254 protein-coding genes, 14 pseudogenes, 1 riboswitch and 1 other annotated feature (2 of these 270 only partly in view) are annotated in these 230,686 nt (G+C 35.8%); of the genes and pseudogenes, 186 read left to right on the forward strand and 82 right to left on the reverse strand.

Going from position 1 to position 230,686, the window contains the following annotated elements; genetic code table 11:
• From AB9L17_RS10455 to AB9L17_RS10485, 7 genes and pseudogenes are all read left to right on the forward strand, one after another.
• Nucleotides 1-556: the 3' end of a YndJ family protein gene (locus AB9L17_RS10455; protein ID WP_375200561.1), read on the forward strand. Its footprint begins 998 nt before the window's first position; the window shows 556 of its 1,554 coding nt (coding positions 999-1,554); its start codon lies off the left edge, out of view; it ends in the stop codon at nt 554-556.
• A gap of 1,040 nt (nt 557-1,596) precedes the next feature.
• Nucleotides 1,597-1,755 (forward strand): annotated as a pseudogene (locus AB9L17_RS10460) (HAMP domain-containing protein); the annotation flags it as partial.
• Between the two features lie 75 nt (nt 1,756-1,830).
• On the forward strand, nt 1,831-2,700 hold the full coding sequence (locus tag AB9L17_RS10465) for a methyl-accepting chemotaxis protein (protein ID WP_375200780.1): 870 nt from the start codon (nt 1,831-1,833) through the stop codon (nt 2,698-2,700).
• A 591-nt stretch (nt 2,701-3,291) separates the two neighbouring features.
• On the forward strand, nt 3,292-3,483 hold the full coding sequence (locus AB9L17_RS10470; protein ID WP_068985513.1) for a hypothetical protein: 192 nt from the start codon (nt 3,292-3,294) through the stop codon (nt 3,481-3,483).
• A 233-nt stretch (nt 3,484-3,716) separates the two neighbouring features.
• Nucleotides 3,717-4,226, forward strand: coding sequence for an RNA polymerase sigma factor (locus AB9L17_RS10475; protein ID WP_375200562.1), 510 nt, complete (start codon nt 3,717-3,719; stop codon nt 4,224-4,226).
• Nucleotides 4,210-5,202, forward strand: coding sequence for an anti sigma factor C-terminal domain-containing protein (locus AB9L17_RS10480; protein ID WP_375200563.1), 993 nt, complete (start codon nt 4,210-4,212; stop codon nt 5,200-5,202). Before AB9L17_RS10475 ends, AB9L17_RS10480 begins: the two co-directional genes overlap by 17 nt.
• Before the next feature lie 156 nt (nt 5,203-5,358).
• Nucleotides 5,359-5,529, forward strand: a complete 171-nt coding sequence (locus AB9L17_RS10485; protein ID WP_175401773.1) for a hypothetical protein — start codon at nt 5,359-5,361, stop codon at nt 5,527-5,529.
• A gap of 77 nt (nt 5,530-5,606) precedes the next feature.
• Here AB9L17_RS10485 and aac(6') read toward each other — a convergent pair whose 3' ends face one another.
• On the reverse strand, nt 5,607-6,041 hold the full coding sequence (gene aac(6'), locus AB9L17_RS10490; RefSeq protein ID WP_375200564.1) for an aminoglycoside 6'-N-acetyltransferase: 435 nt from the start codon (nt 6,039-6,041) through the stop codon (nt 5,607-5,609).
• 284 nt (nt 6,042-6,325) lie between these two features.
• Here aac(6') and AB9L17_RS10495 point away from each other — a divergent pair, with 284 nt between their 5' ends.
• From AB9L17_RS10495 to AB9L17_RS10515, 5 genes are all read left to right on the forward strand, one after another.
• Nucleotides 6,326-6,922 carry a class I SAM-dependent methyltransferase gene (locus AB9L17_RS10495; protein ID WP_375200565.1) on the forward strand — a complete coding sequence of 199 codons (597 nt, stop codon included), beginning with the start codon at nt 6,326-6,328 and terminating at the stop codon, nt 6,920-6,922.
• 24 nt (nt 6,923-6,946) lie between these two features.
• Complete coding sequence (locus AB9L17_RS10500) at nt 6,947-7,522, forward strand: DNA-3-methyladenine glycosylase I (protein WP_068985508.1); 576 nt, start codon at nt 6,947-6,949, stop codon at nt 7,520-7,522.
• Nucleotides 7,512-8,195, forward strand: coding sequence for a DUF1963 domain-containing protein (locus AB9L17_RS10505; RefSeq protein WP_375200566.1), 684 nt, complete (start codon nt 7,512-7,514; stop codon nt 8,193-8,195). The genes AB9L17_RS10500 and AB9L17_RS10505 overlap by 11 nt, the downstream gene beginning before the upstream one ends.
• 277 nt (nt 8,196-8,472) lie before the next feature.
• Nucleotides 8,473-8,673, forward strand: coding sequence for a hypothetical protein (locus AB9L17_RS10510; protein ID WP_068985506.1), 201 nt, complete (start codon nt 8,473-8,475; stop codon nt 8,671-8,673).
• A 237-nt stretch (nt 8,674-8,910) separates the two neighbouring features.
• Complete coding sequence (locus tag AB9L17_RS10515) at nt 8,911-9,213, forward strand: hypothetical protein (protein ID WP_375200567.1); 303 nt, start codon at nt 8,911-8,913, stop codon at nt 9,211-9,213.
• 129 nt (nt 9,214-9,342) lie between these two features.
• Here AB9L17_RS10515 and AB9L17_RS10520 read toward each other — a convergent pair whose 3' ends face one another.
• Nucleotides 9,343-9,810, reverse strand: coding sequence for a hypothetical protein (locus AB9L17_RS10520; protein WP_083227062.1), 468 nt, complete (start codon nt 9,808-9,810; stop codon nt 9,343-9,345).
• 351 nt (nt 9,811-10,161) lie between these two features.
• On the opposite strand from AB9L17_RS10520, the gene AB9L17_RS10525 reads away from it, so the two are divergent.
• Both AB9L17_RS10525 and AB9L17_RS10530 read left to right on the forward strand, forming a co-directional pair.
• Nucleotides 10,162-10,551, forward strand: a complete 390-nt coding sequence (locus AB9L17_RS10525; protein ID WP_068985504.1) for a hypothetical protein — start codon at nt 10,162-10,164, stop codon at nt 10,549-10,551.
• Between the two features lie 91 nt (nt 10,552-10,642).
• Nucleotides 10,643-11,263, forward strand: a complete 621-nt coding sequence (locus AB9L17_RS10530) for an NAD(P)-dependent oxidoreductase (protein ID WP_375200781.1) — start codon at nt 10,643-10,645, stop codon at nt 11,261-11,263.
• 563 nt (nt 11,264-11,826) lie between these two features.
• On the opposite strand, the gene AB9L17_RS10535 is transcribed toward AB9L17_RS10530, so the two are convergent.
• Entirely contained in the window at nt 11,827-12,540 is a 714-nt protein-coding gene (locus AB9L17_RS10535; protein ID WP_375200568.1) for a hypothetical protein, read from the reverse strand.
• Nucleotides 12,541-12,753: 213 nt separating this feature from the next.
• Nucleotides 12,754-12,975, reverse strand: a complete 222-nt coding sequence (locus tag AB9L17_RS10540; RefSeq protein WP_068985502.1) for a hypothetical protein — start codon at nt 12,973-12,975, stop codon at nt 12,754-12,756.
• A gap of 311 nt (nt 12,976-13,286) precedes the next feature.
• Here AB9L17_RS10540 and AB9L17_RS10545 point away from each other — a divergent pair, with 311 nt between their 5' ends.
• From AB9L17_RS10545 to AB9L17_RS10600, 12 genes are all read left to right on the forward strand, one after another.
• Nucleotides 13,287-13,862 (forward strand): phosphoglycerate mutase family protein, encoded by a 576-nt coding sequence (locus tag AB9L17_RS10545; protein WP_375200569.1) that lies wholly within the window; start codon nt 13,287-13,289, stop codon nt 13,860-13,862.
• Between the two features lie 661 nt (nt 13,863-14,523).
• The gene (locus AB9L17_RS10550; protein WP_375200570.1) at nt 14,524-14,967 is read left to right on the forward strand and encodes a MarR family winged helix-turn-helix transcriptional regulator; all 444 of its coding nucleotides are present in this window, start codon (nt 14,524-14,526) and stop codon (nt 14,965-14,967) included.
• Nucleotides 14,968-15,037: 70 nt separating this feature from the next.
• Nucleotides 15,038-16,801 carry an ABC transporter ATP-binding protein gene (locus AB9L17_RS10555; protein ID WP_375200571.1) on the forward strand — a complete coding sequence of 588 codons (1,764 nt, stop codon included), beginning with the start codon at nt 15,038-15,040 and terminating at the stop codon, nt 16,799-16,801.
• A complete protein-coding gene (locus AB9L17_RS10560; RefSeq protein WP_375200572.1) occupies nt 16,794-18,620 on the forward strand; it encodes an ABC transporter ATP-binding protein in 1,827 nt (608 codons plus the stop codon). The genes AB9L17_RS10555 and AB9L17_RS10560 overlap by 8 nt, the downstream gene beginning before the upstream one ends.
• 432 nt (nt 18,621-19,052) lie before the next feature.
• Nucleotides 19,053-21,236 (forward strand): helix-turn-helix domain-containing protein, encoded by a 2,184-nt coding sequence (locus AB9L17_RS10565; RefSeq protein ID WP_375200573.1) that lies wholly within the window; start codon nt 19,053-19,055, stop codon nt 21,234-21,236.
• 605 nt (nt 21,237-21,841) lie between these two features.
• The gene (locus AB9L17_RS10570) at nt 21,842-22,252 is read left to right on the forward strand and encodes an acyl-CoA thioesterase (protein ID WP_068985497.1); all 411 of its coding nucleotides are present in this window, start codon (nt 21,842-21,844) and stop codon (nt 22,250-22,252) included.
• Nucleotides 22,253-22,502: 250 nt separating this feature from the next.
• Nucleotides 22,503-23,627 carry an IS4 family transposase gene (locus AB9L17_RS10575; RefSeq protein WP_375199823.1) on the forward strand — a complete coding sequence of 375 codons (1,125 nt, stop codon included), beginning with the start codon at nt 22,503-22,505 and terminating at the stop codon, nt 23,625-23,627.
• Nucleotides 23,628-23,951: 324 nt separating this feature from the next.
• A complete protein-coding gene (locus AB9L17_RS10580; protein ID WP_068985496.1) occupies nt 23,952-24,824 on the forward strand; it encodes a branched-chain amino acid ABC transporter permease in 873 nt (290 codons plus the stop codon).
• A 16-nt stretch (nt 24,825-24,840) separates the two neighbouring features.
• A complete protein-coding gene (locus tag AB9L17_RS10585; protein ID WP_223555240.1) occupies nt 24,841-25,881 on the forward strand; it encodes a branched-chain amino acid ABC transporter permease in 1,041 nt (346 codons plus the stop codon).
• Between the two features lie 2 nt (nt 25,882-25,883).
• Complete coding sequence (locus AB9L17_RS10590; protein WP_223555241.1) at nt 25,884-26,651, forward strand: ABC transporter ATP-binding protein; 768 nt, start codon at nt 25,884-25,886, stop codon at nt 26,649-26,651.
• Nucleotides 26,651-27,373: an ABC transporter ATP-binding protein gene (locus AB9L17_RS10595; RefSeq protein ID WP_068985494.1), complete on the forward strand. Its 723-nt coding sequence runs from the start codon at nt 26,651-26,653 to the stop codon at nt 27,371-27,373. The genes AB9L17_RS10590 and AB9L17_RS10595 overlap by 1 nt, the downstream gene beginning before the upstream one ends.
• A 47-nt stretch (nt 27,374-27,420) precedes the next feature.
• The gene (locus tag AB9L17_RS10600; RefSeq protein ID WP_068985493.1) at nt 27,421-28,587 is read left to right on the forward strand and encodes an ABC transporter substrate-binding protein; all 1,167 of its coding nucleotides are present in this window, start codon (nt 27,421-27,423) and stop codon (nt 28,585-28,587) included.
• 119 nt (nt 28,588-28,706) lie between these two features.
• On the opposite strand, the gene AB9L17_RS10605 is transcribed toward AB9L17_RS10600, so the two are convergent.
• Complete coding sequence (locus AB9L17_RS10605) at nt 28,707-29,165, reverse strand: hypothetical protein (RefSeq protein ID WP_375200574.1); 459 nt, start codon at nt 29,163-29,165, stop codon at nt 28,707-28,709.
• A gap of 135 nt (nt 29,166-29,300) precedes the next feature.
• Between AB9L17_RS10605 and AB9L17_RS10610 the strand changes: the two genes are divergently transcribed.
• From AB9L17_RS10610 to AB9L17_RS10655, 10 genes are all read left to right on the forward strand, one after another.
• Nucleotides 29,301-30,530: an FAD-dependent oxidoreductase gene (locus tag AB9L17_RS10610; RefSeq protein ID WP_375200575.1), complete on the forward strand. Its 1,230-nt coding sequence runs from the start codon at nt 29,301-29,303 to the stop codon at nt 30,528-30,530.
• Between the two features lie 39 nt (nt 30,531-30,569).
• The gene (locus AB9L17_RS10615; protein WP_068985490.1) at nt 30,570-31,118 is read left to right on the forward strand and encodes a hypothetical protein; all 549 of its coding nucleotides are present in this window, start codon (nt 30,570-30,572) and stop codon (nt 31,116-31,118) included.
• Nucleotides 31,119-31,556: 438 nt separating this feature from the next.
• Nucleotides 31,557-32,435, forward strand: a complete 879-nt coding sequence (locus AB9L17_RS10620) for a 3-hydroxyacyl-CoA dehydrogenase family protein (RefSeq protein ID WP_068985489.1) — start codon at nt 31,557-31,559, stop codon at nt 32,433-32,435.
• On the forward strand, nt 32,432-33,211 hold the full coding sequence (locus tag AB9L17_RS10625) for an enoyl-CoA hydratase/isomerase family protein (protein ID WP_068985488.1): 780 nt from the start codon (nt 32,432-32,434) through the stop codon (nt 33,209-33,211). Before AB9L17_RS10620 ends, AB9L17_RS10625 begins: the two co-directional genes overlap by 4 nt.
• Nucleotides 33,212-33,330: 119 nt before the next feature.
• A complete protein-coding gene (locus tag AB9L17_RS10630) occupies nt 33,331-35,034 on the forward strand; it encodes an acyl-CoA dehydrogenase family protein (RefSeq protein ID WP_375200576.1) in 1,704 nt (567 codons plus the stop codon).
• A 501-nt stretch (nt 35,035-35,535) separates the two neighbouring features.
• Nucleotides 35,536-36,711 carry an acetyl-CoA C-acetyltransferase gene (locus tag AB9L17_RS10635; RefSeq protein ID WP_375200577.1) on the forward strand — a complete coding sequence of 392 codons (1,176 nt, stop codon included), beginning with the start codon at nt 35,536-35,538 and terminating at the stop codon, nt 36,709-36,711.
• A 97-nt stretch (nt 36,712-36,808) separates the two neighbouring features.
• Nucleotides 36,809-38,359 (forward strand): class I adenylate-forming enzyme family protein, encoded by a 1,551-nt coding sequence (locus AB9L17_RS10640; RefSeq protein WP_375200578.1) that lies wholly within the window; start codon nt 36,809-36,811, stop codon nt 38,357-38,359.
• 149 nt (nt 38,360-38,508) lie between these two features.
• The gene (locus AB9L17_RS10645) at nt 38,509-39,456 is read left to right on the forward strand and encodes a fumarylacetoacetate hydrolase family protein (RefSeq protein ID WP_375200579.1); all 948 of its coding nucleotides are present in this window, start codon (nt 38,509-38,511) and stop codon (nt 39,454-39,456) included.
• Between the two features lies 1 nt (nt 39,457).
• Nucleotides 39,458-39,949: a DinB family protein gene (locus tag AB9L17_RS10650; protein WP_375200580.1), complete on the forward strand. Its 492-nt coding sequence runs from the start codon at nt 39,458-39,460 to the stop codon at nt 39,947-39,949.
• Nucleotides 39,950-39,980: 31 nt separating this feature from the next.
• Nucleotides 39,981-41,105, forward strand: coding sequence for a cupin domain-containing protein (locus AB9L17_RS10655; RefSeq protein WP_375200581.1), 1,125 nt, complete (start codon nt 39,981-39,983; stop codon nt 41,103-41,105).
• A gap of 797 nt (nt 41,106-41,902) precedes the next feature.
• Here the strand turns inward: AB9L17_RS10655 and AB9L17_RS10660 are convergent.
• From AB9L17_RS10660 to AB9L17_RS10670, 3 genes are all read right to left on the reverse strand, one after another.
• Nucleotides 41,903-42,211 carry a hypothetical protein gene (locus tag AB9L17_RS10660; protein WP_375200582.1) on the reverse strand — a complete coding sequence of 103 codons (309 nt, stop codon included), beginning with the start codon at nt 42,209-42,211 and terminating at the stop codon, nt 41,903-41,905.
• A 159-nt stretch (nt 42,212-42,370) separates the two neighbouring features.
• Nucleotides 42,371-42,751 carry a DUF7668 domain-containing protein gene (locus AB9L17_RS10665; protein ID WP_375200583.1) on the reverse strand — a complete coding sequence of 127 codons (381 nt, stop codon included), beginning with the start codon at nt 42,749-42,751 and terminating at the stop codon, nt 42,371-42,373.
• A 678-nt stretch (nt 42,752-43,429) separates the two neighbouring features.
• Nucleotides 43,430-43,624: a hypothetical protein gene (locus tag AB9L17_RS10670; RefSeq protein WP_223555314.1), complete on the reverse strand. Its 195-nt coding sequence runs from the start codon at nt 43,622-43,624 to the stop codon at nt 43,430-43,432.
• A 424-nt stretch (nt 43,625-44,048) separates the two neighbouring features.
• On the opposite strand from AB9L17_RS10670, the gene AB9L17_RS10675 reads away from it, so the two are divergent.
• Nucleotides 44,049-44,219 carry a hypothetical protein gene (locus tag AB9L17_RS10675; protein ID WP_175401771.1) on the forward strand — a complete coding sequence of 57 codons (171 nt, stop codon included), beginning with the start codon at nt 44,049-44,051 and terminating at the stop codon, nt 44,217-44,219.
• Nucleotides 44,220-44,355: 136 nt separating this feature from the next.
• Nucleotides 44,356-44,592, forward strand: coding sequence for a DUF3977 family protein (locus tag AB9L17_RS10680; protein WP_068985480.1), 237 nt, complete (start codon nt 44,356-44,358; stop codon nt 44,590-44,592).
• A 58-nt stretch (nt 44,593-44,650) separates the two neighbouring features.
• On the opposite strand, the pseudogene AB9L17_RS10685 reads toward AB9L17_RS10680, so the two are convergent.
• Nucleotides 44,651-44,872, reverse strand: a pseudogene (locus AB9L17_RS10685) (integrase); the annotation flags it as partial.
• Between the two features lie 236 nt (nt 44,873-45,108).
• Here AB9L17_RS10685 and AB9L17_RS10690 point away from each other — a divergent pair.
• Nucleotides 45,109-45,624, forward strand: a complete 516-nt coding sequence (locus AB9L17_RS10690) for a hypothetical protein (protein ID WP_068985567.1) — start codon at nt 45,109-45,111, stop codon at nt 45,622-45,624.
• Nucleotides 45,625-46,232: 608 nt separating this feature from the next.
• Complete coding sequence (locus AB9L17_RS10695) at nt 46,233-47,735, forward strand: N-acetylmuramoyl-L-alanine amidase (RefSeq protein ID WP_375200584.1); 1,503 nt, start codon at nt 46,233-46,235, stop codon at nt 47,733-47,735.
• A 59-nt stretch (nt 47,736-47,794) separates the two neighbouring features.
• On the opposite strand, the pseudogene AB9L17_RS10700 reads toward AB9L17_RS10695, so the two are convergent.
• Both AB9L17_RS10700 and AB9L17_RS10705 read right to left on the reverse strand, forming a co-directional pair.
• A pseudogene (locus AB9L17_RS10700) lies at nt 47,795-48,119 on the reverse strand (IS3 family transposase); the annotation flags it as partial.
• Between the two features lie 5 nt (nt 48,120-48,124).
• Nucleotides 48,125-48,258, reverse strand: a pseudogene (locus tag AB9L17_RS10705) (IS3 family transposase); the annotation flags it as partial.
• Between the two features lie 258 nt (nt 48,259-48,516).
• Between AB9L17_RS10705 and AB9L17_RS10710 the strand changes: the two are divergent.
• From AB9L17_RS10710 to AB9L17_RS10755, 10 genes and pseudogenes are all read left to right on the forward strand, one after another.
• Nucleotides 48,517-48,888, forward strand: a complete 372-nt coding sequence (locus tag AB9L17_RS10710) for a VOC family protein (RefSeq protein WP_223555275.1) — start codon at nt 48,517-48,519, stop codon at nt 48,886-48,888.
• A 298-nt stretch (nt 48,889-49,186) separates the two neighbouring features.
• Nucleotides 49,187-49,402 (forward strand) — a binding site (T-box leader).
• Between the two features lie 122 nt (nt 49,403-49,524).
• Nucleotides 49,525-50,805: a serine--tRNA ligase gene (serS, locus tag AB9L17_RS10715; RefSeq protein WP_223555276.1), complete on the forward strand. Its 1,281-nt coding sequence runs from the start codon at nt 49,525-49,527 to the stop codon at nt 50,803-50,805.
• Between the two features lie 520 nt (nt 50,806-51,325).
• Nucleotides 51,326-51,895, forward strand: a complete 570-nt coding sequence (locus tag AB9L17_RS10720) for a group-specific protein (protein WP_068985475.1) — start codon at nt 51,326-51,328, stop codon at nt 51,893-51,895.
• A 130-nt stretch (nt 51,896-52,025) separates the two neighbouring features.
• A complete protein-coding gene (locus AB9L17_RS10725; protein WP_068985474.1) occupies nt 52,026-52,382 on the forward strand; it encodes a hypothetical protein in 357 nt (118 codons plus the stop codon).
• 96 nt (nt 52,383-52,478) lie between these two features.
• Nucleotides 52,479-52,943: a DUF3291 domain-containing protein gene (locus tag AB9L17_RS10730; protein ID WP_068985473.1), complete on the forward strand. Its 465-nt coding sequence runs from the start codon at nt 52,479-52,481 to the stop codon at nt 52,941-52,943.
• A gap of 530 nt (nt 52,944-53,473) precedes the next feature.
• Nucleotides 53,474-54,214 (forward strand): YwqG family protein, encoded by a 741-nt coding sequence (locus AB9L17_RS10735; RefSeq protein ID WP_375200585.1) that lies wholly within the window; start codon nt 53,474-53,476, stop codon nt 54,212-54,214.
• A 309-nt stretch (nt 54,215-54,523) separates the two neighbouring features.
• Nucleotides 54,524-54,661: a hypothetical protein gene (locus AB9L17_RS10740; protein WP_175401770.1), complete on the forward strand. Its 138-nt coding sequence runs from the start codon at nt 54,524-54,526 to the stop codon at nt 54,659-54,661.
• A 77-nt stretch (nt 54,662-54,738) separates the two neighbouring features.
• Nucleotides 54,739-55,083 carry a hypothetical protein gene (locus AB9L17_RS10745; RefSeq protein ID WP_375200586.1) on the forward strand — a complete coding sequence of 115 codons (345 nt, stop codon included), beginning with the start codon at nt 54,739-54,741 and terminating at the stop codon, nt 55,081-55,083.
• 589 nt (nt 55,084-55,672) lie between these two features.
• On the forward strand, nt 55,673-56,410 hold the full coding sequence (locus AB9L17_RS10750) for a polysaccharide deacetylase family protein (protein WP_068985470.1): 738 nt from the start codon (nt 55,673-55,675) through the stop codon (nt 56,408-56,410).
• 134 nt (nt 56,411-56,544) lie between these two features.
• A pseudogene (locus tag AB9L17_RS10755) lies at nt 56,545-57,244 on the forward strand (Type 1 glutamine amidotransferase-like domain-containing protein).
• A 284-nt stretch (nt 57,245-57,528) separates the two neighbouring features.
• On the opposite strand, the gene AB9L17_RS10760 reads toward AB9L17_RS10755, so the two are convergent.
• Genes AB9L17_RS10760 through AB9L17_RS10775 form a run of 4 tightly spaced genes read right to left on the reverse strand, consistent with a single transcriptional unit; the run spans nt 57,529 to nt 60,699 of the window.
• Nucleotides 57,529-58,326, reverse strand: a complete 798-nt coding sequence (locus tag AB9L17_RS10760) for an ABC transporter ATP-binding protein (RefSeq protein WP_068985468.1) — start codon at nt 58,324-58,326, stop codon at nt 57,529-57,531.
• 14 nt (nt 58,327-58,340) lie between these two features.
• Entirely contained in the window at nt 58,341-59,396 is a 1,056-nt protein-coding gene (locus AB9L17_RS10765) for a FecCD family ABC transporter permease (protein WP_068985467.1), read from the reverse strand.
• The gene (locus AB9L17_RS10770) at nt 59,396-60,397 is read right to left on the reverse strand and encodes a FecCD family ABC transporter permease (protein ID WP_068985466.1); all 1,002 of its coding nucleotides are present in this window, start codon (nt 60,395-60,397) and stop codon (nt 59,396-59,398) included. The genes AB9L17_RS10765 and AB9L17_RS10770 overlap by 1 nt, the downstream gene beginning before the upstream one ends.
• Nucleotides 60,398-60,450: 53 nt before the next feature.
• Complete coding sequence (locus AB9L17_RS10775) at nt 60,451-60,699, reverse strand: hypothetical protein (RefSeq protein WP_375200587.1); 249 nt, start codon at nt 60,697-60,699, stop codon at nt 60,451-60,453.
• Between the two features lie 395 nt (nt 60,700-61,094).
• Here AB9L17_RS10775 and AB9L17_RS10780 point away from each other — a divergent pair.
• A pseudogene (locus AB9L17_RS10780) lies at nt 61,095-62,023 on the forward strand (ABC transporter substrate-binding protein).
• 400 nt (nt 62,024-62,423) lie between these two features.
• Nucleotides 62,424-62,723, forward strand: coding sequence for a DUF5316 domain-containing protein (locus AB9L17_RS10785; protein WP_223555284.1), 300 nt, complete (start codon nt 62,424-62,426; stop codon nt 62,721-62,723).
• A 261-nt stretch (nt 62,724-62,984) separates the two neighbouring features.
• On the opposite strand, the gene AB9L17_RS10790 is transcribed toward AB9L17_RS10785, so the two are convergent.
• The gene (locus tag AB9L17_RS10790; RefSeq protein WP_068985462.1) at nt 62,985-63,119 is read right to left on the reverse strand and encodes a YjcZ family sporulation protein; all 135 of its coding nucleotides are present in this window, start codon (nt 63,117-63,119) and stop codon (nt 62,985-62,987) included.
• A 415-nt stretch (nt 63,120-63,534) separates the two neighbouring features.
• Here AB9L17_RS10790 and AB9L17_RS10795 point away from each other — a divergent pair, with 415 nt between their 5' ends.
• Nucleotides 63,535-63,819 (forward strand): hypothetical protein, encoded by a 285-nt coding sequence (locus AB9L17_RS10795; RefSeq protein WP_068985461.1) that lies wholly within the window; start codon nt 63,535-63,537, stop codon nt 63,817-63,819.
• A gap of 416 nt (nt 63,820-64,235) precedes the next feature.
• Here the strand turns inward: AB9L17_RS10795 and AB9L17_RS10800 are convergent, their stop codons facing one another.
• Both AB9L17_RS10800 and AB9L17_RS10805 read right to left on the reverse strand, forming a co-directional pair.
• Complete coding sequence (locus tag AB9L17_RS10800) at nt 64,236-64,691, reverse strand: NUDIX hydrolase (protein ID WP_068985460.1); 456 nt, start codon at nt 64,689-64,691, stop codon at nt 64,236-64,238.
• Nucleotides 64,692-64,867: 176 nt separating this feature from the next.
• Nucleotides 64,868-65,065, reverse strand: a complete 198-nt coding sequence (locus AB9L17_RS10805; RefSeq protein WP_375200588.1) for a hypothetical protein — start codon at nt 65,063-65,065, stop codon at nt 64,868-64,870.
• Nucleotides 65,066-66,856: 1,791 nt separating this feature from the next.
• Here AB9L17_RS10805 and AB9L17_RS10810 point away from each other — a divergent pair.
• Nucleotides 66,857-68,890, forward strand: coding sequence for a YfaP family protein (locus AB9L17_RS10810; protein ID WP_375200589.1), 2,034 nt, complete (start codon nt 66,857-66,859; stop codon nt 68,888-68,890).
• A gap of 98 nt (nt 68,891-68,988) precedes the next feature.
• On the opposite strand, the gene AB9L17_RS10815 is transcribed toward AB9L17_RS10810, so the two are convergent.
• A complete protein-coding gene (locus tag AB9L17_RS10815) occupies nt 68,989-69,165 on the reverse strand; it encodes a hypothetical protein (RefSeq protein WP_175401769.1) in 177 nt (58 codons plus the stop codon).
• A gap of 50 nt (nt 69,166-69,215) precedes the next feature.
• Nucleotides 69,216-69,725, reverse strand: coding sequence for an NUDIX hydrolase (locus AB9L17_RS10820; protein ID WP_375200590.1), 510 nt, complete (start codon nt 69,723-69,725; stop codon nt 69,216-69,218).
• 413 nt (nt 69,726-70,138) lie between these two features.
• Here AB9L17_RS10820 and AB9L17_RS10825 point away from each other — a divergent pair, with 413 nt between their 5' ends.
• Both AB9L17_RS10825 and AB9L17_RS10830 read left to right on the forward strand, forming a co-directional pair.
• The gene (locus tag AB9L17_RS10825; protein WP_375200591.1) at nt 70,139-71,014 is read left to right on the forward strand and encodes a helix-turn-helix domain-containing protein; all 876 of its coding nucleotides are present in this window, start codon (nt 70,139-70,141) and stop codon (nt 71,012-71,014) included.
• A gap of 197 nt (nt 71,015-71,211) precedes the next feature.
• Nucleotides 71,212-71,520: a hypothetical protein gene (locus AB9L17_RS10830; protein ID WP_068985455.1), complete on the forward strand. Its 309-nt coding sequence runs from the start codon at nt 71,212-71,214 to the stop codon at nt 71,518-71,520.
• 84 nt (nt 71,521-71,604) lie between these two features.
• Here the strand turns inward: AB9L17_RS10830 and AB9L17_RS10835 are convergent, their stop codons facing one another.
• Nucleotides 71,605-72,522 (reverse strand): LysR family transcriptional regulator, encoded by a 918-nt coding sequence (locus tag AB9L17_RS10835; protein ID WP_223555291.1) that lies wholly within the window; start codon nt 72,520-72,522, stop codon nt 71,605-71,607.
• Between the two features lie 597 nt (nt 72,523-73,119).
• Between AB9L17_RS10835 and AB9L17_RS10840 the strand changes: the two genes are divergently transcribed.
• The 5 genes from AB9L17_RS10840 (at nt 73,120) to AB9L17_RS10860 (ending at nt 77,902) form a co-directional block, all read left to right on the forward strand.
• On the forward strand, nt 73,120-74,328 hold the full coding sequence (locus AB9L17_RS10840; RefSeq protein WP_223555293.1) for an ABC transporter substrate-binding protein: 1,209 nt from the start codon (nt 73,120-73,122) through the stop codon (nt 74,326-74,328).
• A gap of 97 nt (nt 74,329-74,425) precedes the next feature.
• Entirely contained in the window at nt 74,426-75,307 is an 882-nt protein-coding gene (locus AB9L17_RS10845) for a branched-chain amino acid ABC transporter permease (protein ID WP_068985452.1), read from the forward strand.
• Nucleotides 75,308-75,320: 13 nt separating this feature from the next.
• The gene (locus tag AB9L17_RS10850; RefSeq protein ID WP_068985451.1) at nt 75,321-76,373 is read left to right on the forward strand and encodes a branched-chain amino acid ABC transporter permease; all 1,053 of its coding nucleotides are present in this window, start codon (nt 75,321-75,323) and stop codon (nt 76,371-76,373) included.
• A complete protein-coding gene (locus AB9L17_RS10855; protein ID WP_223555297.1) occupies nt 76,366-77,163 on the forward strand; it encodes an ABC transporter ATP-binding protein in 798 nt (265 codons plus the stop codon). The genes AB9L17_RS10850 and AB9L17_RS10855 overlap by 8 nt, the downstream gene beginning before the upstream one ends.
• The gene (locus AB9L17_RS10860; RefSeq protein WP_223555299.1) at nt 77,156-77,902 is read left to right on the forward strand and encodes an ABC transporter ATP-binding protein; all 747 of its coding nucleotides are present in this window, start codon (nt 77,156-77,158) and stop codon (nt 77,900-77,902) included. Before AB9L17_RS10855 ends, AB9L17_RS10860 begins: the two co-directional genes overlap by 8 nt.
• A gap of 124 nt (nt 77,903-78,026) precedes the next feature.
• Here AB9L17_RS10860 and AB9L17_RS10865 read toward each other — a convergent pair whose 3' ends face one another.
• Nucleotides 78,027-78,461 carry a PaaI family thioesterase gene (locus AB9L17_RS10865; protein ID WP_375200592.1) on the reverse strand — a complete coding sequence of 145 codons (435 nt, stop codon included), beginning with the start codon at nt 78,459-78,461 and terminating at the stop codon, nt 78,027-78,029.
• 456 nt (nt 78,462-78,917) lie between these two features.
• Here AB9L17_RS10865 and AB9L17_RS10870 point away from each other — a divergent pair, with 456 nt between their 5' ends.
• The 17 genes from AB9L17_RS10870 to AB9L17_RS10950 all read left to right on the forward strand — a co-directional run bounded on the left by AB9L17_RS10870 (nt 78,918) and on the right by AB9L17_RS10950 (nt 92,766).
• Complete coding sequence (locus tag AB9L17_RS10870; RefSeq protein ID WP_375200593.1) at nt 78,918-80,249, forward strand: phenylacetate--CoA ligase family protein; 1,332 nt, start codon at nt 78,918-78,920, stop codon at nt 80,247-80,249.
• Nucleotides 80,246-81,262: an NAD(P)/FAD-dependent oxidoreductase gene (locus AB9L17_RS10875; protein ID WP_068985446.1), complete on the forward strand. Its 1,017-nt coding sequence runs from the start codon at nt 80,246-80,248 to the stop codon at nt 81,260-81,262. Before AB9L17_RS10870 ends, AB9L17_RS10875 begins: the two co-directional genes overlap by 4 nt.
• Nucleotides 81,263-81,290: 28 nt before the next feature.
• Entirely contained in the window at nt 81,291-81,530 is a 240-nt protein-coding gene (locus AB9L17_RS10880) for a ferredoxin (protein WP_068985445.1), read from the forward strand.
• 71 nt (nt 81,531-81,601) lie between these two features.
• On the forward strand, nt 81,602-82,555 hold the full coding sequence (gene paaA, locus AB9L17_RS10885) for a 1,2-phenylacetyl-CoA epoxidase subunit PaaA (protein WP_223555303.1): 954 nt from the start codon (nt 81,602-81,604) through the stop codon (nt 82,553-82,555).
• Nucleotides 82,556-82,578: 23 nt separating this feature from the next.
• A complete protein-coding gene (gene paaB / locus AB9L17_RS10890; RefSeq protein ID WP_068985443.1) occupies nt 82,579-82,932 on the forward strand; it encodes a 1,2-phenylacetyl-CoA epoxidase subunit PaaB in 354 nt (117 codons plus the stop codon).
• Entirely contained in the window at nt 82,925-83,725 is an 801-nt protein-coding gene (paaC, locus tag AB9L17_RS10895; RefSeq protein WP_375200594.1) for a 1,2-phenylacetyl-CoA epoxidase subunit PaaC, read from the forward strand. Before paaB ends, paaC begins: the two co-directional genes overlap by 8 nt.
• Nucleotides 83,726-83,736: 11 nt before the next feature.
• The gene (paaD, locus tag AB9L17_RS10900; RefSeq protein WP_068985441.1) at nt 83,737-84,234 is read left to right on the forward strand and encodes a 1,2-phenylacetyl-CoA epoxidase subunit PaaD; all 498 of its coding nucleotides are present in this window, start codon (nt 83,737-83,739) and stop codon (nt 84,232-84,234) included.
• A 20-nt stretch (nt 84,235-84,254) separates the two neighbouring features.
• On the forward strand, nt 84,255-84,557 hold the full coding sequence (locus AB9L17_RS10905; RefSeq protein ID WP_068985440.1) for an EthD family reductase: 303 nt from the start codon (nt 84,255-84,257) through the stop codon (nt 84,555-84,557).
• On the forward strand, nt 84,557-85,333 hold the full coding sequence (locus tag AB9L17_RS10910; protein WP_068985439.1) for an enoyl-CoA hydratase/isomerase family protein: 777 nt from the start codon (nt 84,557-84,559) through the stop codon (nt 85,331-85,333). Before AB9L17_RS10905 ends, AB9L17_RS10910 begins: the two co-directional genes overlap by 1 nt.
• Nucleotides 85,334-85,335: 2 nt before the next feature.
• Nucleotides 85,336-86,109, forward strand: a complete 774-nt coding sequence (locus AB9L17_RS10915) for an enoyl-CoA hydratase/isomerase family protein (RefSeq protein WP_223555306.1) — start codon at nt 85,336-85,338, stop codon at nt 86,107-86,109.
• A 17-nt stretch (nt 86,110-86,126) separates the two neighbouring features.
• On the forward strand, nt 86,127-87,635 hold the full coding sequence (locus AB9L17_RS10920) for an aldehyde dehydrogenase family protein (protein WP_375200595.1): 1,509 nt from the start codon (nt 86,127-86,129) through the stop codon (nt 87,633-87,635).
• A 73-nt stretch (nt 87,636-87,708) separates the two neighbouring features.
• Complete coding sequence (locus AB9L17_RS10925) at nt 87,709-88,578, forward strand: 3-hydroxyacyl-CoA dehydrogenase (protein ID WP_223555309.1); 870 nt, start codon at nt 87,709-87,711, stop codon at nt 88,576-88,578.
• Entirely contained in the window at nt 88,575-89,777 is a 1,203-nt protein-coding gene (locus AB9L17_RS10930; protein WP_223555311.1) for an acetyl-CoA C-acyltransferase, read from the forward strand. The genes AB9L17_RS10925 and AB9L17_RS10930 overlap by 4 nt, the downstream gene beginning before the upstream one ends.
• 27 nt (nt 89,778-89,804) lie before the next feature.
• Nucleotides 89,805-90,491 (forward strand): hypothetical protein, encoded by a 687-nt coding sequence (locus tag AB9L17_RS10935; protein WP_375200596.1) that lies wholly within the window; start codon nt 89,805-89,807, stop codon nt 90,489-90,491.
• Nucleotides 90,492-90,726: 235 nt separating this feature from the next.
• A complete protein-coding gene (locus AB9L17_RS10940; RefSeq protein ID WP_223556784.1) occupies nt 90,727-91,503 on the forward strand; it encodes an enoyl-CoA hydratase-related protein in 777 nt (258 codons plus the stop codon).
• 21 nt (nt 91,504-91,524) lie between these two features.
• The gene (gene paaX / locus AB9L17_RS10945) at nt 91,525-92,349 is read left to right on the forward strand and encodes a phenylacetic acid degradation operon negative regulatory protein PaaX (RefSeq protein WP_068985433.1); all 825 of its coding nucleotides are present in this window, start codon (nt 91,525-91,527) and stop codon (nt 92,347-92,349) included.
• Nucleotides 92,350-92,478: 129 nt separating this feature from the next.
• On the forward strand, nt 92,479-92,766 hold the full coding sequence (locus tag AB9L17_RS10950; RefSeq protein WP_375200597.1) for a hypothetical protein: 288 nt from the start codon (nt 92,479-92,481) through the stop codon (nt 92,764-92,766).
• Nucleotides 92,767-92,805: 39 nt separating this feature from the next.
• On the opposite strand, the gene AB9L17_RS10955 is transcribed toward AB9L17_RS10950, so the two are convergent.
• Both AB9L17_RS10955 and AB9L17_RS10960 read right to left on the reverse strand, forming a co-directional pair.
• The gene (locus AB9L17_RS10955; RefSeq protein WP_375200598.1) at nt 92,806-93,210 is read right to left on the reverse strand and encodes a PaaI family thioesterase; all 405 of its coding nucleotides are present in this window, start codon (nt 93,208-93,210) and stop codon (nt 92,806-92,808) included.
• On the reverse strand, nt 93,207-94,184 hold the full coding sequence (locus AB9L17_RS10960) for an NAD(P)H-dependent flavin oxidoreductase (protein ID WP_223556778.1): 978 nt from the start codon (nt 94,182-94,184) through the stop codon (nt 93,207-93,209). The genes AB9L17_RS10955 and AB9L17_RS10960 overlap by 4 nt, the downstream gene beginning before the upstream one ends.
• A 74-nt stretch (nt 94,185-94,258) precedes the next feature.
• Between AB9L17_RS10960 and AB9L17_RS10965 the strand changes: the two genes are divergently transcribed.
• The 4 genes from AB9L17_RS10965 to AB9L17_RS10980 all read left to right on the forward strand — a co-directional run bounded on the left by AB9L17_RS10965 (nt 94,259) and on the right by AB9L17_RS10980 (nt 97,515).
• Nucleotides 94,259-94,774: a gamma carbonic anhydrase family protein gene (locus AB9L17_RS10965; RefSeq protein ID WP_375200599.1), complete on the forward strand. Its 516-nt coding sequence runs from the start codon at nt 94,259-94,261 to the stop codon at nt 94,772-94,774.
• Nucleotides 94,775-95,158: 384 nt separating this feature from the next.
• A complete protein-coding gene (locus tag AB9L17_RS10970) occupies nt 95,159-95,578 on the forward strand; it encodes a hypothetical protein (protein WP_068985429.1) in 420 nt (139 codons plus the stop codon).
• Between the two features lie 253 nt (nt 95,579-95,831).
• Nucleotides 95,832-96,836, forward strand: coding sequence for a DnaD domain protein (locus tag AB9L17_RS10975; protein ID WP_375200600.1), 1,005 nt, complete (start codon nt 95,832-95,834; stop codon nt 96,834-96,836).
• 118 nt (nt 96,837-96,954) lie between these two features.
• Complete coding sequence (locus tag AB9L17_RS10980) at nt 96,955-97,515, forward strand: GNAT family N-acetyltransferase (RefSeq protein WP_375200601.1); 561 nt, start codon at nt 96,955-96,957, stop codon at nt 97,513-97,515.
• 271 nt (nt 97,516-97,786) lie between these two features.
• On the opposite strand, the gene AB9L17_RS10985 is transcribed toward AB9L17_RS10980, so the two are convergent.
• Entirely contained in the window at nt 97,787-98,500 is a 714-nt protein-coding gene (locus tag AB9L17_RS10985; protein ID WP_375200602.1) for an aminoglycoside phosphotransferase family protein, read from the reverse strand.
• Between the two features lie 757 nt (nt 98,501-99,257).
• On the opposite strand from AB9L17_RS10985, the gene AB9L17_RS10990 reads away from it, so the two are divergent.
• The 15 genes and pseudogenes from AB9L17_RS10990 to AB9L17_RS11060 all read left to right on the forward strand — a co-directional run bounded on the left by AB9L17_RS10990 (nt 99,258) and on the right by AB9L17_RS11060 (nt 111,076).
• Nucleotides 99,258-100,262, forward strand: a complete 1,005-nt coding sequence (locus AB9L17_RS10990; protein ID WP_375200603.1) for a phosphotransferase enzyme family protein — start codon at nt 99,258-99,260, stop codon at nt 100,260-100,262.
• 303 nt (nt 100,263-100,565) lie between these two features.
• Nucleotides 100,566-100,739: a hypothetical protein gene (locus AB9L17_RS10995; RefSeq protein WP_175401766.1), complete on the forward strand. Its 174-nt coding sequence runs from the start codon at nt 100,566-100,568 to the stop codon at nt 100,737-100,739.
• Between the two features lie 250 nt (nt 100,740-100,989).
• Nucleotides 100,990-101,352: a hypothetical protein gene (locus tag AB9L17_RS11000; RefSeq protein WP_068985422.1), complete on the forward strand. Its 363-nt coding sequence runs from the start codon at nt 100,990-100,992 to the stop codon at nt 101,350-101,352.
• A 133-nt stretch (nt 101,353-101,485) separates the two neighbouring features.
• Nucleotides 101,486-102,007 carry a hypothetical protein gene (locus AB9L17_RS11005; RefSeq protein WP_375200782.1) on the forward strand — a complete coding sequence of 174 codons (522 nt, stop codon included), beginning with the start codon at nt 101,486-101,488 and terminating at the stop codon, nt 102,005-102,007.
• 188 nt (nt 102,008-102,195) lie between these two features.
• Nucleotides 102,196-102,691, forward strand: a pseudogene (locus AB9L17_RS11010) (CcdC family protein).
• Between the two features lie 304 nt (nt 102,692-102,995).
• Nucleotides 102,996-103,466, forward strand: coding sequence for a peptide-methionine (S)-S-oxide reductase (locus AB9L17_RS11015; protein ID WP_375200604.1), 471 nt, complete (start codon nt 102,996-102,998; stop codon nt 103,464-103,466).
• A gap of 472 nt (nt 103,467-103,938) precedes the next feature.
• Nucleotides 103,939-104,481 carry a hypothetical protein gene (locus tag AB9L17_RS11020; protein WP_375200605.1) on the forward strand — a complete coding sequence of 181 codons (543 nt, stop codon included), beginning with the start codon at nt 103,939-103,941 and terminating at the stop codon, nt 104,479-104,481.
• Nucleotides 104,475-106,124 (forward strand): S-layer homology domain-containing protein, encoded by a 1,650-nt coding sequence (locus AB9L17_RS11025; RefSeq protein WP_375200606.1) that lies wholly within the window; start codon nt 104,475-104,477, stop codon nt 106,122-106,124. The genes AB9L17_RS11020 and AB9L17_RS11025 overlap by 7 nt, the downstream gene beginning before the upstream one ends.
• 234 nt (nt 106,125-106,358) lie before the next feature.
• On the forward strand, nt 106,359-106,544 hold the full coding sequence (locus tag AB9L17_RS11030; RefSeq protein WP_375200607.1) for an MGMT family protein: 186 nt from the start codon (nt 106,359-106,361) through the stop codon (nt 106,542-106,544).
• A gap of 246 nt (nt 106,545-106,790) precedes the next feature.
• Nucleotides 106,791-107,831 (forward strand): phosphotransferase, encoded by a 1,041-nt coding sequence (locus tag AB9L17_RS11035; protein WP_375200608.1) that lies wholly within the window; start codon nt 106,791-106,793, stop codon nt 107,829-107,831.
• Nucleotides 107,832-108,005: 174 nt separating this feature from the next.
• Complete coding sequence (locus AB9L17_RS11040) at nt 108,006-108,458, forward strand: NUDIX hydrolase (protein ID WP_375200609.1); 453 nt, start codon at nt 108,006-108,008, stop codon at nt 108,456-108,458.
• A gap of 345 nt (nt 108,459-108,803) precedes the next feature.
• The gene (locus AB9L17_RS11045; protein WP_375200610.1) at nt 108,804-109,007 is read left to right on the forward strand and encodes a hypothetical protein; all 204 of its coding nucleotides are present in this window, start codon (nt 108,804-108,806) and stop codon (nt 109,005-109,007) included.
• 58 nt (nt 109,008-109,065) lie between these two features.
• Entirely contained in the window at nt 109,066-109,509 is a 444-nt protein-coding gene (locus tag AB9L17_RS11050) for a GNAT family N-acetyltransferase (RefSeq protein ID WP_068986696.1), read from the forward strand.
• 16 nt (nt 109,510-109,525) lie between these two features.
• Nucleotides 109,526-110,104 carry a GNAT family N-acetyltransferase gene (locus AB9L17_RS11055; protein WP_068986697.1) on the forward strand — a complete coding sequence of 193 codons (579 nt, stop codon included), beginning with the start codon at nt 109,526-109,528 and terminating at the stop codon, nt 110,102-110,104.
• A gap of 219 nt (nt 110,105-110,323) precedes the next feature.
• Nucleotides 110,324-111,076, forward strand: a complete 753-nt coding sequence (locus tag AB9L17_RS11060) for an alpha/beta fold hydrolase (protein ID WP_375200611.1) — start codon at nt 110,324-110,326, stop codon at nt 111,074-111,076.
• 607 nt (nt 111,077-111,683) lie between these two features.
• Here AB9L17_RS11060 and AB9L17_RS11065 read toward each other — a convergent pair.
• The 3 genes from AB9L17_RS11065 to AB9L17_RS11075 all read right to left on the reverse strand — a co-directional run bounded on the left by AB9L17_RS11065 (nt 111,684) and on the right by AB9L17_RS11075 (nt 112,870).
• Nucleotides 111,684-112,415 carry a DUF4261 domain-containing protein gene (locus AB9L17_RS11065; RefSeq protein WP_375200612.1) on the reverse strand — a complete coding sequence of 244 codons (732 nt, stop codon included), beginning with the start codon at nt 112,413-112,415 and terminating at the stop codon, nt 111,684-111,686.
• Nucleotides 112,361-112,588, reverse strand: a complete 228-nt coding sequence (locus AB9L17_RS11070; RefSeq protein WP_317853409.1) for a hypothetical protein — start codon at nt 112,586-112,588, stop codon at nt 112,361-112,363. Before AB9L17_RS11070 ends, AB9L17_RS11065 begins: the two co-directional genes overlap by 55 nt.
• A gap of 111 nt (nt 112,589-112,699) precedes the next feature.
• Nucleotides 112,700-112,870, reverse strand: a complete 171-nt coding sequence (locus AB9L17_RS11075; RefSeq protein WP_223556751.1) for a hypothetical protein — start codon at nt 112,868-112,870, stop codon at nt 112,700-112,702.
• 336 nt (nt 112,871-113,206) lie between these two features.
• Here AB9L17_RS11075 and AB9L17_RS11080 point away from each other — a divergent pair, with 336 nt between their 5' ends.
• The 3 genes and pseudogenes from AB9L17_RS11080 to AB9L17_RS11090 all read left to right on the forward strand — a co-directional run.
• Nucleotides 113,207-113,734 carry an AAA family ATPase gene (locus AB9L17_RS11080; protein WP_068986699.1) on the forward strand — a complete coding sequence of 176 codons (528 nt, stop codon included), beginning with the start codon at nt 113,207-113,209 and terminating at the stop codon, nt 113,732-113,734.
• A 115-nt stretch (nt 113,735-113,849) separates the two neighbouring features.
• Nucleotides 113,850-114,566, forward strand: coding sequence for an MBL fold metallo-hydrolase (locus AB9L17_RS11085; protein ID WP_375200613.1), 717 nt, complete (start codon nt 113,850-113,852; stop codon nt 114,564-114,566).
• 273 nt (nt 114,567-114,839) lie between these two features.
• Nucleotides 114,840-114,902 (forward strand): annotated as a pseudogene (locus AB9L17_RS11090) (hypothetical protein); the annotation flags it as partial.
• A gap of 49 nt (nt 114,903-114,951) precedes the next feature.
• On the opposite strand, the gene AB9L17_RS11095 reads toward AB9L17_RS11090, so the two are convergent.
• On the reverse strand, nt 114,952-115,083 hold the full coding sequence (locus tag AB9L17_RS11095; RefSeq protein WP_375200836.1) for a hypothetical protein: 132 nt from the start codon (nt 115,081-115,083) through the stop codon (nt 114,952-114,954).
• Between the two features lie 85 nt (nt 115,084-115,168).
• Between AB9L17_RS11095 and AB9L17_RS11100 the strand changes: the two are divergent.
• Nucleotides 115,169-115,303 (forward strand): annotated as a pseudogene (locus AB9L17_RS11100) (YfzA family protein); the annotation flags it as partial.
• Nucleotides 115,304-115,394: 91 nt separating this feature from the next.
• Here AB9L17_RS11100 and AB9L17_RS11105 read toward each other — a convergent pair.
• The 3 genes from AB9L17_RS11105 to AB9L17_RS11115 form a co-directional block, all read right to left on the reverse strand.
• Complete coding sequence (locus tag AB9L17_RS11105; RefSeq protein WP_068986702.1) at nt 115,395-116,552, reverse strand: Ger(x)C family spore germination protein; 1,158 nt, start codon at nt 116,550-116,552, stop codon at nt 115,395-115,397.
• Between the two features lie 311 nt (nt 116,553-116,863).
• On the reverse strand, nt 116,864-117,268 hold the full coding sequence (locus tag AB9L17_RS11110) for a VOC family protein (protein ID WP_375200614.1): 405 nt from the start codon (nt 117,266-117,268) through the stop codon (nt 116,864-116,866).
• Between the two features lie 111 nt (nt 117,269-117,379).
• A complete protein-coding gene (locus tag AB9L17_RS11115; protein WP_223556740.1) occupies nt 117,380-118,585 on the reverse strand; it encodes a serine hydrolase domain-containing protein in 1,206 nt (401 codons plus the stop codon).
• Between the two features lie 121 nt (nt 118,586-118,706).
• Here AB9L17_RS11115 and AB9L17_RS11120 point away from each other — a divergent pair, with 121 nt between their 5' ends.
• The 4 genes from AB9L17_RS11120 to AB9L17_RS11135 all read left to right on the forward strand — a co-directional run bounded on the left by AB9L17_RS11120 (nt 118,707) and on the right by AB9L17_RS11135 (nt 121,085).
• Nucleotides 118,707-119,300 (forward strand): TetR/AcrR family transcriptional regulator, encoded by a 594-nt coding sequence (locus tag AB9L17_RS11120; protein WP_068986704.1) that lies wholly within the window; start codon nt 118,707-118,709, stop codon nt 119,298-119,300.
• 337 nt (nt 119,301-119,637) lie between these two features.
• Complete coding sequence (locus AB9L17_RS11125; RefSeq protein WP_223556789.1) at nt 119,638-119,820, forward strand: hypothetical protein; 183 nt, start codon at nt 119,638-119,640, stop codon at nt 119,818-119,820.
• A 171-nt stretch (nt 119,821-119,991) separates the two neighbouring features.
• On the forward strand, nt 119,992-120,528 hold the full coding sequence (locus AB9L17_RS11130; protein ID WP_223556738.1) for a uridine kinase: 537 nt from the start codon (nt 119,992-119,994) through the stop codon (nt 120,526-120,528).
• A 119-nt stretch (nt 120,529-120,647) separates the two neighbouring features.
• Complete coding sequence (locus AB9L17_RS11135; protein ID WP_223556736.1) at nt 120,648-121,085, forward strand: hypothetical protein; 438 nt, start codon at nt 120,648-120,650, stop codon at nt 121,083-121,085.
• Nucleotides 121,086-121,450: 365 nt separating this feature from the next.
• Here the strand turns inward: AB9L17_RS11135 and AB9L17_RS11140 are convergent, their stop codons facing one another.
• Nucleotides 121,451-121,789 carry a hypothetical protein gene (locus tag AB9L17_RS11140; RefSeq protein ID WP_068986707.1) on the reverse strand — a complete coding sequence of 113 codons (339 nt, stop codon included), beginning with the start codon at nt 121,787-121,789 and terminating at the stop codon, nt 121,451-121,453.
• A 139-nt stretch (nt 121,790-121,928) separates the two neighbouring features.
• On the opposite strand from AB9L17_RS11140, the gene AB9L17_RS11145 reads away from it, so the two are divergent.
• Nucleotides 121,929-122,216, forward strand: coding sequence for a hypothetical protein (locus AB9L17_RS11145; RefSeq protein WP_375200615.1), 288 nt, complete (start codon nt 121,929-121,931; stop codon nt 122,214-122,216).
• Nucleotides 122,217-122,311: 95 nt separating this feature from the next.
• On the opposite strand, the gene AB9L17_RS11150 is transcribed toward AB9L17_RS11145, so the two are convergent.
• The gene (locus AB9L17_RS11150) at nt 122,312-123,529 is read right to left on the reverse strand and encodes a helix-turn-helix domain-containing protein (RefSeq protein ID WP_375200616.1); all 1,218 of its coding nucleotides are present in this window, start codon (nt 123,527-123,529) and stop codon (nt 122,312-122,314) included.
• A gap of 180 nt (nt 123,530-123,709) precedes the next feature.
• On the opposite strand from AB9L17_RS11150, the gene AB9L17_RS11155 reads away from it, so the two are divergent.
• From AB9L17_RS11155 to AB9L17_RS11165, 3 genes are all read left to right on the forward strand, one after another.
• Nucleotides 123,710-124,492 carry an alpha/beta fold hydrolase gene (locus AB9L17_RS11155; protein ID WP_375200783.1) on the forward strand — a complete coding sequence of 261 codons (783 nt, stop codon included), beginning with the start codon at nt 123,710-123,712 and terminating at the stop codon, nt 124,490-124,492.
• A 103-nt stretch (nt 124,493-124,595) separates the two neighbouring features.
• Nucleotides 124,596-125,147 carry a peptidase MA family metallohydrolase gene (locus AB9L17_RS11160; RefSeq protein ID WP_375200617.1) on the forward strand — a complete coding sequence of 184 codons (552 nt, stop codon included), beginning with the start codon at nt 124,596-124,598 and terminating at the stop codon, nt 125,145-125,147.
• Nucleotides 125,148-125,378: 231 nt separating this feature from the next.
• The gene (locus tag AB9L17_RS11165; RefSeq protein WP_068986710.1) at nt 125,379-125,876 is read left to right on the forward strand and encodes a GNAT family N-acetyltransferase; all 498 of its coding nucleotides are present in this window, start codon (nt 125,379-125,381) and stop codon (nt 125,874-125,876) included.
• 46 nt (nt 125,877-125,922) lie between these two features.
• Here the strand turns inward: AB9L17_RS11165 and AB9L17_RS11170 are convergent, their stop codons facing one another.
• The 5 genes from AB9L17_RS11170 to AB9L17_RS11190 form a co-directional block, all read right to left on the reverse strand.
• The gene (locus tag AB9L17_RS11170; protein WP_068986711.1) at nt 125,923-126,207 is read right to left on the reverse strand and encodes a hypothetical protein; all 285 of its coding nucleotides are present in this window, start codon (nt 126,205-126,207) and stop codon (nt 125,923-125,925) included.
• A 217-nt stretch (nt 126,208-126,424) separates the two neighbouring features.
• Nucleotides 126,425-126,850, reverse strand: a complete 426-nt coding sequence (locus tag AB9L17_RS11175) for a hypothetical protein (RefSeq protein WP_375200618.1) — start codon at nt 126,848-126,850, stop codon at nt 126,425-126,427.
• Between the two features lie 14 nt (nt 126,851-126,864).
• Entirely contained in the window at nt 126,865-127,170 is a 306-nt protein-coding gene (locus AB9L17_RS11180) for a PadR family transcriptional regulator (protein ID WP_068986713.1), read from the reverse strand.
• 757 nt (nt 127,171-127,927) lie between these two features.
• Nucleotides 127,928-128,317, reverse strand: a complete 390-nt coding sequence (locus AB9L17_RS11185) for a spore coat protein (RefSeq protein WP_068986714.1) — start codon at nt 128,315-128,317, stop codon at nt 127,928-127,930.
• 506 nt (nt 128,318-128,823) lie between these two features.
• A complete protein-coding gene (locus AB9L17_RS11190) occupies nt 128,824-129,441 on the reverse strand; it encodes a hypothetical protein (RefSeq protein ID WP_375200619.1) in 618 nt (205 codons plus the stop codon).
• A 443-nt stretch (nt 129,442-129,884) separates the two neighbouring features.
• Between AB9L17_RS11190 and AB9L17_RS11195 the strand changes: the two genes are divergently transcribed.
• Nucleotides 129,885-130,022 (forward strand): hypothetical protein, encoded by a 138-nt coding sequence (locus AB9L17_RS11195; protein ID WP_375200620.1) that lies wholly within the window; start codon nt 129,885-129,887, stop codon nt 130,020-130,022.
• A 773-nt stretch (nt 130,023-130,795) separates the two neighbouring features.
• On the opposite strand, the gene AB9L17_RS11200 is transcribed toward AB9L17_RS11195, so the two are convergent.
• The gene (locus AB9L17_RS11200; protein WP_317853414.1) at nt 130,796-130,999 is read right to left on the reverse strand and encodes a translation initiation factor 2; all 204 of its coding nucleotides are present in this window, start codon (nt 130,997-130,999) and stop codon (nt 130,796-130,798) included.
• Nucleotides 131,000-131,401: 402 nt separating this feature from the next.
• Here AB9L17_RS11200 and AB9L17_RS11205 point away from each other — a divergent pair, with 402 nt between their 5' ends.
• The 4 genes from AB9L17_RS11205 (at nt 131,402) to AB9L17_RS11220 (ending at nt 135,131) form a co-directional block, all read left to right on the forward strand.
• The gene (locus AB9L17_RS11205; RefSeq protein WP_375200621.1) at nt 131,402-131,728 is read left to right on the forward strand and encodes a metalloregulator ArsR/SmtB family transcription factor; all 327 of its coding nucleotides are present in this window, start codon (nt 131,402-131,404) and stop codon (nt 131,726-131,728) included.
• Entirely contained in the window at nt 131,715-132,413 is a 699-nt protein-coding gene (locus AB9L17_RS11210) for an SRPBCC domain-containing protein (RefSeq protein ID WP_375200622.1), read from the forward strand. The genes AB9L17_RS11205 and AB9L17_RS11210 overlap by 14 nt, the downstream gene beginning before the upstream one ends.
• Before the next feature lie 890 nt (nt 132,414-133,303).
• Nucleotides 133,304-134,605, forward strand: coding sequence for an MFS transporter (locus AB9L17_RS11215; protein ID WP_068986719.1), 1,302 nt, complete (start codon nt 133,304-133,306; stop codon nt 134,603-134,605).
• 262 nt (nt 134,606-134,867) lie between these two features.
• Nucleotides 134,868-135,131 (forward strand): lysozyme, encoded by a 264-nt coding sequence (locus AB9L17_RS11220; protein ID WP_375200784.1) that lies wholly within the window; start codon nt 134,868-134,870, stop codon nt 135,129-135,131.
• Nucleotides 135,132-135,247: 116 nt separating this feature from the next.
• Here the strand turns inward: AB9L17_RS11220 and AB9L17_RS11225 are convergent, their stop codons facing one another.
• Entirely contained in the window at nt 135,248-135,595 is a 348-nt protein-coding gene (locus AB9L17_RS11225) for a hypothetical protein (protein WP_375200623.1), read from the reverse strand.
• A 124-nt stretch (nt 135,596-135,719) separates the two neighbouring features.
• Between AB9L17_RS11225 and AB9L17_RS11230 the strand changes: the two genes are divergently transcribed.
• A complete protein-coding gene (locus AB9L17_RS11230; RefSeq protein WP_375200624.1) occupies nt 135,720-135,863 on the forward strand; it encodes a hypothetical protein in 144 nt (47 codons plus the stop codon).
• Between the two features lie 222 nt (nt 135,864-136,085).
• Here AB9L17_RS11230 and AB9L17_RS11235 read toward each other — a convergent pair whose 3' ends face one another.
• On the reverse strand, nt 136,086-137,096 hold the full coding sequence (locus AB9L17_RS11235) for a hypothetical protein (RefSeq protein ID WP_375200625.1): 1,011 nt from the start codon (nt 137,094-137,096) through the stop codon (nt 136,086-136,088).
• A 543-nt stretch (nt 137,097-137,639) separates the two neighbouring features.
• Here AB9L17_RS11235 and AB9L17_RS11240 point away from each other — a divergent pair.
• A complete protein-coding gene (locus tag AB9L17_RS11240) occupies nt 137,640-138,662 on the forward strand; it encodes a phosphoribosyltransferase-like protein (protein WP_375200626.1) in 1,023 nt (340 codons plus the stop codon).
• A gap of 52 nt (nt 138,663-138,714) precedes the next feature.
• On the forward strand, nt 138,715-139,317 hold the full coding sequence (locus tag AB9L17_RS11245; protein WP_375200785.1) for an NADAR family protein: 603 nt from the start codon (nt 138,715-138,717) through the stop codon (nt 139,315-139,317).
• Between the two features lie 54 nt (nt 139,318-139,371).
• Here AB9L17_RS11245 and AB9L17_RS11250 read toward each other — a convergent pair whose 3' ends face one another.
• Complete coding sequence (locus AB9L17_RS11250) at nt 139,372-140,526, reverse strand: tyrosine-type recombinase/integrase (RefSeq protein ID WP_375200627.1); 1,155 nt, start codon at nt 140,524-140,526, stop codon at nt 139,372-139,374.
• A gap of 478 nt (nt 140,527-141,004) precedes the next feature.
• Between AB9L17_RS11250 and AB9L17_RS11255 the strand changes: the two genes are divergently transcribed.
• The 10 genes from AB9L17_RS11255 (at nt 141,005) to AB9L17_RS11300 (ending at nt 147,906) form a co-directional block, all read left to right on the forward strand.
• The gene (locus tag AB9L17_RS11255; protein ID WP_375200628.1) at nt 141,005-141,799 is read left to right on the forward strand and encodes a hypothetical protein; all 795 of its coding nucleotides are present in this window, start codon (nt 141,005-141,007) and stop codon (nt 141,797-141,799) included.
• Nucleotides 141,800-141,826: 27 nt separating this feature from the next.
• Nucleotides 141,827-143,014 (forward strand): helix-turn-helix domain-containing protein, encoded by a 1,188-nt coding sequence (locus AB9L17_RS11260; protein WP_375200629.1) that lies wholly within the window; start codon nt 141,827-141,829, stop codon nt 143,012-143,014.
• A 353-nt stretch (nt 143,015-143,367) separates the two neighbouring features.
• Complete coding sequence (locus AB9L17_RS11265; RefSeq protein WP_375200630.1) at nt 143,368-143,868, forward strand: hypothetical protein; 501 nt, start codon at nt 143,368-143,370, stop codon at nt 143,866-143,868.
• A 56-nt stretch (nt 143,869-143,924) separates the two neighbouring features.
• A complete protein-coding gene (locus AB9L17_RS11270) occupies nt 143,925-144,521 on the forward strand; it encodes a hypothetical protein (RefSeq protein WP_375200631.1) in 597 nt (198 codons plus the stop codon).
• A 51-nt stretch (nt 144,522-144,572) separates the two neighbouring features.
• A complete protein-coding gene (locus tag AB9L17_RS11275; RefSeq protein ID WP_375200786.1) occupies nt 144,573-144,695 on the forward strand; it encodes an XtrA/YqaO family protein in 123 nt (40 codons plus the stop codon).
• Nucleotides 144,696-144,721: 26 nt separating this feature from the next.
• Nucleotides 144,722-145,525, forward strand: a complete 804-nt coding sequence (locus AB9L17_RS11280) for a DUF5677 domain-containing protein (RefSeq protein WP_375200787.1) — start codon at nt 144,722-144,724, stop codon at nt 145,523-145,525.
• A 126-nt stretch (nt 145,526-145,651) separates the two neighbouring features.
• Complete coding sequence (locus AB9L17_RS11285) at nt 145,652-146,197, forward strand: site-specific integrase (protein ID WP_375200632.1); 546 nt, start codon at nt 145,652-145,654, stop codon at nt 146,195-146,197.
• A 144-nt stretch (nt 146,198-146,341) separates the two neighbouring features.
• Entirely contained in the window at nt 146,342-146,479 is a 138-nt protein-coding gene (locus AB9L17_RS11290) for a hypothetical protein (protein ID WP_375200633.1), read from the forward strand.
• A 219-nt stretch (nt 146,480-146,698) separates the two neighbouring features.
• Entirely contained in the window at nt 146,699-147,130 is a 432-nt protein-coding gene (locus tag AB9L17_RS11295; protein ID WP_375200788.1) for a BrxA/BrxB family bacilliredoxin, read from the forward strand.
• The gene (locus AB9L17_RS11300) at nt 147,118-147,906 is read left to right on the forward strand and encodes a class I SAM-dependent methyltransferase (RefSeq protein WP_375200634.1); all 789 of its coding nucleotides are present in this window, start codon (nt 147,118-147,120) and stop codon (nt 147,904-147,906) included. The genes AB9L17_RS11295 and AB9L17_RS11300 overlap by 13 nt, the downstream gene beginning before the upstream one ends.
• Nucleotides 147,907-147,966: 60 nt before the next feature.
• Here AB9L17_RS11300 and AB9L17_RS11305 read toward each other — a convergent pair whose 3' ends face one another.
• Nucleotides 147,967-148,131 carry a hypothetical protein gene (locus tag AB9L17_RS11305; protein WP_375200635.1) on the reverse strand — a complete coding sequence of 55 codons (165 nt, stop codon included), beginning with the start codon at nt 148,129-148,131 and terminating at the stop codon, nt 147,967-147,969.
• A gap of 245 nt (nt 148,132-148,376) precedes the next feature.
• Between AB9L17_RS11305 and AB9L17_RS11310 the strand changes: the two genes are divergently transcribed.
• The 6 genes from AB9L17_RS11310 to AB9L17_RS11335 all read left to right on the forward strand — a co-directional run bounded on the left by AB9L17_RS11310 (nt 148,377) and on the right by AB9L17_RS11335 (nt 153,231).
• On the forward strand, nt 148,377-148,880 hold the full coding sequence (locus AB9L17_RS11310; RefSeq protein WP_375200636.1) for an immunity 22 family protein: 504 nt from the start codon (nt 148,377-148,379) through the stop codon (nt 148,878-148,880).
• A gap of 2 nt (nt 148,881-148,882) precedes the next feature.
• On the forward strand, nt 148,883-149,800 hold the full coding sequence (locus AB9L17_RS11315) for an ATP-grasp domain-containing protein (RefSeq protein ID WP_375200637.1): 918 nt from the start codon (nt 148,883-148,885) through the stop codon (nt 149,798-149,800).
• Nucleotides 149,784-150,296 (forward strand): hypothetical protein, encoded by a 513-nt coding sequence (locus tag AB9L17_RS11320; protein WP_375200638.1) that lies wholly within the window; start codon nt 149,784-149,786, stop codon nt 150,294-150,296. The genes AB9L17_RS11315 and AB9L17_RS11320 overlap by 17 nt, the downstream gene beginning before the upstream one ends.
• A gap of 964 nt (nt 150,297-151,260) precedes the next feature.
• Nucleotides 151,261-151,551, forward strand: coding sequence for a DUF1177 family protein (locus AB9L17_RS11325; protein ID WP_375200639.1), 291 nt, complete (start codon nt 151,261-151,263; stop codon nt 151,549-151,551).
• Nucleotides 151,544-152,203, forward strand: a complete 660-nt coding sequence (locus AB9L17_RS11330; protein WP_068986730.1) for an AroM family protein — start codon at nt 151,544-151,546, stop codon at nt 152,201-152,203. Before AB9L17_RS11325 ends, AB9L17_RS11330 begins: the two co-directional genes overlap by 8 nt.
• Before the next feature lie 185 nt (nt 152,204-152,388).
• Entirely contained in the window at nt 152,389-153,231 is an 843-nt protein-coding gene (locus AB9L17_RS11335) for a nucleotidyl transferase AbiEii/AbiGii toxin family protein (RefSeq protein WP_375200640.1), read from the forward strand.
• A 191-nt stretch (nt 153,232-153,422) separates the two neighbouring features.
• Here the strand turns inward: AB9L17_RS11335 and AB9L17_RS11340 are convergent, their stop codons facing one another.
• Both AB9L17_RS11340 and AB9L17_RS11345 read right to left on the reverse strand, forming a co-directional pair.
• The gene (locus AB9L17_RS11340; RefSeq protein WP_375200641.1) at nt 153,423-154,049 is read right to left on the reverse strand and encodes a nitroreductase family protein; all 627 of its coding nucleotides are present in this window, start codon (nt 154,047-154,049) and stop codon (nt 153,423-153,425) included.
• A 28-nt stretch (nt 154,050-154,077) separates the two neighbouring features.
• Entirely contained in the window at nt 154,078-154,482 is a 405-nt protein-coding gene (locus AB9L17_RS11345) for an Ohr family peroxiredoxin (RefSeq protein ID WP_375200642.1), read from the reverse strand.
• Between the two features lie 151 nt (nt 154,483-154,633).
• Here AB9L17_RS11345 and AB9L17_RS11350 point away from each other — a divergent pair, with 151 nt between their 5' ends.
• Nucleotides 154,634-155,065: a MarR family winged helix-turn-helix transcriptional regulator gene (locus AB9L17_RS11350; protein WP_375200643.1), complete on the forward strand. Its 432-nt coding sequence runs from the start codon at nt 154,634-154,636 to the stop codon at nt 155,063-155,065.
• Between the two features lie 342 nt (nt 155,066-155,407).
• On the opposite strand, the gene AB9L17_RS11355 is transcribed toward AB9L17_RS11350, so the two are convergent.
• The 3 genes from AB9L17_RS11355 to AB9L17_RS11365 all read right to left on the reverse strand — a co-directional run bounded on the left by AB9L17_RS11355 (nt 155,408) and on the right by AB9L17_RS11365 (nt 156,976).
• Nucleotides 155,408-155,713 (reverse strand): hypothetical protein, encoded by a 306-nt coding sequence (locus AB9L17_RS11355; RefSeq protein ID WP_375200644.1) that lies wholly within the window; start codon nt 155,711-155,713, stop codon nt 155,408-155,410.
• 207 nt (nt 155,714-155,920) lie between these two features.
• The gene (locus AB9L17_RS11360; RefSeq protein WP_375200645.1) at nt 155,921-156,454 is read right to left on the reverse strand and encodes a DUF2599 domain-containing protein; all 534 of its coding nucleotides are present in this window, start codon (nt 156,452-156,454) and stop codon (nt 155,921-155,923) included.
• A gap of 171 nt (nt 156,455-156,625) precedes the next feature.
• Complete coding sequence (locus tag AB9L17_RS11365) at nt 156,626-156,976, reverse strand: hypothetical protein (protein ID WP_375200646.1); 351 nt, start codon at nt 156,974-156,976, stop codon at nt 156,626-156,628.
• Between the two features lie 739 nt (nt 156,977-157,715).
• Between AB9L17_RS11365 and AB9L17_RS11370 the strand changes: the two genes are divergently transcribed.
• A complete protein-coding gene (locus AB9L17_RS11370; RefSeq protein WP_375200647.1) occupies nt 157,716-158,324 on the forward strand; it encodes a YpjP family protein in 609 nt (202 codons plus the stop codon).
• Nucleotides 158,325-158,796: 472 nt separating this feature from the next.
• On the opposite strand, the gene AB9L17_RS11375 is transcribed toward AB9L17_RS11370, so the two are convergent.
• Both AB9L17_RS11375 and AB9L17_RS11380 read right to left on the reverse strand, forming a co-directional pair.
• A complete protein-coding gene (locus AB9L17_RS11375) occupies nt 158,797-159,126 on the reverse strand; it encodes a hypothetical protein (RefSeq protein ID WP_375200648.1) in 330 nt (109 codons plus the stop codon).
• A 159-nt stretch (nt 159,127-159,285) separates the two neighbouring features.
• Nucleotides 159,286-159,570: a hypothetical protein gene (locus tag AB9L17_RS11380; RefSeq protein ID WP_375200649.1), complete on the reverse strand. Its 285-nt coding sequence runs from the start codon at nt 159,568-159,570 to the stop codon at nt 159,286-159,288.
• Between the two features lie 278 nt (nt 159,571-159,848).
• Between AB9L17_RS11380 and AB9L17_RS11385 the strand changes: the two genes are divergently transcribed.
• Together AB9L17_RS11385 and AB9L17_RS11390 are read left to right on the forward strand one after the other, a co-directional pair.
• On the forward strand, nt 159,849-160,394 hold the full coding sequence (locus AB9L17_RS11385) for a GNAT family N-acetyltransferase (protein WP_223554294.1): 546 nt from the start codon (nt 159,849-159,851) through the stop codon (nt 160,392-160,394).
• A gap of 491 nt (nt 160,395-160,885) precedes the next feature.
• Nucleotides 160,886-162,196 (forward strand): oligosaccharide repeat unit polymerase, encoded by a 1,311-nt coding sequence (locus AB9L17_RS11390; protein WP_375200650.1) that lies wholly within the window; start codon nt 160,886-160,888, stop codon nt 162,194-162,196.
• Between the two features lie 67 nt (nt 162,197-162,263).
• Here AB9L17_RS11390 and AB9L17_RS11395 read toward each other — a convergent pair whose 3' ends face one another.
• Nucleotides 162,264-162,914: a FusB/FusC family EF-G-binding protein gene (locus tag AB9L17_RS11395; protein WP_068984102.1), complete on the reverse strand. Its 651-nt coding sequence runs from the start codon at nt 162,912-162,914 to the stop codon at nt 162,264-162,266.
• A 392-nt stretch (nt 162,915-163,306) separates the two neighbouring features.
• Between AB9L17_RS11395 and AB9L17_RS11400 the strand changes: the two genes are divergently transcribed.
• Both AB9L17_RS11400 and AB9L17_RS11405 read left to right on the forward strand, forming a co-directional pair.
• On the forward strand, nt 163,307-163,951 hold the full coding sequence (locus AB9L17_RS11400; protein WP_068984103.1) for a class I SAM-dependent methyltransferase: 645 nt from the start codon (nt 163,307-163,309) through the stop codon (nt 163,949-163,951).
• Nucleotides 163,952-164,923 (forward strand): HD domain-containing protein, encoded by a 972-nt coding sequence (locus AB9L17_RS11405; protein ID WP_375200651.1) that lies wholly within the window; start codon nt 163,952-163,954, stop codon nt 164,921-164,923. It abuts the gene before it with no gap.
• Between the two features lie 113 nt (nt 164,924-165,036).
• Here AB9L17_RS11405 and AB9L17_RS11410 read toward each other — a convergent pair whose 3' ends face one another.
• The gene (locus AB9L17_RS11410; protein ID WP_068984104.1) at nt 165,037-165,372 is read right to left on the reverse strand and encodes a DUF3147 family protein; all 336 of its coding nucleotides are present in this window, start codon (nt 165,370-165,372) and stop codon (nt 165,037-165,039) included.
• A 252-nt stretch (nt 165,373-165,624) separates the two neighbouring features.
• Between AB9L17_RS11410 and AB9L17_RS11415 the strand changes: the two genes are divergently transcribed.
• From AB9L17_RS11415 to thrS, 10 genes and pseudogenes are all read left to right on the forward strand, one after another.
• Entirely contained in the window at nt 165,625-166,023 is a 399-nt protein-coding gene (locus tag AB9L17_RS11415) for a MarR family winged helix-turn-helix transcriptional regulator (RefSeq protein ID WP_068984105.1), read from the forward strand.
• Complete coding sequence (locus AB9L17_RS11420; protein WP_068984106.1) at nt 166,023-166,370, forward strand: DUF3147 family protein; 348 nt, start codon at nt 166,023-166,025, stop codon at nt 166,368-166,370. The genes AB9L17_RS11415 and AB9L17_RS11420 overlap by 1 nt, the downstream gene beginning before the upstream one ends.
• Nucleotides 166,371-166,385: 15 nt before the next feature.
• The gene (locus AB9L17_RS11425; RefSeq protein ID WP_223554303.1) at nt 166,386-166,871 is read left to right on the forward strand and encodes a GNAT family N-acetyltransferase; all 486 of its coding nucleotides are present in this window, start codon (nt 166,386-166,388) and stop codon (nt 166,869-166,871) included.
• Nucleotides 166,872-167,023: 152 nt separating this feature from the next.
• Complete coding sequence (locus tag AB9L17_RS11430) at nt 167,024-167,488, forward strand: hypothetical protein (protein ID WP_375200652.1); 465 nt, start codon at nt 167,024-167,026, stop codon at nt 167,486-167,488.
• 164 nt (nt 167,489-167,652) lie between these two features.
• On the forward strand, nt 167,653-168,273 hold the full coding sequence (locus tag AB9L17_RS11435) for a hypothetical protein (protein ID WP_068984109.1): 621 nt from the start codon (nt 167,653-167,655) through the stop codon (nt 168,271-168,273).
• 63 nt (nt 168,274-168,336) lie between these two features.
• A pseudogene (locus AB9L17_RS11440) lies at nt 168,337-168,447 on the forward strand (lipid II flippase family protein); the annotation flags it as partial.
• Between the two features lie 133 nt (nt 168,448-168,580).
• Nucleotides 168,581-169,258, forward strand: a pseudogene (locus tag AB9L17_RS11445) (lipid II flippase Amj family protein); the annotation flags it as partial.
• Between the two features lie 10 nt (nt 169,259-169,268).
• Nucleotides 169,269-169,880 (forward strand): hypothetical protein, encoded by a 612-nt coding sequence (locus tag AB9L17_RS11450; protein WP_375200653.1) that lies wholly within the window; start codon nt 169,269-169,271, stop codon nt 169,878-169,880.
• An 82-nt stretch (nt 169,881-169,962) separates the two neighbouring features.
• A complete protein-coding gene (locus AB9L17_RS11455) occupies nt 169,963-170,334 on the forward strand; it encodes a hypothetical protein (protein ID WP_375200654.1) in 372 nt (123 codons plus the stop codon).
• 884 nt (nt 170,335-171,218) lie between these two features.
• Nucleotides 171,219-173,147, forward strand: coding sequence for a threonine--tRNA ligase (thrS, locus tag AB9L17_RS11460; RefSeq protein WP_375200655.1), 1,929 nt, complete (start codon nt 171,219-171,221; stop codon nt 173,145-173,147).
• 845 nt (nt 173,148-173,992) lie between these two features.
• Here the strand turns inward: thrS and AB9L17_RS11465 are convergent.
• Nucleotides 173,993-174,121, reverse strand: coding sequence for an aspartyl-phosphate phosphatase Spo0E family protein (locus AB9L17_RS11465; RefSeq protein ID WP_068984465.1), 129 nt, complete (start codon nt 174,119-174,121; stop codon nt 173,993-173,995).
• Nucleotides 174,122-174,665: 544 nt separating this feature from the next.
• On the opposite strand from AB9L17_RS11465, the gene AB9L17_RS11470 reads away from it, so the two are divergent.
• A complete protein-coding gene (locus tag AB9L17_RS11470) occupies nt 174,666-175,220 on the forward strand; it encodes a histidine phosphatase family protein (RefSeq protein WP_375200656.1) in 555 nt (184 codons plus the stop codon).
• Between the two features lie 10 nt (nt 175,221-175,230).
• Entirely contained in the window at nt 175,231-175,488 is a 258-nt protein-coding gene (locus tag AB9L17_RS11475) for a hypothetical protein (protein WP_375200657.1), read from the forward strand.
• Nucleotides 175,489-175,637: 149 nt separating this feature from the next.
• Here the strand turns inward: AB9L17_RS11475 and AB9L17_RS11480 are convergent, their stop codons facing one another.
• Together AB9L17_RS11480 and AB9L17_RS11485 are read right to left on the reverse strand one after the other, a co-directional pair.
• Entirely contained in the window at nt 175,638-176,186 is a 549-nt protein-coding gene (locus AB9L17_RS11480; RefSeq protein ID WP_068984114.1) for a GNAT family N-acetyltransferase, read from the reverse strand.
• A 172-nt stretch (nt 176,187-176,358) separates the two neighbouring features.
• Nucleotides 176,359-176,949 (reverse strand): hypothetical protein, encoded by a 591-nt coding sequence (locus AB9L17_RS11485; protein ID WP_375200658.1) that lies wholly within the window; start codon nt 176,947-176,949, stop codon nt 176,359-176,361.
• Nucleotides 176,950-177,169: 220 nt separating this feature from the next.
• Here AB9L17_RS11485 and AB9L17_RS11490 point away from each other — a divergent pair, with 220 nt between their 5' ends.
• The 3 genes and pseudogenes from AB9L17_RS11490 to AB9L17_RS11500 all read left to right on the forward strand — a co-directional run.
• The gene (locus AB9L17_RS11490) at nt 177,170-177,763 is read left to right on the forward strand and encodes an SMI1/KNR4 family protein (RefSeq protein WP_068984116.1); all 594 of its coding nucleotides are present in this window, start codon (nt 177,170-177,172) and stop codon (nt 177,761-177,763) included.
• Nucleotides 177,763-178,257, forward strand: a pseudogene (locus tag AB9L17_RS11495) (GNAT family N-acetyltransferase); the annotation flags it as partial. The gene AB9L17_RS11490 and the pseudogene AB9L17_RS11495, both read left to right, overlap by 1 nt.
• A 63-nt stretch (nt 178,258-178,320) precedes the next feature.
• Nucleotides 178,321-178,668, forward strand: a pseudogene (locus AB9L17_RS11500) (GNAT family N-acetyltransferase); the annotation flags it as partial.
• A gap of 43 nt (nt 178,669-178,711) precedes the next feature.
• On the opposite strand, the gene AB9L17_RS11505 reads toward AB9L17_RS11500, so the two are convergent.
• Nucleotides 178,712-179,449: a class I SAM-dependent methyltransferase gene (locus AB9L17_RS11505; RefSeq protein ID WP_068984117.1), complete on the reverse strand. Its 738-nt coding sequence runs from the start codon at nt 179,447-179,449 to the stop codon at nt 178,712-178,714.
• Between the two features lie 450 nt (nt 179,450-179,899).
• Here AB9L17_RS11505 and AB9L17_RS11510 point away from each other — a divergent pair, with 450 nt between their 5' ends.
• Complete coding sequence (locus tag AB9L17_RS11510) at nt 179,900-180,601, forward strand: CPBP family intramembrane glutamic endopeptidase (protein WP_375200659.1); 702 nt, start codon at nt 179,900-179,902, stop codon at nt 180,599-180,601.
• Between the two features lie 92 nt (nt 180,602-180,693).
• Nucleotides 180,694-181,863 (forward strand): c-type cytochrome biogenesis protein CcsB, encoded by a 1,170-nt coding sequence (gene ccsB / locus AB9L17_RS11515; protein WP_068984119.1) that lies wholly within the window; start codon nt 180,694-180,696, stop codon nt 181,861-181,863.
• Between the two features lie 90 nt (nt 181,864-181,953).
• Here ccsB and AB9L17_RS11520 read toward each other — a convergent pair whose 3' ends face one another.
• From AB9L17_RS11520 to AB9L17_RS11530, 3 genes are all read right to left on the reverse strand, one after another.
• Nucleotides 181,954-182,154 (reverse strand): cold-shock protein, encoded by a 201-nt coding sequence (locus tag AB9L17_RS11520; RefSeq protein ID WP_053592785.1) that lies wholly within the window; start codon nt 182,152-182,154, stop codon nt 181,954-181,956.
• Between the two features lie 217 nt (nt 182,155-182,371).
• The gene (locus tag AB9L17_RS11525; protein WP_375200660.1) at nt 182,372-182,998 is read right to left on the reverse strand and encodes a response regulator; all 627 of its coding nucleotides are present in this window, start codon (nt 182,996-182,998) and stop codon (nt 182,372-182,374) included.
• Nucleotides 182,991-185,201 carry an ATP-binding protein gene (locus AB9L17_RS11530; protein WP_375200661.1) on the reverse strand — a complete coding sequence of 737 codons (2,211 nt, stop codon included), beginning with the start codon at nt 185,199-185,201 and terminating at the stop codon, nt 182,991-182,993. The genes AB9L17_RS11525 and AB9L17_RS11530 overlap by 8 nt, the downstream gene beginning before the upstream one ends.
• Before the next feature lie 185 nt (nt 185,202-185,386).
• On the opposite strand from AB9L17_RS11530, the gene AB9L17_RS11535 reads away from it, so the two are divergent.
• Together AB9L17_RS11535 and AB9L17_RS11540 are read left to right on the forward strand one after the other, a co-directional pair.
• Nucleotides 185,387-186,307 (forward strand): hypothetical protein, encoded by a 921-nt coding sequence (locus AB9L17_RS11535; RefSeq protein WP_375200662.1) that lies wholly within the window; start codon nt 185,387-185,389, stop codon nt 186,305-186,307.
• Between the two features lie 91 nt (nt 186,308-186,398).
• The gene (locus AB9L17_RS11540) at nt 186,399-187,376 is read left to right on the forward strand and encodes a thymidylate synthase (RefSeq protein WP_375200663.1); all 978 of its coding nucleotides are present in this window, start codon (nt 186,399-186,401) and stop codon (nt 187,374-187,376) included.
• Here AB9L17_RS11540 and AB9L17_RS11545 read toward each other — a convergent pair.
• Both AB9L17_RS11545 and AB9L17_RS11550 read right to left on the reverse strand, forming a co-directional pair.
• Nucleotides 187,334-188,044, reverse strand: a complete 711-nt coding sequence (locus tag AB9L17_RS11545; RefSeq protein ID WP_375200664.1) for a hypothetical protein — start codon at nt 188,042-188,044, stop codon at nt 187,334-187,336. The genes AB9L17_RS11540 and AB9L17_RS11545 overlap by 43 nt on opposite strands.
• A 409-nt stretch (nt 188,045-188,453) precedes the next feature.
• Nucleotides 188,454-188,642 carry a hypothetical protein gene (locus AB9L17_RS11550; RefSeq protein ID WP_375200665.1) on the reverse strand — a complete coding sequence of 63 codons (189 nt, stop codon included), beginning with the start codon at nt 188,640-188,642 and terminating at the stop codon, nt 188,454-188,456.
• Here AB9L17_RS11550 and AB9L17_RS11555 point away from each other — a divergent pair.
• The 6 genes from AB9L17_RS11555 to aspA all read left to right on the forward strand — a co-directional run bounded on the left by AB9L17_RS11555 (nt 188,636) and on the right by aspA (nt 192,551).
• On the forward strand, nt 188,636-188,956 hold the full coding sequence (locus tag AB9L17_RS11555) for a hypothetical protein (protein ID WP_223554320.1): 321 nt from the start codon (nt 188,636-188,638) through the stop codon (nt 188,954-188,956). The genes AB9L17_RS11550 and AB9L17_RS11555 overlap by 7 nt on opposite strands.
• A gap of 42 nt (nt 188,957-188,998) precedes the next feature.
• On the forward strand, nt 188,999-189,208 hold the full coding sequence (locus AB9L17_RS11560) for a thymidylate synthase (RefSeq protein WP_223554321.1): 210 nt from the start codon (nt 188,999-189,001) through the stop codon (nt 189,206-189,208).
• A gap of 112 nt (nt 189,209-189,320) precedes the next feature.
• On the forward strand, nt 189,321-189,731 hold the full coding sequence (locus AB9L17_RS11565; RefSeq protein ID WP_068984125.1) for an Rrf2 family transcriptional regulator: 411 nt from the start codon (nt 189,321-189,323) through the stop codon (nt 189,729-189,731).
• 71 nt (nt 189,732-189,802) lie between these two features.
• Nucleotides 189,803-190,432, forward strand: a complete 630-nt coding sequence (locus tag AB9L17_RS11570) for an NAD(P)-dependent oxidoreductase (protein WP_375200666.1) — start codon at nt 189,803-189,805, stop codon at nt 190,430-190,432.
• A 217-nt stretch (nt 190,433-190,649) separates the two neighbouring features.
• Nucleotides 190,650-190,955 (forward strand): hypothetical protein, encoded by a 306-nt coding sequence (locus AB9L17_RS11575; protein WP_375200667.1) that lies wholly within the window; start codon nt 190,650-190,652, stop codon nt 190,953-190,955.
• A gap of 177 nt (nt 190,956-191,132) precedes the next feature.
• The gene (aspA, locus tag AB9L17_RS11580; RefSeq protein WP_068984128.1) at nt 191,133-192,551 is read left to right on the forward strand and encodes an aspartate ammonia-lyase; all 1,419 of its coding nucleotides are present in this window, start codon (nt 191,133-191,135) and stop codon (nt 192,549-192,551) included.
• Nucleotides 192,552-192,794: 243 nt separating this feature from the next.
• Here the strand turns inward: aspA and AB9L17_RS11585 are convergent, their stop codons facing one another.
• On the reverse strand, nt 192,795-193,226 hold the full coding sequence (locus AB9L17_RS11585) for a DUF4181 domain-containing protein (protein ID WP_175401716.1): 432 nt from the start codon (nt 193,224-193,226) through the stop codon (nt 192,795-192,797).
• 299 nt (nt 193,227-193,525) lie between these two features.
• Here AB9L17_RS11585 and AB9L17_RS11590 point away from each other — a divergent pair, with 299 nt between their 5' ends.
• A complete protein-coding gene (locus tag AB9L17_RS11590; protein WP_375200668.1) occupies nt 193,526-194,992 on the forward strand; it encodes an amidase family protein in 1,467 nt (488 codons plus the stop codon).
• Nucleotides 194,993-195,280: 288 nt separating this feature from the next.
• On the opposite strand, the gene AB9L17_RS11595 is transcribed toward AB9L17_RS11590, so the two are convergent.
• From AB9L17_RS11595 to AB9L17_RS11625, 7 genes are all read right to left on the reverse strand, one after another.
• Entirely contained in the window at nt 195,281-195,730 is a 450-nt protein-coding gene (locus tag AB9L17_RS11595) for a hypothetical protein (RefSeq protein ID WP_068984131.1), read from the reverse strand.
• Nucleotides 195,731-196,257: 527 nt separating this feature from the next.
• On the reverse strand, nt 196,258-196,707 hold the full coding sequence (locus tag AB9L17_RS11600) for an NUDIX hydrolase (RefSeq protein WP_068984132.1): 450 nt from the start codon (nt 196,705-196,707) through the stop codon (nt 196,258-196,260).
• Nucleotides 196,708-197,129: 422 nt separating this feature from the next.
• Nucleotides 197,130-197,276: a hypothetical protein gene (locus tag AB9L17_RS11605; RefSeq protein WP_175401717.1), complete on the reverse strand. Its 147-nt coding sequence runs from the start codon at nt 197,274-197,276 to the stop codon at nt 197,130-197,132.
• A gap of 27 nt (nt 197,277-197,303) precedes the next feature.
• Complete coding sequence (locus AB9L17_RS11610) at nt 197,304-197,819, reverse strand: VanZ family protein (RefSeq protein ID WP_375200669.1); 516 nt, start codon at nt 197,817-197,819, stop codon at nt 197,304-197,306.
• A 252-nt stretch (nt 197,820-198,071) separates the two neighbouring features.
• On the reverse strand, nt 198,072-198,458 hold the full coding sequence (locus tag AB9L17_RS11615; RefSeq protein WP_375200670.1) for a DUF5071 domain-containing protein: 387 nt from the start codon (nt 198,456-198,458) through the stop codon (nt 198,072-198,074).
• Nucleotides 198,459-198,811: 353 nt separating this feature from the next.
• Nucleotides 198,812-200,752, reverse strand: a complete 1,941-nt coding sequence (locus AB9L17_RS11620) for a GTP-binding protein (RefSeq protein ID WP_375200671.1) — start codon at nt 200,750-200,752, stop codon at nt 198,812-198,814.
• Nucleotides 200,753-201,075: 323 nt separating this feature from the next.
• A riboswitch (cobalamin riboswitch) is annotated at nt 201,076-201,260 on the forward strand.
• A 213-nt stretch (nt 201,261-201,473) separates the two neighbouring features.
• Nucleotides 201,474-201,617, reverse strand: coding sequence for a hypothetical protein (locus AB9L17_RS11625; protein WP_375200672.1), 144 nt, complete (start codon nt 201,615-201,617; stop codon nt 201,474-201,476).
• A gap of 127 nt (nt 201,618-201,744) precedes the next feature.
• Here AB9L17_RS11625 and AB9L17_RS11630 point away from each other — a divergent pair, with 127 nt between their 5' ends.
• The 3 genes from AB9L17_RS11630 (at nt 201,745) to AB9L17_RS11640 (ending at nt 205,825) form a co-directional block, all read left to right on the forward strand.
• Complete coding sequence (locus tag AB9L17_RS11630; RefSeq protein WP_375200673.1) at nt 201,745-202,740, forward strand: ABC transporter substrate-binding protein; 996 nt, start codon at nt 201,745-201,747, stop codon at nt 202,738-202,740.
• 54 nt (nt 202,741-202,794) lie between these two features.
• A complete protein-coding gene (locus tag AB9L17_RS11635; protein WP_375200674.1) occupies nt 202,795-203,454 on the forward strand; it encodes a precorrin-3B methylase in 660 nt (219 codons plus the stop codon).
• Between the two features lie 382 nt (nt 203,455-203,836).
• Nucleotides 203,837-205,825: a S9 family peptidase gene (locus tag AB9L17_RS11640; RefSeq protein ID WP_375200675.1), complete on the forward strand. Its 1,989-nt coding sequence runs from the start codon at nt 203,837-203,839 to the stop codon at nt 205,823-205,825.
• A gap of 137 nt (nt 205,826-205,962) precedes the next feature.
• On the opposite strand, the gene AB9L17_RS11645 is transcribed toward AB9L17_RS11640, so the two are convergent.
• The 3 genes from AB9L17_RS11645 to AB9L17_RS11655 all read right to left on the reverse strand — a co-directional run bounded on the left by AB9L17_RS11645 (nt 205,963) and on the right by AB9L17_RS11655 (nt 208,975).
• Nucleotides 205,963-206,505, reverse strand: a complete 543-nt coding sequence (locus tag AB9L17_RS11645) for a GNAT family N-acetyltransferase (RefSeq protein WP_375200676.1) — start codon at nt 206,503-206,505, stop codon at nt 205,963-205,965.
• Between the two features lie 293 nt (nt 206,506-206,798).
• Nucleotides 206,799-207,995, reverse strand: coding sequence for a class I SAM-dependent rRNA methyltransferase (locus tag AB9L17_RS11650; protein WP_375200677.1), 1,197 nt, complete (start codon nt 207,993-207,995; stop codon nt 206,799-206,801).
• 62 nt (nt 207,996-208,057) lie between these two features.
• Nucleotides 208,058-208,975, reverse strand: a complete 918-nt coding sequence (locus AB9L17_RS11655; protein WP_375200678.1) for an alpha/beta hydrolase — start codon at nt 208,973-208,975, stop codon at nt 208,058-208,060.
• 175 nt (nt 208,976-209,150) lie between these two features.
• Between AB9L17_RS11655 and AB9L17_RS11660 the strand changes: the two genes are divergently transcribed.
• A complete protein-coding gene (locus AB9L17_RS11660) occupies nt 209,151-209,630 on the forward strand; it encodes a dihydrofolate reductase (RefSeq protein ID WP_068984142.1) in 480 nt (159 codons plus the stop codon).
• 170 nt (nt 209,631-209,800) lie between these two features.
• On the opposite strand, the gene AB9L17_RS11665 is transcribed toward AB9L17_RS11660, so the two are convergent.
• Entirely contained in the window at nt 209,801-210,010 is a 210-nt protein-coding gene (locus AB9L17_RS11665) for a hypothetical protein (protein WP_375200679.1), read from the reverse strand.
• 16 nt (nt 210,011-210,026) lie between these two features.
• Between AB9L17_RS11665 and AB9L17_RS11670 the strand changes: the two are divergent.
• Nucleotides 210,027-210,442 (forward strand): annotated as a pseudogene (locus AB9L17_RS11670) (HIT family protein); the annotation flags it as partial.
• A gap of 107 nt (nt 210,443-210,549) precedes the next feature.
• Here the strand turns inward: AB9L17_RS11670 and trhA are convergent.
• Nucleotides 210,550-211,185, reverse strand: coding sequence for a PAQR family membrane homeostasis protein TrhA (trhA, locus tag AB9L17_RS11675; protein WP_068984143.1), 636 nt, complete (start codon nt 211,183-211,185; stop codon nt 210,550-210,552).
• A gap of 271 nt (nt 211,186-211,456) precedes the next feature.
• Between trhA and AB9L17_RS11680 the strand changes: the two genes are divergently transcribed.
• From AB9L17_RS11680 to msrB, 5 genes are all read left to right on the forward strand, one after another.
• Nucleotides 211,457-212,299, forward strand: coding sequence for a DegV family protein (locus AB9L17_RS11680; RefSeq protein ID WP_068984144.1), 843 nt, complete (start codon nt 211,457-211,459; stop codon nt 212,297-212,299).
• 188 nt (nt 212,300-212,487) lie between these two features.
• Nucleotides 212,488-213,420 carry a GDSL-type esterase/lipase family protein gene (locus AB9L17_RS11685; protein ID WP_223554349.1) on the forward strand — a complete coding sequence of 311 codons (933 nt, stop codon included), beginning with the start codon at nt 212,488-212,490 and terminating at the stop codon, nt 213,418-213,420.
• A 4-nt stretch (nt 213,421-213,424) separates the two neighbouring features.
• Nucleotides 213,425-214,006: a YpmS family protein gene (locus AB9L17_RS11690; protein ID WP_068984145.1), complete on the forward strand. Its 582-nt coding sequence runs from the start codon at nt 213,425-213,427 to the stop codon at nt 214,004-214,006.
• Nucleotides 214,007-214,018: 12 nt separating this feature from the next.
• Nucleotides 214,019-214,552, forward strand: a complete 534-nt coding sequence (gene msrA / locus AB9L17_RS11695; RefSeq protein ID WP_068984146.1) for a peptide-methionine (S)-S-oxide reductase MsrA — start codon at nt 214,019-214,021, stop codon at nt 214,550-214,552.
• Complete coding sequence (gene msrB / locus AB9L17_RS11700; RefSeq protein WP_068984147.1) at nt 214,545-214,973, forward strand: peptide-methionine (R)-S-oxide reductase MsrB; 429 nt, start codon at nt 214,545-214,547, stop codon at nt 214,971-214,973. The genes msrA and msrB overlap by 8 nt, the downstream gene beginning before the upstream one ends.
• 120 nt (nt 214,974-215,093) lie before the next feature.
• Here msrB and AB9L17_RS11705 read toward each other — a convergent pair whose 3' ends face one another.
• Nucleotides 215,094-215,345 (reverse strand): hypothetical protein, encoded by a 252-nt coding sequence (locus AB9L17_RS11705; RefSeq protein WP_375200680.1) that lies wholly within the window; start codon nt 215,343-215,345, stop codon nt 215,094-215,096.
• A gap of 118 nt (nt 215,346-215,463) precedes the next feature.
• Complete coding sequence (locus AB9L17_RS11710; protein WP_375200681.1) at nt 215,464-216,207, reverse strand: formylglycine-generating enzyme family protein; 744 nt, start codon at nt 216,205-216,207, stop codon at nt 215,464-215,466.
• A 399-nt stretch (nt 216,208-216,606) separates the two neighbouring features.
• Between AB9L17_RS11710 and AB9L17_RS11715 the strand changes: the two genes are divergently transcribed.
• On the forward strand, nt 216,607-216,825 hold the full coding sequence (locus tag AB9L17_RS11715; protein WP_068984150.1) for a YozE family protein: 219 nt from the start codon (nt 216,607-216,609) through the stop codon (nt 216,823-216,825).
• Nucleotides 216,826-216,939: 114 nt separating this feature from the next.
• Entirely contained in the window at nt 216,940-217,647 is a 708-nt protein-coding gene (deoD, locus tag AB9L17_RS11720) for a purine-nucleoside phosphorylase (RefSeq protein ID WP_375200682.1), read from the forward strand.
• 117 nt (nt 217,648-217,764) lie between these two features.
• Here deoD and AB9L17_RS11725 read toward each other — a convergent pair whose 3' ends face one another.
• Entirely contained in the window at nt 217,765-218,379 is a 615-nt protein-coding gene (locus tag AB9L17_RS11725) for a site-specific integrase (RefSeq protein ID WP_375200683.1), read from the reverse strand.
• On the reverse strand, nt 218,380-218,931 hold the full coding sequence (locus tag AB9L17_RS11730) for a hypothetical protein (protein ID WP_375200684.1): 552 nt from the start codon (nt 218,929-218,931) through the stop codon (nt 218,380-218,382).
• A 466-nt stretch (nt 218,932-219,397) separates the two neighbouring features.
• Here AB9L17_RS11730 and AB9L17_RS11735 point away from each other — a divergent pair, with 466 nt between their 5' ends.
• The 5 genes from AB9L17_RS11735 (at nt 219,398) to AB9L17_RS11755 (ending at nt 223,693) form a co-directional block, all read left to right on the forward strand.
• Nucleotides 219,398-219,724, forward strand: coding sequence for a hypothetical protein (locus tag AB9L17_RS11735; protein WP_375200685.1), 327 nt, complete (start codon nt 219,398-219,400; stop codon nt 219,722-219,724).
• An 84-nt stretch (nt 219,725-219,808) separates the two neighbouring features.
• Nucleotides 219,809-220,141, forward strand: coding sequence for a hypothetical protein (locus AB9L17_RS11740; RefSeq protein WP_375200686.1), 333 nt, complete (start codon nt 219,809-219,811; stop codon nt 220,139-220,141).
• Between the two features lie 95 nt (nt 220,142-220,236).
• Nucleotides 220,237-221,295 carry a hypothetical protein gene (locus AB9L17_RS11745; RefSeq protein ID WP_375200687.1) on the forward strand — a complete coding sequence of 353 codons (1,059 nt, stop codon included), beginning with the start codon at nt 220,237-220,239 and terminating at the stop codon, nt 221,293-221,295.
• A 75-nt stretch (nt 221,296-221,370) separates the two neighbouring features.
• Nucleotides 221,371-222,882, forward strand: a complete 1,512-nt coding sequence (locus AB9L17_RS11750) for a DEAD/DEAH box helicase family protein (RefSeq protein ID WP_375200688.1) — start codon at nt 221,371-221,373, stop codon at nt 222,880-222,882.
• 589 nt (nt 222,883-223,471) lie between these two features.
• Nucleotides 223,472-223,693 carry a hypothetical protein gene (locus tag AB9L17_RS11755; protein ID WP_375200789.1) on the forward strand — a complete coding sequence of 74 codons (222 nt, stop codon included), beginning with the start codon at nt 223,472-223,474 and terminating at the stop codon, nt 223,691-223,693.
• 185 nt (nt 223,694-223,878) lie between these two features.
• Here AB9L17_RS11755 and AB9L17_RS11760 read toward each other — a convergent pair whose 3' ends face one another.
• Nucleotides 223,879-224,253, reverse strand: coding sequence for a DUF4181 domain-containing protein (locus AB9L17_RS11760; RefSeq protein ID WP_375200689.1), 375 nt, complete (start codon nt 224,251-224,253; stop codon nt 223,879-223,881).
• Nucleotides 224,254-224,660: 407 nt separating this feature from the next.
• Entirely contained in the window at nt 224,661-225,083 is a 423-nt protein-coding gene (locus AB9L17_RS11765) for an SMI1/KNR4 family protein (RefSeq protein WP_375200690.1), read from the reverse strand.
• A 1,191-nt stretch (nt 225,084-226,274) separates the two neighbouring features.
• Here AB9L17_RS11765 and AB9L17_RS11770 point away from each other — a divergent pair.
• The 4 genes from AB9L17_RS11770 (at nt 226,275) to AB9L17_RS11785 (ending at nt 229,692) form a co-directional block, all read left to right on the forward strand.
• Complete coding sequence (locus AB9L17_RS11770; RefSeq protein ID WP_375200691.1) at nt 226,275-227,243, forward strand: DUF3883 domain-containing protein; 969 nt, start codon at nt 226,275-226,277, stop codon at nt 227,241-227,243.
• 137 nt (nt 227,244-227,380) lie between these two features.
• A complete protein-coding gene (locus AB9L17_RS11775) occupies nt 227,381-227,944 on the forward strand; it encodes a recombinase family protein (RefSeq protein WP_375200692.1) in 564 nt (187 codons plus the stop codon).
• Between the two features lie 137 nt (nt 227,945-228,081).
• On the forward strand, nt 228,082-229,089 hold the full coding sequence (locus AB9L17_RS11780; RefSeq protein ID WP_375200693.1) for a hypothetical protein: 1,008 nt from the start codon (nt 228,082-228,084) through the stop codon (nt 229,087-229,089).
• A 390-nt stretch (nt 229,090-229,479) separates the two neighbouring features.
• Entirely contained in the window at nt 229,480-229,692 is a 213-nt protein-coding gene (locus AB9L17_RS11785; protein WP_375200694.1) for a hypothetical protein, read from the forward strand.
• 593 nt (nt 229,693-230,285) lie between these two features.
• Here the strand turns inward: AB9L17_RS11785 and AB9L17_RS11790 are convergent.
• Nucleotides 230,286-230,686 carry the 3' portion of a DUF2290 domain-containing protein gene (locus tag AB9L17_RS11790; protein ID WP_375200695.1) on the reverse strand. It continues 322 nt past the right edge of the window, so only the last 401 of its 723 coding nucleotides appear in the window; its start codon lies beyond the right edge, outside the window; its stop codon occupies nt 230,286-230,288.

Raw genomic sequence — 230,686 nt, forward strand, 5'->3', positions numbered from 1 at the left:
TTACACGATTCCACATTTTTATGAAGAAACCAATCAGTATCGTTTGCTGGCCTCTGTACAGTGGAAAACTTGGTTTAAACCGTTTGCGTTGATTTATCAAGCTATAAGTCGTGTCATGCAACAGCTGAATTTACCCTTTTCTAGTAAGGAAATCGAGATGACAGGTAGGATTGTTAAAGTGGATGAACTGCAAGATGGGCGACTTGCTCCACGTGCTTGGATTCGTCAAATCGATAAACAAACAATCTTTGTTGCAATCTATTCTAAGCACACGACAGGGCAAACAACCTATATGAATATTGCGCTACCATTGCCTTTTTCAACAATGATCGGGGTGTTATATTTATACGAAGATCATGGAGAGTTACATTTAACGAGTAATCATGCTGGAGATGCGGGCATTTATTTAGCCATCAATCGATTTTTATTCAAACTACCTATACATGAACATTTTACGATTACTGCAAAAGACGAAAAAACACTAACCGCCGTACATAAAATGCGGATTTTTGGTGTACCTTTTTTACAAATTGACTATCGAATTACCCGAAAATAGATAATGTTAAAGGAATCAGTTTGCCTTACTAGAAGGAACATTTGGACGCAATAAAGGTGGATCGATAATCCTCACGTTGTTTATATGCAAGCAGTGATTCAACTCGCGGATGAACAATTTATGATTTTTCATCACAGACTTATGTACTATGTTACGTTTGCGAAGTATGATGAGGAAAGAAGTTTGGGATGGAAGATCGTTTTTCTTTTAGAAGGGAGCAGCTTACTTTTGAGGCTGTTCCTTTTTTAGAACGAAAGTCTTGTTTAAATGTTTTAAGATAGTTCATCTGTTTAGTAAATTTGGTTTTGGAAGATGCTAGAAAATACATAAAAATTAACTACTTATTTCTTTAACTATTGGAAAAATTCATAAATCATCCAAGGCCCGTTTGAGAATGGTAAATTAATATTGATAAGCCAAATAATATGTAAATTGGATTTAGAAATTAAGGAGAATTTGAAATGAATTTTAAGTCAATTAGTAAAAGAATCGTTTTTTCCTTCAGTATTGTAGTAGCGATAGTAGTTTTATACATTGGTTACAATTCTTATGCAGTCATGCAAAGTAACAAAGCAACGGAACAAATTATTGATGAAGAATTGCAATTACTAATTACTGAGTATGAGGAAGCTCAAACGATAGGGCTAAGAATTGCCGCAGCTAGAGGGTACATCCTTTCTGGTGATGAGAAGTACAAGGAGATTTTTGAGAATAACGTAAAGCATGCTGAAGAAAACGAAAAAATACGTTTAGCATTAACAAATTCAGGAGATTTCAACAAATATACTGAAATGGCTAAGGAATGGAGCAGCTATGTTGAAAAAGAGGTATTTGATGTTTATGATCAAGGCCAATTTGAACTAGCGAAGAACAATTTAGCTATTATGAGTGAAGAGGCTACCGAAATACGCGAAGGCTTTGAAGGGTTAGCCGAGGATCGTAAGCATTCGATAAATGCGTTAGGTGCAGATATTATTAAAGCGGGAGAGACTAAGCAGCTTACAGGTATGATCGTAGGTGCTGTGATTGTGATCATTGCAATGATCATCGCATTGTTTAGTGCTCGACTAATTTCAAGACCAATCATCACAGTGACAAAACGTATGCAACAAATTACGGAAGGTGATTTAAGTGAGCCTCCACTTATTGTGAATTCAAAAGATGAGGTAGGGCAACTGACGGAAGCGACTAATACGATGTCGGATATTTTGAATCGTTTATTAAAGCAAATTCAAACAGTATCAACTGACGTAGCCGCACATAGTGAAGAGCTCATGCAATCAGCGACAGAGGTGAAGACTGGTACGGAACAAATTGTTGATACAGTAAATGAAATTGCGAGTGGTACAGAATTGCAGGCAAGTAACGCATCAGATGTAGCCTCAACAATGGCAGAATTCACCCTAAAGATGTCAGATGTCAATAGTAGCAGTAAGGATGTTCATCAGTATTCCCAAAATGTCATGGCTTTAACGAAAGAGGGTCAAGGTTTAATGGACGCCTCTACTGAGCAAATGACATCTATCCATCATATTGTGAAGGATGCTGTTTATAAGGTAGATGAACTAAGTAAACAAACACAGGAAATCTCAAAAATCGTAGCTGTCATACAGGATATTGCTTCGCAAACGAATTTACTGGCGCTCAATGCTGCTATCGAAGCGGCGCGCGCAGGGGAGCATGGTAAAGGTTTTGCGGTGGTTGCAGACGAGGTTCGTAAACTTGCTGAACAAGTAGCTGTCTCAGTGGACGATATTACGGGCATTGTTCAAAGAATTCAACAAGATTCTAACATGGTGACATCTTCACTAGAAACTGGCTTTGGAGAAGTTGAAAAAGGTACAACACAAATCGCCGCAACAAATGAAACATTCAACCAGATTGCAGAGGCTGTTTACTCAATGTCAACGAATATTGACAACATGTCGACGAAGCTAGAAGATGTTGTACAAAATACGATTAATATTCATAAATCAGTGGACGAAATCGCAGCTATATCAGAACAGTCAGCAGCAGGAATTCAAGAAACCTCTGCAACGATTGAACAAGCAGCAAGCTCTATGGATGAAATCAACAATAGTTCTGTAAATCTAGCGGACATGGCAGAAAATTTAAACGAGCTTACTAGAAAGTTTAAATTATAATAATTAAATCTATTAATAGAGCAAAGAAAATTGGTGAAACCAGCAATTGACGAGTAAATCGTGTAATTGCTGGTTTCATTTTGTTTAAAATGCACTTCATCAAGGGCAAGATTTAGGCATCCAACTATTCAATCGCCCAAAATTAACGATGAATGGCTGTGAAGTAAAGCAGCATTTGGATAAAAATTTAGCCATTCATAAAAATGAGATATTGGTGACAGATTCTATCTTTTCTCGAATGAAAACTAGGTTAAATAGTTTCAATTATGTATGATTTCTTCTGCAATTATACGTGTTAATGAAAAAATGTTAAAATTCGACAAAAAAGCTAATATTTTTTATGATAGAATTATAAGAAGACAAGCAACGATATAGTAACTTCAATGAAAATTATTATTAAATAATATTAATGGTTTTTTAGAGAAGTTAAAATATTATTAAAATAAAATTGATTTTGGATTGATTAATTTCCATGATTTATCCTATAATTAGTATAAAATGTTCATGGGATGTAGTAATAGTGCATTGTTTTAGAAGTTAGCGTAATGTTTATGAAATAATAATTTCCGATGAAATTGAGGTGAAAAAAGCATGTTTGGGCTTTCAAAAGAAGAAATTATGTTAATGCTAGAGAAAGTAGATTTAAAAGAGAATCAAAAAAATGCCATAGCGGAGATCCTTCATATGAACAATTTGCGAATTGAGCAACAGCTAGCATTTATTATTCATCTAGTGATCGATGAGCGAGAAAAAAATATTTCACATAATACATATTTAAATTAGAAAATGTCGAAGGAATGAGAAAATTGACTTTGACACATAGAATCCAAAACATTTGGACTTATAAGAAATTTTGTTCCTAATAATTTATTGTTTTTAATTGAAAATCACAAGTGTGTAAAGACAAGCACTTGTGATTTTTTTCTATTTATAGCAATTGGTTGTATACTTTTTGGGAGTTAGAAGGTTATATAGATGAGTTAACTACGAAATGGATATCCAAAAGTTGGTGAAATATGAATAAAGAGTGGGAGCGTCTATTGCTTGCGCATGCAGAAGTCGTTTTCAAATATTTGATAAAAATAGGGGCTACAAAAGAAGATGCAGAGGACGTTATACAAGAAGCCATCATTAAAACAATAGAGTGTTTGTCTTCAATACAACATGATAATTTACGGGCTTGGTTATTCAAGGTCGCCCTTAATCGTTACTATACATTGTATAACAAGCAAAAGCGCACAACATTGATTGGTGACGAAGAAATCGAAAAATTAAAGATAGTATTGGATGATGTGGAACAACATTATTTACAAAAAGAGCAAAATGCAAAAATTAATGAAGCCTTGCTTGGGCTACAGCCGACGTTTCAGCAATTACTTTTACTGAAATACGATATGGAATTTTCTTACAAAAAGATCGCGGCAATTCTAGCTATGAGTGAGTCGCATGTAAAAACCTATTTACAACGAGCGCGTAAAGCATTTAAAAAACAGTGGGAGGCGTTAGAATATGGACAACCTTTTTAATACAGAACAGATGACAAAAACTATGAAAAAAGCACAACGGCGTGCAACATGGAAAACGATCTTTATCACGTTTTGCGTTTTAATTGTGACTTTGTCTGCTGGGAAAATAGCTAATGATGCTATTACTAGATTTTTGCAAAGCCATGCACAGAATTCCTTTTATACTTTACACCAAGTAGGAAGGGCGAATGAGTTTATTGGGACAACGAAGAATTACCCAGGCATTTTAGGTGGTGAAATGCATTATAAAACGTTTAAATTCATTGAAGGTAAAATCGTTCCTACAGGAGATGACACGTATGGCTACGGTTTTTTTCGAGATGAGAAAGTTTATGAAGGTTCTACTTTTCCTCTTCCATTTGGAAAGAGCGGAAGTGAACAAGATGTAGATGTTCAGCATTACAATGAACTTGGACAGCGTGAAATGTTGTTTTTCTATCCATTTATAGATTATCAAAAGATGCGAAATGATTTAGCGTTGTTGCCTGAAATGGATGATCATAAAATAATGGAAGTTGCTTTATCGTTTGATAAAGGTTATTCAATGCAGGAAGCGCTTGCTAAACTGCCGAAAGATGTGACTACTTCTTGGTTATGGGTGAAGGATATTAACGTGACAGATGACCATTATGTTAAGATTGCCAAAAGTGATGGAACAGTTGAGAAAGGGGACTATCTTTTGCGTTCAGAAGAAAATGTATATGGCTTTTCACTTTTTAACGCGAATGGTGAGGTAGCAGAGAACCCGGCCGAGCAATTTGTACGTGCAATAAGTAGTGGCACAAGACAGAAATCAAGATTACAAGATGAGTATAAACGATTGGAAAAAGAAATTGGCGGAGCTGATGGGTTGTCAGTAAATGATCTTGTTATTTATGGGGCTGTCGTCACTGGGGATAAGAAAACACTCACAAGCTTACAGGATCTTGATTTTATTAAAGCATCTTCAATCGGAGTAATAACAGATAAATATTAATAGCGTGTTGATTGGGAAAAATAGGTTTATTATTGAGCGATAAAAGGATTTTTTTGTTGCTATTTTGCTATTATATTCCCATTTTAACAGATTGTAGCGTAGGGCTACTCGACTCCCGCGGGAAAGCGAGACAGACGAGACCCTGAGGCCAACACGATGTTGGTCACGAAGGCATTGTCACAGGACGTGACGAACTTAGCCTTCGTTCCTTTAGCGGAGGAAGCGGCTCGACGCTCGCCCGCAGGAAGCCTTGCTCTGCGCGAAAGCGAAGCGTCAGCGACAAAGCGAGTAGCCCGTAGCGGAAATCAGAGCCTTCAAATTAATTAGAGTGAACAAATGGTTAATTAACACACCTGAAATATAAATATAAAAATAAGGTCATCCATAGGGGATTGACCTTATTTTTATAATTCCTTTGTAAAGCAAATAATACGATTAGCCTCTGAGAAACCTAGTTTAAGATGGACGGCTAGACTTTCGAGATTTTGTAATTCACAATCACTTGCAAATTCAATACATCCCTTACGTTTAGCCCACTGCTCACAACTCTCGACAAGGAGCTTTGCAAAGCCTTTCTGTCGATTTGGTTCGTTGACAAAGAGTCCTTCTAAATAGCCGACTGGGCTTGAGTCGGTACCTTCCACATAATCTGTTCGGAGTTGACATTGTGCAAAACCGACTGCTTCATCATCCTCATAGGCAAGATAGATCGCAGCGTTTTCTGCGTTAATTAGTTGTGCCATTTCCTCGCTAAATTCTTCTAACGTATGATTTGGCCAAAGTTGTAGTGCTAATAATGCGGCTGTTTGTACATCTTCTATGACAGCTTGTTTAATCATATAAAGTCTCCTTCTTCAATGAAATGGTAAAAATTGAAACTTTTTATTATTCAGAACGTAAAAAGATACAAGGTAAAAAATACAGGGAGGTTAGTACTTCTATTCTCTATATTAAGAATGAATTTGAGCGAAAGCAATTACTTTCGCATTTTTACGAGATTCACTGCTTTAAAAGGTAAAGGTGCTAAATTTGATGAACACCTAACAATACAAGCGACACAAGATATCTTAATTGTTAGTTCACAGCAAATATTTGAAAGGGAAGATGGAAAGGGGAAACCATAATGACAATTTTACAAAAACTGATACAACAAGCTAAAAAACCAAATGGAATTGTAGGGTCATTGATGCTGCGAATTATGAATAAGGCACACAACGGTATGAACACATGGCTAATGCGTCAAGAAGTAATTAAAGATGGCGATCAAGTATTGGATATTGGATGTGGAGGCGGGAATATACTTCGATCATTATCGAAAATGAATCCAAGTGGTACAATTTATGGTATAGATTTTTCTGATCAGGCTGTGCAAGAATCTATAAAAACAAACGAAACAGATGTAGCAAATGGAAAAGTAATCGTGACGCAAGCAAGTGTTTCAAGTATTCCGTACACGGATAAGTTTTTCGATACGATTACAGCCTTCCAAACACATTATTTTTGGCCAGACTTAGCAAATGATGTGAAAGAAGTATTTAGAGTGTTGAAGGACGGGGGTAAATTCATCATTATTTCGAAGCTCTATAAAATTAATTATCATATGAAAGCGTATAAAACAAAACTTGAGATACAGCAATTATTTGAAAGTGTTGGATTTCAAAGCGTTACTATACAGGAAAACACACTAAAAGGCTGGCTTTGTATTACAGGGCTTAAATAATACATAAAAATGGGGGATTTATAAATGAAAAGATGTGAATGGGTCAAGCTAGATGAACCTTTATATGTTGAGTATCATGACAAGGAATGGGGAAAACCCGTCTATGATGATCGGCATTTATTTGAGATGCTCTGTCTAGAAGGGGCTCAAGCTGGACTTAGCTGGTGGACGATCTTACAAAAGAGAGAGGGCTACCGGGCTGCTTTCGACCAATTTGATGTTTCGAAAATTGTTCTCTATACGGAGGACAAGCTACAGGAGCTTAGTCAAGATTCTCGCATCGTGCGTAATAAATTAAAAATTGCCAGTGTTGTGACGAATGCCCAAGCTTTTCTACGAATACAAGAGGAGTATGGTTCGTTCTCTGAATATATTTGGGGCTTTGTGGATCATCAGCCGATCATCAATGAATGGTCGTCAATTGCTGATGTGCCTGTCACGACGGAAATTAGTGAGCGAATGAGCAAGCAATTGAAAAAAGACGGCTTTAAGTTTGTTGGTAGTACTATTTGTTATTCATTTATGCAGGCCATAGGAATGGTTAATGATCATGTCGTTGATTGTATTTGTCGCAGTGAGGGGTTAACTGATGAAAATTGAAGATATCAAGGCACAGTTGGTGAGACAGGCAACGATCTTTGAAACAGGTGGGATTAGACCTACACATGACTTACTAGAAAGTTGGATTGGCTATGTAGGATGGTCATTACGACAGGAACAGTGGCCAGAAGGATTTCAGCCACTTGCTACTTTATTTTTAAAGGAACTGCCATTTGTACCAGCATCACTGCAACATTTTAAACTGCTAACGATATTTATTAAAGAAGAAATATTTGATCACCTTATAGAAGATGATCTTAGCCGTTTTTTTGAAATAAGAGCATATACATCTCTAGAAGGGTTAATCCAGCAAAATTGGAAGCATGAACATATTCGTGCTTTCCCACTTATTCCAAAGCATATTGATAATGATTATCCAGCATGGGATGGGGGAGGGATTCCATCCGATATGGAGGATGAAATTTTGAGTCTAGAGCACGAGGAAAATATTGAATATTTCGATGATATCGTAGAGGAAATATACGCAATTCATAAAATAGGTGGCTACCCAGCTTTTTGTCAAAGTGGTTATGATTTCGGTGAGGAGTTTCCATTTGTATGCCAGATTGCCTCAGACGAAAAGGCATATTTTAATATCGTCGATAATGGAAATTTCTATTTTTTTTATAATCCAGAGCTAAATGAGTGGCGAGTTCATTGTGATTTTTATTAGCAGTAAAATCATTTCTCCTTCACAGCTAGCAGCGTCAATTCAAAGGTCATAAATACGGTATTCTCAACAATAACTTGATAAATAGACATGTAGCGAATCACCAAAAAAGTGACAGCAATAACAGTAGCTAAAAACTCTAATAAGATCTTTCTTTTTTATGCTGTTAAGGCTTGAGGGCACTTTCTACTATGTGTCCTTGATATGATGGAGACTACGGAAGAGTGAAATGAGGGCGCATCTTTTTTATTAATTGATCTCATAAAGAGGAGGAATGAAGATGAGTCGACACATACCAGAAAATAATGGAACAAAGAAGGTGAAAAGAATGGAAAGTAAAACAGTAGTGAAAAACGGTATTGGCTTTGGCTCGGTATTAGCCATTACTATTTCTTGGAGTGTAAATCATTCAATAATATGGGCAATCATTCACGGCTGTTTTAGTTGGTTGTATGTAATCTACTATGCGATAACAAGATAAATTGTGGATTAACGTGTGAAATGCCAAGCAAAGAAGCGGGATAGATGTGGAACCTGACGCTATGCAATTGTTTAGAAAAAATTGCAACCTATACATACAATAGTGAATGTATTTTCGTTCATAACTTATAGGCATTTAGCATAAATAACTAAGTGCTCTTTTTTCGAAGAAAAGCTCCTATTATGAATGGAAGTTCACTTACATCATTGCATGTATCGTAGAAGAAAGGTTGATCGGATGACACATCAAGTGACCGCCACAAGCAATATTGATTTTAATGCTTCAGGCGTTGATGAAATATTACAAAATGTAGCTTTTATATTATCTACTTTCGTAATACCTTGCCCATTATACAGAGATTTTGGTTTCAGACTAGATACTCTTCCACCTTTTCAGCTTGCAAAAAGACGTAATACTGCACGCCTTATTGAAAGCATTCAACGTTTCGAGCCACGAGCTGTAGTAGTAGATGTAGATTACCTTGGAGATATTTTTGTAGGAAAATTAGAACCAGTTGTGAAAGTAATCGTAAATGAATAAACTTACAAAAATTTGCCAGGCTATTTAACGGTTAGCTTGGCAAATTATAAGTAGATTTGTTGTCAAAAAAAAATAGTCATTGCTTTGGCCTTAACGCTTATTGTATTGAACAAGCAATATGCATTTGCGTTAGTATGCTGCAGCTTTTCTGATTGCATCAACTTTTTGGCAATCAATAGTAATAGTAGTGTGACCTTTTCCTAGATCTTCTAGGAAGTATGCACAACAATTTTTTGGATTAAAGGATAAGAAAATTAGACCTAAGAATCTACCACCGCCAGCTAAGAAAATATCTACATGTGTACCTGGATCTAAATGTCTTAAGAAATCACATGCGCAACCTTTACAGTGATGGTGTTCAGACTTTTCTTCATGACAATGACATTTCTCGTGTTTCATTTCATGTTCACGTTCGCATTTGCATTCGCACTTGAATTTTTCATGTTCATGTTCCCACTTGCATTTGTCATGCATACGTTTACAATCGCACTTGCACTCGAGCTTCTCATGTTCTTGCTTCCATTTGTCGTGCCAACTACCACAATGGCATTTCTTATGATCCCAGTTCATGTGTTTTCCATATCTATTATCTTGCATATTTTAGTCTCCTTTTAGATTAGTTTTGTTGTATTGGTAGCGCTAACCTTTACACTTATAATCTATGTTTGAAAAATGTAAGGAGATTGGTAATATGCCCCTGAGTTAGAATAAAAATAATTTTTTTCTAGAAATATGAATAGCTCAATATATATAAATGTTAGAAAAAGATAATTTTTAGAGATGGATAGATAGACTTTCGCCTGAAAAAATGTTTCTGAAGAAATAATGGTCATCAAGAATATACAAGAATAAAAACAACTTGCATGTTGTAACATTGTATAAAATATATAGTAAGGAGCGGAAAAATAAGATTATTTATTTTGAAAAAATATGAAATGGAGAGAATGAATGGGAAAGTTAATAAAAGGTATTTTTATTTTATTTTCCTTGATATTAATGACTGCAGCATTAATAAAATATAATCAACCTTCATTTGAATATACCATGCAAAAAAATCCCGACCTAGTTTACGCTGAAGAAATTGGTGGGAAATTACAACAAACGAAGTTTACGCAAAAAATTATCGTAGCATTACGAGCGGCAGGTTATTCTCCAGATAGTACGATAGGGTATTTAATTGAATCTCCAAACAACCAAGTAGTAACTATAGAATTACATAATTTAGATGAATTTGATAAAAGTACAGAAAGTGAAATTCAATATATCGTCAACACGATAGCGAAAAATAATAATCTTCAGATGTTTATAGTTGATGTCAAACTTATTGATGTACATTAACAAATGGCATTAAAATTAGCGCAGTATCGGTAAAGACATCTAAATGGGTACAGAAAATTGTGTGCTATAATCAAAAAAAGAGGTGATCATGCTGAGGATTTTAGTTTTAGGTGCTACCGGGCGCGTTGGTAGCCACATAGTTTCCCTTGCGTTACGGGATAAACATATCATAACAGCTGTAGTGCGCAACCCAAATAAGGTAAAAGTAGATAATGAAAATTTGCATATTATACAAGGTAATGTGTTGGAAAAACAAGATATAGAAAATGCCATGAAGAATGTAGATGTTGTGATTAGTGCATTAAACACAGATGGTACAAATACATTAACTCAAAGCATGACTCTGATTTTGGACGCAATGAATAAAATGAATGTGAAAAGAATTATAACTGTTGGAACGGCTGGTATTCTACAAAGTCGTATGATGCCAAGTATCCTACGTTACCAATCGAGCGAATCAAAAAGAAAAACAACCTTTGCAGCACAGGAACATCATAATGTCTATGAATTATTGAAGAAATCTGACACGGATTGGACAATCGTCTGTCCTACATACTTACCTGATGGTGAATATACCGGTACCTATCGTATCGAACGAAGCTTATTACCTAAAGGTGGGGTAGAAATATCGGTAGCGGATACAGCAGAATTTACCTATCAACAAATTCAGTGCAAGGAATATTTGAAATCGCGTGTTGGGATTGCGTACTGAACAAGCTGAGCTAAATCCCCTGTAAACGTGAAAAAATAATGGAGGCTACTTTGTAATGTACTTTTTAAGTTAACTATAATTATTATGGTTATAGGAGGCATTATCTTGAAAAAAGAAATAAAAAAAGACCTGATAAAAGTGATATCTGTGTTTGCTATAGGTATTATTTTAATTTATTTGGTTCCTTGTCTCTTAAATTATTTTTAATAGTATTTCTGACCCTTAAAAAGTAAGAATAAAACAAGAAGCCTTTTAATTCGAAGGCTTCTTGTTTTTATCAAAATACATGATTCAATTTACACAATTAATGAATTAAGCGGTTATTTTTCATAAAGTGACCTATATTAACCCCACCTAATTCAAAAACTCCTCCACTACAAGCTGCACAAATTGGTACTTTACCAGTTCCACAAGTTCCGATGCAAGTGGCTGCTAAATTCTTGCCAAAACAACTAAAAAAAATTAAAGACCACATTCAAGCAATAGAAGGTGAGCTGTTTTGTAAGACTAGATTTAATGAATAAAACTAATACGTAGCCAATTGCCTTAGAAATAGAGTTAGATTATTCATTTTTCATCTGCATTTCTATTAATCGTTGATAAATAATATCTTGATAGTTTATGTTTCGCCATAATGTAATAACATCCAATTCTGCTTGCTCTTGAAGGCAGCTTTGTATTAACTCATATGCGATAAAATAAGCTAATCGGTTAAAGCCAAATCGTTTACCGCCATTAATAGAGAACCATTCCAGGAACAGAGCTCTTGCATCGAGCAAAGTTAAATCGTTTAAAAACGCTTCGATAATTCTTTGTTTATTATTTGTAGCAAATGATAACCACTCTAAATCATCTTGAAACGCAAAATACTCATCTTTCCTTGCATTTACCACCTTTATAGAAAAATACGTTGCAATACCTTCCTGTAAAAGCCAAGTGAATGGGCTCTCCCAGTCTATTTTAGCCCAATCAATACCTCTTTTTTCGGATAATAAATGGTGTAAAAAATGCCCAAACTCATGAGCGATAATAATTTTTAAATGGCGGTTTTGAGGGGAAAGTTTCTCTAAACAAAATGCGATTTCTGGAATAATTTGTCGGTGTGTAAAAGCATTACTTCCATATAAACCTACAATCAGGTGTACATCCTTTGTAAATGTGATATTGTACATCCGTTCATAGTTACTAACAATTTCACGAATAAGCTTAGGCATTTTATCTTTTATTTCCATTAATGCTGGCATCTTTTCTTGATGTTTTGGGATAGCAGTTTTCATTTTTTCATCTACATTTTGACAATGATACCGAAAGTATTCTTCAAAATGGCTCGCATGTTATTCATAATATCCCTTTAAATAATCAATGGTAGGCAAATAGTTTTCGGTAAAATCTGTTACTGTATCATGAATTAACATGTTCGTCTCCCTTCAAGTAAAGCAACCTTCAGATCATGTCTTAACATACTTTTTTGCTTAATACTCTTTTGTAGCCTAAAAGTATAAATAATTGAGTATCCATCCGGCGATCCCACCTATGATTCCTACAATAATTAAGATAAGCCCATGTTTTTCGGCATGATAATCACTTTTTAAAACGATACCCATGCAAACGGCAATGATACCACAAAACAATTGAAAAAAGACAAATGCAAACAAAGCATTAATCCAACCAATTGTTATTAGTAAGGACTTGCAGTTTTTTACATCTTCCATGAAGATTCCTCTTTTCACAATCATTTGGCTTTATATATACCATTTTATTGGAAATGACTCTTTAAGTACATGATATTCTTTGGATATTGTCAGTAACATAAAAAAGACATTTCCATTTAAAAAATCTAGGGTAGCAGGAGAGAAGGCTAAATTAGCTTTGCTTAGTCTAGTGTAGATTTTAAACAAAGTTGCGACGTTTTAAAAAAGGTCGCCATGCATTTGCTCAAGATAATATAGCTGAGGTTTTTTATTCCATTAATGTACGTAGGTTATTTGAAGAAAGATATTCAAATATGAGGAGTGGTGATTAGATGGATCTAGTATTTATTCGTCACGGTCAAGGTGAACATACATTAGATATGCCAAAAAGCTTACAGATTAAAGACCCATCATTAACACCTAAAGGGGAGAAGCAAGCAAAACTGTTAAGAAATCAATTCCCTTTAACTAATGATGATATTATAATCATAAGTCCTACTAGAAGAACTCTGCGAACAGCATTTATTTGGAGTGAAAATATAGATTGTCGTAAGATTGTAAGTCCTTTCGTTTCACCACGGCTGTTTCCTTTATTACATGATAAAAGCACATTGCCTTGTGATCAAATACTTGATTTAGAAATAATCCAAAAAGATTTTCCAACTTTCGAAATTGATATTAATGTCCCCCTAGATTTATGGTCAGATGGAATAAATGTTATGCCTGAAAATAAATTCATAAAAATTGCAGAAGAATTTATTATTAATTGCAAGCTGTTACAAAAAGAAAAGATATATATTGTTTCCCACGATGGTACCATGACTTCGTATCGTCAATTAATTTCAGGTCATAATTTATCCAGAAAAGATTTCCCATCAGAAACAGGATGGTTTCAAATTACTTGTTAAATTGACGGGGTGCCTTAAGGCTCATCTCATTGATCAAACTTTTTTATAATAATCTCATACGTAGCTAGAAGCTTAACTCCATTTATTGCTTTCATTTCATCTTCAGCTATTCTATCAATAGTACGGATAAAACTAGTCTGATTTCTATTCTTCTGCGGGTGTCGGTTCGTCATACCATTGTCCATTGGCGCTTCCTAGCATCATAATCCCCCAACGAAGACTCATAACTCCCTAAAGAATTGATACTAGGACACAACCTGCCAACTGCTATAAGACTTATATTTGTTTCTAGTATTTTCGGTAATCCGTTATAACTATAGCGGGGGTCTGGCGCGCGAATAATTCTATGCCAAGCTGTCCTTTATTCACGTACTCAGGCTTAGACTAACACTATGTACTTTATTATTTTGACATTTATAAGCATACTTTATTTCAAAGCAAAACCACTTATTTTTATAACCAGTAAGTGGTTTGGTTTTATTGTTGCATTTTTTGCAAACAATATGGCAAAATTAATACGTCTGTAAGTGACCTATTTTCACCTAAGGACATAAACATCTTTACGAAATATTTGTTATGTCTTGAGTTAAATACGCCATTTGTGGAGGATGCTATTTTTAAATACTATTGTTTAGACGTTAACATTTTGGAGGTAGAAAAATTGAGTAAAAGGAGATCGGTTGGATTAGAGTTGCGTACATTGTCTCTTTTAATGAGAAGACAATTGGATCAAACCACATGTACTACATTACCTGAAAAAGATAACCTTACTGCCATGCACGGTTGGACAATTAGTTATCTTTACAAAAACCAAGATAAAGATGTGTTTCAAAAGGATTTTGAAAGAGCATTTTCTATTCGTAAATCAACAGCGTCTAGAGTACTAAAATCCATGGAAAGTAATGGTTTGATTACAAGGCAATCAGTTCCTTACGATACAAGACTAAAAAAAATTGTCTTAACAGAAGAAGCGCTGAGAATACATGACGGCATCGAAACTCGTAGAGCAATACTTGAACGAAGATTACTAACAGGTATCCCTGAAGAGAAACTTGAAGTTTTTTTTGAAGTGATGGATGCTATGAAAGAGAATATTGAATCTTGAAGAAGATGCTATTTTGATGTTTTTATTACTATATAGTTAGCACGCTAACTAAATAAGGAGGACTGCAAACATGTTGAAAATATTTAAATACTTAAAACCAAAAGAATGGACGTTAATCGTTGCCAGCATTGTGTTCATTGTAGGGCAAGTTTGGCTAGATTTGAAGTTGCCGGATTATATGTCTAAAATTACGACACTTGTCCAAACAGAGGGCAGTAAAACGAGCGAGATATGGTCAGCTGGAGGGAAGATGCTTTTATGTGCCCTTGGCAGTATGATATTGGCTGTCATTGTTGGTTATTTTGCGGCAAAGGTAGCAACGTCTCTTTCAAAGGAATTGCGAAAAGGAGTATTTGACAAAACTTTATCTTTCTCTATGGAGGAGATTAATGGTTTTTCAATCGCAAGTCTTATTACTCGTTCTACAAATGATATTACGCAAATACAGCAAACCGTTGCAATGGGTCTTCAAGTTATGATCAAGGCTCCTATCCTTGCAACGTGGGCTATTTTGAAGATTATGGGGAAAAGTTGGGAGTGGTCAGCGGCAACAGGAGTAGCTGTCATTGTTTTACTTATTTTGATAGGTAACCTAATCATCTTTGTGCTACCGAAATTTAAAGTCGTTCAAAAACTGACAGATAATCTTAACCGAGTAACAAGAGAAGGTTTAACTGGTATTCGTGTTGTTCATGCTTATAACGCACAAGGGTATCAGGAAGAAAAATTTGAACAAGTAAATAAAAACTTAACAGATACAAACCTTTTTGTGAACCGCCTTATGGCCCTTATGCAGCCGGGGATGGGTCTGATTATGTCAGGTTTAACTCTTGCAATCTATTGGATTGGAGCGCATGTAATTAATAATGCAGCGGGTATGGACAGAATCGGTAAGTTTAGTGATATGGTCGTATTTTCATCTTATGCAATGCAGGTAGTTATGGCATTTATGCTATTATCAATGACATTCATTTTGCTACCGAGAGCAGCAGTATCTGCAGCACGTATTAATGAAGTACTAAATACACCTCAGACAATTATTGATGGAGTCATAAAATCGTCGCCTAAAGGAATCGAAGGTGAAATCGAACTACGTAATGTTAGTTTTAAATATCCTGATGCAGAAGACTATGTTTTAAAGGATATTAGTTTTACAGCACATAAAGGCGAAACTGTTGCTTTTATCGGTTCTACGGGTAGTGGTAAGAGTACGTTAATTAATTTAATCCCAAGATTTTACGATGCTACGGAGGGAGAGGTATTAGTCGACGGTATTAATGTAAAAGAATATGCACAAGAATCTCTTTATAATAAGCTGGGCTACGTTTCTCAAAAAGCTGTATTATTTTCAGGTACGGTAAAATCTAATGTTGCCTACGGTGAAAACGGCCAGATCCCTTCAACAGATGAAGGAATCAAAAAAGCAGTGGAAATTGCCCAAGGTAAGGAATTTGTGGAGACAATGGAAGGCGAATATGAAGCGGCGATCGCCCAAGGTGGTACAAATCTTTCGGGAGGACAGAAACAGCGTATTTCGATTGCAAGGGCAGTTAATAGAAATCCTGAAATCTTTATTTTTGATGATTCGTTCTCTGCCTTAGATTATAAAACGGACCGTCAACTTCGTTCTACATTGAAAAAAGAGACAAAAGGTGCAACCTCTTTAATAGTGGCACAGCGAATTGGAACAATTAAAGATGCTGATAAAATTATTGTTCTTGATGAAGGTAAAATTGTTGGTATGGGAAAACATAGTGAATTATTGAAAACTTGTAACACTTATCAGGAAATTGCTTATTCGCAGCTATCGAAGGAGGAGTTGGAAAATGACTAATACACAAAATAAGCCTCGAAAAGGTCCAGGTGGTCCAGGTCATATGATGGCTCCTGGAGAAAAGCCAAAGAATTTTAAAAAGCCTTGGGGGAAGTTGATTGCCTATTGTAAACCTTATTTGCCAGCGATTATCTTTGCACTTGTATTAGCAGTTGTAGGAACAATTTTTACGATTATTGGACCCAATAAACTTAGTGAGATCACCGATTTGATAATGGAAGGCATGGCTGGTGAGATTGATATTACGGCTATCGGAAAAATTGGTCTGTTCCTTGCTATTTTGTATGGGTTGAGTTTTATCTTCAATTATATTCAAGCGTTTATTATGGCTACGATTACGCAGAGAGTTTCCAAAAGATTACGGACAGATATCTCGAACAAAATCGATAGATTACCGTTGAAATACTTTGATTCTACAACCAACGGCGATGTGTTAAGCCGTGTCACGAATGATGTGGATATGATTGGACAGTCTCTAAACCAAAGTATCGGTTCGTTAGTATCAGCGGCAGTAATGTTCTTTGGATCTTTGATAATGATGTTCTATATTAATGTTACGATGGCTCTTTCTGCCATTGCTGCAACTTTCATTGGATTTGTATTCATGACCTTTATTATATCCAAATCTCGCAAGTACTTCGTTCGTCAGCAGCAAGACCTTGGTAGAATAAATGGCCATATTGAAGAAATCTATTCAGGGCATAGTGTTATGAAAGTTTATAACGGTGAAAAAGTAGCCAAGCAAGAATTTAATGAAATCAATGAAAGTCTATTTAATAGCGCTTGGCGAGCACAGTTTATGTCGGGCATGATGATGCCTCTTATGATTTTTATTGGAAATTTAGGTTATGTTGTTGTTTGTGTAGTAGGTGCCGCACTAACAGTGAAAGGTTCTATTACATTTGGTGTTATTGTTTCATTTATGGTTTATATCCGCTTATTTACGCAGCCGTTGTCTCAGTTAGCACAGGCAGCAACAAGCTTGCAGTCAACAGCCGCAGCGAGCGAACGTGTATTTGAGTTCTTACAAGAAGAGGAGCTTAAAGATGAAAGTGATAAGAAAGCCATTTTAGATGCTAAAGATGTTAAAGGTAATGTGAAATTTGAAAACGTGAAGTTCGGATATACAAAAGAAAAACTTATTATTAAAGATTTCTCTGCACAGATAAAAGCTGGTCAAAAGGTGGCAATTGTTGGGCCTACTGGAGCTGGGAAAACAACGCTTGTTAATCTTCTCATGCGTTTCTATGAAGTAGATAGTGGAGAAATCTTGATTGAGGACGTACCGACTAAGTCGATTACTCGTAAAAATGTACACGATTTATTTTGCATGGTGCTGCAAGATACTTGGCTATTCGAAGGTACCATTAAGGAAAATATCATTTATAACAAAGATCATGTAACCGACGAAGAAGTAGTTGCAGCTTGTAAGGCGGTAGGTTTGCACCACTTTATTAGAACGTTGCCGAAAAGTTATGATACAGTATTAAACGATAATACAAGTTTATCTGTCGGACAGAAACAGCTTATTACCATTGCAAGAGCTATGGTTAAAAAAGCACCGTTGCTTATTTTAGATGAGGCTACTAGTTCCGTTGATACGCGTACAGAAGCACTTATTCAAAAAGCAATGGATAAATTGATGGTGGGCCGAACATCATTTGTCATTGCGCATAGACTTTCAACAATTAAAAACGCCGATTTAATTTTAGTTATGAAAGACGGAGACATTATTGAAAGCGGTAATCATGAAGAGCTGATTGCAGAAAAAGGATTCTATGCGGATCTATATAATAGTCAGTTTGAAGATGCTTCTTAAAATCAAGGCCCATATACTCGCTTCCAGTTACTAGGGAGAGAGTAGTTTTGTAAAAAAGATTGATCGTTAATAATAGAGATTTATAAAAAGTACCTCGTTTTCCTATGAACTGCACCCCCATTATTAGACACACCATCTAACAATTGGAGTTGCAGTTTTTTTGTCTAAATTTACTGCAGAAGAAAAACGACAAGCTGTTCAACGCTATTTGAACGGTAATGAAAAACGTATGTTAAAACGCTGACGATGACAGCTAACGGCTCTTAGTTAATAGTCAAAGTTTCCGAACGAACGTTCTTTTTTGTTGCAATGGTCTATTTTTCTAGTATAACCCATTCAACTAGAAGCGGCGTATCAAAAAAGGTAGTACCACTTCTCATGTCGAATAGTTAATTACAAATATGCTTTTAGACATGAAGGGGGAACTTATACATGGGGGCGAATAAAGAAAAGATTATAAATAGACTTGAACATCATTTGCGAATGACATCGAGGCAATTGATTAAAATGGGGACGGAAGAAGAAGCGATTCATTATTTAATAGAGTCATTTAAATCAGAGCTATATTGTGATTTTGTTGGTGTGATTTTGGCGGATGTTGATGAATTCGTACCGAAAGCATGGGGTGGAAATGCGAATGAGTTTAGTCATGTTTTTCCTATGGAAATAGAAAAATGCTCACCGCTAATACTTGAGCAAAGTTTACATAGTAAAGAAACGAACAAACAGGAAGACTGTCTATTAATGGCTAAGTTAAAAGAAACGGGTGTAAAAACATGGTTTACAGTGCCTCTTACAGATGATGTACATCGATTTGGATATTGTATTATCGGATTTTTTACCTATGTACCTTTGCTTGAAATGGATAAAATATTTGATGAGTTCGGTAAAGATGTTGCGATTGCGATTTCTTTGGCAAGACGTAAGGACCAGCAATTAAGAAAAATTGAGGGAATTGAGTGGATTAGTCGAAACTTATCAATTAATCAGTCACTCAAGGAGAATATAAATGAATTTACTACCCAAGCTGGACTAGGGACAAATGCACAATCTGCCTGTATCTATTTATTTAATGAAAAAGAAAATTGTTTTGATTTACAAGTCCCTATATTTGGTATTAAAGATTTCGATGAAAAGATTATAGTGGATCATAAAAATACATTTAAAGAGTATTTTCCATTCATCGAAAAATCGGGTGGGCATCAAATAACAATCCCGATTATCGTAGATTTGAAAACAATCGGTGTTCTGCAAGTAGGAAATAAGAATGGCAATCTCCTATTTTCAGAAGACGATGTAAATACACTGAAATTATTAAGTGATCATATAGCGATTTTGCTCAAAAATGCGCTACTTTACAATTTAGAGAAAGATAATCGTAAACGTTTACAAATCCTCCTCGATTATCAGCAAGCTCTTGTGAAAGAAACGGTTGTCACTGATGATTTTCACGGTGTAACGAAAATGTTAGCTGAATTATATTGTGGTTCAGTGATTTTATTAGATCGTTTTTTCCATCCTATATCATACAAAATTGAAGAAAGTGAATTAGGGGATATTGGTAAGTTGAGAGAGGTATTGGAAAATGAGCGTATAAGGACAGGGACGTTTAAAATATTGGAACAAGGCGGGCCTCCCTTTTTGATTTCGCCAATCAATGGTGTGAATGCGCTATTGGGCTATCTGGCAATTTGCATAAATAATGGAGATTTAGATGAATTTGATCAATTGACTGTGGAACTTTCAAGAAATATTTGTTCCATTCAGTTCATCAAGCAGAAACTTGTGTTGGATGCCGATAAACAGGCGAAAGATACATTGATGAGTAAATTACTTGTGAAAAATATTGAGGATGACCAAAGTATTTTGCAATATGCAAATCTTTTTCAATGGGATATTTTTAAGCCTCATCGTGTAGCAAATTTGTCAATCGACTTGGCTGAATCTGAAGTAGCTGGACTGAATTTATTTGAGCAAACAGTAAAAAAATCGATTGTATGGGATTACATTAATGAAGGAATTACGCTGAAATCGAAGAAAATTTTAATGGCTACATTGAGTGAACACTATTTATTCATTGTGCCGATAGAGGATGAAAAAAATCGTAAACAGTTTTGGGCGGATTTTTACAAAAGAGTAAGAAAAGCAGTATCCAAAAGTATGATAAAGTGTGAAGTTTACTTAGGCATTGGGAGTAAGGTAGAAAATATGAATGAGTATTTCAATAGTTACGAACAATCATTGCAAGTATTAAATGTCGTTAAAAGCCGATTTAAATCTAAGGGCTATTCATTGTTTGAAGAAATAGGATCATACACAATCCTGCATGATCTAAACTCTTCAGTTGTCACTACATTCATTAAAAGTCAGTTGGGCATATTGCTTGATTTTACAGATAAAAAGAATGTTGATCTGCTTCAAACACTCAGCACTTACTTGCAGAATAACGGCAATGCAAAAGGTACCTCTGATGAGTTATTTATACATCGAAGCTCGTTACTTTACCGTTTAGAAAAGATTGAGAGTCTACTGGAAATAGATTTAAATGATTCAGAGACACGTTTTAACTTAATGATGGCAATCAAACTATACGATTTAAATCGACAGATCTTTTAATGTGGCCCTTGTAAGTGTGAGCTAAATCAAAAAAAGGCAATTCGTTCAAAACCGAACGAATTGCCTTTTTTCCTTTTCATATTTTTTACACCGTCATCTTCATTAAAGTCATAATTCTTTTGAGATTTACTGTCAATATGGCAGGGCCCCTTGCATTTTACATACTAAATAGATTCACAGATGGTGCCACATCATAACCGTGCCTCTGAACTCACTATTTTTCGCTTCAATTTTATAGCGTGATTTCGCATTCCCTTAAAATTCCTCACTATTTTGAATCACTTCTTGATTTTTTGTTTAGTCGATTTAATTGTCGCAGTATAGGTTTTTTTTTGCCCCCCTGATTTTTATGGGTCGGTTTATTTTTTTATTTAACAATTTTGATGAAAAAAATAGAATGATTCCTACAGAGTGTACGTTTCAAATAAAATGATTGAAAAATATAATTACGATAACAATAAAAATTGTTACATTGTTACAGAATAGTTACAAAAAAGTGAAATATTGCAAATGTTTTAATGCATAAAAAGACTATTGGATTAAAGAGTAAAATCGATGCAAGTTGTTTGTAGATACAAGATTTATTCAAAATCAGGGGGGATAAAATGGCTGTAGATTACTCGTTTAAAGTAAGATTTGGCGATACGGATGCTGCGGGAATTGTTTTTTTTCCAAATTTTTATAGGTGGATGGACGAAGCAATGCATGAATTTTTTGCCGAGTTGGGACATCCAACATCTGAGTTATTATCCATAGAAAAAATTTCGACGCCACTTTTAGATTCTAAATGCGAATTTAAGACGCCACTTTTTTTCGAAGATGAGGTTAATGTGAAAACGGAAGTCATCGAGCTTCACAATAAAGTATTTAAATTATCTCATACATTTTATCGTGGAGAGACATTGATTGCTGAAGGGTACACATTACGTGCTTGGACTTCATTTAAAGAGAAACCAAAAGCATTTGCAATTCCAGAACATATTCGTGAAAAACTAACAGTACATCAAAAAATATGATCAGGTAGGAATGGAGATAGTCTTTTAATGCGGAAGACAAACGGATCATACAAAAGTTGAGGGTTTGAGTTTTTCAGAGTCTTCTATATTAGGAAATATAAAAGAGTCTAATTGCCACTAGCGTCGCATTAATATAATTCAACGCATTTCAAAAAACTGAATTTTCTGCAATATTATCCATGCATAAAAAAAGCCTTTATAATGGTTGGGTGATAGTAAACCATCCAAATCCAAAATAAAGGACATAAGCATGGATAAGTTTACACGAAAAACATCATTTGAACAATGGTTTTCACCTATTTCTTCTACACAAATGGAGAAATTAGTTGAAATTCATCAATTAAATTACTATACAAAGAAGCTTCACATCGCTTCATTCTTGAAATTATTACTGTTTGCGCAACTGAATGAAACCGAAAGTCTACGTGCTATTAGTGACACGCTATTATCAGACGACTTACAAAAAGCAACGTATTTAGAGTCCATCAGCTTTTCGCAGTTAGGTCGGCGATTAACCCAAGTGCCAACTGAGTTTTTCCAACGAATTTTTCTAGACTTAGTCGAGCAAATTCATGAGAAAATGAATTTTGAGCATAGGCGAAAAACCACAACACCACTGAAAATCATTGATTCCAGCACAATGCCATTAAACTTAAACAACCATAGATGGGCTGAATTCCGTAAAACAAAATCAGGTGTGAAGTTACATTTGCGCCTTGTTTACCTAGAAAAAGGTTGTTCCTACCCTGATAAAGCGGTGTTGACGAATGCGAAAGAACATGATCGTGGTCAGCTTGAAATTCTCATTGATGACACGGAGTGCATGTACGTGTTTGACCGAGGTTACTTAGATTATGAGCGCTTTGATCGCATGACAGATGACGGATTTTTCTTTGTCTCACGCTTACGAAAAAACGCTGTAACACGTGTGGTTGAATCATTTGAAGTACCTGAACAGTCATCGGTGTTATCGGATGAAATGATTCTGATTGGCAACACGCAAAATCGCGCTGAAAATGTATTTCGCCGTATCGAAGTACTGGATCCAAACGGTAAAGAACTACATCTGATGACGAATCGTTTTGATTTAAGTGCAGATGAGATCGCTGAACTGTATAAGTCACGCTGGGCAATCGAACTGTTTTTCAAATGGATGAAACAGCATCTGAACATTAAAAAGTTCTACGGGCAAAGCGAGCAAGCTGTGCATAATCAGGTATACATCGCAATGATCGTTTACTGCTTAAACGTGCTAGCAAAGCTTCACACAAACAGTTCACGGACATATTTACAAATTAGTAGGTACTTAAAAGCAACACTATGGAAACCAGCACGTATTTGGCTTCGAAAAATCGAAGGAAATACGGTACCCTAAGGATTTTGAACTGCAGTTGCCCTAGTCAAAGGTTATAGTAAAAAAATGGATGTTTACTATCTCTACTTAAGCGTCTTTCATTTTCTTCAAAAACGGAAGAATTAGAAAACAGAAAATTCAGTTAAAATTCATGCGACGTTAGTGTCTAATTGCTTTAATTTTATTTTTATGAAAGCGTTATCTTTTTTGTGGGGGTCTTGTCGGAACCGTAGTACTAATAACTTAATAGTGAAAGAGAAATGGACGGATAGTAAGAAAGTAATTTTTGTCATCATGTTCAAAACCGACAATAATTTAGAGCTATTTCGAAAGGGGTTATATCAGATGGATTTGTTTTTACAATACTTAATTACTGGACTAACTGTGGGGAGTATTTATGCATTATTAGCTATTGGGTTTGTCACAATTTATAACGTTACAGGGGTATTGAATTTGGCGCAAGGAGAATTTGCAATGATTGGAGCATTATCTTGTGTCACATTTGTCAATTTGGGTATCCCAATCTTAGGTGCAATTCCACTTGCGATTTTGCTTACGGCCTTTATCGGCTTAGCGGTTGAAAGATTCGCTATAAATCCTGCTGGTAAAGCAACGCCGATAGTGTTGGTTGTTATTACATTAGGTGTTTCAACTTTTTTAAAAGGAATGGGTTTGATCATATGGGGAACATCTCCTAAATCTCTGCCACCGTTAGTTGAAAGTAAGTCAATCGAATTTTTTGGGGCTGTCGTAAATTCGCAAAGTTTATGGATTCTTGTAGTATTACTTGCACTTTTAATAGTGCTTTATTGGTTTTTTGAAAAAACATTTCTCGGTTCTGCTTTACGCGCAAGTGAAAAAAATCCACGTGCTGCAAGCTTAATGGGGATTAACACAAAAACGATGTCTATGATTGCTTTTACAATTGCTGCTGGATTAGGCGCTATAGCAGGTGTCATGATTGCCCCACTGACAGATGCAACTTATGAAATGGGCTTTTTTCTCGGTATAAAAGGTTTTGTAGCAATGATTTTCGGCGGAATGCACAGCATACCTGGAGCTGTTGCAGGCGGATTATTATTGGGCGTCATTGAAGCATTTTCGGGCGGGTACATCTCTACTTATTATACGGACGCATTGGCATTTGGTTTCTTATTGCTCGTTTTATTTTTCAGACCACAAGGATTGTTTACAAAGGCAACTGGAGAACGTGTTTAATAGGGGGGGATATATAGTGGAGAAAGTAGAAACGATTTTATATGGAAGGCGCTGGAAAAGCTTTTTAGGATTTATTGCATTGATTTTGATATTACCACTAGTTGTAAGTTCGCAATACGTATTTACGCTTTTGATTTTAATCGGGATTTATTGCATCATCACCATTGGTCTAAGTTTACTTATAGGTTACGCAGGGCAAATTTCGATAGGACACGCTGCATTTGTCGGAATTGGCGCATATGTTTCCGGTGTCTTAACAGTTAAATATAGCGTATCACCATGGGTTGCGATGGGAATTGGAATGGTCGCGACGTTCATCATTGCTTATTTAATAGGGATGCAAGTTCTAAAACTAAAAGGCCATATTTTGGCATTGGCTACTATTGCGATTAACATCATTGTATACATTTTATTGGTGGGGCTAAGCGATTATACAGGGGGAGCTGGTGGATTAGTCGGTATTCCAAATTTATCATTACTGGGACTGGACTTAGGAAACCAAGTGAACTTCTACTTCTTTGTTTGGAGTATTGTCTTTGTTGTTATCTTGTTTTCTACTAATATTATTCGTTCGAGTGTTGGGAGGATATTACGAAGCATTCATGATAGTGAAATTGGAACGGAGACACTAGGCGTTAATGTAACAAAATATAAAGTAGCTATTTTCGCATTAAGTGCTATGTATGCTTCATTGGCGGGTAGTCTGTACGCGCATTACATTAATTTTATCGCACCACCGACATTTTACATTTCATTTTCAATTTTACTTCTTGTCATGGTGATGGTCGGTGGTGTCCATTCCATTTGGGGAGCAATTATCGGAACGGCTTCGATCATGTTTTTAAATGAAGTAATTCGTTTTGTAGGGCATACGTATTTCAATATTAATGGTGAAGTCGAAATTGTAGTTTATGGTTTAATCATAATACTTGTTATGATCTTCATACCTAAAGGCTTGGTTGGAATACTAGACGTCAGGAAAATATCACCTGTTAAAAGCTCTATAAAAAAAGATGTAACCATTAAGAAAAATGTTGCTTCTGAGAAAGGGGTTTAGATATGGGCAATTTACTCCAAGTAAATGGTTTAACAAAAAAGTTCGGTGGAGTGACAGCGGTGAATGATGTTAGCTTTCATGTCGGTGAAGGAGAAATTGTAGCTGTTATCGGCCCTAATGGAGCGGGGAAAACGACATTGTTTAATATGATTTCTTCATACATTCAACCGACTGACGGAGAAGTTCTTTTTAAAAGAAAAAAAATATCAGGGAGGAAAATTTTTGATTTGGCTCACCTTGGGATCTCCAGGACGTTTCAAAACTTGCAAATTTTCAGTAATATGACGGTTTTGGAAAACGTGATGATGGGGACTTCAGTGAATATAAAAACGAACGTTTTTAGTGCTGGATTCCGTCTTCCAACGGTAAAAAGAGATGAAGAATATGCATATAAAGCAGCTTATGAAGTATTGACGATGATGGAGATGAGTGATCTATTACATGAACAAGCTGGACAACTATCTTATGGATTGCAAAAGAAGTTGGAGTTCGCACGGGCAATTGTTTACAAACCACAGCTCATCATGTTGGACGAACCAATGGCAGGCCTGAATGATGCCGAGACAAATACAATGGCAGGATATATTAGTGATTTAAAAGAAAAAGGACATTCATTTTTATTTGTAGAGCATAAAATGGCGACAATTATGCAACTCGCCGATCGGATTGTGGTTCTTGATTTCGGGACGAAGATTGCGGAAGGTACCCCCGATGAAATACAAAAAAATGAAAAGGTAATTAGTGCTTATTTAGGAGAGGAGGCAATTTAATGTTCAAAGTTGAAAGTCTTAGTTCACGTATCGGGAAGATTCAAATTTTACATTCGCTCGACTTTCATGTGGACAAAGGAGAAATTGTATCCATTATTGGTGCTAATGGCGCAGGGAAAAGTACGTTATTAAATACATTAGCGGGCCTTTACACACCAGTCGAAGGAAAAGTAATACTTCAAGATGAGTTAATTAGTGGTCTTCCTGCCCACAAAATAGTTGGGAAAGGTTTATGTCTTGTTCCAGAGGGGCGTCAAGTTTTTCCAGGACACACCGTAAAGGAAAACCTGACGTTAGGGATTTACTCGAAATACTATAAAGACCGGAAACATGTAGAGGAGAATTTGGACAGAATGCTGGAGTTATTTCCAGGATTGAAAAAACATTATCATAGGATTGGCGGGAATTTGAGTGGTGGGGAGCAGCAGATGCTTGCGATTGGACGTGCGCTCATGTCTGATCCTAAAATAATTCTCCTAGATGAGCCATCGATGGGTTTAGCACCAAAAATAGTGAATGAAATTTTGGAGATTTTAGTGCGAATTAAAGAAGAAATGGGAACAATGGTCATTTTAGTAGAACAAAATGTTAAAGCAGCGTTAAAAGTGGCTGATCGTGCATACGTAATGGATCAAGGAAAATTCATAATGGACGGCACGAATGAAGAAATTAGTTCGAATCCCGAAGTGAAATCAGCATATCTAGGAATAAAGGTAGGGTAAGTGAACGAATTGTTTTGACAAAAAAATTGGGGGAGTGAAGGGTTTGTATGAAAAAATTTTTTATAGGTAAACTAGTTGCTATTTTATCTTTCGTTTTTCTATTAGTTGTTGCGGGATGTGGAATCGAGAATGCAGAGGAGACAAGCGGTGGGAAAAGTGAGGAAGGAGTTGTAAAAATTGGTGTGATTGTAGCTGAAACAGGTCCAGCATCAACACTTGGTAGTGCACAAGCAAAGACTGTGGAATTATTACAAAAACAATTAGATGAAGCAGGTCCAATTGATGGTAAGAAAGTTCAGCTTATCAAACAAGACTATGAAACGAATGATACAAAAGCGGTAGTCGCGATGGATAAATTAATTTCAGAAAATGTTGTAGCGGTTGTTGGAGCGACTCAATCAAGTACTACGATGGCCATTATACCAAAAGCCATTGAGAAAAAACTACCATTACTTACAATTGCACCGATTGAATCGGAAAGTGAGTATGTATATAGCATGGCACAAAGCACAACGGTCATTGCAATGCCGATTGTTGAATATTTAAAGAAGAATAATATTAAAAAAGTAGCGTGGGTGAATGCTTCTGACGGCTTCGGAGTAACTGGTATGCCAGCATTTGAAGCGTTGGCTAAGGAAAATGGCATCGAGATTATTGCTCATGAAGAGTTCGATGCTACTGCTACAGATATGACAATTCAATTGACAAAAGTTCGTAAAAAGAATCCCGAAGCGATCATCGTTTGGTCGAGAACACCTGGAGCTGGAATTATCGCTCGTAATTTTAAAGCGATGAATTTTGACATTCCGATGATTCAAAGTACGGCTGCTGCAAACCAAGGGTTCTTGGAACAAGTGAAGGATGACAATGAAAATATTATGGTCGTTGGTAGTAAACTAAGTGTTATAGATCAATTGCCAGATTCGGATCAAAAAGAAATGTTAAAGGCATTCAGTGATGCATATAAAAAAGAATTTAATAGTGAACCAGACTTATTCGCTGCACATCTTTTGGACGGTATAAATGTTGTTGTAAAAGCGATTAAAGCAGGAAATGTAACATCCGAAGATATTCATACTTATTTACAAAACGATTTAGGAAAATATTTAGGGGCTACGGGAACTTTTGATTTTGGTGTATCACAAGCAAGCCCTGAACCTGATGGAATATCTGTTTTAAGTATTGAAAATAATGATTGGAAGTTTACTGAGTAAATAAAGAGACCTATAACATTAAAAATTAATATAGATCTCTTTTTTTAAAAAGATAAGGGTATTATAAAGTATTTATGGTTTTTTGTGGTTCTTTACCAAAAGTTGTGGAGGACATTTTTTTAAATATATGCCTTGTATATTAGTTGATTGGAGTGAAGTCTGGGCGACTCCTTAGGGACAGCGTACAGATGAGCCTCTGAGCGAGCACCTAAGGGAACGAAGGCTAAAACCATCACGTCCTGTGATAACGCCTTTGTGACCAACATCTTGTTGCTGACGCTGCGCTTTCGCACAAAAAACACTTGTTGCTGACGCTGCGCTTTCGCACAAAAAACACTTGTTGCTATCGCTACGTTAGCACTGCGCTTTCGCACAAAAACACTTGCTGCTGACGCTTCGCTTTCGCGCAAAAAACACTTGTTGCTGACGCTTCGCTTTCGCGCAAAAAACACTTGTTGCTGACGCTGCGCTTTCGCACAAAAAACACTTGTTGCTGACGCTGCGCTTTCGCACAAAAAACACTTGTTGCTGACGCTGCGCTTTCGCACAAAAAACATCTGTTGCTCGAAGCGGCTCATCGGACGCCCTTAGGAAAGCACCCAGTCGGAACGGAAATCAACCACACCTTATGGTGATGGACCTTTTTTATAGAAGTTTGATCACTAAAATCAGATTGAATACTATTTCAATTGCTTAAAAAGGGGATGTAATAAATGGTGAATGTGAAAAAAAGAAATGTAATTGTTGTAGGAGCTGGACCAGTTGGACTTACTGCGGCATTGGCCCTTCAAAAAAAAGGTATATCATGTGTAGTAATTGAATCGCAAGAAAAGGATACTCCGCGAGCTGGTAGCCGAGCGATCTATATTCATGGGGCATCGTTAAAGTTACTGGAAGAAACATCAAAAGGTCTTGGTTTTGAATTGTCCAAAGATGGAGTTATTTGGCCAATCAAAAGAACTTTATTCCGTGGAAAAGAAGTTTATGTGCGTAATTATGGGGTAACCAATACTCAAGATCCGACTAAATTACCACATTTTGCATCGCTTCATCAACATAAGATAGAAAAGCATATTTACAATGCTTGTTCTGAGGCTGGTGTTGAATTTGTATGGGGAGAATCTGCAAAGGATCTAGACATTACAGATGGAGGCGTCAAGTTAACAACGGCTTCTGGTGAGATTTGGGAAGCAGATTATATAATCGGCTGCGATGGTGCACGCTCTGTCGTGCGTGAACAGTCTGGTATTCAATTTGAAGGTCCGCGTACGAATGATACATTCATAGTCGTTGATATTGAAGAGGATGAAAATGATCCAATGCCTATTGAACGGATCTTCCATTATCAGCACCCGGCAATGGAATGCCGTAACGTAATGTTTGTTCCATTTAAGGGAGGCATGCGTGTCGATCTTCAATTGTTAGCTGAAGATAAGGTTGAAGATTACGGCACAGAAGAAAGTGTGAAAGAGTGGCTTCCAAAAGTGATGAATCCAAAATATGCAGAACGAGTTACTTGGGTGTCCTCGTACCGTTTCCATCAAGTAGTTGTCGATTCATTTACGGATGAAAAGCGCCGTATCTTGCTAGCGGGAGAGGCAGCTCATTTATTCGCTCCTTTCGGTGCACGTGGATTGAATTCTGGAATACCTGATGCAATTATTGCAGTTCGTGGTATCGAACAGGCAATAAAAGCAACTAGTGAAGCAGAACGTTGTCAAGCTATTGTTGAAGCGGCCACTGAACGGAGAATTGCAGCATTGTGGAATCGAGATGGATCGACAACTGCGCTTCATCACTTACAGGGCGATTCGCGAGAAATGAATATGAAGCGCGAACTTGCAGCTTCACTCGTTTCAATCGTTCCGACTCTAGGACGCTGGCTCGATGAAGGTCCATATGGTCCGAAATTCGGTCCACCTGAACTGACAACAAAATACTAATGGTAATTAATACTTGAAGTTGAAAAGGAGGATTATCGCATGGTGTTGATTAGTGAGAATAAGTTTGGTTCGAAAGCGCAGTCAATCAATGAGATAGCTGAACGATTATCTGCTATAGACTGGTACGAAAAAGCAGGGTATAAAGAAAAGATTGCCGAAGAAGCATTACAACGCTTAATGCAGAAGTTGCAAGTGGATGATTACGAAATTCAGTGGGTAACCAAAGAGCAGACATCAGAAACAATTAGTAAACTGACATTTGATAATAGCAACCTATGGAAAGTTTTGAGTGGTCTTCCAGATCAATTGAAAAAAAAAATTGATGAAGCAGGTCAAGCAGATTTGCTTAAAATAGCAATTGAATCCGTACCGCAAGCAGTTTTTCATGCAACATTTCAAAAAGCATTCCAAGAATTTGGTGATGAAAAGCAGGTTAATTTCTTTGTAGGACACGCCATGTACATTGCAGTTCTCGTTTGTACAGCAGAACTTGCAGGTGAGGAAGATTTGTTTATTCCTTTGCTTGAATTGCTTGAAATGGGTCACGTACCTGTGGGTCTAGATGGAAATAGGATTTATCTATTGTAATATGAAACAACATATTTATACTTCGTAACTTACAACAGAAAAGCTGTACCGGAGCTACCTCCAGTACAGCTTTTTTTATTTATTATTGTAATAGAAAAAGAGAATCGTAATGTGAAAAGTTCTATTTTGAGAAGGAGGATGACTTGAATAAGGGATTTATGTGAGTTAAAACTTATTTCCTTTGTCCATTGTCTCTTATTTTCCAGGCATTCTTTATTCCTGTAGAGGTTTACCTATGGCTAATATGATCAGGGAGAAGGTGGTATGAAGATTCATGGATTTATATAAGGGATTTCAAAGGTAACACTTATGAATGAAAAGTAAGAAATTCATATTATTTGATGAAAGAAGATCTCGTTTTCCTACACTATGTAGATACAATGCGAAAAATTGTCTGTATATAATGAAAATATAGAAAAAAGTTAGGGGAGATAAATAATGATCATTAAAACAATTGGTGTAGTCGGCGCTGGTTCTATGGGTGCAGGTATTGCAAATCTTGCCGCATTAAATGGCTTTAACGTAGTTTTGCGAGATATTGAAGACAGGTATTTAGAAGGGGCCATGGCTCGACTTAATAAATTTATGTCAAAAAGTGTTGAGCGAGGAAAAATGACTGAGGAGCAAAAGCAGGAAACACTTACGCGCATCCAGACAACTACAAAGCTTGAAGATTTGAAAGATGTCGATATTGTTATTGAAGCAGTTCTTGAAGATCTCGATTTAAAGAAAGAGGTATTCTCACAACTTGATGTAATTGTTAGAGACGATGTCATATTAACGACGAATACATCATCCATGTCCATAACAGAAATTGCGGCTGCAACGAAACGTCCGGATCGTGTCGCAGGTATGCATTTTTTCAACCCTGCACAATTAATGAAGCTAGTAGAAATCGTACGCGGTTACGAAACGAGTGATGATACAGTGTCTGCTTTGAAAGCGCTGTCACTTCAACTAAGGAAAGAAGTTGTGGAAGTCAAAAAAGATACGCCTGGATTTATTGTCAACCGCATTATGATTCCTCAGTTTATCGAGGCGATTCGTCTTTTAGAAGAAGGTGTAGCATCTGCAGAAGATATTGATAAAGCAGTGAAATTTGGCTTGAACTACCCTATGGGACCATTTGAATTACAAGACTATGCTGGTGTCGATATCGGCTACCATGTAATGGAATATTTCAACAATGAATTTAACGATCCACGCTTTGCACCACCTTTACTAATGAAACAAATGATGAGAGCTGGTCGTTTCGGTAAGAAATCAGGAGCAGGATTTTACGATTATAAAGAAAAAAAGGAGCTGGTGGAAAAATGATATATAAATCTTTGTTAGTGGAAGTTGAAAATAATATAGCTACAATAACGATTAACCGTCCACCTGTAAATCCTCTAAATACTCAAGTTTTCAATGAGTTATCTGATGTGTTCAGTAAGTTGGATGAAGAGGATGATGTTCGGGCAATTATTTTAACTGGCAGTGGTGAAAAAGCATTTGTTGCTGGTGCAGATATTTCCGAAATGGCGGGATTGGATCTTGTTGGAATCAATAAGATGAATAAAGTATCTAGATCAGTATTCACACAAATAGAAAATTCAACTAAGCCAGTCATAGCAGCGTTGAATGGAATGGCACTTGGTGGTGGACTAGAACTTGCTCTGGTGTGTGACTTACGTATTAGCACTGAAAAAGCAAAGTTCGCATTCCCTGAAGTAGGTCTTGGAATTATTCCTGGCGGAGGAGGCACTCAGCGATTACCTAAAATTGTTGGGCAGGGGATAGCGAAAGAACTCCTCTATTTTGGAGAAATGTTCGATGCTGTTCGTGCACTTGAATTGGGTATTGTAAATAAAGTTGTGCCAGCTGAAGAAGTAATACCTGTTGCAAAAGAATGGGCAAAAAAACTTGCTCAAAAGCCACCAGTTGCCCTGCAAATGGTAAAACAGGCCGTCAATGCAGGAAGTAATACAGATATCGAGTCTGGGTTAATCATTGAAGCAGCATGTTTTGGTAATGCATTTTCAACAGAAGATCGAAAAGAAGGGTTGAATGCATTCGTTGAGAAGAGAAAGCCAGTTTATACTGGTCGTTAATAAAACTAATAAATATAGAAACGTTCATATAGAAAGTCATCAGGTTCTTCATTTTCTATAAAACTTTGGTAAGACAGACAGTGAATAACCAAACTTCTAGATGGAGGGAGTGAAAGAAAGTGTTGATAGAAGAAAAGGAGACTAATAGCTTCTTATCCAGAAGTATTGTTCCAGAAGATATATTCACACCGGAAGATTTTAGTGAAGAGCATAAAATGATTGCCGATATGACTGAGAAGTTTGTGGTGAATAAAGTTATGCCTGCACTAAAAAAAATTGAAAATCAAGAATTCGATGAAACGGTCCGTCTTATTAAAGAAGCGGGAGAACTTGGACTAATCGGTGCCGATATTCCGGAACTAGATGGCGGATTGGACCTTGGGAAAGTGTCTGGCGCAATCATTTCTGAGAAGATGGCTATTAGCCGTTCTTTTTCCATTACATTTGGGGGACAAACTGGAATTGGCGCACTACCAATTGCTTACTTTGGAAATAAGGAACAAAAAGATAAATATTTGCCTGTTTTATTAACTGGAGAAAAGATTGCTGCGTATGCGCTGACGGAGCCATCTGCTGGAACTGATGCAATGGGACTGAAAACAACTGCCAAGTTATCAGCTGATGGAAAATATTATGTGCTGAACGGAGAAAAACAGTGGATTACAAATTCGGCATTTGCAGATATCTTTATTGTTTATGCAAAAATAGGCGACGCTAAAATAACGACATTTATCGTTGAAAAAGAGTACGAGGGTTTAACGACTGGTCCTGAAGAGAAAAAAATGGGGCTGAAAGGATCGTCAACTCGTTCACTCATCTTGGAAAATGTAAAAGTACCGGTAGAAAATGTGATTGGAGAAATTGGTCGTGGTCATATCATCGCTTTTAATGTCTTAAATATTGGTCGTTTTAAATTATCTTCAGCAACACTTGGTATTTCCAAACGATCGATTGAACTTGCGACAAAGTATGCCAATGAGCGTAAACAGTTTCACAAGTCAATTTCTAGTTTTAATTTGATCAAACAAAAAATTGCAGATATGACGATTCAAACATATGCCAATGAAAGTAGCGTCTATCGCACGGCTGGTGCAATGCAAAAAGGTTTTGAGGAAATGAAAGACAACGGTGTGGGTTATGGTGAAACGATTGCAGGTTTTGCTGTCGAATGTTCGATGAATAAAGTTTTGTCTTCCGAAACGCTAGATTTTGTCATCGATGAAGCTGTTCAAATTCATGGTGGGTATGGCTATATGGGTGAATATGAGGTAGAAACTCTTTACCGGGATTCACGTATCAATCGAATTTTTGAAGGTACAAATGAAATAAACAGAATCATAATAGCTTCTACATTGTTGAAAAGTTATGTTGCAAAAAATCATTCAGTACATCCTGAAAATGGTCCACTTCAACATGAAAAACAGACACTCCGTCTTTTGAAGGATTATTACCATGTGACAATCCAAGCGATTCATCAGGCTAGTATCGATAATATGAATGAAGAGCAAGAAATTGCGGCATTCCTTGCAAATCTTGCAATTGGTATTTACACAAGTGAAAGTGCCATCCTGCGTGCTGAAAAAGCAATCAAGCAGTCTGGGGAAGAACAAAATGGACAAAAATTAGATTGTGCAAAAGTCTTTATTCATGAAATTGCGCAACGGAGTGCAATTGCAGGGTTAAATTTACTTAATCATCTTAACGATCATGAGGAGTTCTCACATGTAACGGGACGCCTGATTGCAAGTAGTAAAGAAAATATAGTTGAAACAAAAAGGCGTATTGCTGATCGAGTAATTGCGGTAGAACGCTATATGATTTAATTAATACGAAGAAGAGGTACTGAAAAACTGAAAAGGAGAATTTTTAACAGTTGTGTTATTGGGGAAAAATAGGTTTTTTATTGAGTAATAAAAGGAATTTTTTTGTTGCTTCATTTGCCTGTATATTCCTATTTTAGCTGAGTATAGTGTAGGGCTACTAGACTCCCGCCCATAGGAAAGCGAGTAGCCCGTAGCGGAAATCAGTCATTTAAATGTATAAAAATGCTTAATCGACACACCTAAATTTTTCCCAATATTCAGAATGAGAGAGAAAGTCGAGCCCCTACACGAAGCGAAAGAGAAGAAGGCTTGCTTAGGGTCGCGTCATCCTGAGTGGACTGACGCCTTCATGACCAACTTCGAATTGGCTCAGGAAGCTCGGTACCGCTCAAAGATAGCGTATGCCAGAGTAGTGGATCCAAATAGTAGATTTTTCATTAATATTTTTCAGGTAAATCATTATTTTCAGTGGCCTCAAGAATAGTGAAAGGAATGTATAGAATGACAGACATTGTTTTATTAGAAGGTGCACGTACGCCATTTGCAAAAATTTCAGGTTCATTCCGTGACATTACGGCTGCAGAACTAGGTGTAATCGCAGCAAAAGAAGCAATTCGTAAATCAAATATCAACCCGGATGACATCGATCAAGTCGTATTCGGGAATGTTCAGCAGTCGAGTAAAGATGCTCATATGTTAGCAAGACATGTTGGTTTGAAAGCTGGTACATCTCTTGAGGTACCTGCAGTCACAATCAACCGTGTCTGTGGTACTGGTATTGAGGCAATTTTAACTGGTGCACGCTATATTCTTACAGGAGAAGCGAATGTCGTTTTGGCCGGTGGTACTGAAAATATGAGCCAAGTACCCCACGTTATTCGCGGTGCGAGATGGGGAAGCCCTCTTGGAGGACCGATAGTTGAAGACTGGGTATGGGATGGCTTACTTGATACGAACGCTGGATACACAATGTCGCAAACCGCAGAAAATCTTGCAGAAAAGTATAAAATTACACGCGAAGAAGTGGATGCCCATGCATTTTCCAGTCATAAGCGTGCTATCAAAGCGAGAGAAAAAGGCTATTTTAAAGAAGAAATTGTCTCTGTAAATGTAAAAGGAAGTAAAGGTGATAGCATCGTTGAACATGACGAACATATCCGTGAGACAACTATGGAAAAGCTCGGGAAGCTGGAAGCCCGTTTTGTTGTGGGAGGGGTTGTTACGCCGGGAAATGCAAGTGGAATGGTTGACGGTGCAGCGGCAGTGATTATTGCATCTAGCCATTATGCAGAGAAGAATGGATTGAAACCGATTGCGCGTCTTGTTTCATGGGATGTTGTTGGTGTTGACCCGAAATATATGGGGATTGGTCCGGTACCGGCAATTAGAGGAGCATTGAAAAAAGCAAATTTACAGTTGGAAGATTTGGATTTGATCGAAATTAATGAGGCTTTCTCCGCACAATATTTAGCTTGCCAGAAGGAACTAGGATTTGACTTGGAAATAGGAAACGTTAATGGTGGTGCTGTTGCTCTTGGACATCCACTTGCAGCAAGCGGAACAAGAATCACACATTCACTTATTTACGAGTTAAAAAGACGTAATAAAAGGTATGGTGCAGCAGCCGTTTGCATCGGCGGCGGCCAAGGAATCGCAGCAATTTGGGAATCATTATAAAAAATATAAGTAATTCTAAGTGTTGTCCGTGGAAGTCGATTTGAGCATTTAATAGCCAGTTGTTTTGGGACTAACTATAGTAGGAGAGGTGGATAATTTGGATAACATTGTAATGCACTCTAATGTCAGTGATTTATTGAAAATCAAAGCTAATAAATTGCCGAATCGGGAAGCAATCTATTATGAAAAAAGAAGAATGACATACGGACAATTAGATCGTGAAGTGACAAAACTTGCACAAGGACTAATAAATAGTGGTATTAATAGCGGGGATCGCGTGGCGGTTGCACTCATAAATTCAATTGAATTCGTCACATCATTATTTGCTATTGCACGTGTTGGAGCTGTTTTAGTTCCTCTTAATCCATTTTTCACCAAGGAGGAAAGTTCCTATATAGTGCAACAAACAGAAGCCAAAGCGTTACTTTGTGGAGAAGTAAGTTTTTATTCAGAGCTTCGTGCAGAAATTGAATCGTTGGAGATCCTAATTTCTGTTGGTTTTCAGGCAGAGGAATATCTTTATTATGATGATTTATTAGTTGGTAATGAATTTGAAGATATTCGCGTTGAGCCGAAAGGTAATTTATTTACAATTATGTTTACATCGGGCACAACTGGACGTCCAAAAGGTGCGATGCTAACGCATGAAAATGTATTATTTAGTTCGGGTTCAGCTTCAAAAATTATGGAATGTACAGAGGATGATGTGTTTTTAATTCCAAATCCATTATTTCATATTATGGGTATCACATTTCTCCTTCGGGCAGTATTTTGTGGTGGGAAATTAGTAATAATGCGGAAGTATTCAGTAACAGGGGCATTGGCACTCATCGAATCAGAAAAAGTAACTGTACATCCAGGTGTTCCAACGATGTTTATATTGGAACTGAATTCTTCTGATTTTGAGAAATATGACTTAAGTTCCCTTCGAACAGGTGAAATGGCTGCTGCACCATGTCCGGTGGAAGTTGTAAAAAAAATACGGACGAATATGAACTGCAATATATTAATCGCATATGGCTCAACTGAAACGTCTGCAACACTTACGCTGACTGGATTTGATGCCGATGATAAGGCTCGTTCAGAGACAGTGGGTCGACCGATACCTGGCGTGGAATTAAAAGTGGTCGATGAAAATCGTCTGGAGTGTAAGGTCGGCGAGGTTGGTGAACTTGCTTGTAAAGGTCCTGGAGTGACTAAAGGCTATTACAATATGCCGATAGAAACTGCTCAAGCGATTGATCAGGAAGGTTGGTTTTATACAGGAGATTTGGCTACAATCGATGAAAATGGTTACGTTCGTATAGTCGGTCGGAAAAAAGAAATGATCATTAAAGGTGGATTTAATATTTATCCGCGGGAATTAGAAGAAACGCTTCATCAACATCCAGCTGTTTTGGAAGCGGCAGTCATCGGTCTTCCAGATGCGATATTTGGCGAATTGACATATGCCTGTGTTGTCCTTCGTGAAGGGGAGACATCTAACGAAGAGGAATTACTTGCTTTTATGAAAGAGCGGTTTGTCAAATACAAAATTCCAGACAAGTTCCTCATTCTAGATGAGTTACCCGTCACAGCGTCAGGGAAGATAAGCAAAATAAAGTTGAAAGAAGAGCTAGTTAAGTATAATAAAGCATTTACAACTTAGTATGAGATAGCCATATTACCACGTCTAATTCGCGGACATATTGTATTAGTATTTAGCAAGATTGCTATTACTACTGTTCTGAGCTAGGATTGAGCATCATTGCTAATAGAATTGGAGTGTTTAAATAAAACATTTAAAGGGAGATAGTTATGAAATTGATAACATTTACAACTGCAGGTTTTTCTCGTATTGGTGCAATTGTTGAAGGGGAAAAGGTAGTCGACCTCAATTATGCGTACCAAGCACAACTTCAGAGTGAAGGTAAGTATCGCTATGAAGCCATTGCCGAAGCATATGTACCAGCCAAAATGGAAGGCTTCCTCGAGGGAGGAAATGACAGTATGGAAATTGCGAAGTCTGCGATTAACTATGCACTTTCCAATACTGGAAACTTCAAGCACCAGCTGATTTATGATAAAAGTGAAATAAAAGTAAATGCACCAGTGACAAACCCTGGGAAGATCTTCTGTGTAGGGCATAACTACCGCGAACATATTTTAGAAATGGGGCGCGACATTCCAACTAATCCAGTTTTATTTGCTAAGTTTGCGAATACAGTTATTGGACCGGAAGACGATATCCCATTCCATCCGATTTCTGAACAACTCGATTACGAAGCTGAATTCACAGTTATAATCGGTAAACAAGCACGCAATGTATCTGAAGAGGAAGCACTTGCTTACGTGGCAGGTTACACAATTGCCAACGACGTAACTTATCGTGATTTGCAAAGGCGAACACTACAATGGCTACAAGGAAAAACAGTTGATGGCAGTGCACCAATGGGACCTTGGATGGTTACTTCTGATGAATTAACAAATCCATCTGGACTCGGTGTCGTACTGTCAGTTAATGGTGAGGTGAGACAGAAAACGAATACAGAAAATCTCGTTTTCTCTGTTCCACATCTTGTTTCATTTCTTTCGAAGTTAGTTACTCTTGAACCAGGTGACATTATTTTAACTGGAACGCCAGGCGGTGTAGGTGTTGCAATGGATCCTCCCACATTTTTAAAAGATGGCGATGTCGTGAAAATTGAAATTGATCAAGTAGGAATACTGGAAAATAAAGTAGTTCTACAGGGAGAAGGTAACTAACATGACTACTACAACAAATAAAGACTCGATTCAAGCTATTAATAACTCAATCTGTGACATTCTCAAAAGTGTAGAAGGTTTAGATGAAAAGGTTTTTCGTTGGAATCCAACTGAAGAAGAATGGTCAATAATGCAAATTGTATCGCACTTAAACGAGGCGATTCCGTACTGGCTTGGCGAAGTGGAGCGCGTAGTTGCAGAGCCGGGTTCGAAGTGGGGACGTGGTTTAGAGGATGAAAGTCGACTTGCTGCAGTATTTAATCCAGATGAGCTAAGTATTGAAGAAGAAATTGCGACGTTGAAAAAGATACAGCAACAAGTTTCAGACCGTCTAATCGGTTTAAGTGAAGCACAACTTAATGCAGAGAATCCGCATCGTAATTTTGAAAAGTTTGGCCACAAACCAGTGTCGTTCATCATCAATCATTTCCTGGTAGAACATGTGAACGGACATTACGTTCAAATCCAACGTAATTTAAGTAAACGTAACTAAGTAGACTACTAAAAGAAAAGGAGTGTTTTGAATGGCTGAAATGAAAGAAGAAGTCAAACAATTTATGAGTAGTGATACTGTTAAAGACTTTACGAAAGATATTCAACAATACAATCTCGGTCCCCTTTGGGAAGCCATCCCTGAAATTATGAATAAAACACCAAAACCACAAGCCGAGGCATATCTTTGGAGCGGGGAACTGTTGACTAAGAAATTGATGGAAGCAGCACAAATATTCACACCAGAACGCGGTGGCGAACGTCGTGCGATTTATTTTCAAAACCCTGGTTTGACTTACCGTCAGCCTTGGGGTTGGGCGTCGACAACACAAACATTGTATGCAGCAGTTCAACTTTTACTTCCTGGAGAAGAAGCACCATCGCATCGACATACACAAAGTGCAATTCGTTTTATTACAGATGGTGAAGGTGCGTATACAATCGTTCAAGGTGAACGGATTTATATGCGAGAGGGTGACTTCTTGACGACACCGAAAAACCTATGGCACGGTCATGGTCATGTCGGTAATAAACCGATGATATGGATGGATGCGCTCGATATTCCAACCATTTATTCCATTGGCGGGACATTCTTTGAGCCACATAAAGATGGACTCCAACAGCCTAATGTACCGGATAACTTTTCGGAACTTCGTTATAGTGGCGGTATGGTTCGCCCGGTTGGTGATGCCAATTATACGATTGCACCTTTGGCAAATTATAAGTGGAATCGCACAGAGGAAGCGATTAAAGGTTTAATGAATTTTGATCCTGATCCGTATGAAGGTTTTGCGATTGAGTATATCAATCCATCTACTGGCAAGACGGCAAACCCAACGATAGGTTCAAGGATGCAGTATCTTCCGAAAGGATTTCATACGAAAGCTCATCGGCATACGCATTCGACAATCCATCATGCATATAAAGGATCTGGTTATACGATTATTAACGGAGTACGTTTTGATTGGAAAAAAGGCGATTATTTTGTCATACCAAACTGGGCATGGCATGAACATGTAGTTTCAGAAGATTCTTATCTGTTCTCGGTGAACGATCTGCCGATTATGGATCGCTTCGAACTAGAACAAGAACAAGCTTATGATGTGGATAACGGGCATCAGAAAATCACTGGTGAATTCAAAGCGGCTTTTCGTTAATAGCTTAACAATTGGATAAATGGGAACCTCTTCTTCAACAATAACTTAAGTGTTTTTTAGAAGATACTAGGTTCCTTTTTTAGATAGCAGTTCAAAATCATTTGGTGGAATATTCTAGTCATTTATGGGGTAGTGTCAGATACATTTTAAAAATCAAAGGTAAAGGTCTACTAGGTTTATTATCACCATTCAATATAGCTACTACAAGAATTTTTTTGCTTCCACATAAAAGCTTTTCTTAAAGAAAACTGCGAAAGTTGCACATGCTAACATGACGGAAAAAGCATTGAGAAATGCTCAACTAACGATTAAACAAGTTATAAAAGCGATTCAGAAGCAGTAAAAGACGCCTATAATTCTCAAGAATTTTAAAAGTACATGGATGAAAATTACAGAGATAATTATTGGTTCATACTTAAAAATGATGAATCCTAGTATGACTAATGGAGAATTATTTGCTACGAGTGTGGTAAATATTTTAAAAATATATATTACACCTTGAAGTAAAAAAATAAACATGTCCATCGTTCCGTTTAGTTCTATAGATGATTTATCCGCTGAACGGAGATAGGAGAATACATTAAACCTAATTAGTAAGTTTTGTCCTTTTTAAGCTAACGGCGGCGTTACTTGACGATCATTGAGTTGCATAGGCAGCTCTTTTTTCTTATTGAACGAATGGGGTTAGTTGAATAGGAATTAGGTGTGACTGGAAGAATTGTCGATGATATAAAAAAACACCGAAGTGTCTTATGTATTTTCAAATTAAGCTTATGGACAACTTGGAATTTTTAGGGTTAATCATAATAGTGAAATTCAAAACCGTCTTCTGGTTCGCCAACTTCATACCCCAATAATTTTGTAGCGCTATTCTTAAATAATGTAATCCATTCATTCCATTCTTCTGCTGGTAATTCAGCATAGAATTGTAATCCACTTGGTTCAATACTTACTTCTATCAATTTACCATCTGAACCATACCACTGTGGACAGCCGTTTACAAAGTTGTTCCAGTTAGGCATTTCTCTATATAAACGCTCCAAATTATCCCAAACTTCATGTGGGGCAGAATAATGAATATTCAAATTAATGTTGTATATTTCCATATGTTCTCCTTTTAATATTTAGATTTATAAGTTGTTAATTCTTGATTTTATTCGCTAATTCAACCGAAAGTCAAACTTCTGAATCTTTGATAAGCTCATACACTGAATTTGAATATCCCATATCTACTAATATTCTAGCGATTCTTTCGAATTATTGTTTTACTGTGGGTCAACTGTGATAAAAACACTTTTTAATCCGTCATCCGTATATAAAAACTCCATTTGCAAACACATATCTGCCAATTCTGAATTTGAAGTTAAATCATAATCAACAGCAAATCCACTGTGATCATTGAATTCATAGAAGTTGATTTGTGAATATTCGTATGTTGGGTGAAAATTACATAGAGCGCCATATTCATCAAATGAATCAAATCCATTTAAGTTTAATGTTTCTTGGACATAATAGAATAATTCACCAATATCATCCACTTCAGATTCATCCACATAATTTAAAATGTTTTCATATTCTTTACTGTGCATTACTTTTAATATATTAGTAATAACAGTTAAAGCATATTGTTTATCTTCACTTTTCATATTGAACCTCCAAATTCTAATTTGTCTTTCTATTCAACTGTATAATATCATACAGTTGTGAGAAAATTCACTTAAGCTGTATGCCGTAATTGCTGGATTTTGACTTTCTAAAATAGAAAAGAAACCTTTTGTTTTAAAGAAACTTGAACAATTACCCAATGATAAGAAAGTCATTATATTAAAATCGCCAAGAGAAGTACAACTTTTTTAAATAAACTTAAGGTTGAGTTGTAATTTCTGAGGAGTGTTAAAAGAGAGTTTTTATTCAACTCCCATGAAAGAACTTAACCATCTTTCATTTTCTGTGATGAAGTGCTGTTTATTGCGCTTCAATGGATGGCTAACGGATGTGTTTATTAAAGATCATTGAGTTGCATTGGCAGCATTTTTTTACGAAGCATTTAGCTAAACAAGTTATAAAATGAAAAGAATAAAATAATTTAAAAAAGCATTCAGGGAATGAACTGTTCACCCTTGAATGCTTTTTCACTTCTTTTGTTTAGAGTGGATTTCCTGTCCACGTCCAATCTGTCTGTAAGCCTAACGTTAATTCCGTGGGGAAGGGGTGCCCGATTTTGTAAAAACATCTTAAATGATATCTCTGGTAATCTTTCCTTCCTCTTTTAACAATATCAACAGCTTTGCCTGGTAATATGTCTTCCGGATATTATCCGTATATTAGACGCCCATTTTTCTACGGGTATTGCTTGTTTTTTTCGTTTGCTGGCTTTTCATTTTTTTTGTTGAAAGGTCGACATTCTTTTTTCCTTTATTAGAAGAGGAATGGTTCTTTTTGTTTTCAAGCTGCTGTTTCACTGCCTCATGTAGGCTGATTTTTTTCTTTGGTACTTCAGAATGATTATTCTCGGTCATAGGAAATGCTCCTTTTAAATATGATAGTTAGTCCAGTATAAACTATTTCCTATCTTTTGTGAAACTTTCCACTTTAACTTACAACAAGTGAAGATGCTTTTTTACTAACGGTGCAGTTTAGTTGTGCGAAATGTTCCTAGCTCAAATGGAGAATGGTCACATTACTCTGGATATCAGAAGTGTTGATGATTAAATCGAATTGGATTAGTTGGAACGCCGTATGCGATGAAAGTCGCACGTACGGTGTGAACAGGGGGAAAAGCTGGCGATAATTTCAAAGGTTTACCTATCTGTATGAATAAGCGTGGGCACTTTTGTGTTTTAATTTCAAACAAAGGAAATTAATGTTAATATTAAAATGGAATATCGGCAATAATTAGAATAGTAAAAGAACAAGACTGCTATTAAGGTGGAGGTAAAACTTATGAAATACAATAAAGGCTTATATGTATCACTTGTACTAATGCTGTTTGTTATTTTGGTTAACACAACAATATTTGATGATGAATATTCAGGGATTGCAATGTTCGTTTGTTTAGGCATATTTATAATGGGAACAGCATTTTTTATAAATACTAAACAATTAAAAAATTAGGATGCGTAAAGCCTAAACTAACGGCGGTTTTACTTCAAGATGGGATTTAACAGGTCCCATCTTTTTCTTCTTCAACGAACGTCACAGGATAGTTGAAGACCAGTTATTATTGTGCGGTTATTGGGGTGAGTTGATTTTGAAATTCATTGAATTCGGAATAGGAAACACATGGATAATTAGGACTGAAACAGAGTTAGAGGATGGCACAGAATATGAGGAGAAGGGAATAAAAGGACCAATAAAGTTCTACTCCTTGTATTTAAGAATTTGGATTGGTAAAACCGTTTTAATAGCAGATTTAAAAGAAGGTTTTAAAAGACAAAAGAAAAACCGTAACGAATTTAAAGTTATATTTGGTATAGTCAGTGGTTAAATCTTGTTTCACTGAAAGATAGAGAACCCCTCAAGAATCATTGTTTTGACACAGGATGAAATCGTTTAAACCAAATATCACAGCGGACATTATAATAAATCTCTCTTTTCTTTATCTCTTTTACCTCTAACGATTGCTGAGCGTTCTAACCTCCAATTCTACATCCTATTGAAAACATAAACTCAAATATCGCTTTTTCTAGGGGAGTATGACATGCCTCTCTTAAATGTTCAATTTCGGCTTTCGGTTCCTTTATTTTAGCTGCTGGATTTTTAGATATACTCAATATCAACATCTAGACATACACCTCGCCATGGGGAGATTTTTGTAGAATGCTATACACAAAGATATTATCCAAATAAAACTTTAGTAAAATTAATGTATTTGACTAAATCTAAATTTCTTCTTCGAATAAGATATATTATTCTAAATCGAAAAGAAGGTGGTATAATGTCAAATCAACGAGGTCATAAAGATAGTAATGATGGGTCTAATTCCAAGGAATTACAAAGCAGTGTGGAAAGTAAAAATGAAAAAGTAAGGATTATTGTAAAAAAAGATGGAGAAGAAATTAGGACTGATTCTCCTGTATCGGATAAGTTAAAGCTTGTAATTGTTATAAATAATCAGTTCACTAGTGCACCTAATACCACGCAAATTGCAAGTGGGGCAGGAAGAAATAGTGCAGCTGGTAGTAATGCTGCAATAGATTCCTCGAATACCGATCAACAGCAAAGTGTGGGAGCACAAGGGGTAGCTAGAAACAGCGGTATGAAGGGAGAGCAGACTCAACCTCACGAACAGCATGAAGACTGTGATGGTGACGAGGAAATTGTTATCATCATCAATAATCAGGTAAATAGGGGGCAAAGACAGTCGTCAGCTACTCAGGTAGCAAGCGGAAGCGGTTTAGATAGTACGGGAGGAACTAATTCAGCCATAGGAAGTTCTAATACGAAGCAGCAGCATGCGGTTGGTGGAGGCGGTCGTGCAATAAATAAGGGTGAAAATGGTGATCAAGAGGAAAAGTAACAATTCATTGGAAAAGTTAAAAAGGATTAACATATAATTATCTACGTAATCTAAAAGAGAATTGATCACATAGCTTATAGAAAGGTAAGAATCAGTTTTTTATTTAATCAGAAGGATAATATCTGGGTCATATCATATTTCTAGTTTTTTAGACTTGGCAGTAAAGTTAACCATTGAAAGAATGGGTAACAAATATTTATTCGCCTTTTTTATAGAATGAGTATTCTATATCTTTTTAGATGATAGTAAAGCAGCGACTAATAGCGAATAGCTGACATGCGTAGGGCCAGAATAATGTATGAGTATATTTGAACGAAAACCTCATTTAGATATGTTACGGTGGACCGTATCATAAATAAGTGGGGTTTATTTGAAATATAGGAAAGCGCCGATCTAGATTAATGATTTTTTGTGTTGCTTTTGATTAAAGAAATTTATGGTAATAATAATTCTTGCATCAATTTAGATTTATTTAAAAAATGTCATCCAGAACTTTTGGTGATGAGCCTATAAATCCCAAAAATAATAGTAATTACATTATTATGGTAGCTTTAAGTGTTAAATTTTGTTAAAATTTACTCGATAATAAAAAGGGAGGAAATAGAGCATTGTATTTCAAGAAAGTCAGTCTTATGTTATGCATCTTATTCATTTCAGCTTCTATATTTACCATACATAATGCAAGTGCAAGTGGTGGTTTTGAAGATATTTCTCCAAGGCATGAAGCTTATGAAGAAATCAATAATTTAGTTGTCAACAAATCAAGCTTCGTAGATGTTGCAGTTGGCCGTGAGCTTTCGGGCTATGTAGAACAGCAACAGCTTAGCTTCTTTAAAAGTGAAAAGGAGCTACCTGTTAAAGATGTAGCTGTACTTGATACATCACAGGTCATTGGATTAGTTTCCTCAACAACTGATGGATTAAATATTCGTAAATCCAAAGATTCGTCATCTAAAGCTAACATTGTAGGTACTATCAATAAAGGTGGTAAACTATCAGTCTATGAAGTTGAAGGAGATTGGTTAAAGGTTTCCTATAATGATACCTTTGCCTATGTTTATAAAACGTATGCACAGTTTTTAGATGCAGATGGTCATGCATTAGGGAATATTCAAAAGCAAGTTACTACAACACAAAGTATAAATAGTTATGTAAAACCTACATCTTCTTCAAAGGTTATTTCGACTGTCAATAGTAAAGTGAAATTACCTGTTTATAAGATAGTAAATGGTTACTATTTAACTGTAGTAAATGGTGTACCTGGCTATATCGTGGCAGATAGTACTGAGGATGTAAAAGTAGAGAAACCTTCTACTCCGAATCCAACTCAAACTCCTCCGACAGTTTCAGGTGATCTACTAGGTCGAGTGACAGTTGATCATTTAAATGTCCGCAAAGAAGCTAACTCTACTTCTACAGTACTATGTAAGTTGAAAAAAGGCGAATATGTTCAAGTAAATAGTATTAACGGTTATTGGGCACAAGTTACTTATAACGATCAAAAAGGGTATGTCCATAAATCTTATTTAAAGATATTAAATCAAAGTGGTAATCCGTTAAAAGATCGTATAATCATTATTGATCCAGGTCATGGTGGCAAGGATCCTGGAACTGTAGTAGGTACTATCGCAGAAAAAAACATTGCTTTAAAGGTCAGCACTCTTGTTACGCAAAAGCTTGAGGCGGCAGGTGCGAAGGTTTTAATGACTCGTACTGGGGATACGTATCCTACACGAGAAGGTCGAGTTGACTTTACTCATGCTAATTATGGTGAGATTTTCGTAAGTATCCATGTTAATTATGCAGCTAATACTTCTGCGCAAGGTACCGAAACATTTTACGCTGAAACACCAGGTGATATGCATCAGGAAGACATTGATCTTGCGACGTTTGTAAACAATCAAATTGTTAAAAACGTAAATATGAATAATCGAAAGGTCAAAAAAGGAAATTTCATTGTAATTGCAAATACGAATATTCCAGCCGTTCTAGTTGAGCTAGGCTTCCTATCAAATAGTGAAGATCGAGCTAAACTGATAGATGATCAATATATTGAGCTATTTGCTGAATCTATCTACAAAGGAATTTTGGAATATTACTCAAAACAATAATAAAAAGGGCTACATAGTTCATTAAAGTGTACCTTTGTAAAGGACATTTTGAAAAAAAGCTAGGCAACCTTTTGAAGCTGCTGTCTGTATTTTGCAGGCGGCAGCTTTTTCAAGTTCCATTGCCCTCGATAATGGTTGTAATACATCCTATAAATTTTCACTTCTCGTTTTACTTCTTCTACTGTTTCGCACGCTTTCATATTGGTTTCATCTTCAAAATGACCGAAGAGGGATTCATGGGGAGCGTTATCCCAACAGTATCACTTTGGCCATTATACGTGCCGTATGCGCTTTTCGAATTGGGCATACAATCTCGGATTTCTTTATAATGCGGCGAATACGTTTTAAGTTATATGTAATCCCATATTGATTTTCTAACGTCATTCCGTTCTTGGGAGTTTTCCTTTTTCATTTTCTGCAATAAAATAGCGTTTAAATTCCTCAGTATAAGTATCGCTTTATCACTAGCAGCCTGCACATTAGGATTACAGTTTAGTTGTTTTTGCTCTTTTTTAGTAAATAATTATTTCGTCATTTATTCCGCTCCGACATCTTTTTTCAAAGTGTCTATCTTAGAGGGTACAGTTTTTGGATAGGCAGCTCTTTTTTCTTTATTGAACTCCCATGAAAGAACGTAATCATCTTTCATTTTCTGTGGTGAAGTGCTGATTTTTGCATTTCATGGACGGCTAACGGAGCAGTTTAATTCAATAATCGGAAGGAAAAAGGTATATAGAAAGGGAACTATTTGATATACCAGATTAAATAAAGGAGAGAAGGCATGAGTAAATCATTTATTGAACAAGTACATTACATTAGAATTCATGTAAAAGATTTAGAAATGTCTGCACAATGGTATAGAGATGTATTAGGGCTTCAGTTATTAAACATTACTGAGGAATTGGCGATTTTAAAAGTAAATGAAGGACCTTTCTTACTTATCTTAGTTCCTACCGAAGATGAAACATTTGCACATTTTACAATTAATAATGAACAAGAATTTAGTATTGGTTTTACAAGTCCAGAATTATCTGAATTTCATCAACACTTAATTGATAATCGAGTTAAGGTCGAGGATATAAAAGAAGATAATGGTCATGCCTTTTTCCATTTTTATGACCCAAATGGTAATAAACTTCAAGTACACTGGTAAGATTAAATAAATAAATTACCTTATTTCATTAACGGGTGCGTTATTGAAAACATTCAATCGTTTTATTCAGACCTTTCCATTGAAGACTTCGGGCTCCTCATATTAAAGCAGTCGGTAAATATGTTGAAATTCGCTGAATATGAGGGAGAAATTATCTTAGCGCGAAATGGTCATTTATTGGGTTGTGCATTTCATCCGGAATTAACTGTGATTCAAGAATTCTAGAATATTTTGTATCCTATGGTATTGCTTGCAAAATCTGTTTTCATATAGTACAGTATGGTTAAAATTTAAATAACTGAACACGATGATGGGAAGTAGTAGCAAGCACGTTTTTTTTAGAGAGTCAGCGGTTGGTGGAAGCTGATAGAAGCACTTGTGAATCCGTCCTGGAGTTGCACAGTCGAAGTAATGTAAGTAGGCTGTAGCCGGCTGAAATGCCGTTATGAAATAAGTGGATTAGGTATATGCCTAATCAATTAGGGTGGCAACGCGGGTAGCTCTCGTCCCTTTTTAGGGATGAGGGCTTTTTTGTGTTTATTTTGATTCAAAGCGGAGCTATTCGAGTTTAGCTTGCAACGCAATTAAACCAAGACTTAATGGATGCAATGTCATTAAACTACTGGAGGTATGACGATGTTAGATATTAAACGCGTACGCGATCATTTCGCGGAAATTAAAGAAATGCTATTAACACGTAATGAAGATTTAAGCAACTTAGATGACTTTGAGGATTTAGATGCAAAGCGTCGTGAGTTAATTGCTAAAACAGAAGAATTAAAAGCAGAACGAAATAAAGTATCTGAACAAATTTCTGTTATGAAACGTAACAAAGAAAATGCGGATGAAGTCATTGCGCGTATGCGTCAGGTTGGCGATGAAATTAAAGAATTAGATGTCCAATTAAATGATGTAGAAGAACGCTTTAAAGATATGATGATGCGTTTACCAAACGTTCCACATGAATCTGTACCAGTTGGCACAACAGAGGACGATAATGTAGAGGAATATACTTGGGGTGAGGTACCAACATTTGATTTTGACATTAAAGCACATTGGGATCTTGCTACAGATTTGAAGATTGTTGACTTTGAACGGGGAACAAAAGTAACAGGTAGCCGTTTCTTATTCTACCGCGGGCTTGGAGCTCGTTTAGAACGTGCATTAATGACATTTATGATGGATTTACATGCAGATGAGCATGGTTATGAGGAAATGCTACCACCTGTCATTGTTAATCGTGATAGCTTGACGGGTACTGGAAATCTACCTAAATTTGAAGAAGATGTATTTAAATTAGAGGAAACAGATTATTTCATGATTCCAACGGCAGAGGTACCTGTAACAAACTTCTATCGTGATGAAATTTTACTGGCTGAGGCTTTACCACAAGGCTTTGCTTCCTATAGTGCGTGCTTCCGTTCAGAAGCAGGCTCTGCGGGTCGCGATACACGTGGTTTAATTCGTCAACATCAATTCAACAAAGTAGAATTAGTACGATTTGTAAAACCAGAAGAATCTTATGAACAGCTAGAACTATTAACAGGTCATGCTGAAAAAGTACTGCAATTATTAGGGTTACCATACCGTAAACTAAAAATGTGTACAGCTGATTTAGGATTTACTGCAGCGAAGAAATATGATTTAGAAGTTTGGATTCCTGCACAAAACATGTACCGTGAAATTTCTTCTTGCTCTAACTTTGAGGATTTCCAAGCACGACGAGCGAATATCCGCTTCCGTCGTGAGCCAAATGCAAAACCAGAATATGTTCATACATTAAACGGTTCAGGTCTTGCCATTGGTCGTACAGTTGCCGCTATCCTAGAAAACTATCAACAAGCTGATGGAAGCGTCGTAATTCCTGAAGTGTTAAGACCATACATGGGTGGTAAAGAAATAATTGCACCAAATTAAATAACGGGCAAAAGCTATTTTAGCTATCCTTTAACAGGTAATTGTCTTGCCTTTTTATCGATTTACTGATGCTTTTAATAGTATCGGGTGTTGTAAACACAGTGAATTGAAAAAATGTTTTATTTCTTAAAGGAATTTTAGACTAAAAAAGATGTTCCTATAATCAAGGATGGGATATATTAGGGAAAATTTAGAAATGACATTTTGCAGCTCTTTCGCATTTTCCACTATTCCGCATTCGGGCGCTTTTCTTTAAGAAGGAAAGCGTCTATTTCGTTATAGAGACATATACTTTAATAAAGTGTTATCCAACACTGCCTAGGAAAGGATTTTTAAAAGGGAATTACATTGTTCAATTGAATATAGATATATAACTAATAAAAAGTTGGTGACTTATGAGGATAGTTATAACAATTGGATTCGTGGTTATAGCTGGAGCATTTGTATTTTACAACAAACTTTATTTCCTTTCATAAAAGGGATGTACCAAATTTAATTGTTTGGGAGGATGTGCGTTTTGATGGATTACGTTTATCATATGATACCTAAAAAAATGACGGGGGAGGTTCTTATTTCCCTTAACGAGATAAAATTGATACATCCGGAACTTTATAAAACTTACTCAAAAAAGTATTCTGACCATCCAGAAAGGCCGAGCTTATTATTGAAAAGAATCCCCAAATTAAATTGTTTATGGAATGATGTGATTTTTTTACTACCTCTTCATCCTTACTATGTTTACGAAGCATTACATTCTCTTGGAATAAGTATTAAAAAAGATTTGATGTTTTATGAAATACCGACGGAAAGATTAATGAAAAATAAAAATGCTGTGTATTTCTATAATAAAGAGAATTATATAGGTCCTGCTTCGGATATACCTGATGAAGAAATTCAAATCATTGATATCATTTCATATCCAGAATGTTCAGCTTTACCATCAGACACATTAGCCTACTTCACAGAAGAACATAAAAAGGGTGTAAACTTCGGGATGTTTGCACATATTCCTCATATTTTGAGTTTAGGAAACATTAATATTAAAGGTGTAAATATGATTAATTGGAGTGCTGCTCCAGTTCAAACATAATGCGACCTTGTTCAACTCCCATGAAAGAACTGTGATGTAGCGCTGGTTTTTGCGCTACATGATAGCTAATGGGTAACCGATTTTTACATTGACTGGAACACATATACATATAAAAGGAGGAAACGACAAGTTGAAATTGATTTGTAAAGCATGTAATTTAGAAATTTCTGAACCATTATCCGAATTAAAAGACTTGAATTTGATTAATAAAAAGGATGGTCATGATTATATTCCTAGAGGCTATTATTTAATTCAAAAAGAAACAGCTTATGAACTATTAGAAGGATCTATCATTATAAACGTTAAAGATTTAATCAATTCAAATCGTCATTCAGATAGCAGTAGATTAAATGGTTGTTGTGGTCTTGACGGTTGCGATGGAATGAACAGGGTTTGCTTGCATGATCACGAAATTGGTACAGAATACTCTGATTGTTGGAGGTTTCATAAAGTTGTATTAAATCCAGAGTTAGTACAATTTATTTAAGATTTACAATTACACGGTGTAGTTTAGTTGAAGAAGGAATTTTCACATTTTTACTTGAAATATATCTATAAAAAGACTATCGATGGAGGGCTATTTATGGCATTAGTTTCAATCTATACAGTGGGTAGGCTAAACCATCCCTATGACCACCCTGCCTCTCGTGAATTTTATCAAGTGGGAAATGAAGTATATCGTCAGGCAACTAAGTCAGGACTTATAGAGATATTTTCACCTGAAGGAGTCCCTTTTCCTGAAGAAACCGTAAAGGGAACGGGTTCTCCTATTCTTACGCTAACGGTATGGAGAAGTCTTCAATCCTTATATCGCTTTACCTATTCAGGAAAGCATATACAAGCATTACGAGATAGAAGCAAATGGATTGAGCCATATCCAGAGAAACATCTTTCTTATGTAGTTTGGTGGACAGAAAAGGTGAAGGATGTCACATGGGAGGAGGCATTTAAGAGATACAACTATTATATTCTGCATGGTCCAACTCCTTTTGCGTTTGATTTTAAACAATCATTTGATGAACAAGGGGAGAGGTTCTTGATTAAGTAGCATGGGCCCGCTCTGGAGGGAATTGTGAAGTATTCACTTAAACTAGCGTAGGCTTTAATTTAAGACCATTGAGTTGCATAGGCAATTCTCTTTTTCTTTATTGAACTAACGTAAGCAGAAGAGTTGAACAAGGGGAAGGCTTCACCATATAAAAACTATCCATAGATTGGGTGAATATTCCGATTTCTAACAATGAAGTACCCAAACTAAGAGAACTTGTTGGATGGGATAGAAGAGAAAAAGATTACCCGACATTATTTAAGCGTTGTAATTTCTGGGCTGGGGTAACAGAAATGAAAGTAAAAAATTGATTACTTTTGGTTATGTGTGTGGAATGGGCTTAGTACATGGTTATGTGGAAGATATAATCGTTCATCCTGAATCAGTTGAAAAGTGGTATTAACAATAAACAAAGAAATATATTTTTTCCATTATTAGGATAATTATTTATCTCGCAACCACGATGAAGTATAATTTAAATATAGGGAAAATTCAAATCTCGCTTAAAAAAACACACGATGGAGGATGGAATGAATAGGAATAATTTTTTAGAGATAATTGAACAATCAAATATTGCAAATCATAAAGAGTATTTATCTCAAGTGGTGAGGCCAGCAATTGATATTCTTAAGAATAAAAATGCCGAACCACGATTAGGCTGTAGTCGTTTTGGAGGAGCACCTGATTTACCAATTGGTAGCGAATGGCCAACGTATGAGAAGAAGCTGTATCGCTTCATTGGCCAGATCAATTTCACAGAAATCGCATCACCTGAAAGAGGTTTGCCATCGAAAGGGCTCCTAAGTCTCTTTGTAGCAGATGATAATTATGATGATGATGAATATCTAGAGGTGTTTGAGGACGGATATATTCATGGTATCTATATTCCTGAAACGACGAATCTAGAGACGATAATGCCGCCCCATTCAGATATTGGCAAGACTACAGTGATTGAGTTTTTCCCGACTATTGATATTCCTTATGACGAATACCAGTTAAAGGACTGGCCTTTCGATGAAGTTCAGAGCGACATATACACAGAAATCCGGGATTCTCTACATAAAAGTTCGGACTATCTTCTAGGCTATCCTTCTCATTATTCACTAGCGTATGATCCAACGCCTGAAGCAGAATGGATCTCACTGTTAACGGTTGATTCGGATGATAGTCTTGAGTGGTGTTGGCATGATGGCGATAAATTAATGATATTTATTGAAACAGAACGACTGAAAAATTTGGACTTTAGTAGATTAAAGTCTGATGCAGGTTAAAGAGCCATAGATAGTGTAGAAGATGAATCGTTACGCTAAACTAAAAGAGCGTAAATACCATGTTACAAAAGAAGGTTAAATCAATATTTATCAGTGAGAACTCTTTTGATAAACGAGGCCTGACCCGGCGTTTTGTTCAGAAAAAGGATAAATTTAGAAGAGAACCATTATATGTTTTTCTAATATTTGTGGTTATTTATTTTATTTCTTATTGAACTAATGGTGAAGTTTAGTTGAATAGTGTTGTTTAACATGTCTTCAACAATCGAGCCATTTAATGGTGTGGAAGTCTAATTGAGGAGGGAAACTGTGAGGATACCTTTTGTACCTAAAAATGTTGAGATTAATCAAGACCGCTATGATTTTATTAAAGGATATCGAGGCGGAGGATTTATGTTAATTGCGGGTGCTGTCCTTCAATATTGCTGTTGCCATTCGTTTCTTTAGTTTGTTTCTCAATAGCAGCTTTCTTCATAGGTCATTCATTTGTTTTAATAACAGGGATTTGCTCCAGTTTAACGCTTATGTTTATTCTGCTATACGGCTATTTTACTGGTAAAGTATTTGTAGGAAGAACGCTTACTACGTCAATAGGTTTCATAATAGCCGTGCTTTCAATAGCCCTCATTAAAACATCTATTGTAACAATTTATATTCCAATATTTACTTTAGCACTACCATTCACTTTATATTATTTTATTCAAGATAAACTTACGAGTGTACATTCAATTACAGTTAGTACTTTAACAGCTATATTATTTGGTGTATTAATGTACATAGTTCCTTTTTATATAATGTGGTATCTCGTTGTTGGGTTAACGCTTATTTTGGTTATCACGCAATTTTCACGTAAATATCGCTTTATTTAGAAACTAAAGTTCTTGTTCAACTATCGGAGGCTTTACTTCAATAAGAGGTAGAGCCATTTTCGGTTATATGGAGGCTTGGACTTCCCTCTAACTTATAGAGACAACCTAACTAATGGTTAGTTTGGGTGAATAAGGGGATCAAATTAATCAATTTTTTTATAAAAAACAGTTTCAAAAAATATAGGAAAGCCAACGTTTTGATCAAAACTTTATTCAAAATGTTGGCTTTTTAATTACGGAGAAATCAAGAGTTTAGAGTGATTTTCACTCGGCACTTCTATATAAACATCAAACTCAACAAGCACAAAAACCTTTACGCAAAGAGGCTTATCATTTAAAAGCATCCTTTAACATAGATAGTACTTACCTCTATTGTCAAAATAACAACACTCTTTCTGAATGATATAACATTTGGAATTGGCATGTGCAGTTTTTTGATTCCTGAGTAAAATTCATTGAACAGTTCATTACATTCATTTTGGATTGTAATTGGTTTTATATACAGTTAATAATACAAAAAAACAAGCATTTTTTAGTTTAAACCTCAAATAATAATGATTAGAAATAATTATTTGCAGGAGGTGAAAACTTGAGGAAATATTATCTGTTGATCGTACTTTGCATTCTTGGGATCTTTGTATTTTTTGTAAATGAAAAATCTTTTGCCGACAAAGGTAGGAAGTATTACGAAGAAGCAGGACAAATTTTGTGGGATATCAATACGGATGAAAAAGTTATTGCCTTAACTTTTGATGATGGTCCTCATAAAAAGTATACCCCTGAAATTTTAGATATATTATCCAAATATAATGCAAAGGCAACTTTCTTTATTGTGGGTGAAAATGCAGATAAAAATCCTGAGCTTGCTTTACGTGTACACGAAGAAGGACACGAACTAGCCATTCACACATATACACATCCTCTAAGAACGAACGTTTCCAAACTAATGAAAGAAATAAAACAATCACATGCAACGATTTTTGGAATTACTGGATATTCGCCTGTTTTATTTAGACCAGTAGAAGGTCAGTATACGGATGCCATGATTGATGCAATTATTCAAGAAGGGTATAAAGTTGTCATGTGGTCATGGCATTTAGATACATTCGATTGGAAAAATCCTGGAGAAAAGAGGATTGTTAACACTGTTTTAAAAGGTGCAAAGCCCGGAAGTGTAGTGTTATTTCATGACGGTGGAGGGAATCGTTCGCAAACCGTGAGAGCATTGGAAAAAATCTTACCAGAACTTGAAGAGCAAGGATATAAATTTGTAACGGTTTCTGAGCTGCTGGAAATCCAAAAATTAAGTAAAAAAGAAGGAAAATAACTATTGATAAAAAAGCGCAAATAGGTCAGGGCTTGGTTTCTAATAATAACTAAGCCTTGCTTTTTGAAATTGGTTGAAATTATTATATAATTAAGAAAAGTTTGGTATTTATAATAAAACGGAAGGTGAATAAGATGAAACAAATTATTGCATTAGGGGGAGGGGGCTTTTCTATGGAGCCTCAATCCATTATTAGATACATATATTTTACAGCAATCTAACAAAGCTAATCCTAAAATTTGCTTTGTTCCGACTGCAAGCGGGGACTCGGAAAATTATATTTCGAGATTTTATTCTTTTTTTGACTCCCATCAATGTATTCCGTCCCACTTATCACTTTTTTCTCCGCCTACTCAAGATTTGGAAAGTTTTATTTTGGACAAGGATATAATTTATGTTGGCGGAGGAAATACTAAAAACCTTTTAGCTTTATGGAAAGAATGGTCGTTAGATCGCATTTTTAAGACAGCATGGCATGAAGGAATCCTTTTGACAGGCATTAGCGCAGGATCAATTTGTTGGTTTGAAGAAGGAATAACAGATTCATACGGCGGAGGAAATTTACAGCCGATAAACTGTTTAGGGTTTCTTCCAGGAAGTAATTGCCCTCATTATGATGGAGAAATCAATCGAAAACCAGCTTATCATGATTTGGTCCAAGCAAAAAAGCTCTCATCTGGACTTGCTGTTGATGATGGAGTGGCCGTTCATTTTATCGATCAAGAAATCCATAAAATTGTTAGTTCAAAGCCTAACGGGAAAGCATATAGGGTCTCTTTTGATGAGGAGATGAAAGAGCAAGAATTATTTGTAGAGTATTTAGGAAGTATGTAAAAACTTAAACGTGTTGATTAGGAAAAAATAGGTTTAATATTGAGCGATATAAAGATTTTTTTGTAGCTATTTTGCTCATATATTCCGATTTAAACTGATTGTAGCATAGGGCTACTCGACTCCCACGGGAAAGCGAGTAGACCATAGCGGAAATCAGAGCCTCCTAAAGGATGGATAAAAATGGTTAATCAACAAACCTGTAAAAACTTTAAAGTATAAGCCTACTCATGATATTGAATAGGCTTATTTACATGGGTTACGTGTTTTCATTCTAATTTTTAAAGTTAAGAAATAATTCGTCCTTTACCAAAAGGAATACATAATGGTGTGCCAAAAATAGGATCAGCCGTCATTTTACAATCTAGATCAAAGACATGTTTTACTAACGTAGTGGTCATGATTTCTTCAGGTCTTCCTTCTTCAAAGACGCCGCGATCTCGAACAGTAATAATATGATCAGCATATCGACAGGCCAAGTTTATATCGTGTAGCACCATAATAATTGTCCGTTTTTGCTGTTGATTTAATTCAAATAGTAAATCTAGAACTTCAATTTGATGAGTTAGATCTAAGTAGGTAGTAGGTTCATCTAATAAAATAATATCTGTATCCTGGGCAAGGGTCATGGCGATCCAGGCACGTTGACGTTGACCACCTGAAAGCTCGTCGACCGGTTTATCTCGTAAATGATCCACGCCGGTTGCCTTTAAGGCGTTTAACACGACTTCTTCATCTTTCTCTGTCCACTGTTTGCGCCAGCTTTGATGAGGGTAACGACCTTGTTTAACAAGTTGTAAAACGGTTAATCCTTCTGGTGCTACTGGGGATTGCGGAAGAATAGAAAGTTTTTTTGCTACTTGTTTAGTGGATAATTTAAAAATATCTTGGCCATCTAATAATACAGAGCCATTTTTAGGCTTTAATAATCGAGCAATTGAGCGTAATAGTGTAGATTTTCCACAACCGTTGGCGCCAATAAGCACAGTAATTTCATTCATGGGAATAGATAAATTTAGATTTTCAATAATATTGGAATCACCATAATTTAGTGTAAGTGATTTCGTTTCTAACGTAATAGTCATGACAGTTGACTCCTTTATTTTCTAGGGTTTCTAAATAATAAATAGATGAAATAAGGAGCACCAATGGCAGCTGTAAACACACCAGCTGGTACTTCTAAAGGGCTAAATGCAGTTCGTCCAATAATATCTGCAACCATTACTAGTAAAGCGCCAATTGCTGCAGATGTCGGAATGAGAACACCGTATGACGGTCCTACAATGCGTCTTGCAATATGTGGTGCCATTAAGCCGACAAAACCGATCGCTCCTGCAAAACAAATAGCACTTGCTACTAGACTTGAACTCAAGAGTAATAAGAATAAACGAGTTTTTTGTACAGATTGTCCTAAACTAGCAGCTGTATCATCACCTAATTCTTGGACATTTAGCTGTCGAGTAATAAAAAATGTTATAAGTAGAAGAACTATGATCACTGGAACGATAATTTGGATTTGATCCCAATCAGCACTTTTGACGCTCCCTGTAATCCACTTATTTGCTTCACTCGCTTGATAAATAGGACCGATAATCATTAACATTGTCGTTATGGCTTGCATAAATGCAGAAACGCCGATACCGATTAATACAAGTCGAGTGGGTGTTACACCATCTTTCCAAGCAAATATGTAAACAATGATACCAACGAAAGTTGCTCCGATAAAACCTGCAAGAGGTAACCATTCAATACTAACTGTTAAAGAATGATTGGAATCACTAAAGATGGCTAAAAAACCAACGACCGCTGCTCCACCACCGGCAGAAATACCGATAATATCAGGGGAGGCTAATGGGTTTTTAATAATTCCTTGTAATATAGCACCTGCCACTGCTAAAGCCATTCCAGCAAAAGCAGCAAGAAAAATTCTAGGCATTCGGAAATCAACAATAATTAATTGATCAAACTCAGAACCTTTGCCGAACAGGGTTTGGATCACCGTTAATGGATTTATAAATGAATCACCAAATGATGCACTAAAGAAAAAGACGGCTAGTGTCAGGATGCTAATAAAGGTAAGTTTTTTAGAAGCTTTGACATCAAGTAAAAACGAGATTTTATTTTGTAGTAAACGTATTGTTTTTAACTGTTTCATTATTTTTTTCCACCTTTTCGCGCAAGGTAAATAAAGAATGGCGTACCAATCATGGCTGTCATTACTCCTACTGGAACTTCTTGAGGCATAATGATATAGCGTGCTGCTACATCAGCTATCAGTAAAAGAATGCCACCTAATAGAGCGGCCATTGGAATGAGCCAACGATGATCTGTGCCAACAAACTTTCGCGCAAAATGGGGTACCACAATTCCAACAAACCCTATTGGACCAGCTACTGCAACTGAACCACCTGCTAATAAAATGACAATAATACCTACCATCAACTTCATGAATCCAAGGGGTAGTCCTAGGCCTCTTGCTACATCGTCCCCAAGAGCAAGAATATTCATTTTAGTAGAGATCAACAGAGCGCCAATCCACCCAATGATAAAATAAGGTAATACAGATATAAGAATTTCAATCTTTCGACCTTGTACGGAACCAGCTAACCAAAACAATACTTGTTCGAGTGCTGCTTCGTTTGTTGCAAGTAACCCTTGCGTAAAGGAAGCAAATAATGCACCGATAGCGGAACCTGCTAATGTTATTTTGACTGGCGTTATCGCGTCTCGTCCAGCTGCGCTAATACCATAAACAGATAGAGCAGCTATTGTAGCACCTAAAAATGCAATCCACGCAAATGCTTGCAAACTTGTAACATTGAAGAAAATCATAGCAAAAACGACCGCGAAACCAGCTCCCGCATTAATTCCTAATATGCCTGGTGATGCTAAAGGATTTTTCGTTAATGTCTGCATGAGCACGCCTGTAATAGCAAGGGAAGCACCCACACAAGTAGCGATTAGTGCTCTTGGAATCCGAACATTTTGAATAATAATATGCTCGTTAGAATGATTAAACTGTGTAAAAGATTCAATAGTCGTTTGAATGGACGTATCTGCATAGCCGTATACAATACTGATTCCCATACAAAGGAGTAGGAGTACTGTTCCTACTATTAGTGCAATAGTTTTTGAAAAATTATTTTTTAAAATCATATAAATTCATACTCTTTCTTTGCATATTTATCATGTGTGTTGATTAACCATTTTTATCCCCTATTATTAATTAGAGGCTCATCACCATAACGTGGAGTTGATCTCCGTTCCGGCTGGGCGCTTTGTTGCTGACGCTTCGCTTTCGCACAGATAAAACATTTGCCGCTGACGCTTCGCTTTCGCGCAGAGCTTCCTGGGGGCGTCCGATGAGCCGCTTTTGTTGCTGCTGTCGTTGCACTTTCGCACAGACAAAACCCAGTTGCTGCCGCTACGTTAGCACTACGCTTTCGCACAGAAAACATCCGCTTCGCTCCAGGGTCTCATCTGTGACGCTGATCCCCAAGGAGTCGCCCAGCCTCCACTCCGATCAACTTATATGTATGACAAACGTTTTAACAAATGCCATTCCCAACTTTTGATGATGAATTTAATAACAAGAAGCTGATTTTCGCTAAGTACAACTCTCTTTAATCAGTTAAAAACGGGAATATAATAGCAAAATAGCAACAAAAATCCTTTTATCGCTCAATAATAAACCTATTTTTTCCTAATCAACACTTCTGCATATTTATAAAAAAATATTGACAGTAATAGATTCTTACAATATGATTAATTTCGTTCTTAAGTAAATGAAAGTGATTCTCATTATCGCTTAATCTGCTTAAATATTCTATCATATACATTGGAGGAAGAAAAGATGCAAAAGGCATTTAAAAAACTACTAGTTATGCTTGCTGTTGTCGCTGTATTTGCTTTAGCAGCATGTGGCAATGACAAGGAAAGCAAGAAAGAAGAAAGTTCAACTAAGAGCACTGCCTATACTGTAGTTTAACAAATGAAGGAACAGAAGCACTTTTAGCTTTAGGTATTAAGCCGGTAGGGGCTGTACAAGCATTTTCAGGTAACCCTTGGTATGATCATTTAACAGATAAGTTAGAAGGCGTAGAAGTTGTTGGTTTTGAAAGTGAAATTAACCTTGAAAAAATCGCTTCTTTAAAACCAGATCTAATCATTGGGAATAAATTAAGACAAGAAAAAGACTATGAAAAATTAAGCAAAATTGCTCCAACAGTTTTCTCAGAAACATTACGCGGTGATTGGAAAGAAAACTTTACACTTTATTCAAAAGCGGTAAATCAAGAAGCTAAAGGCAAGGAAGTTCTAACAGCATACGAAGATAAAGTTCTAGCTCTTAAAGAGAAGCTTGGCGATAAAACGAACCAAGAGGTTTCATTCGTACGTTTTATGGCCGATAAATCTCGAATCTACTATACAGATTCATTCTCAGGCGTTATTTTTGATTCTTTAGGATTCAAACGTGTACCAGAGCAAGCGGAATTATTTAAAGATAATGCGAAATTAGGTAATTTAGCTGTTGAGGTAGGTAAAGAAGCAATCCCTAAAATGGACGGAGATGTACTTTTCTACTTCACTTACATGCCAACAAGTGATGAAACAGGATTAGCTACTGAAAAAGAATGGACAGAAGATCCACTTTGGAAAAACTTAAGTGCCGTACAAAAAGGCAATGTCCATAAAGTTGACGATGTCATTTGGAACACAGCAGGCGGTATTCTTGCAGCTGAAATTATGCTTGACCAAATTGAAGAAATCTTTGTTAAATAACATCGATATCCAGAATACTAATTAAGAAATCGCTATACGCTCATCGACATAGGATGATTGTATAGCGTTTTTTTCGCTTAAAATAACTAAATTTCATCAAATGCTTCTCTGTGAAACATTTTTTCGGAGTTTCACTTTCTTCTATATAATACTCGGAATATTAAATTCTCTGTCACTCATATTCCCCAAGGGAAATTTTACTTCAATTTAACGGGGAATCACCAAAAGCTGTGGATGAAAACGTATGCCTTGTATATAGTTGATCTTCGTTCCGACTGGGCAATTCCTTTGGGATTAGCGGCTCATCGGACGCCCCCGGACGGAACGGAAATCAACCACACGTTATGGTAATTAGCCAGTTTGAACAAAAAATGGTGATTATGCGTAAAATAAGTAGGGGGTGTTGAGTTTGAGGTATTTATTAATAGGTGTATTCTTATCATTATTCGGTGTTTTAATATCCATGATTTTTTGGGGAATGGAAAAAGTCTATTTAGTTACTGGGACGGTCGGTTGTATTTTCATTGGCATATCTATGATTCTTTCAGGTTCCATGGTAAGTGGGGATAGGATGAGGGCAAACTTCGCAACCGAGACAACTGATGAGAGGGACGAACGTAATAAAATTACTATGAATGCATTGCTAATTGCTTTACCAAATATTTTTGCAGCGATATTATTTTACTATTTAAGTAAATAGAGGATATTGAATAGACAAAATGCTAAAAAACTTTTTGGGCGTTTTTTGGAACTTCTAACGAAAATAATAAAAAGGTCACTCGGACAATAGTGACCTTTTTGTATTACCTGTAGTGTGTAAGGCTGGTGCATGTTCTTACTATTACTATGATGATGTGATATTTAGCAATAGCGACTTTGGAAATAATTAATTGTGACAATGATAAATAGCCTTAACTACTTCATTAAAAATTTAATACTTAATCATAAAAAAAATTACCTATTAATACAAGAATGTTGCGCCGACAATAATTAATAGAATGAACAGAACAACAATTAATACAAATGTTGAACCGCCGCCATAGCCTCCGCCACCGCAATTGTAGCTACCAACATTTCCACCTTGCCAGTATCCCATAGTGTATCCCTCCTTTCTACAATCTATAATATGTTTAAGTATAGGAAGGAGGGGTGGTAATCATCTAAGTATTATTTCCATTTGGCATTAAAATTTGAAAATTGTATTCAAGTTATAAATTTAAAAAAGGGTCACTTACAAAAAAATGACCAAGTTTAGGAGGTGCAAAGCTAAATTAGCTTTACACTACTATTATTATGATGAATTGCTTTTTTTCTATAGTGCATTGCCTGTCAAAAAATTTTATTGGGAAAATCAATTCCAATATGAGTAAACAACTTGAAGAAGAAATTGTTTCTAACGGTCTTACGGTTGCATGCGTGCACCCTAATTCACCTTGTTGAATAATAAAATTGAAACCATTACAAATTTCAACCGTATAAATTAGGGAAGGGTTCAAGGAGGTGTTGATGGTATGCCGTTTATTGGATGGGGCATTCTAACTTTTTCAATTGTTTTTTACATACCATTTTTTATTTGGGTTTCTGCTAGCTATTTAGGTGACGGAGATCGTACAAAAAGAAAAAATAACTATTGGGTATTCTTAGTATCAATTGGGTTATTAAATTCCATAAATTTTTTCTTCTTCAAGATTCAAGATACATATTATTTAGCAGTAATCATCGCAATCATTTTGTTCTATAGCCTATATATGTTTTTAATTGTCCGAAAAGATAAAAGAAAAGTATCATTTAGATGAGACTTTTAGGACAAGTTATCCCCATTAAATGGACATGTCTATTTAATGGGGATTTTTTTTATTAAGGCTCTGTTAAATTTAATTGTTGTTGGTTTTTAAATCAATAATTAGGGGAACCTAACCTGATCTGTTAAGTTTCACCGTTATTTCGAGGGGGCGTCTTAATAATGCGAATCTACAACGCTAAGAAAAATACGTGATTTTTTGCAAAAGGAAGAACAAGTCTATCGAGTGAAAATATAGGTATATCTGCGTTACACTATTGGTATAAATGTTGTATAAATAGTTTTCAAAAGAAATACCGAGAAACACTGATTTAACAGCGTTTTTCGGTATATAATGTGCGTCCAAACTTACATTTGAGACCGTTTATTAAATATTTTATAAATCCTTGTTGCACTAAAGAACCCGTTACTTTAAGTACATTTTTCACAATCTATGTATTGCTCAATAAACCCTCTATATTCATCGGATAATTCATTTGGCAAATTATTAATTGAGAAATATTGCATTTTTTCTGACTCGCTATAATCAATATTCATTTCTCCACTTATATCTTTGGTATAATAAACTGCTGTAACCGAATATAATTCATCACCATTTGGAACTTTTAAGTAATATTCAGAACCAGAGAAGACATTTAGTAATTTTAAGTTTTCAACTACTAATCCCGATTCTTCAAAAACCTCTCTTTTTGCTACCTCTTCAAAACTTTCTCCTAAATCCATTAAACCACCTGGTAAACCCCAATAACCATCATGCCTTTTTTGCAGTAGTACATCATTTTGTTCATTTAAAATGATGACAACCGAACCAGGTAAAATAATAGGTCTATGTCCTACATACTGTCGTAAATATTTATAGTATTCCATTTATTACCTCTCCTCTGTAACTGGTTTTCAATAAATTCTATAATTCAACTTACAGTTTGTTTTTTCCTTCCTATTGAGCTAAAATGCACCGTTAGCCATGTATGAAGTCAAAAATCAGCACGTCACCACAGAAAATGAAAGATGATTAAGTTCTTTAATGGGAGTAAAAAGTAGGGTTAAAATTTCCTTTTCAATAAATTTATTAAGTAATACATGAGTGAAATCAAAAATGATAGAAGTATAACAATTATTGAACCGAATGTATAGACCGCTGTTTCTGCATAATCACCGCCATCAAACACGTTAGTAAATAGAAAAAAGAAAATTACACTAACCATTAAAGTTAAGAAAAAAATACTAATATACTTTGACATATTATCCTCCTTTTCAAATCCAATAAAGCCCCCGTTCGTTGAATAAAAAACGCACCCAAAGCCTCTCTTTGGTAACATTTCCTTGAGATTTTATTTATATGTTATCGCCATTCAGAACAAGTGGATCGAACAGTCTTCTTTAAAATTATTTTTCGCAGCGTCTCAGAGCGTTATTTTCTAATAAAAACAGCTACAAGCACTGTTAAATCAGTGTTTGTAGCTGTTTGAAATGTTACCAAGCACTTTTATTTAGGAACCTTATTAGATTCATTTATGTATACATTATAAATCCTTGTTACACTAAAGCACCTCGTTAGTAAACTTAATATCATTTATCTTGATTTCTTGATTTTCGTTTTCCAAGTTGATATGCACCAAAAATGATTCCCCCGAAAATTGCCAACCAAAAAATCAATGGTAAAAGAGCAATAAATGTATTCATTTAACTTAATTCCTTTCCTGCTCGATTTTAATCTTCTACTTATATAAAATCTTTAGTTTAAAGTATAACATTTATTTCCAAATTGTTCTAGGTAACATTTCCTTAAGATTTTATTTATATGTTACCGCCATTCAGAACAAGTGGATCGAACAGCCTTCTTTAAAATTATTTTTCGCAGCGTCTCAGAGTGTTATTTTCTATAAAAATCAGCGACAAACACTGTTAAATCGGTGTTTGTCGCTGAAATGTTACCAAGCTTGATTTGGGAACGTTTTTTAGATTTAGTTTGTATATATATAACCCTTTAAATTTAGGCTATTCGCAATAAGAAGTGGGATAAAATTATATTTCACTAAACAATTTGATAAAAAATGTGCAGCAAAAAAGTTAATTAGAATTTTAATCAGCTTCTGTTTTTTAGCTTTTTTTCGTTTCATCATTTTTACTTCTAAGAAGCAATGATGCCATGAAAATAAAAATTACTACCCATAAGGAGTAGAAAAAGTTATTAAGCAAAGCCAAATTACCATCTCTAGAATAAACCCAAACCGTTGAAAATAAAAACAATGTTACAAAGAAAGCGATATATAAGTATTTTCCAAATGCAGTCAATTAAAGCACCTCTATATGTAAAATCAAAATCGCTCCAAAATTTGCAGTATCGCCAAGATAAAATCGGGATATTTGGATAACCATGAGAGAGACGTAAAAAAAGGGTCACTCGAACCAAAGTGACCCTAAACCACAAACTAGGAGGGCAAAGCTAAGTTAGCTTTACACTACTATTAATATGATTTGGTAGCTATGTTTGTATAGTGAGATGCCTGTGAATTAGATTAAAAAAATTTAAGTTGCAAGGGACTACTGTATGTTTATAGATTTTGTGTAAATTACATCTATATGCTCTCCTTATTATTTTAAGATGATTTAAGTAGGCAACATCGCTAGTGATACCCGAGATCTAAAAACTTGTATTGGTACTTTATCCATTCGAAAAAGAGGTATGTAAAATTTTTCTGCACTCTTCCTCATAAATAAAAATTTCTTTTCAAGTCGCTTCGAAGTACCGTACAAATTTGCAAGAAATTACTGCCATCATATAAACCAATTTCAATTACTATCCTAGACATTTTATATGTATAATAGAATAAATTACATATGAAGGAAATTTAGATTATTTCAGTAAATGTTTTGTTACGAAAGTGAAATGTCATCTATAGAAGTCTTCAAAAAAACCATTACCGCTTCGCTATCGCGCAAAAACCCCATGCTGCTGCCGCTTCGCTATCGCGCAAAAACCCCATGCTGCTGCCGTGGCATAGTTGAATAGACTAAGGAGATGTTGAAAATTGAAAGAGAATGTAAACATAGCAACTAATGTTTATAATAATGAAAATGATAGATATCCTGAATTCCAGCAAAATTTAAAAAGCTATTTTGATGAAGCAATTAGTAGTAAAAAATTATTTAAAACAAATGTTCAAGGTCTGTTTGATTTGTATGTAGATAATTTACCAGTAGAAGCTAGACAACATTATACTTGTAGCGCTTGTAGACATTTTATTGAGCGATTTGGTGGTCTTGTAACGATTGATGAAAATGGCATTATGGCATCTGCTATATGGGATGAGGATATGGCTCCTCCATTTTTTAAAGCTGCTGTTTTAGCAATGAAAGCAGAAGTTTTAAATTCAAAAGTTATTGGTGTATTTATTTCAAACTCCCCAGTATTAGGAAAGCCTCATACTGGAAAGTGGAATCATTTATCCGTTGTAGTTCCTGAAGAAATGGTGAACCACTCTAGAATACAAACTGCTGGACAAGTGATGGCTGAGAAGTTAGAAGAATTCAAGATGCTATCAAATGCATTGATTGAATATACGATCGAGACAGTGGAACAAGCAGTAGTTTTATTACAATCAGAAGCATTATACCGTTCAGATAGAGTATTAGGAATTGCAGAATGGTTTAAATCATTGCAGGACAAACGAAATAGCGTAGGAAACAATAATCAGAAAACAAATCTAGTTTGGTTAGCAGTTGCGACAGCTCCTGTTGGCTTCTGTCATGTAAGAAGCTCGATGATCGGTACATTATTAGATGACATAGCTTCAGGAATGTCCGTTGAATCGGTTGCTCGTCGTTTTGCAGAGAAGATGAATCCAGCGAATTACATGCGCTCACAAGCTGCTCCAACGCAAAATGCAATTGTTGAAGCAGAAAAAATTGTTGAAAAATTAGGAATTGCTAATTCTTTGCGAAGAAGATATGCCACTTTTGAAGAGATTCCGTCATTTCTGTGGAAAAATCAAACTGAACCTAAAGTTGTTGAACAAAAGAAGGGCATATTTTCAAACATTCTTCTTAGGGAAAAAGCCAAATCAAAAGTATCTCTCCCGAGCACTGTGATGACGTGGGAAAAATTCCAACGAACTATTCTACCAACGGCTGAAAATATGGAAGTATTAGTCGATAATCCTAGTCGTTTTATGGCAGTAGTAACTGCGTCTGATGAAGCGGCGCCAAATATTTTACAATGGAACAATACATTTAGTTGGTATTACCACGGAGGAATTGATGGCGAAATTAAAAGGAGAGTAGAAAGTGCTGGTGGAAGATATGAGAATAATGAAATTCGAGCTTCATTAATATGGGAAGGCTATACCGACTTAGATCTACATTGCCTAACACCAAAAGGGGACCACATCTACTATGGAGATAAAAGTGATAAATTCGGTGGATTTTTAGATATTGATATGAATGGTGGTCATCATAGAAATCCTTCCCCTGTAGAAAATATTAGGTGGAGTGAAAATGCACCGGTTGGTCATTATAGATTTTATGTTCATAATTATTGTGAAAGAGGAAATGGAAGTACGCCGTTCAAAGTCGAACTCGAAGTAAACGGGAAAACCTACTCATTTATCGGTGTTGCTGGTGGGACTGGTTATGTAACGGATGTATTTGAATTTGATTATGTCAAAGGGCGTCAGCCGAATATTAGTAGCCATTCATACGCTAGTGATGATTCATGGACTGTTCAAATAAATAATTTTGTGAAGGTCAATGGTATTACAACTTCGCCAAATTTATGGGGGGAAGAGCCGATCTCACATTCTGGAAGTCATATTTTCTTTCTATTGGATGGCGTAAAGGACACTTCGGAAGGAAAAGGTAGAGGATTCTTTAATGAAACGCTTAAAGCTGACTTAAGACAAATTAGAAAAACGCTAGAAGCCTATACTGCTAGTACACCAATTGAAGGTAACGAGCATGCAACAGCTTGTGGTGTGGGATATTCAAAAGATCATGAATGGAATTTAACAGTTAAAGTAACAACAAATAATGCTACTAGAGTCATTAAGATTGATAGATGGGATTAAAAGTGGGAAGAAAGTAATTAACTCTCTCAGTCAAAAATTGCGACTGGGAGAGTTATCTTATAGGATTTTCAGTGGCAAGTTTATCGTATAACCCTTTTTTATTGTTTTTTGCGATGAATTTGCTTCTGTAAAACCCAAATTCCTACAACTAATAGAATTGCTCCAAAAAGTTTATAAAGAATATTTCTTATTAAAAAGGTTTCGTTTGTGATGCTCATTAACAAACTTCCAAATAAAATAATTAAAACACCGAAAAAGCCTATTAAATACCTCATGAACCAACCTCCTAACTGAACCTAAAAGGAGCGCTATTGTGAATGGGTTGCTAGTCTATAGGGGAAGGAAATTTGCTATTTACAGCTTCTTGTATGATTAATTGTGAAATCTCATGGTCATTGATTACATAAGCTACTTCTTCGGGCTCAACCCAAATGCGTGTAATCGTTTCATGCTCTCGAAGAAAAGGGAGGCACTTTTGAATATCGATCCTATAAAACATTTGATATCCGATTAAAGGGTACTTACCAGCAGCATTAAATAAAGGATTCTCTTCGTGACTGACTTCTATTGCGCCAATATAGTTGATATGACCCTGTACATAACCTTCTTCAAATGCTTCTCTATGCATTGTATCTTCAGGTGTTTCTCTTTTTTCTATATGACCTCCAGGAAAGTTAAATCCTCTTCCGTCTACATGAACTAACAAAACATTCCCATTATAAAAACAAACGCCATGTACACTTGTTACGTTGCTGTAATCGTCAATTTTCTTATGTGGTAGCCACGTTAGTTTAACATGATGCCCGCTCCAGTTCGCATAAATTTGATTGTTCATATGCTTCTTCCCTTTTTTATCTTATTTTAAACCATTTCATTTCCATTTTAACAATTATAAGATTCTTTACCAAAAGTTGTGGATTACATTTATTGGGATATATGCCGTGTATATAAGTTGAGTGGAGGCTGGGCGACTCCTTGGGGTCAGATACACAGCGTCACAGATGAGACCATGGAGCGAGCAACGCGAGTGAAGATGCTCATCAGACGCCCCCCCAATCGGAACGGAAATCAACCACACGTTATGGTAATGAGCCAATTGTAAGATGTATGTATAAATAAATAGCAGCAAACGTTTTGAATGAGATATTTTGTATATATATTTCTATTTTGGCAAAACATCGCAAGAAAAATCAAAAATCATTCATTATTATTCGATATGATAATAAATGAAAGGGAGGTGTAATACCGTTGAAATATGAATGGATCATTCAAAAAACAATAGATTGGATAGAATCTCATTTACATGAGCAAATTTCCGCTAATGATATTGATGAGGTTACAGGATTTTCAAAATATCATTTTCACAGGATTTTTCAAACTTCTGTGGGAATGTCTGTCTCAGAATATATCCGAATGAGGAGACTTGCAAATGCGGCAAGTACACTTCTCAATACTGATGAAAGAATTATTGATATCGCATTCTATTATCAATTTGAGTCACAAGAAACCTTTACACGTGCTTTCAAAAAATTGTACAGTTTGCCACCAGGGCAATACAGAAAAGTAATGGGAACTATGAGGAAAAACAAGGAGGAATCAATAATGGAAGAAAAAATTAAAGGCTGGTTCATCAGTGGAAGTCATCCTTATAATTACGAAATAGGAGTAGATCAAAAAAATGTACATCAAGGAAAAGCATCGGGCTATTTAACATCTAAAAATGTTCAAGCTCCAGACGAATTTGCAACAATGATGCAACAATTCAAGGCTGATGAATTTAGAGGGAAGAGAGTTAAACTTTCTGGATTTATTAAAACGAATAATGTAAAACAATTCTCGGGACTTTGGATGCGCGTTGATAGTGCATCAGAGGATATCCTACAATTCGATAATATGAGTAACAGACCAATTATTGGTACAAATAGTTGGAATCAGTATTCTATCGTTCTTGATGTCCCAGAAAACAGTGCAATAGTATCGTTCGGTATTTTACTAACTGGAAAAGGGGAAGTTTGGCTGGATGGGCTTAATTTTGAGATAGTAGATAACGATACCCCTACAACCCATATTAGTTTTGAGAACTATCTTTTAGAAGGTCCGACAAACTTATCATTTGAAGAATAAAACATGTTAGGGATCATTTTGACCCTAAAATTAATCAAGTTGTCTTGCTATTGATTATTTAAAAAATCCAAAAAGAGGTCACATCTAACTAGGTGTGGCTTTTTCTTATGCATCTAATAGAGAGTGAATAGAATGAGGGCATTCGAATACCGCAGTCATGTTTGTGATCAACTTTACGGAACTGAAGAGGTGGTAATATGCAAATAACAGATGGTGCATGGACTTTTGATACAGAAGTGATTGATAGGGTCGCAAATAAACTAGTAAGAGACGAGCAGGAGCGAGAAATGTTAAATGCATTTGCTCGCTATGCTTATCGTCGCTTCAAACAGATTAGAAATAGTGTAAATCCCCGAAAGTGTAAATATATGTGGATTGATCAAGTGCGTGAACATTTAAAATCACCAGCAAAAATACAAAAAGTTAGCAAGTTATTAAAAATGACAGATGAAGAAGTGCATTACGTTGTAGATTTTGTTAAAAATTATTTGAAGTATGTAAAATAACAAAAAGCTCCCGGTTAAAGTTGAACCGGGAGTACCATTTACTATTCTCTTAGATTGTCAATTGCCAAAGCATAAACCTCCCTGTTAAACGCCTTGGCTCTGGCGGATTGTTTCGCGAGCTAGTATATGAGTTTCTTCCTTAAATAATTGTAAAAAATTCATCGCGTGCTTTGCTAAATAGCGATCTTTTGGCCAAACAATGTTCGCTTTAGAATGGATATTACAATTAGCAAATTTAATGATGTTAATACCTTTAATTAAAAATTTATCGAGACTCGTTTTCGGTAAAATAGTGATCCCCAAACCTTCACTTATTAACGAAATAACCATCGCAATATCAATACACTCACAAATAATATTAGGCTCAAACCCGTGACTTTTAAATTCATCGATAATAATGCGAAACGTACTACAACTACGATGACGATAAAAAGAAAGAAACGGTAAATCTTTTAAGTCTTCCATTTGAATAGGGTTCGGTAAATGCCATTGTGCAGGTGTGGCAAGTACAAACTCCTTTAATGCTAACCCGATCGAAGAGAAATTTTCATCTTCAATCGGTTGTTGCAGTATAGCTAAATCGATTTCTTTATTTAAAAGACTATTTGTTAAGAAAAATGTATCTCCTTCAATAATTTTGAAGTTTAAATTAGGGTATCTTTCACGCATCCGTTTAATTTTTTCAGGTAAGTAAGATAAACAAGTTTGATCTGCACCAATCGATAATACCCCCCTTAGCCCTTCTCCAACTTCTTTTATTTCCGAAATCGTATCTTCGAAATTAGCTAATAATGTTTTGCCTTTTTCATATAAAATCTTTCCAGGTTCAGTAAGTTCTAATGTTCTACCATTTCGATCGAATAGTTTGCAGTTTAATTCTTCCTCCATCACTTTCAATTGATTGCTAAGTGGCGGTTGTGCCATATGAAGCTTTTTTGCAGCTTTTGTAATTTGTTTTTCTTCAACGATTGTAATGAAATAATTTAATTGTCTTAAATCCATCTTTTTCACCCCTATACTTAAAATCCACTAGTTTATTCAATTCGTATACTTATTCTGTATAGTAACATTTTTTAGAGTGTTTTCGTTAAATTTGTAAGATATTTCTGATTTTTTAGATAAGTATTGTGAAGAAACCTAGAAATAGCAAGGGTTTCACAGGAAATTAAATTACATAATTTTGATGAAAAATATATAACAATTAGAATACGGGTATACCAAAAATGTATATATAACGATTTAAAATATATATTTTTGGTATTTATCATTTTTTAACATACATGCTATTCTTTTGATTAACTAAAAACACGAATATCTACTTTAGGTATCGTTTAGTCTGCAATAATCTATTTTTATCTTATTTGTTTTATTATTTCTGCAAATTTTTTGTTACACTGTTTGGCTATACATACCGTCATTTTAACTTCTTTCGGCAGAATATTCGCTAAAGAAGTTAATGCCTCCGGCGGATGTCACGGAATCGAAAAGGGGTTCTTTGTGCTTGCACAAAGTCGATTCAGGACACAATTATGCCGAGGCATAATTGATAAGGAGATGCGGTTTTATAGGTATAAAAATAATGAAGGGGTGTAGTGTTTTATGAAAAAGACTTTATTGTCTCTTTTCCTATTAATGGGTGTATTAGTGTTGGCGGCCTGTAGTTCATCATCTGATTCGGGAAAAGGTGATGCATCATCCGCTAGTTCAGGTACAGATACTTCAGGTGATTCAATTAAAATGGCAGGAATTTTCTCAGCATCTGGTGGGGCGGCCGCTCTAGGGGAACCGGAGATGCAAACGCTTAAAATGCTAGTCGATCAAAAAAATGCGGATGGTGGCATTAACGGTCGAAAAATCGATTTAGTCACATATGATGATAAATCTGACCAAAATGAAGCTATTCTTGCCATGAAAAAAGCGTTAACACAAGACAAAGTATCAATCGTTATCGGAGGCACGACAAGTGGGAACTCTTTAGCGATGTTACCTCTGGCAGAGCAAAATCAAGTGCCTTACATTTCAGTTGCTGCCAGTAAACAAATTTACATGACGGAAGATGGACAAGCACGAAAATGGGTATTCAAAATGCCACAAGACGATCAACAAGCAGTGGAGCGGATTTTACAATATTTAAAAGAGAATGATTTAACGAAAGTTGCCTGGTTGAACGTTGCGAATTCTTATGGAACTGGTGCTCATGAAGAATTTGGTAAACACGCAGCAGATTACGGTGTGGAACCAGTTATTGAAGATGAATTCGAGGCGACAGTGAAAGATGCAAAACCTCTGTTAACTCGTGTGAAAAAAGAAAGTCCAGATGCCATTATTGTTTGGGGAACAGTGCAAGAGTCTGCGGTAGTGATTAAAAATATTCGTGAATTAGGGCTAGATATACCAGTTCTTGCAAGTCATGGCGTTGCAACGGACCAATTTATCGAAGTAGCCGGTGCTGCAGCTAACGATGTGGTCTTGCCGACGGGGAAATTATTAGTAGCGGATAAATTGGAGGATTCAAATCCACAAAAAGAATTATTAAAAGCGTATAACGAAGCGTTTACAGCTAAATACAATAAACCAGCAAGTACATTCGGTGCATATGCAGCAGATGCTTTCGCGATTGCGACAAAAGCAATCGAAGCAAAAGGCAGTGATAGCGCTGCACTCCGTGATTACATTGAGCAAGAGCTAGGTGAATATGTAGGTCTGACAGGCGTATTTAACATTAATGCAGATAATCATATGGGATTAAGCCCAGATAGTTTTGCGATGGTACGAATTGTTGATGGTAAATGGACTTTAGAAGACTAAAAAAATAATACAAATCCAATGAACAGTGGTGTCTTTCCATCACTGTTCATTCATTATCAGCTTAGTAATCTCGAAAAGAAATGGAGTGAACGACAGTATGGAAATATTCTCTCAAATGTTGCAATTATTATTTTCAGGTTTAACAATAGGAGCCATTTACGCATTAATTGCGGTTGGATTCGTCATTATCTATAACGTGACCGGCATACTTAACTTTGCACAAGGTGAATTTGCGATGTTTGGTGCTTTAATTAGTATTTCACTTGTAAAGGCAAATCTACCCTTATGGTTAGCCATTATTTTAAGTATCGTCATTGTGGCGGCGATTGGTGCTGTATTTGAGCGAACGGCCATTCATACAGCTCGTAAATCATCCATGACAACACTCATTATCATTACAATTGGCGTATCGATTGCCTTCCGAGGTATTGCGATTTTAATTTGGGGAACACAAGCCCAAACATTACCGCCGTTTACGGATAATACACCTATTGAATTTTTAGAAGCCGTCTTACTTCCACAAAATCTATGGGCGATTGGCCTGTCAATCGTTATTTTAATCGTGATGATGTACTTCTTTAACTATACGTTTACAGGAAAATCATTAACCGCTTGCGTTGTAAATCCGTTTGCTGCGCGTTTAATGGGTATTAATCCAAATAAAATGTCATTGCTTGCTGTTGTGGTAAGTGCTGGGTTAGGGGCACTAGCAGGTACAGTGATCGCACCTATTTCCGGTGCATCCTACGATATGGGGATGATGCTTGGCATAAAAGCGTTTGTAGCAGCAGTTGTTGGTGGTTTAACAAATGCCCCAGCGGCAATTGCGGGTGCCTTTCTAATTGGCATTATTGAGGCGTTTACAGAGGGATTATGGTCTTCAGGATTAAAAGATGTAGTGAGTTTCTCTTTATTGTTATTAATTTTATTTATAAAACCAGAAGGTCTATTTGCTAAAGCTTCTGGAAAACGTGTGTAAGGAGGCTGCAACGATGGATAAAAAACACTTAAAGCTGATCTACAATAACAGCTTAGTTGGACCAGGCATTTTTTTCGCGCTACTATTTTGTCTTCCGTTAGTTGGATCTAATTATACACTCGCTATTTTTACGATGATTGGGTTTTATGCATTAGTATGTATAGGTTTAACGATGCTAACAGGCTACGCTGGACAAATTTCACTAGGGCATGCGGCTTTTTATGGCATTGGTGCCTACACATCTGCTTATATGACAGCAACAGTAGGTTTATCTCCTTGGTTAGCGATCGTAGTAGGTGCACTTATTTCTGCACTTGTTGCTTTATTAATCGGTATTCCTACATTTAAGTTAAAAGGCTATTATTTAGCGTTAGCAACACTAGGGTTTGGGATTATTGTTTACACGGCCTTTAAAGAATTAACATCGATTACAGGTGGCTCGAATGGCTTCTTCGGTATACCGAGTATCAGTTTATTCGGCTTTGAATTTATGACAGATCAAAGTTACTTCTATCTTATTTGGCTATTTGTATTTATGGCTCTCATTTTCTCACGCAATATTATTCACTCAAGAGTTGGACGTGGCTTACGTTCGATTGAGGGGAGTGAAATTGCAGCGGATGCCGTTGGTGTGAATTTAATGAAATATAAACTACAAATCTTTGTAATAAGCGCTATTTTCACATCCATTTCTGGTTCGCTCCTAGCACACTATGTCTCATTTATTAATCCGGATTTATTTACAGCTAATACGTCAATTTATTTATTAATCATGGTTATTATCGGTGGATCAACTAATATTTGGGGTGCCATTGTCGGTTCGGCTACTTATGTTTTACTTGGTGAACTATTAAAACATTATGTACCAGTCATCTTACCTAACGTAGGAGGGGAGTTCGAAATCGTCTTCTTCGGTTTATTGCTCGTGTTAACTTTAATTTATATGCCGAATGGATTAGTCCCTCAATTTATGAAAATTACCGGAAAGCTTCACAAGAAAGAACGCTCTACACCGATCGCGTTCTCCATCGACACACGTGCTACTGGAGGTAAAACAAATGACTAACAATGAGCTGATCTTACGTGTAGAAAACTTAACGAAAGTGTTCGGAGGGGTAGTTGCTGTAGACAATGTATCCTTCACTATTAATAGAGGTGAAATATTCGCTGTTATTGGTCCTAACGGTGCAGGTAAAACAACACTTTTCAATATGATTACAGGTGTATTGCCAAGTTCATCAGGGAATGTCTATTTCCAAGGCAAACGGTTAACGCGAAAAAAGCCTTATCAAATTGCACAAGCAGGTATCACAAGAACATTTCAGAACTTAGAAGTATTCGATAATATGACAGTCATTGAGAATGTAATGACCGGTGCGCATATTGCGATGAAAACAAATATTTTAACGGCTGGACTACGCTTACCGACTGTCGTTAAAGAAGAAGTTCGGACAATGGAAAGAGCGTTGCAATGTTTAAAGGATGTAGGAATTGCTGAGTTTGCCTATGAAATGTCCGATAAATTACCTTATGGCAGTCAGCGACTCCTTGAAATTGCACGTGCAGCTATTTCCAAACCGCAACTCATTTTATTAGATGAGCCAATGGCAGGTCTGAACGCTGAGGAATCAAGGCAATTAGTCGAAGTCATTTTAAAAATGCGCGCAGAGGGCATGACTTTTTTATTCGTCGAACATGATATGGAAACGGTTATGTCGATTTCAGATCGTTTAGTTGTTGTAGATAACGGGGTCAAGATTGGAGAAGGTACACCAGAAGAGATTTACAAAAATCCGAAGGTTGTGGCAGCGTATTTAGGCGATGATGAAGCGGAAGAAGGTGTGGCATATGCTTAAAATCGAAAATTTACATACCTATCATGGCCATTTACATGTACTAGAAGGTATTGATTTCGAACTATTAGAAGGCGAGTTACTATCAATTGTCGGGTCAAATGGTGCCGGGAAAAGTACACTCCTTGGTACATTAGCGGGTGTCTATTCACCGAGTGAAGGAAAAATTGAATTCAAAGGATTAGAAATTACGAAAGATGGTGTACAAAAGACAGTTGCTAACGGGATTTGTTTAGTGCCAGAGCGAAGACAAATTTTTTCTTCATTAACTGTCAAGGACAATCTGATGCTCGGTGCTTATCATCGCTATAGTAAAGACAAGAAAACGGTGCATCGAGACTATGAGGAAATTGTGGAATTATTTCCACGCTTGAAGCAAATGCTTAATCGCCCAGGTGGATTACTTTCAGGAGGAGAACAGCAAATGGTGGCCATAGGTCGAGGTTTAATGGCCAATCCGAAAGTTTTGATGCTGGATGAACCGTCATTAGGACTCGCTCCGCTAATTGTCAAAGACATTATGAATATATTACGGAGATTATGCGATGAACGTGGTGTCACGATCATTTTGGTCGAGCAGAACGTGAAAGCTGCATTGAAGGTGGCTGACCGTGCCTGCGTTTTAGCTCATGGTAAGATGGCCATTTCAGGTACAGCACAAGAGTTGTTGAATGACCCGAAAATCCAAGAAGCATACTTCGGTAAACCGCAGACAAAATCGAAAGATGGAATACAGGTATAAATTAGCTTCGTCAAAGATTCCTCCTAGTTACATGAAGGGCTTCTAGTAACTAGTGAGGGATTTTCGCGTGTTAAAAAAGATATGAGAAACCTAATTAAAGCTTAAAAGGCTCTCACATCTTTTATTATTGGATGAAATTTTCATTTTTACGATAAACCATTGCTTCCATTGTTGCACATAATTCATCGTTGCTCCAAACATTAATACGATACCAGGCTAAACGACGAGTTTTTTTAACTTCTTCAGCGATCGCTGTTAGTTGGTGTTCTGCCAAGCCTGCGCTCATGTAATGTATGGTATTCGTAACACCGACAGCTGTTGTACCGTAAGAATTACTAGCTGCTGCGAAAGCGTAGTCTGCTAAAGAAAAAATGATCCCTCCATGTACAGTACCATAAGTGTTTAGCATGTGGAGTGTTGGAGAAAGTGTGACTTTTGCATACCCTGCTTTTAATTCTACTAACTCCATCCCTAAATAATTTGCGAATGGTTCCTGTTTTAACGCTTCAAAAATTTCGTCATAGTGTTTTTCGTGTTGTTGAGCTTCTGTTAACGTCATCGTAAACTCCCCTTTGCATGTAGTTTGCCATTCGTCTGTTTGTGATTTATATCCATATCATTAATACAAAATAAAAACGAATGATATTAAAGTGAAATATAAAAATAATTTAACATCTATTATTTGGAAAGTAAATGGATTAACGTATTTTTGTAAAATTATTTTAAATTTTCGATTATTTTTTGTAATTACGTTTGATTATCCTTGATTAATGGCGGATTTAAAAGGTTTCTAATGTATTTCTCTTTGTATTTCAACATGAATTTCAACTAAGATAAATCATCTAAAATCGAATTAATTAATTACACAAAATAGAGAAAATAAAATATATTGACAATTCGGACAAATAAGTTTATCGTAAAATTAATTACGGAATACAAACTCTCGTAATTTATTTGTTACACAAAGATAAATATAGTTGTACCGAATTGGAATAGCATAAGGGGGGCTAGGAAAATGTATCATCTAGAAATAGAAACAGCTTCAAGGGGAGAAATGGCAAGGATTCAACTAGAGCGTTTAAAAGCAACGGTTGAAAATGTCTATAACAACACACCTTTCTACAAGGAACAGTTTGATCAGCTCGGGGTAAAGCCGGCTGATATTCAAAGGTTAGAAGATATTCGCAAATTGCCATTTACGAAAAAAATAAATTTACGTGAGCAATATCCATTTAAGCTTTTCGCAGTACCGATGGATGATGTAGTGCGCATTCATGGTTCTTCGGGAACTAGTGGAAAACCAACAATTGTCGGGTATACAAAAAATGATATCGATATGTGGTCGGGACTTTTAGCTCGCGCTATTGTTACCGCAGGGGGACGCAAATCAGATATTTTTCATAATGCATATGGATACGGTCTATTTACTGGTGGGATAGGTTTACACTACGGAGCTGAAACATTAGGAGCGGCCGTTGTACCAGTCTCAGGAGGAAATACAGAACGTCAAATTACATTAATTGAAGATTTTAAACCGCGAGGCATCGCAGGTACACCTTCTTATATTCTGAACATCGCTGAAAAGATGGAGGAAATGGGCATTGATCCAGCGATGAACGGGATTGAATATGGAATTTTTGGTGCAGAGCCTTGGTCAGAGGAAATGCGTCGTGCGATAGAAGATAAATTAAAAATTCGTGCAATGGATATTTACGGTTTAAGTGAAGTGATGGGTCCTGGTGTTTCGGTTGAATGCTATGAAGCACAAGATGGTTTACATATTGCAGAAGACCATTTCTTCGTAGAAATTATCGATCCAGATACATTAGAACCTGTAGCTGACGGTGAAGATGGTGAATTGGTTATTACTAGTTTAACAAAGGAAGCGCTACCAATTATTCGTTATCGTACAGGTGATATTACATCGATTACACGTGAAAAATGTAAATGTGGACGGACAACTATGCGGATGGCGCGTGTGAAAGGACGAACGGATGACATGTTAATTATTCGTGGCGTCAATGTCTTCCCGTCTGAAATCGAGCGTGAGTTGTTACAAATTGAAGGTTTGGCACCGCATTATCAAATCCATTTGTTGAAAAAGGGCAATATGGATGCGATCGAACTCCATGTGGAGTTAACGCCAAAACTATATGAAAAAGTAAAAGGTGATCTAAATCATCCGCTAATTCAATTACTGACAAAGGAAATCAAGCACGATTTAAAAAATGCCTGCTTAATTTCTGTAAGTCTGGTCATTGAAAATATTGGTGCTATTCCACGCTCTGAAGGAAAAGCAATTCGTATCATTGATAGAAGAAAAGAACAGAAGGGGGTTCTTCAATGATAGATACTGAGCAAATAAATGATGTGACCATTATAGGTGGGGGTCCTGTTGGTATGTTTGCTGCCTTCTATGGTGGTATGCGAGGCATGAGCGTCAAAATAATCGAAAGTCTTCCTCAGTTGGGCGGCCAATTAGCGGCGCTTTATCCAGAAAAATATATTTATGATATTGCGGGTTTTCCGAAAATTCGCGCGCAAGATCTTATTTATAATTTAAAACAGCAAATGAATACTTTCCCAGTTGATGTTTGTACGAATGAATCTGTACAAACAATCGAAAAAGATGTAAACGGTATTTTCAAACTTGTCACGACTACGGGTACTCATTATTCACGAACAATACTAATCACTGCCGGAAACGGTGCGTTTAAAGTTCGTACGCTAGAGTTTGATGGGGAAGACAAGTATGCACAACATAATTTACACTACTTCATTAATGACCTCAATGCGTTTAAAGATCGTAACGTGATGGTTTTTGGTGGCGGTGATTCAGCGGTTGATTGGGCAATGATGCTAGAACCAATTGCTAAAAAGGTCTCTATAGTCCACAGACGTGATAAATTTCGTGCACATGAACATAGTGTAGAAAACTTAATGCAATCTTCAGTTGAAGTGATTACACCTTATGTACCTAAAGAATTAATAGGGGAAGAGCACATTACACATGTGAAATTAAAGCATGCAAAAGACGAAACACAACAGCCCATCTATGGAGTCGATGATATTATCGTGAACTTTGGTTTTGTTTCCTCTTTAGGTGCTATTAAAGACTGGGGCTTAGAAATTAGTAAAAACTCCATCGTCGTAAATTCTCGAATGGAAACTAACATTCCAGGTATTTATGCGGCAGGTGATATTTGCACATATGATGGGAAAGTAAAATTAATTGTCAGTGGTTTCGGAGAGGCACCTACGGCAATTAGTAATGCGAAAGTATATATTGACCCAACATCGAAAGTGCAGCCGTTGCATAGTACGAGTGTAATGGAAGAAAAAAAGAAACAGCTTTCCTAATGCTGTAGTTTGTGAAAGGAGTGAGTACATGGCGAAATTCACTAGAGTAGATCAAGATACATGTATTGCTTGTGGTGCATGTGGCGCATCGGCACCGGATATTTTTGATTATAATGACGAAGGAATTGCATTTGTTATTTTAGACAATAACCAAGGTTGCCAAGAAGTTCCGATTGATTTATATGATGATTTAGAGGATGCAATGGAAGGCTGTCCAACAGAATCCATTAAAGTAGCAAATAATAATAAGGTCTTGTTGGAAGTGTGATTTTTTTTGCACTACAACATAACATAATAGTAACGATTATCGGAAATTGGTTATATAAGGAGGCTTTTACTATGAGTGTCGTTACACAATTATCTGAACAAGAATTACAGCAGCAATTTGAGGCGCGTATTGCTGCTGGAGAGAAGATTGAAGTAGATGATTGGATGCCAGAAGAATACCGCTTAGCGCTAATCAAATTAATTTCAATGCATGGTATTAGTGAAATTATGGGCGCTCTACCTGAAAAAGAATGGGTTCCGAAAGCACCGACTTTATATCGTAAGTTAGGAATTATGGCAAAGGTTCAAGATGAGATGGGGCATGGTCAATTATTATTACGCGTAGCAGAAGATTTACTTAAGCCATATGGTAAAAATCGCGGCGATTTAATGATTGATTTATTCGAAGGACGCCTCAAATTCCACAACGTATTCCATATGGAAGCAAAATCATGGGGGGATGCGGGGTTAATCGGCTGGCTTGTTGACGGCGCTGCCATTATTTCGCAAACAAACATGTTAGGTTCTTCATACGGACCTTATGCGCGTGCCTTGCAACGTATTTGTGCGGAAGAAGTATTCCATGCACAACACGGTGAAGCCATTATTATGGCATTAGCAGAAGGCACACCGGAACAACGTGCACTTGTACAAGATGCGTTAAATCGTTGGTGGGAATCATTGTTATTTTTCTTTGGCCCAGCAACAAAAGATACAACAGGTACTAGTAAACAAGATCTAACGATTAAATATAAAATTCGTGTCTTAACGAATGAGGAGTTAAGACAAAATTTCTTAACAAAATATATTCCTCGTATTCAATCGATCGGTTTAACTGTGCCAGACTCAACTTTGCACTTTGATGAAGCACAAATTAAATGGATTTACCAAGAGCCAAACTGGGAATATTTCAAAAAAATCCAGCGCAACGAAGGTCCATGCTCACAAGAACGCTTAGCACTTCGTCGTTCATCTTACGAAAATAATGCTTGGGTACGGGAAGCATTAACGGCTCTAGTAAATTAACTAGTAGAGAGAGGAGGAGCATCATGAAAAAGCAATCTTTCTATCAAGAATTTGAAGTATTTAGTAAACGAACACCAACATCAAATTTTCAACATCAGTTTAGTCTCTTAGCGCCGAATGGAGAAATGGCGCTAATTATGGCACAGGAAAACTTTATGCGTCGGGAGCCAGTAGTGGACATTTGGGTCGTTAATCGCAAACATTTACACGGTCTAACTCAAGACAGTAAACAAGCGCTGCAACGCCTAGACAATAAAGATTACCGTACAACAAAGGGGTATGGCTATTTAAAGAAAAAATGGCGTCACTATGAACAAGTCATGTTGGATGAAAAAGAAATCCTATCTTGGGCAGGAGGGGGTAAGGAAAATGAATAACGAAGTAACGACTGAATATAAAAAAGCAGTCATTACGTTACTTTATCAATTAGCGGACGATGATTATTTATTTTCATATCGTGGCTCCGAGTGGCTTGGGTTAGCGCCGCATATTGAGGAAGACGTAGCGTTTTCATCCATTACACAAGATACGATGGGGCATGCGAAATTATTTTACACACTTTTAGAAGAACTTGGTGAAGGTATTTCAGACTCGTTAGCACAGCTTCGACCTAAAGAGGAGCGTTGTAATAGTTTACTTGTAGAACGACCGAATGGAGAAGGTTACTACAAGGAAGCACCGAATTACGACTGGGGTTACGCCATCGCACGCAATTTTGTTTATACAACGGCGAAAAAAGCGAAAATGGATGCGCTAAAAGCGAGTAGTTATGCCCCTATCCGAGAAGTGGCTGTGAAAATTAGTACGGAGCTTTATTATCATCAGATGCATTGGACAACATGGTTTACTCAATTATGTACAGCAACAGAGGAATCACGTTCCCGCATGATGATAGCATTACAGGAAGTGATAAAGGATGCTGGTGATTTATTGGCTTTTGGCAAGTCCGCTACGCATCTAGCAGCATGTGAATTAATCGAGTCAGAAGCGGCCATAAAAGAACGTTGGTTGGCTATTGTAACACCAACTTTTGAAGCGGTAGAAATCACAATACCTGGACTACCTGCACCGAAGATCGATGGTCGCAACGGGCAGCATACAGACGATTTAACATCGGCAATCGAAACGATGTCAGAGGTGTATCGTTCTGATTTAGCGGCAAGCTGGTAAGGAGGGGAACGATGCCAACTACTGATCTGCACGAAGCGCACATCTATGAGGTGCTCGATACAGTGAAGGACCCAGAAATTGATACGGTGAGTATTATTGACCTTGGCATGGTTGAACGTGTGCAAGTGAATGATGGCCATATCCGTATTGAAGTGCTACCAACATTTTCAGGATGTCCTGCACTGACAATCATTCAACAAAATATAAAAAAAGCAATCGAACAACTAGAAGACGTTCGTGAAGTAAGTGTCGTGTTTATAAATAATCCTACCTGGACTTCGGATCGAGTAACAGCGAAGGGACGAGAAGGACTAAAGCAATTTGGTATTGCTCCACCACCTCGTTTTTTACAAGAAGATGGCTCTTGGCATGTAGATTGCCCGTACTGTGGCTCTACGTATGTAACACTTGAAAATATTTTTGGTCCAACAGCGTGTCGCAGTATTTTATATTGCAAAAGCTGTAAAAACCCATTTGAGGCAATGAAATTAATTTCTACTTCGATGTAGACAAAGGAGCGTATTTTACTATGGCAAAATTAATCGCGTTATATAAACATCCAGTTGATAAGGCAGCATTTGATGAGCATTACGAAAAGGTTCATACTCCGATTACTGCGAAAATCCCAGGCTTACGTGAAATGAAAGTGACAAAATTTAATTCAACGCCGATGGGCACAGAAACGCCATACTACTTAATGTGTGAAATGACCTATGATAGCGCAGAAGATTTAAAGCTTGGGCTACGTTCACCAGAAGGGAAAGCATCTGGTAAAGATTTAATGAGCTTTGCGAGCGATATCGTCACACTAATAATCGGTGAAGATGCCTAATGCCAGCATTCACATTTATTGAAATAACAATGGACAGTGGGATCGGGTATATCTACTTAAACCGCCCTCGCCAATACAATTCATTAAATCGTGCAATGGTACGTGAAATTGTGCAGGCAATGGAAATGTTTGATCGTGATGAGCACGTACAGGTCATCGTTTTAGCTGGAAATGGAAAAGCGTTCTCATCCGGTGCAGATATTGATGAGATGGCGGCAGACAATACGATTCGTTTGGAGCTATTAAATCAATTCGCCGATTGGGATCGAATAGGGCAAATTAAAAAGCCTATTATCGGTAGTGTTAAAGGGTTTGTTTTCGGAGGTGGCTTTGAATTAGCCCTGTGCTGCGATGTATTAATTGCCGCAGAGGGTACAGAATTTAGTTTCCCTGAAATAAACCTTGGTGTAATGCCTGGCGCAGGTGGTACACAGCGCTTAACAAAATTAGTAGGGCGAACAAAAGCATTAGAGTGGATTTGGAGCGCGGCGCGGATTACTGCCGAAGAAGCCCTCGCATATGGCGTCATCAACAAAATAGTACAGCCTGAAATATTAATAGAGGAAACACATAAAACAGCGATGATGCTCGCGCAAAAACCTGCCCTTGCTTTACGACTCATAAAGGAAGCAGTCAACAAAGCTGTAGACTACTCGCTCTACGAAGGTATGCAGTTTGAACGTAAAAATTTCTATGTATTGTTCTCTTCAGAAGATCAAAAAGAAGGCATGCAAGCATTCGTTGAAAAACGTCAAGCGAACTTTAAGGGGAGATAATTATGTTTGAAACGATTCAATACGAACTAAAAGAATCCGTAGCTTATATTTCATTAAATCGTCCCGACACATTAAATGCTTTCACGGCACAGATGAATCACGAAATTCGTACAGCTGTCAAACAAGCATCTACAGATGATTCGGTACGTTGTATTGTACTACGTGGTGAAGGGCGAGCATTTTGTTCAGGTCAAGATCTTTCGGTTATTGATGAAGGTACTAAACTTGGTGATATTTTAACAGATTACTATGGTCCAATGGTACAACAACTACATAGCTGTGAAAAACCGATAATCGCAGCTGTGAGTGGTGCAGCGGCGGGGGCTGGTTTTAGTTTAGCCCTTGCTGCCGACTTTCGCGTGATGGCAGAAAAGTCCTTCTTTATGAATGCTTTCATCCATGTAGGGTTAATTCCTGATTCAGGGAATTTATACTATTTAAAACGATTAGTAGGCGACGCGAAAGCTCTTGAAATATCTATATTCGGTCAACGCATTAAACCAGATGAAGCCAAACAATTAGGCTTAGCAACAGCTGTTTATAGCAACGAAACATTTGAAGAGGATGTGCATACATTCGCTCAACAGATTGTCCAGTTACCGACAAAAGCAATAGGTCTTATTAAACGTAATATTAAGGCAGCAGAACATTTAAAGTTCGAAGACTTCCTTGCTTACGAAGCACAAAGTCAAAGTATTGCTGGAGCGACGGACGATCACCAAGAAGGTATGAAAGCATTTGCAGAAAAAAGACAACCTCAATTTAGCGGACAATAAAAAAGGAGTGAATGACAATGGCACAACAAGTACAAGAGCAAGTTTTAGTGAAACGTGATTTTTATCATTTAATTATTAATGGTGAAAAAGTGGAGAGCAGTAAAGGCGAGACATTCCAAACGATTAATCCTGCGACAGGAAAAGTCGTAGCGACTGTCGCAAAAGCCTCACAGGAAGATGCGGAACGTGCAGTACAAGCAGCTCGCGAAGCATTTGATCACGGTAAATGGAAACAATATCCCGTGAATCGTCGTGCACAAGTGCTTCATAAAATTGCTACTATCATGCGTTCTCGTTTTAATGAAATCGTCGAGCTAGAAATGCTGGATACAGGAAAATCACTTGGCACAGCGCAGGGTCAAGTAAACCAAGCAATAGAAGATTTCGAATTTTATGCAGGCGCGATTGTTGGTCATCGCGGAGCAGTAAATAATATGCCGGGTCAATTCCATAACTACACGGAAAAAGAGCCTGTTGGCGTATGTGCACAAATTGTTCCTTGGAATTACCCACTTATGATGGCTGCTTGGAAAATTGCTCCAGCCATTGCCGTTGGTTGCTCCGTTATTGTGAAACCAGCATCTTTAACGCCTTTGACAGCAATCGTGTTAGGTGAAATTTGCATAGAAGCAGGTGTACCAGCCGGGGTTGTCAACATCGTTCCTGGATCAGGGAAAGATGTAGGGAATTACTTAGTAGAACATCAGCAAGTCGATAAAGTAGCCTTTACAGGTTCAACGCCAGTCGGCAAAGGCATTATGGAAAAAGCTTCACAAACATTAAAACGCGTTACATTAGAGCTAGGTGGAAAATCACCAAATCTAGTGTTCGAAGATGCAGATATCGATGCAGCGGTAGATGGCTCGTTATACGGCATTTTCTATAACTCAGGCCAATCTTGTGAAGCACGTTCACGCTTATATGTACACAAAGACATTTACGATGAGTTTTTAGAGAAATTTGTCGCGAAAACAAAAGCGATAAAACTAGGTGATCCATTCGATAAAGGGACTCATATGGGGGCAATTATCGACCAAGACCAATTAAATACGATTGATGGCTATGTAAAATCTGCCATTGAAGAGGGCGCAACGATTTTAACAGGTGGCAAAGTGGCAGCTGTAGAGGGCTTTGAAAATGGTTTCTGGTATGAGCCAACTATAATTGCTGACGTCAATCAATCCATGAAAGTCGTTTGTGAAGAAATATTTGGTCCAGTCGTGGTTGTCATGCCATTTAGCGATGAAAAAGAAGCAATTCGATTAGCGAACGATTCTGAGTTTGGTTTAGGCTCAGCGGTTTGGTCAAAAGACGGTGCACGTGCTACTCGTGTAGCCAATCAAATCCAAGCAGGAATCGTGATGGTCAATTGTCCATTCTCTGCAATGCCGGGTACTCCGTTTGGCGGGTATAAGCAATCTGGTTTCGGACGTGAACTATGTATCGAAACATTAGACTTATATACAGAGACAAAAAGTATCATTTCATATTATGGTAGCCGCCCACTTAATCCACTAGGCGTCTAACTAAGACAAAAACCATATGCGATGAGATATTCCACTCTTCGTATATGGTTTTCACAATAAGGAGGCAGTTTAAATGAAAAAAGTTATTGTCATCGGATCAGGGGTTATGGGACGTGGAATTGCCTACGTAAGTGCAGTTAGTGGCTTCGAAACAGCTATTATAGACATAAACGAACAGGCGTTACAAAATGCTCAAAATGAAATCAACTCCATATTCGAAAAATCCGTTGTACGCGGAAAATTAACAGCGCAACAAGTACAAGAAGCGATGTTACGTCTGACTTATGTAACAGATTTAGCGACTGTCGCAAATGAAGCAGACTTAATTATTGAAGCTGTACCCGAAAAAAGCGACATTAAACGAGCTGTCTTTGAGCGGATGGAACAGTATGCATCCCCTCATTGTTTATTTGCAACAAATACGTCAACAATGAGCCCGACAGAAATTGCTTCCTATGCAAAGCGACCTGAACAAACAATCGCGATGCACTTCTTTAATCCTGTCCATAAAATGGAACTCGTTGAGGTGATTAGAGGTTTGGAAACAAGTGATGAGACGGTCCAAACTATTTGCGAAATTGCGAAACAAATGGGTAAACAAACTGTCGTCATTAATGAGTTTCCAGGTTTTGTTACAAGTCGTATTAGTGCGCTTGTTGGTAATGAAGCCTTTTACATGTTACAAGAAGGCTTGGGTAGTCCGGAAGACATCGATAAAGCGATTAAGCTCGGCTTGAATTATCCTATGGGGCCATTCGAATTGGTCGATTTAGTCGGTCTTGATGCACGTCTAAATAATTTACGTTATTTACATGAAAAGCTCGGTGAAAAATACCGCCCAGCACCACTGCTCGAACAATATGTCCAAGCTGGACGTTTAGGGAGAAAGAGTGGGAAAGGTGTCTATGACTATAGCGAGCAAAAAGAGGTGGTGAAAAAATGACGGAAGTCGTTATTGTAGATGCTGTACGTACACCGATTGGACGTTATAAAGGTGCATTAAAAACCGTTCGGCCGGATGATTTAGCTGCTATTGTCATTAAGGCACTTATAGAACGAAACCCAAAAGTGTCAGCTGAACAAATTGAGGATGTTATTTTCGGAAATGCCAACCAAGCAGGAGAAGATAATCGAAATGTCGCGCGGATGGCTGCATTACTTGCTGAACTACCAATTGAAGTTGGAGGAACAACCATTAACCGACTTTGTGGTTCGGGAATGGATGCTATACATTTCGCAGCACGGGCTATTAAAAGTGGTGAAGGCGATATTTTTATCGCAGGTGGTACGGAAAGTATGACGCGTGCGCCATTTGTAATGGGTAAACCGGAAGTAGATTATCCAAGAGGCGATCAAAAGATGTTTGATACGACGATTGGCTGGCGCTTTACGAATCCGAAGTTGCAAAATATGTATGGAGCAGATACAATGCCGCAAACTGCTGAAAACGTAGCCCAGCGCTTTCACATTAGCCGTGAGGAACAAGATGCATTTGCATTTGAAAGTCAACAACGTGCGAAAAAAGCGATGGCTACAAATCGATTCGCAGAAGAAATCGTACCCGTCTATTTGAAAGATAAAAAAGGAAATGACATCATCGTAGATACAGATGAACATCCACGCCCAGATACATCATTAGAAGCACTTGCTAAACTACGACCTATTTTTGAAAATGGGACTGTTACAGCCGGTAATGCTTCTGGCGTGAATGATGGTGCCTCAGCATTATTACTAATGAGTGCAGAAAAAGCAAAAGAGTTAGGTATAACACCATTAGCACGATATGTAACAGGTGCTGTTGCAGGATTAGAGCCTGCTGTTATGGGGTTAGGTCCTATCCATTCTTCAAGAAAAGCATTACAACGCGCTGGCCTAACAACAAATGACATCGGTTTATATGAAATCAATGAAGCATTTGCGTCCCAAGCATTAGAATCTATTAAGCAACTTGAACTAAATCCAGCGCAAGTGAATGTCAATGGAGGCGCGATCGCATTTGGTCATCCACTTGGTGCAAGCGGTGCCCGAATAGTGACAACATTACTTTACGAGATGAAAAAACAAAACGTACAATATGGACTTGCTTCTATGTGTATTGGTGTAGGGCAGGGGATTGCAACGATTATTGAAAATATTGAATGATCATTAAAAAGAACAAAGTATGACTCTTTGGCAAAGCGAGGCGGTGATTTCCGTTCCGGCTGGGCGCTTTGTTGCTGCCGCTTCGCTTCGCTCCAGGGTCTCGGGCCAACAGATGTTTTTTGCGCGAAAGCGAAGCGACAGCAGCACGATGTTTTTTGCGCGAAAGCGAAGCGACAGCAGCACGATGTTTTTTGCGCGAAAGCGAAGCGACAGCAGCACGATGTTTTTTGCGCGAAAGCGAAGCGACAGCAGCACGATGTTTTTTGCGCGAAAGCGAAGCGACAGCAGCACGATGTTTTTTGCGCGAAAGCGAAGCGACAGCAGCACGATGTTTTTTGCGCGAAAGCGAAGCGACAGCAGCACGATGTTTTTTGCGCGAAAGCGAAGCGACAGCAGCACGATGTTTTTTGCGCGAAAGCGAAGCGACAGCAGCACGATGTTTTTTGCGCGAAAGCGAAGCGACAGCAGCACGATGTTTTTTGCGCGAAAGCGAAGCGACAGCAGCACGATGTTTTTTGCGCGAAAGCGAAGCGACAGCAGCATGATGTTTTTTGCGCGAAAGCGAAGCGACAGCAGCACGATGTTTTTTGCGCGAAAGCGAAGCGACAGCAGCATGATGTTGGTCACGAAGTCGTTATCACAGGAAGTGATGGTTTTAGCCTTCGTTCCTCTATCGCTGATCCCCAAGGAGTCGCCCAGCCTCCACTCCAATGACCCATATCACCTAGCATGTATCTTCTGGCATGTCACTTTAATATATTAAAACTAAGCGGCAGCAACAAATGTTTTCTGTGCGAAAGCAAAGCGATCGCAACAACAGAATTACAATCTTTTCACTGTTTAATAGGACAGCTTAATTTTATTGACATAATAGTTTTTTCAAAAATATGAAACGGCGCAATCGATGTGCCGTTTTTTAAATAGACAAATGAAAAAGGAGAGTTTGCAAATGAAAAGTATTTCATTTAGAATAGAAAATTATATTGCTTATGTAACAATAAATCGTCCAGAGGTGTTAAATTGTTTCAACTATGATGCGTTGTCGCAACTGCAACAAATAGTGGACGAATTACATATAGCTGAGAATGTCCGCGTCGTAATTTTTACAGGTGCGGGTGATAAGGCATTTAGTGCAGGTGCAGATTTAAAAGAACGAAAAACATTAACAATACAAGAAGTACATCGGAACGTACGAGCAATTCGAGACGTGTTTAATAGTATAGCGAATTTACCACAACCAACTATAGCGGCAGTCAATGGACATGCACTAGGTGGGGGATTTGAATGGTTATTAGCATGTGATTTTGCGATTGCAGTAAATGAAGCACTACTCGGACTAACTGAAACAAGTTGGGCAATAATCCCTGGGGCAGGTGGTACGCAACGACTACCACGCTTAATCGGCGAAATGAAGGCGAAAGAAATGATCCTAACAGCAGCGAAAATTACAGCTTCTGAGGCAGCATCACTAGGCATCGTGTTAAAGACAGTGCCCCGTGAATCGTTGTTAATGGAATGTGAATCACTCGCAATGCGGATGATGCAAAATGGTCCTGTAGCTGTTCGTCAAGCCAAATATGCCATTTCACAAGGGATGAATACCGATATTCAAACGGGTCTTGCCATCGAATCGAAGGCATATGAGCTAGTCATTCCGACAGAGGATCGTCTTGAAGCATTACAGGCATTTAGTGAGAAACGCCAACCTGCATTTCAAGGAAAATGAGTAAGAAAGTAGAGGGAGAGAATGGGCGCAAATACACAGTCGATGATTTTTACGCTCTATGGCGATTATATCATGCATTACGGTTCAAAAATTTGGATTGGTAGTTTGATTCGTTTGTTAAAAGAATTTGGTCACACAGAGCAAAATGTACGCGTTTCTGTATCTAGAATGGTCAAACAAGGATGGCTGCAATCAGAAAAACGAGGGAATCGTAGTTATTATTTTTTAACAAAACGCGGTGAAAAGCGGATGCAAGAAGCGGCAAATCGTATTTTTAAATTGAAACCGACGAAGTGGGATGGACAATGGCGACTTTTGATGTACTCAATTCCAGAAGATAAGCGTCAAATACGGGATGAATTACGGAAAGAGCTCTTATGGAGTGGATTTGGTTCCTTTTCGAATGGCTGTTGGATCTCTCCGAATAATTTAGAAGAAGAGGTTAAACTACTCATTCAAAAATATGATGTTGCTAATTATGTAGACTTTTTTACAGCTGAATATATAGGCCCTCATGATCATGAAACGCTTATTGAAAAAAGCTGGTCGTTGGCTGAGATTGAAGCCCGTTATGAGAAGTTTATGGATCAATATAGTAAGCAGTACATTATCCATCAAAGCACAATCTCACGAAAAGAAATGTCGGATGCGGAGTGTTTTGTAGAGCGTACAAATCTCGTTCATGAATATCGTAAGTTCTTATTTATCGATCCAGGACTGCCACAAGAATTATTACCGCCTATGTGGAGTGGAAATCATGCTGCGCTCTTATTCCAAGAATATTATAATTTACTAGAAGGTCCATCATACCGTTTCTTTGAAGAAATATTTCATGCTGATAATTAAAAAGCGAAAAAAGAGCTTGTCCATATTTTTTTGGATAAGCTTTTTTAGTGTTGAAAAACTATGGAATCAGTAAAATTAAGGTGTCGTATTAAAGTATAGTTCTTCGGTAACGCGAGGGGGTAATTTCCATTGCGGCTGTGCTTCGCTGAAAGGTCTCGTGGCAACAGGTGTTTTTGCACGAAAGCGAAGCGACAGCAACAGATGTTTTTGTGCGAAAGCGAAGCGACAGCAACAGATGTTTTTTTTGCGAAAGCGAAGTGGCAGCAACAGATGTTTTTTTGTGCGAAAGCGAAGCGGCAGCAACAGATGTTTTTTTGTGCGAAAGCGAAGCGACAGCAACAGATATTTTTTTGTGCGAAAGCGAAGCGACAGCAACAGATGTTTTATTGTGCGATAGCAACAAATATTTGTTTTTAAACATTTTGAGAGCTTTCCGATATTGGATAAGTTTTTTGTTTACAGGATCATGATAGAAGATGTTATTTTGGCGATACACTGCTCATTTTGGAAAACGGATGCCTCTACATAGCATGTTTTTCGCCCTTGTTTGACAATTATTGATTCAATCATAGTAGTTCCGATGTGAAGTGGTCGTAAAAATGTTGTTTGCAGATTAATCGATGCGAATCCTTGATTATTTTCTAATATAGAAGCCATGGAATAGGCCATCGTGATATCGGCTGCCGAAGTGATGAACCCGCCCATTACGACTTGATGACCATTTAAAAAACGTTCGTCCACCTCCCAAGAGCAAACGGCTTTTCCTGCAATAGCCGATTTTACTTGGATACCTAACATTTGATCACACGCTGGTGGGTTAATTTCTCCAGCAATCACTCGTTTTAAATCGATTAAGGTCACGATTGAACACTCCTAACTGAGTCTTTGAAATTATTCAGTAATGTACGATTTAGACAGTTCTGAGCTTCTTCCATCATATTCTCGATAAGAGTCGCAACGGTCGGCAAGTCTTGAATGATTCCTGCAATTTGACCGCTATTCATAAAACCAGCTTGTTCCTGACCTTCAATAGCCCCTTTAATATGAAAGATTTCGGATGTACGTTCTTGATAGTCAACGAGAGTTATACCTTCAGCTTCGTCAGCAAGCAGTGAGGAGGCGTACGGTGATTGTAACACACGGCGAACCTGTCCAACCGAGCGTCCTAGAATGACTGTTTCCACATCAGTAGCATCCAGTAGCCTTTGTTTATAGGTCGGATGTACAGGCATTTCTTTTGTTGCAATAAAGCGTGTTCCCATCTGTACACCGGCTGCTCCAAGCATGAATGCAGCAGCCAAGCCACGTCCATCACCAATACCACCAGCGGCCACTACAGGTACAGAAACGGCATCAACTACTTGAGGAATCAATGTAAAGGTTGTTAATTCTAAATTGGAGTTAATTCCTGCAGCTTCATAACCTTCCACAACAATCACATCTGCGCCACCTTGCTCCGCTTTAAGAGCTTGTTTCACAGATGCTACAACAGCAATCACACGAATTTGATGAGCATGCAATTTCTCTATATATAATGTTGGATTACCTGCCGATAATGAAACGACCGGTATTTTATGTGTTATAGCCAATTGCAATAATTCTTTTGTATGAGGATTAACATTGATTGGCACATTAAGCGCAAATGGTTTTTGTGTAAGTTGCTTCGTTGCTACAATACGTTCCTCAACTTCAGCAGGAGTCATTGTTCCACAGCCAATTGTCCCTAAGCCACCTGCATTCGATACAGCTGCCGCAAGTTCAGGGCTACTGATATTACCCATTCCACCTTGAATAATTGGAAATTGAATTGCTAATACAGAATATAATTGATTCAAAAATAGCACCTCCGTTTAAAATGTGTTATACTAAATTCTAGCAAAATATTCAGATGAATGAAAGGATGAATTTAATGGAGATTACATACGCTTTAAAAAAGCCAAATGTTCATGATTCAGTATTTCAAGCACCAGGCACGTATATTATTGGAGATGTTACGATTGGTGAACAATCATCTATTTGGTTTAACGCCGTACTACGGGGCGATGAAGACAGCATCACGATCGGAAAACGCTGTAGTATTCAAGATAATGCAACTATTCATTTATATGAAGGGGCACCGGTAGTTGTAGAAGACGATGTAACAGTAGGCCATCAAGTAGTCTTACATGGTTGTAAAATTGGTCGCCGTTCGATTGTTGGTATGGGTTCTGTTATTTTAGATCATGCTGAAATTGGGGAAGAGTGTATTATCGGTGCAAACACACTTATCACACAAGGCTCTAAAATACCGCCACGTTCATTGGTCGTGGGCTCACCAGGAAAAGTCGTACGCCAACTGCAAGACAAAGACATCGAGTTAATCCAGCTATCAATCGACACATACGTACAAAAAGGAAAAGAATTTAAAGAAATACTAGAGGACTAATTTTAGCTGAAGTTCTCTTTGAATAGTAATGGCTGTAAACCCAAAAAGGTAAACATTTTGTAAGGATTGAGTTCAGTATCGTCTTGAACTTAGTCCTTTTCATTTTGTCTTCATTCGATTTTGATTGCTGCCAAAAGAAGTGAAAACTTGATGAGCTTGGATTTAAAAATGAGGAATGATATATGAAAGGTTATCATTTCTCATTTATCCACACTATATAGTATTATAAAGATTCAGGCGTGTTGATCCTGTCGCTTCGCTTTTGTCACAAAGCAAAACTTCTCGCAGGAAAGCGAGGAGCCCGTAGCGGAATTCAGAGCCTTCTATTTAATTAGGGAGGATAATACGTACCTGATAAAGTGTAGAATTAAGGAGTGTGAGAATATGAGATTCATGAAATTCCTTCTGATTATTTTAATTTTCCTAGGTGTTATTGGTTATGGGGTTTATCATTATGGTACAAAAATTGCATCTGATAAGATAGCAGATACAGTATCAACAGAATTAGAGAACAGCGGACAAAAAGATGAAATTAAGAATGTGATTGAAAGTGACCCACAACTAAAAACATATATGGAAGAGGCTAAAACTGCAGACAGCAGCAAATTGCCGTTTACGACTAAAGAAGAAGCTACAAAAGTATTAATTCAAAAAGTTGGTATTTCGGAGCTTAATAATATAAGAGTAAAAGTACAAAATGGTTCGATGACAAAAGAACAGGTCATTCAAGAAATGGAAGGTAAATTAACGGAAGAAGAAATTACGGCACTTAAAGTAATTGTTTATAAAGAGTTATATCAATAGAACGTTTATAGATTGTAAAAAAGAAAAAGCAACATTGCATTTAATTGCAAAAGTTTAGGACATGCCCCTGTAGCATGTCCTAATTTTTTTTGCTTTCTAAAGCAAAGTAGTTCATCTTGCAAAAAAAATAGTAAAGCTTTGTCCCTTATTGTTGTCAAAACCTGTATATAAGTTAATAAAGTGGAATTGCGAAGAAGTGTGATTGGTTGAAACGCAATTGTCCTTAGATCTCAAAAACAAAAGGAGGGGCATCATGGTCATATTTAGAGTTCAAAAAAAAGATAATTATGTCGTGTTGGATAAAGGATTTTTGAATGACAATCGTTTAAGTTGGAGAGCAAAAGGTTTACTTGCTTACATGTTGTCATTGCCAAATGATTGGTTATTTTCTATTGCTGATTTAGCCATTCGAAGTAAGTGTGGTCGTGATACAACGGCTAACATTATCAAGGAGCTAACGAATGCTGGCTATATTCACAAGGAGCAGGGCAGAACAAACCTTGGAAAGTTTGGCAAAATGGATCTCTTAGTTTTCGAAACACCACAATCTGCACCGTTTACTGAAAATCAGGTAACGGAAAACCTGCTGACGGAAAACCCGCTGACGGAAAACTCGCTGACGGAGAACCCGCTGACGGAGAACCCGCTGACGGAGAACCCGTTGACGGAAAACCCGCTGACGGAAAACTCGCTGACGGAGAACCCGCTAACGGAAAATCCGTCACTACTAATTAATAAATCACTAAATAATAATTTACTAAATAATAATTTACTAAATAAAAATAACAATGAAGATAGGAGCCATTTGTCAGCAGAAAATCATTCAAAAATACAAACGGCTTTCCAGTTTTATGAGCAAAATGGCTTTGGCGCTTTAGCTGCTCATGTTGCATACAAAATCGGTCACTGGATTGATGACCTTTCGGAAGAGCTTGTTATTCATGCGATGAAACTAGCAGTAGAAAACAATATACTTCGTTGGAATTACGTTGAGAAAATTCTACACGATTGGACTAACAAAAAATTTAGAACGATTGAGGAGGTAGAAGCCCACCGACTTCGATATACCGCTCAAAAAAAACAACGACATCATTCAATCCGATCCAATCAACAAGGGCGTCAAGAAATTGTTCCTGAATGGTTCCATCAACGGCATGAGGATAACAATGATACGGAAGCGGGCAAAGCTATTGATTTTGAAGCTGAACGTCAAAAAATTTTGGCAACTTTAAGGGAGGCTAAAAGGAGTAGAAGGTGAGATATTTTCAATTCAATCCTAAAGCAAAAGCTTTTGTATCAATGTAGGAAATATACCGACTTTTGGATAATATGATACTATAAAATGGAAGTTTACTATAAAGCAAAGGGGCACATTTATGAGCACAAATTTTAATTTTACAACTTTTCCTGAATTCGAAACGGCACGTTTTATTGTTCGAAAAGCACAGGAAAATGATTGTTTTGACCTTTTTGAGCTTTACTCCGATGAAAGTGTTGTGAAATACATACCATTGGCACCGTTTAAGTCAATTGAGGATGCAAAACATGAAATGAATTGGTATGAAAAAATTTTTAAAGAACAGATTGGGTTAAGGTGGGTAATTGAAGATCCTATGACTAAAAAAGTAATTGGAACATGTGGATTTTTACATTATGAAAAGGCCCATAATCGTATAGAAATTGGTTATGATTTAATGCCTACTTATTGGGGTAAGGGCATTATGAAAGAGACCTTAGAAAGTATCATACATTTTGCTTTTACAAAGATGAACATTAATAAAATAGAAGCAAAAGTCGAACCAGAAAATACATCATCGCTAAGATTGTTGGAAAAATTAAATTTTCAACAAGAAGGTATTTTACGAGAGCCTGAATTTGAGAAAGGTCAGTATGTTGATCTTGTTATTTTCTCAAAATTGAAAAGGGAATATCTATAATATGTTCTCTCTGTCAGAAGGTGTGGTTTTTTATATAAACCGTCAAGAATAGGTCTACGATCCGTGAGGTTAAAAATAGTTATACCATCACTTTCTGACATCCAAATTGTCTGAGCAATATGATAATTGGATAATTAAAGAGCTTTATACCATAAAGGTTTAGCGGAAGTGAAATCATCATGATCTTGGATAATCAAATGAATTCTTTCTAAAGCATCATCAAAAGATGAAGGATCGTATTGTTTAGTCCACACGATAGTGGAAAATATATTCATGGCTGCATATAAGGCGAATATCCGCCAAAAAGTATCATCAGGTGACGTTGAGAAATAACCATTAATTTGTCCAATCCAATAAGGAATACTAAGTCTTCTGCTAAACAAGGAAAGATTATAAAAATCATGATAGGGATCTCCAAAATCAAACCATTAAAATCAATTACTCCATTGAAATCACGATTGAATATGATGATATGTCCGAGATGAAAATCATCATGGAGTAAGGTTACAGGTCTATCTTTTAGCAGGTGAAAATTGTGATTAATATAATCGAGTATTTTCTGCTCCTGTGGAATTTTAAAGCGAACCTTTTGATATTCACTTAAATAATAGTTGAATTTCTTTCGTTGTTCAGCTTCCCGATTCATAGGGTGTGGGGCTTGTAGTTGGTGAATTTTTCTTAATTCTTTGCCGGCTGCAAAGCCAATCGTAAATTTCTCCATATCTGAAAGGTTCTTTATGATTTCATCTGCAGGAGTTCCTTCAATGTAACTTAGCAACATGACAGATAAATTTGCATCTCTTTTGTATTCAATCGCTTTATGCGTTTGTACACCTTGTTTTTCTAACTCTCTAAGCAATGAGAATTCTATTTTTCTCTTTTCATGATATTTCATGTCCGATAAGCGTATAAAATACTTGGTTTGACCAATTGTTACTATGTATTTTTCATCTGGTGAATATCCTTTATCAATTTTCTCTAGCAATGAATAACTCTTAAGACTCGATATGTGTTATGAGCTCATCTGCAGGAGTTCCTTCAATGTAACTTAGCAACATGACAGTTAAATTTGCATCATTTTTGTATTCAATCGCTTTTGCGTTTGTACCCCCTGTTTTTCTAACTCTAATAAAGTCGGTGATAGTATGTTTAAGCAAAGTATCAGATTGCCATTAATATTTTTTGTGGTATTAACCGCGTTAAAGTTTATTTTTAACAAAGAAGTTAATTGGATTGAAAACATAATGTCCAGTTTTATTATGTTCTTGTTTATTCTGTTATATAAATGGGCGGAAATTCCATATAAGTGGAATAAGGACGATGAATGAGTAAATATAAACAATAATTTCCTATTCAACTCCCATGAAAGAAATTGATCATCTTTCATTTTCTGTGATGTAGCGCTGGTTTTGCGCTAGATGGATGGGTAATGGGAGGTTAGTCAAAATCATTAATAAATTCTAAACAACCGGTGAAAGAGTTGCTGAACAAACATGATACGGCAGCTCTTTTTCTTCTTGTAGTAAGTCTTAATGACCTATTAGGGCAGAAATTTCAAAAAAGGTATTTGTGATTTTATGTATAATTAGTATATATATAGGGCTATTTAGTTTTTATAGCCGAAACTTAAGGAAGGGGTGACATATTGAAAATGATAGAATTTCAAAATAGCATGCTAATGAGAGGCATTACTCTTAACTAAGGTTTAATCCTCTCAAAGGTAATGGGAGGAAAAATAAAAGATGATGAATTTAGGAAACATGGTAAGAGGAGTAGCTTCCGACGCTGTTGCTCAGCGTCTCGTTCAATTCTGGGAATATGACGAGGGAACTTTGGAGTTGTGGCGTGCAAGTTCAAACTTTGTGTATGCTTTTGAACGTAATCAAGTTCAAAATTTTTTGAGAATTAGTTTTGAGCAGGATCAATCTTTTGAACAAATAAAAGCTGAGTTAGAGTTTATGCAATATTTGCGATTAAATGGATTTCCATCGGTAACGCCAATTCAATCAATAAGTGGAGAACTAATTGAAACACTAAAAACACCAGAAGGAACATATATTGCCGTTGTCTTTAGTGCAGCAAACGGAATCAATTTGGATGCCGATACTATTACTGCAAAACAGATGGAGAAATGGGGAAGATCACTTGCCTCACTTCATTTTTTGTCAAAAACTTTTGAGCCTGTGTCAGAAAGAAGAAAGAGTTGGCTGGACACAGTACAATTCATGGAAAGTGTATTTAAAAAGCATCCAGGAGAACAAATAGCCCTTGAAGAGCTAAGTAGGGTGTCGAATTGGCTTCAATCGTTACCTACTAACAAAGGGGTGTTCGGATTGATACACTATGATTTTCAATTGGATAATATCTTTTTGGAAGAGGATAAGGATCATAGTTTCAATATAATCGACTTTGATGATGCAATATATCACTGGTATGCACTTGATATTGTAACAGCACTTGATGATTTTATTGACGATGACAATCCTCATTCAAAATTACTGCTTCAATCTTTTTTGAACGGATATCGTTCCAAAATGGATTTAGAAAATGATGTAGTGGCTCAATTTCCGCAGTTTCAAAGATATGCAAACTTATATAAGTTCTCCAAAATAGTAAAGTCTTTGGATTATGGTGAAATAAATGAAACGCCATCTTGGTTTGTTGGATTGAGGGGTAAATTAGTTCGTGTTGCAGACGAATTAAGACAAAGCTTTCAAAAACCATGGCAACAGGATAACATGAAATAAATTAATAAGCCATTCCAAACTTTTGGGAGTGGCTTTTACTTTTATCTCATAAATAACTGTACAGCTCGAAAAATAGGAATTGTGTTGTTTTTAATAAAATGAATAATAAAGTAGAATTATTTTATTTGGATAATTATGTTAATTTTATTATAGGGATTGAAAAGATGTACTTAAACGGAGCAGTTCATTTTTCTTAGAGTTGATTTTTTTTATGGATATTTATGTTAAAATTGATTTGAAGATTGTGAAGAAATGTACTTAAACTAACGGTCAAAAAGAAGGATTTTAAAGGGAGGCGTCCGAATGGTTGGTTTAGTTATTGTAATTCCGATTATCTCGGTTTTGGTTGGACTATATTTTATAACTTTAGGGCTATGGGAATTAAAAGAAGGCGTAAATAGAAGACAATACATAAAGTATATGTTCACTGGCTTATTTTTGCTGGTGGTTTTACCCTCTATGATTTGGCTATTTTGAAGTAGCTTTTTAATGCGAATGGGTTAAGTATGTGAAAAAATATACTTAAAGTAACGGGGTGCTTTACTTGAAGACAGTCGAGTTGCTTAGACGGCTCTTTTTTCTTGTTCAACATAAGCATGTTAGTTGAATGATGAACTAGAAAGTGTTGTAAAATAATGTGAGAAACGTTATGTATAGTAGAGGCTCATAAAGGGAGTTGTATGAAAAAATAGCCGATACAAATTGAAGACTTAGGAGATGTGTTAATTTGGCTTATATTCACGAGTTTGGAATAGTTGAATGTATAGAAAAAAATAAAAAGTATGTTGGTTACGAACCTGAAAAATATAATTGCATAGGTGTAGATGGGGACCTTTTTGATGAACTTATGTCTAAGGATTTTGGTAAAAAAATGCATCGCCTAGATACATTTGCACATAACACAAATAGACCTTATAAAAACCTCGCCTATTTTGGAATAACATTGATACCACCGAGTTCTCATAAACAATTTTTAAATATTGTTAGTGAAGCAAACGACGAGTACAAATCAGAAGAACTTGAAAAATTGATGAAAAAAATAGCTGAAGCAATAAAAGAAGATAGATGGTTGATTCATTTTGGTGTTTAATTTTGTCAATACATACATGTAAGCTAAGAGGTGATTGTTCGATTAGAGCAATCGCTTCTTGTGCTAACGGTGCAGGTTAGTTGAAAATCAACAATCAAAAAATAAAGGCTTCAGAAAGATGGGTGGAAGATTTATTTTGAGAAGTGAAATTCAAGAATTGTTTGGTGATTTCAATTTGTTTTCCAGACAAATTGCAAATGTTCAATTGTCAAATCTATCATTTGATGTATATGAATTTAGAGATAAATCTGCAATGCAAGTAGACTTATTATTCACCAGAAAAGGTCAATTTGATAATATTCAAGAGGCATTTTCTGCAATATTTAAAAAGCAATTGTATGATGGAGAAGAATGGGATACCTGTGATGAACCAGACTCTTCAGATGAACAATGGCTAACAGCACTAAAAAATTTCTGGATTAATGAATATTATCCAAGAAAATGTGTTTGTATAGGGTCAGTAAAAGGAGATTTTATAAGTAAATTTAAAAGGGATTTAGCTGATGAGAATGTACCCGAATCAGTTGTTAAAGAACTTTTAATTAGATTAAATCATATCGAAACAATACAAATACAAAAAGGATATGTTCATGAGTGCATATTCGGACAATCTGATAGCCACTATTTTTTGTTTGAATGGGGGATATACGCTTAGAATTATTAAGACTACTAAGATTGTGAAAAAATGTACTTAAACTAACGCAGGCTTTACTTCAATAAGAGGTAGAGCCATTTTCTTTTTAGACTAACTGGGCAATTTAGTTGTATAAGGAAAAACATGGTTTTTATTTAAATTTATGCAATAATAGAAATATTAAAAAAACGTAATTCAGGGAGGTTTTTATGCAAACTGCAATACCAGATACTTCTATGTTTCTAATTATTGGATTGCTCATTTTAGTTCGTAGAATCCGTTCTATGTACAAACCAACCAAAGGCAGAGGAGGGCGATTAATTTTTCCTCTTCTATTTTTAACACCAGGGTTTTCACTTTTTCTGAACGCTTCTGGGCACGTCACATACCTTCAATTATCTATAGCAATTATCTATAGCAATTTTTTTAGGAGTGGGTTTTTCGATTCCTCTTATTTTATGGTCAGATTATGAAATACGAAATGATGGTTTAATTTATGCTAAGAAAAGTTCTGCTATTATAATTACTTTCTCCATTATGATTGCTTTACGTTATTATTTTCGACAACATATTTCTTCTATCGAACCAGGGACACTCAATATGCTAATTTACTTACTTATTATTTGTTATTTAATTCCTTGGAGAATAGCTTGCTATATAAAATATAAAAAGGTTCTTAAACAAAAAAATGTGGTCAGTTTGTAGAACTTCGTATATCTCTAATACCCCAAAAATGAAATAAGAAGCATAAGTTTATGAATAAATCCACTTATACTAATGGGTGCATTACTTGAAGATTATTGAGTGGCATAGGCAGCTTTTTTTTCTTATTGAACTAATGACGCAGTTTAGTTGAATAGTGTTTTTAACTTGTGTTCAACAAACGGGCCATAATGTGGAATAATAAAATTTGTCATTAATTAATGTGTTGTTGTCTTAGTAATCACATTTTTCCCTCCTATTTACTTGGTAGGAATTTTTTATCTTTTAAACAAAGAGGAGAGTCAATATGGAAGTAGTATATTTTGCAGGTGGATGTTTATGGGGAGTACAAGCTTTTATAAAAACTCTACCTGGAGTTAAGTTTACAGAAGCGGGAAGAGCTAATGGAACAAGTCATACACTTGAGGGTGATTATGATGGGTACGCTGAATGTGTAAAAACAGGATTTGATCCGACAGTTGTAACAATCAGGGAATTAATGGGATATTTTTTTGAAATCATTGATCCATACAGTTTGAATAAACAAGGACAGGATGTTGGCGAGAAATACAGAACAGGAGTATATAGTGAAAAGCATGAACACTTAAAAGAGGCGAAGGCGTTTCTCGGTGAGAGAAATGATTACGACCTTATAGTTGTTGAAGTATTACCTCTTACAAACTATGTAAGAAGTGCAGAAGAACATCAAGATAGGTTAGCTAGATGTCCAAATGATTATTGTCATATTCCGAAAGAAATATTAAGTAGGTATAAGTAAGAGAGATTATTAAAAGATGATTTATGGATAATAAGGGGAACAGATCTGTTTAATCATTTTCAACGATCGGGCGCGATTATTTAATAAGCTTCGCTGTTCTTCTTAAACAAACGGAGTGCTTTACTTCAAGATGGGATTCCACAGAGATCCCATCTTTTTCTTATTCAACTAACGAGGCATTTACTTTAACAACATCCAATAAATTCAATGGATATATATGCTAAAGATTATTTTTTAAACTCAGTTGACTATTCCTTTTTCAAACATAGCACCGTTACTAAACTACAGGCCACGTACCCCCGCGGAAGGCGAAAACATTTAGGATGAGACAAATCCTACTTAATAATCCATCTAATCATTTGAGAATATGCGGTTTTTCATACTATCCAAAACGAACAACCATTTTTTACCAATTCAAAAACCCTTATATTATGTTAAGATTTTGATATATTTAGGTTTTTGGAGGTATATTATGAAAAAAATTCACGCTTATTTACTCGTGGCTGTTCTTAGTACCATATTCGCTACATCGGCTGATGCTGCATCGATTTCGCTTGACGAAAAAATCTCTGGAACGGCAAAACAAAATCAATGGCTTACATACGATATTACAATTCCAGAGCTTGGTTTTTTAACGATTGATTTTGAAGGTGCTCAAAACAAAATGTATCCGGAATTTGAACTGTATGGTAATCAATTATATTTTTTTGTAGATAGGGGATCGATTGGCTTAGATGGTCTTTCTGCAACATACGGTGTAAGGGCAGGAACATATAAACTGCGTATCAGTACTGAGGAACGCATCCCTGAAGCCTCCTTCGCTTTTACAACAAGATTTACTGCGGGTCACACATACGACGTTGAGCCGAATGATAGAATATCGTCTAAAGTTCCAGAAATTCCTGCAAATACAACCATTAAAGGTACAACAAGTTTAGGCCCTGGCGTAGACTATTACAAAATCACTTCACAAGAAGATCAATACCTACATACAGCGACGAAAATAAATTGTTAAGCTATGGCCAAAAGGGTAATTTAACAGTTCCGATTAAAAAAGGTACTTACTTTATCGAAGCCAAAGGCAATAACTACGAATTTACATATTCGTTTTCAGATGCTCCAAAAAACAGTGAATTCGAATTCAATAATACAATTGAGACAGCAACAGCTCTACCATTAAACAAACAAATAATTGCGAGCGATAACCACTACTTGGATGAAGATATGTTTGCATTTTCTGTACCCAAACTAGGATTTGCTAACATTGATTTACAAAAAGATAGCCAAGACTTCTACAAAGAATATGACTTTTATGTCTATAATAAAAGTGGCAAAGAATTATTTAAATTTAGCAGTAAGAAATCATTCCAAATGGGCTTAGCACCTGGCAATTATTATTTAAAGGTCGTACCCAAATCGGATAATGAAAAATATGCACTTACACTGTCTTTTGAAGCAAATGACTATCCAAACATTGAAGATAACAATTCAGAACAAACTGCACAGTTACTTCCCTTCAATACACCATTGCGTGCTATTTCACCCGGAAGAGAAGGACAATATAATGTTTATAAATTAAATGTAGAAAAAGAAGGTTACCAAGTAGTCCATATTGATTTAGACGCTTCGACAACTACATTATTATCGGTTTTTGATGCAAACGGTCACTGTGTTGGTGAATTGAACCGTGGGGAAGAAATAAGCGAACTAACGTATTCAATAGGTCTAGGCAAAGGTACTTACTATGTGGGGATAACTACATTTGAATCCAATCCATATACAATTCAAGTAACGACAAAGAGTGACTATGCAGAACAAGAAGAGAACGACACAAGGAGTAACGCTTCCCCTGTTCACTTCAATAACATGATGTATGGCTATTTTGATGAGCGTCATGATGTTGATTATTACACATTTACAATCGATAAAACAAAAACTATTTCTTGGATAATGGATCCTCTTCAAGTAAGTACAATAAACATACAAATACTTGATGCTTTCAATAACGTAATTTGGGAAGGGAGGAATAGTAAACAAAGCAATGGGAAGGAATTAAAGAAAGGAACGTATTATGTAAAAGCTACTGCAATGAGTGGGGGGGAATATACCCTTTTATTTAAAGATGTATTAACTGATTTTAAAGATGTGCCAAAAACACACATGTATTATAAAGAAATTATGAATATTCGTCGCCTAGGCATAATTACAGGCTATGAAGATAATACATTTAAACCAACAAATCCAATGAAACGTGAGCACGTTGCAGCAATGATTGCTCGTGCGAATGCACCTGATATTCCGATAATGTTAGACCCATATGCATTCCCAGATGTTCCTATAACGCATCCAAATTATACGAATATACAAAAGCTTGTCAGTGGCGGCATTATCGACGAAAACCCGAATGGTTTTAATCCAAATGGCACAATCACTCGAGCACAAATGGCGAAGATTTTAGTAAAGGCTTACAATCTAGAACCAAAAACAAGTGCCCCGATTACCTTTAAAGACGTGTCAAAAGCGAATTGGTACTATGAATACGTACAAATTTTAGCTCAATACCGTATTACAACGGGCGAAAATGGCTATTTTAAACCGAATCAACCATTAACACGCCAACACTTCTCTTTATTTTTAGCACGAACAATTACTAAATAAAAAAAGGCGCATTTGGAAATCAACGTTTCCTAATGCGCCTTTTATCCGATTTGAACCGTCCAAATCATAAGAGATTTTGAGGTTTTTAATTAAACTATAGGGGTGCTTTAATTGAAGAAGAGCTACTAAAAAATAATCAAACTTTTTTATAAAAACTGTACCTCAAATTATCAGAAGAGGAAGCATTTTGATCAATCTTTGTTCAAAATGTTTTCTTTTCATTTAATAAAAAACATGACTTTTAGAATTACTTTTAATCAAACTTCAGACTTTCAACAAGCAGTATGGAGTACTTTATCTCGTATTCCATATGCAAAAACATATTCCTATAAGGATTTAGCGTTGGAAATCGGCAAAGAAAAAGCTGTCAGAGTAGTAGGATCTGCAAGTGGTTTACGGAGGAAGGAATGGCTACTCTAGCATGAAAAACAAAATAATGTATGAACTGGGACTTCGTTTACTTTGTAAGATTCATTTCGTTAGATGCTAATAAATATACGTTCTATGTGAAAAAATACACTTAAACAAACGGAGTGCTTTACTTCAAGATGGGATTCCACAGAGATCCCATCTTTTTCTTATACAACTAACGGCGCAGGTTAGTTGTATAATGTTATCTAACATATATTCAACAATCGGTCCATTTAATAAATGAATTGGATATTTATGTTAAAATGTAAGGTGGATATTTTAAAAGGGTTACCTGAGAGCTTATCTTGCAGCTTTCATGCTTTTAATCCACTGCAACCGGATGCTTTAGAAAAAATTAATAGGTGGTTAAAAATGATGAATGGAAAAGAGATTTTAACTATATTTGGATTTGAAGTTAATGAAGAGCCTAAAAGCATTTATCCATATTCACCAGTATACCGAGTAAAATATGGTGATAAGGATGTTGTTGTAAAACGGACGCATAAAAGAGCAAAGAATGTCATGTCATATATTACTATGCTAAAAGATAAAGGGATAAATGTTGTAACACCAGTTAAGTTACAAGTAGATAACCCACAAAAGTATGAGGATACAAATTTTGTTGTTTATCCATATATAGAAGGCAAGAAATACTCAGGTGAAAAAAAAGAAATCTATGAAGCTGGAAAGTTGTTAGGACAAATACATAGTTTTTCACCTTCTTCAAATGCCTATAATCTTCTTGACTACGATGTTTATGATTTTAATGAACAAGAAGTAGAAGCAAGTATGGAAGCAATTATACAACATGCAGACAACGCTGGAGTTGAAATTGATACAGGGTTAAAAACAAAGTTACTAGAAAGTGTTGCAAGTCAACAGGCACTCTACCATGCAGGATTACCTCATGTTGCTACGCCGCATGATTTTAAAGCAAATAATTTGGTTTTAATCCCAGAACCGTATCTAATTGACCCGGATAATGCTGCTTGGATACCAAGAATCTTTGACTTAGCTCTGGCATTACTACTTTTTCATAATGAGCATGAAGAAGCCCCAGACCAGATTTTTACAATAGATGAATGGACATTATTTTTATCAGGCTACAAAGAATATATTGTTTTAACCGATCATGAAAAAGGTTTTTGGGACAAGGCGAAGCAGCACGTCTTTCTCGATGAAGTAATGTGGTTAATGGCTGAGTATGAAGAGGATTGGCAAAATTCTTCTCAACAAAAATTGTTCAACAGCTTAATTCGTGTTGTGATTGATAGTGCTGCTTATAAACTAATATAAGAAGTGTGAAAAGAAACTTAACTATTTATCCCGCTTCTTCAACTAACGGTTGAAAGAGTTTAAGATCAAGCTACCGAAGTCAAATGCAGCTTTTCTTGTTGAGCTAACATAGGTAGTTGGTGGAATAAAGGAAGAAATTTTTAAAAATGTTTTTTTAGGAGTGTGAGATAAGCAATGAGGGCACCTTATCAAGTTTTGGTATTTCCTTATATAATCACTGACAATTCTATTGAATATGCAATTTTTGAGAGAAGTGATTATGAATATTGGCAGGGTTTAGCTGGTGGTGGAGAAGAGGGTGAAACTACTATTGAATCAGCTAAACGAGAAGCATTTGAAGAGGCTGGTATTACAAGAGATTATCCATATATTGAATTAGAATCTATGTCTTCACTACCAGTAGAAGATGTAGTTGGGGACTTCCTTTGGGGAGAAGACATTTATGTATTAAAAGAATATTCTTTTGGAGTTAAAGTTCCTACAAAAGAGTTATCTTTATCAAAAGAGCACCTCAACTACAAATGGTTATGTTATGAAGAGGCGATAACGCTTTTGAAATGGGATAGCAATAAAACGGCGTTATGGGAATTGAACAAAAGATTATTAAATCGAATTAACACCAAGTAAAAGTTTGTGAAAGAAAATATTTAAGTTAACGGGGTGCTTTAGTTGAAGAATAGGCAGCCTTTTTATTATGAAGCTAAATACTTCCGTAAAGTGGCGTTATGTTAACCCGGTGTGTATTTGACTATACAATATTTTTAAGTGATCGAATTTATAGTTTGTGTGGATGGAGATAATCGAGTTTCTTGTTCAACGATCGGGCCATTTTGGAGCAAGGATTAGAAATTACAGGGGAAAAAGAGTTAGCATTGGGAAATATTTTGTGTACCCTGGAGAATTATGCAAATGATATTTGGAATGTTTTAGGCCATGTGTGGAAGTGGCCTGACTTAGGAGAGGAGATAAAAAATGATTGAATTACGAAAGATAACCGGGGATAACATAGATGAAGTAATAGCACTTGAAGTTGGAGAAAACCAGCAAGACTTTATAGAAACTACTAACCTTAGATGCTTCGCAGACGCTCATATGTTGAATGCTCACGGGATACCAGCGCCGCATTGGCTTATTTTCTTTTATGAAACAACTATGAGGTTTTTTCAGGTAAGGTAATCCGCTTATAATCAAATCAACACTTATAAAAAGAATAATAAAAAAGGAGAAATGAATAGTGAGTTTGTATATTACGAAAGAAATAAATAAAGAGGATAAACGGAAAATTAATGATGAGCTTTATAGGTTTAATTTAGAGCATTTTCCAGTAGATTTAAGAGGTCGATACGAAGAAATCAATTTAATTATTAAAGACGAAAACAGCATTGTACGTGGCGGTATACTTGCTGAAGTGTGTTGGAATTGGTTAGAAATTCACACCTTTATCATAGATGAAGATATACGAAAATCGGGAACTGGAACGAGATTATTAAAAGAGCTTGAAAAGATAGCTTTAGAAAAAGAATGTGATTTCATAAAGGTAGATACGTTAAGTTTTCAAGCGTTAGGTTTTTACGAAAAAAATGGATATCAAGTGTTTGGGATTTTGGATAACGTCGGTAGAGATTATAAGCATTACTATTTAAAAAAAGATTTAAATAAATTTAATCTAATAGAATAAGAAGGGGAAGGATCGGATGGATAGGGACGATTTATTTACAATTGACTGTGGTGAAATATTACTGAGAGAGTTTAGAGTTGAAGATGTTGATGCCATTTATGAACTTACATCCCAACCTGAAGTTTATGAATTTCTGCCTGATTGGCATTCGACAAGAGAACAACGATTGATCTGGGTTACAAATTATGAGATACCATCAAATAAAGAATTTTTGTCTGCCCTGCCTAATATCAGTGGTCAAAATTGTTTGAAATTAGGAATTGTATTAAAGGAAACTGGTGAATTCATAGGTTTCTGCAATACAGGTATTAAAGAAGAGCTATGTGAACCAAACCGGGAAATAGCTTATGCTATTTCAAAACATTACAGAAATCGTGGATACACAACAAAAGCAGTAAAAGGATTGATACAATATTTGTTTAACCATACAGATGTAGAACATCTTAATACAGTTGTTGTGCCCCACAATTTAAGCTCAAAAAAAGTAATTCAAAAATGCGGCTTTCGCTTTAATGGAAATATTGAAATTGAAGAGCGAACTCATTCTCATTACATGCTTAACAAAGATGATTGGAAAAGTGAAAATAATCACTAAGGCTATTGAAATTTTCAACTAGTGGGAGTTTTTCTGCAACAAGGGAGACGCTCTCTTACTAACGATAAGTAGACGTAATGTTCTGAAATATTTAAGTTTGTGAATAAATGTACTTAAACTATTGGGGGCTTTGGCGAAATATTACTGAGCTGCATAAACGACCCTTTTTTATTGTAGAAATAATAATGTAAAGCTTATAATTTAATTGGGTGATTAAAGGTGACTATACAACATAAAAAGATATTTAATTTCTATGATAGGCGTATACTGTTCAATAAATATCGAAATACACCAAGCGTAATCTTTATTGCAGGGTTAGGCGATAGCCACGAAACATGGAAAAAGGTCCAAGACCGAATATCAGATGAAACATCAACCCTGTCCTATGACAGGGCGGGTATTGGCAGGAGTCAAGACGTAGCTGTCCCGCGAACTTGCTATGATCTTGTCGAGGAGCTCTCCGAATTGTTGCAAGCGCTTGACGTGGAGAAGCCTTATATATTAGTAGGCCATTCCTTTGGTGGGTTGGTCGCCAGATTGTATACCAGTCTTTATCCGCGGGACATCTGTGGTATGGTTTTGGTTGACGCTGCACCAGAATATAAAGAACTTGCCTATGAAAAGGTTCTACCAGAAAATCTACTTGCAGGAAATAGGGAATATTTCGAGAATCCTATGTTAAATTGTGAGAAAGTTGATAAAATACAGAGTTATAAGCAAATTGTTGATTATTCAAAACAAAGTGACATCCCTCTCTCAATTATTACAAGAGGTTTACCCGACAATGGTGAAGATGGATGGCCCTCTCAAGAAATATTAGAAATTGAACAAAGTCTACAAGCAGAATTCCAATGGCTGTCAACGTCAAGTAAGTTCCGGATTGCAAGTCGTAGTGGACATTATATACATCATGATGAACCTGATATTGTAATAGAAGAGATTTTATTAATGTTAAAGGGGATGGGAAAGTGAGCGATATAAGGTTGAAACTTATGGAGGATTTGAAAATAATTGTGCAGGAATAATACCAACTTCGTTAAGGTGAGCAGAAGAGGAAACTTTAATGTTGCGATATAACGGTGATCCTGAGCCTAAATTAAGTGATGGCTATGTTTTTGAAGTTGAACCTTATGTAAATATATCTATTTTAAGAGGCGATAAAGATTAATATTAATAAATCCGAATTATAAAATCGTTTAAGAGAAATTGATACATATATAATCCAATAATTCCATATACCCTATTAAACGAACGGCTGCGTTAGTTCAACAAGCTATAAGCGATTTTAGAAATACGCCCATATCTTTGTTATTCCATTAAAGGGCGCGATTGTGAAACAATAAAAGGGATGCTACATATGAGCCATGTATAAATATGTAGCATCTCTGATTTTTTCGATTTAGATCTTGATAACATATGATAACCACGATGATCTAAGTAGTGGCATCATTAATAAAATCTAAGCATTAAAAACAAATTTTGATAAAACAAGTACTAAAGGATTAAAACCGTTGAAATTAGGCTCCGCACTTTTGGTTGGATTGAAAGGATCTACATCACTACATACCCAAAGGAGCAACTATTTTTCAGAACCACCCTGGTGACCTGCATAGTTTCCCTCACCGGGATCAAGATCAATGACTATGCGGTGCGGAACAGCCAATGCATATTGATGCTCGCAGCGCCAACGCATCTCCTCTGTAAAACCGATCGTTTCTCCATCTGTAATAATATCACCTTGATTAAACAAATAATAAGCAAAGTTAGTCAAGCAGTCTGCAACCTCATTGGTATCCATATCATAGAAGTGGCATTGCACATCAGGAATCCCTAGTGCCGCAAGCCCAATGGAATCCATGAGACCTTCCTGGCGTTCACTGCCAGTACCCTCAACATTGTAGAATCGAATGTTCATTGCTCCATACAACATTTCGCCCGCATCAATTGCAGCTAAAAACACGGATGGCTCGACCAACTTATTGCTTTCTCTAAAATAAATCGCAGCGCAAGGGACCGTTTCCACTATTGCACGAAGAACATTCGTATGTAGTTCCAATCTTTTTTGGGGCTCCAGTCCAGATGCCATCATATCGACAAGTAACAACGCGTGACTACACTCTTGCAACGTTTGGCGTGCTTCCTTCCAATGCCAACTTTGCTGCAAAGCGGCTTCGTAATCAGATATCGGACCTACATTCTTGCCAGTAAGCGTTGTTTGTGCGGGCAATTCTCCTTTCGCATATTTCACCATATAATTCAAATGAAAGAAGTGAAGCATTTCACCTTTCTCATGTTGCTCATAGGCTCCCATACTGCCAGCGGCCCACTCTTTTCATTTTGTGGTCGATCTGTTTTCCCCATGTATTGTTCTATCTTGCTGTAGAGTAGTTCGCGGTCCACTACTGGCTTTTCTTTAAACAGCAGTTCAATAGCGTAAACTCTAGCAAATCCGAAGTCTTTCTCCTGCTCTATGATTTCATTCATAAGGCACTCTCCTTCATTCTGTATTGTTTTCTTAATCATATATAGATGTGTTCATCAACTTCATCAAGAGTACACGAAAGATTACCAACCGCCCATCATACTTTTTCCCTATCATTGCCAATTGCGAGTTTCCATATGTTTTACATCTTTCAATTTTTTAGGTTCATCGCCAAAACGTGTAGTTGATTTCCGTTCCGACTGGGCGCTTTCCTGGGGGCGTCCGATGAGCCGCTTCACTCGCGTTGCTCGCTCCAGGGTCTCATCTGTGACGCTGATCCCCAAGGAGTCACCCAGCCTCCACTCCAATCAACTTATTTATATAGTATATGTTTTAACAAATGTCATCCACAACTTTTGGTGATGAGCCATTTTTTATATAAAATGATTTATCACTTTTTTAGGGCCACTTAAGAGTTGGTCGTTATACAGATTCATATAACACCAATATTTGTAAATGTGTTATGCTAGAATAAAGCATCTGATTATTCAGTTATAAGCTAACAAGGTAGGATAAATTAGTAATACTGATATGTAAATCTACTGGTGAGCTCCCCAAACACCGCTTTTTGGGAGTTTTTCAGTTTATACATATATTAATAAATAAGAGGAGATTGTGTAATGATTATCATGATAAATGGAGCATTTGGTGTGGGGAAAACCACTATTGCAAATATGCTTCAAAACGACATTAAAAATAGTATGATTTATGACCCTGAAGAGATAGGTTGTATGTTAAGAAATGTTATTCCAGAGGATATAAAAAGAAATGAAGCCTGTACAGGGGACTTTCAAGATTTAGATTTATGGAAAGAATTAACCGTGGATGTAGCGAGACGTTTAATTTCTAACTATAAAATGAATCTAATAGTGCCCATGACTATTCGGAAAATAGAATACTTTCATTTCATTCACAACGGATTCAAAAGTATTGATGAACAAACATATCATTTTTGTTTGAGTGCAAGTAAAGAGACAATTTACGAAAGGTTAAGACTACGTGGAGAAGAAGAAGGAAACTGGTGTTTTCAACAAACTGATAAATGCTTGGAAGCCTACAATAAATATGATTTTAGAGAGTATATAGACACAGAAAAAGTTGATATCAATGTCATTGTTCATAAGATAAAAGAAAAGTTAAATATTTAAATAGAGGACATCCAAGCAAGTAACGAGCCTACAGAAGAAGATTTGCGAGCGTTATACCGGTAAAATTGCATTAATGCAAAGAAGTAGTTGTATACAGAAATGGAGAGATTACTTGATGTTGAAATTTATCGGCTCAGGAAGTGCATTTAATACGAAATTAGGGAACAATTCTGCTTATTACAAAGTAGGGAATCAAATGTTGCTAATTGATTGTGGAAGCAATATTTTTCACCGTATTAAGGAAAATAGTATTCTAAAAGGGATCGAGCACATCCATGTATTGGTCACTCATACGCATGCAGACCATGTAGGGAGCCTAGCTGATTTAATTTTTTATAGCTATTATTGTCATGGAGAATTTGCAATTCCAAAAGTGACTGTTTATTACGTCGATGATGTGAAAATTAATGAACTACTGGCCATCAATGGCATCATCCCTGATATTCATTGCTTAACAAAAAAATTACATGCCGATACACAGTACACACTTAATTTCTGTAAAGTGCTATTCGAGAAATCTAGTCATGTCGAAGAGATCCCTTCTTATTCAATTGAAATAAATATTGATAACAAGCATATTTATTACACCGGAGATACGAATAGCCTAAAATCTGCTTTAGTAAATCCTGAATCGAGTAAGCTATATGATTATGTATATGTAGATACTTGTAAAGCAGATTATGATGGCAATGTTCATTTGTCATTACGAAAACTTAGTGAATTAGTTCGTCATGAATTACGCTCGAAATTTTGGTGTATGCATTTAGATGAAGGTTTTGAGCGTCAAGAAGCGGAAATGTTAGGATTTAATGTTGTGAAGAATGAATTTTAGTTATTGGTACTAACGATGACGTAATTCAAGATAAGGAAAAAGCATATATGACCAAGTTTCAATTAATGTTGAACTTGGTTTTTTAGTATGTCTATATCTAAATTTTGTAAATTTAGCTATTGATGAACTATATACTGTAGTGTATATTGTTTATATAGTGTATATACAATATGTGTTTAAAGGGTTTTGTAGTATTCAAATAAATTAGAAGGGGAGCTAGTCATAATGGCAGATATAATAAAAAAAGATCGTCCTATTCGAAATCGAAATTGGATGAAAACTCTGGGAGCATTTCTCGCGTTGCTTTTATTCTTTTTCCTTTGTGAAACTTATTCATGGCCACTGTTCAGAACATTTAACGAAGGAACATTATTTGGTAGAATTTCTAATTCAGAGGATCATCACCATAACGTGTGGTTGATTTCCGTTCCGACTGGGCGCTTTCCTGGGGGCGTCCGATGAGCCGCTTCACTCGCGTTGCTCGCTCCAGGGTCTCATCTGTGACGCTAATCCCCAAGGAGTCGCCCAGTCTCCACTCCAATCAACTAATATACAAAGCATACGTTTTAACAAATGTCATCCACAACTTTTGGTGATGAGCCAATTCAGAACTTTTTGTGGAATGGTTTACTCCATATAACACACCCCAATTTAATCTATTCACCGCATTCTTTGCCATTACACTACTTCCAAGTGCTCTAATAGGTGCCGTAAAAGAGATCTTTTCTAGAGAATAAAACGACCAGACGTTGTGAATACCGAAAAAAGTGAAGAAATAGCGAACATCCCTCAAATCGTCAAAATATTTGAGGGATGTTATTGAAATAGCTATTCTTTAATTGTTTCGTCAAATGATTTTCGACCCGGATTTACTTTATTGACGGTAACGTTTAATTTACTAAGCGAATCTGCTGTCAATGGAATCTTGCCATTTTTCTCTAATTTTTTCCACGTTTTTACGTCTTTTCGATATAAATGCTCCGATAAGCGGTAAATATCAGCATCTAATTTTAATCCCTCTTCATAGGTTGTTTTTATATCTTTTTTAACTGCCGCAATAATGCCTTTTCTTATTTCATCAGAGGTTATTTTTCCTTTAAAACCATTGATGATTGCATTAAATTTAACATCTACTTCAAATTTTACATCATTGTTTTTTATAATTGGTTTAATGTCTGTACTTAATTTTTCTAAATCAACTGTTAAGTAATCTCTTTCTTTACTGTCTAATTTAAAGGTTACGTCTCCTCGAGCTTTTTTATTTTGCATCCATTGAACCCCTTTGGCGGCCTCATTCTTAACGAAGCCTTTAAAACCATCCTTAGAAAATACGCCAACACCCGTTAAGGCAGTTTCCTCTGTAGGTTCGTTTGTATCTTCCCAGTTTTTATTAATTGTCACGAATGGAATATTCACTTCATGACTCGGTTCATTTAATTTGATAACAAGGTTGCGTAAATCAACGGGCTCTACAAATGTTTCTAACTCTTTTGTATGCAATGGATTACTTAATTTTGAAGCTGTGATTGATTTATTTAATAACGGTGTCACTAGAAGAATATCTTTAATAGGGTCCTGCGTACAATAAGTCAATATTTGGTATCTTGTTTCCCGATGACGCAAAAAACTGTCAATAACGGAAATCGCATTTTCACTTTTCAAAGCATCCTCAGAGAAAATAAGGTAGGTCATATGTCCCCAAAAAACTTTTTGGTCGATCGAACGATACAATTTGAAAAAGGCTTCTTCCATCGTTTTTCCTTTAGCAAATCCAATCTCTGCCTGTGCAGTTTGAGGAGCAGGCGATTCAGATTTAGCAACATTAGCAAAGTTGATGATTTGCATAAATACTTCATATTGACCATCTTTAAAATCGATACCAATACCGTCAACATAGTACATTCTTTGAGGTTCAGAGACATCCCAACATCCAGAAAGCAATAGTACAACTGTTAAACTTACTATTAATGCAATTTTTTTCTTCATGTTTGATCCCTACTTTTAGCAATTCTTGTGTAATTAGGAGGAGCAAAGTGGTTTGTTTGATTCAGTTTAAGCTTAGACAAAAAATGAAAGGATTATAAGTAGAGAAAAACATTGGAAAACTATGAAACAAAAGATCAGGACTCAATCCTAGTGTTCGAAAATGGACAAGGGATTTTTGCTGCATGTTGTGGCACTCTAATAAAGGTAATTTCCGTTCCAAGCTATTCGCTTCCAGTGGGCGAGTAGCTTGGAACGGAAATCAAAAATTCAGGGGGGATGAAAAAAACCCCCGCTGATTAGTAGTCTACACTTTAAATTCCTTTATGATCGCGAATTTCTATTATGGTTCCTTCGGGTGCTTTTAACTTACATAGCTGACCATTTTCAACCTTATAAATAATGTTACCTTTTTTGTAGATAAAATTCACATCCATATCCTTCAGTCGATCTACCTCATCACTAAGATTGTCAACCCATAAACAGAAATGGACAATGCCTTGACCATTTGAATTGCATGCCTCAAGTACTTCATTATATTTTCCCGTTTGGAGTTCAATATAAAAGGTTCCGAGCTTTAACCAAGTGTTAAAATGTCTATCGTGGAAATTTGGTGACTCTTGTACAAGTTCAAATCCTAATACTTCCGTATAAAAATTTACAGACTCAGCATATGTATTAGTTTGTATACATATGTGATGCACATATTTTTCAACCATAAATTTAAATCTCCCTTTTATTTAAAAATTTTACGATAATCAGAATGCATATCGATTAGGCTAAGATAGCAATAAAGTGGCATACGAATTCCATCATATTCTTATTTATCTTTAAAGACAACTGTATAATGCATTCCTTAGAGCCAGTTCTCTTGGTTCATTAGCCATGCCAAAGCCATGCTTATTCATTGCGTAAGCATAACCTAACCCCTCATCTGGATCAGCAAAGCAGAATGAGCCTCCAGCTCCAGGATGTCCAAAAGAGCTCTCACTTCGACCAAATGGCATATCCGAAAAGTGTTTCCAAAACCCTAAAGCGTAAGCGATGTTTATACAATTTACATGGTCATAAAAACCTTCTGTTGGGGGAGTGGCGCTCTTTCTTAATTCATTCATAGTGGAAGAATTTAATCCTAGTATTTTCGCTCCACTTGCAAATGCACCATAAATTTTTGCCATCGCTTTTACTTGTCCAACGCCATTACCTGAAGGGAATTCAATAGATAGTATAGGACGATGATTAAAATTATCATTCGCAACAAACTTTTTAGGGTCAACTAAACTTCGAGCTACTAGTGACTTAGCATTTAAAAATCCAAGTAACATTTTAGGTGGCAATTTAGTTAGCCCCTTAAGTAATTGGATAGGATGATTTATCCCTTCAATCGTTGTCATTCTATCTTTTGAGACTTCTGAAGGCAAACCAATATAAAATTCAGCATTGAGCGGTTCTGCTATTTCTTCGTTAAAAAAATCTTTTAGAGTACGTCCTTTTGGATCCGTTCTTTTAATAAGTTCAGAAATTAAAGTTCCTATAGTCCATGCATGATACCCATGAAATTTTCCGACTTCCCAATCTGGTTTACATGCAGCAAGGGAAGGTGATAGACGTGAAGTATCTAGGTCTTCTATATTTTCAATTTTAAGTTCATCGAGAGTGGATAAACCAGCTTGATGTGCAAGTAGCTGTCTAACTGTAATTTTCTCTTTACCATTCTGAGCGAATTCTGGCCAATATGTACACACGGTCTCATCATAGTTAATGTAACCTTTTGAATGAGCTAGACTTAAAGCTAATGCAGCAAATCCTTTTGTAGCTGAAAACACTTGAACTAATGTGTCTTTCTCCCATTGTGCAGAAGTTTTTCGATCTCGATATCCGCCCCATAAATCAACGACAGGTTCGTTATTAATATACACAGAAAAGGCAGCTCCAAGTTCTCCTCGGTCTGTAAAATTCTTAATAAACTCATCCTTCACTAATTCAAAACCCGGTGCCACAAAACCATGAATGGGAATACTATTTTTTGTTCTCATATTGTTTTCTCCTCCTGATATAATCTCCATCTCTTTACAAAAAAGAATAAATTTAATAAAATTAACTTAACAGATAAATGACTAAAAAACAATAAATAGTCAAATAAAGAGGTGCGTTAGAATGGCAAGAATTTCAGCTGAACAGAGAAAGCAAATACATGAAACACTTCTCAGCAAGAGTAAAGAATTATTTATTCAGTACGGATTTTCGAAAACAAGTATTGATGACATTGTAAATGCTTGCGGAATTGCAAAAGGTTCTTTTTATTCATATTATCCAACAAAAGAAGAATTATTTTACGCGGTGTTACGAAGGGAAGAAGAAATAAAAAATAACATCATTGCTGAGGTCATGAGTGAATCTTTACCACCAAAGGAACTTTTAATGAGATTTTTTGACATCTCCTTTAAAGCTATTGAGGAAAATGAATTTTTCCAAAGTCTTTATCAAAGAGGAGAGTATGAGCGAATAGTTAAGAGACTCCCGAAAGAACTTATCGATGGCCATGCCAAGGAGGATTTAGAGAGTTCATTACAGTTTGTTAAATTTCTACAAGAAAAAGGGGTTACAGAAGAAGATCCTGAAATTTTAATTGGCCTTTTTCGAATAATGATGCTTTTACCTTTACATCGACAAGAGATTGGGGAACAAACGTTTTTAAAGACCATAAAAAAAATGATTGAATGTTTATCAAATGATTTAACTTCTTCCTAAAATCATCGCATCTATGCGATAACGGCTAACTGGCCTGCATCGTGCAGGCATAAGTACAAAGCCGATTCCTGATGCAATTATGCCGAGGCATAATTGATCAAGTAAAATAGTTGAATGGAAGGAACAACTAATCAAGACAAATGACCAGTGCTCACTACTTTTTAAACAAGGTGTATCTGATTTATTTTTCTTATTGAAGAAATTTATTGATTAAAATTTCAGTCATCATAAAAGTCTCATGAGTGATGAGGATCTGCTTAAATAATAGCAGAATAGCTTATTACCGAGGAAATAACGTGTATAAATGACACCAAAATGGATAATTTATAAATCGGAGGTGATAATTTTGACTAAAGAAAAGCGTAATAACCTTGAACTAGATCAAGTAGAACTTGGATCAGATTTAAGCCCAGATGATTTAGATGTACGTGAAGAAAATGATATGACAAAAGAGCAAAAGAACAATTCAAGTAAAGAAAAACAATGCAACGAAAACACTTCCTCAAGACGTAATAAATAATAAGATAGACCGCATAAAATTTTCTACCACAATCTTTGGGTTGTGGTATTTTAATTTAGAAGTGAAAAAAATTGACTTCAAGTACTTTGAGGATTTTCTTCATTATCTTAAGATATTGCAGTAAATATTTAAATGTGTAAAACTAAACATAATGAATTGGGGAGGGAGAAAATGGGGAAGAAGCAAAAAATTATATCTATTGCAGCAATATCTGGTGGAGGAAAAACAACCATTGCTAAAGAACTCACAAAACTACTGAAGAATGCAGAGTCACTTCATTTTGATGATTATGATTTGGAAGGACCCGATGATATATGTGAATGGGTTGAGCAAGGAGCGGATTATGATGAATGGGATATAAGTCCTTTGGTAAGGGATATAAAAGAATTTCAAAAGGACGCTAATGTAGAATATATCATTTTGGACTATCCATTTTCATATCTCAATCATCAATTAAAAGGATTCATAGATACATCTTTTTATGTCGATACACCGCTAGATATCGCTCTGGCGAGAAGAATAATTAGGGATTCAAATTCGATAACCGATGCTTTAGATGAATGTGAGCATTATTTAGATAGTGGTAGAAATGCCTATTTAGAAGCTGAAAAATCTGTAAAACCGAATTGTGATTATATAATAGACGGTAAATTATCGCTAGAAGCTATTGTTCAGAAAATAGTTAGTTTGATAGCAGGTGAATTTTAACTAAAAAGGCTGTGGTGTTAAAAGATTGTTGTTGGAATTAAGGTTAACGATCTTACTGTCCGAGTACTCAATTGAATTGAGCCTGATGTTTTGGATTTTTTTAATTATAAAGGGGAGAGATGTCCTTGAAAAATTCAAAAAATTTAATTACTATTCTGGGGTTAATTATGATTTTTATTGCAGGTTGTTCAGATGTAAGAAATGAAGAGCAAATGATAGAAGTTCAAATGCGTATTGGTGATGAAAATAATTATGAAGACTTCAAAGAAATCACGGATCATGAGCAAGTTCAAAAGGTGCAAAAAATACTAGATGATATTGATTGGGAAAATGCAAAAGTAGATATGGCACATCCTGCAGATTACATATTTTATTTTCAATTTAATAATCCAGAAATAGAAGCAAAAGCGGTGTTATATGAACTTTGGATAAGTCCAAATAAAGATAAGGTGGAACTCGTAATAGATGCTCAAAGTAAGTATAGTCAATTAGACAAGAAGAAGTCAGGAGAACTATTTGAAATACTTACTGGTGAAAAATTGGCTGATCTCAAATAATTATTGGACCGAATTAGAGGTCTTTTATTTTACACTTCACAATAGCATCGGCGGTAAATTGTCCATCGTATTACCTCAGTTTGTATTGTTAATAGGATGACTTACTTCTTTCAAGTTCCTCGATTCGTTTTACTAGTTCCTTTGCTGGCCACAAATACCCATGCAACAATAAAAGCTATCGCAATCACTGTAAAAGAAATTATGATAAGTGCAGTAATGATCAAAACAAAACCATTTAGCAGCACTGAGCGGTACATTATTTGATACTTAATACTTTTAATGATAGAAATCAGAGCTACAGATGGAAAAAAATCTGTGGCTCTTTTTCGGCTTTTTAAATGTTGATTAATACAACTAATACACTTCTATTTCATAATACCAATGTAATCCGTTGAGGAATGTAAATAAATCGTGAACTTTCCTTTTGTATACTTTACAATCTCTCCTTCACGCTCAATCTCTCGCCAACCATTTTTCTTAATCATCAATCTATAACTCAATGGAATACCATTATCACCACTAGCCTTTGACCAAATATAGTGTTTACCAACTTCATTTTCGCTTTCTAATTCAGCACTTTTAGGAACAGGGAAATCATACATATCATTTAAAAAATAATAGTTTCTATCTAAATATGTAAAATAAAAGTATCCCATTCCTATTAGAAAAGCTAGCGTAATCAATGAAATTAATAATCGCTTCACAATTTATCCTCCTCGTATAGTTACCTTCCTTTGGTATGTCTAAGGTTGTAGCAGATAGAACTAAAGCCCAGATTTCACAGATAATAGGATCATCACCATAACGTGTGGTTGATTTCCGTTCCGACTGGGCGCTTTGTCGTTGCTGTCGCTTCGCTTTCACACAGATAAAACATTTGCTGACGCTACGTTACACTACGCTTTCGCACAGAGCTTCCTGCGGGCGTCCGATGAGCCGCTTGGGCCAACAGATGTTTTTTGCGCGAAAGCGAAGCGACAGCAGCACGATGTTTTTTGCGCGAAAGCGAAGCGACAGCAGCACGATGTTGGTCACGAAGGCGTTATCACAGGACGTGATGTTTTTAGCCTTTGTTCCTCTATCGCTAATCCCCAAGCAGTCGGCCAGTCTCCACTCCAATCAACTAAGTGATGAGCCAGATAATAGTGATTACCAGGTCTCTTTCAATAAGGTAAGAATTTTTGTTCTGGAATATTCTAAAAAGAACAAACAAGCACTTTCCGTTTTTATTTTGAAAAATTCTTATTTACTAGTTCAATGGTATTTTTAATAAAATCTTGGTAATGCGTTTGGGGTAGTGAATCTATTTTGCTAGCTGCTTTCTGCGCATAAAAAAGTGCTTCTTCTGCTTTCCCTAGTTGCATAAGACAGATGGCTCTATAAGAATACGCAGTGTAAAGAATACATAGTTCAAGCGGGTAACTATTGGAGCTAGGCATCTTAAACTTCTCAAATGCTTCTAAGGCTTCAGTTAGCTGTCCTTTTCCTAATAAAGCTTTTCCTTTTTCAAGAAAGTAAAAATCACTTCCAATATTCCCTTTTAATACCGTAGTAAATTTATCTAAATAACCAAGAGCTTGATCATAATCTTTTGGTATTTGATTGTAATAATGAGCTTGAAGTAACAAAGTGAAAGCCAAGGACTTATCATTTTCGCTAAAAACCGCAAACTGTTCTGACTTCTTTATAAAATAAGCATAATCTTTTTCGTTGTCATGAAGAAGGGCTTGGAACGCTGCAATCCGGAAAATATTATCCATCTTATAATAGACCATTTTCTTCTTAGACATTGCAATTAATTGATGAAGCTTATCCTTCCCAGCTATATATTCACCTATCCCGAAAAGTAAGACCATTTCAACGTAATTCGCCTCTAATTCAACGAGCATATCAATCACTGTTGCTTTTTCATCATACTCTTTTCTTACATTTTGTAACATTTTCAGGGCATTATGATACTCACCATTTTTCGCATGGTATTCTACTACGTATACTTTAGCTGCCAAACTGTGACTATAAAGAGATAACCGATCATAGATTGTTACTGCCCGATCTATCAACATTTCTCCATTGTTTTGATCTGACTTCATAACTGTCCTCCCTGAAATTTCTAATATCCTAGCAGATTCTAATGAAATGGGAAACTGTCGGTCAAAAATGTCTTGAGTCAAACTAATTATCTGTTCATCATTATTTTTTTCAAACGCTTCCTCTATTTTATTAAACAAATTTTTTAGCTCATCAGGAGTAGGGTTTCCTAATAAATATTGAGGGTCATAGCCTAACTGGCACGCTATAAATTTTAAACTGTCCATTGAAGGGTTTGCGCGCCCGTTTTCAATCATACTCAACATTCCTTTTGACATTTTATCACCTGCTAGTTCTACAAGTGTCATACCTTTTTCTACTCTTAATTTTTTGATTCGTTGTCCTAACTCATTCATGTTCTAACATCCCTTGAAATTCAATTTGCAAGTTCAATTATATTAAACTTCAGCTTGAAAAGACAATTGTTACATGTTACCATTAAGTTCAATTTAATTGAACTTCTTTGACTTAGAAATTACAAAAGTAGGATAGAAGTGGGTTTTTATAAAATCAAAATAGAAATTGAGGGACTACATATGAGTGAATTTATTGAAAATGAAGCAGGAAAAAAATTAAATATAGGTGGCATTGAATTATACTATGAATTGTTAGGGGAGCATCATGAAGGTCCAACTTTAGTTTTTGATTCAGGGTATGGAGTTACTTTAGAAAACTGGAATTCGATTAAAGATGAAGTGTCAAAGTTCTCAAGAATGTTTATTTATGACAGAGCAGGAATCGGAAAAAGTGGAATGGATGATCGACCACGACATTGTAGACAAAGTGTCGAGAACTTACGTATATTACTAAAAAAAGCTGAGGTAAAGCCTCCTTATGTATTAGTGGGCCATTCATTAGGAGGATTAAATATAAGATTATTTGCAAGTACATATCCAGAGGAAGTCGCAGGAGTAGTTCTTTTAGATTCATCTCATGAGGATCAAAATAAAATACTGCCTCCTTTATTTACAAAAGAAGTTCAGGAATCGTATTATAATCAATTTACTTTGGAAGGATCTCTTCATGAAGTTGAAGAAAGTTTAGAGCAAGTACGAAATAAATCTTTTGGAAATATTCCATTGATTGTCGTTACAGGCGGTCTACAGCCTTTTCACACAAAAGAATCTATGGCTATTTGGATGAAATTTCAGGAAGAGCTTGCAAACTTGTCAACTAATAAGCAACACATTATCGTTGAAGATGCTGGGCATGCGATACATATTGATCAACCAGACGTTGTTGTTAGTATATTAAGAGATATTTTAAGTAGAGTGAAAGTTGACAAGCAGTACTTTGGGGATAGTGAATGTCGTTTATAAACACAATTTGAAGAATTACTAAAAAATCATAAAACATTAACACTCAAAAAGAGTAGGAGGAATGAAAAAGATGAACTCCTTCATGCCTATGAGGATATTTGACATGAAGGAAAATCAATATCCACTTGTCCATGAACTAACACATTCCGTACTTGGTTATGGCAACAATTTTGATAGAAGCAGTGGCTATTTTACGCAAGAGGGTTTTGCTGATTATATGGAAGAAATCTATGGGAAAACGAAGACAAGTTCCCATCAGTTTATGAAGTATTTTATGGATTCGAACAAATTAATTCCAATTAGCAAGTTGATCGATCCGAATCAAGACGACTCTTATTTTCGCCCAGACCTTACAAATCCAGAACAGCTGAACACCCTTAGATGGATGAGCTATACGCATTCAGCTTCTTTTATTAAATATTTAATTGATACCTATGGAATAGAAAAGTTTGAACAGATATACAACGAAAAGGATTTGGTCGAAAAAATAGAGGACGTATATGGAAAAAGTGTGGGTGAGTTAGAAAATGATTGGTTAGTTTTTATTAATAATCAAACGGGGTTAACATATGAAGAAAAATCTGAAGTGGGATATTTTTACAAAGTTAATTCTGTTATTATTCAAATTGATCCAAAATATTTTACAAAGGAATAATCCATTTTGGAGAAATCCCTTTAGGAAAGTACATAAAGAGAAACTGTAATCCGTGTATTTTTTTGATCCCGATGATTAGTAGTATTCATCAATCGAGCTTTTACGGGTAGTAAGACTCGCACCTAACTTATTGGCTGAATTTGAGATGGGAGTCCTACTGCCCGTTAATGCGGGATAAAATACTATTGGTAATTGTCGATAAAAATGAAAAGTATCGTAGGAGGGCAACGAATGAATTGTAGACTTTTAACTGTGGCGGATGCTGAGGCCTATCGGAATTTAAGATTAGAAGGATTACAAAATAATCCTGAGGCATTTGGTTCTAGCTTTGAGGAGGAAAAGAATGATCAAATTGAGCTGTATGCCAACAGGTTTGAATCTCAGGGTTCCTTTACGTTTGGGGTATTTGATCATGAAGAATTAGTGGGCGTTACGACGTTAGTTCAGGAAAGTAAGCTTAAGTTACAGCATAAGGCAAGCATCTTGGCTGTTTATGTTACTCCAAGAATGCGTGGACTTGGCGTTGGCAAACATTTAATGATTGAAGCAATTAACAAAGCGAGGGAGTTAAAGGGTGTTGAGCAGCTTAATTTAACGGTTGTGTCAACGAATGCTTCAGCAAAAAGACTGTATTCTTCTTTAGGGTTTGAGGTTTTTGGAACAGAGAAGAGGGCAATGAAAATAGGTCAACAATACTTTGATGAGGATTATATGGTTTTATTTCTTTAGCGTGAACAACTCCAATAGCTTTTTAGCCATTGGAGTTGTTTGTTTTTTATGGAGAGCTCCAATGAAATAATGAAAACAAAGCAATGATTAAAATAACCACAGCAATCATAAAAGCGACATAGGTACTAAATTTGCCCGTCTTATTTTTTAGTAGCTTTAAACTCAGTACTATATTGATTATTGATAAAGAGAATGCTAGCCAAATCCCTAAATTCCCTAAGCGTTCAATTTGAATGGGTGATTGATTGAAAAAATAATTGTAGGTGATACCAAGAATAAGTAAAATTGTCAGCACAATAGTGGTCGATGCAATTTTCTTGTTGCTAATCATCATTGCCTCCAATCAATCCTTTTATTGATGTATAGTATGCTTGAAAAAATAATCTGACAAAATTTCATGGTTTTGATTACTTTACTTAGGTACACAATAAAAAAGGAGCACTTACAATCTAATGAACCCAAACAAAGACTAATAAAAAGAATCCTTTTTGAAAAAAATCAAAAGGGATTCTTTAATTCTGAAAATTAATTTTATTTTCATACGTTAGTTAATTTGCTAATACCAAAAATACGATAAAAGTTAATCCATATAAGCCCATAAATCCGACAGCCATTTTTGAAAGCTTAGTTTTGATTGAAAGAGCATTTCGAAAACCAGCTTTAAAAAGGTTCACAATGAAAATTGATACTGCTAAGAAAAACGATACCATAGCAATAATTAACGCAACTTGTTCCATTAAAATAACCTCCTGTAATGATCTGTATTGTAGAATAATAAGTATATTAATCAAACCGACAAGCCATAGTAAATTGCTCATGCGAATGCCAAAAACTTCTCGTTCATTCAATTCGATTTTCCAAGCATCAATTATACCCCTCAGTAAATCGATAGTCATAAAAAATGTCCAATCTTGCTGTTCTAATAAATCAATAATTTCATCGCCATATCGTTGTCTCCAACTTTTTGGATACAAGTAAACGAACCACTTCATATAAGCCCAAGCCTTTTTGCGCCGAGTGTAGTTATTGCTTGGATTTCTTTAATTTGGTTGCTTAAATATTCACGACCTGCATCTGTTAGCCTGTATGGTTTTTTACGATCATCTGATTCAAGCACTTGAATATAGCCGGCTTTTTCTAAACGTGTAATCGCGCCGTATAAAGTTCCAGCACCTAACTTAATACTGTAATTTTTTTCAATATCCTCCATAATAGCATAGCCATGACAATCTTTTTCTGCCAGACTAATCAAAATAAACAATGAAGGCTCTGAAAATCTATCTTTTTTCTTCATACAATACCTCCTTTTGAAAAACTTTATTACGTTTGGCGATATAACGTATAACGTAATAATAACTGCAATATAAAATGAATGCAATAATAAATACATTAAAAACAGAAAATATTTATGAGCCTAGTTTTCTCATTAATCGCTTCTTACCAAACAGACATCCTGACTTTGAGGAGGGGAGAAAGATTGTTAAAAGAAATAACCTAAACATTTAGATCTTAATGAGTTTGTCCTTGAAGAAATCGCTTATGCTTTACCTGAAACAAATGGAGAAGATAAATACAAAGTCTTTTTAGTCAACAAAAGAAACAAACTCAACTACAGCAAAATAAAAATGTCTGCAGACACTAAACAGCTAGCTCGAAGAAACTTAAATCGTGAATAGGCACGTATTTTCTTCATTGATTGCCGAGAATCTCCAAAACGTAGAGCTTTTAATTCTGTGTAGAGGGTGCAACTTATAGGCAGTTAAGAAGGATTGGGAAGAACTTGAGCAGATCAGTAATCTTCGAAGTGGGCAAAATAAGTGAATTTAGAAAGGGGAATTTATGTAGAAGATGATAGTTAGACAAGTTATTACAGGCCCACGAGAATTAGTGGGTGTAATGAAAGTTAAGGATATTTGATTTGCTGTCTAGTAATAATTAAGTCGTTTCATTTTAAAGTGTTAAACATGCATAAATACCTTCAAAATAAAAAACAAGCAGCCAATAAAATCGGTTGCTTGTTTGAACCCTTACATTTAAAAGGGCAATAACATTTAGTTAATGAAATCTTGAGGAACACATTCACGAACACCAGAATTTCTCATGGAGTTAAATAAAGCTGCACCGATTCTTAATAAAACATTGTTATCTGTTCCATTTTCTAAATCATAAATTACGTAATATGCATTATCAACTGTAAAAATACATTTTCGTTCTAATTTAAATCCAGGTGGTACAGTTGGAAGTTTAATAACTGGTCGAATCACAGGTGTATCTCCTTCATCTCTGATAAAATTGAAAGTTTGTTGGTCAATCTCATAGATATTAACTGGATCAATCTCCACACCTTCATCTGGAATTGTAATTTCATCTTCAACAAATAGGAAAAAGCGTTCGTTTCGGAAATTGAAAAGACTTCTTGCTCCAATTTCAAATGATGCCATTTGATATTCACCTCCTCTCCTATTAATAAGTTATTCATATTGAATACAATTGTTTGGACAATAAGGAAGGTAGAGTGAAAAATAATTAAAATAAACATTCATAGTAGTTGTTCCAGCATGACTGCTAAAGAAGCAAATGTTGAATACATGGAAGTTGTTTAGTTTTGATCGTAAGAAGATAATCCTCGAAATAGATATTAATAATGTTGTTTAAAATTGGACTATAAAGCCCATATAATTTAAGGTTCAGCTTTTTAAACACTTTATTATGCTGGAACATTTGCTGAATAATTTGAGGAAATGGGACCAAATGAAAAAAGCCGCAGCGTGATCAGACGCTACAGCTCAGAATTGATTATGCCCTTTGAGGTTTCTCAAAAGTATTATATCACTATTGCTAAAAAGAAGGCTTAAATTTACCAGCAGCATTGAACCAGTTACAGAAAAGATATTCCTAATCTCTGATGGCGAATATAGGACAAAAAAGAGATAGGTTTAGAACTTGATCAAATTTTATTCCAGATGACCATAAATTGTGCTGCTTCAGATTCAAGAGCAATTAGGTGATCTTCAGTGGAGGGGTTATCTGAAATTAGTTTACCTTTTTGGACGTTTAAAATTGCAGGTTTTACATCAGGAGCATGCTCAATGGTGAATTCAGATTGATTTAATAGTGTCAAAGAGGAGCGACATTTGTTTTTATCAATTCGTTCGTCCTTCCCTTTGAAATATAACTTGATTAAATGTGGAACTCCGTCAATCTTTAATCCAAGTTCTGGTGAAGAACGAACGGTTATATATTCGCTACTCCAATTAGATTTGCCTGGTTCAAACCATTCAATATCTTTATTTTTAATAAATTTTAAATGTGCTTTGACTGCTTCAAGGTAATTATTTTGTTTAGCTTGAGAAACCTTTTCTACAAGAGAAAGCAGGTAATCGTTACTAAATTCTTTCTCATGAAATTTTCGGATACCATCTCGTAATGGTTTCCAGTAATCGAAAGCAGGATTGTAATCATTTTGATATTTTATTTGTCTTACCATAGAGGTTTTACCAGTAACCCCCTTGAAAGTAAAGTCTGTAAATTGTGTAAGACCGACAGATATCTTTTTTGAAGACATTCATTACAACTCCTTTATTTGTAAAAATTCCACATTTGTATCGTCCATGACAACCGTCGTGTATGAACGACAACCTAATTGGCTGAGAGTTACAAAACTGAATAATAAAGATCGCTATAAAGAGAGAAGGTAAAGGCCATCCATTTACAAAGTCGATTTCGGACGCATAATGATACGCTTTACGAGTAAAAGCAAATTTCACACAACAACAATTAACAGACAAATTACATCGTAGCCGTATTTCTAAGTACGAAAAAGAATTAAACACAATGGATATGCCAACATTCATGCACAGACGGACAAGTTGCAACGGGTACCATGATGTACGGAATGGACGCTATGTAAGATTACTATGTAGCCATTGAAAGGCCTATGACATTATTTGTAGTTTAGAAGCACTACAGGTTAGTTAGAAAATTAATGATAAGGAAGTGGGTAAGGTTATGAATAGCCTTCAACAGTTGGAGGTGCTAAATGTATGGACGCTTGGTTTTAGAGGGCAAGTGGCGGCGGTTCAGATGGTGAAGTGGTTAGTGAATGATTTTAATATGCCAGAGGTTGGACAAGATCAAAAACAGTAGGAGTTTGTTTTGTGCGATATGTGGGTTAACCATCATAGCTATTGGTGGAGTGATTAAGCGCGGCGTATTTTTAAATTAAATAAAAAGCTGCCTAACAGTTACCTGTTAAACAGCACATGGATATTGTAAATATAAAACAAAAATAGGTAAATGTCAACAAATTCATTAGACATTTGCGAGTATGTTTCGCTCTCGTCAAGCAGGTAGAAAATGGTTGGTTGCCTTAATCAAAATCAGTATGATGCGCTGGCTGGTTTAATAATAATTAAACTCTCGCCAATGGGTTAGGGCATGCCTCAGATGTCATTTATTAAAATAAATAGACAACCGAAAATTGGATTTTTCTCGACGTTTAAATAAGAAGATTCCATATGTATTTAATACCATCCCATAAAGCTAAGGCTAAAATTACTGCTAAAATCCCTTTAAGAATATCCTTCATTAGGTACCTCCATAGAAGTGTTATTAATGTATTTACGAAAGAGAGTTAAAAAAGATTCATGTTGACATTTCATTTGAACACAGTAAGTTTTTTGTAGTAATAAAAACTGTAAAAAGCCAATTGGATAATTCCAATTGGCTAAGAATTCATATTTTTACTAGAAACGTTAAATGCCTAAAAATTTTTTATTTTCATTTGAAGTTTTCAAAAAGCTGCATTTATGAAAATTAGAGCATCAGTAATTATTTCTTGTATACCAGTAGTTTTTTCAAGAAAAACACTCCTTTTTTACTTTTAAACGACGATAAAATCTAGAAATATTGTATGTACATTATTTGATTATTTTTTTTATTTGCTTTAATTCGTAAATAAGATGATCAATCTGTTTTTGCATATTATCTTTTTGCAAGGATTGTTTCGCATCATTTTGTGAATTTTGGGTATTGGAATTTCTTAACGCATCTAATGCTAGACCAGCAGCGATTGTTTGAATTCCATCTCCTAATGTAGAAATAGCTGCGCCGACGTAGGTCAACTTGGCTGCATAAATCTCAAGAGAATCATTGGATTGACTCGAATTACCATTATTGTTATTTATGTTCCATCCCTCCTTCAGAATAAGTCCGATATTGTATCATATGCTTCACGTTGAAAAAATGAAATGAAAAATTTATTCATACGAGGCAATCATGTAGAGAAATTAGGATTTATTCAATTGTAATTGAACTGAGATAGCACCAGATTTTCAACAGAAGTTGTTCTGTAGATGAGTTTAAGTTGACTGTAGTTAAGTGATTTACACAATGGGCTGAGCAATGAACGAACTGGTGTACGTATAAGAGAATTTTTTTATTTTTCAGAAAAGTGTTGACATTGTTTTTGTGTATATTTATATTTTATATAACCGAACAGTTATGTAAAAAGTGAGGGAATGATCATGCCAAATGTTTATCGAGCATTAGGTGATGCAACGCGACGCCAGATATTAAGTATGCTTAAACAAGGAAGCAAAACCCAAAAGGAGATAGTTGAAGCATTTGATATCTCTCAACCAGGAATTAAAAAGCACTTGAATATTTTATTGGAGGAAGGAATTATTTCGGAGAGCTTGAATGGGAAGTATCGTATCTATTCAATAAATCTCAACATACTCCAAATCGCCAGTCATGAAATGCTTCAATACATCGGAGAACTACTTGATGATCAGCTCGTAAGTCTAAAAAATTATGTGGAAAAAGGGGAGTTTCGAGATGAAGAAGAGTAAGGATTCTATAAAGAGAGAAATTGTTGTTAATGCACCTTTGAAGCAAATTTGGGATGCATTGACTAAGCCTGAGCATTTAAATCTTTGGTATACAAAAAATGCTGAGATAGAATTTCGTATTGGCGGAAGAGGTTATATGAATCATGGTTGGGGAGCAACATCTGAAGGTGTTTTCACAGAAATAGATCCAATGAAACGCTTTGTACTTGAGAGCATTGATGGGGATTTTACTACCATTACTACTTTAGAAAAAGTTGAAAATGGTATTCTAGTGAGTATTGAATATCAGGCTTCCGTTCTTGGTGGCATGAATCAATCTACAAAGGAAAATATGTTATTTGGTACAAGTCAATTCTTAGAAAATCTCAAGAGTGTTTATGAAACTGGTACTGATAATCGTGCAAAGTTTTGGAAATCGTGGATTGGTATTGCACACACATCAAACGATGGGGGCAGAGGTACAAGAGTTTTACAGGTGAAGGAAAATTCAGTCGCTGCAGCTGCTGGAATTAAACTTGAGGATATTATACTAGCGATAGATGGAGAAGAAATCGGAGGATACGAATCATTTGAAAGAACATTGAATACAAAAAATGTTAATTGCAATGTTACCTTAACAATAGAAAGAAAAAATGAAAAGTCACAGGTAAACTGTCTTGTCGATATTTATCCTGTACCTTATTAATATTCAATTAAAAAGAAGTTAACTTGATAGCATCTTTTTTTGAAAAAACTCATATTTATCTTCTTCACTTATTGATCAAATTGATCCAAAGTATTTTACAAAAGAATAGTTCGGAATGTACGTGAGAAAAAGAACAACCAATAACTAACTATTTTACCTCAGTAGACGAGCCTTATCACTAGCACGGTAAGGCTTTTTATTATGCTTTGAAAACTGCATCGATTAGATTACGGGTGAGAAGTATCTCAGAAACATTAGATACAGAAGAAGGCCGGCGTGTTCTAGTAGCCGATAGATCCAGAGTTTGGTAGAGAATGAATCGAATGGAACGTTCCAAAAGAAAGAAACAAAAAATACGGAACGTTCCATAAAAAAGAAACTGAAGCGGCACAAATTTAAAGTTGAAACGAAAATAAAGTTACCCTCTGCAGCACCTACTTTAACAATATAATAAGCGGTTAAATTAGTATTTTCTATGTGAGCATTTATAGTAACTACGATTTCTTTAATGGCTCTAATATTACCAAATTGATCAAATGTTGCAATACTCTCCTGGTTACTATCTGTTCTGATTAAACTCAACATTTAGAATTGTTAAATAATTCAGTGGAATGTATAATTATTTAAAGGGAGGTAATAAATACCGTATAAATTGTTTTGGTGTCGTTAGTTTCAAAATAAATTAAAACTATAATTCGCGCTTAAACAAGTAGGAGATGTCCAATCTTCATAAGAATCTTCCGCATCTATGTATATTCCCTCTACTTGATTTTCTAAACTAGAAAACAATACTATTATACCTTTTTTTCCAAAACGATCTATGCAGTATCTTCATTTTGCTTGTAGATAATTCTTTCAAAACAATCTAGGGATGCGGAAGGAGATAGGTTATGGAAAAGAACTCAAATCTATGGAAAATTGTATTTGTAGCTAGTTTTATAGGTTTAACAGTTGATGGTATGGATATCCAAATGTTGTCATTAGTAATGCCGAGCCTAATTGACGAATTCGTCTTAGATACCAAGACTGCTGGTTGGATCAGTACATTCTCTTTATTAGGGATGGCACTTGGTGGAATCTTAGGAGGTTGGTTATCTGACCGCTTTGGCCGCGTTAAAATGATGACCTATATGATGATATTATTCTCAGTTGGAACCGCTCTCTTAGCTTTTGTACAAACATATGAACAATTTATTATTGTTCGTTTCATATCAGCAATTGGTATGGGGGCTGAATATTCATTAGCCACAATGTTAATGGCTGAATATGTAAAAGTTAAAAATAGAGCAACTATTATGGGCGTATTAGGTTCTTCCTATTCATTAGGATATTTAGTCGCTGTTTTATTAGCGGGCGCGATTCTACCTGAATATGGTTGGAGACCGTTATTCTTAATTTCAATTTTCCCGGTTGTTGTGGCGATCTATATTCGAGTAAAAGTACCTGAACCTACTGGCTGGAGATTGGCTAAAGAACAAGCTAAGACATCTAAAGTTAAGAAATCAAATGAATGGCTTGCGTTGTTTAGGGATAAGAAAGTTTTTACAATCTTTCTATTATGGATAGTAACTTCTTCTCTATTGCAATTCGGCTATTACGGAGTAGGTACATGGTTACCGACGTATATCGTTAAAGAATTGGGCTTTAATTTCAAAGAAATGACAGGTTATTTAATTGGGACATATACAGCTTCGATTCTTGGTAAAGCACTTGCTGGTTGGGTTGCCAATGTAATTGGTCGTCGTGGGGTTTTCGTGATTGCAGGATTATCTACAGCGGTCATGCTACCAGTCATATATTTTTATCAATCGCCAGGAAACATCATTATTTTAATGACTGTTCTAGGTTTCGTATATGGAGCGCCGTATGGTGTAAATGCTACTTATTTAAGTGAAAGCTTCCCGACTCATATTAGAGGAACCGCTGTAGGTGCGGCTTATAATACGGGAAGAATAGGTGCAGCTTTAGCTCCTATCCTTATTGGAATTATCGCTACTACACAATCAATTGGATTTGGACTAGCTGTGTTAGGTATTTCTTATGCATTCATGGGGTTAATTCCTGCATTATTCATTAAAGAGAAAATGTACGATACTTTTGAAAACGATACAAAAGGAGAAATGTCAGAAACAGAGGGGAAGGTAGGAAAAGAAGGGGGTCTAGCAAAAGAGGTTCTAGTCCAAAAATCTTAAAACAAGGGATAAATAGGCCGCAAAGCGTTTCTGTGAGGGCGCCGAAGCGTCGGACGGTTTGGTTTAGCATCTTAATGCAGGATTATAAGAAGGATCATCTGAAATCCCTGCCACTTCAATTAGCTTTTTTAATCACTTTTATAGGCGTTAGAGATCTGTTGCAATGTTTCAGGTGTTGGTTTAATAGAATTACCAGTACGACGATCCTTTCCTCTTTCAAGCATAGCTAAGTACGACAAGATGGCCAAATGGACAGGCAGTAATAAAGGACAGACAATCAAAAAAAGATGAAGCGTGGGAACTACTACAAAAACAAGTACAGGAGCATGCCAATACAATTGAACAATATGTTAAAGTACCACTTAACCAAAATCAGTATGATGCGCTTGCTAGTTTTCAATACAACTTAGGTTGCCATATACTAAAAAATAGTGCTCTATTAAAATATTTAAATGCTCGTCAATGGGATAAAGCAGGAAACGAGATGTTACTTTATTGCAACGCTGGTGGTAAGCGACTTCAATGACTTGTCAATCGCCGAAAAGAAGAAGTTGCTTTATTTAAAAAGCCAGCTGTTGATGTAAGTAATAAAATTCTGTATGCCTTTTTTGTAAGAGAGACGAATATTTTAAGGAATGTCATTTACCTTAATTCTTTTGTTTCAGAGTCTATTAAATATTTAGACAAATTTACGTTTGGTGCGATAGAACTATCAGTTACTTTCCATCCGAATACTGTTTCTTCAATCTTTACGCTAGAAGTTGTATTAATAATATCTGATCCGTTCGTTCTAAGTAATAAATAATAAATATCTGTTGTATCAGTTTCAGCTATATCAACTAATTGCGCTGAGTCATAAGGTACATTGTTTACTATATAATTTTCTATAGCCATATCACGAGAGGGGAAGTGACGGGTATATTGAAAAATTCCAAAGCTAATAATACCAATAACAAAAATACCACATATTGAATACAGTACTTTTTTCAATTAAATTCAATCCTTTCATAAATTCCCTAATTATTATAATAGTAACATAGTTATTAAAATATATATTAGGGTATTTTGTATTAAATCACTAAGTGGATGTTACTCCCAATAAGGAGGAAGTATTATGATGGAAATACCAAATGCAAAGTGTTTAAAAGCTATTTTAAAGTTCTCCGAGTCTTATAATCTTACTCCACCACAATCAAATGATTTTGGTGAGTTGTGGAGCAGAGCAGTTAATGAAATGACAAAAAGAGATGTTCAATAATACTTCTTTGCAATACGAGGTGCATTAAACAATGGACTAGGCTCTCAAAAAATAGTTTCTAAAATGTTTTCCGAACTTAAAAGACGTAAATCAGAGATAGATCAATCACTTTACGTAATATAAATTATGACTAACACTCTCGCTTGAGGGTGTTTTTAATTGAAATGATTGCAATGAATGCAGATGAAAAAATAAAAGAAAACATTCATTTAATTTGAGTGACTATTTTTTATTTACTGGTACAACTACTGTTACTTTTTCGCCAATAAATCTGTTATCTTTTGAAGCACTATCAAAAACAAACTTTAATTCTTTGACACCTTCTAAACCTTCTTCACCTAAATCAAAAATAACCTCACCTTTTTGTATTACTTTTCCAATAAATTCGGACTCAAAATGAGAAATTTCAACAATAGAATTGATTTGACGTTTTGTATCAGTAGTCATTTTAGATGTATTTGGATGGAAACTTAAAGTATCGTCAGATAAATTTTCTCCTGTCATCGACAAGATAAGGACATTTGTTTCGGCTTCTGTTTCAATCATTTCCGGATCACGTGCAACTAGTGAAGCTGTTTTCATTCCATCAATTGAAAATTCAACATCAGCACTTTTATATTTTTCAGTAGGTACTTCATATAAGTCGGTAATTGTATATGTACCTGCAAAATCATCATTCACTACATCACCGACATTCGCTTCTGTTAAATTATCGGCTTTATTGGTTTTACTTTCTTCTTTTATTTCAATATCTGTAGAACCTGTTACAGCTTTTTCTAGTGAAGCTGCATACTTAGCAAATTCATTATCTTCCATATTACCATTCATCTGTAATAAAAACTTTCCACTTTGATGAGTGTGAGAATAAAACATAGGACCTGAATTTCCTAATTCATCGTAATAACTCTTTGCTTTTTTTAGATTTTCTTCATTATCGAATAAAAATAATCGACCGCCTGAATCACCTCCAAGAGAAGGGATTAAAATTCGTTTACCTTCTTTTCGGATGTTTCCAAATTCATCATTTGGTAATTCTGAAACTTCACCTATGTCTAGACCATCATCTTTAAAATGTTTAATTACATCATCTGTTGTTTTAGCTAGAATTTTTTGTCGTTCTTCAGTTTTAGTACCATTCTCTTTGGGCTCTTCATCCTTCGATGAATCAGTTCCACATCCAGCCAAACCTAAACTTAAAACTAATGCTGCACTAAAAATTAATTTTTTCTTCATTTATAAAAACCTCCCTCTATATTTCCATTCTAGGAAATTTGGAGGGAAAAGTACATATGAAAAACAGACAAATGTGATTAGTTATCTTATTATCCAAGAAGGCCCAGCAGGTCTATTTCCATTGTTTCTTTACAAAAATATAAACGTTTGTCTAAAAATAAAAAGCAACCAAAATTCCGAAAGTAAGTGAATATCGACGAAAGCGAAACATTATTCAACTTCGAGAAACCTTGCTATAATAACCTTTGCGAATACATATGAAAGAGGGTGAAAGCATGAACGCTTACGATGAATATAAGCGTTCATGCTTTTTATGTTTCTTGATATAACTCGGTTTAAAGGGGATAAAAGAGATTAATTTTTAAAAAAAGTCACGGAAAGTAAACATTTATTCTGCTTTTCCAATAATGGTTTAATTATTTTTCTATCAGTATCCAAAATTGATCCTGTAAATATTAAATAAACAATTATTATACTTATTATGGAACCAGTATGTTAATACTGTTATAATATGTATAAAAATGATTATATAGGAGTGTTTGTATGGAAAATACTGAAATTAATTTAGTTCAATCGATAGTTGAAATAGCTAAAGATTACCAAGGTGGAGGTGTTGTTACAGTAAGTCGTGTGAAAAAGTGGATAGAACAATTTGATTCACAATATCATGTCCCTATTTTAACTGAATTAAGTAATATTCTTGGGAAAACCTATGTATCTAAAGAAGTTATAACTAATTTTTTTGAGATATTTTTAGGAGAGAAACGAATTTTTTGTGACTCGATTTTGAAGTATCAGTTTATAAATCCACAGACTATCGGTAATAGTCAAAAAGAACTACTTAGTGTGTTGGATAGAATTATTCAAGAAAAATATAATATTTCAATAAGTGAATGTGGTAAAGAGGACGTATTATCATATATTTATATAGACGATGGGATTTATTCTGGAAATAGAGTAATACGAGATCTTCAAAATTGGAGTCGGTCATTTGAAGATGTTTCAGATGTTAGTAGAGTAGACATTGTAGTTTTAGCAATACATAATAGAAATATTGGTTATATTAAAAAAGAATTAGAAAAAGTATTACCAAAAACGAAATTTCATTTTTGGAGAGTATTAGAATTTGAAGATTCAATTAGAGATTGTAAATATAAATATGAAAGTTATTGGCCTTCAGCAGAAATGGATTACGCTAGTAGCACAATTGAATATTTAGATGGTATTATAGACACGAGATCAGATTTACAGAATGCAAAAATACCACTCCTTAGAAGGAATGGAGAGCCAAATAGCGATGATTTTTTTACCAACCCAACTAATCGTAGCATTGTAGAAAAAGCATTTTTAGAAAAAGGTGTGGAAATTGTTACTTATGCTACAAATCCTAATCCAAATATGAGACCAATGGGTTATGATAATTCTAGAACGATTGGATTTGGTTCCTATTTTGTTACTTATAGAAATATAGCTAACAATTGTCCTGTTGTACTCTGGTGGGGAGATCCTGAAGCTGACACTGGAGTGAATAATTGGTATCCATTGTTTCCAAGAATCACAAATTAGAAGGGGTGATAATATTAATAGCGATACTCGAATCTATAAAAGAAACGAAGTTATATTCTTTAGAAAGACTAAAGAAGAGTACGGGGGATTATCTAATATGGCCTCTGGATATCCCATTAAGATTAATAATATACAAATTTTGTCATCAGAAGCACTTTACCAAGCAATGCGATTTCCTAATTATCCGGAAATTCAAAAAGAAATAATATTACAGAAAAGCCCGATGACAGCAAAAATGAAAAGTAAAAAATATCGTGAATATACAAGAAGCGATTGGGAAGATATTAAGCTCATAATTATGAGATGGTGTTTACGTGTGAAACTTATACAAAATTGGGATAAGTTCGGTTCACTATTATTGAGTACAAAAGGTAAAGATATCGTTGAGGAATCTAATAAAGATTCGTTCTGGGGTGCCATTCCTTCAGATAAATATTTATTAGTGGGGGTAAATGCTTTAGGTCGCTTACTTATGGAACTTAGAGACGAGTTACCCCAATACCTTAATTCAAAAGAACTTTCTGTTCCTAACATTATTGATTTTAAACTTTGTGGTAATTCAATTAATGCATTAGATTTTAATACAAATAATCTACCAAAAACAATACAAAAAAATTCAGAAATAAAATATGAAAGTCTTTCTTTATTTGATTAAACTTTGGTATAATTCAACTTCCATAAAGAGATGCTAAAATAAATTATAGCATCTCTATTTTTTGATTTTTATTAATTGAGTAAATTTATCATGCATTTTTTCAGTAGCAGCTGCCCGCATTCCAGAAGTAATATGCAGATAAATATTCGTAGTAGTATCAGAGTTCTTATGACCAACACGACTCATATTAAAATTCAAGTCCACACCAGCCTCTGCCAGCAGACTAATATGAGTATGGTGGAGGATATAGGTGCGGAATTGTTTGTTGATGTCGGTGAGGGCTCCAAGGCGTCGGACGGTTTGATTGAGCATTTTGACTGTAGGGGGGATTCCTTCCTTATCACCAAAAACAAAACCAGATTTTATCCATTCACGATCTTCACGGCATTGATAAAACTGCTTTAAATTCTCCACTACAATATCATCAATATCCACTGAGCGGATACTGCCAAAGGTTTTTGGTGGAGTGAGCTCAAAGTCACCTCGTATACTTTTTTTCGCATAGACCGTTTTGTTGATATGGATAACCTTCTTCTCTAAATCGACATCCTCATACTTAAGGGCAACAGCTTCGCCTGGGCGCATACCTGTGAAGGCGATTGTGTAAATCAATGTGCGGTACATGATATTACGGTGCTTGTCAACGTAACTTAAAAATTCCTTCAATTCATCTGTTTCTAAATAAAGCTTTGCTGTTTCCTCAGTAGTAACTTCTCCTAACGTCATTTTCTTCTTTGGTACAAAAGTAGCTTCTACAGGGTTTATCTCAATTAATCCAGTTTCCTTCGCATAGGCAAAAATCATTTTGGCTGCATTATGAGTGCCACGCAGCGTATTAAATGCTGTGCCGTTTTCAAATAGGTGATTTAGGACACCTTGTAATTCAATAGTTGAGATAGCGGTCATTTTCTTTTTCGCTAAGTAACGATTGAGTAGGGAAATGCAGTAAGCTCGATGGTCATTAGTCGTTTCCTTATTGCCTTTCATACGGTAGAGTTTCAGCCAATCTTGGCTAAACTCTTCAAACGTTATCTTTGTATCAAAGGTATATGCTTTCTTTAGCTCAGTAATTGCTTTTTCCACTCTTTCACGTGCTTCGCTTTTACTTTTACCACGACGTGTAATTTGACGACGTTTACCAGTGGAAGGGTTACGTGGACCCTCGCCAGTACAACGCCAAGTTGTCTTATTAATTTGAACGAAATGCACTAATTAACACTACCTTCATGAATTACATCCAAAATTATTTTTAGTTTCTCAACATCCTTCTCATTGCAATTGGGGAGAGACTTATGCCATTGCTGAGATTGTGAGCGAAAGGTTATTTTAATGTTGGATTATAAGAAGGATCATCCGAAAAACCAGCTGCTTCAATCAGCTTTATGTAATCACATTTATAGGCTTCAGCGATTGGGAGGAGTTTTAACTTAGGGTGTGCTTTTCTTAATTGGCACATAGTCTACGTTCCATTTATGCAAGGTAGGTAAACATTACAATAGATATAAATCTTCTATGAAAAGTAAAAATAGGATTATTAAGAATCGAATGTAAGTAAAATGGAGAGAATAAAAGAAAGAAAAAGTGCTAGAAGCATCCGGACTTTAAAAAAAACATATACAAATCATATTTTCTTTAATAAAATTATATCATTGATTTATTTAAAGAAAAATACGGGGGTGTATGTTAGTTGGAAAATTACAAGTTAGAAGATGAATTAAATCAAAAAATAGTTGATGGGTTAATGGAAGGGTACCGTGAGTATCTTGAAGTTAGGAGAGAAAAATCTCGATCAATGAAAGTAAGTAGTGCCTATGCTTGGGTAAAGGGGAACCATATCGATGATCAAGTTGCTAAGTCCTGTGAATCTTATGGTGTGAAAAGTAAATTAGCTAAAGCAGGATTAACTTGGCAATATTTACAATTCAATCAAGATGAAGAGAAGATAATGTTCATAATGAAAAATGCGAAATATTTCAATGAAGAGCAGGTTGATCAAGGAAAAGATGCTAAGGGTGTGACGCGTAGTACAAAAATGTCTTATATGACTAAATTAATGGAAATTAATTTAGATGTTGATTTTGGAAACATTGAAACAGAAAATGCTAGTGATTCCGTCCAATTAGAATTAATTGAAGAGCATTTTTGGGGTAAACTAGATACTACTGAAATTGAGAAAACAAATTCAAAATACGATCGTTTTTATATCATCACTTATGAAATTGATGAAAATCAATTGATCTCAAAAATTTCTCTTCTGATGCCTAATCCTGTTAATAATAAAGCATATCTAATTGATGATTTAATTAAATATGTTACTCCTTCGAATAATGTTGTTATTGATGATGAATTAAAAGATGCATTATCTACTAATATGGATGAGAGTTATGATGCCTTCAAATTCGATATTGCATTAAAAGATGATGCAGAGGAATTCGATATTGAATTAAAAGATGATGAGAAAGATAAGGAAGACCAAGGTTGATGATATAAAACCAGGGAGGTATATTCTGTGTTCGTAGGGAAAAGTTTGACCAATATACGGATACTAAATGACTTGAGCAGAAATCAACTAGCAGAAAAAATTGGTGTAACTGAACAGGCTATTTGGCAGTATGAGAATGGGTATGTGTCTCCAAAACTGGAGGTAGTAAATAAATTAAAGACAACTTTTAAAGTCAAATCTTCATATTTTTACAATGATGATTTGCTTAAAAAAACGGATATGAATAATATTCAAGTAGAGCATATTGCATATCGTTCTGAAACTATTAATTCACTAAATAAATCCCAAAGTGAATCGATGCATGTGAGATTTATTGATTCATTTCTAAGAAAAATTGAAACTAAAATCAATTATCCAAAGAATTTACTGTTGGAATTGCGAAATGAAACAATTTCATTTTTGCGAAATAATTCGAATATGGAAAGAGATACCCAGATAAATCATGTTGCTGCATTAGCACGTGAAAAGCTTGGAATGGATATTAATTCTAATAAAAATTTACTGTTTTTGTTAGAAAAATCCGGGGTTTTTATATTTGAAAAAGAAATTGGGGAAACTATCGATGCCTATAGTTTGTGGAGCGAAGAAAATAGACCTTATATTTTTCTAGGCACAATCAAGAAGTCAGCTGTAAGAAGGAACTTTGATTTAGCACATGAGTTAGGTCATTTATTGTTACATTATAAAGTCGAATTTACTATGCAAGATAAAAAAGCATACAAACTTCTTGAGGATGAAGCGAATGATTTTGCGTCTGCATTTTTATTGCCTGAAGAGCAATTTAGAAAAGATTGTAGTACCATAGTCAAAAGATCTAATCCAGATGCTTACATTGATATAAAGCAAAAGTGGTTGGTATCTTTGCAAGCAATTGCTTCAAGAGCTTTTAAATTAAACATTATTGATTATCAAAAATATCGTTATTTCTATATGTCCATTAATAAAAATGGTTATAAAGTTATTGAGCCTTTAGATAGAGAAATTCCGATAAACCGTCCTACAAAAATAAAGAGTATTTTACAATTACTTTTTGATAATGGATTATACACAGTATCTGAGATTATGGACGAACTAAAAGTGGATCAAATCTTCTTAACTTTACTTACGGGGATTGAAAATGAATTCTTTGAGAAGCATCGAGAAAATGAAAACAGAACATTTTCTGTGAAAGAATTAGGCTTTAAAACAAATTAATACAAGTTCTACTGGCTCACTGGAGGACAACAATTGATAGTAGCACACGCTATTGCCATTTGTTGTCCTCCTTTTTTATTTCATTTGAGATGGGTGAGTCATTTGAGAACATTGCAGACGAGATTTGATGAGAAAAAAGGATAACGTCAAAAAGGCGTAAGCAAATATCTGACAAAAGTAATATATTGGGGTTGATGGAAAGTTCTATCTTGGTATAATGGAACTACCTGGACTTGAGTAATAGTTTTTTCAAAGGTGTGGCCAAGTTAGCCGAGCTACCGGCCTACGCCGAAACAAAGACAATCACATCATGGGCAGGTGAAACGAGTTAAAAGGGATGAAGGTGAGGAGTTTTGATAGAGGTTTTAAAAGATCCTAGTTTTTTAGGGGCACTCATTGGAGCAATTATTACAGGAGGTATTGCAATTATTGTATTTATGGTCGGGAATAAGGATACTGATAATAAAAGTGAATTATTAATTAAAAACTATGTATACATTATTAAAGAAGTTCATGAGAAATCAAAAATGGATCTTGATATGTTTTTAAAAGCTGGAAAGGCAGAAGGGGAATTAGCTGACAATTATAATGAGTTAATAGTTAAGTTAATTACAAGAGGGAAAATGCTAGATCTAATTGATATTAATCGAATGATTAAAGAAACAGAAAAAGCATTCTCCTTAATTGAATATATTATTTTATATAAGGAAGCAGTTGAATTAATTGGTAACTCTCACGGAGTTTATGGGAACTTGTTTTTTAAGCATCAAAAACAGGAAAACAATAAATCTAGCGTAGAATGGTTGGAGTATTATATTAATAATATGGAAAACATTTTATCTAGTATAAAATAAAAAAGCTAACAGTCATATGTTGAAATAATTAGCAATGATTATGGAGGATAGGTACTTTGAACAGTAAAGAAGAGTTGTATAAAAAAATAGATGTTTTTAATAGTAACTTAATAAATTATATTACAGCGAGTTTGAGCACTAGGAAAGCCTTTAATCCAACCGTTTATAATCTTTGGAAGAATGTTTTTGATCAAATTTTTCCGAGCAACAATGGTAAAAATATAAATTTCGAAAGTATTGATAATTTCGCCTATAATACTAATTCTAAATTAGCTGGTGTTTATTATTTCTTTTTAATTACAGATAATATTCAAGAATTTAAAGAAGATTGGGGAGCCTTTAAAAAAAGCAATGATAAAGTACCTGCTTTAAATGAAGAAATAACACCAATTTCAAATAATATGTATCTTTTATATATAGGGAAATCAGAATATTCACTAAATAAGAGACTGGACAATCATATTAATTCAGGATCTTCAAGTACTTATTGTTTAAGACTTAAAGAATTTAATAATAAATACTATGAAAAGTATAGTTTTAAATATGGATATTTAAGCGCAAAAGATAAAAATAAAGAACATATATGTAAAATTTTGTATATAGTAGAAAGTTTTTTGAGAGAGGAATTTCCTCCGATATTGGGGAGGAAGTGAAAACTTAAATAGTTCTACTAGTCATGTATTGTGATCCTTTATATTGATATAATGGATTTACCTGAGAGTTGCATAATGGTTCTTTTGAAAGGTGTGGCAAAGGTAGCAGAGCTTTCAGAAAACGCCGAAACAAAGATCATTACACACCAAGGGCAGGTGAAACTAATTAAATAGAACGAGGGTGAAGAGCTTTGAGCAAGGTGGCGGCTGAAGCAGTATTACAAAGTGGTGAAGAACTATTAGATAAATTATTAAAAAGATTTAACGGAGAGAAGTATTTAGATTTTGAAGATGAAGTAATTATTGGTTTATTTTCTAGCATTGTAAAAAAATCAAAAAGTTTAATAGTTTTAGCAAATGAAGGTTCATTGATAGGAACTGAGGCAGTTATGAGAAGTATATTCGAAGCTAGGATATATTTAATATTTATTTTGCAAAAGCATACTAGAGAAAGAACAAAAGCATATTCTCTCTCAGCTAAAATACAAATTTATAAACAAACAGAGTTAATGCAAAAAAAATTAACAGCTGAAGCAATGAAACAATTAGGAGTAACAATTGAAGAATTAGAAAGAGCTAAACCTACAGACTATGATAAAATAAGGAATGAATATTTAGAATTAACAAAACGTTTCGAAAAGGTTAGAGAAAATAAAAGTAAACCCGGCACATTTCACGAAAAAACTGGAGATAAAACTGGTGAAAAATGGTATAAAGCGGGCGGGGATTTCAATAATTTCCAAGACCTGTGTTTTGAATTGGGATACATTGCAGAATATGTTATTGTATTTAAAACTTGGTCAACTGAAGTTCACAGTAGAGATGCGAAAAGAGTATTTAACTTTGCCAGTCAAAGTGATCTAGATTTTAGTACAGAAGGTATATATAGTTGGATCATCAGTTTTGTAGGAGAAGCTTCCTTGATGATTGCTAAAAAATATAATGTACCCTATACCAAAATTATTAGTAAACCGAATTTTATTGCCTCACAAATTCAAAGGTAAATTAAAGTTCTACCAGCTCACTGAAGGACAACATTTGATAGCAGCAAACGCTGTTGTCATTTGTTGTCCTCTTTTTTATTTCCTTAAAAGTGGATTTTTAAGAACGTAAAGAAGGAGGATCAATATATGAATTTTGTACAACCAATACGCGATCCAGAATACATTCGTGTAATCAAAAAGTATTTGTTTGAGTGGAACTATCGCAATTACATGTTGTTTGTGGTTGGGATTAACAGTGGCCTTCGTATTTCTAACATCTTACAGCTAAAAGTTTCAGATACACAGAAGCCATATTTTAATGTGGTGGAGAAAAAAACTAAAAAGGCCAGACGTATCGAAATGACACCACAATTAAAACGAGAGTTGAAACAATATGTTGAGGGCAAGGATGAGCATGAATATTTATTTAAGAGTCGTGAAGGTGTTAATAAGCCTATTAGTCGTAGTACAGCATACAAGATATTAAACAAAGCAGCATCAGCTGTTGGACTTGAAGAAAATATAGGGACTCATACCTTAAGGAAAAAATTTGGCTATCATTTTTACAAACAGACAAAAGACGTAGCGTTATTACAGGAGATACTTAATCATTCATCTCCTAAAATTACGCTGCGTTATATCGGCATCAACCAAGATCAAATGGACAAAGCAATGAAGGATTTTAGGACTTAACTTTTCTATTTAGTTCCCTTTAAAAAGATAGTGAGGAACTGAATTTTATGAAATTGCTCAAAGGATTGTGATAACTGGCATTAAAGCTATGTGATGAGTTCAACACAATATACATTGAAGTGAACTGAAAGGGGCCAGACGGTGATGGAGATAATGAAGAATTATGTGGATTTATTACGCATTAATGATATAGTAAAAGCTGAGATTGAATTGTTGGAGATAGACAAGGAGTATTGGATAAGTAAGGATGAGCAGTTACCGTTCTTTTCAACTGGTGATTAGCAACTGCTAAATTCTTAGTACGGATTAAAACCCATTTTTTAGGTGTGTAACGAGCATTAACCAAACCACCCTTCGTTACACAAAAAAGTCACCATAATCACGAAAAAGTCACATTTCCCCCGAAAACGCATGAAATCGGGCAAAAGGCAAGTCTTTGTACATTCGTGAGAAACCTTGCTATAATAAGCTTTGCGAATACATATGAAAGAGGGTAAAAGCATGAACGCTTACGATGAATATATGAAACAGGTAGTGAAGCCGATGCGAGAGGAGTTAGTGGAGGCTGGCTTTACGGAGCTGACTACTGCTGATGCGGTGAATGAATTTATGGCGGAGGCGAAGGGGACTTCGTTGGTTGTGATTAACTCGGTTTGTGGTTGTGCGGCTGGTTTGGCGCGTCCAGCAGCTCGTGAGGCTGTGGCGGCGGTGAAGCCGGATCATCTTGTGACGGTTTTTGCGGGTCAGGATCCTGAGGCGACTGTTGCGATGCGTGGCTTTTTTGAGGATGTACCACCAAGCTCACCGTCGATGGCGATTTTAAAGGATGGGGAATTGGCTTACTTCATTCCGCGCGAGCAAATTGAAGGATTCCCTGTAGAGCAGATTGTTACACATTTAACAGGTGTTTTAGAGCAAACATGCGAGAAGTAAAAACCATTGTTACGACAGCGGGCAGACCAGACGATTTATCGTTGGCGCTCGCTGCTTTTGCATGTGAACAATTAGATGCTTCGTTTGAACCAAGGAAAAAGCGTTCTGTTCGGAAGATTTCTCAGGAATTGCATGCGCATGTGATCGTTGCAGGGAAAAATCGTTTTGAATATTATGCTTTTGGCGCGAATGAGCCGTTTTTCTTTCATCCGAATTCTGCAGCTTTTCGCTTAAAACGTGTAGCTCGTGGAGAAGCGGAGCCGTTTTTAGAAGCGGCACAGCTTGAAATAGGGGATTCGGTGCTTGATTGTACGCTGGGACTTGCTGCGGATGCTATGTTGGCGGCCTATACAGTTGGCGAAGCGGGCAGAGTTGTTGGGTTGGAAGCGAATCCTAATGTGGCATTTATTGTTGAGCAGGGGATGCAATCCTATGATACGACTGAGTTACCGTTAACTGCATGTATGCGCCAAATTGAAGTGGTGCATGCTGAAGCAATTAGCTATTTGAAGACTTTACCAGATAATGCTTTTGATATCGTTTATATGGATCCCATGTTTGAAGAGATTATTGAAGAAGCAAATAATTTTGAGGCATTACGCTTAGCTGGGGAACATGTGACATTAACGGATGATTGGGTAAGTGAGGCGAAGCGAGTAGCGAGAAAACGGGTTGTGTTAAAGGCTCATTTTCGCTCAGAGTGGTTTGCCAAATATCGTTTTCAACAATTTGAAAGAACAACTGCGAAATTTCATTATGGTGTTCTAAATGTGTAGAAATATTTTCAAGAGGCTTGTTCACTTTGGACTTGCCTCTATTTTTTATCTAAAAATTACTTACATCATGTTGTTGCCGCTGACGCTACGTTGGCACTGCGCTTTCGCACAAAAAACATCTGCCGCTGCCGCTTCGCTTTCGCGCAGATAAAACCATGTTGCTGACGCTACGTTGGCACTGCGCTTTCGCACAAAAAACATCTGCCGCTGCCGCTTCGCTTTCACGCAGATAAAACCCTTTTGTTGTCGCTACGGTTTTGCACAAGAAACATCTGTTGGCCTAAAACCTCCGGCCGATTCTTGACGCAATTATGCAGAGGTATATTTGATAATATGGTAATATGAAACAGTAATGGGTTGTTATTTATTTGGAATGTTTCTCCCCCCTTATAAAGAGGTAGTTTTACATTAAATACCTTCATGTTGGGCAATAGGAGATTATTATACATATGTAGGTAGGGAGTGATGCATTGATTTACTACGAAGAAAACAGCGGATATGTATCGATTTGGGTTGGCCGTTTTAAAAATGATGAACAGCTTAATCACTATCTTGCCACGGTGTACCAGCGTGAGGACGAGACAGATGAAGAGTTCTCCCAAAAGCTAGAGCAGCTTTTCTTACCGCAAAATCAACACCGCGCTTGTGAAGATGAATTTAAAGAGCTTTATGATGAATTTTACAATCAATTTGAATATGATTTTGGATTAACCTTTGATGAAGATTTTTGTGAAGCCGTTTGTTATGAGTCCTCTTCTATTAATCTTCATCAATTAATCAATGATGATTTCTCTTATTCCGAGCATTTTAAAGAAAGATTTATTTCAATGGTAGGTAATGAATTATCGACACCATACAATACGATTATTTTATTGTACGGTGTTGATTATGATGGGCAGATTTCAACTGTCAATCATGATACATGCCTGATTGACTTTATTGGTAAGATTGATTTCGATGATGAAAGGGGATAGCCATGAGAATTCTTTTTTGTAGTGATCCTTTAAACAACCGATCTGTTGATGTTGATTATGAATTAGAAATGAATACAGCGAAATCGCTTGGGTTTAAGGTTGATTTATTTCTTCTCGAAGACGTATTAGATCATAAAGTGCAGCAAGCATTACGTCTTATTGAGCCTTCACATACACTGGAAACGGTCATTTATCGTGGCTGGATGTTGAGTCCTGAACATTATGAAAAGTTATATCAAGGGTTGCTAAAGAAAAACTTGGAGCTTATTAATGACCCCACGCAATATGTAGCTTGTCATTACTTTCCAAACGCCTATCCAATTATTAAAGATTACACGCCTAAAAGTAGATGGCTTGAGATAGCTGCTGTTCATCAAGATTACAATAGTATCTATGAGAGTGTTGCTGAATTCCATCAACAACCGATTCTCATTAAGGACTATGTGAAATCAAGAAAGCATGAGTGGGAAGACGCTTGTTTTATTCCTGATGCGTCTGATAAAAAACAGCTTGATTTTGTAGTCCAAAATTTTATTGAGAGACAAGGTCAGGATCTCAATGGTGGGATTGTCTTTCGTGAATTTATTTCATTAGAGAAGGTAGCTGAACACCCTAAGAGTGGTATGCCGCTGTCGAGAGAATATAGATTGATGTTTTTTAAGCGTCAGCTTTTACAAGTGCTAGATTATTGGGAAGAGATTACTTATGATTATGGGCAACCTAATTTGGACATTTTTATTCAGTTAGCTAGTCAGTTTAACAGTAACTTTTTCTCCATCGATATAGGAAAAACGGTTGATGGTCGATGGCTTATTATTGAGGTTGGAGATGGGCAAGTATCAGGATTACCTGGAAATGCTGTTGATGTGGAAAAATTTTATAAGTCTTTGAAGGAGGATATGTATGAGCCAAGTATATGAAGAAATCGAGCTATTTTTGAAAAATCCATCTGCGGAAGAAGAAAGGTTTTGGGGTAGTGAAGTATTGGTGTGGGTGGATTGGAAAGATTTTGACGATTCTATTATTGAATATTTTAACGGTTTCTTACCTGAAGAAGATCAACTGAAATTTGAACTTATTGAAAATGATATGCCTAGGGGCGTTGATATTTTCTTGATGAAAGATGGGGTGAAGAAAGCAATCCCGTATGATGAAGAAAGAACTGATAGAGACACAACCTTGAAAGCTATTCAGGACTTTATGGCTCCAAACTATCAAATCCGTTGGTACATGGATTCACTCGGCGGTGATACTTTAGCTTTTTGTCTGCTACCAACGGAAGAGTGGTTGCAGTTAGAGAAAGAATATGGGGCAGAAAAAGTTACCTATTATTTTGCGCCTATTTCACAAGACTCAGTGATGTTTGAAATGGATATGGACGAAGTTTTTAATTTGATGGAAAAAAGAAAACAGTAGAGGATGTAGCAAAATAAATTGGGGATAAAGAGTTACATCAGTAATCGATTGTGAGAACTTTATCGTCTGTGCAACATGGGTAAGATATGAAATGAAAGCTTTACTTTTTAAATTCACTATAGTATAATATATAACGTGCTATTTTAGGTGGCATGTTTCTGTAATCTGGCATTCTACTTTTTGTTTTTGAGGATACTTATTCACACTGGCGCATGCTTTGGGGCTGCAAGGACGCAAAAGAAGGTTGGGTTTGCGTTGCTTAAGTTAGAAGGCACACAGTGGAATTTTACCGCGGCGAGTGAAACATATACGTTTCAAGATAACATTCCCCAGATGATTGGGTTGAGACTTTACAATTTACAAAAATGTTACCTATCAAATACTAAAGGGGTGGCTTCGCAAAGGCGAGGCTGCCCCTTGTCTAATTTTTCAGGCAATGTTGGCTGAAATGATGGATAGAATTAGCGAAGCAGGGAAAGTAAGGCTGAAAACGACGAATATAATCATCGAACAGATATAGATAAGATCTTTCAGTCAGTAGACAGACTTTGTCTACTTTTTTTGTGTACATTGTCGAAATCGAACTAGTTCTTTATATCTATTTTGACGGATGGATGTTTCAATATATTAGAACATGTGTGACAATAATTACTATACATTGAAACTTACCATTCATTTTTAAGTGAAAAATAGCAAGAAGCACGTTAAGTTCATGGGCAAAATTTTTAAAAGGTGGAGATAATAGTTCACAGTAATGGAGGAATTTAACGTGAAGTAACATGTATTGAAGTGATGGAAGTTCCTATGATGGAAAAGTGAAGGAGGATTGAAGCGCCTTTACAATGCATTGAGATATAAACATATATCGAAAAGACTGAAAATTCGAACGGAATAAAAAGGTGCCAAATATTGCTGTTATGATAGTTAAGCCAATTACAGGGGAAACGATTGTGGAGGTGTAAATATGGCATTAAAACAGACATTAACAATTTTAGATGGATTAGTTCATCTAAAAGTGAATGGTGAAAAAGTGGTACAACTATTTGATGAATATGGAGAGGTAGAAGCCTCCTTTCAAACGGTACAAGGTGAGCGAAGGGCAACGGACTCTGTGAAAATTGTTACAGTTGAAGTAGCGAAGGAATTCGTGGGTGGTACAGCTAAGTTTTATGATGAAAATGAATGTAAGCATTTGCGGAAATTATATGGTTCAATGACACATCGTCAAACTTTAGGAGTGGCTGCGAATGAATAAAGTCGGGATACTAACAATCGGACAATCGCCTCGTTCAGACATTACCCCTACTTTTAAAGAATTTTTTCATGACAATATTGAAATTGTGGAAAGAGGAGCATTAGATTCCTTAAAAGAAGCGGAATTACTCAAAGTGATTGCGAAAAAAGAGAAGAATATCACTGTTTCGCGATTGCGTGATGGCAGATCGATAATCATTAGTAAAAGAGAATTACTGCCTTTATTACAGCATGAATTATCAAAGTTAGAACAAGAGGTTGATATGGTCATTGTACTATGCACAGATGATTTTCCGACGTTAACATGTGAAAAGCCCATTTTTTACCCTGGTCGAATCGTTACACAAGTTATTGCTGCAATGGCCGATCAGCCGAACATCGGTTTAATTGTTCCGCTAGAAGAACAGAGGAGAATCATTTTAAATAAGTGGAAAGGTGTTACGAATAATATTACTGTTGCTGTAGCCTCGCCTTATGATTATGCCAACTTTAAAGCTGCTGCTCAATACCTTAAAGATTACCAGGTCGATCTAATTATTTTAGATAGTATGGGCTACAATGAAGAACATAAGCAGCTAGTTAGAAAAGAAAGTGGTATTATCACAATTTTGCCACGTACTTTAATTGCGAGAATTGTGCTTGAATATTTATGAAATACTTCCTTATTAAAGGGGAACGTTTCAGACTGTAGGAATGCAACTTTACCTGCAGTCTTTTTTTATTGACACTAAACAAGTGGAATAAATTGGATGGTTTTTATTACCGTTTACTCCAATTCTAAAATACGCCATAATAAAGAGGGAATTTTAATAAAATTTTGACAAAGGCGAGGCTGACAATGGGAAATAAAAGCTCTATATCAATGAATGTTTTTGATCAAATCATGAATGTAGCTCAAGAAAACGATGCACACGTAGATGAACTGGTCTCACGATATATACAAGAGAGATTCATCTATCGATTATCCGTGTCTTCGTATCAGGATCAATTTTGGGTGAGAGGAGACTCATTACTAGTTGCTTTGACAAATGATTTCATAAAGCAGCCACAAGAAATATCTTTAACAGCAAAACCTATCGCACAAAAAATCAGCATGATGAAGCATGCATTTCAGGAGATTTGTGGAATTGAACTACTGGAGGATGGCGTTGTATTTTTAGGAAGTGAAATAGAAATATCTTTAAAAAAAGATATGATTCATTTGAAGATACCTGCTACTTTGTCACACATCTCTACATACATAATAGTAACGATTCGTTTTACAGAAATTATTCCGTTGGCACCGAAAACAATTGTTTTTCAATCATTACTCGAAACGACTTCACCAGTGCTTGTAACAGCGTCAGCTGAGTTTGCCTTGGCAGAGCAGTTTGTGGAAATGTATCAATATCCAACACTAGAAACGACGATAAAAGCATTTTATGATGTTTTTGCGGTGTTAAAAACGCAGAAAATAGAAGGGCGTGTATTGCAACAATGCATTATAGAAATGTTTGATTGCCAGCGACTAATTTTGGAAAGAAATCATCCGCTTTTCATGAAGCAATTGGCAGATCAGACAGTAGCATTTGTGGATAGCATAAAGCAGGTGCAACGATTCTTTAGACCGGTCTATGAAGTATTGTTGAATGAAGATGAATTTTTCAAACGATGGGATTGTGAATATCAGATATGGCAATAAAGAAGAAAAGCACCGAGCTCTGTGATCTACTTTTATAGATTGAATTTCTCGAACTATCATATCAACTACCTTATTGGAGCGTTCTAAATCATTAAATACAAAAGAAAGAGTTAAGATGTCCTGAAGCAAATATAAAGGCTCCATCTTAACTCCGCCTTGACATTGCCAAATCCGCTTGTCCAACCTGCGAATTATTTATTGAAACGCACAAGTCGCTCTATCGGAAGACGAGAAGAGCCATAAGCTGGTTCAGCTGCCTCGCCAATCGCTAGTAATAAAACAGGCACTTCGTTCGGTGGTAACTCCATACATTCAGCAAATTTTGATTTGTCGAAGCCACCCATTGCGACTGTATCATAGCCCATTTCCTTCGCTAATAGCATAATTTGCATTGAAATTAAACCTGTGTCAAAGTGAACGATATTTAGTAGTGCCTCTTTTGGAACCGCACCATACATTGCTAAAGAGTCTTGTGCAAGCTTATTTGCAATTTCTTCAGGCATATAGCCCAGCTCAACATTTTTTGCATAAATTTCCTCTGCATTTAGATACATTTCTGCATCTCCAATGACAGCGATAATGGCAGATGCTGTTTCGATTTGCTCTTGATTAAATGAAAAAATGTTAATGTTCTTTTGAATTTCTTTATCATCGATGACGATAAAGCGCCATGGCTGCAGATTACTTGAAGATGGTGCTGAAGTTGCATCTTGTAACAGTTGCATAATCGTTTCACGAGAAATTGTTGTGTTAGCATTGTATTTACGAACCGATTTACGCTCGAGCATAACTTGTTTTACTGGTGTAGTTGTTGTCATTTTATTTCCCTCTTTTACTAAATATAAATTAAACCGCTTTAATTGTTACGTTGATATTGCCCATTGTCGCTTTTGAATATGGACAAACGGTATGTGTAATCTCTAATAATTGCTGTGCTTCTTCAATCGATAAGCCTTCAATATGTCCTTCAATTTCAACAGCAAGAACATAGTCAAATGCAGCTTGTTCCATTAGTTTAACCGTTGCTTTAATTGTTGATGCCCCTTGAATTTTCTTTTGACGTTTTATTAAATCTAACGCGCTATTAAAGCAAGCGCTGTAACCTGCTGCAAATAGTTGTTCTGGGTTTGTTACATCCGCTAATTTTGAGCCAGGTGGTGCAATATTTAATGATAACGATTGATCCTCTGCATACGATTTACCATTACGGCCACCGTCATTAATCATTGTTGTTGTATACAATTCTTTCATAAGATAAAACTCCTTTTCTTAGGCACTACCAATTAGATTGTGTGCAATTTAATTTTGCAAAATTGATTGTACACAATTTAATTGTGTTTGACAAGTAGAAACTTTATTTTTAATATTAATAATATCAAAAGTACTTAAAGAGGGGATTCCTATGCCGAATCATTTAGATAATCAACTATGCTTTCTTTTGTATGCGACTTCAAAGGAAATCATTCGACGATATACGATGTTATTAAAGCCATACGATTTAACTTATACAGGTTATATCGCCATACTAGCTCTAGAGGACGATGAGCAAATTACGGTGAAGGAATTGGGGCAACGTTTATTTTTAGACTCTGGTACATTAACACCAGTATTAAAGAAGTTAGAGGTAAAAGGCTACGTCCGTCGTGAGCGTTCCAAAGAAGACGAGCGACAAATGCAAATCTATTTAACAAAATCAGGTATTGAAGTACGCCAAAAGTTACCTGAAGTGTCACGTCAAGTAATAAAGCAATCGAATATTACAGAGCAGCAGTATATGCAGTTGAGAAATGTCCTTCAAGATATCTTACAAAGCGATTGTCCAATTAAGGATTAACAGCGGGGAAATAAGCTAAACATTTATGCACATGAATCTATTTCGATTTACAAAAAGGAGGCTGGGACATAAATACATATTAAAAGCAAAATTCAAAAAAATCACATCAGAAAAGCGCGAGAAATCAACGTTTCTACCATTGATTTCTCGCGCCTTTTTAGATTTTGTCCAGTTTTGTCTCAACCTCATATTAGGATATGCCCTAGTGAGATAAATGTGCTTTATTGGAGGTTAATTAACGAAAAGCACACCACGTTTTTTTTCTGCAGTTAGTCAGCTTTTAAATGAAAAAAGACCATCAAATTGACGATCTTCGTTATTAAATAAATCAACCCAATTGCATTATATTGTAATTTTGTCACGGTACAAAACAAATGAAACTACATTTAATAATATAGTAACGCTGACAAGTATTGCTGAAACAAAAGCCATAGTACCCATTGTATCCATCAGAGAAGGGAAATCTTCATTTTTCACCAATATATAGCTATAAAAAATTTGTAAACAAATTGCGATTGCGCACGCGCTAAAACTAATAATAGAAAATGCGACCCATTTCTTGCTCTTTTGTTTTTTATATCCTAAAAGATTAACAAATGAGGCAATCAAAGCTATTAATCCAAGTACTATGCTAAATAAATTAATCATAAAAATACTCCCTCCTCATATCTTCAAACGAAAAATAGTTAAATAAGTTACCTACTAATTACTTAACATTTGTTCATAATTATTGTAAATAGACTTGTGAGGGATAGTTTAAGGAGTTGACAATTTTGCTACACTCAAACCCTCTTGGCATTGTCGTGGTTAAAAAAGGATCCCCATCGTATGCGAATGGGGACTCTTTATTGTTGTTTAATTACATGTTATAACACTAGTTGCTTTTTTGCTAGGTTCTATATTCCAAGGGATTTTACCTGTATATGGCGGAATAGGTCTAGCGTGACAATTAAATTGCTTTTCTAGGGATGTTTCATTTTTCCAGTCGTAATAGTGAGAAAAGTTATTCTTTAATTCTGCGAATGCTTTTTCTTTTGTCCAACCTTTGGCAGATTTATTTGGATATATAGAGATTGATTTTACGCCACTTCTATCTATCCAATATGCTTTAGTAATATATGTAGCCCCACCTGGGTCAATTCTGAAAGGTGTCACTGCAGGTAGTGAGTCTAATATTATATTTTCTTTTATTTGTAGTTCGGAATCAATTGTGACCCATTCAAAAGTATCGTCCTCACTAAATTCATTAGTATATAGAGGGACCCCAAAAGTAAACTCAATTCCAGAAGGCAGTGTTGCTTGTCCCGAGTTAAATTGAGTACTTTGTAATATTTCATCTTTTTCTTCATCAGTCATAGATTCATATAACTTTTCATCTTCTAACGTCAATACTTACATTTTCTTATTCAATTTTAAATACCTCCTTTTTTACTTTTTCCTGGATATATTTATAACTTATCATTAGACATAATAATTTCAAAATCAATTTTTGTTAATAATTGAACAAAAATTGATAATAGTCAGAAAAATATCTAAAATTCAAAGATATTATAAATATCTTCAAACCATACTCAAAAATTTGCCCTCTAAGTAATGTAAATGACGCTGAAATAGCTGTAATAGTCCCTTCACGTGGAACTGTGAAGGCTGGATAAAGAATCTCGCTAAGTTTTTTGTATTGTCTATAATAACTCCATCATTTATAGCGGTACTAAATCCTATAAGACTAGCTGTTTTAACATCGATTATTTCATTAATTATGGATTGTGTATTGCCAGAGGAGAATGGAATAATCGAGCCATCGGCAGGGGTAGAAGTGTTTATACTGTTGGCATCAGCAGCCGAAAATGTCCCGAATTTATCGCATTTTTTAGATGTTGACGAGTCATTATTACATTCAAAATTATTCATAGACTTTTTCCCCTTTTAGTATTTATCCTATGTGGTTAAGAGTAGGGGATAAATGTAAAAACCTCATTTATTGGTAATTATCAAACAACGTGGTGGTCGTACACAAATAAATAGCAGGCCAAATATAGAGAATGCTGGAAGGGTAGATAGGGGAGTAGTAGATGTGGAAGAACAAAACAAATAACAATGTGTGACATTTTAGCTTTCAGAATGTCTAAATTTCTTGAAGCCAATTTACAAGAAAAAAATAAAAAAGATTGAAGTAAATTAGCCTCAACCTTTCTTACACACGCATGCATGTACATACGCTTTGCCGTATTTTATTAGCCCCATTTAGACCGAAGTTACCCTTAACAGAGCCCCAACAAGCCTTAATTTGAAGCATTATTTTACATCATATAAAATTCAGAAATAATAGCAAAACCTTGATAACACGGCATTATTCAAACGAATTGATTTCACTTTGCATGTTGACTAAATTAGTCCGTGAAGCATAAAGATGATAAATAACCTAACATTAATAAAAGACCAATACCCATTGCGATTTCCATGCTTGTACCTCCTTTTAAAAAACGACACATTTTTCCCACAAATAAATGGAAGTAAATGCTGAGTGAGTTTTCACTTTATACATAAATATTGTACAATGAAATATGGAAATATGAAACCTTTTATTGACTTGTGCGTATATATTAGTAGTAGAGTTACCAATTTGTACATAAAGAGAAGGTGTTAATTAATGAAAAAGTGGGTTAAAAAGAGTATCGTCATCATGGTTGCGTTTTTAACATTAGGATTAATTACGCCAACACATGAAATATGGGAAGCATTCGATCAAAATGCTTCAAATCGTTCTTCAATTGATTCATCACCAGGGACAAGCACTGCCGTTGCAGCTGAACCAAATGCAGCAATAGAAGAAAAGACCGAGATACATCATGAACCGGTTGACTACGGATCATTGCTTGTTGATGCCGCTAAAGAGCAATCCTACATAAAGTTCGGCACAAAAATTGGCCCAAAAATTAGCAATGAATTTGACGCCATTATCTTCCCTAAAATGGAAGAAGCAATTGCCATGACAGTAGCGGGCTTAGACGATGCATCATTAGCATCCTTATCAATTTCAGAAAAGCCAAGTGGGAATTATGGCGAAAAAATTTTTAATATTACTAGCAATGAAACAGGCAAGGATTTAATTCGCTTCCATGTCCGTACAGAAAAAAGACCGCAGGAAGGCTATTATTACAACTTCCACTACCACAGTGCAGAGGACAGTTTTATGGCACACAACAATTTAGGGGATATTTATTGGGAGAAAAATACACCTCCGAAGTGGTTATCCTAAAAGTTACGAAACACTCGTTTAAAATACGAGTGTTTTTTTGTTTGAAAACATTGATATATCAACGTTTGTATTAGAATGCTAAGTTGTTATATTTGTATGCCGTTTTAAAGGAGAAGGGGAGAGAAAAGCATGTGCCCCAAAATGTGCCCCAAATTCATCATTTTTTGATTTCCTCAGATTCTTCAAATGAACTTAAATTGATAATTTCATCCATAAGATTAGAGGCGTGCGCATGGAAATGGACTATTAAAGAAGGTATCATTAAAGGTGATGGAAAAAATACAAATCCTGCAGTAGCTCTAACGTGTCAACAAACGGCAACGAGGCTTAAACGCGATCATGATAAATATATTAAGTACTCATCAAAACCAGCAAAGCTAAAAAAAATTAGCCAAGCTGGTCTTTTTTATTGCACAACGCCAAACAAAATACCTTGTAAGTTAAATTGTATTCAAAACACCCTTTACTAATTTTATATTGAATTTCGATAAGCCTTTAATGTTGAATTGTACTTAGAGTTTGATAAAAATTTTTGGAGGTTGTGCTTCCCCCATGGTCCTAATTTAGTAGTACTAGAGCCTAATAAACCATCCTTAGCAGCACTTTTAAGTGTTTCAATCTGTTTACTAGAGAGTTTAGATGTTTTACTTTCTTCGATAATTTTATTAACATTGTTTAATCTTTCTTCACACTTAGAAGTACGGTTAATTTCGTTACTGTTTTGTTGAGTGAGCCCATATTGTTTAGAGGATCTACGTGCCATTAAATATTGCATAGTTGTTGAATTTCTTGAAGTAATCATAAAAGTTTTCCACCTTTTTAGTTAATTGAATTTTTAGTATTTACCATACTTGTTATAATATAGACCAGTATTTTAAATAAATTAGCCTTTGTGAATATTTTACTATTAAATATAATTATAGATATTACTATTGTGAAGCGGGGGACCTATTTTAAGTTTCTACTCATCAACATCGAATTTGATGTTGTTTTTAATTTTTACAGAGCAACTAGCACGGGGAGATGACAAAACAAACAAATGTTTGGTGTGATGTTTAGGAGATTTGGCTAATTGGGATAAAATAATTGCCAGCTGCGTCTTTTCTAATTTCAATCTACTCGAATCTTCAGCTGCAGCCATCTCCTCAAACTGACGATTAGAAGTACGCAACTCTCTGATTGCTCTCGATCGAGCAGTTGCGCCTGTCTTTCCCATGCGAATTGGAATGTCTTCTACTTCATTCAATGTATGCTCATATTTCATTTCAGTTTTACCATCGTCCTATGTGCTCTCATTTTCTGAAATCCATACTAAAAACGAAAGTGGAAATAAATAATAAAAAATATATTTTTATGAAACTATTTTTAAACTCAAAACGTTATAAACAACTGGGTATATAAACCATTTATACTTATAGTTGGGGCTTCGCTGAAAGTTGTGGATGACATTTGTTAAATCAACCAAACGGATGATGAGGAACCTTATAGTTACTACATTTTTTAAATGATGGAGGAGAAAGAAATATGACAGTTAGTTATTGGAAAGGACCAAATCTTACACTACGAGCGATACAACCGGAAGATATCGTTGTATTTGAATTATTAGATGATGAAATTCTTCGCAATATGGATTCCATACATTTTCCTCGCTCTGCGGATCAAATGAGTGAGTGGGTGGAGGAACAATTATCTGAAGAAGATGATGAATTCCGCTTTATTGCAGTAGATCAAGACAATAATATTGTTGGTATGATTGAAACCTTTGATTGTGATTTGAAGAATGGTATTTTTGATTATTATTTAGCTGTATTTGAGCCATACAGAGGTAAAGGGTATGCAAAAGAAATGATTCTTATGGTTCTTCGCTTTTTCTTCTCAGAGCGTGCATATCAAAAAGTCAATACAACCGTTTACTCTTTCAATGAGCCATCCATGCGCTTGCATGAGAAATTAGGTTTCGTGAAAGAGGGGCAACTAAGAAATATCCTTTTCACAAAAGGAACTTATCATGATGGTATTTGCTATGGAATGCTAAAACAAGAGTTTGAACAGGATCATGGAATTCTGTAAAAAGGAATAATCAACAAATTAACAGGACCAATGGAATTGTTTTTGTTGATATTCCCTTCCTTTGAGGAGATTGACTTAGGAATGTGAAAACGAAATGTCCTGGATCATGTGCTAAAGGATCATCCTATGATAAGCGTGGCTTAAACATCTAGGCGTTTCCTCGTTTGTTTTGACGGTTACGTAAGTAGATAAATGTGAATGGTCTAGTTGTCGATGAAAGAAGATCCTCGATTGTTCCATTTATTGACGGTAAAACAGCATTGGTTCGCGGATATTATTGGCTGTTTCATCACTAGCCATCCGACGCTCCTGGGAAAGCGCTCAGTCGGAACGGAAATCAACCACACATCATGAGCCGAATTTCTAACAATACTAACAAAAATAGTAAATAACTATATTAACCAAACGATCATTATGATATACTATTTTTGTTTTACATATTTGGGAATAATTTAAAGTTTAGGGAGGGAACATCTTAGGGTGTGGAAGGCATGAAAAAGTTATTTGGAAAATTAAATAAAATCGATACATTTTCACCGTATTTCTTTTTACCGTTTATATTAATACTCTATTTCTTTACGAGTATGTTTGATTGGCATAAGTTTGAGCAGTTCAATATACATGTATCTATTTGGCCAGCTGTTATTTTAGCGGTTATTTGCTATTACATAGGTGTGTATGTTATAGATAAGCTGAATTGGACGATCCCTTCATTTGGTCTATCGTTTTTAAGCAAATATGTAATTCATTTTATTGTGTTTCTGACGTTACTTGGTTTAGGTGCCTTCATACTGATGACTTTTGAAGGCGGCTTTGGAATTTCGGATGAGTCAAATCGACGAAATCTTGATCCAAAGCTAAACTTCTTTAGTCAATTACTATGGTTTGGCGTTTTATTGCTACTATCGTATAAAATGATTTTGGAAAAGAATATGACATGGAAAAAAGCGTTCGTCTATGGTTCTATCTTTGCAGGCGTCATCTTTTTATTCTTGTTAATGGCCTATAGAACGCCATTAATTATTATGCTATTTACAGGAATCATCATTTTCCACTATGTAGTGAAACGAGTCAAATTAACGTGGTTTTTAACAACGCTGTTAGTTATTGGTGTAGCTTTCTCTATGTTTAGTTTTATTCGTGTGTTAACGGAAGATAGGTCATTAGAATTCAATGACCGGAAACAACCTGATGTAGAACTGACGGAAGACGAGAGAGAGAACCTGTTAACGGCTGAACAAAAGGTTAACCAAACGCCGTTATGGATACGTGCACTAAATGAGGAGAGTGTAACAGGTCATATCGTGTTAAGTACAATTATTGAGTATACTCAGGAAAACGGGTATTTAAATGGAGAAATCCATAAAGGTATCTTTAGTACGTTATTACCTGGTGAGCAAACTTCACCCCGTATGGAGGTAACGGAGGTTGTCAATTCCGTAAGTGTGGAGAAGGGTAAGAATATTACACGTGAAAACCGAACAACGACACCAACCTTTATCGGTCAATTGTTTTTAGATGGCGGCTATTTATTAGTGGCAATTGGTTTCTTTTTATACGGAGCTTTAATTTCACTTATTTACAATAAAGTGAAACAGGAAGGTATTCGTAGTTTCCATACTGTCGCATATGCATTTACTATTACGGTATTTACGGTGTCTATGCATACCGGTCTACTCGATTTAATCATTATACTAATGCTTGGCTTCGTCATTATTGCATCGTCTATTATTAATATGGAAAATAAAACAGCTTCGGTCATCTTGAAAAAGACGGCTTTGGCTAACCATATGAATTCTTAAGTCATTGTAAGTAAATTTGAAAATTGGATATCAAAAAGCCTTCTCCGTCATTGGAGAAGGCTTAATTTTATTGAGTAATGCGCTCGAAAAACGCTTTTGTTTTTTCAATATCCGTAACATGCTGATTGCACTGTTGGCTATCTGCGCAAATGTAATTACTATAATTCGTGAACGTTCCAACGACTTGCCCTTTTACGGAAGTAGTAAATAGACCTACTACGGAATGGTGATTGCAAATTGCGCATATTCCTTTAATTGTATCGTTAGAGAAAATGCCCTTAATCGCTTTTAGCTGTTCATCTTGTTCAATTACAACATATTTTCGATGTGTTCCAGGATCATCCCAAGCTAAATAACATGTCTGTTGAAAATCCATGTCCTCAAGCTTCGGTAGCTTCAGCTTTTTTTCCTTTTTAAATAGGCTTTTCAGTGTGCTGGCAGTCAGTGCTTTGAACGGGATGACATATGGTTTTAATTGCTCTAAATATGCTTCACCTTGTGCACGATCTTTAACATCAAAAAGCTGTTCGATTAGCTGAGCATCTGCAGCGGACAACGCTACTTTTGCAGTAATTTCGCTTTCAACAATACCATGTACGGCAAGGATGACGTCTTTATCTTTTGTCGTTGCAAGTGTTTGGATGATTTTGTTCATTTGCTGTTCAAGTAAATTATAGTTTGCGACCGTTAGAAACGGCTGAATTGTTTGGTTTTCCATTTGAAATCACTCCTGTATATTAGGCTTTTAATAAAGGTTTTTGGCCTAAAGAGATCCTTCAATTGATGTTATTTGTGTTAACTTTTCTAGACCTCTTTGACCTGGGAAGTGTTTGGTCTAGAGCAAGCATTACAAAAGAATGCGTCCATTTCGATTCCTCCTTGAAAAGAAAACTACTATTATAATAGCATCTTTTGGGAACTTGATAAATGAAAAAGGTGTAGTAATTCACATTTTTTTGTAAAATCAGATATGAAATAAATTGGTAAATTTGGTACAATTGTAATATTGGTTTGAAAGGGGGAATTTTTATGAGACAGGTTATGTATGATAAAAGTTTGGTTATTTGGAGCGGGATGAAAATTTAAGGGAACAACAGGAGGAACAACTATATGCTAAATCAACAAGGATTTAATTTATGGGCTGACGGTTATGATAAAACGGTTCAGCTTAGTGAGGAAAGTAATCAATACCCATTTGCAGGTTACAAGGCCGTATTAAATACGATTTTTAACGAGGTCATGTACAGTCCAAAATCAACTGTACTGGACATTGGCTTTGGGACAGGGGTATTAACAGCGAAGCTTTATGATAATGGCCATATGATTAATGGGTTCGATTTCTCCTCGAAAATGATCGACATTGCGAAGGAAAAAATGCCGGATGCTAACTTAATGGAATGGGATTTATCAAAAGGCTTGCCACCAGCGCTACTGGATCAAACATATGATGCCATTATTAGTACCTATGCGCTGCATCATTTTACAGATGACATGAAAGTACAATACATCACAGCATTATTGCAGCAATTAACACCCACAGGAAAAATTTTCATTGGTGATATCGCTTTTGAAACAAAAGAGCAGTTGGAAAAATGTCGTCAAGACAGTAGTAGCTATTGGGATGATGATGAGTTTTACTTTATCTATGAGGAAATTGGCCCCTTATTAAAAGGACTATGCCAACTAGAGTTTCACCCAATTTCGCATTGTGGTGGGGTTTTTGTTATTTCGAATTTTGCTCAGGAAGATATTTAAGTGTTTATTTCGGATTATATATACGGGCAATTCGAGATTGAGGATGTGTTAGAAGAACTTATTTCGAGTAAACCGATGCAAAGGTTAAAAGGTATTCATCAAGGTGGGGCAAGTTATCTTGTGAATAGTCAATGGAATGTAACGCGTTATGAGCATTCGGTTGGTGTTATGCTGCTAATTAAACAGCTTGGCGGTTCTTTAGAGGAGCAAATAGCGGGATTATTGCACGATGTTTCACATACTGCCTTTTCGCATGTCATTGATTTCGTCCTTGATCATGATGCTGAAGACTATCATGAAGAAATATTTATGGATGTGCTGAGGAATTCGGAAATCCCAATGATACTTAAAAAGTATAACTATAATTACGAACATATCTTGTTGAATAGCTCGAAATGGACTTTACTTGAACAGCCAGCTCCGGATTTATGTGCAGATCGCGTCGATTATACTTTACGAGATATGTATAAATATGGACAAGTTTCATTAGAGGATATACAAAAGTTTTTAAATGATATTATTATTTTTCAAGGGAAGATGTGCCTTCAAAGCATCGAACGTGCAGAATGGTTTGTGAAAACATATTATCAAGAAGTGCTTGATTTCTTCATGGATCCGTTAAATATATATGCCTATCATAAATTGGCGCAAACGTTAAAGTTATCATTAGAAAAAAAGGTCCTGACGCTCACCGATTTTCTTAAGGAAGATAATGAACTAATTGAACAGATGAGATCTTCAAATGATATTCAAGTGCAGAGTCTATTAAAGCAACTTCATCCATGTGTAAAAGTGAGGGTGGATCATACAGAATTTGATATTCATCAAAAAAATAAAGTGCGACTGATTGATCCTTTACTATATATGGGAAATAAATTACTAAAGGCAAGTGATTTATCAGAAGAAGTTAAAAAAATGAATGCAGATGCTAAAGAAAAATTCAAACAGGGTATGTTTGTGAAAATACTTTAATTTTCTCGATAAATCACAAAAAAGTTTCGATAAATTAACAATATTAGTCGATAAATTCACGAGTTTTCTCGATAAACGAAAGAGAAGGGGCTGTCTACTGGCAGCACCTTTTTTTATGCAAACATCGACATAATATACTTACCTGATAACATAAAAACGGCATAAACTGCGAGTGCGCTAATTACGGAAATACTTGGTTTAAACCAGTATGTTAATAAAAATGCAAGAACCGTGAAAAGTAACATGCCTACAGCACCAAACACAGTATTTTGTAAAACGCTATGGAAAGTATCTTCTTTCATATTTTTCATCTGCATGCCCATATTGATAAGTGTTAGGATAGGCAATGCCGTAATGATGCCTGATAAAAACAAATATTTTGATTGGCTTAACAGTAATGCTAATACCATGATAGAGCCGCCCACTATAAAATATAGAATATATAACATATGAAACCCTCGATCTTGTGTTCAGAATAGTGTAATAATACTTTACGAAATAACTATTTACAAGCCCTTGTTTTGAGTATTTAGCAAGAAACTAAGAAAGATAGATTTTTATCAAAAATAACGAGAATATTTCGATAAATAGGACATGCTTTTAAAAAAATATCTGAAAATATAAACTTTATCAAATCTCTTTTTATATATCGTGTTATACGATATAATCGAATCGAACGATATATTGAAGGAGTAAATTTGATGATTACAGACATAAATAATTATTTTACATCAATTTTTTATCATCTACATACCGCACATGAAGATGTGATTTCGCATCAAAGCGTACGTATTTTACAGATGATTCAGAAGGAAGAGGAAGTAACAGTTCGCGATATCGCAGGGTTACTGAATATTTCTCAAAATACTGCCTCTGAGCACGTAAAAAAGCTGGAGCGTAACGGCTGGGTGAAAAAAGAGCGAGACATCGATGATCAACGCAAAGTAAATCTGCATTTAACAGCGGAAGGGCTTCAGATCGTCAAGAAAAACACAGAATTAGATGATGACAAACTGCAATATGCATTAAATCAATTATCAGAACAACAACAACAAACGATTTTACAGGCATTTCGTCTATTAAGCGAGGTGTCTAAATAATGTATACACTTGTGAAAATTCTCTGCTCAGCAGCTATAATCGGTATTGTAACAGAAGTTGCGAGAAGATTTCCTTCCTATGGTGGCATGATTGCAGCACTACCTCTTGTTAGTATTTTAAGTATCATTTGGCTAACTGTGCAAAGTGAGTCGAGTGAGCATATTCAGCGATTTACTTATGGTGTAATCGTTGGACTACCAGCAACTATGTTCATGCTATTTGTAATATATATGGCGATGAAATCATCGATCCATATTGTTTTTGCCATTGGACTAGGAATCGTTTCGTGGGCGGTATTTCTTGGGGTTCAAAAAGCCATTGCTGGTATTTTTAATATTTCTATTTAGTTAGGAGAATAATAGATGACAGTAATTTCTATTCAACAGTTACCTAAAACGGATGTGTTGCAGTTTTTTACAAAGCATTGGGGAAGTACAGAAATGGTTATTTCTAGCGGAGTTTATGACTGTAGCAAATTACATGGTTTTGCCTATGTAGATAAACAAAATACTATTTTAGGTCTTATAACGTATAGTATTCGTCATAAAGAATGTGAAATTATTTCTCTTGACAGTATTGTAGAGGGAAGAGGGATTGGTTCATTACTTGTACAAGCTGTTGAACAAAAAGCATCCGAACAAAACTGTACAATGATTACCCTCATTACGACCAATGATAATTTACACGCGTTAAGATTTTATCAAAAACGTGGCTATCACTTAGTCGAAATATTACAGAATGCTGTAGAAAAAGCACGAGCATATAAACCTGAAATTCCTTTAATCGGCAATGACGGGATTCCAATACGTGATGAAATACGACTAGAAAAGCAATCTGGCTCTAGATGAGTCAGATTGTTTTTTTCTTCATTCACAAATGTTTTCTGTAGCATAAGAAAAAAGTCAACTAAAATTACGCCAAGGCGAAATTGATATTCTAGGTATCATCACCTGCCATTTCTCGCTATACTTGATGGAGAGCTAGAAAGTGAGGAATTTATATGAAAAAAATACTATTTATTTTATTATTTAGTGTTCTTATGGTGGGAGCGGGCTTCATCATTTATTTAAAAAGCAATCCACCACTTGTCATGAACAGCTATACGAATCCTACTGATGATTCAACCATTAGAATTGTTGAAATCGAGAATAAAGGACTACATGAGATTCAGCTTCAGCAAATACTCGTTAATGATAAAATGCCTGAAAATGTCGAGCTTGTCGTTAGTAAGTCTGAACCGTTTGAAGCGGAAACGAAACTGGAGGATAACCCGAATATTACATGTCATAAGTTAAGACAAATTAACATTTTTCCTAGTAAATACATAGATCGCGAAGCCGTTGGAAAGCAGCCTCAGCATTATGCTGTAAAGGTTGAGGCACCAAATATTAAGACCATAACGATTAAGTACAATTATTTAAAAATCCCATTTACATTAACAGCTGAGTTACAGGCTAAAAAATAAAGGGTTTCGTCTATTCACATTATCCCGCATGTCATTTCATAAGAGTATTTTAAAGCTATTCATAGGAGGAATATACCTCTTGAATAGCTTTTTTATTTGACAGGAAAAAAACGGAACCTATTCCAGTGGATTTCGTAAAATATAAAAAGGAAGGGGTGTCTATATTGTATTCATTACTATACTATAAGGAAAAACCTTGGGAGATTGACGATGAGGAGGAATTTACTCAATATGCCCAAAAGCTTCAAAAGCACATTGCCATCTTAACCTATGGGAATAATCTAGATGAAGAAGCCTTTGATGAGCTGATTGCAAACTATTTAACAGAGGAAAGTAGCGAAGATCCAACTAAATTTAAGATAAGATATGATACATATGATGCTAATGTGAATAGTCCACATAGGAATAATTGGCTTTTTGGTTTTCAGATGAATGATGAGCAGTTTTTAGCGTTTGAAGCGGCTATCCATCGTTTAGATGGGACACATGTCAGAATTCACCATAGGAGTAGAGGCCATTATGAAGTAGAGATTGATGGTAAACGATATTCCACAAGGGTTTATCGTACTAGAGATTGCTCTAAGGTTTATCGAGAGCCCGTAGAGGGGAGATACTTACTTTTTATCGATGAGGAGTCCGAAGATAATGAGTTGTTAAGAAGTAAGATGCATACGATACCAGAAAAATTGCAATCGCTCTCCTTATCAGTGACAATTCCTTATGAAGAGTGGGAAGTATATGTACGGGATTGGATCAAACGATTACTCAAAATCATACAAGAGTAACAGCCAATCAACAACAAAAAAAGAAGGTAAAATACTTTGGATATTTTGACAGATAAATTAATAATGATTGGTTTGTTTATTCTCATCATTCATTCGATAGAAACACTTGCGTATGCAGTTCGATTATCAGGTGCACGTGTGAAATTATTAGCCTCTGCACTATCCTTGTTTAACTTCTTTCAGCGGGTGTTTGGACACCCGCTGAAAGAAGTTAAAGCCTCCGGCGGATGTCACGGAATCGGAAAGGAGTTCTTTGTGCAAGCACAAAGCCGATTCCGGACGCAATTATGCCGAGGCATAATTGATTGTCATGGTCATGGTTTCAAGACTTGCAAATATGATGCAGCAACCTTTTACTGGAAGTTTGACTGACACAGCACCAAAGGAAAACACATTAGCATTTGTGGAGCAGCAGTTTCGCGTACTTATTGGCGCCGCTTCACTAGGTACATTGGTAGGTATTTTTCTATTGCCGACATTTGTAGCAATTTTTTCAAGGGCTATAATCCATTTGTCTGAGGAAAGAGGCTCCATTCCAGCATTATTCAAAAAAAGCTTTAGTATCGAGTATGTCAAACGGGGAATAAAACATATTCATATGCCGAGTTTTTCATACTTAAAGGGCATTAGTTGGCGTGATATACCTATTAAATTATTTGTCGTTAATGTAGCCATTACGGCCATTTATACAATTGGTGTCCTATCTGCACTTTACGATTCTTTATTAGTTCCTGAAAGATCGACAACTGCTGTGATGTCGTCAGGGCTTATTAATGGTGTAGCAACGATGTTATTAATTATCTTTATTGACCCTAAAATTTCCATTCTAGCTGATGATGTAATCAATCAAAGAGGCAGCTACTTAAGTCTTAAACGAGCTTCTGTGATGATGATGGGTTCAAGGCTGCTAGGCACATTCGTGGCGCAGCTTTTATTTATTCCTGGGGCAAAATATATCGCCTGGTTTACACAATTTATGACTTAGGAGGATTAATATGAATCAAGAATCTTATGAACGTCCAACAGATTATTATGACAACCAGCTGTTTACTATCGATGAACAAATTTGTGCACTAATAAATCTGCGTAACCAACTGTCAAATAAAAATCCTGGTTTTCCACCGGATGAAGCACTCGATCGCTGGGCTAAAAAATATGGTTTTTATGAAGCCTATCTTGCATCATTATTTGGGATGATGAGAACAGAAGAGTATTATAAACCTCGCGTAGAGCCGACCGGTTTTAGAAAACATATCCCGGTATTAAAGTCAGTTGAAGTTGGTGAACAATTCTATACGGTAACTTATATTCGGCAGTATCAAAATGCAAGTGTTGTACAGTTATTAATGGATTGGGATCCTCGACAAGAATCAAATGTTCATGTCAGACACAATTATACGCATAACAGTTTTGAGTTGTTTGTAGGAGAAGAATACGAATGTTGGATAGATAGCGGAGGGGGAACAAACGGCCATGACAGTTGCACTTTTATCGTTTCACCTCCGTTACCTGATAATATTGAAGGTTTAGATTTTGTCTTTAAAGAACATAGCGACGCCTTTGGGGAAAAACCGACTGGATTGGTGATAACTATTCAAGCTAAGTAATAACTTACTCGAAAAATAAAGAAGGATAGATTGAAGTTGATTTTATCATGATAACTTTCAAGGAAAGGGAAATCGGAATTCAATGAAAAAATTATGCTTCCTAATTATGATGTTTTTTGTGTTAGCTGCTTGTAGTACGGGTCAACAAGAAGAAGTGCATTACATAGCGAAAAGTGAGCACTGGAAAGCTGTTTATGATAGTAATGCTGAGGATGGTTTAAGGATTTTCTATTTAGGTGAAAACAAAGACTTGGGTGATTTACAAATTTCGATTGAAGGTGCAAAAAACTCACTAGGGCTGTCAGACGTACGCGTAAATACAGAAGGACAATTAACCTTAACGAAAAAAGAAAGTGAGCAGATTTTTAAAGAGGATACTTCACCCATCATTCATATTCAATGGCAGTCTTATGACGAGACATTAGAAGTGCAAAATAATAGGCGTGTTGATTAGGAAAAGGTAGGTTTATTATTGAGCGAAAAAAGATTTTTTGTTGCTATTTTGCTAATATATACCCATTTTAACTGATTGTAGCGTAGGGCTACTCAAGTGCTCCTGTCGCTTCGCTTTCATTGCAGAGCAAAGCTTCCCGCGGGAAAGCGAGACAGATGAGACCTGAGGCCAACACGATGTTGGTCACGAATGTATTGTCACAGTACGTGACTTGTTCCTTTAGCGAAGGAAGCGGCTCGACGCTCGCCTGCAGGAAGCCTTGCTTTGTGCGAAAGCGAAGCGTCAGCAACAAAGCGAGTAGCCCGTAGCGGAAATCAGAGCCTTCTAATACATGTCAAAATCATGTTATTTTTGATGATACTTTCAACGCATACTTTTGTGCTTCCTGTAATGACTGGAAAGAAGAAAAATGCAGTGATTCCCATTGCTACTACTGTCTACAAAGACCAGAGCGTCCATTACCAAGCAAATAGGTATGAATTGAGTTGGTATTTATTTTTTTAGTAAAATACTCTATTCTTGCAATTAATATTATGAAAAAAGTAAAATTTCAACTATTGACAAGTATTGGTGTATTCTTTATAGTAAATAACAATTTCATCAAACAATGGAATTGGCGATGACGAGGACACGAGGTTTGAAAAGCGATTTACAGAGAGGGAGGCATTGGCTGAAAGCTTCCTAATGCAGCTATCAAAGCTTACTACCTTTGAGCTGTGCTTGGAAACTTGCACCGTATTTGCAACGTTACTGCAAAATCAATGAGCCACTAGTGCATCTAGTGGGAATTTGGGTGGAACCACGGGTAATCAACACATACTCGTCCCTTTATGGGACGAATATGTGTTTTTTTATTTTAAAAAAGGTTAAAAGGAGTAGAGAACATGTCAAATCAATTAATTAACATTCAATTTCCAGATGGGAAACAACAAGCTTTTTCAAAAGGTGTTACACTAACCGACATTGCACAAGCGATTAGCCCTGCTTTACGCAAAAAAGCAATCGTAGGGAGTGTGAACGGAACCATCATTGATTTGACGCGCCCGCTTTTGGAAGATACACAAATTTCCCTGTACGATGCTAGCTCAAAAGAAGGAATTCAGGTTATTCGTCATTCAACGGCCCATTTATTAGCCCAAGCAATTAAGCGTTTATACCCGGATGCTCAATTTGGGGTTGGACCCGTAATAGAAAATGGCTTTTATTATGATATTGACATTGCGCATTCACTAGCACCTAGTGATTTACAACAAATTGAAAAAATGATGAAGCAAATCGTTCAAGAAAATATACAAATACAGCGCAAAGAAGTAACACGATCAGAGGCTCAGCAGCTATTTGCTCAGGATGCGCTTAAGCTAGAGCTACTAGAGGATATTCCTGAACATGAAGTTGTGACGGTTTATGAACAAGGAGAATTTTACGATTTATGCCGTGGACCGCATGTACCCTCTACAGGAAAAATACAACACTTTAAATTAATGCATGTGTCAGGAGCGTATTGGCGTGGAGATAGTAATAATCAAATGCTTCAACGTATATATGGTGTAGCATTTGCCTCAAAAAAAGAACTGGAGGAATACTTTGTTTTCTTAGAAGAAGCAGAGAAGCGTAATCACCGTAAACTTGGAAAAGAGCTAGAGCTTTTTATGTTTTCAGAAGAAGCACCTGGGATGCCGTTTTATTTAGCGAATGGGCAGATTATACGCAATGAATTGGAGTCCTATTTACGCAATTTGCAAACGAAATTTGATTATCAAGAAGTACGGACGCCATTAATGATGAATCAGCGTTTATGGGAACAGTCAGGGCATTGGGATCATTATAAAGAAAATATGTACTTTACACAGGTCGACAACCAGAGTTTCGCATTAAAGCCCATGAACTGTCCTGGTCATATGTTGATCTTTAAAAATGATTTGCATTCATACCGAGATCTTCCGATTCGTATGGCTGAATTCGGTCAAGTTCATCGACATGAATTTAGTGGTGCATTAAATGGACTTTTACGAGTACGAACTTTTTGCCAAGATGATGCACATATTTTTGTCACGCCACAGCAAATTGAGGATGAAATTACGCTTGCTTTGAAAATTATTGATGAAGTGTATCAAGTTTTTGGCTTCCACTACGACATTGAATTATCAACAAGACCAGATAATTATATGGGCGATATTGAACTTTGGAATCAGGCAGAAGCGGCGTTAGAAAATGTACTTCAAAATTTAGGCTTCCCTTATACAATAAATGAAGGTGACGGAGCATTTTATGGACCGAAAATTGATATTCATATTAAAGATGCCATTCATCGTAGCCATCAATGTGCAACCGTGCAGCTCGATTTCCAGCTACCCGAGAAGTTCGATTTAACGTATATCAATGAACAAAATGAAAAAGTAAGACCTGTTGTTATTCATCGAGCAGTATTTGGCTCAATTGATCGCTTCCTAGGTATCTTAATAGAGCATTTTAGCGGTGCGTTCCCAACATGGCTTGCACCTCAACAAGTAACAGTGATTGGTGTTGCCGATCAGCATCAACGCTATGTACAGCAAGTAGTAGAGGCTCTCCAAAAGGAAAAAATACGTGTAAAGATCGATAATCGTCAAGAAAAGCTTGGTAAAAAAATTCGTGAAGCGCAACTGAAAAAAATACCGTATATTTTAGTGCTTGGGGATAAGGAAATGGATCATCAAAATGTCACTGTTCGTCAATATGGTCAGCAAGCTTTATCCGAAAAATCATTAACGCAGTTTATCGAGGAGATTAAGCTAGAGATACAACAAAAAGCTTTATCTTATGAAGGAAATTAAACTACTTTGATGCTTGTATAATAAATAAAAAGGCTTGTAGCTCGACATCTAGGCATTTATGTGAAACTAATCGAAATTAGTCACTGCCCTAGAGTCGAGCTAAAACAAGCCATGAAAGCAATGTTGTGAAAAACTATTTTTTTGTAATTTACTTAAAATTGTTAGTTTTTTTATTTATTTGCTACTATTAATCAATTTTCAAGCATACAATAAATTAAATAACAAACGAACTATATACGAAAAGGTGCTATTGTTTTGATGTTAATTTCTATTGAATGGTTTCTGTCTCAGCATCGATGATAGGTATTTAGAAAGCATGCTAAAAATATACTTGTCAATTGGAATGAGTAAAAGTATGTTGAGAGGTCTATTTTTCATGTATACAATTTGAGTTTTAGATGAAATGTTTCCTCAGCCTTCGGACACTCTAAGGCTTTGTTTGACGAAAATTCAAGGTAGCATTTGTTCTATTCTTCATCAATTGTCTGGTGTAATTGATGAAAAAATCGTTTTCAGTACGAAATGATTGATATTGATTATTAGGATATTATTAAGATGTAGTTTCAGATGGTTTGCTAAGTGTAGGTGCTGTGTTTTCTACTGAATCTTGAGGCTACGGTAGTAAAAAGCTTGAAATATCGACCAATGTTGGGCCTCCTTTTTCGTGTTATAAAGAAGATTTTACTGATTGTATTGATGTATACCTAATTGTAGACATGACATCAGGATCAAATGTTTCTTTATAACGGGAACCTAGTACAAGATAAAACTAGTCAAATCATTGAAATATTGGACTGGCTTTACTTTATCGATCGTTTAGTATTTTCAATAAATGCTCATTACAATTAGGAAGCATTTAAATACTTATTTAATAGGACATCTAATTCTTGACTACAATCTACCACACTAGGATGGGTGAAACCTAAATCCATAGCCTTTCTATACATAATTCTTCTTTTAACTTCAATTTCCATTTTTAAAAATTGTTTACGCGATTTAATTCCCAAGATCTTTTCCTCCTAATTTCTTCTCAATATTCTTGTAATAAAATATTTATATGACCTCGATTCAACTTTTTCATTGTATCTCACTTAAAATAAAAAATATGTCATATTGTGTATGGGGTGAGAAATTCGTAATATAGTCACAGGAAATTATCCTAATTCTTAAAAGAGGGGAAAGATAAAAGGTTTCAATATAAAGTGTTTAGACCTATTTCGATTTACTTTTATTGTTATTTTATGCATTCTAATGCCTTATATACGACTATATTAAAGTTTTTTATTGCTAGACGATAGAAAACGTGTAGAGATAGGTTTAATAGATTTGCAACTTTTTTACTATAAAGATTTAACTTGTATGGAACTTCGTATCTTGTCATAATTTATCAAATAAACTTTTTTGTTGTTTGTTATTGAGGAGATTTCATTTTGTTTAATAATGTTGAGAATTTTCGAAATAAATGGAATAATAGGTAAATAGAGATGTGATATAAGGGCATTCCTAGAGGAGGTTATAATGACCGTAATTTACTTTGTAAGACATGCTCATTCTTATTATACAGCTGATGAGTACAACCGCCCGCTTTCTGACAAAGGGTTTGAGGATAGGGAGCATGTCACTGAATTATTTAAAGATAAAATAATCCACGCAGCCTATTCAAGTCCATATAAAAGAGCCATCCAAACGGTCGAAGGCATAGCGCAGGAACATAATCTACAGATTAATACGATGGATACTTTAAGAGAACGAATACTATCTAATAGGAAGATCATTGATTTTGACGATGCCATTTATCAATTATGGAGTCAGCCAAATTTTGCATTTGAGGGTGGTGAATCAAATGAATCCGCAATGGAACGAGCAATTACCACCTTGCAAAAAATAGTACTTACACATCCAAATGACAATGTAGTAATTGGGACACATGGCAATATCATGGTTTTGATGATGCACTATTTTGATACACAATTTGATTACACTTTTTGGAAGGAACTTGCCATGCCGGATGTCTATGAACTTACATTTGAAAACTTCGAGTTAAGGGATGTTCAGAGAATTTGGAGAGAGTAGGATAAGAGAAGTGGAACAAGAATTATGTGAACAAATAATGAAGCTAGAAAAGCAATTAAAGCATGAGAGGAAAGCGGATTTAGAGAATTTATTGGCTGATAATTATCGAGAATGTGGAAGTTTGGGCCCAATGTATGATAAATTAATACAATTAAATTCGCTGGAGAACGAAGGTGGATTTCAGAATATCCCATTTGTTGTTAGATTTTGCGATCCAGCAATGCTACATATTGTACAACTTCAATTGCAAGCGACAAAAAATCATTAAGAAGCTCTATTGCGGACTCAGAGTGGAAAATGTATTTCATCAGGGAACCCCAACTTTAAACGCTCGTATGTAATATGACATACGAGCGTTATTGAGTTTGGCTGAAGTGGCAGCCCCTTATTTCGTTTTATCGAGAAAATCAAGGATTTTTATCTGGGCCATTCTTCTCGTAATAGACCAAATAATAGTAGATCATAAAACTTGCCGAAGCGGAAAATCTCATTTCTTAAAGTACCTTCTTTTGTAAAGCCACATTTTTCATAGGAACGTACTGCTGCTTCATTAAAGCTAAACACCTGAAGCTTAATCTTATTAATGGAAATGTAATTAAATATAAAATGAATAAGGGTTTTCATGGCATCTGTTCCAAGTCCTTTTCCTTGCCATTGTTCACCGATTGAAATGCCTACAAAGCATGTGCTATTTTGCCAGTTAATTGCATAAACAGCGCAGGAGCCGATTAGTTCATTAGATGACTTTTCAAATATCCCGAAGATAAATTCTTCTTTCTTGCCACTAATACTTTGAAAAAATGAGGAGTGATCCTCAAAGGTTTTTGGAAAGGGGATCTCGTCATTCGCAAGTAATAACGATTTTTTTTCACTTTCAATTTTTACAAATGCTTCTAAGTCAGAAGATGTCATTTGCTGTAAAGTGATAGATTGACCTGTAAGAAATTCTTTAAAATAATTTTCCATTAGTTTGGTTTTCTCCCTTGTTCAAGGGCTGCAGTTTGAGCGATATCCCTTGATTTATTTGTTGAATAAACAAAACATCTACTGCACTTTTCGCACTCATTGGCAAAACTCCTTATGTTTGAATATTTTCATAATAACATTTTTAGGGATTTATAGAAATATATAATTTAAATTACCTTTTATTTGAAGGGTGCCAATTTGTTTGATCATTTATATCTTGTTGCTCCATCCACTGAAGAAAAGTTTCCGTGTCTCGAATATTGTGATCTAATACAGCTTGATAGACATAGATTGAAGGAAGTATTAGCTTTCTCTGTAGCAGCTCTTCTTTTATTTTTAAAATACACTTTCGGCGATCAATTGTTAAAGAATCATTCATAAGCGAAACTAAATCTCTTGATAAAGGGCCATTTCGTGTTTCAGAAAACAGCCACATATCAATATTCCAAATGTCTGAAGGAGTATGCTGATATTGTATTTTAAAATAGTAACCATGATAGGCTGTTTCAAAATAATTACGGTACTTTACCTCTAAAACTTTAGGATGGTTAGTTAAATCCGATAGTATCGTCATGGCTTCAGCCGGATTAGGACTGACACTGAAGGTTTCGATATCGATATCTTGATCTACTAGTAAATCATAGGCCGTAGCTCCAACAACATATGCTTGTCCGATTTTATTCCATTTTTCTAATAACGCCAATTCGTTTAGAATCGTCAAGGCAGTTTCTTTTCGCTCTTGCGCTCTCTTTAATATTTCCAAAATTTACACCTACCCTTAAATTAATTTCTAAATCATGTTAGAATACATTATATTTGTCATTTGTTCAATATTATATCAGGAATGTTGAATAGGAAGATATAGAGTTATTCTTGATCAAAACAAGGATTTTTTTTGCTGCTGTATGCCCATTTTTAGTTGATGAATAGAATATGATGTACTAATGCTATGAACAATATCAGACAGAAAGAAGGAATAATACATGCGTACTTTTACTCCATATTTTAATGGTCTAATGCAATACTTACCTGAAGAGGAGCAGCTTCAATTACAACGGGCAATCGGAGCAACAGAGTCTCAGATACAATTATTACTTAAAGTGTTTCCTGAGTGTCCGGAGTCACTTATGAATCTATTAAAGGATGTTAATGGAACGTACTATTGTAAGCATGGTGATGAAACGATTTGTGTACTTGTACTCGGCTCGGGTCTTGATGAATATCCATATTATTTAAAGTCCGTCGAGCAAATCATTAAAGATTACCGAGTAGAAGATAGTGTAAGTATTTATGATCGTTATAAGGATTTTTTAGATTTTGTAGAAGTGGATGAGCGTATTAATCTTCACGTACCGCTAAAAGAACGATTATGCTTTTCGGATTGCATGAACAATGGGGGTACGTCTAGTTTATATATTGACTTCAAGCCGAATGATTGTGGGATAGTAGGACAAGTGATTCGCTATATGCATGACCCAGATAGCTATGAAGTGATTGCACCTTCCTTTGACGCATATTTACAGCAGCTGATGGATGGGGAGTATGAATTTACTGCGCTCTATGAGGAGGACTACTAATGTCGGAAGGGACAGCTTCTATAAGATTAAAGTTTCTAGAAGAAAATGATGATCACTTGATTGAACGATATACTATAACTAAGGAGCAACTTCGCTATACGAAGTCTCCAATGGATAGCATTGAATTAGTGAAGCAGGACAAAAACCGCTATGCGATTTTGGCAATAGATGGAGACAAACTCGTAACTTTCTTTGTGCTCCATGAAAAAGAAGGCGTCAAGCCATATTCCTCCAATAAACAGGCGATATTAATCCGTGCCTTTTCAACAGATTTTTATGAACAAGGTAAAGGCTATGCGAAGGCAACTTTACAGCTATTGCCGGACTTTGTTACGAAGCATTTTCCTCATATAAATGAGCTTGTATTAGGCGTTAATTTACCGAATACTGCTGCACAGGCATTGTATAAAAAATGTGGATTTGTCGATGAAGGCAAGATGGCAGTTGGATTTACGGACATTAAGGTGATGAGTTATTACATAAGAGAGTCACAAGTAATCGAAGCATGTATGGAGCAATTTGAGGAGATATGTGCGATTGATCAAGATGTATTTGGAGATTTCTCAAGAAGTGAAACTATTCGCACAGCCGTTCAAGAAAAACGTTGTCTTATTCAACAGTCCGAACAGGGGATTGCTGGTTTTCTCATTTTTACAAATGACTTTTTTGACAATAACTTTATTTCACTAATCATCGTCAAGCCATCTGAGAGACGAAAGGGTGTTGCTACTGCATTATTAGCTTTTTATGTAGAAATGGCAGACACAAGAAAAATCTTCTCTTCGACGAACCAATCAAATACGAGTATGCACAAAGTATTTGAAGCAGCAGGATTTGTAAAAAGTGGCTATATTGAAAATTTAGACGATGATGATCCAGAGATAATCTATGTGAAAATGAAGTAAATGGCAAGTCTCGTAGCATGTTTACTGCGAGACTTGCCATTCGTTATTTTCTTGCCTTTATGAATAAAAAGGAAGGGCGACTAATCTCTTTTTTGAGAGAAGGCAGCTGTTGCATAGCTTCATCGCTAGGAATCGGTTCTAGTATTTTTTCAATCGTCAAGCCATGCGCGATTAAGGTATTGATTATTGTAGAAACACTGCGGTGATATTTGACAACGCCATCTACAAACCACGTTTGCTCACGCTTGCCCTCATCATGGTAATGGTCGACTGCATAATGGCTTCTATTGCCATGTTCATCATAAAACCAGTTCCCCTCTATCGTTTTACGTGCTGTAGTAATCGGATGCTCAACTGAGAAAATAAACAAGCCATTAGGACGAAGCATTCTTGTAATGTTTTCAATTACGCCATTGAAATCAGCTATATAATGTAATGAAAGAGAGCTTGTAATACAATCATAGCTTTCTGGGGCAGCATGATAATCCTCTAATGCTTGCAAATGGTAGTCTATGTTTGCATGAGCATGTTCACGTTGAGCAATTGACAGCATATTTTTGGAAACATCAATTGCTGTAACATGCTTTGCGCCATTTTCAATACAATAGTATGCGAATTCTCCCATTCCACAGCCGATATCAAGCATTTGTAAATGGATTAAATCAGGGAGCAATGATTTGAATGCCGGTTGCTCCAGTAAACGGTTATAGTTATAAGGTGTTTGCCGTAATTTCCGGTATTGTTGGAAAAATTCTAGATGATCATAAATGTTTTGTTTCATGTCAAACCTCCACTAGTTTTACATAACGTTATGTAACATTTGCGCATAATTATTGTCCCATAGCTATTGAAAAAGAAATAGACTTATATTTCAAATTTTAGTAAGATGTAGATAGAGGCCTGTCAATTTTTGCAATTGCAGCTGACCTAAAAGTAAATATAAAATGGTTAAAGAAATTCTATAATGTTATTTTTTGATTTAAAGGTAAAAATCTGCAGACTCCTGCGGGAAAAGCAAGAGCACGAGACCCAACAGGGAGCGTTAGCGACCGATGTGGCTCGTGACTTGCCCCGCGGAAAGCGAAACGGATTTTTACCTTTTACAATTATGCTAGGATTCTCATAAAGGATTTTTTTATGATGAAATCGGGGAGGGAGCTAACTGAAAAAATATGTACTATTGTCTTCAACTTTATGTATATATGTCCTCACCATGGTGTTTCATTTTTTCTTGAATTCCTTTGAAAATGGAAGAGCCTTTTTAGGATTTACAATGTTGATTCCACTCCTTACTGTTTTCCTCGTTCAAAAAATGGGGGGAAGGCTACCTATTCATACATTTTCTTTGACAAAGCCCTCGAGTAAATGGGTATTCCTAAGCATTATTGTGCCGATCGTAATGGGCATTGGGCTTCATACCTATTTTTATGTTACACATAGAGATTTTTTTCTCATTACTAAACCTACGCAATTCATAGCCTTACTACTTATAGGACTTACGATTAGCGCGTTTTCTGCATTAGTGGAGGAAGTGGTATGGCGGGGGAATTATCATTATTATTTGCGTCAACGTTTTAGTTTTTGGCCTACTGCTTTGTTCATAGGTGTGATGTGGTCATTATGGCATTTGCCCATCGCCTTATTATACAAATCTTATACAACCCCCGTTCTTTCAGTTCCTGTATATTTGTTCATACTTTTTGCCTTGTCACTAGTTCTTTCTATTATAAGAGAAGTTGCTCAATCTATTATTCCAGTCGCACTATTACATGGTATGATGAATGTTTTTTATTTAAGTGATGGCCAACAAATGTCTGTGACAACAGATTTTCAAGAATGGCTAAAATGTATCGGAATAGTATTACTGTGCATTGTTTGTATCCTCCTTTCATGTCATAAAATTGTAACAATTCAAAAAAATAAACGTGTTTAAAGGGAAATGATGGCACTTTTTATAATGAATGACGTTATTTTCATTGGGAGTAAATATCTAGTTTCCCAAATAATACATTGGAGGATTGTACATTGAGTAAAGAAGAATTATTAAGCTTGAGTAGTAATTCATTGTTCGTGGCCTTTATTTTACTGCTAATCGCTATTATACCGATTGGACTTGCCGTGAAATCAAAAGGAAAAATGTTTGGTAAAGTAGGGCTTATACTTACTTATATTGCCTTTACTTTGCAACTAGTTTATTTTGTTCTAAGGTGGATTGCTGTTGACCACGCACCTGTTAGTAATATGTATGAGTTTATGACGTTTTTTGGCATCATGCTTACGGGTAGTTATTTGATTATTCATTTTTTATATAAGCAAATCGTTGTTGGCTTGTTCACTATTCCAGTGTCATTAATTATTCTCGGTTATGGAAGTGTTTTTACAAAAGAAGTTTCACCACTTGTTCCATCGCTGCAAAGTCACTGGTTAACGATTCACGTTATGACAGTTGCATTTTCAAGTGCTATACTATCGATTTCATTCGCAACAGGTATTATTTATTTATTAAGAACATTAGATGTTTCTAAATTTTCGATTCGTACATTTGCCTTGGAATTTGTCATGTATTGTTTAGTTGTCGTGATTGGCTTTATCGGTGTGGGCACTTATTTTAACTTAGCAGCAGATAAACTCGAGGTTCATTTTGAAAATGTACAAGAAAAAGAAGAAACAGCCGTTTATACGATGAAGCCGCTCATTGTCACGAAAGATGCAGTAACATCTAGTGGGGAACAGGTTGGCGTTTTACAGATTACAAATAAGATAGACGCGAAGAAATTGAATTCGATCGTATGGGCATTTATAGTTGGAACAATTTTATATGCTGTCATTTTACTCATTGCGAGAAGACCGTTAATTGTTTTATTAAAGCCCTTAACAAACCGTGTACAACCAGCATTAATAGATGAGATTACATATCGAGCCGTTGTTATAGGTTTCCCGTTATTTGCTTTAGGAGGACTTTTGTTTGCCATGATTTGGGCACAGATTGCCTGGAGTAGGTATTGGGGCTGGGACCCTAAGGAAGTATGGGCTCTAATTACGTTTTTATTTTATGCTGCTTTCCTTCATTTACGACTTTCTAAAGGCTGGGAAGGAGAGAGGACAGCTTGGTTAGCGATTGTTGGTTTTGGCATTATCGTGTTTAATCAGGTATTTGTGAATTTAGTCATTGCAGGTTTACATTCTTATGCATAAGAGGCTACATTAATTTATATTAGAACTTAAAAAGAGACATCCGCAATTGGGATGTCTCTTGAATTTGCACAGTTTATTCTAATGCTGAAATTATAGCTTTACAACATTCGTTGCTTGTGGTCCGCGGTTACCTTCTTCTACACCGAATTCCACTTTTTGGCCTTCTTCTAAAGTTTTAAAGCCATCAGATTGAATAGCAGAGAAATGTACGAATACATCATTTCCACCTTCTACCTCGATAAAACCAAAACCTTTTTCTGCGTTAAACCATTTTACTGTACCTTGTGTCATGTGAACAACCTCCCAAAAAAATTCAACAATCAAATTCCTTCAAACATTCGCAAAAAATCACGAACTCAAAAGCTCGTATTACTTTTGAATACGTTTTTTTAATGATTAAGATGAAGTAATGTAATTATTATTTTTATTATATAACAACTTTGTATATTTATCCAGTATATTCCGAATTTAGAAAGAAAAATTTACATTGCATCGTTTTTCTGTATTATTAATTGATCCATGCTTTCTCTTTAGCGACGATTACTGCCTCTGCCCGAGATTCTACATTTAGTTTGACAAAAAGTTTGGATAAATAGTTTTCAACGGTGCGTTGAGTAACCCCAATGGCTGAAGCGATTGCTTTATTCGTACAACCTTGTGCGACAAGCTGTAAAATTTCTTGCTCCTTGTCGCTTAGTAAAACGTCTTGCTGAACATTTGATCGATTTGTGCGCTGATGTACAAAATCTAAAAAATCTGCTGCTAATAAGATTTCACCTCTTAGTGCGGCTTGAATCGTTTGAATCACTTGCTCTTTCGTGGCAAGCTTTGATAATAGTCCATCGACTTTTTTCTCAATAAGTAGTTCGTAATAGTCGGAAAGTTCGTATCCAGTATAGAGTAAAATAAGTGCTTCTGGTTGCTTTTTCTTAATCATTTCTGAAAGCTGGATGCCGTTGAGTGGTTTCATATTAATATCAATCAAAAATAATTGGAAATCTTGAGCATCCATTCTTGATAGTACAGAAGCACTATCCTGCTCAGTGTCTATACGAACATTTGTTAAATCCTGTAATAATGTTTTTGTACCATCTAAAACGACAGGATGGTCATCGATAATTAGAATATCAATCATTTGATTTCACGTCCTCTTGTATTTGAATAAATATATGCATTCCTTCATTTTGACTAGAAGTTATGGCGATATTTCCATTAAAAGCTCGGACACGTTCTCGAATACCGTTAATGCCCATAGAAGTTGAAGATTGCAGTAAATCTTCAATATCACAGCCAATGCCATTATCGTCGTATTGGAGGACAAAGCCACGATGGGTCGCTTGTAGTTTTAGTGATACCTCGGTAGCCTCAGCATGCTTGATCGCATTATTTAAAAGTTCTTGCACTAGGCGATAAACGACTAAATGTAAGGTTGCATCATGAAATTGAACCCGTTCTATTTCCGTGGCTAATATAAAGTCGGCACGTATTTTCACTTTTTGTATCAGTTTTTTCAATGCCATTTGTAACCCAAATGTGTCAAGCAAAGGAGGGCTTAGATTCTCGCAATATTCACGTAAATCTTTCGTTGCATTTAGTAATTGCTCCCGAATATTTAAGACTTTTTCCTTTTTTATCATCGATGAGCCAGCTAACACATCTAATTCTCTCGCTATATGAAGCTGCTCCTGCAAAATAGTGTCATGTAATTCTTGTGCTAAAATACTCTTTTCTTTTTCAGTGATCGTCCATAACAATTTATCGAGCCAAGGAAGCTGTGTATCATGGTTATCCTTCATATCCTGTATTTCACACACTAAATCTTCAATGAGCTTTAAATTATCTATAAACATGGAAACATAGAGTGCAAGTAACTCCAACCAAAGACGTTCTTCTTTGTGTAGGGCATGGCTAATTTTTAAAATAATCTTTTCTTCACCCGTATCATGTAATAACAGATAAGTCATGTCAGCCTCTGCGCTAACTTCACCAGGGCTAATTGGCACATCTTCCGTTATTGTTGTAATGGTAAAGGATGCAGTACCAAGCTTTTCTATTATTTCATATTTAAACAGATTAAGTAATTCTTGCTGATTTTTTGCTTTACCCATACGGTTAACGGCACCATATAAATTATGTACATAATTGCCAGTAGAAGAAAAGATAACTTTTCGATACTTATAATCAAGCTGCTCCTTAATATAGAAACAAGCAACGAAAATAAGGAAAGCAATGATAAAGACACTCGTAATTTTAACAATCGACAATTGGTTTAAAAACACGATCATCATGCTCGAAGTCAATAATAATGTACTAAAAAAGGCTAATGTTGAATAATATCGTAAACGAGATAATTGATATTCAATATCGAATAATCGTTCGTTCACTTGAATGAAGATAAAAGAAAAAGGAATAAACAATAAAAATAATGCAGCTACGTCAGATTTTAAAATAGGTTGATGCCCTAATATTTCAGGTATGACGAAAAACAGTAAAAAGGGCAGAAATGGAGTTATAAATGCAATAGCGATAAGACGGATCTTGGCCAATTTCGTTCGTAAATAACTTGTTAGTAAAATATAGATGGCATAAAGTACAAGAACAGCAAACATAGCAAGGTTTACGATACCCGCTATATTAAATTCGGAATTAAATACTTCAATGAGAATAAAGCAAGGTATAAGTAGCGGTATTCCATATAGCCATTTGGTATTGATATAGGGCCATTTTATATGAAGATAGCGGAAATAGTATTGTAAAAAGTGAATAAATATCACAAGACATAAATCAATACAAATACCTATGATTAACCTTCCGATTACATCTCCTCTAGCTGAGGCTCCTGTACTTATATAGGCTAGTGAACATGTCAATAAAAATAATATTAGTAAATTTGTTAGTTGATGATCTTTCTTACTTTGCCATAAGTAGATGGCAACGACAAAAGATAAGATGAAATAAAATAGTGGAAATATAACTTGTAAATATAATTCTTCGGGAATATCTTTATGCTGAACTAAAATATTGTGAATTTCACCATTTGGTTTGGAAATTGTTAGCTCATTTGCACTTCTAGCGAGAGAATAGCGTTGAATTGAGCTAAAATCTTGTGCTGGCTTGCCATCGATTGTTAGTAAAATATCACCTTTTTCAATGTTTTGTTGCTGTGCCCAGTCAGGATAATAGAAATCAACAATAACTGGTTGCCCGCTAGTTGTGTCTACGGAAATACTAATAAAAGGTACTCGTATTGCTACTACGAGCACATAAATACCGAGAAGTAGGTATGTTATAAAAATACTATAAGTCCATTTGCTTATCATTCTCTTGTCTATTTGCATGATCGAAATGCCCCGTTCTTCATTATGTATGCTATATATTATCCATAATTTTTGGTAATTTTGGAATACCGAAATATGGGGTTTCGGAAAACCACTATTACTTTTTCGGAATAACGAAATAGTCTTTTCGGAGAAGGATATGATAGTGTAAACCTAGCATATGTGACGAAAAGGGGGAGCGTTGCATGAAAAAGAGTGGATTGTCACTGATCCTTTTTTTTCTAGTCGTCATAATGTCGTACCCAATGACAACGATCGCTAAGAACTTTGAAAATGATGTGGTGAAAGTAGATATTTGCATTATCGGGGGTGACAATCATTTTGTTTATAAGATTCCAAAACATTTACATAATAATACGCCGTATTATGAAATGAAGAATAACATTGAATCTTCATTAGAGAGGCATTGGAAGGTCGGGGATGCCCATTATGAAGCCAAACAGTCGGAAGTTACGTATACTTTTTTTATTAATGATTTAATTCATGAACAACAAGATGGGCAGATGAAGGTAGCGATACCTTATAATATTTTACTAGGAATGTTTGGTGAAAATGATGCCATTCAATTACGTATTTTGGCGAGCAAACTAACTAACTGGAAAGTAAACGCAACGGATTGGACAACTCTCGGATTTGTGGAACCGCTCAGTTATTTTAGTGATCAGGAATATGTATTTGAGGGAGCGATTAACGAGCTATTACAACAGCGAGTAGGACATTTTAATGGAACAGTTATAAAAGGTCAAATGATGCTACAATGTATCATTTATTTTAATTTTATGATTGCACAGCTTATTGCCTGTATACTTTTATCAAGGCGTTTTAAAAAGAGAATTATTGAAGATCCAGAAACGATGCATCAGTTCCGAAAGCTCAAATATATGTATCAAATCGTTCCGTTAATAATTATTGTTGTGCAAATGGTTTTTCTAGTCATGTCAGGGTTAGTGACTGCGTTTGGTCTTTATTTCAAGCCAGGCATTGATCTATTATTTATTATTGGCCCTATTGTATTTAATATTATGTTGTTGCCAATGTTTTTCTTTACGACTGCAAGCGAAATTTCAAAGGAGCTAGAATACAATTCCTTTGGCTCAGGCTTGTAAACATGGAATGATTGTTTTTATTTTTGGTCGACCAAATGTAGTTATTAGATTATAATGGTCAACAGCATACTTGAAGGAGCTGTTGATTGACATGACGCACCCAGAAATCGCGTACTTAAATTTACTACAACATATATTAGATAATGGAGTTAAAAGAGAAGATCGTACAGGAACAGGTACTTATAGTGTATTTGGCTATCAAATGCGATTTGATTTAAGTAAAGGTTTTCCTCTTTTAACGACTAAACGTGTACCTTTTAAGCTTGTAGCAAGCGAGCTACTTTGGTTTATTAAAGGGGATACAAATATTCGTTATCTACTGCAAAACAACAATCATATTTGGGATGAATGGGCTTTTAAAAAATGGGTTGAGTCTGATGAATATTCAGGTCCTGATATGACAGATTTTGGACGTCGTTGCTTAGTGGACGAGTCTTTTAATGCTGTTTATCAACAAGAGTTAGCATCGTTTTGTGAGCGAATTTTATCAGACGATGAATTTGCACGTCAATACGGAGAGCTTGGGAATGTTTACGGTAAGCAGTGGCGTAATTGGACAACATCAACAGGAGAAAGTATTGACCAATTACAAGATGTGATCAACCAAATTAAGCACAATCCAGATTCACGACGCATTATTGTCAATGCATGGAATCCTGAGGATGTGATCAATGCAGGAGCGAAAGGCAGTAAAGCCGCATTACCTCCGTGTCATGTAATGTTTCAATTTTATGTGGCGAATGGAAAGTTAAGCTGTCAGCTAATGCAAAGAAGTCTTGATACATTGTTGGGCTGTCCATTTAATATTGCGTCCTATGCATTACTAACACATTTAATTGCCCATGAATGTGGCTTAGAAGTTGGCGAATTTATTCATAGCATTGGGGATGCTCATATATATTTAAATCACGTGGAGCAAGTGAACGAACAGCTTTCACGCGAGCCTAGGGAACTACCAACCTTAAAAATCAATCCGGATAAAACGTCAATTTTTGATATAGAACTCGAAGATCTTTCTATTGAGGGCTATGATCCATATCCTGCAATTAAAGCACCAATTGCCGTATAACCTAAAGCAGCAACCGATTTTGGTTGCTGTTTTTTTATGAAGATTGAAGCGATGGATAGAAAAGCCAGAGCGATGGATTGAAGAGGTAAAAAGACAGACAGAACCTGCAAAGTGATGGATAAAATCAGAGCGACTGAATGATGAGGTGGGGCGATGGATAGAAAGGTCAAAGCGACGGAAAGAAAGGTCAGAGCGATGGAAAGAACAGGCCAAACGAAGGATAGAAGAGCCAAAATCGTGGATAGAACCGCCAAAGTCGTGGATAGAACCCTTAAAGTCGCGGATAAAAAGGCCAAAGTGACGGAAAGAAAGGAGAGCGACGGAAAGAACAGGCCAGAGCGATGGAAAGAAAGGCCAGAGTGACGGAAAGAAGTGAGAGCGACGGAAAGAAAGGTCAGAGCGATGGAAAGAACAGACCAAACGACGGATAGAAGAGCCAAAATCGTGGATAGAAGAGCAAAAGTCGTGGATAGAACCCTTAAAGTCGCGGATAAAAAGGCCAAAGTGACGGAAAGAAGTGAGAGCGACGGAAAGAAAGGCCAGAGCGATGGAAAGAACAGACCGAACGACGGAAAGAAAGGCCAGAGCGACGGAAAGAAGTGAGAGCGACGGAAAGAAAGGTCAGAGCGACGGAAAGAAAGGTCAGAGCGATGGAAAGAACAGACCAAACGACGGATAGAAGAGCCAAAATCGTGGATAGAAGAGCAAAAGTCGTGGATAGAACCCTTAAAGTCGCGGATAAAAAGGCCAAAGTGACGGAAAGAAATGAGAGCGACGGAAAGAAAGGCCAGAGCGACGGAAAGAACAGGTCAAACGACGGAAAGAAAGGCCAAAGTGACGGAAAGAAGTGAGAGCGACGGAAAGAAAGGCCAGAGCGATGGAAAGAACAGACCGAACGACGGATAGAAGAGCCAAAATCGTGGATAGAACCCTTAAAGTCGCGGATAAAAAGGCCAAAGTGACGGAAAGAAATGAGAGCGACGGAAAGAACAGACCGAACGACGGATAGAAGAGCCAAAATCGTGGATAGAAGAGCCAAAATTGTGGATAGAACCGCCAAAGTCGTGGATAGAACCCTTAAAGTCGCGGATAAAAAGGCCAAAGTGACGGAAAGAAAGGAGAGCGACGGAAAGAAAGGCCAGAGCGACGGAAAGAACAGGTCAAACGACGGAAAGAACCCTCAGAGCGACGGAAAGAACCCGCAAAACGACGGAAAGAACCCTCAAAGCACAAGATAAAATGCCAAAAGAATAAGCCAAATGCCAAATTCTCTAGCACTTTATAAGACGGATGTTTTAATTTATGAAATTTTTTCCGATATAAGTTTTAAACTGGAAATGGTTTATAAAAATGGAGAGGTGAGTGGTGTGGGGATGTCAATGGTGTTTCAAATAGATGAAGGAGAAAATGAACAACATTTAAGGAGACAATTACTTTTGAGGACTTTTCAACAGGAACAGGAATTTACTCAACGACATGAGCTAGCACACACCTCTGCAACATTAACACAGGAGCAAATATTTAAAATGATGCAGGTCATTGAGGAGATCCGCCTAAAACGTTATGAAGAAACACTATAAATGTAAGCGCCTTCTAAGCTATAATAGCTGAGGAGGTGTTTAATGATGAACGTGATCTTTATAGAAGCGGTTTCAGGTACAGAACTTTTACAAATGGTGTCACATGATGTGGCGGGCATATTAGCAGCGGCACAGGGCGAAAGTGTGACGTTCCCGGTTGGGCATTTTAAGTATGAGTTTCATAATTTAGATTTTTATGAAGAAGATGGAGAAATACGACAAGAATTAGTCATTTACTTAAATAAAATATAATCATCGAATAGTACTTCTCAAAACGAAGAAATAAATACAGGTGCAAATAGAACAATTCATTTGCTTTTATTCAAACCTGTAACTATAATGGTTACAACGGGTGGTGATACATATGGTGAACAGTCGGTTTTCGGTAGCGATCCATATACTTTCGCTCATTGCAACAACATCTGATAAAAGTCAGTTGACATCTGATTATATCGCAGGGAGTGTCAATACAAATCCGGTTGTCGTACGACGAATGATCGGAGTGTTGAAAAAAGCGGGTTTGCTTACATCGCAAACAGGCATTGCAGGCTATGACCTTTTAGTAGAGCCAAAAGATTTAACGCTATTAGCTATTTACCAAGCGATTAATGGGCCCGAGCAGCTTTTTGCGATTCATGATGAGCCAAATCCAGATTGTACGGTTGGTCGAAAAATTCAATGTACATTGGAAGGTGTTTATACATCTGTTTGGCATGCAATGGAAGAACAGCTTCAAGCACAAACTTTACAGGATGTGCTAGATCAACTTCGTTAAATAACGAAGTCGGTCTTTTGTATCTAACCTGTAATTAAAATGGTTACAAATGAAATTGGGAGGAACTAAATATGAAAATTGCAGTAATCGGTGCAACAGGAAAAGCGGGACAAAAAATTGCGGAGGAGGCACTACAACATGGTCATGAGGTAACTGCGATTGTACGTACTGCTTCAAAAGTAACAGCAACTATTGACGTTATTGAAAAAGATGTTTTCGAATTAACGAAAGAAGATGTAAAAAGCTTCGACGTTGTTGTGAATGCATTCGGTGCTCCTATTGGTCAAGAGGAGTTACATGTAAAAGCTGGCCGTCATTTAATTGATATTTTCACGGGCATTGAGACAAAATTATTTGTTGTCGGTGGTGCAGGTAGTTTGTTTGTAGACACAGAAAAAACAGTTCGCTTAATGGATACGCCAGACTTCCCTGAAATGTTCTTTGCAACAGCTAAAAACCAAGGAGAAAACCTACAAGACTTACACCAATCAACAATAACTTGGACATTTTTAAGCCCATCCGCTTTCTTTGATCCTGAAGGTCCACGCACAGGCAGCTATACGACTGGCATTGACCATTTATTAATCAATGCAGCTGGTGAAAGTTATGTTAGTTATACAGATTATGCCGTTGCTGTGTTAGATGAAATTGAAAATCCAAAGCATGTAAACAGTCGTTTTACAGTGACTTCAAATAATTAATCAATAGGTACCCCAAAAAAGGCAGAATCTTTATGATGCTGTCTTTTTTTTCGCTAAGACCAGCAATCGTTTGTTATTACAAAATTGGATGGATTTGGTGGATTAAGTATGGTCGATTGCTCTATAATTTTAGTTAAATAGGATTTCCATTAACTGTGCAATTTAAACTATAAATGTCTCATATGCAGAATATAATGTTAAAGAAGGGGGAGACTAAATGAGGTATACTCGTTTTTACTTTGGATTAGTATTATTCCTTTTGATCGCAGGTGCATTCTTTTTTTATCTGATTAATGACACTTATGTAGAAGCTGATTATCAAATTGGAGAAGAAAATTTGGTGGAGGAAAATGGTGATTATTACCTTATGTTGGATAATCGCAAATTAACTTTACCTGAAAGACTGTATGACGAAATTAAATGGGAAAAAAATGATGAATACCATGTAGGATATGAATATAAAAGTTTTTCAAAAAATAATGGTGATGTTGTCATGTTAAAAAAATATGGCTATTCACCTTGAGTTCATATGCAACAATATGAGCAATTACTTGTTAATGTTACAGAGGAGCAGTCATTTTTTAGCGAAAAATGAGCTTTTTTCACAGAATTTTTCATTTTACAGAAAAATGCCTGTTTACAATACTCCATTAATTAGCTACTATCAAGTGTGAGTATTACATCAAAGGAGACGACAATTATGTCCACACAACGTATAGAAAAAGACTTTTTAGGTGAACGTGTATTACCAAGCAATGCTTATTATGGAATTCAAACGCTTCGTGCAACTGAAAATTTCCCAATTACAGGTTACACGATTCACTCATCTCTTATTAAAGCAATGGGTATCGTAAAAAAAGCAGCTGCATTAGGGAATATGGAAGTACACCTACTTTCAAAAGAAATCGGAGATGCAATTGTCGAAGCTGCACAAGAAGTTATTGATGGTAAGTGGGATTCAGAATTTATCGTAGATCCAATCCAAGGCGGTGCTGGCACATCTATTAATATGAATGCCAATGAAGTCATTGCTAACCGTGCCTTAGAGATTTTAGGCAAAGAAAAAGGGGACTACCAAGCAATTAGCCCAAACAGCCATGTTAATATGTCACAATCAACAAATGATGCTTTCCCAACAGCTATTCATATCGCTGTTTTGAATTTAATAGATGAATTACTTTTAACAATGGAAAATATGCAAGTGGTGTTCCACCAAAAAGCGGAGCAATTTGCACATGTTATTAAAATGGGTCGTACGCATTTACAAGACGCAGTGCCGATTCGATTAGGGCAAGAATTTGAAGCATACTCTCGTGTAATTAGCCGTGATATTGTTCGTATTCGTCAAACTCGCCCAAACCTATATGATGTGAATATGGGGGCAACTGCAGTTGGTACAGGCTTAAATGCATTCCCAGATTATATTCAATCAGTAGATGTTCATCTTGCTGAAATTTCAGGTTTGCCGTTAAAAGGCGCTTCTCATCTAGTGGATGCAACACAAAATACAGATGCTTATACAGAAGTATCAGGTGCATTAAAAATCTGTATGATCAACATGTCTAAAATTGCCAATGACCTTCGTTTAATGGCATCTGGTCCACGTGCAGGTTTAGGCGAAATCATTTTACCAGCTCGTCAACCTGGTTCTTCTATTATGCCAGGGAAAGTAAACCCTGTTATGCCAGAAGTTCTTAACCAAGTTGCCTTCCAAGTAATTGGTAATGACCATACAATTTCATTAGCATCTGAAGCAGGACAATTAGAATTAAACGTTATGGAGCCTGTACTTGTCTTCAACTTAATTCAATCGATTAGTATTATGAATAATGTTTTCCGAGCATTTACTCAAAATTGCTTGAAGGATATTGAAGCAAACGAAGAGCGTATGAAAGAATATGTGGAAAAAAGCGTTGGTGTACTAACAGCAGTAAACCCACATATTGGTTATGAAGTAGCTGCACGACTTGCGCGTGAAGCAATTTTAACTGGTCGTTCTATTCGAGAGCTTTGCCTTGAATCGGGTGTATTAACGAAAGAACAATTAGATTTAATTTTAGACCCATATGAAATGACACATCCAGGTATTGCTGGTTCAAGTATGATGAAATTAAAATAATGATGATGAAAGCACTTTGCGAAAAGCAAAGTGCTTTTCTATGCAAGCAGTCAATACGGTGGTATCACAAGACTTATGTGAACAAGCCGAAAATTTACAAAAGCTTACACAGCGATTTAATAGATAATAATTGAAAACAACATCATTTGATAAATAACAAAAGAGGCTATTTTGCGAAAGACTAATTTTCTGCAAAATAGCCTTTTTTTATTAAATTTACGTTTTCCACCTAGCAACTTCCAATTAAGTATTAAATAAGCCGAAAAAGTCTGTTTTTATCGTCAAAAATATTATGCTAATCATAAACATCATTTCTGCGATAGTAGCAACAAAAGCTCTTTTATTTTCTGCGTATTTCCATTCCATAAATGCACGTAACATGTCAGAGGCTACTAAAAAGACAATTATGATAAACCATATTTCATAATACCAAGCAATTTCAACAGTATCATTGTAGTTCGTATAATACGAACTAGCTAATACTAAAATCATGAAAATTATTCGTACCAATAAATCTAATTTTTTATGTCTTTCGTTAAGGTAATTATAGGAAAAACATTTCTTTCTCTCGACACCTAGCAACTTTCTAATTACAAACCCAAAAATACTAATTATTAAAAGGAGTACTAGGAGAAAAAGTATTAATGTTCCAAAATCGATCGTAATAGTATTCAATTTCATTCACCTCTTAAATCTAACCTTTTCTTAACTAAATGGAAATTCATTCCACAAAGAGATTGTAGCACAGTAGAGTAAAAGTTGGTAGGGAATTGGAAAATTTGCAACCATAGAGATTGCCAGTTACAAGTATCGATAACAGTATCAACTTGTAGCTGACTATTTGCATTATTCAGCTAAAAGTTGGTATACATTAGCCTCGGGAAAGCGCCTAGTCAAAACGGAAATTAACCTCACGTTATGGAGATTAGCGAATATTATTGGTATAATATTGAAAAAAAGGGGTGCAGAATTGGATGGGGATAAATTTCAATAGCTTTTTCAGAGAAGAATTGTCAGTACAAGATATTCAAGTAGCTATGGAACAGGGAGAAATAACATCTAAAGAATTAACAATGTATTATTTACACAGAATCGCTAAGTATGATCAAGATGGGCGAAAAATTAATTCTATGCTTGAAATTAATCCTGAAGCGCTATTTATTGCAGAAGCGTTAGATGAAGAAAGAGTAACAAGGGGTGTTAGAGGACCTTTACACGGGATTCCGGTTGTTTTAAAGGACAATATTGAAACGAAAGATTTCATGCATACTAGTGCAGGTACTATAGCTTTAGAAAATTATCTAGCTGAGCAGGATGCATTTATTGTAAAAAAGTTACGTGAAGCAGGGGCAGTTATTTTAGGGAAAACAAATATGACTGAATTAGCAAACGCAATGTCGAGTACGATGTGGGCGGGTTATAGTTCTCGAGGTGGGCAAACACTAAATCCTTATGGTGATCCAAATCTTTATGTGGGTGGATCTAGTTCTGGATCAGCGGTTGCAGTAGCATCGAATTTTTCAGTTTTATCAATTGGAACGGAGACAGACGCCTCGATTCTAAGTCCTGCTATTCAAAATTCAGTAGTCGGCATAAAACCGACTGTTGGACTCATTAGCCGCCGAGGCATTATCCCATTTACATACTCTCAAGATACCGCAGGGCCATTTGCAAGAACAGTGACAGATGCAGCTATTTTATTGGGCGTATTAACAGGAGTAGATCAAGACGACGTCGCTACACATAAAAGTGAAAGAAGGATATATCAAGATTACACAAATTTTTTAGATGCTACAGGTTTGAAGGGTGCTAGAATTGGCGTGTATAATAATGCCTTAAAAGAGTACTATGAGTCAGCGGAGTATGATGAAACACTTTTTAATAATGCCATTCAGGTTTTAAGAGAGCAAGGAGCCGTTATTATTGAAGATATCGATATCCCTTCTTTTCATAGAGACTGGAAATGGGATGTAGGACGATATGAATTAAAACATAGTTTAAATAATTTCCTTATCAATCTACCTTCTCATATGCCTGTACATTCTATCTCTGAGCTCATTCAATTTAATGAACGTTCAAAAGAAAAGTGTTTGAAATATGGGCAGGATAAATTGGAAATGAGAGAGGGTCTATCAAATACATTAAGAAATGCTGAATATTTACATGCAAAATTAGAGGATCTGTATTTTGCGCAAGATCAAGGAATTGATTTTACATTGAAAAAATATGAATTAGATGCGATTATCTTTCCATCATATATAGGTTCGACAGTTAGTGCGAAAGCTGGTTATCCCTCTATTGCAATTCCAGCCGGGTATATGAAAAATGGGCGACCGTTTGGCATAACTTTCGCAGGAACTGCATTTAGTGAGGACGTTCTTATAAAACTCGCTTTTGCATTTGAACAAGCAACTAAATTTAGAAAAGCACCGAAATTGTAATATGATTTCCTAGCTAGGATATAAAACTAGAAGAACGAGCTTAAAATTTCCGTACCAACACTTCTTTTAAAGAAGTTGTGCTATTCACAATTAATATGCAAAGCAACTACTACCTCTCACATTTCTAACATTGATGAGAGGTGGTTTTTTAATGCTAAAAACGATTGTGAGGGCAAAATAAAAGGACTTGTGTGCATGAGTAAAATCATACCCACAAGTCCTTTCTAGATGGCGGTGTTGTTAAATTCAATCCTATTTCGTGAATTGGATGTTGCAAAATTGCGCATTTTACTCCACTTGTTGAATCTCTTCATCAGATTTTTTTATCAAATCACCTATTTTTGCAAGTATATAAACGAATCCATAGGTAATAGTGAAGTAGATGAATTTATTAGCAATATCACTAAATTGTACAATTGAAAAATTAGATATTAATAAATCCATAAAAAAGAGGAACAAGGTAAATTGAATAATTTGAATCAAAAAATAGATTCCCTTACTTTTTATACCTATATGCAGGGCAAATGATTCTAATATAATGCTTATTGGTATTAAAAGAATAAAACCAATGATGATTCCAATTGATAAAAAAATTGAGCTATATATACTTGTGAATCTAAAATCTAGAATAAGACTAGCTATATATTGAACGCCCATTAGTAAACTTATAATAATAGCTAAAACAGCGACCAGAAAAGCAGGAATTAAAAAATAGTCTCTTGTTTTCATAATTTTCATACAAATCCTTCTTAGAAGTACTCATTATTTCACGTTTTAATTGAAATAGGGAATTAAATTTTTGAAAACTGCGTTCGTTTAGTTACTTCTCGCAGCAATTAATATTCTATGTTTGCGTAAGCCTAAATCAATACACCAAGTCACAACAATCATCAAAATTAAAATAATGAGGAAGCAACTACTTGGAAAGGTATCTCTCATGGCAGAATTGATTAAATCTATACAACCAAAATAAATAAGTAATAAAGTTCCTATACCAAAACATATAAATCATAACATCTTTAAGGTTCATAATTAGCCCTTGTTATTCCTTAATAACTGTAAATTATATCCACTAAGGAATCAAAACATACAGAGCATTAATTGGTAGTTTAATGGTAAGTGTGCATCCAACAGAACTGTTGAAAATGACTGTAGCACCTGTCGTGTTGAGAATGAATCATTCATACAAGGTTGTCTAATCGTTTGTTATAGAGCTATCTACAGAAGCGGTTAGGGATAACGGGAGTTTGATAATAACCCCGTATCTAATCAGTTGAAATATAACCAACCTTTTCTAGTAATTTCAATGTTGTATAATTTAAATTTGGAAGTTTTTCTAAAGGGAAATATTCTAAGTTTTTACTTTCCTCATTTTGAGTAATAGTGCCTTTTACAGCAGTTGCCTTAAAAATTGCCGTAGCATTATAAATTTCATCCCCATGTGGAAATTTATAATATAACTCTCTCCCTGAAGCTAAGCCAAGTAATTTCAATTCTTGGGCGATTAAGCCTGTTTCCTCATACAACTCTTTTTGAGCAGTTTCTTCAAAACTATCTCCTATTTCCATTCCACCACCTGGAAGCCCCCAATCATTTGTATCTGAACGTAATTGCAAAAGTATTTCATTCTTTTCGTTTAAAACAATGATTGCTGAACCTGGTGCAATAATAGGACTTGTTCCAACATATTGTCGTAAAGATTTTATATAATTCATGTTTCCTCCAATGTTTCCTCCAATTTCTTAATTAAATGAAAAATTCTGTCTGTAAAATATCATAACATAGCAAAGTTTTTGTTGGTAGGGAAATGGTAAATGCGTATTGAAGAGGATTAATCGTTACAGCATGGGGAGACGATGAGGTCTAAACAGTTTCAACTTTGAGATTGCGAGTAACTATAGTGGTCAAACCTCATACAAGCTTGTGAGGGTTGAGAAAGAGGTAGAGAATCGTTTGTACAAGTGTCTTATGGTTGCTACAGAGATATGAGTGGAACTATAGGACCGAATTATGTGAAAGTATTAGTGCATATCAAAAGGACTTGCATATACGAGATTCAATCATACATACAAGTCCTATTCTTATTGAAATAAAGCTCCACGTTTGTTAAAAATTTTTAATATGATAACTATTAAAGTCACTGAAACAATTCAAATACCCACACAATTAGGTAAAGTGGAATTGCCACTATTAACATACCAGCAATTAAGTACCCTAGACTTTGTAATACAAACTTTATTACATCGTATATTGCACCAGCCAAGTCATCAATAAACTTTGCCATAGTAATCCACCCCTTAACTATCTCTTTTTAAGAGACTACTTTAAAGATATTTTTGTACGTTATAAATAGCATGAAGCCTATAATACAACTGAGTAGATTTAGTATAATGTCATCTATATCAAAACTACCTAAAAATAAAATGATTTGTAGAATCTCTATGCTGAAAATCAATAATAAACTGGAAATTATCGTTTTAAATACATTTCTTTGCGAGGGAAAAGCCATAGGTATGATAAATCCCATCGGTATAAAAGGAATAATATTACCTAAGGTGTTTATTATAGAGACACTATCATTTATATCACTTATATATGCTCCAATTGTGCTAAAAGGAATTAGATTTACACCAACCCCTCTGTCCTTATTGGTTCGAATAGTATTGATAACGCTGTATACATCTCCATTGAACTTAAACACAACAAAAATAAGTAACATTAATATATATATAGTAAAAAAACTTTTCCAAATCGTTTTAAACATTCTTGAAAATTCCTGCCCATCTCTTAATTTGCTGAAAATTATTTCTGTATAAGATTGTAGCATAGTAGAGTAAATGTTGGTAGATAAATGGTAAAAAAGTCTTCAGATGTGTATAAAGAGTATGTGAGCATTGATAGTGGAGAAGAAAGGAAAACATTTATATAAGTAGTCTTATGGGTGCTAAAGAGCTATGTGTTTTGCTACAGAAGCGATTGTGGGGCATAACAAAAGGACTTGCATTTATGAAGATTAATCATAAAAACAAGTCCTAATTTTAATTAAATATAGCTGATTTCGATGAAAAAAGGTTATTTTTTAGATTGTTGCCAAAGTCTCTTTTGCGATTTCATCAATTTCTTCTGCGAGTTCATTATGTGTAGGTGTTTCAGCCACTCTTGTTAAATACTCTCTAAACTGAACCTTTGACTCACTTGGTAATTTTATAACCAAAAAGTGTAAAACAAACCACTTCCAATTATCATCATCTGAAGATAAAACATCTTGCACATGTGGGACAATTTCTTCTGGAAAAGTTAAAAGTAATCCTAATACGCTTGTTGCCACTGGCCAATTCATATCTTGAATCCATTCTAGGAGGTTAGGCAGTAAAGGCAATATTATATCTCTATCCATTTTTTTAATTATTTCTACTCTATCATTATCAAATTTATGTCTTGGCAAAAGATCTTCAAAGTTTTCCATATGTATTCCTCCCTTAGATTTTTATATATGGCAATCTATTTATTATATCAGTCTTTATTAAACTAATTGTCGAGCGTGAATATAAGCAATTTTTACAAGGTGTGATCGCGTATTAAAACAGGCAAAGAAACTGTGCAAGTTTGTAAATAAATTACAGGTAAAGGTGATTTCTCACGCTGGGCAGTGAAATATCAGCGGAAACAGAACAAATACCCGCGATTGGGGAGAGAATATCCGCGCGAAACAGGAGAATACCCGCGGGAGCAGAGTAAAACGCGCAATCAGTCGAATCTTGCATATATCACAAAAAACAGGACATGCATATAAAACCATGTCCTGTTTTATTCTAAGAATTATTTAATGCAATGCATCGCTGCCTCAGCTTCATGCCACGGAACGGAGTATCCTTTGCCTTTTGCACAAAATATACTAGAGGATGTATAGTCAGGATCAGCATTTTTATCGTAGCCGATTTGCGCGATAACTTCTTCTGTATTATGGCACACATCATAGCCATCAAATTGCAATGAGAGTACACCCTTCCCATTGGTGTAGGCGGCAAAGGTTGTGCTGTAGTTCATAAATGTTGCGACAGGGGCACGTCCAGTTAAGATGACGTTATTTTCAGTTAAGATTGGTGCGTCAAATGTACCTGAAGCTTGCTGAATATCGGTCATCATGCGGCCGATAAAATCACTAGGGGCTTTAAGCTTAAAGCGATAGTAAGGCTCTAGTAATATATTTTCTGCTTGCTCAAGACCTTGCCGTAATGCCCGAAATGTTGCCTCGCGGAAATCGCCACCCTCAGTATGCTTAATATGCGCTCGTCCCGTTAAGAGTGTGAAACGAATATCCGTGACAGGAAAACCTGTTAATAAGCCATGATGATCCCGTTCGAATACATGTTTTTCTATGAGTCGCTGATTGCCAACCGATAAATCATCCGCATGGCATGCATTGACAAATGTAATGCCAGCACCACGTGTGTTTGGCTCCATCAATAAATGTACCTCGGCGTAGTGCTTTAATGGCTCAAAATGGCCGTAGCCTGTTACAGTTGAGGCGATTGTTTCCATATATAAAATTTGTGGCTCACCAAATGAGACAGCTAGTGAGAAACGTTTGTGAAGGACTTCGGCAAGCACCTCGAGCTGGATGACGCCCATAATATGGACATGAATCTCTTGAAATTTTTCATGCCATACGACGCGTAAAGTTGGTTCTTCGGCTTCAAGGATACGGAAAATTTTTAACACTTCTTTTATATGCTGATCGCCTGCATATTGGACTTTTGCTTGCAAGGTCGGTACTAACTCATAGGGCTGCGGGTTAGTCGTACTACCGATGATATCACCGATGTTTTCGAGACTTAGCCCTTTGACTGCGAAAATCTCCCCAGCTTCAACCTCTTGGACTGTTTCATAGCGATTTCCATTATATAATCGAATTTCCGTCACTTTTTCAGTTAGATCTCCAAACGAAAATTCATCACGAACACGCAGAGTTCCTTGTAATGCCTTCATAAAAGTTAAGCGTTGATGTCCATCATGACGAATTTTAAATACTTCTCCTTGGAACGTTCCATTGTTGTTAAAATGTGTCTCAGTAAGTAGAGGGAGCTGTGAAATGAATTCTTTTATCCCAGTATCTTTTAAGGCAGAGCCAGTAAAACATAAAAAGGCCTTTTCCTGTTTAATCATCGCTTGTATATGAGTCAGGCAGTTAACGCTATCCAACGTCTCGTTAAGAAAAGCATCGAGAAGCTGCTCATCACGCTCAGCAAGCCACTCCATCATGTGATTGGAAACATAATCAGAACGGAGCGGTTCATCTACTAATAGTACATCCTTAGAGCAGTCTTTTTGAAGCAGTGTCATAACGGCTTCGACATCTGCACCTTCACGATCTATTTTGTTAATAAAGAAGAAGGTAGGGACATGATATTTGCGTAAAAGTTGCCACACGGTTTCAGTATGACCTTGTACTCCTTCGACCGCACTAATAACAATGATGGCATAATCCATAACACGAATAACACGTTCCATTTCTGGCGAAAAATCGACGTGCCCAGGTGTATCGATTAACGTATATGTATCGTTTCCAATCGTCATGCGACCTTGTTCCGCAAAAATAGTAATGCCTCGCTGACGCTCGAGTTCATGATTATCTAGAAATGTATCTTGATGATCAACTCGACCACGGGCTTGAATACTGTTTGTATGGAATAGTAACTGCTCAGAAAATGTTGTTTTTCCTGCATCGACGTGAGCGAGTACACCAATTGTTTTATGCATAAAAAATCCTCGTTTCTTTTTTTCGTCCAATATCATTGTAACAGAAATAAAATAAAGTAAAGACTACTAATCAGTGAGGGTTTCGCCACCCCAACTCGTAGAGGAACACCCTGTTGCCCCAAAGTAATCGGGCATTTCCGGGCTGTTAATCTTCCGTTAAACTTCTTGGCTGTCTGCTAGTTATGTGGGACAAAAATATTTCATGTAAAATAGTTAGTGTTTATGTCGAAATAGTGCTACTATATTCATAATACTTATTTTTCGATTTTTTCGAGAGATTGCGAACATAAATTTCTTCTGCTAGTCTAGCAATATCATTTTAAAAAAATAATAGATGTATTGGTGCAAATGATTTGTCATTTGCTTAAAAGGGAAATCGGTGCGAATCCGATGCTGTCCCGCAACTGTAAATGGGGAGTCTATACAAGATGCCACTGTAGCCATGCTATGGGAAGGCGTATAGATGATGAACCTAAGCCAGGATACCTGCCAATATGTAATCTTTGCTTAAACCACGAGGATGGGGCTAGTGAATAGGTTGTAGAACCCATCTTTCACTATGCGAACCTCTTGGAAACAAGGGGTTTTTTTATGCCCTTTTTAACTTATGTTTAGCGGGTGTGGATTCGGTAAGGTGGTCTTAGGGGATGTTAGCCTAAAACCACAGCATCGTTGCGATAACGGCTAACTGACCTGCATCGGTGCTGTGTTGCCGCTGCCGCTACGCTTTCGCGCAGTTAAAACCCTTTTGCTGACACTTCGCTTTCGCACAAAAAATATCTGTTGCTGACACTACGTTAGCATTGCGCTTTCGCACAAAAAACATTTGTTGCTGACGCTCCGTTAGCACTGCGCTTTCGCACAAAAAACATCTGCTGGCCTAAGCACAAAGCCGAATCCGGACGCAATTATGCCGAGTCATAATTGATCATTCAGTAGCGAGGAAGTCAAGGGATTTCTTTCTATATATTTGACACAAAGGAGACGAGGACATGAAAAAATGGAAAAGCTTGTGGCTTGTCTTTGCAATAGCAATAATCGCTATTCTAGGAGCATGTAATGCAAAGGACAAATCAGAATCAGCTGCACAAGGTGAGAAGGTAGAGCCTGCACAAACTGACAAGACAGAGATCACAATTGACAATAATGGAACGACACAAGTGTATACAGAAGCACCCAAAAAAGCGATTAGCTTAAATCAACATGTAACAGAAATTATGTTGGCATTAGGCTTGGAAGATTCTATGGTAGGTACCGCCTATTTAGATGACAATATTTATGAGCCCCTACAAGCTGCCTACGATAAAGTGCCTGTGTTAGCTAAACAGTATCCTTCAAAGGAACAGGTTATTGATGCAGAAGCAGATTTTTTATACGGCGGTTGGAAAAGCGCCTTTGGAGAGAAAGGTGTTGGTACACAGGAAGAGCTTGAGGCATTAGGGATTCACACTTATTTACATACAGCCTCAAGTATGACGAAACCAACATTAGAAGATATTTTCACAGATATCCGAAATATCGCAAAAATATTCCGTGTCGAAGAACGTGGAGATGCTTTAATTGAACAAATGACCAAAGATGTAGAAGCTGTACGTGCGAAATTACCACAAAATGGGGAAGAACTGCGTGTATTAGTGTTTGATAGTGGTGATAAAGATGTCCTTACTGCTGGACAAAACTTTATGAATGAGCTTGTGACGATTGCTGGTGGTAAAAATATTTTTGGTGATGTGGAATCAGGATGGACTACGGTATCAAAAGAAGATGCAGTAGATCGTAATCCAGAAGTCGTTGTTGTTGTTGATTACGGAGAAACAAAGGCGGAACAAAAAATTAACTTCTTAAAAAATGATCCTGCCTTAAAAGAAATGGAAGCTGTTAAAAATGAACACTTTGTGATCTTACCGCTTTCTGCTGCATCAGAAGGGGTTCGTGCTGCAGAAGCTATTCAAATTTTAGCAAAAGGCTTTTACCCTGAAAACTTTTAGACTAAATAAGGAGCTAGCGACTTGCTAGTTCTTTTTTTATAAGGAGAGTTATAAATGAATGCATTTTGTAAAAATATACCGGACAAAACATTTGAAAAGCTAAATCATAATGGAGAGTTTACACGTCTTGCAGTTAGCCCGGGTATTATTAATAAACATTATACCCCTGCACAATTTCAAGCAATGGCAAAGGTTGTAGGAGAAATTGGTGCGATCAAATACTCCTCTTCTTACAGTATATTATTATCTATTCCGACAGTAGATGTAGCAGATACGACTAAGGAGCTACAAGATGCTGGCCTGTATGTGGCAAAGCAAGGACCAATTGTTGTGATGAAGGCTTGCGATTTCTGTGATGGGGATAAGATGGAGGCAGCACCGATTACTGAACAGCTATTTCATTCATTAGAAGGAATATTGGTCCCTACAAGATTACGTTTAAACGTAAATGGCTGTGCCTCTGCCTGCTACAATGCAGTGTATGATGATATTGGCCTTGTTTATCAAAAAGATAGCTTTGATGTCTATTTAGGGGCGGTGCCAATGGGGGCAAATGCGCAAGCTGGGACGCTCTTTGCTAAAAGGGTGGCAGTTGACCGTATTGAAAGTTTACTTCATGAAATCATTCGACTCTATAATGAGCATGCTCGTCCGAATGAACCTTTTTATAAATTTTATCGCAGAACAAATTCTGCTGAGTATTGGAAAATGTAAAAAAGTGATGATAAAACACGCTACTTTTTTTGAGTTTTAGACCATCTTTTTGTTTCTTCTATTGGAATACTCGAGCCAACTTTCATGGTATTTTTGACAATAATCCAGCACCAATATGTTCATCTCCTCGTGAAGCTATTTCTCAAGTATTAGTAATAGGAGAGCGTTTAGGTAAAAGTTGCATACTTTGAAATAAATTATATCCGTAGATCTTCGTCATTATTGCGAAGCAGCTACTTTTTTTCAGTGTATGTTTTTAAACATCTCAAATAAGATATAACACGGGTAATTTTAAAAATTTTCTGTTTATAAGGAGGAATAATACTTAGGGCGTCGAAATATTGTACTATGTAATGCAATTAACAAAAAGGGGCGGGAAAATATGACATCCAAACAAGGGATTAAACCGGAAGATCTATATCAATTAAAATCAGTGGCAGATCCACAAGTATCACCTGATGGAACAGAAGTAGTCTATGTAGGGACTTATATCGACGACAAGAAAAAAGACTATGTGTCTAATTTATATTACATAAACTTGGATGAAAAAATTCCTCAACAATGGACATTTGGTGAAGATAAAACAAATTCACCTATTTGGTCTCCAGATGGCAGTAAAATCGCGTTTGTGTCAACGAGAAATGGCAAACCACAAATTTTTGTGCTTTCTAAAACAGGTGGAGAGGCGAAGCAAGTGACTCATTGTAAAAACGGTGCGACATCACCTGTTTGGTCGCCGTGTGGCAAGAAAATAGCCTTCTCTGTAAAGCTTGGTAAAAATGAAAGCATTGATGATCAAGCTGAACATGATAAGAAAGAAGACAAAGAACTAAAACCACTTGAAATTGAAAAGATGAAACATAAGTCAGATGCAGCTGGATTTCTGGATATGGAGCAATTTACTCAAATTGCAAGCGTCAATCTTGAATCTGGGAAATTAGAGCTGATGACGGAAGGAAAACATCATTTCCAGCTTGGTACATGGTCTCCAAACGGTAAATATCTTTCTTACAGTGCAGACGTAACAGAGGATCTAGATTTTTCATTCATGAGTGATCTGTACTTATTGGATGTAGAAACGAAACATGCGCGCAAGCTAACGGAAGGAACAGGGATGTTCTACCAAACTTCATGGTCTCCGAACAGTCGCTACATAGCTTATGTTGGAAGTGAAAGAGAATTTGAAAATGCGACACATGCCAAGCTTTGGATTTATGATTTGGAACATAACCTTACGACATGTGTAACGAGTGAATTTGACGCGCCTGTCGGTGATTTTGTTGTGGGTGATTTCCTTCAAGGTGTTGTTGCTCCGCGTGTTCAATGGTTGGAGGATAGTGAAAGCTTTTACTTCCAAGTGACAGATCACGGAAATACAGCCATTTATTTTGGCAACCTTTCTGGAGAATTATATCCCGCTATTCATGATGATCAGTATGTATATGGTTTTTCACTTGATCCAAAAAATGATAAAGCGGTAGTCGCGATTAGCACGACGACAAATCCTGGCGACCTATTTTACGTAAATTTAAATACTGGTGAAAAGGAACAGCTGACTAGGGTGAATGAAGAATTTTTAAAGACGAGAGAATTATCTGTGCCAGAAGCAATTGAATATGAAGGGGCAGATGGCTGGAAAGTAAGCGGCTGGATGATGAAGCCAATCGGCTATGAAGAAGGGGAAAAATATCCACTTATTCTTGAAATCCATGGTGGTCCGCATGCGATGTATGCCAACACCTATTTTAATGAATTTCAAATCCTTGCTGCACAAGGCTTTGCGGTTCTCTATACGAATCCACGGGGAAGTCATGGATACGGACAGAAATTTGTTGATGCAGTCCGTGGTGATTATGGCGGCAATGATTATCATGATCTAATGGCTGCTGTTGATTTTGCATTGGAGCATTATGATTTTATTGATCAAGACCGTCTCGGTGTAACAGGTGGGAGTTATGGGGGCTTTATGACAAACTGGATTGTCGGACATACCAATCGCTTTAAAGCCGCTGTTACGCAACGTTGCATTTCTAACTGGATTAGCTTTTACGGCGTAAGTGATATCGGCTATTACTTCAATGACTGGCAAATCCAAGCGGGACTAGACAATATAGAGAAGCTATGGCATCATTCACCGCTTAAATATGTGGACAATGTGGAGACGCCGCTGTTAATTTTACACAGCGAAAAAGACTATCGTTGTCCGATTGAACAGGCAGAGCAATTATTTATCGCCTTGAAACACCGTAAAAAAGAAACAAAATTTGTTCGCTTCCCTGAATCTAATCACGAACTTTCAAGGAGCGGAAAACCAACGTTAAGAATCAATAGACTAGAATATATTAGGGATTGGTTTGTGGAATATCTGTAAGAGAAAATATTGGTGGCTTAAAACGTGAAAATACTTTTTAAGCCACTTTTTTAATTTACATTGTGAGAGAGAATGCTTTGTTTTAATCAACATTGAAAAGGCACCAGATAGTAGGAACACCTTTTTGAGAGACTAGGCTATTTATTAATGATCCCATAATAAACTATATCCTCGTATTTACCATCTTTTATGACGTGATCCTTTAAAATTCCTTCTTGTTTCATACCAATCTTCTCCATTACTTTTCCTGAAGCGGGGTTCGATGAAAAATAGCGGGCAAACACTTTGTGCAGTTTCTTTTCTTCAAAAGCAAATTGTAGAATCGCCTGCGCCGCCTCCGTAGCATAGCCTTTTCCCCAATATGGCTCGCCAATCCAATAGGCTATTTCACCTTGGTTAAAATCAATATTGTTCGATAATCCAATTGATCCATATAATTCGCCAGTCTCCTTATCTGTAACTGCAAACTCATACGAAAAATCCTCGATAAGATTATCATAATGGAATTCAATCCATGATAATGCATCATCTATACTATACGGAAAAGGTAGGTACATCATGCTTTTATAAATATTATAATTATTGCAAAGTGTCGCAACCGTTTCTGCATCAGATGTTTGAAATAATCTAAGAACAAGCCTTTTTGTTGTAATCATTAATTTTTCAGGAACATATGCCATTCAATCATCTCCATTAAATTATTATTTCGAACTCATCACCAAAAATTGAGGATGACATATGTTAAACGTATGCCATGGGATACGTTGATGTCCGTTCCGACTGGACGCCCTAGAAAAGTGCCCAGTCGGAACGAACATTAACCCCACGTTATGGTGAAAGAACTATAATTTGTAAATTACATTATATGACAAGCGGAAAATTTGGACAATGACACGAGAGGGGGTTATCATAAAAAAATTCTCCCAAACAAAAAAGACAGAATGCTAAGAAAGCGATTCTGTCTGTGTAGTATTTAGTTGAGTTTTTCTATAAAAACAACCTTTAAATAATTGAATTCAGGATATTCACGTGTCACACGGAAATCCTTTGGTAGGCCGTATTCTTCAACAATTTTATAGCGTGTTTTTGTTTCTTTAAAGGCTTGGTCAATGAAGCTTTTGAACTTTTTCATACCGAAGCTTGCATTGTTCGTTGATGCAATAATGATACCATTTTTCTCGGTAATGGCGATTGTATCCATCAGTAATTTAGGATAGTCCTTCGCAGTTGAGAATGTTCTTTCCTTCGTACGTGCAAAGCTAGGTGGATCTAAAACAACAAGATCGAATTTTAAATTATGGCGCTGAGCATATTTAAAATAGTTAAAGACATCCATCACTTTAATATCCTGTGCTTCGTAATCAATGCTATTGACGCTAAATTGCTCAATTGTTTTAGCTAAACTACGCTTTGCCACATCTACACTTGTTGTTTTTACTGCGCCTCCAAGTGCCGCCGCGACAGAAAATGCACCAGTATATGAGAATGTATTTAGCATGTTTTTACCCTCTGCAAAACGTTCACGAATGGCAAGTCTCACTTCTCGTTGATCGAGGAAAATACCTGTCATTGCCCCATCATTTAAATTGACAGCGTATTGCATACTATTTTCCGATACGATAATCGGAAATTCGCCAGGTGTTCCCATGACGAAATCGTCCTGTTCCATATATTGACCTTTAGTATCGAAACGCTTTTTCTCATAAATGGCTTTGTAGTTTACAGTCTCTGCAAGTGCTTCATATACCGTTTCTTTAAATGAATAAATGCCTGCGCTATACCAGCTCACCATATAGTAAGAATCGTAAAAGTCAATTGTTAAACCGCCAATACCATCACCCTCGCCATTAAAGATACGAAAGGCTGTTGTGTGAGGATCATTGAAAAATGCTTCACGATTTTGAATGGCCTTTTTAAACTTTTTAATAAAATAATCTTTGTCTATTTTCTCATTAGCATCGGTTGTTAGTACCCATCCAATACCTTTGTTTTGTAAGCCGAAGTATCCAGTGCCGATAAAGCGGTTATGAACATCCGTAAGTCTTAATAGTGCGCCTTCCTCTTTTGGAAGATGACGTGCATCAACGGCATCCTTTGAAATAAGAGGATAGCCTTTTTTTAATTGATCAGAAAAGGGTTTGTTAATTTGTAAAGCAATTGTTTGTGTCATGTTGTCATCCTTTAAAAAACATTTTGCTCTATTATCGCATTCTTTTATATGAATAGACAAACTTATTTCACAAAATGAGCGATTTTTTCAACTGTGTCAATCGTTGCTGCCTCAAAAAACGCCATTTTGCTGAAGTAACTATGAATTAATCCAGGCATATGAATATGCTCTACTTCTACATTTGCCTCAGCAAGTTTTTGCGCGTATTCAAGGCCTTCATCATAAAGAACATCTGCCTCTGCTGCAATAATCATTGTTTTCGGTAAAACGCTTAAGTCTTCCATATGAAGTGGGGAAACAAGTGGATTTTTATAATTTTGTCTATCTGTGTAATGACCCGCAAACCATTGCATTCCTTGTTTGTCTAAACCATAATCTTCCCCATAAGCACTGTAGGAATCCGTTGTAAAATCAACATTGACTACAGGATAAATAAGTGCCTGAGCTGTAATCTTTGGTCCATTTAATGTAGCGGCTAAGTAAGCTACAACGGTTGCTAAGTTTCCACCGGCACTATCACCAGCCACTGTGATTGTTGATGCATCTCCGCCAAAATGTTGGATGTTTTCGTCAACCCATTCTAAAGCGTCATAGGCATCGTTGAGTGGGGTAGGAAATGGGTATTCTGGTGCTAAGCGATAATCGACCGAGACAACGATGGCTTGGGCTTTTTCTGCTAATAGCTGGCAACCTGCATCTGTAGAGTCTAAATTTCCAAATACCCAGCCGCCTCCATGATAATAAACAATGACAGGAAGTATTTTGTCTAATACAGGTCTATAAATGCGCACATTAATTTGTGCGCCATCTCGAACCGATATTTTGCTATTTTCGATTGCCGCAAGCTGTGGGCTATGCGGTGACGTCCATTTTGGCACTACTTTTATTGCTCGCGCTTCTTGAGGTGTTAAATCATAGTACTTCATAGAAGAATCACTTGCTTTTATATAACGGATCGCTTCATTTTTTAATGTTGTCATCATCATCAATCCTTTTTCATTGCATTTGTTAATCCTATTATAAACTATTCATATAATTTTACTAGGATTTAATATGTGAAAAAGAAAATTATTTTATGACAAAGCAGAAATAATCCGATTGTAAAGTAAAAATATGTTTATAATATAGTGAACAATGTATTTGGAGGGACAATAGATGATTTCTTTAATAGTGGCACATGATACGAATTATGTGATTGGATATGAAAATGGTATGCCGTGGCATTTGCCTGGGGATTTACAATATTTTAAGGATAAAACGATGGGGAAGCCAATGATCATGGGACGAAAAACATTCGAATCCATCGGTAGACCGCTTCCAGGGCGTCGTAATATTGTTATTACTCGTGATGAAAACTATCATGCGGATGGGATTGAAGTGGTGACAAGTGTAGAGGATGCCCTCGCTCTTGCTGGAGATGTTCCAGAAATTATGATTATTGGTGGCGAGCAAATTTTCCGCTTATCCATGGAAATCGCCGATCGCCTATACATTACAAAAATCAATCATTCCTTTAATGGGGATACATATTTCCCAAACTACGAACAGGATTTTGTGGAAATATCCTCAGAAGAGCCTGTGACAGCAAAAGAAGGCTATACATTCCAATATCAGATTTTTGAACGTAAAAACTAAACAAATAGGAATTGGTAAGCGCGGTGATCTAATGACCGTGCTTTTTTGTATAACGGAAGGCGTTTGGAAATATTTGTGGAATAAATGATTATAAGGCTTATCATCATAACGTGAGGTTGATTGGTGCATTCGACGTCTATCAATGTAAAAATCTTACCAGTAAATCCGTTTTACCCGATCGGCGGACATAAACCTGGCCTTGACGGATGAACTTTCAAGCGATGGATAGAGCTACCGAAACGACGGATAGAAAAGTCAAAGTGACGGAAAGAGCGGAAAGAGTCACCGAAGCGACAGATAGAAATATCGAAATGCCGGATAGTTCCTGAGGGCAATCGATGAGATTTTTTACTGCTTAACATTCCAACAATTACATTCAAAAGAGGGGGGACAACTGTGAGGAAAATAACATTGGCAAATGGAAAAAGGTAGAAGTGGAATGTTTGAGCTGTGCCATAACGAGCGGATATCCGCCGGAGGCTTCAACTTCCTTCAACGGGTGTTTGGACACCCGCTGAAAGAAGTTGAACCAGATGGAGGTGTGGTTATTGAAACGGACTACTTTCATGCCCATCAAGATGTTGCTTATCCGATCAAGGGATTAATCATTCTAGCTTCAAAGCGCCATATTACATGTTTGGATGTGCTTAACGATGAGGAGAAAATGGATTACATAAACCTTTTATCAAAAATTAGAAAGGAACAAAGGGAAGTATTAGGTATAGAACATGTCTATTATTTCTATAATGGAAGATACGACACACCATTTTCATACTTGGATAGTGCCGCGCTATGAATGGATGTCTGCATTCAGATGCTCCGCATGCAGTCAAGGCATTAACGAAGGAAATAAGTAGTGAATAGTAAATACACCAAAAAATCGCTCCTTTTGTCTAAGAGAGCGATTTTTTGTTAATACCTACAAGTAAAAATAAACACAAGCATACATAGAGCCACAACCAGCTAACACAAAGAGGTGCCAAATTGCATGATTGTAGGGCAGGGATCTCCATGCGTAAAAGATGGCGCCAATCGTATAGAAAAGCCCACCTGCTAACAGTAAAGCAAAGCCATTAACACCTAAGTAAAGATAGACAGGCTTAATGGCAAAAATAATTAACCAACCCATACCGATGTAAAAAATTAAAGAAAGCTTCTCAAATCGATTAATGAAGAAGCATTTAAAAATAACGCCTAATAACGCAAGTGACCAAATAATACATAATAATGTAATACCTAACGTGCCACCAATCGCAATTAGTAGAAATGGTGTATACGTTCCGGCAATTAAAATATAAATAGAAGAATGGTCAAGAATGGCGAAAATGTGTTTATATTTTTCAGGCATGCTATGTAGCAGCGTCGACATTAAAAATAAAATGATGACTGAGGCACCAAAAATACTAAACGTTGTAATTTGGAGCGCACTTCCGGTTTGTACAGCTGCTAAAATAAGTACAACTAGCGCTGGAATACTTGCGATAAATCCAATGCCATGAGTAATGGCATTCCACAATTCTTCCTTCCATGTTTTATAGTCAAATGAATCTAGCATAACGAACACTCCTTTCGTGCATATATTTATTATACGCCAATAATTTTTATCCTGCTATTTACAATTGTCATGTATTTATTATCAAAATTGTCATAGGTATGGTTATTTGTTTGAAGGTCTTTGTTAGACAAGTACTCGACAAAACGTTATAGTAACCAAGGTAGTGATTCAAAACGGACTAAATAGAGTGATGTCTAATGACAAATGTCATGTTTACAATGATTCATTAGTCTATATAATTAATTTTAATGATGTAAAAGGATGTGTCGAAGTGGGACGAATTCATATAGTAACGGACTCAACTTGTGATTTAACAAAAGAGGAAGTAGCGCAGCATGGTATACATATTGTGCCTTTATCGATTCAAATTGATGGAAAAACATATACAGATGGTGTTGATATAGAGCCACAATCTTTTTTAAGCTTTATGCAGAATTCCGAAAATTTGCCTAAAAGCTCGCAGCCTGCGCCGGGGAAATTCAAAGAACTATTTGATGAACTAGGAAAAGACGGAGATCAAATTATTTCAATTCATATGACTGGTGGCATGAGTGGTACTGTTGAATCGGCTCGTCAAGCAGCGCAAATGACTGATGCAAATGTGACTGTTATTGATTCACGTTTTATTGCCTTTGGTCTAGCTTTCCAATTACGAGAAGCTATTAAAATGCGTGATGCAGGTGCAACTGTCGAGGAAATTATGGCACGTCTGGACAAGGTTCGCGAAAATACGTATTTGTATGTAGTTGTCGACACACTTGATAATTTAATTAAAGGCGGACGTATTGGGAAAGGTAAAGGCTTTATCGGTTCTTTACTGAACATCAAAGTAATTGCAAACTTAGAAGGTGGCGCATACAATCCCGTAACCAAAGTGCGTAGCCATAAACAGGTTGTCAACTACTTATTTAAACAATTCCAAGCAGATACTGCCGGAAAAACAGTTAAGTCAGTTGGAATTTCCCACGCCGATGGAATGACAACGATGGGTGGACCATTAAAAGAATTGATCGAGGGAACAGGTGTAAATGAAGTAGAAATTGCCTTTACTTCACCAATCATCTCTACACATACTGGCCCAGGTGCAATTGGTTTCATGTTTTTTGCAGAATAATATACGATAGCTACTACATAAGTTTTGTAGTGGCTTTTTTTTATATGGAATGGAAAAATGCATGCCTTAAGAAAGTTATACATTGTGAAAAAATGCGCACTTTTACAGAATACCTAGGTTAGTCACTTTTCATTGCAGCATAAACTATTCTATAATAGAAGAAACAGCAAATGATGGAAGGTGGTCAAATGAACATTTGGCGTATGCTAATTTTGTCATGTTTGACCGTCTTAGTACTAAGTGGTTGTGAAATATCAATAGATGAACCGAATCCGCAAGCTGAACCAGAAGGGGAGCAAGCAGGGACGGAGCAAGATATGAGCCAAGATGAGCAACAAACGGAAAATGAGGAAAAAACCTCAAGGAATGTATTGACGCAGATTTTTGAACATTTTTTTGAACCAACTCCCGAGGATTTACGGCAAATTGATGATGAAAACGCAAAGCAACTACAATATTTGGCACTCGGCGATTCTTTAACAGCCGGTGTCGGTGATGAGTATAGTGAAGACGGTTTTGTAGGTAGGTTAGCAGATTCATTGGAAGCTTGGCCCTCGATTTCTGAAGTTGAGGTCGATAATCGAGGAAAGAGAGGAAGACGTAGTGATCAGCTATTAAAATTAGTGAAAAAAGGGCATTATGATGAAGAGTTGCAAGAAGCACAACTCATTTCCGTTACAATGGGTGGAAATGATGTCATGAAGATCGTCAGGAAAGATCTGTTGAATTTAAAACGAGATGCTTTTGATAAAGAATTGCAGGCATTTAAGAAACGCTATAGTAAAATCATTGCCGGCATTCGAGAAAAAAATCCGACAGTGCCCTTATTACTAATCGGTTTTTATAACCCATTCTCGATCGTGACAAATGAAGCCAATGAATTTGATTCGATTATTACGGAGTGGAATAAAGTCATTGAAGATGTAGCGAGTGAAGATGTTAATGCTTGCTATGTATCCGTGGAGGACCTGTTTGTTTCGAATAAGGAGCTCGTTTATCATACGGATTTCTTCCACCCAAATGCAAAAGGATATGAGAAAATGAATGAACGTATTTTAGAAGCAATGGAGAAATGTGGTATGGAAGAAAAGATTAACAAGGAAATAGGCTTCGAGGAGTGACAAAATGAATAAGTGGAAATTCGCATTTTTTGCCTTAGCAGGCACAGTGCTTTTTGCAATCCTCCTCGTCGTTTATTTAGCAACTAGACCAGTAGATGGAGTAAATTTAGCAGAGAGTTCAGATGGTGAAAATGAAGTGAAAGGGAATGTTCTCGTTGTCCAAACAACAACGAAGGAATTGGAATCTATATCGAAAAAGTATTTAAAGGATGCTTCTAAAGGATCACCATTACCGTTGGACTTTACCATCGATGATGATATTGAATTAAGAAGTACATTAACGGTGTTCTATACAGAAATTCCAATTTCAATGAACTTCGATCCCATTGTCGATAAGAAAGGTAATATTATTTTAAAACAGACAGGAATGAATGTTGGGCTTTTAAATATTCCGCCGGAGACAGCGATGAAAATTATGCGAGACTCGTTGGAATTCCCTTCATTTATTACAATCAATCCAAGTAAGGCAGAAATCTATATTGACTTATCGCGCATAGATATTGCTTCAGGATCACGTATCAAAGCAAAAGAATTAGATTTACCAAACGATAAGATTTTACTGGAAGTTATTGTTCCTGGTGAATAAGGAGTGAAATGAATGGCAAAGCAATTCGCAACATTTGCAGGTGGATGTTTTTGGTGTATGGTCAAGCCCTTCGATGAAACACCTGGCATTGAATCAGTGATTTCAGGTTATACAGGTGGACATGTTATCAATCCAACATATGAGCAAGTTTGCTCTGAAACGACGGGGCATATTGAAGCGGTTCAAATTACGTTTGATGATGAGTATTATTCGTACGAGCAATTACTTGCGACATTTTGGACAATCATTGATCCAACAGATGCAGGTGGACAATTTTATGATCGCGGGGAGTCCTACACAACTGCAATTTTTTATCACAATGAAGAGCAACGCGAATTAGCAGAACGTTCTAAGGCAGATTTACAGGCATCTGGTAAGTTCGATAAGCCCATTGCAGTAAAAATTTTACCAGCTAGTACGTTTTACCCAGCTGAAGACTATCATCAATATTATTATAAGAAAAATCCAATGCATTACGAGCGCTATGCTGTCGGTTCTGGTCGCAAAGCGTTTCAGGAGCAACACTGGGGGCAAAAAAATGAATAAAGAACAACGCTTAAAAGAATTAACAGACATGCAGTATTATGTGACCCAAGAAAATGGCACAGAGCCACCATTCCGCAACGAATATGATAAACACTTTGAAGAAGGTATTTATGTAGATATCGTTTCAGGCAAGCCATTGTTTAGTTCCTTTGATAAATTCGATTCAGGTTGTGGGTGGCCTGCATTTGCAAAGCCAATTGAACAGAAAGAAGTCACAGAGCATTTCGATACATCACATGGAATGCGTCGTGTAGAGGTTCGAAGCAGTGAAGCAGATTCTCATTTAGGACATGTTTTCCCTGATGGACCAAGTGAACGTGGTGGCTTACGCTATTGTATTAACTCCGCTGCACTTCGCTTTGTACCAAAAGAAGATTTAGAAAAAGATGGCTATGTAGAATATCTTTCATTATTTAAATAAGACAAACTCCTAGCAGGATTATATCGTGCTAGGAGTTTTTTTACTGTTTTAAAATTGTTTCAAAAGCGACGGAAAGAGCCCTCGAAACGACAGAAAGAACAACTGAAGCGACGGAAAGAGTCATCGAACCGACGGAAGAACAATCAAGCGACGGAAAAAGCCCTCGAAACGACGGAAAGAACAACTGAAGCGACGGATAGAGTCATCGAAACGACGGAAGAACAAGCAAGCGACGGAAAAAGCCCTCGAACCGACGGAAAGAACAACTGAAGCGACGGAAAGAGTCATCGAAACGACGGAAGAACAAGCAAGCGACGGAAAAAGCCCTCGAACCGACGGAAAGAGTCGTCGAAAAGACGGAAGAACAATCAAGCGACGGAAAGAGCCCTCGAACCGACGGAAAGAACAACTGAAGCGACGGATAGAGTCATCGAACCGACGGATAAACTCGTCAAACTGATGGATAGAACGTCACAATTGATTAGAAATATTAAATGATTGAACTAGCAATTCTAATTCCGATATCATCAATAAAGAATTCAGGCATACTCTTACGTCGACAAGTAGCTCCACATCCACGTTCTTCTTCAGCCCAACTGCCTCCTCGAATTATTCGGTAATTACCAAATATCTCTTCATCGTATAAGTCCCAGCACCACTCCCAAACATTTCCTATCATGTCGTACAAACCCCATTCATTAGGTGTTTTTTCACCAACTTTGTGTACATGTTCTTTAGAATTATTTTTATACCAAGCAATGTCATCAATAGTACCATAGCGATATCCTGTTGAATTTGCTTTACATGCATATTGCCATTCAGCATCGGTCGGTAATCGAAAACCATTAGAACTAGGATTGCATACAACTGATTTACTTTTCTTATCACAATCGTAAAACTTATCATAGCCTAGAGCATCAGACAATGAATTACAAAAGTTCACAGCATCTATCCATGAAACATTAACAATTGGTTTTTGATCTTTTGTTGTTAAAAAACTCTTCCCCATAATAATCGAATAAAGTTCTTCTGTTACAGTATATTTGGCAAGATAAAATGGCTTTATCTCAACATTCCAAATAACCTCTTTTAAATTTTTTCTTATACCCGGCATTCCAAATTTATAGTTTGAACTAATCCATTTCTGCTCGTTTCGAAAATCTCGTAAGTGGATTTCTCCTTCAGGAATATATACCATTAATTCTTTTAAGTAATGATTTAAGTTCGTTATCATAGTTCTCTCCATATCATTAATAATTTTTTTTAGACACTACTTTCATCGTACGATATCCATCCATGGATTAAAATAAAATGCTCATATATTGGTCGTTCATAATCTAACATCCATACAATAATGATGAACGAAATTTTAAAAACTCCTGCGCTAGATTATGAATCTGCATCATTTATTATGAACATGTTTCAGGGACACTTTAAACTTTAAATTCGGAGGCAAGATTCCGCAGACTATCAAATGCTAGGGTGATTGTGGCGAAAGGAGACCCTAGGAAAAGTGAGCAACCCGTAGCAGAAATGAAGAAAACCTTCCGAAATAAATGTTTCATTGTTATGACTAAGAAGATATTTTCTGATAAACTAGCGGAAAGTAGATGAGTAAAGAGGGGAAATTTGTATGAAAAAGAGCTTTTATTTGTATGTACTGACATTCAGAGGTGGGGATTGGTCAGATCCGAAGGTACGATTTGCGGAGGAAATGTTCAATGAGCATAATTTTCCGAAGCAAAGCACAGACTTTGATGAGCTATCTACTTATATTGAGTCGTTCGCCACTGACAACTTAACAACAGGTATGTTTGATGAATTATGGTCTTTATACGTAGACCATGGGTGAAATTACGTTAAAACAATAGAATTTATTTTAAGTTGCTAGACGTCTAGCATTGCGAAATTATGAGAAACACAGTATTATTTAAAGTGATAACTGACAGAAAAGAGGGATTGCAGTATGAGTATTCATATTAATGCAAAAAAAGGCGAAATCGCTGACACAATTTTACTTCCAGGAGATCCATTACGTGCTAAATACATTGCTGAAACGTTTTTAGAAGACGTTACTTGCTATAACGAAGTTCGTAATATGTTTGGTTATACAGGTACGTATAAAGGTAAACGTATTTCTGTACAAGGTACTGGTATGGGCGTGCCTTCAATTTCGATTTACGCTACAGAATTAATGCAAGAATATGACGTTCAAAAATTAATCCGCGTAGGTACTTGTGGTGCAATTCAAAAAGATGTAAAAGTTCGTGACGTAATTTTAGCGCAAGCAGCAACTTCTGATACACGTATGAACCAAATCATTTGGGGCAACAATATCGATTTCGCACCGATCTCTGACTTTGATTTACTATTAAAAGCATACAATGCAGGTAAAGAAGCTGGTTTAAACCTACAAGTGGGTAATATCTTCACAGCAGATATGTTCTACTCTGATGAGCACCAAAACGAAAAATTAGCTCAATACGGCGTACTTGCAGTGGAAATGGAGTCTGCGGCACTTTACACATTAGCAGCGAAACATGGCCGTAAAGCACTTTCTATCCTAACAGTAAGTGACCACATTCTAACTGGTGAAGTAACAACAGCAGAAGAACGCCAAACAACGTTCAACGATATGATCGTTGTAGCGTTAGAAGCAGCAATTCAAGACTAAGCTTAGCAAGGGTTTGTAGTTTGGAAGAAATTTCAAAGGGACTATACTAAAAATTAATTAGATTTTTAATCCTCAATGGGTGACTCGATAAATGAGAGCCTCTTGAGGTTTTTTTATTTATAAAGAGTTAAAAAGCTCCGTAGCTCTTTTCTTTTGGTCTTGAGCAACATGAGAGTACGTATTAAGTGTTTCGTGTATTGTAGCATGTCCTAATTGCTCTTGGATGACTTTGATGTTAACGCCTTTAGTAAGCATGTAAGAAGCAAATGTATGTCGCAAGCCATGAAAAGTAATTGAACGTAGCGAATATTGACGTACAATATCTTGCCATTGCTTACTCATGCGATCAGGGTGATTTGGAAAACCGTTATCCTTTGAGAACATTAAATAAATAGGTTTTCCGTCTTTATCTAAAATAGGATTGAACCTATCTCCAATTTTGAATAACTTCTTTTGCTTTATCTCAATGTAAGCTTGTAACTCGTTCATAAGGCTTTCAGGAGCGTATACAAGGCGATTCTCTCCTGTTTTTGTGGAGTCTAAGAAGAATCGCTGTTGCTCCTTATCATACTGTAATGTTCTATCAACATAGATAGTATTGTTATCAAAATCAAAAGAATTAAAACGCAGTCCTGCAATCTCACTCATGCGTAACCCGCAATACATAGCAATTTTGATTTGTAGCTGATGTTTGATATGAAGCTTTGGAAGGATTGAGAGCAGTTGTTGCATTTATGGCTCTGTATAGTAATTAATACGTTTCGTTTTAGAGCGTTTAGGCTTAGTAGCCTTCGCACAAGGGTTAACCTCAATATGCCCCCATTCAATCGCTTTATTGAACATTGTATTCAATAGCATGAACTTCCCCTCAATTGAACCCGCCTTTTCCTTTTTCTGTTGTACAAAGAATAGGTTGATTTGTGTAGCAGTAATTTTGTGCATTAGGATGATTCCAAAGAAATCTAGTAAGCCCTGATTAAGATAGTTTTCATACGTGTTTCGAGACTTAACTTTTAGCTCTATATTTACATAGTCAGCCATGAACTTCATTGAAAAAGCTTTAAAGGTATGTTTTTTCGGTTTTGCGAATGTTTGTGGCTCTGCTCCTAAAGACCGTTCAAATTGAGTTATAACATTTATGATATTTGATTCCGTTAATTTGGGTAAAGTAAATGTCTTTCTCCTTCTCAAGCGGTTTCCATTTTCATCATAACCATATTCAACAAGAACCTTTATACGAGGTTGACCATTTTTATTAGGCGTTAGTATTTCATAGCTAGCCATAGTATCGCTCCTTAGAGCTGTATAGCGATTCAAGGATAGGATTACTTTCACTAATTTGATTATAACTTTTGAATAGGCTAAAAGAAATCTCAGATTTACTTAACCGTTTCAACTCAACCGCCTTCATGATAGGGAGGATGAAAAAAAATTGTCAACTCCAAAATATAAAAAAATTTTTTTCCATTTTTTTTATAAGAATGAACTAAGTATTCTAATTACTAGGTTTTAATATCTGCCTAATGCTTTGAATTTACTCCTTTAATCATAAATTTTGTTTTTTGATTACATATAATTTTTATTATATGTAAAACAGTGGTTTATTGTGTAATAGTATCAATAAAATAACAGTAATATAGTATTTTACCATGGTACTTCACCCTTATTATGGATTTTACGGATTAGAAAATAGGTGATATTCTTAGTTCACCTCAGCGCTGATGGTAAATAACTACCACGAGGTGAAAAAATGACAAAAGAGTTTTATACTATTCCAGAAGAATGGTTTATCAATCAAATAATTCGAAAGTTTCAAGCTTATACAATTGTTGATATTGAAAATAAAATACGACGATTATTGCTGGAAGACATTAGAGATGAATTTTTTGATGAGAGGATTTCTAAATTGATGGATGAACGTAATTATTACGAAAAAGCTTCAAAAGCTCAATTATTAGATGATCTATTGAAATCAGCTAGAGAGCGTTCCTTTGAAGAAGAAATGAGCTATGCTAAAAGCATATTTGACCTCGTTTTATCGAAGCGGGAGTTCAGTTCATACCATAAAACACTGTAGTTAAAAGTAGTTGAATAATAAGATATTTCAAATATAAAACCTACTATTTTAATGTGTTAAGTAGGCTAAAAGTGAGGGAATTGTATGGATAAAATTATTGATGTAAATTCAGATGATCTGACTGTTGGTGAAAGTGTCAGAGAAATGGAAACTGTAAAGATTCCAAAGATGTTGGTTGTCAAAGAATTAGTAGAAAGTTATCGGTCTAGATTATTAGAGAATTATAAAATGATGATTTTTGATAACTATGAAGATAATTTAACTAACCAGCTAATGAAGGAAGCAGTTATGATTATGGATGCATCCGAAGAAGAGATTTTGAAATTGTTCTTTGATGATGCTCAAGATAAATATGCTGACATGGAAGATGAAGATTTTTTCAATCATCTATTTGAAGCAGCAACACAATTTCCTTAACTAATGAAAAAGCTAAACTTAAATTTAATGAAGTTGAGAGTAAAATATCCATTTTATCTCTAAATATGAAATATAAAGGAAAAGGAAGAATCGATATGGCATTTAATATAAACTATCTAACTGATGAATTAATTTTATATTTAGAAGAGGCTAAGACAGATTATGAACGCAGAGCACGTATCATTTCAGTAAAGTTTAATTTAATGAAAGTCATCACCATGACTGAAATTGAATTTGGCACAGTTGTTGCTAAACGGGCAATTACTGAATACAACCGTACAGTAGGGCAAACAGATGGAACGTATACCGAGGAGATGTATATATATGGTACACCTTTCCGTACAGCATTTGCTTATATTACTGAAAACCAAAATAACTCCTTTACTCGTTTGAAATATGCAGTAAAAAAGCATGGTGAGAAAGATATAGACTTTCATCGTATGGCTGAGAATTATAGTGCTGATAGTGTTGTGGCAATTTTCAATCAAGATCACACGGCTATACATAATCCTCTATATGTGACATATCACTCGATTCCACTAGGGATTTTACGACAAGAGTTTAAATCGAAAAAGGAATTAAAGAAGGAGTTTAAGCTATCTGATAAAGAATTAGATAATGCTTTAGAGACAGGTACATTCTTACATCAAGATTCCACTGTAACGTTAAAAATTGTGAAGTCGAGTATTGAACCTTTATTTGAAGAACATAAAAAAATAACAGAAAACTTTTTAGAAACATTAGAAAGGTCGTTAGCAAATGACTCTCGTTACAATAAATCTGATGAGGATAAAGAATGTTTACGTGATCAAATTCAAGAGATGAAAGAAGAGATTATTTCTTATGAAAAATTGATTCAACAAGATACTTTTCATAATGTTCGTGTAAGAAGTTTGAAAGGGAAAAATCCTGTAGAGCTTTGGGAACAAATTGAATCAGAGTTAAAAGCGCAATACGATTCACATAAAGAAGCAATCAAAGGTTTATTAAAGAGTGAACTAGTTGATTTGTTTAGTGATGGAGTGATAATAGATTTCAACAAGTTTCTAGATATAACTCCAAATGTAATATGTATAGATCATATTTTAAGATCATTAAAAGACTTTGCACATGAGATGTGTGAAGAAGGATTCCTTGTGAAAAAGATAGCATAAATCTCGGGGATTAAAACTATTTCAGAGGAGCTACTCGTTAGCTCCTTTACTTTTTCTACAAGAGGAGATTCCAAAATGAATGTAACAGAATGTATTCAACAAGACTATATGGAATGGCAACGTGGCGATATCATCACCATTTCTGCGGGTACAGGAAAAGGTAAAAGTCATTTCGTGAAAAATAAGCTTTACGATCATGCGAAAAGTAAAGGAAAACGCATTTTATTCTTTTTACATCGAACTAATACAATAGAACAATTTGAAGCTGAAATTGTTGCTGAAGGAAAATCTGATGTAATTGATTTAATTACTTACCAAAGCTTTGAGAAGGCGATTATTCATCAAAATCAGATTGATCTTTGGATGTATGAATTTATCATTTGCGATGAATATCATTATTTTGGTAATGATTCTTCATTTAATAAATACACCGACTTATCACTTAATGAAATTATAGAGGGTGCAGATGAACGAGTTGTAGTACTTATGAGTGCTACAAATGAATTTATCAAAGGCTATCTGTCTGAGCACAAATCGCTTGAGCCAAAAGAATATATCGTTCCTTCGAACTATGATTACATTAAGACCTTAGAATTTTTTGATGATGAACAGTATATCATCGAAGGGTTAGAAAAGTTCAAGTCAGAGGGGAAGAAAGCAATAATATTTATTGATTCAGCTAATGAGTGCTATGACTTATACAAGCAATTTAAAGATGTGAGCATGTTCATTTGTGGAAAAAGTCATAGCAAATATAAGTATGTAGACAAAGAGAAGCGTCATCAATTGCTTCGTAATCAACGATTTGATGATCTCTTTTTATTTGCTACTCAAACGCTTGATGCAGGGGTAAATATCATTGATCCTGAGCTTAATATCGTAATTGCAGATATAGCTGATCCTGATGTATTAGTTCAATGTGTTGGAAGAAAGCGGATAACAAATGAGGGAGACTTCATTCATTTAATTGTTAAAAACCGTAATAATTATTCTTTAGGTCGTGCTAAAAGCGATTTAACAGAATGTATGAAGCATTATAAATTCTTACAAGTACACGATGTTAAAACGTATCAAAGGGAATTTTATCGAACACCTGATATATCGCAATTGGTCTATTTTGAGCCACTTCCTAATGGATTATATGAGTTAAAAATGAATGAACTACTTTATGAAAGCTTTAGGTATAGGTATAGGAATATTACCAAAATTCAGGAGATGCCAGGTGGTTATCGACAATTTATTGTTGAGTTATTTGACAAGCAGAGGAGCATCTATCACGATTCTTATTTAGAGCCTGAAACCATTGTGGCATTGGAAAAAGCTTTTGCAAAGGAAGTAACATTTTTTACTCAAGGTGAAAAGAGTGGGTTTGCAGCACAATTGAATCTAAAATCGAATGGTCGATTGATCAAAAGTTTTAAGAAGATAAATGAGCAGCTAACACTAAAAGAAGCTTCCTATCGTATCTTGAAGTTTGATACAAAACGTGATGGAAAACGATATAAAACAGCATGGAGAGTAATTGAGATGCCAAAGTGTGTGGACAAAAATGATGTGATAGTTAATATAGAGGGACAACAAATTTGACCAAGCATATGACGGTCGTCGAGGGGGGGACGGACGAAAAGCGTGTTTCGTATTGTTTTATCTGGAGCAAAGCGAAAGATACAACAATGCAAACCGCAGCGTCGCACTTAGTGAATCCTAGTGTGCTTTACTTTAAACTTAGTTGGATAAAAATGATGAGATAGATATTATATGCGAACACCAAATTTGACCATCTCATTTAAGTAGTCATTTTTTGTATAAATGCAGTCATAAAAATATCAGATATGTAAAAGCTCTTTCAGCGGAGCTGAAAGGCAAGCGAAGATTCAGAAAAAAATTATTTATTTTCTGGAGAGCCATTAGCGCAGCGATTGGCGTGTAAGAAATAAATAATTTTTATTCTGGATGCTTTGCTTAATGATTCAAATTTCTATTCAACTGACTGTACATTTAAACATTGGATAGTAAAGAAGTATGTCTTGATAATGACGTTTGGCAAATAGAACACTACAAGCCATCTAAATGAAGTTATGATGGGTTGAACAATAATATTTCACTTGCAGAAAAGCGTCAGATCTTGGGTCAGGTGATACGCTCAGGTTGGTGAAGTTTTTAATAAGGAGGAGTGATTCACGTGTCAAAAAACTGGAATTTACCACCGATGAAATTTAATTTGGGCGAAAAAGTCCTATTCACATTTAACGGCAATGAACTAGTTGGAATAGTTGAAATAGCAGACTTTGGAGGTTCGTTTGAACACGATTACCATTCGTATGATATTTTCGTTGCTGAAGACAATTGTTTGTATAAGCATATTCCTGAGGAAGCTTGTAGAATTGCTTGCTTCTAACGAGATTGAATCAGCGCTCTGGCGAATCGAAAATTAGCTAGGCGCATACTTGGTTGCATGGATTGCTCTCAGGTCGGGATTGAAGGCATAACAAAAGGACTTGCGTGTAATTTAACGCACAAGTCCTATCTTGAAAAGTTATGAGATATTGTTTCGATTCATTGATAGGCGATAGTAGCTTCCGTTTAAATATTAAATAAGCCGAAAAAATCAGTCACTATCGTCAAAAATAATATGCTAATCGCAAATAACATTTCTGAGAGAGTAGCAATAAAATCTTTTTTGTTTTCAGCGTATTTCCATTCCATAAATGTACGTAATAATTCAGATGTTATTAGAAAGACAATTATGATAAACCACGTTTCAAAATACCAGTAAGTCCCAAGAATATCATTGTAATTTGTATAATAATTACTAATAAATAATAGAATTACGAAAAATATCCGTACTAACCAATCTAGCTTTTTATGTCTTTCGTTAAGGTGATTATAAGAAAACCATTTCTTTCTCTCGACACCTAACAATTTTCTAATTACAAATCCAAAAAAATTAATTACCAAAATTACCACGATTAGAAAAAGTAACAATGTTCCTAGTTCACTTTTATTCAATTTCATGCACCTCTCAAATCTGCACTCTTCTTAACTTACAAAAATTTCTATTCGTATATAGGCAGTATAGCATAATGAAATGTGAGTTGGTATATAAATGGTAAAAAACTAACGAGCTTCTAGAAGCATTTAACGAGCTAATGAGTGTTGATAGTGGAGCTGAGGGAAACATTCACACAGGCATCTAATCGTTGCTCTAGGAGCATTAATGGGGCTACGGCAGAGATAGCAGAAGCATAACAAAAGGACTTGCAATATGAAAATCCATCGAAAATCCATCATATACACAAGTCCTGTTCTTATTAAACTAAAGCACCCCGTTAGCTCAATAAGAGAGATACATCAATAGTCCATTCTTATTCGTCCCAAAATTCATTATCTATTGCATTTTCTATCTCATCTAAGAAAAACTCATAAAAATTAGGCTTAAAAAGATAGATGGCAGATTCAAATGGACTCCAGTCCATAATCGGACATTCTCCATCTTTTAGCTTACTTGTATCCAAACAATAACCATATTCATCACACCAATAGATCATAACAAACCCAATCGGCATTGAAGAAAAACGTTGTTTATAAGAGAGCATCATTTCACAGTTACTAAATTCAAAACCTTTTCCTCCACCACCATATTCAGCTAAAAACCATTTATAACTTTCTGGAAATGTAACCCCTAATAATTTTTCCGTTTTCTCTATTTCATCATAATTTATGCTTCCAAAAAAGTTCTTCCTCTGGTCATATTGATTAATAAGTTTATTTATTTTTAGTTTATACAATTTTATTCAACCTTTCACGATTCCTTAATATTAATACATTCTTGATGTTATTTATTTTATTTGTATTTCCTTCTTCAACTAACCTGAACCGTTAGTAAAAAAGCGTCCTCACTTGTTGGAGAAACGCCACCGTTCCTATTTCATTCCATAGAATACTTTACCTATCAAATCTTAACATTGTATTGCCTTAGTTTTTACGTGTAATTTTTTCCTCTTTCAACTAAACTGCTCCGTTAGTTGAATAGCTGAATAATCGGTTGTTATGTCTGGTGTAACATATTTACAAATATGGGTGTGTGAAAGCGTGAGCTTATAAAGAAAGTTATGATGTGATTGCGGTAGCAGATTGTTAAGATGGTGTGGTGTGCTTTTGAAATTATCTATTATTTTGATTTTTTGAACAACTTGAATGTTTATGATAAAATAATCAATACGTTTTGCAGACGGTAAAGAAGAAAGCCTATTTTTCAGTTGTCCACGTTTTGCTCTTCATCCAGTTTAGCGACTTTGTGTTGTCGCCTTTGAAGTAGCTTTGTGGAGAGAGAAGGTAGATAGGTACTAAGCACATCACAATTAAGTGGTGTGCTTTTTTGTGTTGTAACCCTGTCAAGTGACCTAAGACGCATCGACAATCACCTAGACGTATCATTGGTTACGTGGATTATGCTCACACACACCACCCTGTTATATTTTTTTACGATACGAGAGCGATGTTAATTGCAGCGAGCAATTTTATCAAAGGATTAGCCACTACGGAGACAGAAAAACCTAAGCCCAAACGCCTGTCGTGAGAGGTTAGTTAAATAAGGATTTAAAGACGATAAACTATCAAAATGAGTGATTTTGAGTCAAAAACAGGGTTAGTCAAATGCTATTATAAGGGGAAAACATAGGATGTCCAACGAGAGCGATTTCGAGAGAGATTGTTTGGGTACTCATTAGTAAAACATAATACTGAGAATTATTTTCAAGTTATGAAAAGGTTGCTTATCGAAACAAATAAAAATTAAGTGCGTTGGGTCAAAAATGATGTGAGTATTATTATATAGGGACACCAAATTTGACCGCATGAGCATCATTCATGTGGTCTTGTTGTATTTTTACGAGACGATATGGTCTGGTAGATAAATACAATAGGTTCATTAAGAAAATGATATGATAAATAAAGCAAAAGTATAAAGGAGAAGACTTATGGAATATGCTATTATAACTGAGAATGATGAATCAAAATGGGATGACAAAACAGGCGTTTTATATCACTTTCCCACGAAATATATTAATAAGCTAACGAGTGGAACTAGAGTAATTTATTATAAAGGAACAATGAAAAATAAAGCTTATGAAGATTTTAGATTAACTAGATTTCCTCATTATTTTGGAGTCGCTACGATTGGAGAGGTTCATAAGGATGAAGAAAATCCAAAACAATATTATGCGCAAATTTTAGATTTCATACCGTTTGATAAACATGTAATCAATAAGGATGAAAATAATCATTACTATGAAGAAGTTATTCGAGAAAACCATTGGAGAGATGGAGTAAGAAAAATTTCTGAGGAAGTATATATAAAAATTCTTTCTCAGACTAGTCACAAAGTCGAAAAAGATGTAAAAGGAAGTAATTTGGTTGTAGAAGAAAAGTCACTTGTTAAATTAGAAGAACTAAATATTTCTGTAGTAGATGATATTATTATACATACAAAAAAACAACCAATTTCAAATAAAGAACATAGAAGTTCCAATCCTAATAAAAATAGTGGAGTTCCAAGATATTCTAAGAATGCTAAAATCATTGGAGATAGAGCAGAAGAGATAGTATTAGAATTGTTGAAAAAAGAAGGAATGAAAGAAGTAGTATGGGTAGCTCAACTAAGTGAAAAGCCTGGATATGATATTAAGTTCATTGATATAGATGGAGTAGAAAAGTATGTTGAAGTAAAAGGCACTGCTACTAAGAGATTTCCAAATTTTATTTTAACCATGAATGAACTTAATTCATCAGAGCGGTATAGAAATCAGTATTATATTTACTTAGTTGCTGAATCTTTAAGCAAGTCGCCGAAGATACAGAAAATTTGTGATCCATATAGTTTTTTTGAAAATAATAAGTGGGAAAAAACGCCGATTTCTTATAATATTACATTTGTAGATGATCTATAAAACCATCGTTTAATAGACAATTTGAAGATGGAGCATAAATTAACGTTTATGCTTCATTTTTTTATTGCATTTGTCTATAAACTCGTTTATTGTTTATTTTATATAAAACGTATAAGTTTATGGAAAGTGGTGTCGGAATGGGAAGAGTTATTGGTTATTGTCGTGTAAGTACAGAAGAACAAAATTTAGATATGCAAGAGCAAGCTATTGAACGCTATGCTAAAGAAAAAGGATTAGAGCTTATATTGTATGTAGAGAAAATTTCAAGTCGTAAAGAAAAGCGAATTGAACTTGAACATGCTATGAAAGCTGCGACTAGTGGAGATCTGTTTGTTGTGTATAAACTAGACCGTTTAGCTCGAAGTACAAAAGAGTTATTTAAATTAACAGGGGATTTAAATGAGAAGGGCGTAGAGTTTGTTTCAATTAACGATGCATTTGATACAACTACTCCAACAGGTAAAGCTATGTTTGGTATGTTAGCAGTATTTGCTGAGTTCGAACGTGACATTATACAACAGAGAACAAAAGCAGGATTAGAAAGTGCAAGGAAACGTGGACGTGTTGGAGGACGACCAGCTATAGATGAGAAAACTAAGAAACGTGTGAGAGCTTTATTTGAATCAGGTGAAAGTGCAAATGATATTGCTAAAGAATATGGAATTGGTAGGGCTACAGTTTATAAAATTATAAAGGAGTAATATCAAATATTTAGTATTTAATTACCCGCAAATATTAGTTATAATTTACTATATAATGAAAAAATTACTGGGTTCATAGTAATTATAGTTTAGCATTAGAATTATTGGATAATATTCTAGATTAAGGGTGGTAGATGATGAAAAAATTTAGTTTTAAAGTAAAAAAGGATATAAAGGGTTTAGAGGTGAATTTTTCTATTGGTACAAATATTATTAATGTTTTTAATGAGACTACTGAAGACAACCAAATAATAAAGTGCAATTCTTTATTGTTTGACAGAGCTGAAGGTAAAACAAGTATAAATATTGAGTTTGAATGTACTTATAAAGATGATGAATTCCTTAGATATAGCATAAGTAAAGCATATTTTTTCGCAGAGAGAAATTTATTTGAAACAGTTCTTTTGGCAACAGGTAAAAGCTTTAGAAGAAATGTTTATAATATTGACTTACACAATGAAACAGAAGTTGTAAGTATTAATAAACTATCAGAAATTAGTGAACCTGAATATATAAAAGTACAGGATATTGTAAAGATGAATTTTATGCAAGGTGGTTTACTAATTCCTGAACCGATTACTTTAGCGAAATCAGACATTGAAGAAATATTATCTGCATCATTAATATTATCAACTAAAGTTAATTCAGAAAAAAAGGATTTAATTCAATATGCATTATTTTATTTGAATATAATGGAAAGCCAGTTTCATGAGAGTGGTTTAAATATATTTGATTATATTCAAAGGTTTAGATTAGTTTGGAGTGCCTTTAATTCAATATATCAAATAAATAATACAGGAGGTGGAGATAAAAAGGATGTAGAAGACTATTCGCAAAAACCTCATGTAGTGAATTTCTTCAAAAATAATTTCAATCAATTATTGGTAGATTTAGAAGTATTATCAGAAGCACAATTAAAGGATAAGAAGAACACTGATATTTCTGAATTATTAAAAACTGCCATTTCCGATAAAAACTACGAGCAAGTTTCTTTATATACACTTTTATGTATTTATGTTATAAGAAATACTGCCTTACATGGAAAAGTTGAACAGAATGATGAATTAAGTTTAAGTAGAAAAGCATTTAGTATTTTAACACCCATAGTTACTTCCTCTATATTAGAGGAAATAAAAACACTCTAATTTATTATGTATCAATAAAAAATTCATTTAGATACATCACGGTATCGTATCACAAGTGATAATAAAGCTAAAGTTTGAAATTGTAATATAAAAAATAATAATCATATATTCAAGTCACCTAATAATTAACTTTGGTGGCTTCTTTATTTAATAAGCGTCTCTGTTCTTATTCAACTAACGGGGGCTTTAGTTGAAGATTCAGTTTGCGAAATATAAAAACAGATCATGTTCTGAGCAGATGGTAGGGGTGTGGTTTCCGATATTGAGATAGGGTATCTTCCTATATAATTGTGACCTCTAACAGCCACACGAAATGAAGTAGCTCAAGAAACGATTTGAAGTATGCTTATTTCCACCCAACGGACAAAAATTAAAAAGGAGGGATAAAACTTGAAATTTGTATATTATAACGATACTGGCAGAGAAGTAAGTATCCATCCAGCAACCGAGGCACATGGCACAAAATGTGATATGTCAACAATTCATCCATTAGAAGAACGAACTTTTATTCTACCTGAAAACACATATCCTTGGGTGAAAATGTGGGACTATGGAGAAGAGTGTGGTCTTAGTATTTTAGTTTCCCCTCAAAGTGGAGACTAAAAAATCTTCATTCATTGAGCTTCATTATGCTAGCAAATAAAATCATTCTTTTACTGAAATTGAAATAAGTATGGTGAGTGTAAGTTTTCTATGGAAACTTGTACTTTTTAGAGAAACAAACTAACAGTTGGATGAAAATGCTGTGATTATTATTATACACAGACACCAAATTTGACCACATGAGCATCATTTATGTGGTCTTGTTTTATTTTTACGAGACGATAAAGTCTATGTCTTAATGGTAAATAATAGGTGTTGTATATTGTGAGAATACATTTATTTAAGGATGGGTGATTTAAGTGAAATATCCTTTCACTATTGGTGAAATGTATACTAGAAAAGAAGTGAAAAGAACTGTAGGACATTCCGATCCTGAAGCAATCGGTGGGGATTGAGCAACAGGCTATACAAAAAAGGGTTGTAATTTGTTATGTATGTAGAGGAGGTATCAAGTCGGTAAGAACTTTTGGAAAGAAAACTAAAGGTTAATTTCGAGGAAGAATATTAAAAAAAGACTGGGTCTTACATTAAAACGAGATTCTTAATTGAAGCAAAAAAACCACTTCTTAGTTAATAATCCCGTTTTAATGGTTTTATGTTATATGGATTAAATTGCGGTCATGTTCATTGAAGAGGTCATTGTCAATCAGTGAAATGGGTTCAAACGATTTGAAAAAATACTTTAAATCATGTATTTCCTTCCAAGTAGTGTAATACATATGCTGTATTACGAAACCTACAAAAGTCGAAGGGTAAATGAATTTGTCTGTAGCAATTCTTATGTCATTATTAAAGCCTATATGAAAATGAGATAGAGCATGTTTATTAGGTAGATATGTTTTAATATCATAATCATATCTAATAGGGGTAACGTTTTTCTTTAATTGAGCTTCGCTAATATATTGTTCATATTCTACTGCAAATAAATCTCCTATTTCTTCCATGTGTAATTCAGGTTCGTCGGCGAGCACAACATTTGTTAAAAAATCTTCAT

The organism is Lysinibacillus sp. RS11, assembly GCF_042019215.1.
In the GTDB taxonomy this organism is placed as follows: Bacteria; Bacillota; Bacilli; order Bacillales_A; family Planococcaceae; genus Lysinibacillus; species Lysinibacillus xylanilyticus_A.

Bases quoted from the DNA above. Each gene is read 5' to 3' on its own strand.
- AB9L17_RS10465 (WP_375200780.1), top strand. From the start codon at position 1,831: ATGCAATCAGCGACAGAGGTGAAGACTGGTACGGAACAAATTGTTGAT.
- AB9L17_RS10470 (WP_068985513.1), top strand. From the start codon at position 3,292: ATGTTTGGGCTTTCAAAAGAAGAAATTATGTTAATGCTAGAGAAAGTA.
- AB9L17_RS10475 (WP_375200562.1), top strand. From the start codon at position 3,717: ATGAATAAAGAGTGGGAGCGTCTATTGCTTGCGCATGCAGAAGTCGTT.
- AB9L17_RS10480 (WP_375200563.1), top strand. From the start codon at position 4,210: ATGGACAACCTTTTTAATACAGAACAGATGACAAAAACTATGAAAAAA.
- AB9L17_RS10485 (WP_175401773.1), top strand. From the start codon at position 5,359: ATGTTGGTCACGAAGGCATTGTCACAGGACGTGACGAACTTAGCCTTC.
- AB9L17_RS10495 (WP_375200565.1), top strand. From the start codon at position 6,326: ATGACAATTTTACAAAAACTGATACAACAAGCTAAAAAACCAAATGGA.
- AB9L17_RS10500 (WP_068985508.1), top strand. From the start codon at position 6,947: ATGAAAAGATGTGAATGGGTCAAGCTAGATGAACCTTTATATGTTGAG.
- AB9L17_RS10505 (WP_375200566.1), top strand. From the start codon at position 7,512: ATGAAAATTGAAGATATCAAGGCACAGTTGGTGAGACAGGCAACGATC.
- AB9L17_RS10510 (WP_068985506.1), top strand. From the start codon at position 8,473: ATGAGTCGACACATACCAGAAAATAATGGAACAAAGAAGGTGAAAAGA.
- AB9L17_RS10515 (WP_375200567.1), top strand. From the start codon at position 8,911: ATGACACATCAAGTGACCGCCACAAGCAATATTGATTTTAATGCTTCA.
- AB9L17_RS10520 (WP_083227062.1), bottom strand. From the start codon at position 9,810: ATGCAAGATAATAGATATGGAAAACACATGAACTGGGATCATAAGAAA.
- AB9L17_RS10525 (WP_068985504.1), top strand. From the start codon at position 10,162: ATGGGAAAGTTAATAAAAGGTATTTTTATTTTATTTTCCTTGATATTA.
- AB9L17_RS10535 (WP_375200568.1), bottom strand. From the start codon at position 12,540: ATGAAAACTGCTATCCCAAAACATCAAGAAAAGATGCCAGCATTAATG.
- AB9L17_RS10540 (WP_068985502.1), bottom strand. From the start codon at position 12,975: ATGGAAGATGTAAAAAACTGCAAGTCCTTACTAATAACAATTGGTTGG.
- AB9L17_RS10545 (WP_375200569.1), top strand. From the start codon at position 13,287: ATGGATCTAGTATTTATTCGTCACGGTCAAGGTGAACATACATTAGAT.
- AB9L17_RS10555 (WP_375200571.1), top strand. From the start codon at position 15,038: ATGTTGAAAATATTTAAATACTTAAAACCAAAAGAATGGACGTTAATC.
- AB9L17_RS10560 (WP_375200572.1), top strand. From the start codon at position 16,794: ATGACTAATACACAAAATAAGCCTCGAAAAGGTCCAGGTGGTCCAGGT.
- AB9L17_RS10565 (WP_375200573.1), top strand. From the start codon at position 19,053: ATGGGGGCGAATAAAGAAAAGATTATAAATAGACTTGAACATCATTTG.
- AB9L17_RS10570 (WP_068985497.1), top strand. From the start codon at position 21,842: ATGGCTGTAGATTACTCGTTTAAAGTAAGATTTGGCGATACGGATGCT.
- AB9L17_RS10575 (WP_375199823.1), top strand. From the start codon at position 22,503: ATGGATAAGTTTACACGAAAAACATCATTTGAACAATGGTTTTCACCT.
- AB9L17_RS10580 (WP_068985496.1), top strand. From the start codon at position 23,952: ATGGATTTGTTTTTACAATACTTAATTACTGGACTAACTGTGGGGAGT.
- AB9L17_RS10590 (WP_223555241.1), top strand. From the start codon at position 25,884: ATGGGCAATTTACTCCAAGTAAATGGTTTAACAAAAAAGTTCGGTGGA.
- AB9L17_RS10595 (WP_068985494.1), top strand. From the start codon at position 26,651: ATGTTCAAAGTTGAAAGTCTTAGTTCACGTATCGGGAAGATTCAAATT.
- AB9L17_RS10600 (WP_068985493.1), top strand. From the start codon at position 27,421: ATGAAAAAATTTTTTATAGGTAAACTAGTTGCTATTTTATCTTTCGTT.
- AB9L17_RS10605 (WP_375200574.1), bottom strand. From the start codon at position 29,165: ATGAGCCGCTTCGAGCAACAGATGTTTTTTGTGCGAAAGCGCAGCGTC.
- AB9L17_RS10610 (WP_375200575.1), top strand. From the start codon at position 29,301: ATGGTGAATGTGAAAAAAAGAAATGTAATTGTTGTAGGAGCTGGACCA.
- AB9L17_RS10615 (WP_068985490.1), top strand. From the start codon at position 30,570: ATGGTGTTGATTAGTGAGAATAAGTTTGGTTCGAAAGCGCAGTCAATC.
- AB9L17_RS10620 (WP_068985489.1), top strand. From the start codon at position 31,557: ATGATCATTAAAACAATTGGTGTAGTCGGCGCTGGTTCTATGGGTGCA.
- AB9L17_RS10625 (WP_068985488.1), top strand. From the start codon at position 32,432: ATGATATATAAATCTTTGTTAGTGGAAGTTGAAAATAATATAGCTACA.
- AB9L17_RS10635 (WP_375200577.1), top strand. From the start codon at position 35,536: ATGACAGACATTGTTTTATTAGAAGGTGCACGTACGCCATTTGCAAAA.
- AB9L17_RS10645 (WP_375200579.1), top strand. From the start codon at position 38,509: ATGAAATTGATAACATTTACAACTGCAGGTTTTTCTCGTATTGGTGCA.
- AB9L17_RS10650 (WP_375200580.1), top strand. From the start codon at position 39,458: ATGACTACTACAACAAATAAAGACTCGATTCAAGCTATTAATAACTCA.
- AB9L17_RS10655 (WP_375200581.1), top strand. From the start codon at position 39,981: ATGGCTGAAATGAAAGAAGAAGTCAAACAATTTATGAGTAGTGATACT.
- AB9L17_RS10660 (WP_375200582.1), bottom strand. From the start codon at position 42,211: ATGGAAATATACAACATTAATTTGAATATTCATTATTCTGCCCCACAT.
- AB9L17_RS10665 (WP_375200583.1), bottom strand. From the start codon at position 42,751: ATGAAAAGTGAAGATAAACAATATGCTTTAACTGTTATTACTAATATA.
- AB9L17_RS10670 (WP_223555314.1), bottom strand. From the start codon at position 43,624: ATGACCGAGAATAATCATTCTGAAGTACCAAAGAAAAAAATCAGCCTA.
- AB9L17_RS10675 (WP_175401771.1), top strand. From the start codon at position 44,049: ATGAAATACAATAAAGGCTTATATGTATCACTTGTACTAATGCTGTTT.
- AB9L17_RS10710 (WP_223555275.1), top strand. From the start codon at position 48,517: ATGAGTAAATCATTTATTGAACAAGTACATTACATTAGAATTCATGTA.
- serS (WP_223555276.1), top strand. From the start codon at position 49,525: ATGTTAGATATTAAACGCGTACGCGATCATTTCGCGGAAATTAAAGAA.
- AB9L17_RS10720 (WP_068985475.1), top strand. From the start codon at position 51,326: ATGGATTACGTTTATCATATGATACCTAAAAAAATGACGGGGGAGGTT.
- AB9L17_RS10730 (WP_068985473.1), top strand. From the start codon at position 52,479: ATGGCATTAGTTTCAATCTATACAGTGGGTAGGCTAAACCATCCCTAT.
- AB9L17_RS10735 (WP_375200585.1), top strand. From the start codon at position 53,474: ATGAATAGGAATAATTTTTTAGAGATAATTGAACAATCAAATATTGCA.
- AB9L17_RS10745 (WP_375200586.1), top strand. From the start codon at position 54,739: ATGTTTATTCTGCTATACGGCTATTTTACTGGTAAAGTATTTGTAGGA.
- AB9L17_RS10760 (WP_068985468.1), bottom strand. From the start codon at position 58,326: ATGACTATTACGTTAGAAACGAAATCACTTACACTAAATTATGGTGAT.
- AB9L17_RS10765 (WP_068985467.1), bottom strand. From the start codon at position 59,396: ATGAAACAGTTAAAAACAATACGTTTACTACAAAATAAAATCTCGTTT.
- AB9L17_RS10770 (WP_068985466.1), bottom strand. From the start codon at position 60,397: ATGATTTTAAAAAATAATTTTTCAAAAACTATTGCACTAATAGTAGGA.
- AB9L17_RS10775 (WP_375200587.1), bottom strand. From the start codon at position 60,699: ATGTTTTCTGTGCGAAAGCGTAGTGCTAACGTAGCGGCAGCAACTGGG.
- AB9L17_RS10790 (WP_068985462.1), bottom strand. From the start codon at position 63,119: ATGGGATACTGGCAAGGTGGAAATGTTGGTAGCTACAATTGCGGTGGC.
- AB9L17_RS10795 (WP_068985461.1), top strand. From the start codon at position 63,535: ATGCCGTTTATTGGATGGGGCATTCTAACTTTTTCAATTGTTTTTTAC.
- AB9L17_RS10800 (WP_068985460.1), bottom strand. From the start codon at position 64,691: ATGGAATACTATAAATATTTACGACAGTATGTAGGACATAGACCTATT.
- AB9L17_RS10805 (WP_375200588.1), bottom strand. From the start codon at position 65,065: ATGTCAAAGTATATTAGTATTTTTTTCTTAACTTTAATGGTTAGTGTA.
- AB9L17_RS10815 (WP_175401769.1), bottom strand. From the start codon at position 69,165: ATGAGGTATTTAATAGGCTTTTTCGGTGTTTTAATTATTTTATTTGGA.
- AB9L17_RS10820 (WP_375200590.1), bottom strand. From the start codon at position 69,725: ATGAACAATCAAATTTATGCGAACTGGAGCGGGCATCATGTTAAACTA.
- AB9L17_RS10830 (WP_068985455.1), top strand. From the start codon at position 71,212: ATGCAAATAACAGATGGTGCATGGACTTTTGATACAGAAGTGATTGAT.
- AB9L17_RS10835 (WP_223555291.1), bottom strand. From the start codon at position 72,522: ATGGATTTAAGACAATTAAATTATTTCATTACAATCGTTGAAGAAAAA.
- AB9L17_RS10840 (WP_223555293.1), top strand. From the start codon at position 73,120: ATGAAAAAGACTTTATTGTCTCTTTTCCTATTAATGGGTGTATTAGTG.
- AB9L17_RS10845 (WP_068985452.1), top strand. From the start codon at position 74,426: ATGGAAATATTCTCTCAAATGTTGCAATTATTATTTTCAGGTTTAACA.
- AB9L17_RS10850 (WP_068985451.1), top strand. From the start codon at position 75,321: ATGGATAAAAAACACTTAAAGCTGATCTACAATAACAGCTTAGTTGGA.
- AB9L17_RS10855 (WP_223555297.1), top strand. From the start codon at position 76,366: ATGACTAACAATGAGCTGATCTTACGTGTAGAAAACTTAACGAAAGTG.
- AB9L17_RS10860 (WP_223555299.1), top strand. From the start codon at position 77,156: ATGCTTAAAATCGAAAATTTACATACCTATCATGGCCATTTACATGTA.
- AB9L17_RS10865 (WP_375200592.1), bottom strand. From the start codon at position 78,461: ATGACGTTAACAGAAGCTCAACAACACGAAAAACACTATGACGAAATT.
- AB9L17_RS10870 (WP_375200593.1), top strand. From the start codon at position 78,918: ATGTATCATCTAGAAATAGAAACAGCTTCAAGGGGAGAAATGGCAAGG.
- AB9L17_RS10875 (WP_068985446.1), top strand. From the start codon at position 80,246: ATGATAGATACTGAGCAAATAAATGATGTGACCATTATAGGTGGGGGT.
- AB9L17_RS10880 (WP_068985445.1), top strand. From the start codon at position 81,291: ATGGCGAAATTCACTAGAGTAGATCAAGATACATGTATTGCTTGTGGT.
- paaA (WP_223555303.1), top strand. From the start codon at position 81,602: ATGAGTGTCGTTACACAATTATCTGAACAAGAATTACAGCAGCAATTT.
- paaB (WP_068985443.1), top strand. From the start codon at position 82,579: ATGAAAAAGCAATCTTTCTATCAAGAATTTGAAGTATTTAGTAAACGA.
- paaC (WP_375200594.1), top strand. From the start codon at position 82,925: ATGAATAACGAAGTAACGACTGAATATAAAAAAGCAGTCATTACGTTA.
- paaD (WP_068985441.1), top strand. From the start codon at position 83,737: ATGCCAACTACTGATCTGCACGAAGCGCACATCTATGAGGTGCTCGAT.
- AB9L17_RS10905 (WP_068985440.1), top strand. From the start codon at position 84,255: ATGGCAAAATTAATCGCGTTATATAAACATCCAGTTGATAAGGCAGCA.
- AB9L17_RS10910 (WP_068985439.1), top strand. From the start codon at position 84,557: ATGCCAGCATTCACATTTATTGAAATAACAATGGACAGTGGGATCGGG.
- AB9L17_RS10915 (WP_223555306.1), top strand. From the start codon at position 85,336: ATGTTTGAAACGATTCAATACGAACTAAAAGAATCCGTAGCTTATATT.
- AB9L17_RS10920 (WP_375200595.1), top strand. From the start codon at position 86,127: ATGGCACAACAAGTACAAGAGCAAGTTTTAGTGAAACGTGATTTTTAT.
- AB9L17_RS10925 (WP_223555309.1), top strand. From the start codon at position 87,709: ATGAAAAAAGTTATTGTCATCGGATCAGGGGTTATGGGACGTGGAATT.
- AB9L17_RS10930 (WP_223555311.1), top strand. From the start codon at position 88,575: ATGACGGAAGTCGTTATTGTAGATGCTGTACGTACACCGATTGGACGT.
- AB9L17_RS10940 (WP_223556784.1), top strand. From the start codon at position 90,727: ATGAAAAGTATTTCATTTAGAATAGAAAATTATATTGCTTATGTAACA.
- paaX (WP_068985433.1), top strand. From the start codon at position 91,525: ATGGGCGCAAATACACAGTCGATGATTTTTACGCTCTATGGCGATTAT.
- AB9L17_RS10965 (WP_375200599.1), top strand. From the start codon at position 94,259: ATGGAGATTACATACGCTTTAAAAAAGCCAAATGTTCATGATTCAGTA.
- AB9L17_RS10970 (WP_068985429.1), top strand. From the start codon at position 95,159: ATGAGATTCATGAAATTCCTTCTGATTATTTTAATTTTCCTAGGTGTT.
- AB9L17_RS10975 (WP_375200600.1), top strand. From the start codon at position 95,832: ATGGTCATATTTAGAGTTCAAAAAAAAGATAATTATGTCGTGTTGGAT.
- AB9L17_RS10980 (WP_375200601.1), top strand. From the start codon at position 96,955: ATGAGCACAAATTTTAATTTTACAACTTTTCCTGAATTCGAAACGGCA.
- AB9L17_RS10990 (WP_375200603.1), top strand. From the start codon at position 99,258: ATGATGAATTTAGGAAACATGGTAAGAGGAGTAGCTTCCGACGCTGTT.
- AB9L17_RS10995 (WP_175401766.1), top strand. From the start codon at position 100,566: ATGGTTGGTTTAGTTATTGTAATTCCGATTATCTCGGTTTTGGTTGGA.
- AB9L17_RS11015 (WP_375200604.1), top strand. From the start codon at position 102,996: ATGGAAGTAGTATATTTTGCAGGTGGATGTTTATGGGGAGTACAAGCT.
- AB9L17_RS11020 (WP_375200605.1), top strand. From the start codon at position 103,939: ATGAAAAAAATTCACGCTTATTTACTCGTGGCTGTTCTTAGTACCATA.
- AB9L17_RS11030 (WP_375200607.1), top strand. From the start codon at position 106,359: ATGACTTTTAGAATTACTTTTAATCAAACTTCAGACTTTCAACAAGCA.
- AB9L17_RS11035 (WP_375200608.1), top strand. From the start codon at position 106,791: ATGTTAAAATGTAAGGTGGATATTTTAAAAGGGTTACCTGAGAGCTTA.
- AB9L17_RS11040 (WP_375200609.1), top strand. From the start codon at position 108,006: ATGAGGGCACCTTATCAAGTTTTGGTATTTCCTTATATAATCACTGAC.
- AB9L17_RS11045 (WP_375200610.1), top strand. From the start codon at position 108,804: ATGATTGAATTACGAAAGATAACCGGGGATAACATAGATGAAGTAATA.
- AB9L17_RS11055 (WP_068986697.1), top strand. From the start codon at position 109,526: ATGGATAGGGACGATTTATTTACAATTGACTGTGGTGAAATATTACTG.
- AB9L17_RS11065 (WP_375200612.1), bottom strand. From the start codon at position 112,415: ATGGGAGCCTATGAGCAACATGAGAAAGGTGAAATGCTTCACTTCTTT.
- AB9L17_RS11070 (WP_317853409.1), bottom strand. From the start codon at position 112,588: ATGAATGAAATCATAGAGCAGGAGAAAGACTTCGGATTTGCTAGAGTT.
- AB9L17_RS11080 (WP_068986699.1), top strand. From the start codon at position 113,207: ATGATTATCATGATAAATGGAGCATTTGGTGTGGGGAAAACCACTATT.
- AB9L17_RS11085 (WP_375200613.1), top strand. From the start codon at position 113,850: ATGTTGAAATTTATCGGCTCAGGAAGTGCATTTAATACGAAATTAGGG.
- AB9L17_RS11105 (WP_068986702.1), bottom strand. From the start codon at position 116,552: ATGAAGAAAAAAATTGCATTAATAGTAAGTTTAACAGTTGTACTATTG.
- AB9L17_RS11110 (WP_375200614.1), bottom strand. From the start codon at position 117,268: ATGGTTGAAAAATATGTGCATCACATATGTATACAAACTAATACATAT.
- AB9L17_RS11115 (WP_223556740.1), bottom strand. From the start codon at position 118,585: ATGAGAACAAAAAATAGTATTCCCATTCATGGTTTTGTGGCACCGGGT.
- AB9L17_RS11120 (WP_068986704.1), top strand. From the start codon at position 118,707: ATGGCAAGAATTTCAGCTGAACAGAGAAAGCAAATACATGAAACACTT.
- AB9L17_RS11130 (WP_223556738.1), top strand. From the start codon at position 119,992: ATGGGGAAGAAGCAAAAAATTATATCTATTGCAGCAATATCTGGTGGA.
- AB9L17_RS11135 (WP_223556736.1), top strand. From the start codon at position 120,648: ATGTCCTTGAAAAATTCAAAAAATTTAATTACTATTCTGGGGTTAATT.
- AB9L17_RS11150 (WP_375200616.1), bottom strand. From the start codon at position 123,529: ATGAATGAGTTAGGACAACGAATCAAAAAATTAAGAGTAGAAAAAGGT.
- AB9L17_RS11155 (WP_375200783.1), top strand. From the start codon at position 123,710: ATGAGTGAATTTATTGAAAATGAAGCAGGAAAAAAATTAAATATAGGT.
- AB9L17_RS11160 (WP_375200617.1), top strand. From the start codon at position 124,596: ATGAAGGAAAATCAATATCCACTTGTCCATGAACTAACACATTCCGTA.
- AB9L17_RS11165 (WP_068986710.1), top strand. From the start codon at position 125,379: ATGAATTGTAGACTTTTAACTGTGGCGGATGCTGAGGCCTATCGGAAT.
- AB9L17_RS11170 (WP_068986711.1), bottom strand. From the start codon at position 126,207: ATGATTAGCAACAAGAAAATTGCATCGACCACTATTGTGCTGACAATT.
- AB9L17_RS11180 (WP_068986713.1), bottom strand. From the start codon at position 127,170: ATGAAGAAAAAAGATAGATTTTCAGAGCCTTCATTGTTTATTTTGATT.
- AB9L17_RS11185 (WP_068986714.1), bottom strand. From the start codon at position 128,317: ATGGCATCATTTGAAATTGGAGCAAGAAGTCTTTTCAATTTCCGAAAC.
- AB9L17_RS11190 (WP_375200619.1), bottom strand. From the start codon at position 129,441: ATGTCTTCAAAAAAGATATCTGTCGGTCTTACACAATTTACAGACTTT.
- AB9L17_RS11195 (WP_375200620.1), top strand. From the start codon at position 129,885: ATGAATAGCCTTCAACAGTTGGAGGTGCTAAATGTATGGACGCTTGGT.
- AB9L17_RS11205 (WP_375200621.1), top strand. From the start codon at position 131,402: ATGCCAAATGTTTATCGAGCATTAGGTGATGCAACGCGACGCCAGATA.
- AB9L17_RS11210 (WP_375200622.1), top strand. From the start codon at position 131,715: ATGAAGAAGAGTAAGGATTCTATAAAGAGAGAAATTGTTGTTAATGCA.
- AB9L17_RS11215 (WP_068986719.1), top strand. From the start codon at position 133,304: ATGGAAAAGAACTCAAATCTATGGAAAATTGTATTTGTAGCTAGTTTT.
- AB9L17_RS11230 (WP_375200624.1), top strand. From the start codon at position 135,720: ATGATGGAAATACCAAATGCAAAGTGTTTAAAAGCTATTTTAAAGTTC.
- AB9L17_RS11235 (WP_375200625.1), bottom strand. From the start codon at position 137,096: ATGAAGAAAAAATTAATTTTTAGTGCAGCATTAGTTTTAAGTTTAGGT.
- AB9L17_RS11240 (WP_375200626.1), top strand. From the start codon at position 137,640: ATGGAAAATACTGAAATTAATTTAGTTCAATCGATAGTTGAAATAGCT.
- AB9L17_RS11275 (WP_375200786.1), top strand. From the start codon at position 144,573: ATGGATTTACCTGAGAGTTGCATAATGGTTCTTTTGAAAGGTGTGGCA.
- AB9L17_RS11285 (WP_375200632.1), top strand. From the start codon at position 145,652: ATGAATTTTGTACAACCAATACGCGATCCAGAATACATTCGTGTAATC.
- AB9L17_RS11290 (WP_375200633.1), top strand. From the start codon at position 146,342: ATGGAGATAATGAAGAATTATGTGGATTTATTACGCATTAATGATATA.
- AB9L17_RS11295 (WP_375200788.1), top strand. From the start codon at position 146,699: ATGAACGCTTACGATGAATATATGAAACAGGTAGTGAAGCCGATGCGA.
- AB9L17_RS11300 (WP_375200634.1), top strand. From the start codon at position 147,118: ATGCGAGAAGTAAAAACCATTGTTACGACAGCGGGCAGACCAGACGAT.
- AB9L17_RS11315 (WP_375200637.1), top strand. From the start codon at position 148,883: ATGAGAATTCTTTTTTGTAGTGATCCTTTAAACAACCGATCTGTTGAT.
- AB9L17_RS11320 (WP_375200638.1), top strand. From the start codon at position 149,784: ATGAGCCAAGTATATGAAGAAATCGAGCTATTTTTGAAAAATCCATCT.
- AB9L17_RS11325 (WP_375200639.1), top strand. From the start codon at position 151,261: ATGGCATTAAAACAGACATTAACAATTTTAGATGGATTAGTTCATCTA.
- AB9L17_RS11330 (WP_068986730.1), top strand. From the start codon at position 151,544: ATGAATAAAGTCGGGATACTAACAATCGGACAATCGCCTCGTTCAGAC.
- AB9L17_RS11335 (WP_375200640.1), top strand. From the start codon at position 152,389: ATGGGAAATAAAAGCTCTATATCAATGAATGTTTTTGATCAAATCATG.
- AB9L17_RS11340 (WP_375200641.1), bottom strand. From the start codon at position 154,049: ATGACAACAACTACACCAGTAAAACAAGTTATGCTCGAGCGTAAATCG.
- AB9L17_RS11345 (WP_375200642.1), bottom strand. From the start codon at position 154,482: ATGAAAGAATTGTATACAACAACAATGATTAATGACGGTGGCCGTAAT.
- AB9L17_RS11350 (WP_375200643.1), top strand. From the start codon at position 154,634: ATGCCGAATCATTTAGATAATCAACTATGCTTTCTTTTGTATGCGACT.
- AB9L17_RS11355 (WP_375200644.1), bottom strand. From the start codon at position 155,713: ATGATTAATTTATTTAGCATAGTACTTGGATTAATAGCTTTGATTGCC.
- AB9L17_RS11365 (WP_375200646.1), bottom strand. From the start codon at position 156,976: ATGAATAATTTTGAATGTAATAATGACTCGTCAACATCTAAAAAATGC.
- AB9L17_RS11370 (WP_375200647.1), top strand. From the start codon at position 157,716: ATGAAAAAGTGGGTTAAAAAGAGTATCGTCATCATGGTTGCGTTTTTA.
- AB9L17_RS11375 (WP_375200648.1), bottom strand. From the start codon at position 159,126: ATGATTACTTCAAGAAATTCAACAACTATGCAATATTTAATGGCACGT.
- AB9L17_RS11385 (WP_223554294.1), top strand. From the start codon at position 159,849: ATGACAGTTAGTTATTGGAAAGGACCAAATCTTACACTACGAGCGATA.
- AB9L17_RS11390 (WP_375200650.1), top strand. From the start codon at position 160,886: ATGAAAAAGTTATTTGGAAAATTAAATAAAATCGATACATTTTCACCG.
- AB9L17_RS11395 (WP_068984102.1), bottom strand. From the start codon at position 162,914: ATGGAAAACCAAACAATTCAGCCGTTTCTAACGGTCGCAAACTATAAT.
- AB9L17_RS11400 (WP_068984103.1), top strand. From the start codon at position 163,307: ATGCTAAATCAACAAGGATTTAATTTATGGGCTGACGGTTATGATAAA.
- AB9L17_RS11410 (WP_068984104.1), bottom strand. From the start codon at position 165,372: ATGTTATATATTCTATATTTTATAGTGGGCGGCTCTATCATGGTATTA.
- AB9L17_RS11415 (WP_068984105.1), top strand. From the start codon at position 165,625: ATGATTACAGACATAAATAATTATTTTACATCAATTTTTTATCATCTA.
- AB9L17_RS11420 (WP_068984106.1), top strand. From the start codon at position 166,023: ATGTATACACTTGTGAAAATTCTCTGCTCAGCAGCTATAATCGGTATT.
- AB9L17_RS11425 (WP_223554303.1), top strand. From the start codon at position 166,386: ATGACAGTAATTTCTATTCAACAGTTACCTAAAACGGATGTGTTGCAG.
- AB9L17_RS11430 (WP_375200652.1), top strand. From the start codon at position 167,024: ATGAAAAAAATACTATTTATTTTATTATTTAGTGTTCTTATGGTGGGA.
- AB9L17_RS11450 (WP_375200653.1), top strand. From the start codon at position 169,269: ATGAATCAAGAATCTTATGAACGTCCAACAGATTATTATGACAACCAG.
- AB9L17_RS11455 (WP_375200654.1), top strand. From the start codon at position 169,963: ATGAAAAAATTATGCTTCCTAATTATGATGTTTTTTGTGTTAGCTGCT.
- thrS (WP_375200655.1), top strand. From the start codon at position 171,219: ATGTCAAATCAATTAATTAACATTCAATTTCCAGATGGGAAACAACAA.
- AB9L17_RS11465 (WP_068984465.1), bottom strand. From the start codon at position 174,121: ATGGAAATTGAAGTTAAAAGAAGAATTATGTATAGAAAGGCTATGGAT.
- AB9L17_RS11470 (WP_375200656.1), top strand. From the start codon at position 174,666: ATGACCGTAATTTACTTTGTAAGACATGCTCATTCTTATTATACAGCT.
- AB9L17_RS11480 (WP_068984114.1), bottom strand. From the start codon at position 176,186: ATGGAAAATTATTTTAAAGAATTTCTTACAGGTCAATCTATCACTTTA.
- AB9L17_RS11490 (WP_068984116.1), top strand. From the start codon at position 177,170: ATGCGTACTTTTACTCCATATTTTAATGGTCTAATGCAATACTTACCT.
- AB9L17_RS11505 (WP_068984117.1), bottom strand. From the start codon at position 179,449: ATGAAACAAAACATTTATGATCATCTAGAATTTTTCCAACAATACCGG.
- AB9L17_RS11520 (WP_053592785.1), bottom strand. From the start codon at position 182,154: ATGACACAAGGTACAGTAAAATGGTTTAACGCAGAAAAAGGTTTTGGT.
- AB9L17_RS11525 (WP_375200660.1), bottom strand. From the start codon at position 182,998: ATGATTGATATTCTAATTATCGATGACCATCCTGTCGTTTTAGATGGT.
- AB9L17_RS11530 (WP_375200661.1), bottom strand. From the start codon at position 185,201: ATGCAAATAGACAAGAGAATGATAAGCAAATGGACTTATAGTATTTTT.
- AB9L17_RS11535 (WP_375200662.1), top strand. From the start codon at position 185,387: ATGAAAAAGAGTGGATTGTCACTGATCCTTTTTTTTCTAGTCGTCATA.
- AB9L17_RS11540 (WP_375200663.1), top strand. From the start codon at position 186,399: ATGACGCACCCAGAAATCGCGTACTTAAATTTACTACAACATATATTA.
- AB9L17_RS11555 (WP_223554320.1), top strand. From the start codon at position 188,636: ATGCCAAATTCTCTAGCACTTTATAAGACGGATGTTTTAATTTATGAA.
- AB9L17_RS11560 (WP_223554321.1), top strand. From the start codon at position 188,999: ATGATGAACGTGATCTTTATAGAAGCGGTTTCAGGTACAGAACTTTTA.
- AB9L17_RS11565 (WP_068984125.1), top strand. From the start codon at position 189,321: ATGGTGAACAGTCGGTTTTCGGTAGCGATCCATATACTTTCGCTCATT.
- AB9L17_RS11570 (WP_375200666.1), top strand. From the start codon at position 189,803: ATGAAAATTGCAGTAATCGGTGCAACAGGAAAAGCGGGACAAAAAATT.
- AB9L17_RS11575 (WP_375200667.1), top strand. From the start codon at position 190,650: ATGAGGTATACTCGTTTTTACTTTGGATTAGTATTATTCCTTTTGATC.
- aspA (WP_068984128.1), top strand. From the start codon at position 191,133: ATGTCCACACAACGTATAGAAAAAGACTTTTTAGGTGAACGTGTATTA.
- AB9L17_RS11590 (WP_375200668.1), top strand. From the start codon at position 193,526: ATGGGGATAAATTTCAATAGCTTTTTCAGAGAAGAATTGTCAGTACAA.
- AB9L17_RS11595 (WP_068984131.1), bottom strand. From the start codon at position 195,730: ATGAAAATTATGAAAACAAGAGACTATTTTTTAATTCCTGCTTTTCTG.
- AB9L17_RS11600 (WP_068984132.1), bottom strand. From the start codon at position 196,707: ATGAATTATATAAAATCTTTACGACAATATGTTGGAACAAGTCCTATT.
- AB9L17_RS11605 (WP_175401717.1), bottom strand. From the start codon at position 197,276: ATGGCAAAGTTTATTGATGACTTGGCTGGTGCAATATACGATGTAATA.
- AB9L17_RS11610 (WP_375200669.1), bottom strand. From the start codon at position 197,819: ATGCTACAATCTTATACAGAAATAATTTTCAGCAAATTAAGAGATGGG.
- AB9L17_RS11615 (WP_375200670.1), bottom strand. From the start codon at position 198,458: ATGGAAAACTTTGAAGATCTTTTGCCAAGACATAAATTTGATAATGAT.
- AB9L17_RS11620 (WP_375200671.1), bottom strand. From the start codon at position 200,752: ATGCATAAAACAATTGGTGTACTCGCTCACGTCGATGCAGGAAAAACA.
- AB9L17_RS11630 (WP_375200673.1), top strand. From the start codon at position 201,745: ATGAAAAAATGGAAAAGCTTGTGGCTTGTCTTTGCAATAGCAATAATC.
- AB9L17_RS11635 (WP_375200674.1), top strand. From the start codon at position 202,795: ATGAATGCATTTTGTAAAAATATACCGGACAAAACATTTGAAAAGCTA.
- AB9L17_RS11640 (WP_375200675.1), top strand. From the start codon at position 203,837: ATGACATCCAAACAAGGGATTAAACCGGAAGATCTATATCAATTAAAA.
- AB9L17_RS11645 (WP_375200676.1), bottom strand. From the start codon at position 206,505: ATGGCATATGTTCCTGAAAAATTAATGATTACAACAAAAAGGCTTGTT.
- AB9L17_RS11650 (WP_375200677.1), bottom strand. From the start codon at position 207,995: ATGACACAAACAATTGCTTTACAAATTAACAAACCCTTTTCTGATCAA.
- AB9L17_RS11655 (WP_375200678.1), bottom strand. From the start codon at position 208,975: ATGACAACATTAAAAAATGAAGCGATCCGTTATATAAAAGCAAGTGAT.
- AB9L17_RS11660 (WP_068984142.1), top strand. From the start codon at position 209,151: ATGATTTCTTTAATAGTGGCACATGATACGAATTATGTGATTGGATAT.
- trhA (WP_068984143.1), bottom strand. From the start codon at position 211,185: ATGCTAGATTCATTTGACTATAAAACATGGAAGGAAGAATTGTGGAAT.
- AB9L17_RS11685 (WP_223554349.1), top strand. From the start codon at position 212,488: ATGAACATTTGGCGTATGCTAATTTTGTCATGTTTGACCGTCTTAGTA.
- AB9L17_RS11690 (WP_068984145.1), top strand. From the start codon at position 213,425: ATGAATAAGTGGAAATTCGCATTTTTTGCCTTAGCAGGCACAGTGCTT.
- msrA (WP_068984146.1), top strand. From the start codon at position 214,019: ATGGCAAAGCAATTCGCAACATTTGCAGGTGGATGTTTTTGGTGTATG.
- msrB (WP_068984147.1), top strand. From the start codon at position 214,545: ATGAATAAAGAACAACGCTTAAAAGAATTAACAGACATGCAGTATTAT.
- AB9L17_RS11710 (WP_375200681.1), bottom strand. From the start codon at position 216,207: ATGATAACGAACTTAAATCATTACTTAAAAGAATTAATGGTATATATT.
- AB9L17_RS11715 (WP_068984150.1), top strand. From the start codon at position 216,607: ATGAAAAAGAGCTTTTATTTGTATGTACTGACATTCAGAGGTGGGGAT.
- deoD (WP_375200682.1), top strand. From the start codon at position 216,940: ATGAGTATTCATATTAATGCAAAAAAAGGCGAAATCGCTGACACAATT.
- AB9L17_RS11725 (WP_375200683.1), bottom strand. From the start codon at position 218,379: ATGCAACAACTGCTCTCAATCCTTCCAAAGCTTCATATCAAACATCAG.
- AB9L17_RS11730 (WP_375200684.1), bottom strand. From the start codon at position 218,931: ATGGCTAGCTATGAAATACTAACGCCTAATAAAAATGGTCAACCTCGT.
- AB9L17_RS11735 (WP_375200685.1), top strand. From the start codon at position 219,398: ATGACAAAAGAGTTTTATACTATTCCAGAAGAATGGTTTATCAATCAA.
- AB9L17_RS11740 (WP_375200686.1), top strand. From the start codon at position 219,809: ATGGATAAAATTATTGATGTAAATTCAGATGATCTGACTGTTGGTGAA.
- AB9L17_RS11745 (WP_375200687.1), top strand. From the start codon at position 220,237: ATGGCATTTAATATAAACTATCTAACTGATGAATTAATTTTATATTTA.
- AB9L17_RS11750 (WP_375200688.1), top strand. From the start codon at position 221,371: ATGAATGTAACAGAATGTATTCAACAAGACTATATGGAATGGCAACGT.
- AB9L17_RS11770 (WP_375200691.1), top strand. From the start codon at position 226,275: ATGGAATATGCTATTATAACTGAGAATGATGAATCAAAATGGGATGAC.
- AB9L17_RS11775 (WP_375200692.1), top strand. From the start codon at position 227,381: ATGGGAAGAGTTATTGGTTATTGTCGTGTAAGTACAGAAGAACAAAAT.
- AB9L17_RS11780 (WP_375200693.1), top strand. From the start codon at position 228,082: ATGAAAAAATTTAGTTTTAAAGTAAAAAAGGATATAAAGGGTTTAGAG.